Below are 225,228 nucleotides of genomic sequence, written 5' to 3'. Positions count from 1 at the left end.
GAGCGGCACGCCGAGTTGATCGCCCTCTCCGACGCGCTGCACGAGGCGTCCCGCGCCCGGGGAGGGGAGATCACGCTCGACGAGGCGAGAGCCGGGCTGGTCGAGGCCGATTTCCGGGCTTTCCTCGTACGGGACCAGGGCGACCCCCTGGGCGGCCAGGAGTTCCGCCCGTGCGAGACCTGCATCGGCGTGCTGGTCGACCTCGCGGTGCTGCCGTGGTCGGACCGGGCCTACGCCAGCGAGTGGAGGCACGGCTCGGAGCGTGTGCCGGTGGCCGGCCGCTTCCCGCACGAGGTGGCGCGGACGCTGGCCGGCGGCGGGTGGATCGGCCCGGGAACGGGATCACTCGGTGAGGCGGCGATCGAGCGTGCCGTCGAGGCCTCCGGCGGACGTCTGCGGCCGTTCGAGGCGGCGCGCGTCGCCGTGGCCGATTTCCCGGGGGTGCGGTGCGCCCGTCGCGGGCCGGGACTGCGCCGGGCCATCCGCCTGCTGTTGCTCGACCCGGTGCCGGGCGCCTATGCGGCGGCCACGCTGGCCGAACTGGCCGAGGTCATCGGGGCGCCGCTCTTCCCGATCGGGATCGAGGGCGGCGACGCGGTGGTGGCGATCGACGAGCTGGGGCGGGTCTTCGTGCTCGACCAGGCCGGGGAGTGGTTTGTCGGCAGCACGCTCGACGAGGCGCTGACCGGGCTGCTCACCGGGGACGGTCCGGCGCGGCGGGTGCGCGACGACGGGACGTGGTGAGGGCGTGCTGACGTGCCGCCGGCCCTGCGGCATGTCGGAGGGCCGGCGGGCGAACGTCAGCGGGCCTCAGTCGAAGAGGCCGTGCAGGAAGCTCTTCTTCTGGCGGTAGTGGCCGTGGTGACCCTGGCGCCGGTAGTGGCCGTGGTGGCCGTAGGCCGGAGCCGGGGCGTAGTGACCGGGAGCCGGAGCCGGCGGGTAGCCGGGGGCGGGCTGGCCGCCGTAACCCGGCGGGGGCGGCGGCGGGGCGTAGCCACCGGGCTGCGGCTGACCGTAACCCGGCGCGGGCGGGGCGCCGGCCGGACGGGGCGGCGCGGACTGGGGCGGAGCCTGGCGAGTGTTGAAATTCGACTCGGCCTCGAACAGTTTCTCGAGCTCACCACGGTCGAGGAAGATCCCTCGGCACTCGGTGCACTGGTCGACCGTGACGCCGCTGCGCTCGTACACTCGCATCTCGCCGTGACACTTCGGACAGGTCATCTGCATCCCACAGACGGTACAAGGCTGTGTCATCCAGCGGGCGACTTGGAGCTGTGTGATTGCTGAGTGCCGAGCGGTTCCGAGGCACTGTCCGAGCCGATCTTGCCGAGCGGTGGACGCAGGGCGCCGGCCCAGACCAGGAACGCGATCGGGTAGAGCAGATAGCCGAACCGCGTCGTCGGCATCAGCAGGATCGCCGCCAGCAGACCCCAGCCGCAGATCAGCGAAGCGGTGTCGGCACTACGCGGGCGCCACCAGAGAATCCGTACGGTGATGACGAGCGCCACCGCGAGCAGCAACCCCAGAGCGACGTACCGGCCGTTGGGCACATTCTGACTGAGCAGGTAGCCCGGGAACGGCGACTGGGCCGGACTGGTCACCAGGCCGTGCCCCAGGGGAAAGCGGATGACGTTCTCGAGGAACCCGTCCTGGTCGACCTGGAACGGCGCGACCAGCACGAGGATCGGCAGGCCGATCGCGCCCGGCAGGAAGCGCCCGCCGCGCCCGACGGCCAGGGCCAGTACGGCCAGGACAGCCACCACCGGGAGCGCGATCAGCTTGCAGGCGGCGGCCGCGCCGATCGCGACACCGGCCCAGCCGTAACGATCCGTAGCGGCGAGCGTCAGGGCGAGCAGACAGAAAGCGAGCACGGGGATGTCGTCGCCGCCAGTCGCGAGCGTGAGAGCGCAGATCGGGAGGACAGTCACAGCCTGCAGCGCCCGCACGGTGGCGAACGACCGCGCGACCGAGGGCCGCCGGGAGAATCGAGGGTGCAGCAGCACCACGGCAGCGATCAGGATCGCGGCGGTGAACAGGGCGAACCACACCCGTGAGTCGGTCCACCAGCCGTCGCCGAAGAGGGCGCGCGGCAGGCCGAAGATGGACATTCCCGGCTGGTACGGGCTGTAGCCGGTCAGCCGTTCGTCGGCCGGCAGCGCGGCGATCGCGTCCCGCGAGAGGTACGGCGTGCCCTCGTTGAGGAGCCGCTCACCCATGTGCTCGACGACCAGCACTTCCTCCTGGGCCCGATCGGTGCGGCCGCCGGCGCGCTGGACGGCCTGAACCACGAGCGGGAGCAAAGCCGCCGCGCCCCAGACGGTCCAGGTGACAGCCGCCCGGCCGCCGTTGCCGAACAGCGCGGCGACGGACCGCGATCGGCCGGCTCCGGTCGCGCGTCGCCGGGTGATCAGGTAGCCGGCGAACTGCAGACCGGCGACGAGGAACGCGGCGGAGTACGACCAGACGGCGATCGTGCCCCAGGCGCGGTGCGGCAGCAGTGTCGAGTTCAGCGCGGTGATGAGGGCGAACGCCGCCGACAGGGCGTAGAGGGTCAGATCGACCGCATAACCGCCGGCCGCTTGATCGACGCGGGTGAAGAAACGGCCGATCCCGGTACGGGGTCCGCCTTCTTCCGGGTCGGCCTGCGCGGGTGTGGTCGGGACGGTCGCGTTCTCGGCGAGGGGAGCTGCCGACTCGGCCGGGGGCTCGTCACGATCCCCTCCCGGTGGAGCGGTTGGAACGTCCGGTGCCGAGCCCTTGGCGGATTTCGGGGTGATCCGGGCTGTTGTGATCGGATCTGCGTCTTCCGCCGTGATCGGCTTCTCGCTGACGACGACGACCATGCCGGTCGGAGCGCCGGCATGGTCGGATGCCGCGGGCTCCGGGTTCTCGATCGTGTCTTCGGACTCCTCGACCGAGCCGGCGGTGTCGTCTTCAACCAAGACAGAGCTGTGGTCCTTGGCTGGAACGGGACTCTCGTCCTTCGCCTCAACCGAATCGTCGGCTTTTGCCGCCTCGGTGCTTTCCGCCTCCGCTGCTACGGATCCGGCCGCTGCGCTGGAGCCTTCTGTCCCCGCCTCGGCGAGACCGTCACTGTCTGTCCGAGAATCTTCATTGCCGTCTGTAGCGCCGGATTCGTCCCCCGGAGCCCGGTCGTCCTGGGCCTCGTCGTCCTGGGCCTCGTCGCTCGCGCCGTCGGACAGGCCGCGCTTCACGTCGTCGCCGGCCGCATTCGCGGGGGCGCCGGTAGACCGCAGGTCCTCAGTTGCCGGAGGCGGATCGTCCTCTGTGGCCGGCTCCGGGGACGCGCTCTCCACCGGCGTATCGGTGGCGGAAACCGGCGGAGCGACGTCGCTCTTCGCGGGCGATACCCCGGGATCCGAGCCGGGTCCTCCCTCGGCGACGGGCTCCTCAGCTGCGGGTTTGCCCGTCGTCTGCCCTGCATCTGTCACGCCGGCAAGTGTGGCAGAGTCGATCTTCCCGTACCCGTGGACCGCCGCCGCGACATGCGGACCACCGCTCCACCCTCGTGCAACGACGCGGCCAGCGCGCCGGGCCGGCCCGCCGTCCCGCGCTGCAACGTCGCCAGCAGGCGGGCCGCCGACATCGGCCGCGCGAAGAGGTGTCCCTGGCCGGCCACGCACCCCAGCGCCCACAGCGCGTGCCTCTGCGGCTCGCTCTCCACCCCTTCGGCGATCACCGTCAGGTGCAGGCTGCGGGCCAGGTCGACCGTCGAGCGGATCACCGCCGCGGCCTCGGACGACGTCTGGACGGCCCCGACGAACTCGCGGTCGATCTTGAGCTGGTGGACCGGGATGTGCGACAGCACCGACAGCGGGGTGACGCCGGTGCCGAAGTCGTCGAGGGCCAGCCGTACGCCCGCCTCGCTCAACTCCGTCAGCGCGCGCCCGACCACGTCCAGCTGGCTGAGCGTGAGCGTCTCGGCGAGCTCGAAGATCAGCCGGTCGGCCGGGACCGCGTGCCGGCGCAGACGGGCCAGCACCGCCTCGGGGAAGCTGGGGTCGAGCAGGCTGCGGGGCGACACGTTCACCGCGACGGGCAGGTCGAAACCGGCCTCCCGCCACACGTCGGAGGCCTCGAGCGCCTGGTCGAGCACCGCGTCGGCGAACGCCGGCAGCCGACCCGAGCGCTCGACCGTCTGCAGGAACTCCATCGGCGTGAGGTAGCCGTGTTCGGGGTGGTGCCACCGGGTCAGCGCCTCGGCCGCGATCACCTCGCCGCTGCCCAGGTCGACGATGGGCTGGAAGTCGACCACGAACTCGTGCTCGGCCACCGCGCGCTGCAGCTCGCCACCTAGCACCAGGCGGCTGACGTCGGCCGTGTCCTGGGCGTGTGCGTACGTGGCCGTCTGCACCCCGGCCCGTTTGGCCTGGTACATCGCGATGTCGGCCCGTCGCATCAGCTCGTTGACGCCACCGCTGCCGGGCGCGAGCGCGATGCCGCCGGCCGCCTCGACGGTGATCCGCATGCCTTCCACGGTCACGCTTCCCGCGAGGGTGGCGAGCATCGCCTTGGCGCGGTGGGTGGCCAGGGCGGGGGTGGTCAGGTCGGTCATCAGCACGGCGAATTCGTCGCCGCCGAGCCGGGCCACCAGGTCGCCGGGCGTCGCCGCGTCGGCCAGCCGCCGGGCCACCTCGCGGAGCACGGCGTCACCCGCGGCGTGCCCGAGCGTGTCGTTGACCTCCTTGAAGTGGTTGAGGTCGATCAGCAGCAGCGCGGTCACACCGTCCCCGGAATGGCCGGGGAAGTGTTGACCGGCGTGTTCGTAGAGCTCGCGGCGGTTGACCAGACCGGTCAGCGGGTCGTGGGCCGCGTCGTAGGCGTTCTGTTCGTTGAGCCGCTGCAGTTCGGCGTACGCCGTGGCGTTCCGGATGGCCGTGCAGAGCGCCGCGGCAAAGGTCTTGAGCTTGTACTGCTCGAACTCGTTGAGCTTGACCCGGCCGTGAAAGCCGAGCGTGAGCAGGCCGGCGCGGTACGTATGGTCGCCGGTCTCCAGGTCAGCCGTGATCTCGGTGACGTAGGCGTCGCGGCTGGGCAGAGGACCGTCGTGCACCACGTCGCTGCCTCGCGCGCGGACCACGCGGTCGACGCCGCTGGCCGTCAGGTCGATCTCGACCCCGTCGGAGGAGAAGACGCGTGCGCCCTGGGTCGCGGCCACGTGGAGCACCTGAGTGAGCTCGACCGAGTTGAGCTCGTCGGTCGTCTTGGCCAGCTCCCGCCAGGAGCGCCGCTCCTCCTTGGTGCGCAACTGCCGCGAGTGCCAGAGGTGCAGGCAGGCGATGAGCAGCGGTACGAAGCCCAGCAGCAGCGGGCTGGCCCCGGTGGCGAGGATGGTGATGATGTAGACGACCGTGGCGAGCCGGAAGACGTGCGCGATCAGCCGGTCGCCCAGGTAGCGGCCCATCACCCGCCGGATCGTCGTGCGCGACGCGACGGCGATGACCGGGAGGAAGACGAGTTCGTCGACCAGCGACATCGTCACGTACGCCAGCACGACGGCGACGCCGGTGACGAGGAGCGAGTGCGGCACCGGTGGTGCGCCGGCGAGAGACAGGACCAGGCCGGCGGCGCTGACGACCAGAACTTCCTTCGCGAGCGAGAAGATCGCTCGTTGAGGCGCGGACCGCCCCATGATCTTGACGATGGCGATGCCGGCCACGGAGCAGATCACGACCCACAGGTGGGGCAGGAAAGCCAGACCGACCAGGATCGGGATCTCGCCCCAGGTGGTGCCGTTGCGGCTGGATCGCACGCGGACGTAGACCTTGACGCGGTTTGCCACGGCGGCGCCGATCACCACCAGCGCGAGGAGACCGACGTGGGGGACGGGCTGCGGATGGGTGATCGCGTACCAGAGGTCGGCGGCGGCGACGCCTGACGCCAGAACGACGACGAGACCGATGAGCAGCGAGAGCTGCCGACCGGTCGCGTCGTCGTTGGAGCTTTGGGTATTACTCAAGGAAGTCTTCCAGTCGCTGAGCGCATCGGAGACAGGTCCGGGCTCCAGCGTAGGCAAGGGCGCGCGTTCGCGCACCAACCTCAATCCCAGTCGTTGATGTTCATCGTTCTTCTCCTCGCGGTATGGGCCGTCGGGTAACCCGGAGAGTTCCGGTTTCTCAAAAGCAAGTCCGTCGCGACAGGCCAAACAATATTCACCGAGAAGCGATGTCGATACCGATTCGTGTCGCATTGCGCAGAAAATGATAAGACGAGATGATTTGACTACACGCCGTCCCGGGCATACGACTCTTAGCTACCTGAGTCGTCGATTTGGGCGCAGTGTCCAAGTCGCGGAGCGTGCCGTTTGTCTAACGCTCCGGATTGCCAATGGTCGTGTGTCGGTTCCCCGTTTTCCCAGCCCGTCACATGGTCTCTGACCTGCGCATAGATCGCCAACATTTGACGTGACCGAATCGTGGACGAGGACTCGCTATTACGCGAACGAGATTCTTGGAAGTTGCTTCTATAAACTCCCGGTATGCCCGACGAATCCCTGCTCACTCACGTCGATGAGACCGGTGCCGCACGTATGGTCGACGTCTCGGCCAAGACGGTGAGCGCGCGCCGTGCCATCGCTGCCGGCCGAGTGGTGACCACCCCCGAGGTGATCGCCCTGTTGCGTGGTGACGAACTTCCCAAAGGTGACGCGATCGCCGTGGCCCGGCTCGCCGGGATCATGGGCGCCAAGCGCACTCCCGACCTCATCCCGCTCTGTCATCCGATCGGGTTGCACGGCGTCACCGTCGATCTCGAGCTGACCGGCACGACGGTCGAGATCACCGCCACCACCAAGACGGCCGACCGCACGGGTGTCGAGATGGAGGCGCTCACCGCGGTCGCCACCGCCGGCCTCACGATGATCGACATGATCAAGGCCGTCGACCCGGCGGCGAGCATCGAGTCGGTGCGGGTCCTGCGCAAAGAGGGCGGCAAGACCGGCGAGTGGGTACGCCCGGAGGACCGTCCATGACCATCACGGCCCGGGTCATCGTGGCCAGCAACCGCGCCGCCGCCGGCGTCTACGCCGACACGAGCGGCCCGCGCCTCGTCACCGGCCTCCGCGAACTCGGTTGTGAGGTCGGCGACCCGGTCGTAGTGCCGGACGGTGAGCCGGTGGCCGACGCGCTCCGGCTGGCCGTCGCCGACGGTGTCGACGTCGTGCTGACCAGCGGCGGCACCGGGGTCACCCCGACCGACCGCACCCCCGAGGCGACTTGCGGGCTGCTCGACTTCGAGATTCCCGGCATAGCCGAGGCGATCCGGGCCCACAGCCGTGACAAAGTGCCCACCGCGGTTCTTTCCCGCGGCTTGGCCGGGGTGGCCGGACACACGCTGATCGTCAATCTGCCCGGCTCGACCGGCGGCGCCAAGGACGGTCTGGCCGTTCTCGGACCTCTCCTGAGGCACACCGTCGATCAAATCCACGGCGGTGACCATCCCTCGTCCGGTGCGGCTGGATAGGCTCGAGCGGTGAGCAGCGACGACACCACCCCGGTCGACTGGGCGACGGCCCGCGAGCTGGCCTATGCGGCCGGTCGCGCGGCGGCCGGCCCGGCCGAGCCGGTGGCCCTGCCCGAGGCCGACGGTCGCACGCTGGCCGAGCCGTTGCGCGCCCTGACCGACCTGCCGGCCTTTCCCACCTCGAGCATCGACGGCTGGGCCGTGCGCGGTCCCCGGCCGTGGCGGCCGGTGGGCCGGGTGCTGGCCGGTGGCGTCGCCCCGCCGCTGACCGAGGACGGCACCTGCGTCGAGATCGCCACCGGTGCGATGGTGCCGGCCGGCGCCGAGGCGCTGGTCCGCGTCGAGGCGTCCACTCGCGACGGTGACGGGCGGGTGAGCGGCGAGCCGCGCGACGGCTATGTCCCCGAGTGGCGCATGCCCGGCGAGGAGGCCGGCAAGGACGAGGAGCTGCTGCCGGTCGGCACGGCGGTCGACCCGGCGGTGATCGGCATCGCCGCCACCTGCGGTTATGAGTCGCTCAACGTCTATCGGCGGCCGCGTGCCGGGCTGCTCGTGTTCGGCGACGAGCTGCTCACCGGCGGCACCCCGGGAGCCGGCCGGGTGCGCGATTCGCTCGGCCCGCAGGTGCCCGCCTGGCTGCGCCGCTACGGCGCGGCGGTGCCCCCGGAGGCCGTCGACGGTCCGGTCAAGGACACGCTCGAGGCGCACCTCGGCGCCGTGCGCGGCGCCCTGGCCGGCGCGGAGCTCGTGTGCACGACCGGTGGCACGATGCACGGACCGGTCGACCACCTGCACCCGGCGCTGGCCGAACTGGGCGCCGAGTACATCGTCAACACGGTGGCCGTCCGGCCGGGTTTTCCGATGTTGCTGGCCCGCGTGCCCGGCCCGGACGGGCGCCCGCGCTTCCTGGCCGGCCTGCCCGGCAACCCCCAGTCCGCCGTGATCGCGCTGATCACGCTGGTCGCCCCGCTGCTGGCCGGCCTGCACGGTCGCCCGGCCCCCACGCTGCCCCTGGTCGAGGCGGCGACGAAGGTTCGCGGCCGCGGCGCCGACACGCATCTGGCCCTGGCCCGGCTCGACCATGATGGACGGTCGGCCACTCCGGTGGGCCACGTCGGCTCGGCCATGCTGCGTGGCCTGTCCAACGCTCACGGCTTCGTCGTGGTCCGGCCGGGCACCGAGGCGGCGCCCGGCGACCTAGTCCCCTTCCTTCCACTTCCACTCGTGACCGGGGAGCGCCCATGATCGTCATCGCCGAGGTGCTGGACAGCCCGCTCGACCTGGCTGCCCACGAAAAGGCGGTGGCCGACCCGCGGGCCGGCGCCGTCGTGTCGTTCCAGGGTGTCGTGCGCGACCACGACGACGGGCGCGGCGTGACGCTGCTCGAGTACGAGGGCCACCCCAGCGCCGCCGCGGTGCTGCGCGAGGTCGCCGCCGAGATCGAGATCGACCCCGACGTCTACGCGGTCGCGGTCTCGCACCGCGTGGGAACGCTGGCCATCGGCGACGTCGCGCTGGTCGCGTCGGTGAGCACGGCCCACCGGGCGGCGGCGTTCGCGGCCTGCTCCCGGCTGGTCGACGAGGCCAAGGCGCGGTTGCCGATCTGGAAGAGGCAGGTCTTCGCGGACGGCACCGAGGAATGGGTCAACTGCCCCTAGGGCCGGGGATCGCCGGCACCCGGGCGGGCTCGACCGGCCGGCGTACGGGCCGGATCGCCGGCACCACGCCGGGCCGCCATGGCAACGCGTTCATCAGCAGGATCACCGTGAAGGCGTAGGCGTTCCAGCTCACCGTCCACTCCGGAGGCGCGGCCATGATCAGGTAGATGGCGAGCGCGGCTCCGGCGTAGCCCAGCCCGGTCGGGCGCCGAGGCCGTCGCCTACGCCGGGAGGCCCGCAGCCGGGCCGCCGCGTCGACCAGGATCAGCACCGCCGGCAGCATCCAGATCAACTCGTGCCCGGACGTCACCGGGGCGATGGCTGCTCCGGTCAGCCCGACCAGCGTGAACGCCGCGATCTCGTCGCCGTCGGCGTGCGCGGCCCGCGCGCGGATCAGCCCGACCGCGAGCAGCAGCGCGGCGAACGACAACCAGACCAGCACGGGCGTGCTCGACGAGTCGTAGAGGCGGGCCAGCAGTCCGGCGAGCGACTGGTTGGCCGGGTCGCCGATCGGCGACTCGCCGTCGATCGGGACAGGACCGGGCGACCCGGCCGGCAGCGCGGTGAGCCGGAGCGCCGCCGCCGTGCCGGCCGCGATCAGTGCGGGCCGCCATCGCCGGGTGACGACCAGATACAGGATGAACAGCATCGGGGTGAAGGCCAGCGCGGACGCGACACCGATGCCCGCGCCCGCCCACGTCCCGGTCGACCAGCATCGGCGCAGCGTGCCGAGGCGTCCGCGCGGCGGGCGGGAAGCCGCCGGCCCGGGCCACCAGGCAGCTCGCCGCCGGGCCCAGGCCGAACGGCGCAACGCCACCACGTCGGCGGTGACCAGGCCGAACAGCAGCAGGTCGAGATGACCGAGGCCGATCGCCGCGCGGACCGGCTCGGCCATCAGCGCCAGCGCGGCCGCCACCAGGGCGACCGGTCGGCGCGACCGCCCGTAGCGACGCGCGACCGGGCCGGCCAGCGCGAACGCGGCCAGGACGAGCGCGGCGACGCCGGCGAGGGCGATCAGCCAGGCGGTGACCGGGTCGGGCCCGGCCTCCGACCGGAGCGCCTGTCCTCCGTACGACCGAAGGAAGTAACCGACCGCCCAGAGCGCCCCGAGGCACCCCAGCCCGATCGCCACGGACCTCGAAGTCCGTACGTGCTGCCCCAACGCCGGCATGGCGCGACCCCCGTCGCTCTCGTCCTCCGGGCACGGCGGAGCCATGCCGGCCACGAAGCCGGAGACCGGCGTCATGGCGGGGCCGAGCCCCTCGTCGGCTCTAACGCGGGAGATCGCCGGGAGGTTGTTAGCCGGGCAGCCGGCGGGCCGTCGCGGCGCTCATCGCAGCGATCTTGGCCTCCCGCTTGGCGGTGCGCAGGGCTCGCTTGACCGACCGCTGGGAACGCTTGATCGAATGCTGGGAACGGTCGACCGCGTGGCTGGCGCGGTAGCCCAGCCCGGGGCGCCCCTCGGTGTCGACCGCGGCCAGCAGCAGGCCGCCGAGCAGGCCCAGGTTCTTGAGGAACTGGGTCTGGTGGACCTTCGCGTCGGGCCGCGAGCGGTCCCAGAACGGGTGACCGGCGATGGTGGTCGGCACCAGGTTGGCCGCGAGGACGAACGCGGCCGGCCGGGTGAAGTGGCCGGTGGCCAGGGCCAGGCCGGCGATCGTGTCGCTCGCGCCCTTGATGCGGACCAGCGTGCGGGCATCGGTCGGGATGCGAGGATCGGCCTTCTCCAGGAGCGGCTTCATCCGGTCGGTCACGCGGCTCGCGGTCTCCGTGGTCGCGTCGGGTTTGACGAGCGACCGGACGCCCTGGATGACGAAGATCGACGCGAGCATCGCGCGGGCAGCAGTGCGTACGGGCTTCATGAACTGGTTATACCCGCCGGAGGCCGATCACACCGGCTGCGTGCGCAGGTAACGGCCGAAATGCGGCACCGTGAAGGCGACGGTGCCGCGCTCGCCCGAGTAGATGAGGCCCTTCTTGATCAGCGCGTCGCGGGCCGGCGACAGGCCGGCCGGCTTGCGGCCCAGGGCGGTGGCGATGTCGGCGGTCGAAACGGCCGCGTCCATGTCGTTGCTGCCGTGGTCGCCGGAGAGCGTGGCCATCGCCCGCATGTAGTCGCGCTCGGCCGGGGTGGCCCGTTCGAACCGGGAGCCGAAGAAGCCCACGGCCAGCTCGGCCTCGGCCTCGGGAGCGGCCACCCGGACGTCGGCGTCGGTCACCGGGGACTGCGGCGCGTGATCCCACGTCGCCTTTCCGTACGCCTGGACGAAGTACGGATATCCGCCGGACTTCTCGTAGAGCAGGTCGAGCGCCTTGGCCTCGTACTCGACCTGCTCGCGGGCGGCCGGCGCACAGAGCGCGAGATCGGCCGCGACCCGGTCGAGCCGGTCGATGCGCTGGTAGCGGAAGAGACGTTCCGAGTACGACTTGGCCGCGGACAGCACGGCCGGGAGATGAGGCAGACCGGCGCCCACCACGATCAACGGCGCGCCCAGCTGGGACAGCTCATGGCAGGCGGCGCACAGCGCGGAGACGTCGGCCGGTCCCAGATCCTGCATCTCGTCGATGAACAGCCCGATGCCGGTGCCGACGTCGGTGGCGAGCGAGGCCACGTCGGTGAACAGCTCGACCAGGTCGATCTCGATGTCGCCCGAGTCGGCGCGGCCCCGGGCCGGGGGCACGTCGATGCCGGGTGCCCACCGATCGCGCAGCTTGGCCGAGCTGTCGTTGGCCCGCAACGCGAACGCCTTGAGCACCGCCAGCACCTCGTCGACCCGGTCGGGATCACGGTGGTGGGGCGCGAGCTCGCGGATCGCCATGTGGAGCGCGGCCGACACCGGGCGGCGCAGCGACTGATCGGGCCGGGCCTCGATCTTGCCGGTGCCCCACAGCCGGCCGATCGCCGCCGACCGCAGGGTGTTGAGCAGGACGGTCTTGCCGACCCCGCGCAGGCCGGTCAGGACGAGGCTGCGCTCGGGGCGGCCCCGGGCGATGCGCTCGAGCACCACGTCGAAGGCGTCGAGCTCACGGTCACGACCGGCCAGCTCGGGTGGGCGCTGGCCGGCGCCGGGGGCGTACGGGTTCCTCACCGGATCCACGCATTGCACCGTATCGGGTTGTCTAGCGAAATAGCTAGAGTGCGCTAGCAAGACCTCGCGAATGTCTTCGAGGAGGGTCTAGCGGTATCTAACCTCTGAGCTATAAAAGGCTAGAGCGCCTTATGTTCCTTCAGGCACAGCACGAAGTCGAGCTCGTCGAGCGGGCTGTCGAAGAAGAACCACTTCGTGTAGCCCGTGACCTTGGAGCACTTGCGCTCCGCGTCCTTCTCCCCCGTGGTCTTGCCCTTGATCCGATCCAGCACCTGGTACGTGCCGGTCGTGCAGACCGTCGAGCGCATGTTGGGCTCCTCGTCGGTGCCCTCGTTGACCACGCAGTCGCCCTTCTTCACGTAGAAGCGGGCGTCCTCGCTGCCTTGCGGCGCCGGACCGACGACCGGCGCGGTTGCCGACTGGGTCGGAGCGGCCTGATCGCCGCGGTCGTTGCGCTGGTTGAGCAGCCAGGCCGTCGTGCCGAGGCCGATCACGATCAGCAGACCGAGAACCACCACCAGCGCGATGATCGGCGTATTGCGTTTCGGCGGGGGCGGCGGCCGGTCCCACGAGGACTCGTTGACGACCGCACCCATCGGCGCTGATTGATAGCCCATCGGCTGCTGCGGGATCGACGGAGGATGGCCACCCCAGGAAGGCTGCTCCGGGACGGGGGAGCTGTGCTCACCCCAGGGATCAGCCGGCTCCGCATACGGCTCGTCGGAGCCCCCGTGCGACCACGGCGGGCCGGAGTACGGGCCGTTCTGCGACATCAGGATCCTCCGGAAGCGGAATACGCTGCTGCCACCGTAGCGTGCGAGGCCGCCACAGGGCCGGACGGAATCGCCGCCGGTGTCGGCAACACGACCCGCACACCGCCGGTCCGAACACTACGGTGCCGATTCGTGTCCCTACTTCTGGTGATCTCCGCCGCCGCCTTCGGCGGATCCGCAGCCGCATACCTCCCGCACGTCGCGCACCGGCTGGCCGTTCCCTTCGGCGAGCCGCCCCGATCGGCCTGCGCGTCCTGCGGCCGGCGCTTCGTCCCCGGGCCGGGTGGGTGGGTCCGGGTGGGTGCTTGCTGCGCCAGCCGGGCGTACGGGCTGACGGTGGTGGCCGGCGCGGCGGTGAGCACCCTGCTGGCCGTGGCGCTCGGACCGTGCGCGCTGCTGCCGGTGCACCTGCTGGCGGTCGTACCCGGCCTGCTGCTCGCGCTGATCGACCTGCGCTGCCTGCGGCTGCCCGACCGGGTGGTCGCCGTGCTGGCGGTCGTCACCGTGCCGCCGTCGGCACTGCTGGCGCCGGACCGGATCGGAACGGCGCTGGTGGCCGGCGGGCTCGTGCTCACGGCCTACCTGGTGATCGCTCTGCTGCCCGGAGCCGGGCTGGGCCTCGGCGACGTGAAGCTCGCGACGGTGCTGGCGGTGATCCTGGGCTTCGCCGGGTGGCCGGCGGTGATCACCGGGCTGGTCGTTCCGCATCTGATCAACGGGCCGATCGCGCTGGCGCTGCTGCTCGCCCGGCGCGGCCGGCCGCTCCCGTTCGGACCGGCGCTGCTGGCCGGCGCGCTGGTCGCCGTCACAACAGCCTGAGCTGGCGATCCTTCGGCCGGTTGGGCACGGTGTCGCCGAGCCGCTCGAACAGCCCCGCGTCGATCACGTCGAGGAACGGGCTCGGGCTCTGCTCACGCTCGCTGCCGTGCCGGAACCGGCGGGCTGCGCTGCTGACATAGAGCCTGTCCTGCGCCCGGGTCAGGCCGACGAAGAACAACCGCCGCTCCTCGGCGATGTCCTCGTCGGACGCCGGAGCCCCGGGCCAGCGCAGCGGCAGCAGGCCGTCCTCACAGCCGACCAGGAACACCACCGGGAACTCGAGGCCCTTCGCGGCGTGCAGGGTCAGCAGGTTGACCGCCTCGGCCCGCGGGTCGAGCGCGTCCACCTCGGCCCCGGTCGCGATCTCCTGCAGGAACCGCGGCAGGTCCTCACCGACGCGCCGGGCGAGCGGGCGCAGCAGGTCGGCCGCGGTCCAGATGTCGTCGGGCGCCAGGTGCTCGCCGTCCAGGGTCGGCGCGGCGAACCGCTGAGCCAGCGCCTGCGCGGTCAGCTTGAGCCGGGCGGCCAGGGAGCCGCCCACCCCGTCGGCGTGCCGCAGCTCGCGGGCGATGTGCTGAACGCCGGGCCGGTCACGCAGCCGGTTGTGCGAGCGCTTCTGCACCGGCACCCCGGCCCGGGACAGAGCCTCGACGATCGCGCCGGATTGCGAGTCGGTGCGGTAGAGCACGGCGATATCCGAGAAGGACAGATTGCCGGCCGCGACCGACCGGGAATCGACCCGGCCCGAGTCCAGCGACCGGTGGGAGAGACCACCGACCAGGTCGTCGATCGTGCGCACCACGAAATCGGCCTCGTCGGCGACGCTCGCGGCGGGATAACGGCCGACCAGCGGCGCCTCGGGGTCGAGCCGGGCCGGATCGAGCCGCCGGCCGTTGACCAGCGACGACGGGGCGATGGCCTGCACCGCCGCGGCCAGGATCGGGGCGGACGAGCGGTAGTTGCGGGTCAGCCGGACCAGCCGCGCGTCCACGAAGTCCTCGTTGAAGCGCAAGAAGTACTTCACGTCGGCGCCGCGGAACGAGTAGATCGCCTGGTCGGGATCGCCGATCGCGCACAGGTTGCCGTCGGCCGGGCTGAGCAGGCGCAGCAGCTCGTACTGGGTGTCGTCGACGTCCTGGTACTCGTCCACGAAGATCCACTGCCAGCGCCGCCGGTACTTCTCGACCAGGGCCGGCTCGTCGCGCAGCAGCGCCACCGGCATGGTGATCAGCTCGTCGAGATCGACCAGGTCCTGCTGGCGCAGCAGTTTCGCGTACGCGAGATCGTCGTCGCCGGCCTGCTCGCGAGCCTCGTCCCGTTCGGTCTCGTCGGCGATCCGCCAGTGGGCGCCCAGGCCGGCGGCCCGCGCGTTCTCCTTGAGAATCGCCAGCCCGACCGAGTGGAACGTGCCCACCGTGATGTCCTCGCCGGCGTCGCCGAGCAGGGCGTCCAGACGCTCGCGGAGCTCGCCGGCGGCCCGCCGGGTGAACGTGATGGCCAGGCAGCGCTCCGGGAAGACTCCCAGCTCGGCGCAGAGATAGGCGATGCGGTGGGTCAGCGTCCGGGTCTTGCCCGTCCCCGGACCGGCCACGATCAGCAGCGGGCCGCCGGGCGCCGACGCCGCCACCCGCTGCATGGCGTCGAGGCGGTCGAGCAGCCCGGTGCCCACCTCCTCCATGCCCGCGAGCATCGGCTCGAACGGCTCGTGCGGGCTCGGTGGCGGTGGCAGCGGCGGGGCCTTCCGGGCCTCCTTGACCACCTTGACCGGCTTGGACCGGACGGCCGGCTCGGGCTTGCGCTGCTGCGGGACGTCGAACAACGTCTCGACCTGGGGCGCGCTCGCCCGGTTACGCAGCTCTCCCGGCTCGAAGAGGGTGATCACGCCGTACTCGCCGTCGTAGCCCGCCACCCGGCGCACGTCGCCGCGGCGCAGCCGGTCGATCCCCTCGCGGAGCTCGTCGCCGCCGGCCTGGCCGATCGCCTCCAGCGGCACCTTGCGCAGGATGTCCAGCTCGGCGCCGAGCGTGGCGACCAGGTGGTTGAGCTGGGTCTCGACCGTCTTGGACTTCGGCCCGACCCCGTTGATCTCGCCGAGGATCTCGTGGAGCTGGATCAGATGCTCGACGTGGCCGCCGCGGTGGGCGCCGGTGGGCCGGTCGGCGAGGTCCTCGACCCGGCTCAGCACGCCCACGGTGAGCGGCTTGCCGCACTCGGGGCACCGGCCGTCGTGCTCGCGGGTGCGCTGCGGTTCCCAGTTGACGCCGCAGGCCCGGTGGCCGTCGGCGTGGTACTTGCCCTCTTCCGGGAAGAACTCGAGCGTCCCGGCCAGGCCGGCGCCGTCGCGTACGGCGGCGTAGTCGGGCTCACCGGTGAACAAGGTCGCCTCGCGGGCCAGCGCGGCCGGTGAGTGCGCATCCGAATTCGACACCAGGCGGTAGCGGTCGAGGCTGGAGACCCGCCAGTTCATCTCGGGGTCGGAGGAGAGGCCGGTCTCGACCGCGGTGACGTGCTCGGCCAGATCGGCGTAGCAGTCGGCGATCGCGTCGAAACCCGACTTGGATCCGAGCGCCGAGAACCACGGGGTCCAGATGTGCGCCGGGACGAGGTAGCCGCCCGATTCCAGCGTGATCTCGAGCAGATCGCGCGAGTCGAGGCCGAGGATGGGACGACCGTCGGCGGTCAGGTTGCCGATGCGGCCCAGCGCGGTGTTGAACCGGGCCGCCGCCGCGAAGTCCGGCATGTAGATCAGGTGGTGCACCTTGCGGGTGCGGTCGTCCCGCTTGTAGATCGTCGAGATCTCGACGCTGAGCATGAACCGCGCCGCCGGGCTCTTCTGGAGAGAGCCCGGCAGGCGCTTGGTCACGTCCGCCTCACCGGCGTAGCGGAAGAGCCCGGGGCCGTCGTCGACGAGGCTCTCGCGCAGGTGGTCGAACCACGCGGGATGGGTGAAGTCACCGGTGCCCAACAGCGCGATGCCCTTGCGCCGGGCCCACCAGGCCAGGTTGGGCAGGGTCAGATCACGGCTGCAGGCGCGGGAGAAACGCGAGTGGATGTGAAGGTCCGCGACGTACGTGTCCGCGGCACTACCTGCGTTGTCCGAGGGCACGCGCTGCATCCTGTCACGCCCTCCGGTGCTCACACGAATCGCCACGCCTTGACGAACTTATGGATCTTGATGCTTCGGCCCCGGTCGCGTCGGGTGCTTTGCCATGTCTTTTCTATCGCGTCGAACGCAGCTCGATCACGCTCACCTGGGGCGGCGCGCCGACCCGGACCGGCGGGCCCCAGAAACCGGCGCCGTTGGTGACATAGACCGGCACACCATCGACCCGGCCGAGCCCCGAAACCACGGGCTGTTCCAGCTTGACCAGCAGGTTGAAGGGTGCCATCTGGCCGCCGTGCGTGTGACCGGAAACTTGAAGATCGACCCCGAACGGGGCCGCGTCCCGGGCAGCCAACGGCTGGTGGGCCATCAGCACGACGGGCCGCGACGGGTCGCGGTCGCCGAGCGCCTTGGCGAAGTCGGCCGGGTCGCCCTCGGCCCCGCCGTTCAGGTCGTTGACGCCGGCCAGGTCGAGACCGCCGAGCTCGAGGCGTTCGTTGCGCAGCGGCCGCACGTCGAGGCGCGCGACCTCGTCGACCCACTCCTGGAAGCCCGAGTAGTACTCATGGTTCCCGGTCACGAAATACGCCCCCTGCCGCGACTGGATATCGGCCAGCGGCGCCGCGAGCCGCCCCAGCTCCGCCACGCTGCCGTCGACAAGGTCACCGACGACGCACACGATGTCCGCCTGCACCGAATTGATCACATCAACGATGCGCCGGGTGTGATTGATGCCGGTCAGCGGCCCGAGGTGGATGTCGGAGACGACGGCCAGCCGGGTGCCGTCCATGACCCGGGGCAGCTTGGCCAGCGGGATCTGGATGCGGTCGATGCGCGGGCCACCGAGCGCCGTCCGCACGCCGTAGCCGGTGACGCCGGCCGCGGTGAGACCGGCGAAGATCGCCGCGCCGCGGGCGAGGACGAGCCTCCGGTCGAGGCCGGGCTTGTCGCCGGCGCCGGCCGAAACGCCGTCGCCGACCCGGTTGCCGTCGTCGTCGCCGGGCGTCGGTGGCTTGTCGGCGGTCAGCACCGGTGACGGCTCGGCTCGGACCTCGCCTGCGGCGGGCTCCCCCGGCTTGCCTGCGGCCGTCGGCGTCGAGGTGCCGTTCCCCGTACGCCCGCGGGAGCGCCACGCCAGCAGCAGGGCGAGCCGGGGGATCTCGAGAACGGCCAGCGTGACCAGCAGATAGAACATGAGCGCGATCCACAGATAGCCCGGCCAGGCCAGCCAGGGAACGGCCCCCGACCGCACCCCGATGAGCGTCGCCGGAGCCAGCACCGTCAGCACGACGACGATCCCCGCCCCGATCCGTCGCGCGCGCTTGCCGGGCAGCGGGTCTTTGACGAGCCGCTTGTACAGATAAAAATGGATCAGGCCGATGACGACCACGATCAGCCCGACGAAGACGATCAAGACTTCCTCCCCCAGAAACTTTCCCCGCACAGTCTCCTGGTCGTTCCTGAGAGCCCACTGACGAACCCCTGAAGTCGGCTGACCTCGCCCGATGGCCGTCCAGCCGAAGGCCGGCGACTCGGGCAGCTGCCCTCGCCGACAACGGACGATTCCGGTCGATTCCGTCGTGGGAACGGGTGCTCCGGCCGCTGCCCCGGTCGGTCCCGGTCCGCGCCTGGTCAGAGCCGGTAGCTCCGGAGTGCGGCCAGGAAGGACGGCATCTCGACGATCTGTTCGGCGGCCCGGCGCTCGATCGCCTGCCGGTCGCGGGGGCCGAGCGCCTCCTCCCCGAGCGACATCCGCAGCCGCTCGGCGAGCCGCCCGAGCCGCAGCCCAGCCCGCCGCGCCAGCACATCCGGCCCGCCGAACGGCGACCCACCCGCGCCGACGTAGGCCTCGACTGTCCGGCGGACGGCCGCCAGATCAGCCGTCGCCCGCCCGCGCCGCGCGAACTCCAGCGTGGCGTGCGCCGCCTCGAGGCTCGCGCTGTCCGGCCCGGCCACATCCCAGTCGATCAGCACGGGCCCGCCGTCGGTCATGAGCACATTCCAGGGCTCGACGTCCCGATGGGTCATCACGTAGTCGCCGGCCGCTTCAAAACTCCGCGCGACCCACTCGGCCGCCTCCAGGACGCTCGCCAGATGCAGCCGCAGCAGCGCGGCCCAGCTCCGGCCCTCCCGCTGCCCGGCCTCCAGCCATCCCTGCCAGAGCCCCGGAACGTCCAGCCGATACCAGTCGGGCGCTCCGGCCGCCGCCGCCACCCCGCGAGGCTCTGCCGCCGCGAGGGACTCTGCCGCACCGCGAGGCTTTGCGGCACTGCTGACCTCTGCGGCACCGCGAGACTCTGCGGAACCGTGGGCCGCCGCCGCACCTGACGGCCTGGCTGCACCGGCGCGCTCCGCCGCGTCGCCGGTGGTCAGGGCTTTGCCGGGGATGGCCGGCGACAGTCGGTGAAGCCTCGCCAACGTCGTGCCCAGCCACTCGGCGACGTCGTCCGTATCGGCCAGTGGTCGCCCATCGACCCACTCGTACGCCCGGACCCAACCCAGGCCATCGATCCGCACGGCGAAGCCGAGCCTCCGCGCGGTCGGCGTGCCCGCAGGCGTCGGCCACTGTGTTGCGTGAGCCCCAGTGCTGGAGGAGCCGGCCGTCGGCTGAGTTGTCCCGCGCACGGGCTCGATCGGCCGGGGCATCGCGACGCCGGCGTCGATCGCCCGCTGTTCGAAGGCCATCGCCCGCGAGAAGTCTTCGAGCCACTCCTCAGCCGGGACATGCTTGACCAGCACCGGCCCGTCCCGGGTAGCCAGGCGCCAGGTCTGCGAACTGCGGAAGCTCACCGGCACCAGCCCACCGTCGACCGTTCCCAGCCCGAACGATTCGGCAACCAGTGCGGCCTGTCCGCTCACAACGTCTCGTCCCGATGCCGCCACGGTCACCCACCGCCCCCCCCCGGAACTAAAGAGAATTCAGTCGCTCAATCCCGGACGGCCCATCGACGGTCGTCCCGGATTCGGAAGGCCGGTCCGGCAGTCGCCGACAGGCTTCAGCCCCGCTCCGAAACAGCCACAGCGTCGACGAAATCCCAGGGTTTTCGCGCCAGTTTCTACCGATTCAAGGTGCGCATTCTCGGGCCGGACACAGGCAATCTGCGGCTCAAAATTATCGGTGTTCTGTCCGCCCCCGGGCAAGCGGCCGCGAATGTAGCGAAAGCTGCGCTGACGTCACGGCCACGGCCAGCCGATTCGCCCGTTGCGACCGACCTCGACGCGCTGCCAGATACGGCCAGCCAGCCTCGATGCGCACCCCGTGCGGCCGAGCAGCCTCGGCGCGCCGCAGGTTGGGGTCAGCCGCCGGCGAAGGGCGGCAGGATGTCGATCGTGGCGTCGGCCGGCAAAGGCGCCGCCTGATCGTGGCAGGCCAGGCCGTCGACCAGGAAGCTGGCCGCCTTGAGGACGACGCCGAGGCGTTCGCCGTGGCGGTCGGTCAGCCGTTGCTTCAGCTCTTCCAGCGAGGCCGCCTCGGCCACCTCGCTGCGTGTGCCCTGGACGGCGGCTCGCGCGCCGGCGAAATAGCGAACGGTCAGGGTCGCCACGTCATCCTCCGATGGCGGACATGGGGCGGGTCGGCTGCAGGAACGAGGGGTCGTCGATGCCGTGACCAGCGCGTTTGCCACTCATCGCGACCCGCCAGGCCTCGGCCACGGCGTCGTCGCCGACGTCGGAGCGGAGCAGTTTGCGCAGGTCGCTCTCGTCGGTGGCGAACAGGCAGTTGCGCACCTGGCCATCGGCGGTGAGCCGCGTGCGGTCGCAATCGCCGCAGAAAGGCCTGGTCACGCTGCCGATCACCCCGACCCGGGCCGGTTCCCCGGCGGCGTCGACGTGACCGGGGATGAGCCAGGTCTCGGCCGGCGCTGTTCCACGTGAAACCGGATCGGGGAGCAGACCGTAGGGCTCGAGGTCGGCCAGGATCTCGTCGGCCGTGACCATCTGGTGCCTGTCCCACTGATGCTGGGCGTCGAGCGGCATCTGCTCGATGAAGCGCAGCTGATAGCCGTGGTCGAGCGCGAACCGCAGCAGCGCCGGCGCCTCGTCGTCGTTGATGCCCCGCATGAGCACCGTATTGATCTTGACTGGAGTGAGCCCGGCCGCGGCCGCCGCCTCGAGCCCGCGGAGCACGTCGGCGAGCCGATCGCGCCTGGTCAGAGCCTTGAAGCGCTCCGGATCGAGGGTGTCCAGGGAGACGTTGACCCGGTCGAGCCCGGCGTCGCGCAGCGGACCGGCGAGCCGTTCGAGACCGATGCCGTTCGTCGTCAGCATCAGCCGGGGCCGGGGCTCCAGTTGCGCCGCCGCCCGTACGATGCCGACCAGACCCCGCCGCAGCAGGGGCTCCCCGCCGGTGAACCGGACGTGCTTGATCCCGAGCGTCTCGACCGAGATCCGGATCAGCCGATTGACCTCGTCGTCGGTCAGTTGCTGATCGCGGGGAAGCCAGGCCAGGCCCTCCTCGGGCATGCAGTAGGTGCAGCGCAGATTGCAGCGGTCGGTCAGGGAGACACGCAGATCGGTCGCCACTCGGCCGAACCTGTCGGCGAGCGGGATCACCCCGCCCCCAGCGGTTGCCGATCTCTCATGCATGCTCACGGATCGAATCTATCCGCTTTCCCGGCCGACGTCGCCAGCCGAACTCCGCCTGTGGACAGCGACTCGATCACAGCGCTCGGAGGGTGGATTCCGCGGCCGAACGCACCGACCCGCGATAGCCCGCCCCGAACGCGGCGGCGTGCACGAGCAGGAGGTGCAGTTGGTGCATCGGCACCCGTTCCCGCCAGCCGTCGCCGAGGGGGTAGGACTCGTCGTAGGCGCCGATGATCGACGACAGGTGAGGTGCGCCACCGAAGAGGGTCAGCTCGGCCAGATCGGTCTCCCGGTGGCCTCCGTGGGCGGCCGGATCGATGAGCCAGGCTCGGCCGTCGGCGCCCCACAGGATGTTTCCCGGCCACAGATCGCCGTGCGTGCGGCTGGGTGGCTCGCCCTCGGCGTACGTCTCAAGGCCCTGGAGAACACGCTCGACCAGCGCCGCCTCCGTCGCTGAGAGCGCACCGCGATCGACCGAGACCTTCAGGTACGGCAGGAGCCGGCGCTCGGCGAACCACCGCCCCCACGGTTCCGGAGAGGGCGTGTTGTCGAGGCCGAGCGGACCGATGTAGCCGGCCCAGGCCGCCCCGAACGCGTCGGCGCCGGCCCGGTGGAGGCGGGCCAGGTCACGCCCCAGCTGCTCGGCCGCCGCCGGAGTGGGCTCGCCCGGCTCGATCCACTCGGTCGCGATCATCGTGGGCAGCGCGACGATCACCTCGGGCGCCGGCACTCCAGCCTCGCGCAACCACGCCAGGCCGGACGCCTCGGCGGCGAAGAAGCCCTCCGGCGCTGCCCCGGACGGCCAGGTCTTGGTGAAGACCGACGCGCCGTCGTCGAGCGTGAGACGGCTGGCCGTGGACACGTTGCCACCGCTCACCGGCGTCTCCCGGATGCGCTGATGGGTGAGAAATGTCGGGAGGTGCTCCGGGTGCGCGCGCAGGTACGCCAGATCCACCGCCTTATCTTCCGCTTCGGCTTACGCCTGTCCGGAATCGGAGTCAAAATGTCGGCATGAGCCCTGTCACAGTGCGTTCGTACCGGCCGAGTGACCACTCCGCGGGCCGTCGCCTGTGGTCCGAGCTGACCAATCAGCACAACCGGATGTACGGCGTGCCCGACGAGGACGCCGGTGAGGGTTTCGAGGAGTACCTCACCCGGCTCGACCTGGGCGGGCTGTGGGTGGCCGACCATGCCGACGACGGGGTGATCGGGCTGGTCGGACTGGTGCTCCGTGGGCTGGCCGGTGAGGTCGAGCCGGTCGTGGTCACGGCCTCGCACCGGCACAAGGGCGTGGGCCGCAAGCTGCTGCGGCACGTCGCCGACGAGGCACGCCGCCGCAACCTGACCGCGCTGACCATCTCGCCCGAGTCCCGCAACGTGGATGCGATCCGCAGTCTGCACGCGGCCGGCTACGACGTGGTCTCGTCGTTCCAGCTGACGCTCGACCTGAACCGCGCGCAGCACGGGTGGCAGCAGGAAGGTCTTCAGTTGCACGAGCTCCCGTTCCGCTCCTGAAGCGTTGACAGCGGGCCTGTGGACAACCCGCGTGTCATCCACAGGCCGGACGCTTGGCACTCGCGGAGGAAGCCCGTCGGGCCACGCTGCCCGGCATGAACCCCGAGTGCTCGATCGTCGTCCGCACCCCCGCCGACCTCATCGCCGTGACGCCCTACCTGCTGGGCTTCCACCCGGCCGACAGCATCGTCGTGATCGGCATGGCCGGCCGCCGGGTGAGCTTCGCCGGACGGCACGACCTGCCGCCGCCCGGCTCCGACGGCGTCGACTGGCTGGCTCCGCTGGTCAGCCGTCAGCCCGTGGAGACCATCGCGCTCCTCGGCTTCGGTCCGCCCGACCCGGTCGACCGGACCATCGACACCCTCGGCGCCGCGCTGGCCCGGGGTGGGCTCGCGGTCCGGGACAGACTGCGAATCACCGACGGACGTTGGTGGTGCCTCGACCGCCCCGAACCGGACTGTTGCCCACCGGACGGTCACCCGGTGCCCTCCCCGCACAACCCGGTCGCCGCGGCGGCGATCTACCAGGGTCAGGTCGCGTTGCCCGACCGGGCTGCGCTGGCCGCGCGGGTGGCGAGTGTCGAGGGTGACGATCGCCGGCGGATGGCCGCCGCGACCGCCGAGGTGAGCATCCGGCTGGGCCGGTTCTTCGCGCCCGGTCGCAGCCCCGAGGCCCTGCTGGAACGGGCCGGGCACTCCGCGGTGCGACTCGGCGAGAGAACGTACGCGGCCGGCCGTTCGCTCACCTTCGACCAGACAGCCGTGCTCGGCGCGCTGGTCGCCGATGAGTCGGTGTTCGACTACGCGCTCAACCGGATCTCCGACGAGCCGTGGCGAGTCACCCAGTGGACCGAGGTGACGCGCCGGGTCGAAGCCCCGTTCGTGCCCGGGCCGGCCGCCCTCCTGGGCTACTCGGCCTGGCGGGCCGGTCTGGGCTCCCTCGCCCGGGTCGCGGTCGACCGGGCGCTGCGCCACGATCCCCGGCACCGCTTCGCCTGGATCCTCGATCGCCTGCTCGCGGCCGGCATCAGCCACGAAGCCGTCGAGGACTTCACCCCGCCGCCGGTCACCCTCCGAGGCCGGTCCCGGTGAAAACTTCCCTTTCGTACGGGCTAAGCGCGGGAGCCGTCGCCGGTGCCGGCCGGTGTCCGTGCCTCAGCCGGCTCGACGGTGACGCGCTGAGCCGAGGCGTAGACGTTCATGCTCCGGCCCCGCAGGAAGCCGACCAGCGTCATGCCGGCCTCGTCGGCGAGCTCGGCGGCCAGGGTGCTCGGCGCCGACACCGCCGCCAGCAGCGGAATCCCGGCCATCCAGGCCTTCTGCGTGAGCTCGAAACTGGCCCGGCCCGACACGAGCAGGACGTGCCCGGTCAGCGGCAGCCGTCCCTCGCGCAGCGCCCAGCCGATCACCTTGTCCACGGCGTTGTGGCGGCCCACGTCCTCGCGGAGCACCAGCAACTCGCCGGCCGCGGTGAAGAGGCCGGCCGCGTGCAGCCCGCCCGTGCGGTCGAAGGTGCGCTGGGCCGAACGCAGCCGGTCGGGCAGGTCGGCCAGCGTGGTCGCGGGGATGCGGAGCGGGTCGGCGGAGACGTCGAAGCGCGACCGGGTGCGGACCGCGTCGATGCTGGCCTTGCCGCACACACCACACGAGCTGGTGGTGTAGAAGTTGCGGCTCGGGTCGGTGACCGGCGGCGGCACGTCCGCGCCGAGCACGACGTCGACCACGTTGTACGTGTTCGGGGTGTCGGTGCCGGCGCAGAGCTGCGCCGTCACCACGTCGTCGGCGGCGCTGATGACACCCTCGGTGAGCAGGAAGCCCATCGCCAGGTCGATGTCGTGGCCGGGAGTGCGCATGGTGACCGCGAGCGGCTCCTTGCGCACTCTGATCTCGAGCGGCTCCTCGGCGGCGAGATCGTCCGGGCGGCGCCGGGGATCACCGGTCGCGTCCAGGTTGATCTTCACGACCGGCCGCCGGGTCATCGTCCTCGCCATGGGTCGAGCGTAGGCCGGTCGGCGGCATCCGGCTCGGCACGGGAGGGGCGGCGCGATACCACCGGGACACGAAGTGATCCACGACTGGTAACTGAGCGCGCGGTCACGCCCGACACGCGGCCGGGATACGGTACGTACGTGGGGGGATATGCGGCGGTGGTGCTGGCCGGCGGAGCTGCGCGGCGAATGGGCGGTGCGGACAAGCCGACCCTGACCGTGGCCGGGCAATCCATGCTGACCCGGGTGCTGGCCGCGGTGCACGACGCCGACCCGCGCATCGTCGTCGGCCGGGTGCCCCCCGACCTGCCCGTCCAGGTGCACTCCACCCGCGAGGACCCGCCCGGCAGCGGCCCGGTGGCGGCCACCGCGGCGGGGCTGGCCCTGGTGCCCACGGACGTGACCTACACGGCTCTGCTGGCCGCCGACCTGCCCCTGCTCACCGGCGAGGCGATCGACGTGCTGCGCCTGACCGCCGAGTCGGCGCCGATGCAGGGCGCGGTCTACCGCGACGCCGAGGGCCGGCGGCAGATGCTCTGCGGCGTCTGGCGGACGGCCGCGCTGCGGGCCGCGATCGAGCAATTGGCCGAGGCCCGGGGCAACCTCGACGGCGCCTCGGTGCGGGAGCTGATGAACCATCTGCGGGTGGCCGAGGTGTCCTGGCGGCGCGCCGGACCGCCGCCCTGGTTCGACTGCGACACCGACGACGACCTGCGCACCGCCGAGGAGTGGGCCCGGTGAGCCGGCGCCACCTCACCGGGTTGCCGGCTGGTCGCCGCCGGTTGTGGACGTGGTGAACGAGCTCGACGCCTGGGTCGCCGCGGCCGGCCGGGAGGCCGGAGTCGATCCGGGTGACATCCCGACCCGGCTGGTGCTCGACCTGGCCCGCGACGTGGCCCACGGGGTGGTGCGGCCGGGAGCTCCCGTGACGGCCTACCTTCTCGGGCTGGCCGTGGGCCGCGGCGCCGACCCTTCCGAGCTGGCCGACCGGCTCAGCGACCTGGCCCGGGCCTGGTCACCTCCCGCCGCCGCGCCCCCGCCGGCCGCGTCCGGTGGGGGCCTCGAGGGCGACGGAGAACAGCCCATCCCCTGAGAGGGGCGCGAGGGGGCGGACGCCGCTCGATAGGGTGGCGGAAGCGGAGGTGACGATCATGACGGCACAGAGCGCCGAGGGCGGCGAATCCACCGACGGTGTGCTCCTCGACGAGCCCACCACGGCCGACTTGAGGGCGAAGGTCGGCGAGGCCTGGCGGGAGTTCGCGCGGGCGCTGTCCGGCCTGCTTCCGACGCTCGCCGCGGGGGCGCACGTCGATCTGACACTCGATCCGACGGCGTCCGGCACCGGCACCGCCGTCTACTCGGTGAGCATGCGGGTGCGGGAGGGCGGTGTGGTCGAGGCCCTGGCGATCGGCAACGCGGGCCTGCCCGAGGGCTATCGGATGGATCGGGCCTCGATCGCCGATCTGGTGGCGCTCGGCTGGTCACCGCCGGGCGTGCTGGCGGGCTCGGGCGATTCGTTCGGCCTCAGCTCCACTCAGGACAACTCCAACCGGCTCGCCACCGTGGTGGCCCGCACGCTGCGCGACGTCTACGGCGCGCCGCATCCGGCGTTCCTCGTCTACCTGGTGCACGACGAGAACGACGAGCCCATCGACACCGTGCCGCTGGCCACCGCCCGGCACGAGCCCAGCATCGACGACGAGCTGAGCCTCGACGACCTGGCCGAGGACGGTGTGCTGGCGGCCGCGCTGGCCGACGCGGCCGACGAGGTGGTCCCGCTGGACGAGCGGGTCCGCACGGTGGTCGCCACGATGTCCAAGACCACGGTCGACCAGCTGCAGGTGGACGCCGACGGCGACATCGGCATCCGGGCCGGGTCGGCCATGGTCTTCGTGCGGGTGCGCGACAACCCGCCGCTGGTGGATGTGTTCTCGCCGATCCTGACCGAGGTCGAGCCGACCGAGCTGCTCTACGTGAAGCTCTCCGAGCTGACCAATCGCATGCCGATCGGCCGGCTCTACTGCGCGCAGGACACGGTGTGGGCGTCCATCCCGGTGTTCGGTCGCAACTTCCAGGCGACCCACCTGATGCTGGCCGTGCAGGTCATGACCGGCCTGGCCGACGAGCTCGACGACCGGCTGCACGGCGAGTTCGGCGGCAAGCGCTTCTTCGGTGAGGGCGACAAGCCGGCCCCGGCCAAGGAGCCGACCGACGACCACCGCACGGGGATGTATCTGTAGGCGAGCCCGGCAGGGCTTGCCCTGCCGGCCACGCGGGGCTGAGTGCGGGCCGGGCAGGACAAGCCCTGGTATCGGGGGGTCGCTCAGGTCAGGGCGACCCAGGCGAGCCGGTCCAGGGTGGACGCGTTCGAGGCGAGCAGACCGCGCTCGTTGATCGACCACAGCACGTCGCCGACCAGCACGGCCCGGCGCATCGGCCCGGCGTCCCTGGTCGGCGGGGCCAGCCGGGTGGCCCGCTCGAGCCGGTCGCCGGTCACCCGCAGGGCCAGCACGCCGTCGGTCTTGGCGTCCGCGATCGGCAGCACCAGCAGACCGGTCGCCGGCCACCAGAGGAGGGCGTGCGGGTCGGACTCGGCCTCCGACGCGCCGCCCGCCACGACATGCTGGTCGAGGCGCTTCGGCGCGGCCGGGTCGCCGACGTCGAAGAGGGAGATCTGCGTGCCGGTCGGAACCCCGGCATCGGTCGCTTCCTGGCCGATGCCGATCAGTCTGTCGTCGCCGACCGGTTGCAGGTGGGACGAGTAACCGTTGATCTTCAGCTCGCCGGTCACCCGCGGCTTCTCCGGCACGGCGAGGTCGAGGCTGTAGAGCGGGTCGGTCTGGCGGAAGGTCACCACATAGGCGCGAGGCCCGAGGAACCGTACGGAGTAGATGCGCTCACCCCGGCCGAGTCCTTCGGCCGCGCCGACCTCGACCAGCGCCCCGTCCTTCTCCCGCAGCACCCGCACCGCCGAGGCGTCGTCCTGCCAGCTGGTCGTGGCCACGCGCAGGTGACCGTCCCACTCGGACATCGAGTACTGGTTGAGCAGCCGGCCCGGCACCTTGCCCGACGCCACGTGGACCGGCCGGCCGGTCGGCGGCAGACGGAACCGGTAGATGTCGGTGCCGTCCGGGCGTGCGACCTGGCCGGTGTCGGTGGCGGTGATCGTCATCCGCCAGCTCTGGTTGTTCGCGACGAAGAGACTGTCCGCGCTGCCGTAGACGGCGTCCCCGTCGGCGACCACCGCGACCGGATCGCCGTCGCCGAGCACGGCCGCGCCGACGTCGAAGGACAGCACCCGCAGCATCGACAGGCCCGAGAAGGACTCCGGCCGGCTCACCGCCGCGCAGTCGAGCCGACCCTTGGCCGTCGTGGCGCCGGTGGTGATCTCCCAGTCCGGCAGCCACGCTTCGATCGGCGCGGTGGCGATGGCGTCCCGGTCGTCTTGTTTGGCTTTCTCGGGTTCGGGCTCGCCGCGGTACGGCAGTTCGAGATCGGGGCTGCTGCTGATCACGATGCGTGCCACGGTGCCGTGCTGCCGGGCGTCGACCAGCCGGCCGTCACCGCGATAGCGGCTGAGCAGCCGGGGCGTCCCGCTCGAGAGGTCGACGAGCAACACCTCGGAGCGGCCGTTCCCGGGCCGGATCATCCGGGTGTCGTCGCGCAACGGAGAGCGGTGACCGCCGTCGGCCAGCACCAGCGCGTGGTCGCCGGCCATCAGCAGCTTCGCCTCGTCGACCGCTTCCAGGCCGAGATCGAGCCGACCGGTCTGGCGGCGGGTGGCGGTGTCGATCACGCGCAGCACGCCGCCCGAGATGGCGAGGATGCGCCGCCCGTCGGTCTTCACGATGTCGGGCTCGTCGATCCCGGCCTCGTGCACGTTGGTCGAGGACGAGGCCGACGGCGCGCCGCCGGCGGCCGCCGCGCGCTCCGGCGTCGATTCGGCGGTCAGCCGGCGCCCGGCGCCCGGGAGCGAGAGAGCCGCGACGTGGCTTCGCTCGGCCGCGGCCCGCAGTTCCTTCCCCAGCTGATCACAGGAGTCGAAGGCGACGAGCTTGAGCGCCGGGGCGGCGACCGGCGAGGACCCGGTGGATGAGGACCCGGTGGACGGTGATCCGGTGGACGGCGCGGACGCGGTGCAACCGGCCAGCGGCAGGACGGCCAGCACGGTCAGGAGCCAGGATCGACGCGACATGACGGGTTGGACGCGCCCATCGACGAAGGGGTTCCCGGCGTCACCCCGGAGCCGCGAACTCCCGAGCCGGGGAACAGCTGGAAATTACTGGGCCGGTAGTTACCGAGCTGGGAACTCCGGGGCCGGAACGGGGGTGGGCGTCTCGACCAGCCGGGAAAGAACAATCATGCTGCGGGTCGAGGTGACGAACGGCTCGGCGCGCAGCCGTTCCAGCACCTGCTCCAGGTGACCGATGTCGGCTGCTCGCAGGTGCACCAGGGCGTCGGCCTCACCCGACACCGTGTACGCCCCCACGACCTCGGGATGCCGCCGGGTGGCCACGGTGATCTGGGCCGGGGTGGTCCGGCCCGTACAGAACAGCTCGACGAACGCCTCGGTCGTCCAGCCCACGGCCGACGGCTCGACGACCGTGGTGAAACCTTTGATCACGCCGCGGGATCGAAGCCGGTCGACCCGTCGCTTGACCGCGGGCGCCGAGAGGGACACCCGCGCGCCGATCTCGGCGTACGACGATCGCGCGTCGGCCATGAGCAACGCAATGATTCGCTGATCTACGGCGTCCAGTTGCAACGATTCGCCCCCAACGGACAAGATTTCTGGCTGTTTCGTGCATCGCAGCCTACCTACGCTCTAGCTCATGAACCACACGCAGCGCCAGCCGCGGAACCGGACATATCTCATGTGCCCTCCGCAGCATTTCACGGTCGAGTACGCCATCAACCCGTGGATGGACACGACCGTCCCGGTCGACGCCGCGCTGGCCCTCAAGCAATGGGAGATGCTCCGCGACACGCTCGGCGACCTCGGCCACCGGGTGCACCTGCTCGACCCGGTCGCCGGCCTGCCCGACATGGTCTACGCGGCCAACGGCGCGTTCTCGGTGGACGGCGTGGTCTACGGCGCCCGCTTCCGGTTCCCGCAGCGGGGGGCCGAGGCCGACGCGCATCGTGAGTTCTACGCCGGCCAGGGTTGGACGTTCGCCGGGCCGGTGCACGTCAACGAGGGCGAAGGCGACTTCGCGTACCTGCCCGGGGCGTACGGGGGCCTGGTCCTGGCCGGCTACGGCTTCCGCACCGACCCGGCCGCGCACGCCGAGGCCCAGGAGGTGATCGGCCGCCCGGTGGTCTCGCTGAGGCTGGTCGATCCGGCCTTCTACCACCTGGACACCGCGCTCGCCGTCCTCGACGACCGGCACGTCACCTACTACCCCGGCGCCTTCTCGCCGGCGTCCCAGCGGGTGCTCGCCCAGTTGTTCCCGGACGCCGTGCTGGCCGACCGGGCCGACGCCGAGGCGTTCGGGCTCAACCTGGTCAGCGACGGCCGCCACGTGGTCCTCAACACCGAGGCGACGGCGATGGGCGACAAGGTCCGAGCGGCCGGCTACCAGCCCGTGCACGTGGACCTCTCCGAGCTCAAGCGGGGCGGCGGCAGTGTGAAGTGCGTGGTGGCCGAGCTCCGGCAGTGATCGTGGACACCGTGAAACAAACCATGGGTGCTGGCGGATGACCGGAGGCCGTGCGGGAAGATGGAGCACATGACCGACGAACAACACCCCGTGGAGAAGCCCGACGACGGTTCCGTGATCGTGGTCGGCCCGGACGGGCGTCCGCTCGGAACCATGGAAGCCGACGGGACGGTCAACCCCGAGGAACCCGGCAATCTGATCGAGCAACCGGCCAAGGTCATGCGCATCGGCAGCATGATCAAGCAGCTGCTCGAGGAGGTCCGGGCCGCACCGCTCGACGAGGCCAGCCGGGGCCGGCTGCGGGAGATCCACCAGCGGTCGATCACCGAGCTCGAGGACGGCCTGGCGCCCGAGCTGCGCGACGAGCTGGAGCGCCTGTCCCTGCCGTTCGAGGGTGAGACCCCGCCCAGCGAGGCCGAGCTGCGCATCGCCCAGGCCCAGCTGGTCGGCTGGCTCGAGGGTCTCTTCCACGGCATCCAGGCCGCGCTGGTGGCTCAGCAGATGGCGGCCCGGCTGCAGCTCGAGCAGATGCGCGGCGGCCAGGGGCGGCCCGCCCTGCCGATGGGTGCGCTGCCCGGCATGCCCGGTCAGCCCGGCCCGCGCGACGCCGGCGACGGCCGCACCGGGCAGTACCTGTAAAGCTCGAAGACCTCTAAAGCTCGAAGAGGTCGGTCAGGTAACGCGCCACCCCGTCCTCGTCGTTGGTGGGGCCGATCTCGTCGGCCACCTCCTTGACGGCGGGGTGCGCGTTGCCCATGGCTATCCCCCGGCCGGCCCAGGTCAGCATGGGGATGTCGTTGGGCATGTCGCCGAACGCGATCACCTCGGACTTGTCGACGCCGTGCCGCTCGCAATGCCAGGCCAGCCCGGCCGCCTTGGTCACGCCGGCCGCGCTGATCTCGACCAGCGCGCTCGACGACGAGTGGGTCGTCGTCGCGATGTCGCCCAGCGTGCGGCTCACCAGCTCGAAGAAGTCGTCGGGACCGTGGTTGGCCGAGCGGGCCAGCAGCTTCACGGCCGGCGCCGAGGTCAGCTCCTCGGGGGTCGCGAGGACACGGACGGACTTTCCCTCGTTCTCCCAGCGGACGGGCCAGGCTTCCTCGTACCAGAAAGCGCGCCCGTCCTCGACCTCGACGGCCAGCGCGATGTCGGGAATCGCCTCGCGCAGCCGCTTGCTCACGTCGAGCAGCAGGTCGGCCGAGAGCGGGTCGGCCCGCAGGACCTCGTCGCGCTCGGGGTCGTAGATCACCGCGCCGTTCGCGCAGATCGCCGGCACCGGCGCGGCCATCTGGTCGAAAAGCTGCCGGAGCCAGCGGACCGGCCGGCCGGTCACGATGACGAACGGCACCGGGAGCGCGTCGAGCACCTCGATGGTGCGCGCGCTCAGGGTGCCGTCGGTGCGGATGAGCGTGCCGTCGATATCACTGGCGACGAGCTGAAAAGGCGAGGACATCACCTCGACAGTAGCCGGTCGAGATAGACCGCCACCCCGTCCTCGTCGTTGGTGAGCGTCACCTCGTCGGCGACCGCCCGCAGCTCCGGGTGGGCATTGGCCACGGCCACCCGTCCCCACCCGGCCCACGCGAACATCGGCAGGTCGTTGGGCATGTCACCGAAGACCAGCACGTCGGCCGGGTCGACGCCGACGGCCTGGGCGACCACGGCCAGACCGGTGCCTTTGTCCACGTTCGCCGGGCAGATCTCGACGTAGTTCAGGCCGGCCTGGGTGACGGAAGCCACCTCGGGCGGGACGACCCGCCGGGCCACGGCGAGCAACTCGTCGACGTCGTACGCGAGGGACCGGGCGAAGGCCTTGATCACGTCACCGGTGCAGCAGTCGGCGCGGCTGCGCTTCTCGACGACCACCGGGTAACGCCAGGTCGGGTCGTAGTCGCCCCAGAGCGGCGAGTCGTCGTGCTCCAACGCCTCGACCATGACGGAGAGCTGACCGACCTCGGCCTCGAGCTCGGTCAGCACGCGGCTCAGCATCGCGCCGGGCAGCCGCGAGCGCAGCAGATAGGCGGACTCGGCCTGGTCGAGCACCCACCCGCCCTGGGCCATCACCAGGAAGTCGGCGTCCCGGATGTCGTTGCGGGTGAGGTTGGTCAGCCGCGGACCGCGACCGGTGGCGCCGACGACGCGGATGCCGGCGGCCCGGACCCGGCCGAGGACCTCGTGGGTATACGCGGACACGGTGTCGTCGCTGCGGACGAGGGTGCCGTCGAGATCGGTCGCGATGAGCTTAGGGAGTCCAGGCTTGGTCATCGGAAACCTCCGAGGGTTGTGCAACCCCCGCGGAGGGCGGAAGGAGAACGGTACACCCGTGCGACTACCAGCGGCTATGACAATTGGTAGCCGCACGGTGTATTCACCGTTATCGGGAAGGTTCCAGGATGTCGCGGCCGCCGAGGTAGGGCTGGAGAGCCTTGGGGACCCGCACCGAACCGTCCGGCTGCTGGTGGTTCTCGAGGATCGGAATCAGCCACCGGGTGGTCGCGAGGGTGCCGTTCAAGGTCGCCGCGGTCTGCGGCTTGCCGTCGGCGTCGCGGTAGCGGATGTTGAGCCGCCGGGCCTGGAACGTGGTGCAGTTGGACGTCGAGGTGACCTCGCGGTAGCGACCCTGCGACGGCACCCACGCCTCGCAGTCGAACTTGCGGGACGCGCTCGAGCCGAGGTCGCCACCGGCCACGTCGATCACCCGGTACGGGATCTCGACCTTGGCCAGCATCTCCTCCTCCATCGCGAGCAGGCGCAGGTGCTCGGCGGCCGCGTCCTCCGGCTTGCAGAACGAGAACATCTCGACCTTGTCGAACTGGTGCACCCGCAGGATGCCGCGCACGTCCTTGCCGTACGACCCGGCCTCGCGGCGATAGCAGGACGACCACCCGGCGAAGCGTTCCGGTCCGGCTTCGAGATCGAGGATCTCGTTCGAGTGGTACGCCGCCAGGGGCACCTCGGACGTGCCGACCAGGTAGAGGTCGTCGGCCTCGAGCCGGTAGATCTCACTGGCGTGGGCGCCGAGGAAGCCGGTGCCCTCCATCGACTCGGGCTTCACCAGCGACGGCGTGATCGACGGGGTGAAGCCGTGCTCGACCGCCTGGGCGATCGCCATCTGCAACAGTCCGAGCTGGAGCAGCGCCCCCACGCCGGTGAGGAAGTAGAACCGCGAGCCCGACACCTTGGCGCCGCGCTCGGTGTCGATCGCCCGCAGCGCCTCGCCGATCTCGAGGTGGTCGCGCGGGTTCTCGATGGTCGGAAGATCGCCGACCTCGCGCAGCACGACGAAGTCGTCCTCGCCGCCGGGCGGCACGCCGTCCTGCACCACGTTGGGCACGGCGAGGTGGGCCTTGCGCAGCGCCTCGTCGGCCACCGTCGTCTCGGCCTCGGCCGCCTTGACCTCGGCCGCCAGCTCCTTGGTGCGGGCGAGCAGGGCGACCCGTTCGTCGCCCGAGGCCTTGGGCACCTGCTTGCTCAGCGATTTCTGCTCGGCCCGGAGCGCCTCGAACCGCTGGGTGGCGGAGCGGCGGGCCTCGTCGGCGCGCAGGAGATCATCCACCACCTCGGTGGACTCACCACGCAGTCGCTGGCCGGCGCGGATCCGGTCGGGGTCTTCGCGAAGCAGACGCAGGTCAATCACGAGTGTCGAGCCTACCGGCGGCCAGGCCCGGTCAGCACACGGATATCCCGGTGCCCTCAGTTCGGGCGATCACGGTCGTCGTGCAGCGACGTGAACGGCTGCGACGGGGCGACCGTGAGGTCGAGCGGCTCGTCGTCGGGGCGGGCATCCTCGTCGGCCACGGGGCGTCGCCACGTCCAGACCGGATCGGCGCCGGCCTCGATCGGGGCCGGGCCGTCGTCGGGGACGTCCCGGTGGCCGGTCGCGAGGTGCCGACCGGCCAGCTGGAGCGCGGCCAGGGTGAGGAGCACCGCGGCGAAGGCGCACCACAGCCCTCGCCCGTACGAGAGGGTGGTCTCGCCGTCGTCGAGGGCGAACCGGTAGACCGGATCCATGACGTAGCTGTCGGAGCCCAGCTTGGTGGCCACGGCGACCAGCAGGGCGAGCTGGGTGCCGGCGACGCTGAGACCGGTCAGGCGGGCGTACCGGCGGCTCGGCGCGGGGCCGAACAGGGTCAGCACCACGGCCGGCACCACGAGGAACAGGCTCAGCACGAAGCCGATGCCGAGCGCGCCGAGGTCGTCGACGCCGACCGGCATCACCCGCTGGCCCACGCCGGCGCCCAGAGCGCCGGCGTCGAGCGTGGTGACCTGCCACTCGGAGATCAGCGCGACCAGCCCGGCCAGCGCCGCGAGCGCCGCCGCCAGGGGCACCGCCCGCCGGTCGGCCAGCAGGTCGCGGCCGAGGCCGGAGGTGTTCCAGCGCGATCGGCGGGCGGGGGGCTCGGAGCCGAACTCGACCACCGCCTCGGGCGGGGTCACGTCGATCTCGACGGGCGACGGCGGCTGCTGCGGCGCGGGCATGGGAACCATGGTGCCCCGTGCCAGGTCGACCGGCCAGCGGCGGCCGCATGGACTAGCGTTCTGGTCATGCCTATTCGCACCGCGACCGCTCGCTGGCAGGGGAACCTCACCGAAGGTTCCGGCACCATCAAGACCGGCAAGGGCGGCATCCAGGGGAACTACTCGTTCAAGTCCCGCTTCGAGGAGGGCGAGGGGACGAACCCCGAGGAGCTGATCGGCGCCGCGCACGCCGGCTGCTTCTCGATGGCGTTCTCGAAGGCGCTCTCCGACGCCGGGTTCACGCCGACCTCGGTCGACACCGTCGCCAAGGTTCACATGGACAAGACCGATGCCGGGTTCAGCGTGACCCGCATCGACCTCGAGACCCAGGGCGACGTCCCGGGCGTCGACGACGGCACGTTCCAGAAGATCGCCGAGGACGCCAAGGCCAACTGCCCGATCTCGCGGCTGCTCTCTCCGGGCGCCGAGATCACCCTGAGCGCCAAGCTCGCCTGATTCCTCGTCACGTGCGCCGGTCGTTCGCGAGGGCGGCCGGTGCACAATGGCATCTGTGCCGGTCGAGATGAGTCGGGAACACTTCGAGGAACTGGTCGGCGAGGCCCTCGACGAGGTGCCCGCGGAACTGCTCAAGGTCATGGACAACGTGGTCATCGTCGTCGAGGACGCGCCCGCCGACGGCAGCGACGACCTGCTCGGGCTGTACGAGGGCACGGCGCTGACCGACCGCGGCTGGGACTACGCCGGCGTGCTGCCCGACCGCATCACCATCTACCGCCTCCCCACGCTGCGTATCTGCGACACCGAGACCGACGTCGTCGACGAGGTGGCGATCACCGTCGTCCACGAGATCGCGCACCACTTCGGCATCGACGATCACCGGCTGCACGAGCTGGGATGGGGCTGAATCCCTGATACGCCGGTTGTCGAGCTCTCCTACGCTGGATGCACATAACGACGCAGGAGGCGTTCATGCGCAGCGAGCTTTTCTCCGCCGACAACCTCGAGAAGGAGTCGGCCCAACCCGGCCTCCGGCTTCAGAACTCCAAGCTGTTGAAAGCCGAGCTGAACGGCGACTTCATGGCCCGCGTCGGCACGATGGTCGCCTACCAGGGTCAGGTGCAGTTCGAGGCGCTCGGCTCCGGCGGCATCGGCAAGTTCCTCAAGCAGAAGCTCACCGGTGAGGGCGTCCCGCTGATGCGGGTCCGCGGCCAGGGCGACGTGTTCCTCGCCGAGAACGCCGCGGACATCCACCTCATCGACCTCGAGCCGGGCGACGCGCTGTCCATCAACGGCGCGAACGTGCTGGCCTTCGACTCGTCGCTCACCTACGACATCAAGATGGTGCAGGGCGCCGGCATGATGTCCAACGCCGGCCTGTTCAACTGCGTCTTCTCCGGCCACGGCCGCATCGCCGTCACCACGAAGGGCACCCCCGTGGTGCTCAACGTCGACCAGCCCACCTATGTCGACCCGCAGGCCGCGATCTGCTGGTCGGCCAACCTGCAGACCGGCTACCACCGGGCCGAGCAGATGGGCCTGGGCACGCTGCTGGGCCGCAGCACCGGTGAGCGGTTCACGATGAGCTTCGCCGGTCAGGGCTTCGTGGTCGTGCAGCCCTCCGAGGAGCCTCCGGGCGGCCTGGCCGGCGCCGCCGGCGGCCAGCAGCAGGAGGGCGGCATCCTCGGCAACATCTTCGGGAATTAGGCGAACTCGCCGGCCCGGACACGGGCCAGCCAGGCTGCCGAGTCGGCGAAATCGGCGTTGGAGAGGCCCCGGGGGGACGGGACCGGGGTCTCCGGCGTGAGCCGGTGGCGGGGGTAGCTGCCGAGGAAGCGGACGTCGGCGCAGATGCGCCGCAGGCCCTGCAGGGCCTCGCCGAAGCGCGCCTCGGCGACGTGGCCCGTGCAGTCCAGGAAGAACACGTACGTCCCCAGCTGCTCGCCGGTCGGCCGCGACTCGATGCGGGACAGGTTGATGCCGCGCACCGCCAGCTCGGTGAGCACCGACAGCAGCGCGCCGACCTGGTCGCGGCGGATCGAGACGGCCAGCGAGGTCACGTCGTCACCGGTCGGTTCGGCCGGCGGCCCGGGCCGGGTGAGCAGCGCGAAACGGGTCACCGCATCGGCGTGGTCGGCCACCTTGCCGGCCAGCACGGTGAGCCCGTTGCGCGGCACCCCGATCGGCGCACACAGTGCCGCATCGTGCTCCCCCTTGGCCGCGCTGATCGCCGCCGCCGCGTTGGAGAGCACGTCGGCGATCACGGCGTCGGGCACGTTGGCGAGCAGCCAGCCGCGGCACTGGGCCGAGGCCTGCGGGTGCGCGGCGATCGACCGGATCTCGGCGAGCGGGGTGAGCGCGCGGGCGGCCAGCACGAACTCGACCGGCAGCACGACCTCGCGCGTGATGATCAGCGGGCTTCCGGTGACCAACTCGTCGAGGGTGACCGGAACAGCGCCGCCGACCGAGTTCTCGAGCGGCACCAGAGCGGCGTCGGCGTCGCCCGCCCGGACGGCCTCGAGCGCCTCGGGCACGCTGCGGGCCGGCGTCCGCAGGCCGTGCTCGGCCGCGGGGATGGTCCGCAGCGCAGCCTCGGTGAAGGTGCCCTCCGGACCGAGGTAGACGAAGCGCGTGGGCGGCGTTCCCGGCATGGGAGGCAGTCTACGGAAGCCTCAGAAGCCACAGGCCAGGACTCTGATGCCGGGCGGGGCCGACGTCTGCACCCGGTCGATGCAGACGTCCGTGCCGGCCGCGACCAGGGCGAGGGCGTCGCCCGGGCCGGTGGCCACCACCATCAGCGGCTCCAGATCGTCCGCCCCGCTCCCGGTGACCTCGACCGTGGCGAACGACCAGGCGCCCGAGCAGAACGGGCCCTGGTAGACCCGCAGCGGCTTGTCCGGGACACCGGGCCGGTCCTTGATGAGCGCGAGGATGTCGGCCTGGGCCGGTCGTGAGGCGCACCGGGGGGCGTGCGACGGCGTGGGCGTCGCCGGCACTGTCTCGGGCGCCGTCGTGGTCGTGGTGGGAGTCGGGCGACGGGTCGCGGTCGGACCGCCGGTGGGGTACGCCGGAAGGGTCGGGTACGTGGTGGTGCTGGTCGGGCCGGTCGGCAGCGGCTGGGTCGTCGTGGTCGGCAGGGGCAGGCCGATCGAGGGACCCAGCGAGATCGGAGCCGCGCTGGGCGACCCGTACGTCGGGGAGGTGGGCAACGGCTGCGGCGGCCCGCCACAGGCGCCCACCAGGGCTACGGCAGCGAACGCCAGGGAAACACGTGTGCGGGGGGACACGCGGCCATGGTATGTCCCCCTGCTCCCGGCCCGACCGGCGTCAGGACGCTATCCGGTGGCCCGCCGCCCGCAGGGTGTCGATCGCCGCGTTCAGCCGGACGGTCGGCACCAGCAGATAGTCGGTCGAAAACGTCGAGAACGTGACGATGTTCACGCGCGCGTCGGCGAGAGGCCCGATCAGCGAGGCCAGCACGCCGGTGAGGGCGAGATCGAGCGGCCCGACCACGCGCAGGCAGCGCCAGGCGGTGTCGGCCTCGGCGCCCTCGGGCACCCGCTCGGCCGGGCAGATGATCGAGAACTCGTCGGCGTCCCAGCTGAGTGAGATCACGCTCTTCTCGTCCGGACCACCGCTCAGCGAAGCCGGGATCGGGGAGCCGGCCGGCAGCCGGCACACCGCGTACTCCGCGGGCAGAAGATCGAGATCGAGCATGAGGGCAGACTACGGTGGCGGATCAGGGTTGCCCAATGGCTCGGGGGTGCGGCAAACGCCACAGCTCGGACATGCGCCCGTAACGGTCGGCCGAGGTCAGTAGCGGACTGCCGAGAAGAACGTCATCGATCCGGCCACGCGTTCGTTGTCGAGCAACGGCGTGGCGATCGCGTCGATGGTCAGCGGCGTCTCGCCGGGGGCGGGGACGACCCGCAGCAACCCTCGGGCCAGGCGCTCGCTGCGCAGGGCGAGCAGCGGCGGGATCTTGTCGGCGTCGGACTCCTCGAGCTCACTGGCGCCCGCCGTGAAGTCGATCAGGTGGAGCACCGAGCCGAGCGGCTTGCCGATCACCTCGGGCGGCTTGCCCAGGCCGAGCAGCTCGCCGCAGGTGACCGAGACAGCGACGATCGCGGTGGTCGAGTCGATGATCAGGCAGGGCTCCGGGGCCGCCGCGACCGTGGCCGTCCACCGGTCGAGGCTGGGCACGAACTCGGCCTCGGACGGAGTGCGCGCCTGCGGCACGAAAGCTCCGGAGAGTGAGAGTTCGACGTGAGCCACCCGATCCTCCTCGCTCCTGCGGATCGACGGCCCGCCGCGACCGCGTCCGGTCTCCCGGACACCTGCCGCGGCGGTGACGCCGTCGACTACAACCGGAAGGAACGTTACCGGCGTGCTGTCCGCTTGTCAGCGGCCGTTTGTCCGTCAGCGTGCCAACGGTAGTCGGCGGTCGGCCGGTAAGGTGCGTTTGCCCAGGTGGCGGGGTGGTTGGCCACGGCCGAGAGCTTGCCCGCGGTGGCCGGCGAGATGCGTGCGCCCCCGGCGATCAGCAGCCTGTCAAGCTCTTTGTCGGTGGCGACCAGCACCTCTTTGGGCAGGCCATGGACGCTGATGACCCCGGAGCCGACGAAGGTCAGCACGGGTGTCACCGGCACGCTCAGGCCGACGGCGGCGGACAGCGCCTTGCTCGCCCGGCGGGCCTCACGGCGGGCCTCGGCGATGTATTGCGGGCGCTTCCCGTTGATCTGCACCACGTCACCGGCGATGAGCACCCGGGCGCGGCCGTGGTCGGCGACGGTCACGGCGTAGACGCCACCGGGACCGATCGCCAGGAACCCGGCTCGGTCGTCGGCGGGGTCGGGCTCGTAGTAGCCCAGCGCGTCGGTGCGCGGCCAGTCCACGATGTGCCAGTTGGGCCCGAGACGGTCGAGGCGGGTGAGCGCGCGAGCGCCGGCGGCTTCGAGACGGCGAGCGTCCCGATCGGCGCGGCGTCGGCGGGCCCACTCGGCGGGCGTCACACTGCGGGGCGGGGCCTCGAGAGCGGCGGGGCTGCCCAGGCGACGGTCGATCCTCTGAGTGTTCGGGGCGGGCGCGGTCGACGGTAGAGCGGGACGTGCTGGGAAGACAGTCACTGCGACCTCCGGCAAAAGGTCCTTCGGGCTCTCTTTTCACTACCGTAAGTGCTCGACCCCATACGGAAGCAAGACACCGGGGTGGAAAGAAAGTGGAATGAGAGGGGATGAATGCCGCATTCACGCATCGGTACTTCTTGCGGATGGTGCATCTCGGCGCCTGTTCCCCTGTTCGACAGTTTCCACGGACAAAGCTAGTCGGCCCGTCGCGGTCGTGCACGGGTGTCTCATGATCTAGGCAGAACGTCATCGGCCGATCGCACGGAGTGCCCGCCGGATGCCGGAGATCGGCTGGTGGGCTACGGTCGGCAGGTGGTGCACTACGTCGACAGTGAAGTGGGTCGGTTGCGCACTGTGCTGCTGCACCGCCCAGGCGCGGAGCTGGCCAGGCTGACCCCGAGAAACAACGACAGTCTGCTCTTCGACGCCATCCCGTGGGTGGGGCGCGCCCAGGAGGAGCACGACGCCTTCGCGGCTGCCCTGCGCGAGCGTGACGTCGAGGTGCTCTATCTGGGTGACCTGCTGGCCGAGACGCTGGCGGTCACCGACGCCCGGACCGAGCTGACCGAGACCGTGCTGGCCGACCGCCGGCTCGGCGACACCCTGCGCGACAGCGTCGGCCGCTACCTGGCCGACCAGGATCCGCAGCGGCTGGCCGAGGTGCTGATGGCCGGGCTGGCCCACGAGGAGCTCAAGCCGGGGCCGGGCGGCCTGGTCTACGAGATGATGGACCGGCTCGACTTCGTCATCGACCCCCTGCCCAACCTGCTGTTCACCCGCGACTCGTCGGTGTGGGTGCGTGACCAGGTCGCGGTGACCAGCCTGGCCATGCCCGCCCGCAGCCGCGAGACGACGCTGACCCGGGCCATCTACCGCCATCACCCGCGCTTCGCCGGGTCGGAGCTGCTCTACGACCCCGCTCTGGAACGGCTCGAGGGCGGTGACGTGCTGGTGCTGGCGCCCGACGTGCTGGCGATCGGGGTCGGCGAGCGCACCACCCCGGCCGGCGCCGAGCGGCTGGCCCGGCGGGTCTTCGCGGCCGGGCTGGCCCGCACGATCCTGGCCGTGCCGATCGCGCAGGAACGCGCCACCATGCACCTCGACACCGTCTGCACGATGGTCGACGTCGACGCCGTGGTGATGTATCCGAACATCGCCCACACGCTGCAGGCGTACACGGTGGTGGCCGACGTCGACGGCGAGCCCCGGGCCACCGCGCCCCGGCCGTTCCTCGAGGCCGCGGCCGAGGCGATGCGGATCGACCGGTTGCGGATCATCGACACCGGCCTCGACCCGGTCACGGCCGAGCGTGAGCAGTGGGACGACGGCAACAACACCCTGGCCATCGGGCCGCGGCTCTGCGTGGCCTACGAGCGCAACGTGGAGACCAACGCGCAGCTCGAGCGGGCCGGCATCGAGGTCGTCCGGATCAGCGGCTCCGAGCTCGGCAGCGGCCGGGGCGGCCCGCGCTGTATGAGCTGCCCCATCGAACGCGAGCCCCTGGGCACGTGAGGACGCGCGGGAAATCGTGAATCACGTGGCCGGCCGGCCGGTCACGTGCGACACGACCAGCTCGGGCACGGGCACGGCGCCCTTCACCACTGCCCGGTCGGGGAAGTCGAAGACGGCGATCTGGAGCTGCACGGGATAGTCGGGGGCCTGCCCGACGCGCTGGACGACCTCGCCGTCGACCGTGAACACGAGGGAATCGGGGCGCCAGCTCACCCCGTACGTGTGAAAGGCCGAGACGTCGATCGGCCGGGTGACCGTCGCCCACTCCTCGGTGAGGCGGGGGTCGCGGAACCGGTGCAGTCCCATCCCGATCGCCTGCGGGTCGGTGCCGAAGACCTCCATGACACAGATCTCGGCCGACCGGGACGGCTCGTCCTCGAGGCCGGCGAGCCAGAACGCGATCATCGACCGCGGCGTGATCGTGCCGCGCAGGCGGATCTCGAGGTCGCCGTAGTGCGGTGTGTAACCCCGGAACTCACCCTGGTCCTCGCGGACCCGGAGGCCGGGCTGGAACGGCTGGCCGCCGACCGTGCTGCCGACCGGCCCGGAGATGTTCGCGCTCTGGATGCCCGACACCCGCAGCGGCGTCGGGTGCACACCCTCGGCCCACAGCGGCTGGTCGGCGGGAATGCTCAGGCGCAGCTCCCCGCCACCGACCTCGTACGTGGCCGCGGACGCCGCCCGGGAGCTCCAGTGCGGCAGATACCACGGCGCCCACACCGACCGGTCCAGCTCGTCACCGGCGAACCGTTCGTCCAGCACGGCACTTTCATCCAGCACGGCGATTACCGCAGCGTGAGCTGACGACCGATCAGGCCCTGCTTCGCGCGGCGGGCGTCGGCATCGAGCGGGCCGGTCTCGGCCAGCGTGTCGGCGTAGCGCTTGGCGAAGTCGGCCAGCGGCGCCTCCCAGTCGGCCCCCTCCGGCTCGCCCGGGATGTCCCAGACGGGCACCAGCAGGCCGTGCGCCCGGAACATGCCGGCGAACTTGGTCTGCTCGCCCAGCCGCAGATCCTGCCCGGCCGAGAGGCGCGCCAGCGTGTCGAGCGCGCGGTCCTCCGGGTCGGGCAGCACCCAGCGCACGTGACCCTTGTCGGGCGCGATCCGGCACCAGTAGGCCGCCCGGCCCGCCGCCAGCCGCACGGTGGGATAGATCGAGGCGTTCGCCCGTTCGAGTGACGCCTTCACGGTCGGGTCCTCGGCCTGATCGGCGTCGAGCCAGTACTCGAAGCCGTCGTGCATCGTGATGTCGAGCGGGCCGTCGACCAGCACGTCCTGCAGGCGCGGGCCCTGGCCGGGCAGCGCGGGAACCGAGACGGTGTCACCCGGATCGGTGCGCAACGCGCTCAGGATCGCCACCGCGAGGTCCCGCGAGACGTCCCCGGACTGCACGTGCCGCTGGAGGCCGATGAAGACCCGGCCGTCCTGGCGGGTCATGGCCGGCCAGGCCATCGGCAGCACGGTCGAGAGCGTGACGGGCCGGTCGCCGTACTCCTCGATGATCTCGGGCCGGAGGGTGAGCGGCGCGCTGGCCGCGGGCACCAGCTCGCGCAGCGCGATCCACTCCGGTTCGTCGGCCAGGCCCTCGAAGGGGCGGGCCACGAAGATGTCCCGCACCTTTTCGCGCTTGGGTGCGGACGGGCGTTGGTTGCGACGCTTGCTCACGGCGAGACAGCCTAGGCGCTGTCCGCTTGAAAGGGACACTCCCTGTCGCTGTGTCGTGTGACCCCGGACGGTCGTCAGGCGCGCGGCAGCCGGACCTCCGCCGTCGTGCCGCCACCCTCACGGGGACGCAGCGACACCCAGCCGTGCTGCCGCTCGACCAGTCTGCGGACGAGGTAGAGCCCCAGCCCGGCGCCCGGGTGATGGCGCCGGTCCCCGCCGTCGGCTTGCCAGTAGCGCTCGAACGCCTGCTCGACGTGTTCGGGCCGGATGCCTGTCCCGCGGTCGGAGAGGCGGAAGCGCAGCGTCTCGGCGTCGGCCCCGGCGCACAGCTCGACCATCGAGCCGGGCGGGGAGTGTTTCTCGGCGTTGGTGGCCAGCTCGGTCAGGATGGTGGCGATCGAGTCGCGCTCGCCGAACGCCTTGGGCAGCTCGCCGGGCAGATTGTCGAGCACGATGCGGCGGCGCAGGTCGGCCGGCAACTCGTCGACCGCGGTGCGCAGCGCCTCGGCCAGGTCGAACGGGCCGGCCGGGGTCGCGCCGATCTCGCCGTCCTCGGTGGCCGCCGACAGGAGTCGGTCGACCAGCCGGGCCAGCTCGCCGGCCCGCGTGCCGATGATGTGCACGGCCTCGTGCCGGCCGGTGTCGCCGAGCGAGTCCCAGTGGTTGGTCAGCGTGTCCGCGTACCCCTTGATCACCGTCACCGGCGTGCGCAGCTCGTGGCTGGTGACGGCCACCCAGAGGTCGCGGCCGTCCTGGCGGCGGGCCTGCTCGGCGCTGTGCGCGGGGAGGCCGTCGCGGGCGGCGTAGAGGCGACCGACGTGACCCGCGAGCAGCTCGAGGACGGCGTGGTGCTCGGGGCCGGGCTCGCCGTCGTCGTCGCCGAAGTAGACGTGCAGCGAGCCGACGATCGTGTCGCCGACCTCGCACCGGGCGCCGAGCATGCGCCGCACGTCGCCCCCCTCGACCTGCTTGGCGAACTCGTCGTTGAGCGAGTCGAGCGGGATGAGCAGGGTGCGGCCGTCGCGCAGGCGGGTGTCGGCGCGATCGACCCGGCGGCCGATCGCCACGGTGCAGACCCCGGTGGCCGCGACGATGCGGCCGTGGTCGGAGGTGTATTCCGCGAAACCGGCGCCGCGGCCGCCCAGCGTCTCCTGGGCGAGGCGGACGACATGCTGCAGCACGGAGAGCCCCGCCTCGCCGGCATTGATCCGGTCGAGGATCGCGATCTGACCCCGGGTCAGCGCGCTGTAGTCGGGACGGTCCGCCATGCTTGCGAGTCTGCCTCGCTTCCCGTCGACTGGAGCGTGAGGCATGTCACAAAGCAGCCACGGCACCGACCAGTCAGGTCACAGGGCAGCGAGGTGGTCGAGCACGAAGCGGGGCCGGTCGGTGATGACCCCGTCGACCCGGTGCTCCAGGACCATGTCGAGATCGGCCTTGTCGTTGACGGTCCACACGTACGCCTGATGACCGGCGGCCCGGATGGCCGGGATCAGCCAGGGCCGCGACCGCACCAGCCCGATCCCCGGTCCGGCGATGCGCGCGCCGAACGGCAACCGCCCGCGGCTGACCCCGGGCGGCAGCAGCTCGACCAGGTAGACCGTGGGGATGGCGGGCGCCTGGACGCGCACCCGGCGCAGGGCGAGCGCGGCGAACGACATCACCGTGACCTGGACGCGGCTCTCCGGTCCGGGTTCGGTCAGGCCGAAGCGCCGCAGCGTCCGGACCAGTTGCCGTTCGACCTCGGCCCCGTGCCGGGTGGGGTGCTTGGTCTCGATCAGCAGCCGTACGTTCCGGCCGCTGTCGCACACCGCCTCGAGCAGCCGGTCGAGGGTGAGCAGGCGGGACAGCGCCGGCAGCGGCTCCTCGTCGTCCGGGTAGCCCGGATGCCAGGAACCGAAGTCGAGCGACTCGAGCTCGGCCAGGGTCTTGGTGCTGACCCGGCCGCGGCCGTTGCTCGTGCGGTCGAGCCGGCGGTCGTGCACGCAGACCAGGTGGCCGTCACGGGTGAGCCGGACGTCGCACTCGAGCCCGTCCGCGCCCTCCTCGAGAGCGCGCAGATAGGCGCCGAGCGTGTGCTCGGGGAGGGCGTCGGCGCCACCACGGTGCGCGAACACCAGAGGACGATGACTACTCACGGCAGTGTCCCTACAACACCCGTGCCGGTTGCCCGTCCTCGCTGACCACCTCGCGACCGGAGGCGGCCCAGGACTGCATGCCGCCGTCCAGGTTGCGCACGTTGTCCCGGCCGTTGCCCATCAGGTAGGAAACCACCTGACCGGAGCGGCCGCCGGACCGGCAGACGACGACGACCTCGACGTCCACCGGCACCTCGGCCAGGCGGGCCGGGATCTCCATCATCGGCACATGGTGAGCGCCGGGGGCATGCCCCGCCGTCCACTCGTCGGGCTCGCGCACGTCGAGCAGGTAGGCCTCGTCACTGACCTCGGCGGGGCTCACGCTGGGTACTTGGGGTCCGAACACGGATCCCAGCGTAATGGGGTCAGCTGCCGGCCGTGGCGGCCGACCCCGACTTCAGGTTGGCCGACATCCACGTGTCCATGTCGTCGGCGGCCATCGCCTTGAAGAGAGCCAGCGCCTTCTCCTTGTCGGAGACCACGACGGACTGGCCGTTGATGGTCTCGCTGCCCTTGTTGGGGCTGGTGATGAACGTCAGGTTGCTGCCGCGGACCCCGCGCATCTCGGTCGCCATGTCGGTCAGCGAGAAGTCGTTGTCGACGGTGACGGCCGCGGTGACGGCCTTGAGGAACGAGTTGAGCTTGGCCGGGTTGCTGATCGTGCCGCCGCTCGCCGCCTTGTCCATGAGCGCCTTGAGGAACTCCTGCTGGTGCTGCATGCGGGCGAAGTCGCCGCGGGCGAACTGCTTGCGCTGCCGCACCCAGTCGAGCGCCTCGGCGCCGTTCATGTGCATCGCGCCCTTGGTGAACGTCCGGTACGGCTTGTGGATCGACTTGACGGTCTTCTCCACCTTGAGGTCGACGCCGCCGAGCGCGTCGGTCACCTCTTTGAAGCCGCCGAAGTCGATTGCCATGACGTGGTCGACCTTGACGTCGGTCAGGCACTCGACCGTGTGGACGGCGCGCGGCAGACCACCGAAGGCGAACGATGCGTTGATCTTGCCCCGGCTGCCGTCACCGCACTCGGCGTCGTTGCTGCGGGGGATGACGACCCACAGGTCACGCGGGATCGACACCAGCTGAGCGCTTTTGTGGTCCTCGGGGATGTGCATGAGGATCAGCGTGTCGGCGCGCCACTTGCCGGCCCCGTCGTCCTGGGCGTCCGGGTCGCGGGAGTCGCTGCCCACCAGCAGGATGTTCTGCGCGCCCTCGATGGCCTTGGCGGGCCGGTCGGTGCTGAGGCCGGAGAAGGCGTCGGTGCGCTTGAGGTCCTTGTCGAGGCCCGAGGCGTAACCGTAGAGCGAGATGCCGGCGATGATCGCGATGATCAGGACGGCCAGGCCGGCCAGCAGGGCGATGCGGCCCCAGCGGGGCTTGGGCCGGCGGCCGCGGTAGGACGTGCCCCGGCCGGGGTCACCTCCGGTGCCGCCACCGCCACCGCCACCGCCGGCCGCGCGCGGCGGCCAATCGTCACGCTGTGTGGACGGGCCGCCCCGGTACGCACCGGTCGGCCGGGCCGAGGCCCGGCCGGCGGACGGGACAGAGGCTCTACCGGAACCCCCATGGGGGGACGTGGGCGCTGACATGCCACCAAGGTTACGTACCCCGCGCCCGTACGCTCAGCCATCGAACCGACTCGGCACGAAGTCGGGAGGCCGCTACCAGGGCGGATGCGGCTCGCACCCGCCCTGATAGCGATCTTGCATCAGTGTGCGCCGTGTCCGGTCAACGACCGGACCTCGAGCTCGGCGTACTTCGCGGTGTCATCCTCCTTCGAGATCACCGTGCCGATCCAGCCGCACAGGAAGCCGATCGGGATCGAGATGATGCCCGGGTTGGAGAGCGGGAAGAAGTGCCAGTCGTTGTCGGGGAACATGGCAGTCGCCGAGCCGGAGACGACCGGCGAGAAGAACACCAGGACCACCGCGGCGATCAGACCGCCGTAGATCGACCACAGCGCGCCGGAAGTGTTGAACCGCTTCCAGAACAGGCTGTAGAGGATCGCGGGCAGGTTGGCCGAGGCCGCCACCGCGAAGGCCAGCGCGACCAGGAAGGCCACGTTGAGGCTCTGCGCGAAGATCGACAGGGCGATCGCCACCGCGCCGATGACCAGGGCCGAGATGCGGGCGACCCGCACCTCGTCACGCTCCGACGCGTTGCCGCGCCGCATCACGCTGGCGTAGAAGTCGTGCGCGAGGCTCGACGACGACGCCAGGGTCAGACCGGCCACCACGGCGAGGATCGTGGCGAACGCGACGGCGGCGATGATGGCCAGCAGAACCGCGCCACCGGTCTCGCCACCGAAGTAGTCGACGCCCAGCGCCTGGGCGAGCTGGGGCGCCGCGGTGTTGCCGGCCTTGTCCTGCGCGGTGATGTTCGCGCCACCCACCAGGGCCGCCGCGCCGAAGCCAAGGGCCAGGGTGAACAGGTAGAACGTGCCGATGATGCCGATCGCCCAGAGCACGCTCTTGCGGGCGATCTTGCTGGTCGGCACGGTGTAGAACCGGGTCAGGATGTGCGGCAGGCCGGCCGTGCCGAGCACCAGCGCGATGCCCAGCGAGAGCAGGTCCATCTTGCTGTAGAAGGTGGCCGACGCGCTGGCCGTCTCGACGCCGTACCGGAGGCCCGGCTGGAGGAAGGCGTCCCCCTTGCCGGACTGGGCGGCGGCGTCACCGAGCAGCTGGGACAGGTTGAACTTGTAGTGCGCGAGCACCAGGATCGTCATGAGCAGGGCGCCGGTCATGAGCATGAAGGCCTTGACGATCTGGACGTACGTCGTGCCCTTCATGCCGCCGACGATCACGTAGACGATCATCAGGGCGCCGACCAGGATGATCGTGGCCACCTTGGCGGTGTCCGCGTCCATGCCGAGGAACGTGGTGCCCGGCTTGATGCCCAGCAGCAGGGACACGAGCGCGCCGGCGCCGACCATCTGGGCGATCAGATAGAAGATCGAGACCACGATGGTGGAGACGCTGGCCGCCGTACGCACCGGACGCTGACGCATCCGGAAGGCCAGCACGTCGGCCATCGTGTAGCGGCCCGAGTTGCGCAGGTATTCGGCGACCAGCAGGAGCGCGACCAGCCAGGCGACGAGGAACCCGATGGAGTACAGGAAGCCGTCGTAGCCGTAGAGCGCGATCAGGCCGGCGATGCCCAGGAAGGACGCCGCCGACATGTAGTCGCCGCCGATCGCCATGCCGTTCTGGAAGCCGGAGAACTGCCGGCCGCCGGCATAGAAGTCGGTGGCCGTCTTGGTCTGCCGGCTCGCCCAGATCGTGATGCCCAGGGTGATCGCGACGAAGACCAGGAACAGCGTGATCGTGATGCCGCGGGACGTCGAGGTGGAGACCTCGGCGGCAAGGAAATGAGGTTCCATCAGTCCTCGCTCTTCTTGGCGCTGTCGCCCTCGTTCAGCTCGGCGAGGATCTTGTCGGCCAGAGGGTCGATCTTCTGGGCCGCGTAGCGCGAGTAGTACCAGGCGATCAGGAACGTGGTGACGAACTGGAGCAGGCCGAAGATCAGCGCGACGTTGATATTGCCGATGATCTTGGCGCCCATGAAGCCGCGTGCGTACGCGGAGAGCAGGACATAGAGGGCGTACCAGAGGAAGAACGCGACCGTCATGGGGAAGACGAAGCTGCGCGCGGTCTTGCGCAGCCGGCCGAATTCCTCGGATTGCTGAACGGCCAGGTACCTCTCGGTGGAGGACGAGGGCACTTCGGTAGTCACCGGGGTTCACCACCTTCGGGGTGGAGCGGACTTTCCGGCAACGTACGAAGATCTGGACCCGGCTGAGGCCGACCGGTCGGCCCGTGCGCCGAGTGGCGGTCTGACTGCGCTGAGCGGGGCCGGGCGTACCGGCCTTCCAGCCGGATCAGGGTGACGGAGCGCCACGATCGGGTGGCAGGACGTGATATCGACCGCGATAGTGGATCAGCGGACCGGGAGACGGTCCGATCTCGACCTTCTCGATCACCGCCTCGACCAGAAGCGCCCAGCCCAGCGCCCGGGAGGACTCGAGCCGGCAGCCGGCCCAGCTGTCCGCGCCGGCCGGCACCGGGCCGTACCCGGTCTCGGTCCAGCCGCCGCCGGCGAACAGGCCGCCGGGCGCGGGCATCAGGCCGGCGAAACGGTCGGCGAGCTGCCGGTCGGCCGGGGAGAGCGGGACCACGGCGAAACGGCCGCTGTCCTCGAGCGCGTCCCAGAACTCGCTCTCGTCGTCGATCAATCCGAGCACCCGTCCCGGATCGCCGTCGGCGATCAGCGTGGACGACACGGTGAGCCCGGCCGGCCCGGGAGTGGTCCAGAGCGTGACCGGGGCGGCCAGCCGTCCGCGCAGCCGCCGGACAGCCGACTTCTCCTCGTCCGGCGTGGCGAACGGGTCGGTGGAGTGGATGGTCACGAGCCCATTCTCGCTTTCCGCACAGATAGTGCACGACTCTGGCCGTCCGCATTGATCGAGAACTATCTTGAATCCGGGGGAGGTACCGTGCATCAGCACATGCAGCTGCACCCGGGTGAGGTGCTGCACATCGGCGGTGAGGCCAGCGTGCAGTTCGCGGGCGCCCGGGCGCTGATCTTCCGGCTGATCCGGGTCGACCCGCGCAGCACGTACGACGGCTGGTTGTGGCTCGACGGCTACGTGCTCAGCGCCACCGGTGCCGCGGTGCAGCGCCGCCGGGTCTTCGTCCGCCAGGAGGGCCTCCGCCCGGCCGCCGTCAACGGCCCTGGGTGACCGCGGCCAGCACTTCGGGCATGCGCCGGTCGAGCCAGTCGCCCGCCACTCCCGACCCGATCAGGTAGCCCGCGCAGCCGAACGCCACCCCCACGGGCAGCCCGATCCACAGCCACACGTCGCCCAGCACATACGCCAGGATCTGCAGCGGCACGGTCACGACCAGCGTGCCCAGCATGACCCCGAGCGTGAGCAGGCCCTTGGCCAGTCCGCCACTCGACGACACGGCGAACGGGCTGGTCGACTCGGGCAGCGCGAAGGCCGCGCGCACCGAGACCGGGAGCACCAGCCCCAGACCCACGCCGTAGGTGGCGATCAGCAGACCGAGGTCGCCGGCGATGTGCTCCGGCCGGCTCGCGACCACACCCGTGACGAGCGCGATCAGCACCAGAAGCGGCACCACCAGGACGGCGTGCGCCGCGGCCCGGGAGTGGATCTCGACGCGGCCGGGCACACCGGCGGCGATGTTGGCCGCGTACGCGTTGCCCTCGTACCCGAACTGGTTGGCCAGCGAGATCACCGCGATCACCCCGACGAACGCGGCCACCGGCCCGGCCGAACCGCCACTCAGCGAGATCGAGACCGGGAGGAACAACCCGGCCACCGTGAGCGTGATCAGCGCGGCCCGGCGCCGGGTCTCCCGCCACCAGTACCGGATCTCGCGGGCGACGAGCGCGCCGAACCGGGTGCGGGGCAGCCGCCGGCCGAGCAGCAGCCCGGTCGGCGAGCCGACGTCCCCGGTGGCGCGGGACGAACCCGACGAGACCGACCCGAGCATCGCGCGTTCCAGCGTCGCGCTCCACCACCAGAGCAGCCCCACGACGGTGGCCACCATGATCAGAAGCTTCAGCGGTACGGCCCACAGGCGCCCGTCGGCCACCTCGAGGCCCAGTGAGTAGGGGGCGGCCAGCGGCGTCCAGCCCAGCACCTCGGCGAGCGCCGTGAAGGCGTCCGCGTCGGCGCGCTCGGCCCCCGCGAGCAGCGCCAGCTGCAGCGGGCCGAGCAGGGCGGCGGCCACGGCGAACAGCACCACGGCCAGGTCGCGGGACCGGCGTGACCGCAGACCGGTGGCGAACGCGCTGGTCACCGCCCGGCTCACGGCCACGCAGATGAGCAGGCCACCGAGGATGCCGACCAGCTGGGCCACTGCCGCGCCGCCACCACCCAGCGCGGCCGCCGTGCTCACCATGCCGGCCGTGGCGGCCAGTGTGGACAGAGCCGGCAATCCGGCCAGCGCGGCGGTGAACAGGCCGAGCATCAGCGTGCGGCGGGGCAACGGCAGCAGCGCGAAACGGGCCGGATCGAGCGACTCGTCCACCCCGAAGAACAGCAGCGGCAGCAACAGCCAGCCCACGACCAGCGCGGATCCGCCCAGCTGGAACAGCACACCGGCGGCCCGCGCGTCGTCGACCACGCCGGGGATCGCGAAGAACGCGTAGCCGGTGATCGCGAACAGGCCGGCCAGGACGGCGCCGAGGACGAACAGCGCTGTGCGGGCCGGGCGGCCGCGCAGCCCACCGGCGATCAGGCGCAGCTTGAGCTTGACGAACGGCCAGGGTGAGCTCGGCGGGCGCTGAACGACGGTCAGAGCCACGCGAGCTCCGAGCCCGTGCTGACCCGGCCACCGACCACCTGCACGAACACATCCTCGAGCGAGCGCTCGCCCCGGACCGCGGCGAGCGTGCCGTGCACCCGGAGCACGCCGTCGGAGATGATCGCGACGTGGGAGCAGAGGCGCTCCACGACCTCCATCACGTGACTGGAGAAGATGACCGTGCCCCCGCCGGCCACGTAGCGCTGCAGAATCTCGCGGATGCGGGCGGCCGAGACCGGGTCGACCGCCTCGAACGGCTCGTCGAGCACCAGCAGCCGGGGCGCGTGCAACAGCGCGCAGGCCAGGCCGATCTTCTTGCGCATGCCGGCCGAGTAGTCGACGACCAGGGTGCGGTTGCCGGTGCCGAGCTCGAGCACGTCGAGCAGCTCCCGGGCCCGCTGGTCGACCGTGGCGGCGTCCATGCCCCGCAGCAGGCCGTGATAGGCGAGCAGCTCCGGACCGGTGAGGCGGTCGAAGAGGCGTACGCCGTCGGGGAGCACGCCCAGGCGGGACTTGGCCGCGACCGGATCGGCCCACACGTCGTGCCCCAGAAGGAAGGCCTGACCCGCGTCGGGCCGCAACAGGCCGACGGCCATCGAGAGCGTCGTCGTCTTGCCCGCCCCGTTGGGGCCCAGCAGACCGAAGAACGAGCCGGCCGGCACCTCGAGACCGACCTGGGAGACCGCCAGCTTTGTGTCGAACCGCTTGACCAAGCCCCGCAGCGACATCGCCGCGACCTGTTCACCCTCGCGTGGCGCCGGCACTGTCATGGGTCCGAACCTAACCGCTGGTGGCCACACTGACCAGGGCATTCAGAGGCGCAACGCTTCCGGGGCGTGCAGCCGGAGCATGGTCGCGCCCACGTCGGCCGGGACGCGCCGGCTGGTCAGCAGCGACCCGACGACCATGACCAGGAACGCCAGCGGAACCGTCCAGGCGGCCGGCTGACCCACGGCATCGGCGAGCCACCCGTCGAGCGGCGGCCCGAGCACGGTGATCAGCACGGCCGCCATCGACGCGCCACCGCCGGCCACGACGCCGGCGATCGCCCCCACGTCGGTCAGCCGGCGCCACCAGATGCCCAGCACGAGCAGCGGGCAGAAGCTGGACGCGGCCACCGCGAACGCCAGCCCCACCACCCGCGAGACGTCCATGTTGGAGACATAGAGCGAGAGCAGCACGGGTACGGCCGCGGCCAGCACGGTGGCCAGCCGGAAGTCGCGGATCGAGCCGCTGCGGCCGGCGCGCAGCACGTCGGTGAAGACCACCCCGGCCACGCTGGTCAGCAGGCCGGACGAGGTGGAGAGGAAAGCCGCGAGCGCCCCGGCGGTGACCAGGGCGCCGAGCAGCCGGCCCAGATGGCCGCCGCCCAGCGCGGCCTCGGGCAGCAGCAGGACGACGGCGTCGGTGCGGCCGGTCATCAGCAGTTGCGGGGTGTAGATGCGGCCCAGCACGCCGTAGAGCGTGGGTAACAGATAGAAGGTGCCGACCAGCCCGAGAACGACCAGGGTCGTGCGGCGGGCCGAGGCGCCGTCGGGATTGGTGTAGAAGCGCACCAGCACATGGGGCAGCCCCATCGTGCCCAGGAACGTCGCCAGGATCAGCGAGTACGTCGCGAACAGGGAGCCGTCGCCGCCGGGGAGCAGCCAGTCGGCGTCGAACCGGGCATCCACCGTGCTGACCCGCGGCACCGGGTCGCCGGCGTCAAAGCTGAGCTGCTCACCCTTTTCGACCGGCACGCCGTCGACGGTCGCGTCCTGCTCCATCACCACGGTGGTGGCGACCGAGAAGCTCGTACCGGCCTCGGGGGTGACCGGTGGGCGGCCGTCGGACTGCCACTGGAGGGCCAGGAAGATCACCGGTACGGCCAGCGCGGTCAGCTTCAGCCAGTACTGGAAGGCCTGCACGAAGGTGATCGCGCGCATGCCGCCGAGGGCGACGTTCGCCGTCACCACCGTGCCGACCAGCAGGGCGCCCCAGGCGTACGAGCCGCCGGTGACCGTGGTGAAGGTCAGGCCGGCGCCCTGCAGTTGCGGCACCAGGTAGAGGCAGCCGATGAAGACGACGAAGACGCTGGCCAGGCTGCACAGCAGGGGCGATCCGAGGCGTACCTGGCAGAAGTCGGGCAGCGTGAAGGCGCCCGAGCGGCGCAGCGGGGCGGCCACGAACAGCAGCAGGGCGAGATAGCCGGCGGCGAAACCGACCGGGTACCAGAGCACGTCGACGCCGTACCGCAGGACCAGCCCGGCCACGCCCAGGAACGACGCCGCCGACAGGTATTCGCCGCTGATCGCCGCGGCGTTCCAGGCCGGGCTCACCGAGCGCGACGCGACCAGGAAATCCGAGGTGGTGCGGGCGAATCGCAGGCCGTACAGGCCGATGCCGACGGTCACCAGGATGACGACGACCAGGCCCGGGACGAGATAGGGGTTCACTGCTCGGGCCTGCGGATCAGAGCGGTGAAGTCCTGCTCGTTGCGTTCCGCCCAGCGCACATAGGCCCAGCCCACCCCGATCAGGAACGGGAACGACAGCAGGCCCAGCAGCAGCCAGGGCAGGTAGACGCCGAAGACCTTCACGCCGCCGACGCCCGGAGCCACCGCGAAGAGCAACGGCAGGGCGCCCAGGCCGGTCACGACGACCAGCGCGAGCCGCAGCGCGAGCGCGAGCTGGGCGCGCACCAGACCCCGGACCAGCGCCTCACCGACCGGCGTCTGCTCCGCCAGGTCGGCCCGGGCCCGGTCGGCCGGGCGCCTGCGGGCCGCCGCCTCGCCCAGCACCACCCGGGTACGCCCGGCCGTCCCGCCGGCGGCGGGGCTCGGCTGGATCGGGTCGTCGTCGGCGGCCATTCCGGGAGTCTGACCGCCGACGACCAGATGTCAACCCTGACCATTCCCTAGTCACATCGCCACGCCCTAGTCACATCGCCACGCCCTAGTCACATCGCCACGTCTTAGTCACATCGCCACGCCTGACCGTTCGATTGCCCGTTGAGGACGGCGCGTGCCCGCTCGCGGCCGAGGTTCCAGGCTCGCCAGTCGGCCGGCGTCCGCTCGAGCTCGAGGTTGATCCGGCCCAGCACGCACGAGCGCTGGGCCGGGGGCAGGCCGGTCAGGGCGGGCACGGCATCGGGCGAGAGGTTGCCCAGATAGGTCAGGTCGATGGGCTGGTTGCGCGGTTGCAGGTTGCGCTCGGCGATCAGGCCGTCGGGGTTGGCCACGGCCAGGCCGATCAGCGCCAGGACCCCGGCGGCGATCGCCACCCGGGGCAGCCACGGCGCCCGCAGGTTGCGCCCGGCCGCCAGGATCAGCAACAACACCAGGACGAACCACAACTCGCAGCAGAAGACCAGCAGGCGCAGCCGGGTCAGGCCGTACTCGTCGGTGTAGAGGTCGATGCGGTGCAGGGCGGTCGCGGCGATCACCAGGGTGAGCACGGTCAGGGTGCCCAGGATGACCCGGATCAGCAGCCGGTCGGCCGGCTCCTCGCGAGGCGCCCAGCGGGCCGCCCCGGCCAGCACCACCAGGGTCAGGCCGACGACGAAGCTGAGTTGCCAGAAACCCTGCCGGGCCTCGTCGGCGAACGCGCGGACGGGCTCGTCACCGCGGAGCAGACCGGCCGCCTGCACGCTGACGAAGGCGGCGAACAGCAGCACCAGCAGGCCGAGCGGGACAGCCCACTCCCAGCGGTGGACCTTGCGGCCCTTGGTCCCGTCCAGTGTGGAGAGGTTGGGTGGCGCCGACCGGAGGTAGGCCGCGGAACCGACCACCAGCACGCCCATCCCGCCCACGAAGACCCAGCGGAAGACGGTGTCGACACCCAGATCCGGTACGAGATGTTCGAGCGCGGCAGCGAAGCGGAGATCGGCCGAGGCGAGCAGCGCCCCGAACGCGGTGAGCAGGACGACCGAGACGGCCGCGGTGGCCGCGACCCGGACACCGGCGCCGCCCGCCGGCCGGCCGGCCCGCTTCAGCCCACGGGTCAGCCACGGCACCGAACGGAAGGCGGCGGTGAACGGCATCGTGTACCCGGCCAGGATGCTGCGGATCGAACGGCCGCCGGCCAGGGCGAGCGCGCCGGTCAGCGTGGCCACCAGCAGGCAGAGCACGAACAGCCAGCCGGCCGAGCGGAACGTGCCGACGGCGATCAGCACGACCGTCGCCCCGCCCCAGGCGACCCGCTCCGGTCCCGGCCGGTATCGGGGCCGGACCACCAGCGGCGGCGGGCCGCCGGTCGTGGGCACCGGTCCCGCCGCGATCACCGCGAGCAGGCCGGCCAGCGCGGTGATCAGCCAGCCCACGCCGGGCCGGTCGAGCGGCAGGCTGAGCGCGGCCGTCGCGGCGGCCCCCGCGACCGCCGCGACGGTCAGGGCGGTCGCCGGCCGCACCGGGCCGGGCCAGTGCCGCGCCCAGGGGGCGGTCGACGGCCACGGACCGTGCAGGGTGGGCAGGGGGCGCGGCTCGGTGACGTTCTTCGGTGGCGGTGCGATGGACACGGGACCTCCGGAGGGCAGGGTCGAGCGGGCACAGTGGGGTGGGCAGGGTTGAGCGGGCACGGTCGAGCGGGCCGCGTCGGTCGCGGCCTGTTGGACGTACGGGTGTCAGGCTCGGGTCAGCGGCAAGGTGACGTGGATCAGGCAGCCCCGGTGCTCGGGGTCGACCGCGGCGATCGTGCCCTTGTGGAGTTGCACGACCCACCGGGCGATGGCGAGACCCAGACCGGTGCCGCCGCCACCGGGCCGCTCGCCGCGGGTGAACCGCTCGAACACGCGGTGACGCTCGGCCGGCGGGATGCCCTCGCCCTCGTCGGAGACGGCGATGAGCAGGTGGCCGTCGCGACGTTCGGCGCGCACCTCCACCGTGCCGCCGGGCGGGCTGTGCCGGGCGGCGTTGTCGAGCAGGTTGGCGAAGACCTGGTGCAGCCGCTCCCGATCGCCGGTGATGACGACGTGCGGGCAGGCGACCTTGTACCGGACGTCGCGCCCCGACCCGGCCGAGTTCACCTCGGCCTCGCGGACGACGTCGTCCAGGAAGGACAGCACCTCGATCGGGCGCCGGATCAGCGGCGCGACGCCGGCGTCGATGCGCGAGAGGTCGAGCAGCTCGGTGACCAGGCGACCGAGGCGTTCGGTCTGGGCCAGCGCGGTCTGCATCATCGCCGGTTCGGCGGCGGCCACACCGTCGACGATGTTTTCCAGCAGGCCCTGCAGCGCGGTGATCGGCGTCCGCAACTCGTGCGAGACGTTGGCGATCAGCTCACGCCGCTGCCGGTCCGCCGCGGCCAGGTCGCCGGCCATCTGGTTGAACGCGACCGCCAGCTCGCCCACCTCGTCGGCCGAGGTGGCGCGGACCCGGCGGGTGTAGTCGCCCTGAGCCATGTCCCGGGCCGCCGCGGTCATCTCCCGCAGCGGCGAGGTCATGCCCCGGGCCAGGAACTGGACGATCGTCACCCCGATGACCGTGGCGGTGACCCCGGTCCAGAACGGGAACCAGCCCAGCCACAGATAGAACCAGACCAGCCCGCTGCCCCCACCGGCCAGCAGCACCATGATGATCTTCATCTTGATCGAGCGCACCGGATCGAGCGGCCGGGGCAGCCAGGCGAGCGCCCGGGCGACGCGCTCCCTCATCGCTCGACCTCCAGGGCATAGCCGACGCCGTGCACCGTACGGATCAGGTCGGCCCCCAGCTTGCGGCGAAGTCCCTTGATGTGGCTGTCGACCGTCCGGGTGCCGGAGGCGTCGGCCCAGCCCCAGACGTCGGCCAGCAGACGTTCGCGCGGCAGGACCGTCCGCGGGTGGGCGGCCAGGTGGACGAGAAGGTCGAACTCGGTCGGCGTGAGCTGCGCCTCGACCCCCGCCCGCAGCACCCGGCGCTCGGCCTGGTTGATCTCGAGGTCGCCGAACCGCAGCGTCGGCGGCCCGCTCGGCACCACCGCGACCTTGGCCGCGCGGCGCAGCAGGGCGTGGACGCGGGCGGCCAGCTCCCGCATCGAGAACGGCTTGACCATGTAGTCGTCGGCCCCGACGGCGAGCCCGATGAGCAGGTCGGTCTCGTCGTCGCGGGCGGTGAGCATGAGGATCGGAACCGGCCGCTCGGCCTGCAGACGCCGGCACACCTCGAGCCCGTCGAACCCGGGCAACATCACGTCGAGCACGATCGCGTCCGGCGGCGTCCGCCGGGCCGCGTCGACCGCCGCCGGCCCGTCCCCCGCGACCTCGACCGTGAACCCCTCGGCCCGCAGCCGGGCCGCCACCGCCTCAGCGATGGTCCGCTCATCCTCGACGACAAGAACGCGCCGCTCCGTCTCCACGCCCCACCTCCCCGCCCACCGATCCAACCCCGCGCCGTCAACCGAGGCCGGTGACCCCCCGTGGCTCACCGACCTCGTGAACGGCAGCCTATTGATCGTCCGTGCAGCCCCGGCGCTGACTTTGTGAACGACCTGTGGAGATCGCAAAGGCGCAGCACCTAGGTCGGGTCCTCGCCGGCGAGCCAGAGCGACTCCACCCGTCCATCACGGTGGACCACCCAGATACCACCGCATTCGATCGGGTCGCAGATCCGGTGGATGGCGGGCGTCGGCTCGCCGAAGACGTCAGCCAGGGTATGGACGTGTTCCCCCACACCGCGAAGTGCCGTCACGACACGTCGGCCGATACTTCGATCGGCTAGGAACTCACGCCGCACGCCGGGCCATGACTCGAAGTACCGTCTCGACCTCGAAGATGGTGAGCCCGTACTCGTCGGCGATGTCGCCCACCGACTCGCCTCCGCCGTAGAACAGATCAGCCACCGCCTCGACCGGGACCTTGCTTCCAGCGAAGACCGGCTGACCGAATCCGAATCGTGGGTCGATGATGACGTCGGCACTCTCGTAGGGCCGTAGCGTGATCCGTTCGGCGTATCCGTCGTCGGCGTACGAGACAAACTTGATGACCGCCTCGACGACCTGGCGGAATGCTTGTTGTCCGTCGCGCGCACGGACCCACTCGGGAGCGACGTCGGACGCGGCGTTGTAGAGCAGTTCGCCGCCGTCCGTGGCGATGGTCTTGGTTGCGAGCACGTACTCCTCGCCGGTCATCGCGCGGAGACGCTGGACGCCCGCTCGGATCTGGGGCATCGACAGCCCGGTGTTGCGCAACTCGCGCAAGATCTGTGCCTCTGCCATCGCGATGAACGGCAGGCGGGGTCCGTGCGGCGTCGGAGCCGCCACGGAATGCATGACCGGGCGGTTATCGCTGCCCGAGATCCACTCCTTGATCGTGGTCGCCGGGATGCCCAGATGCACTGCGGCGGCCTGAGCGGTGAAAACGGGCGCGAGGAAGCGGTGATCTCGCTTTACGCCCTTCGCCATCAACGCACGGTAGCGGTTGAGGCTCGTGATGTGCGTCGGCATTTCACCGCCTCCCACTTCCGTCGGTCCTGTCTTCGAGGTTGCGGGCAGAGCTTATTGCGGTAGGAGCAGAGGAGAGCTGCCTGTGGATAACTCTGTGGAAAAGGCTGTGAGCCTGTGGACAACTGTGTGGACGAGGGGTGCGGTCACCTGGTCCAGTCGTGTTTGGCTGCTCTGATCAGGCGGTCTTTGAGCTCTCGGGTGTGACGGCGGCTCACCGGGAGCTCGATGCCGTCCACCGAGACCACGTAGCCCGAGCCGGTCAGGCGCAGCTCGGCGATCAGGCGGATCTGCACGAGGTAGGAGCGGTGGATGCGGACGAAGCCGGCGTCGGCCCAGCGTTCGGCCAGCGTGGCCAGCGAGACGCGGACCAGGTGGGACGCGTCCGAGGTGTGCAGGCGGGCGTAGTCGCCCTGGGCCTCCACCCAGCGCACCGACGAGCGGGGCAGCATGCGGGTCGTGCCGGCCAGCTCGACCGGGATGGTGGGTTCGTCGGACGGCGCGGCGGGAGCGACCGCGGGGACGGGGCGGCTGCCGGCGACCCGGCGCAGCGACTCGCCCAGGCGCTCGGCCCGCACCGGCTTGCGGACGTAGTCGGTGACGCCCAGGTCGAACGCGTCCACGGCCCCGTCGTCGTACGCGGTCACGAAGACGATGGCCGGCGGGCGGGCGAAGCGCCGCAGGATGCGGGCCAGCTCCATGCCGTCGAGGCCGGGCATGCGGATGTCGAGGAAGACCGCGTCGACCTCGGTGTCGCGCAGCACCCGCAGCGCCTCGGTGGCGTCGCCCGCCCGGTGCACGTGGGCCACCCGGCCGTCCGCGTTGAGCAGGTAGGCCAGCTCGTCCAGGGCGGGTGGCTCGTCGTCCACGGCCAGCACGACCAGGCTCACGCTCTCACTCCCGGGTGGAATTTCGGCACGCGCATGCTCACTTTCGTCCCGGCTCCGGGCGCCGTCTCGACGACCAGGCCGAAGTGGTCGCCGAAGACCGAGCGCAGGCGCTCGTCCACATTCGCCAGGCCCACGTGCTGCCCGTCGTCCGTCTCGGCCATCCCGGCGGCGAACACGGCCGGATCCATGCCGACCCCGTCGTCCTCGACCGTGATGTGGCACTCGGCGCCGGCGTCCCGCGCTTCGATGCTCACCATACCGACGCCCGGCTTGCGGGAGAGCCCGTGCCGGACGGCGTTCTCGACCAGCGGCTGCAGGCAGAGGAAGGGCAGGCCGACCGGCAGCACCTCGGGGGCGATCTGCAGGCGTACCTGGAGACGGTCGCCGAACCGGGCCCGCTCGATGGTGAGATAGCGGTCGATCGAGCGCAGCTCCTCGGCGAGCGTGGTGAAGTCGCCGTGGGCGCGGAACGAGTACCGGGTGAACTCGGCGAACTCGAGGATCAGCTCGCGGGCCCGTTCGGGGTCGGTCCGGACGAACGACGCGATCGCCGTGAGCGCGTTGTAGATGAAGTGCGGGCTGATCTGTGCCCGCAACGCGCGTACCTCGGCCCGGGCCAGCCGTTCGCGCGACGAGTCGAGCTCGGCCAGGGCCAGCTGGGAGCCGGCCCAGCGGGCGGTCTCGAGGGTGGCCTGGACGAGGCCGGGGGCGGGGTGGTCGTCGGCCACCGCGACCAGAGCGGCGGTGGCCCGCCCGGCCGGACCGGTCAGCGGGGCCACCACGGCGCCGCGGACGACACAGTCGACCTGGTCGCAGGGCAGATCGGACGAGGTCAGGACGATCGAGCGGTGGGTCTGGAGCGCCCGGGTGGCCGCGGCGGCGAACTGCTCGCTGTGGTGGCTGCCCCGGCCGTCGAAGGCCAGGCAGCGGTCCGCGTCGGCGATCGTCAGCCCGGCCGCGCCGACCAGGGTGCGCAGGTGCCGCGCGGCCTTGCCGGCGGTGCTCGGGCTGAGCCCGGCCCGCAGCGGATCGGCGGCCAGCGCGGCGGTGTGCAGCACGTCGTAGGTGGCTCGTTGCATGGCGGTCGCGATGCCGCGGCGGGCCCGCAGGCGCACGACGGCCACGACCGCGGCGGCCAGCGCGGCCAGGACCGCGACGACCGCCAGAACGCTGCCCACCTGTCCCGCCACGCAGCGATAGTGGCCGTTGCCGGGGCCGCCGTCCAGCCGTCATACCGTATTGACAGGGTGCCAACTGGGATTACCGGCCGGTAACGAGCCGATCAAAGATTGACGCAAATCGATACCTGGCTCGCCCACACCCCAGGGAGCGCCCCCATGTCCGTCTCCGTCACCGTCCTCCGAATCCGGTCCGGTCTCGCCGCCGTCGCCGCGGCCGTCACGCTCGTGGCGGCCTCCCCGGCCGCCCCGGCCCTCGCCGCCAACCCGTACGAGCGAGGCCCCGCCCCCACCACGAGCAGCATCGAAGCGTCCCGCGGCTCATTCGCGATCACGCAGGCCACCGTCGCCCGCTCGGCCGTCAGCGGTTTCGGCGGCGGCACGATCTACTACCCCACCAGCACGACGGCGGGGACGTTCGGCGCGATCGCCGTCTCCCCCGGCTTCACCGCCTCGCAGTCCAGCGTCGCCTGGCTGGGCCCGCGCATCGCGTCGCAGGGCTTCGTGGTGATCACCATCGACACGCTGAGCACCCTGGACCAGCCGGCCTCCCGGGGGACCCAGTTGCTCGCCGCGCTCGACTACCTGACCCGGACGAGCAGCGTCCGCACCCGCATCGACGCCACCCGGCTGGGCGTCATGGGCCACTCGATGGGCGGCGGCGGCAGCCTGTCGGCTTCGGTCAGCCGGCCGTCCCTGCAGGCCGCCATCCCGCTGACCCCGTGGCACGGCACCAAGAGCTGGTCGTCCGACCGTGTGCCGACCCTGGTCATCGGGGCCGAGAGCGACACGGTGGCGCCGGTGTCGTCGCACTCCGAGCCGTTCTACACCAGTCTGCCGAGCACCCTCGACAAGGCGTACCTCGAGCTCAACAACGCCTCGCACTCGGCGCCCACCTCGACCAACGTGACGGTGGCGAAATACAGCATCAGCTGGCTCAAGCGCTTCATCGACAACGACACCCGGTACGAGCAGTTCCTGTGCCCGAGGCCGTCCGGCTCGGCGATCCAGGAATACCGCGACACCTGCCCGCACTCCTGACCCCGGCCGGGCGGCACCCGCGCCGGCGGCTCACTCGCCGGCGCGGGGCTGCTCAAGGTCTGGCTAGTAGGCGCCCTTGCGCTTGAGGACGACCCAGATGGTGCGCCACAGGATGCTCAGGTCGTAGGTCAACGACCAGTTGTCCACGTAGTAGAGGTCGAGCCGCACAGCCTCGTCCCAGGACAGATCCGAGCGACCCGACACCTGCCACAACCCGGTGATGCCGGGGCGGACCAGCAGCCGGCGCCGGACGTCGCCCAGGTAGTCGCCGTCGTCGGCCGGCAGCGGACGCGGCCCGACCAGCGACATCTCGCCCTTCAGCACGTTGAGCAGCTGGGGGAGCTCGTCGAGCGAGGTGGCCCGCAGCTTGGCGCCGAACGAGAAGATCCGCGGGTCGTTCTTCATCTTGAAGAGCATGCCGTCGGACTCGTTGAGCTCCTCCAGCGTGCGCTTGCGCTCCTCGGCGTCCTGGTACATCGTGCGGAACTTCCACACGCGGAACGTGCGGCCCTCGTGCCCGACGCGGGGCTGGCGGAAGAAGACCGGGCCGGGGTCGGACAGGCGGATGCCGATCGCGATGGCCACCAGGATCGGGCTGATCAGCAACAGGCCGAGGGCGGCGGCGACCCGGTCGATCAGGTTCTTCACCAGCCAGCCGGGACCGGAGAGCGTGGGCTCCTCGACGTGCAGCAGCGGCAGGCCCTCGATCGGGCGGATGTGCACGCGGGGGCCGGCGATGTCGGTGAGCTGGGGGGCGACGACCAGGTCGACGCCGGTGCCCTCGAGCTGCCAGGCCAGGCGGCGCAGCTCGCCGGGCTCGGCGCTGGCCGAACCGCAGACCGCGATCGTGTCGGCGCCGACCTCCCGCACGAGGGACAGCACGTCACGGGCCGCGTAGACCGGAACGGGCGTCTCGATGCCCCGGGCCGCCGCGTAGCCGTCGGTCAGGTGGATGGCCACCGGAATCAGGCCGGCGGCGGGGCTGCGGGTGACCGCGGTGTAGACCTCGAGCGCCTCGGGCAGGGTGCCGACCAGCACCATGCGGTGGGCGCCGTGGCCGGTCTTGCGCCGGGTGAAGTGCAGCACCTGGCGGGCCAGGACGCGGCCGGTGAGCAGGAAGAGCAGCGCGCTCAGCGAGACCAGGGCGACCGTGCCACGGGAGAGGCCGGTCTTGGTGGCGAACGCGAGCAGGGACACGCAGGCCACCACGGTGACCGAGGTCCGCACTATGCGTTTGAACTCTTCGCTGCCCAGGCCCAGATAGCGCCGGTCGTAGGTGCCGTTGGCCCAGAGCAGGATGAGCCAGCCGACCGGCAGCACGAAGTAGGCGAAGAAGACGAACAGCGCCTCGTTGTGCAGGAAGCCGAGGCTCTTGCCGGCGAAGCCCGACCGGGATTTCTCCAGCAGGGCCGCGACGAGCTGGCTCGCCGCGACGACCGAGATGAGATCCAGGACCAGCAGGGCCATGGTGTACGGGCGGTGCCAGCGCGAGACCCGCTTGTGCTGCCTGTTCCAGGCCGATCGCGGTACGCCGTTGCTCGGTGGCGGCTGCTGCTGCCACTCGAAGCTGTCGTACGGCAAAGGTTTGCTCCGGCTGCTTTCGGTAACCGGGCGATGCAGGCTAGAGGTCACCTCGCCTACGTCCTCCCGCATCCGGAAAAGATTACGCACCGCCACGGGACCGAGGGACGACCGCGTCGCGGAAACGTGGGACCGGGCCACTATACCGATGGATCGGGTGGAAAGAAGCGGACGTTGTGCGCGCTTTACCAACCGTGACCCACGGTGACCGGAACGCCGCTATCGGATCAACTTGGACAGGCGTCGATCGGCCAGCGGCTTGCCCCCGGTCTGGCACGTCGCGCAGTACTGAAGGCTCTTGTCGGCGAACGAGACCTCGCGCACCGTGTCGCCGCAGACCGGGCAGGGCAGGCCGGTGCGCGCGTGGACCCGCAGGCCGGCCCGCTTCTCGCCCTTGAGCTCGGCCGCCTTCTGACCCACCGACCGGGCGACGGCGTCGGTCTCGACCTGGCGCATCGCGGCGTAAAGGGTGTCGATCTGCTCCTCGGTCAGCTTCCCGGTGATCGCGAACGGCGAGAGCTTGGCCACGTGCAGGATCTCGTCGGAGTACGCGTTGCCGATGCCGGCCAGCACCTCCTGGTCGACCAGCACGCCCTTGACCTGCCCGTTGCGGCTCTTGATCCGGTCGGCGAACTCGTCGCGGGACAGGGCCAGCGCGTCCGGGCCGAGCCGCGACACGCCGGGCACCGTGGCCGGGTCACGGACCAGATAGGCAGCCAGCGACTTCTGGGTGCCGGCCTCGGTGAGGTCGAACCCGGAGCCGTCGTCGAGCCGGACCCGGATCGCGATCGGCCCGCTGCCCGGCTTGAGCGGGGCGGGCGACTTGAACGCGTCGCGGTAGTGCAGCCAGCCGGCCCGGGCCAGGTGGACCACCAGGTGGAGGTCGTCGCCGATGCCGACGTCGAGGAACTTGCCGTGGCGCCCGGCCGAGGTGATCGGCAGGCCGGCGACGGCGGTGGGCGGCGGGTCGAAGGTCTTCAGCGCGCTGAACGAGGACACCTCGAAGCGCTCGACGGTGTGGCCGACCGCACGCTCGCGCAGGTAGGCGGCGAGCGCCTCGACCTCGGGAAGTTCGGGCACGCTGTCAACGGTAGCGTTTCCCGGTGTGAAGAGCGTGAAGGTTGTCGTTGCGCACAACCGGTACCGGGAAGCGATCCCGTCCGGCGAGAACGTCATCGTGGACACCGAGATCGCTCAGCTGCGCGCGGCCGGGGTCGGGGTGCTGCCGTTCCAGCGCAGCTCCGACTCGATCGGCGACCTGCCGGCGGCCGAGAAGGCGCTGCTGCCGCTCTCCCCGATCTACGGCCGGGCGGCCCAGCGCGACCTGTCCCAGCTGCTCGAGGCCGAGCGCCCGGACGTGCTGCATCTGCACAACCCGTACCCGTTGCTCTCGCCCTGGGTGGTGCGGACAGCGCACGCGCACGGTGTGCCGGTGGTCCAGACCGTGCACAACTACCGCCAGGTGTGCTCGTCCGGCCTCTATTTCCGCGACGGGCACAACTGCCAGGACTGCCGGGGCAAGCTGATCGGCTGGCCGGCCGTGCGGCACCGCTGCTACCGCGGCTCGGCGGCGCAGAGCGCGCTGATGGCCACCACGCTGGCCGTGCACCGGCCCACCTGGCGGTCGGTCGACCGGTTCATCGCGCTCACCGACGGCATCGCCGCGCATCTGCGCGACTACGGCATCCCGGACGAGCGGATCGTGGTGAAGCCGAACGGCCTGCCCGACCCGGGTGAGTCGGCGCCCCTGGGCGAGGGCTTCCTGTACGGCGCCCGGCTCTCGCCCGAGAAGGGTCTCGGTCTGCTGCTCGACGCCTGGCGGCAGCACCCGGACGGGTCGCTGGGCCCGCTGCGGATCGCCGGCGACGGCGAGTTGCGCCCGCTGGCCGAGGCCGCCGCCGCCGAGCGCTCCGACGTGCACTACCTGGGCGTGCTCGACCGGGAGGGGATGCGCGAGGCCCGCGACGCGGCGGCCGTGGTGATCGCCGTGCCGACCTGGAACGACGTGCTGCCCACGGTGATCCTGGAGGCGATGGCCTCGGGCCGACCGGTGCTCGGCACGGCGGTCGGCGGCATCCCCTATCTGGTCGGCGGCGAGGCCGGCTGGGTCGTCGAGCCGGACCCGTCCGCGCTGGCCGCCGCCCTGCCGATCGCCCGGGCCGAGGCGGCCGTCCTGGCCCCGGCCGCCCGAGCCCGCTACCTGCGGCACTTCCACCCCGACGTGCTGACCCCGCGGCTCATCGAGATCTACACGACTCTCACAGCCAATTCTGATCACTCGATCAGGTAGATCTTGTGATCTCCGGGGAACGCTCGGCTGGTGAGCATTCCCCGCAGAAATCTCCTGATCGGCGTGGGCGGCGCTGTCGTGACCGGCCTGGCCGGCGGCGGCATCGGCTACGCGGTCGGTCGTGACGACGGCCCGGCCGGGCCAGCGACCGACAACGCCGCCGCCCCGGCCGGCGACCCGAAATACCGTTCCCGGCCCGACCTGCGCACGCTGCCCGACGTCACGATCACCACGGCGGCCAACGGAACCGTGGCCGGCTCGGTCTTTCTGACCCCGGCCTCGGGCACGGGGTTGTGGGGCCCGCTGATCGTCGACGAGAAGGGCTCGCCGGTCTGGTTCCGCAAGGTGCCCGACCCGGCGACCGTGGCGATCGACCTCAAGGCGCAGACCTACCGCGGCAAGCCGGTCCTGACCTGGTGGGAGGGGACCATCGGGGGCACCGGCGGGCAGGGCGTCGGCCAGGGCGAGTTCGTGATCGCCGACCAGTCGTACCGGGAGATCACCCGGGTCCGCGCGGCCGGCACCGAGCAGGCCGACCAGCACGATCTGGTGATCACGCCGCGGAACACCGCGCTCTTCTGGGTGTACGACCCGATCCCGTACGACCTGAGCCCGGTCGGCGGTCCGGCCGACGGCGTGCTGCACGACGGCGTCATCCAGGAGATCGACATCGCGACCGGGCGCAAGGTCTTCGAGTGGCGGGCGAGCGACCACGTGGGGCTCGACGAGTCGTACGCGCCGCTGCCCGAGGGCGAGTCGGCCCACCTTCCGTACGACTACTTCCACGCGAACTCGGTCGGGCTGGCTGCCGACGGCGCCATCATCGCGTCCGCCCGGCACACCTGGACCGCATACAAGATCGACCGCGGGAGCGGCGACATCGTCTGGCGGATCGGCGGCAAGAAGTCGGACCTCCAGGTCGACGAGCGGACGAAGTTCTCCTGGCAGCACGACTTCCGGCAGCGGCGGGACGGCTCGTACGGCCTCTTCGACAACGGCGCCGGGGTGACCAAGGAACGAGACCACTCCCGCGGCCTGGTGTTCAGGGTGGACGAGGCGGCGAGAAGGACGACCTTCGTCGCGGAGTATCTGCACCCCGAGCGGCTGTCGGCGCCCACCCAGGGCAGCTTCCGCGAGCTGGCCGACGGCGGTTCGTTCGTCGGCTGGGGGCAGATGCCGCACTTCACCGAGCACAACGCCGACGGATCGGTGCGGCTGGCCGGGCATCTGCCGCTCGACAACCAGTCCTACCGCGCCTACAAGGCCGAGTGGGCGGGCGCGCCGGCCGACCAGCCCGCGCTCGGGTTGCGGATCGACGGCGGCAACGTGATCGTCTCGGCCAGCTGGAACGGCGCGACGAGGGTGACCAAGTGGCGGGCGCGCTGGGGCACGCAGCCGGGGGCGCTGCAGGCCGGCACGGTCGAGGAGCCGCGATCCGGGTTCGAGACGACGCTGACGATCTCCGGGACTCCCGAGTACGTGGTGGCTGAGGCGCTCGACGCGAGCGGAAAGGTCCTGGGCGCGACGTCGGCGGTCCCGGTGCGTGTCTGAGGTCACCGTTGACAGATGTGGCTAATTCTATTAGCTTTTAGCTAACGTAATTAGCTAAGCCTGGAGGCAGACATGACCGAGTTCCTCTCCGTCGACGGTGGCACCCTCGCGTACGAGGTGACGGGCACCGGACCGCTCGTCGTGCTGGCCCACGGCATGGGCGACAGCCGCGAGTCCTACCGCTTCGTCGTGCCGCAGCTGGTCGCGGCCGGATATCGGGTGGCCGCGACCGACCTGCGCGGCGCCGGCGAGTCGAGCGCCGTGTGGCCGTCGTACAGCCGCACCGACATAGCCGGTGACCTGATCGCCCTGGTGCGGCACCTCGGAGGCCCGGCCGTGCTGGTGGGGCAGTCGATCTCGGGCGGCGCGGCCACCATCGCCGCCGCGCAGGCGCCCGAGCTGATCGCGGCCATCGTCGAGCTGGCCCCGTTCACCCGCAACCAGGCCATCAAGCTGGGTGACCTGCGGAAGAAGACCTATCGCACCGGCACGATCCGGCTGCTGATGATGGTCGTCCTGGGCAGCGTGAAATGGTGGCACCGATACCTCGACGCCGCGTTCCCCGGTCGCAAGCCGGCCGACTGGAACGACCAGCTGCGCCGCAACGCCGCCATGCTGGGCGAACCGGGACGGATGAAGGCCCTGCAGCGCATGGGTCAGGCGGCGCCCGGCGACGCGGGGGCGCAGCTGGGCAACGTGCGCCGCCCGGCCCTGATCGTCGAGGGCTCGCTCGACCCGGACTGGGCCGACCCGCGGGCCGAGGGGGAGGCGATCGTGGCCGCGATGCCGGCCGGGATGGCTCAGCTCGAGGTGATCGAGGGGGCGGGCCACTACCCGCACACCCAGTACCCCGACGAGACCGTCGCGGTGCTGCTGCCCTTCCTCAAGGCGAACGCTCGTGCCTAGGGCCGGGCTCGACCCGGCGGTGATCACCGCAGCCGCCGCCGGGCTCGCGGACGAGGTCGGGCCGGCCAACGTGACCATGGGTCTGGTGGCCGAGCGGCTCGGGGTGCGCGCGCCCTCGCTCTACAAGCACATCGCCGGGCAGGCCGACCTCAACCGCCGGATCGCCGTGCTGGTCGTGACCGAGATGGGCGACGCGCTGCGGGACGCGTTGCAGGGACGAGCCGGGCGTGACGCGCTCGAGGCGGCCGCCCGTACCCTGCGCGCCTACGTCGTCGAGCATCCCGGACGGTATGCCTCCACCCTGCCGCTCAACCCCGAGGGGCCGGACGATCCGGTCGCCGTCGCGGGCGGCCGGGTGCTCGACTCGCTCGCGGCCGTGCTGAGCGGGTACGACATCGACCCGGCCGACACCGTGCACGCGATGCGGCTGCTGCGCAGCCTGTTCCACGGCTTCGCCGCGATCGAGGCGGCCGGCGGCTTCGAGATGGACACCGACGTCGACCGCAGTTTCGACTGGATGATCGACTTCATCGACCGCGGCCTGAGGAAGTAGGCCGCGACCAGAAGCGGGCCGCCGTCAGTCGCGCAGCGCCTCGCGGGCCGAGAACATCACGCTGGCTGCGAGGAAGGCCGCGTTGACCAGCGTGAAGACGCCGATGAACCAGATCGTCCACTGTGGCGCCACCGTGATCACCAGCCCGGCCAGCGCGATCACCGCGCCGTAGTCGCGGACCAGCTTGACCAGCCGTACCGGCAGGGACCGGCTGGTCACCATGCTCGCGGCCTTGTCGCCGCTCTGCATCACCGAGGTCACCAGGTTGACCATCCAGGTGCCGGCGAAGGCGGCGAGCAGCCACGCCGGGGTGTCCGGCACCTGCGCCTCGGCCGTCGCGGCCAGAGCCGCCACCAGCGAGATCTGGACGGCCACGTCGCAGAGCACGTCCAGGCGGGCGCCGGCCGCGCTGGTCTGCCCGGTGACCCGGGCCAGCTGCCCGTCGGCGCAGTCGAACGCGTACGCCAGCTGCCAGCCGATCAGCGCGAGCAGACCGATCGGCCAGGCCCAGAGGTCGCCGTCGGCGATCGGCTCGGCCGCGGCGATGACGATGATCGAGACCAGCCCGCCGATGCCCAGGTTGAAGACGGTCAGCACAGTCGGCGCGAGGTGATGCTTGTGGGCACTGACTGCTATCCGGGCCCCGATGCGCTGGCTGATCGCCTCGCTGAAGAGGCCACCGCCGCGGTTGACCGCGTAGTAGTCGGCCGCGGTCGGCGCGGTGCTCGCGGCCGGTTCGGCCGAGTAGACCGAGCCCGTGCCGCCGTCAGTGGCTTTGGACGGCTTCGACATAGTCGGCCAGCCTTCCGCTGATCTCGTCCGGGGTCATGGCCAGGTGCTCCAGGATCGTGTAGCGGTCGGGGCGCGTGCGGGGCGCGAAGGTGACGGCCTCGACGAACTGGTCGGCGGTCAGGTCGACGTCCGACGGGACCCGCGGCAGCAGATGCCGGGCCAGGCAGTCGGCCATCTGGGCGAAGCGCCGGTCGTCGCCGCGCAGGAACGTGCAGAACAGCGCGCCCATCCCGGCCAGCTCGCCGTGGGAGGCGGTGCCCGGAAAGAGCGAGTCGATGGCGTGCATGATCTCGTGGCACCCGCCGCTGGCCGGCCGGCTGCTGCCGCTGACCGCCATGGCCAGGCCGCTCGAGATCAGCGCCTCGGCGAGCACCGTCACGAAGGCGTCGTCGGTCAGGTCGCCCGGCATGGCGAGCACCGCCTCGGCGCCCATCCGGGCCAGCGAGGCGGCCAGTCCGTCGACCGGCTCGCCGCGCATCTGGCGAGCCAGTTCCCAGTCCGCCAGCGCGCTGATGTTGCTGATCACGTCGCCGATGCCGCCCCGGTTGACCCGGTCCGGCCCGGTCTCGACGAAGTCCAGGTCGACGATCACGCCGAACGGGATGTGCACGCCGTACGAGCCCTTGACGCCGTCGTTGATCAGGCTGGCCACCGGGGAGGCGATGCCGTCGTTGGCCAGGCTGGTGGCCACCGAGATCATCGGCAGCCCCCAGCGGTTGGCCGCGTACTTGGCCGTGTCGACCGTGGTGCCGCCGCCGATGCCGACGACCGCGTCGTACTGTCGCGTGCGCAGCTTGGCCGCCAGTTCGAGGGCCGCGTCGAGGGTGCCGCCGGTGGTGGTGAAGACGTCGGCGGTCTTCAGCGAGGGGCGGATGAGATCGGCTATCCGCTCGCCCTGCCCGGGGCCGACCACGACCGCCACGTCACCGCCGGCCGAGACCCGCCCGTCGGCCAGGATGCGGCCCAGGTCGGCCACCGCGCCCCGGCGGACGTGGATGTGCAGCGGCGCCTGAACGCTGCGCGCTAGTAGCGGCATGCGATGCCCCGGGCCTTGGCCAGGTCGTCGTGGTTGTCGACCTCGACCCAGTCGACGTCGCCGATGACCGCGGCCCGCACCTGGCCGCCCCGGTTCGCGTACTCCTGGAAGCCGTCCTCGTAGTAGAGGTTCGGGTCGCGCTCCCAGGTCGTCCGGAGCGCGTCGGCCAGGTCGGCGGCGGCCGAGGCCTCGATGATGTTGGCCCCGATGTACTCGCCGTACGCCTCGGCCGGCTCCATCAGTTTCGTGATCCGGGTGAGCTGGCCGTCGCCGCCGAAGGTCGTCTTCATCTCTTCTTCGGCCAGCTTCTTCACGTTGTCGATGGCCAGCAGGATGCTCGGGCCGCGCTGGGCCAGCAGGGTCTGCTCGACGCTCACCGGATGCACCGTGTCGCCGTTGACCATCAGCACGCCGCGCGCGAAGTGGTCACGGGCCAGCCAGAGCGAGTACGCGTTGTTCCACTCCTCGGCCTTGTCGTTGTGGACGAGGGAGATCTTGACGCCGTACCGGCTCTCGAACCCGGCCTGGCGCTCCTCGACGGCCTCCGCCCGGTAGCCCACGACGATCGTCACGTCGGTCAGACCGGCGGCGGCCAGGTTGCGCAGGGAGATGTCCATGATCGTGGTCTCCCCGTCCACCGGGACGAGCGCCTTGGGCAGGGTGTCCGTGTACGGACGAAGCCTGCGTCCGGCTCCGGCGGCGAGAATCAGACCGATCATCGGGGTCTCCATCTAATAGGTGAACTCCGCGAGAATAACGGGTGCTGTCCCACAGCCCGGACCGGACGAGGCAGACGAAAATACTACCGAGCCTGCTCGTAAGCTGGTGGCCATGACCGCTGAGCAGCTGATCTCTTTCGCCCGGGGCGCTCCGTCGCTGGACATCATCGACGTCGAGGGCCTCAAGGCCGCCGCCACCCGAGCTTTCGAAGCCGATCCCGCTGGTGTGACCGCTTACGGCACGTCCGTCGGCTACATCCCGCTGCGCAAGTGGATCGCCGAGAAGCACGGCGTGTCGGCCGACCAGGTCATTGTGACGAACGGCTCGCTGCAGGCCGACGCGTTCCTCTTCAACCACCTCGTGCAGCCGGGCGACGACGTCGTGGTCGAGAAGCCGACGTACGACCGCACCCTGCTCAGCCTGCAGAACCTGGGCGCCAAGGTGCACCAGGTCACGCTCCGCCCCGACGGCATCGACGTCGACGAGCTGCGCGCCCTGCTCGAGTCGGGCGTGCGTCCCAAGCTCGCTCACATCATCCCGAATTACCAGAACCCGGCCGGAATCACGCTCTCGGTCGAGAAGCGCCGGGCCCTGCTCGCGCTGGCCGCCCAGTACGAGTTCACGATCTTCGAGGACGACCCGTACGTGGACATCCGGTTCCGCGGCGACGCCCTGCCCTCGATGCTCTCGATGGACTCGGACAACCTGGTCGTGCACGCCTCCAGCTTCACCAAGACGGTGTGCCCGGGCGTCCGCGTCGGTTATCTGGTCGGCCCGGCCGCGCTGATCGACGCGATCGCCAAGAAGGCCACCAACCTGTACATCTCGCCCGGCATGGTCTCCGAGGCGATCGTTCACCAGTTCTGCGTCTCGGGCGACATCGAGCGCTCGGTGCGGACCGTGAGCGCCGCCCTCGGCGAGCGCGCGCAGGTGCTGGCCGAGTCGCTGCGCAAGCACATTCCCGGTGCGACGTTCACCGAGCCCGACGGTGGCTACTTCCTCTGGGTCGACCTCCCCTCGGACGTCGACGTCGACAAGCTCTTCCCGGCCGCGATGAAGAAGGGCGTGGCCATCGTCAAGGGCAGCGACTTCCTGCTCGAGGGCGGTCGCAGCTCGGTGCGGCTCGCCTTCTCGGCGGTCACGGTCGATCAGATCGAGGAGGGCGTGCGCCGCCTGGCCGAGGCGATCGAAGAGGTACGCGGCTGACCCGGCCGTCTGAAACCGGCGCCGGACGGGTAGGAGACACCGGTCCGGCGCCGGTCTGCCGCGGGGTGCAGTAGCCTCGGGCGGTTTGTTCAAGGCGGCGAGGAGGCCACGGTGAGCGATCGGAACAGGCATCGGCCGTTGTCACGAGCCTTCGCCGCGCCGGTGCGAGCGATGAACCGCATCCTCGGCACCGTCGACGGCGGACCCGACCTCGGCACCAGGCATGTCGGCAGCGGCGTGGTCGACTGCGCGGTCTACGCGGCCGGCCACCGGTTGCCCGGCGACTTCACCCCGGACGAGGCGCTGACCGCGGCCTGCTCGCGCGACGACGCTTTCGTCTGGCTCGGCCTGCACGAGCCGAGCGAGGACGAGATGGCCGCCATCGCCCACACCTACGGCCTGCACGAGCTCGCCGTCGAGGACGCGGTGAAGGCGGAGCAGCGGCCCAAGCTGGAGCAGTTCGGGTCGGTGCACTTCCTGGTCATGCGGACGGCCCGGTACGTGCCGCACGGCGAGATCACCGAGAACTCCCAGGTGGTCGAGACCGGTCAGATGATGATTTTCGTCGGTGACCAGTTCGTCATCACCGTGCGCCACGGGGACGCCTCCGAGCTGGGATCGGTACGCGCCGACCTGGAATCGCAGCGGGCCGATCTCATCGAGCAGGGCCCGTGGGCGGTGGCCTACGCGGTGACCGACCGGGTGGTCGACCACTACGTGGCGGTCGCCGATCAGGTCGAGTCCGATCTCGACCTGATCGAGGAGGGCGTCTTCTCGCGCGACCACGCGAGCCCGATCCCGGCGATCTATCAGATGAAGCGGGAGCTCGTGGAGTTCCGGCGCGCGGTGGTGCCGCTGCAGCGTCCGCTGGCCATGATCATGTCTCTCGTGCCCAAGCGGATCGGCAAGTACTTCCGCGACGTGCAGGACCACCTCACGCGGACGGTCGAACAGGTCTCGTCCTTCGACGACCTGCTCAACTCGATCCTGCAGGCCCGGCTCGCGCAGGTCACCGTCGACCAGAACAACGACATGCGCAAGATCGCCGCGTGGGCGGCCATCGCCACGGTGTGGACGGCGGGCGCCGGCATCTACGGCATGAACTTCGAGTTCATGCCCGAGCTGACCTGGAAGTACGGCTACGCCTCGTGGTGGTTGATCATCCTGATCGTCTCGGTGCTGCTCTACCGGGTGTTCCGGCGCAGCGGCTGGCTGTGAGGGCTCACTCCCAGACATCGACGGCGGCCCCTAGAGTGACATAGGTGCCGTCGCGTCAGGATCAGCTCCACTCGTACCAGTACTCGTTGCAGCGGGTAGTGGCCGCGCTGGTCACGCACGACCCCGATCCGCAGCGCTCCCCGCTGCGCCGCGCCGGCATGACCGCCCTGGTCAGCCTGCTGGTGGCGAGCCTGCTGGTGGCCGCGGCGGCGATCTACGGCCTGCTCACCGGCAACAGCCGCGTCGACCCGCGCGATCCCGCGGTGGTCTTTCAGGAGAAGGGCACCGGCGCCCGCTTCGTCTACCTGGAATCCGACGGCAAGCTGCACCCGGTTCTCAACTTCGCGTCCGGGCTGCTGCTCGCCTCGGCCCGGGCGCCGTCGCTCAAGACCGTGTCGTCCGAGAAACTCGCCGCGGTGCCGCTGGGTGACCCGCTCGGCATCCCCGACGCGCCCGACTCCCTGCCCGCCAAGAACGCGCTGATCACCGGCCGCTGGTCGATCTGCACCGACAACCAGGGGGCGGGCCGCGCGACGCGGAGCACGCTGCTCGTGGGTGACCGGCTCACCGACGGCACGGTCCTGGCGCGGGCGGGCCGGGCCCTGCTGGTGCGCGACCCCGACGGGCGCAACGCGCTGGTGGTCGGCAACCGGCGCTTCGCCGTCCCGGTGTCGCGCGACGACGCGACGCTGACCGCGCTCAACTACAGCAGCAACCGGCCCTGGCCCGTCTCGGTGGCCTGGCTCAACGCCGTGCCGGCCGGGCCCGACCTGGTGCCCCCGGCGATCCCGGGCCTGGGCCGGGCCTCGGTGGCCGGCCTGCGGGTGGGTCAGTTGGTCACCGACGGGCAGCAGGTCGCGGTGATGCTGACCGACGGCAAGGCGGCACTGACCGACATGCAGGCCCGGCTCATGCTGACCGTCCAGGGTGTCCAACGGCCGGCGAACATCGGCAACGACTTCATCGGGCTGCCGACGTCGCGGACCCGGATCAGCGACGCGGGCGACCCGCGAGGGCTGCCGCCGGTGGTGCCGCAGCTGATCGACGGCGCCCCGACCCGCGCCTGCATCACGCTTCCGGTCGACAAGGCCGGGGACGGCATCCGGGTCGATCCGACGATCCCGGCCGGCGAGGTGGTCACCGGCGTGGCCGGCGAGCCGGCCACCACCGTCAAGGCCGACCTGGTGCACATCGCGCGAGGCCGCGGCGCCGTGACCGCCTCGGCCGCGTCGCCCGGTGCGCCACCGGGCACCGGCACGGTCAGCGTGGTCACCGACACCGGCCTGCGATACCCGCTGGCCGACCGTGACCTGGTGGCCAAGCTGGGCTACGGCAACGTCAAGGTGCAGCAGATCCCGTCCGAGCTGATCTCGCTCATGCCCGAGGGGCCGTCGCTCGACCCGGCCCGGGCCCGGCAGACCTCACCCCAATAGGGCGGGTCACCGAAGCGACCCACCCTGATCGGGCGTAACTCAATGCTTTACCGAGGGGTGTTCGGCGCGGTGTCGGGCACCGTGCCGTTCTGCGAACCGAAGGCCTGACGGGTCTCGGGCTCGACCTTCTCCGGCTCGAACGCCGCGTCGTCCACGCCACCCACCGGGGTGGTCGAGGTGATCGGGGCGGCCGGGTCGTACTCGTCCCACTGGGCAGCGCTGCGGCGCTTGGCCGCATACGCGGCGCCGATGCCGATCGCGGCGCCCAGCAGCGCGAAGCCGAGGAGCTTGGAGCCCTTGCCCTTCTCCTTGCGGCCGACGGCCTTGCCAGCCCGCTTCTGCAGCTGCTTGGCGGCCTTCTTGTTCGCCTTGGCCGCCTTCTCGCTGTCCTTCGCGGCCTTCTTGGCCGAGCGCTTGGTCACCTTGCCGGCGAGTCGCGCGTTCTCGTTCGCGGCCGCGACCAGCGGAGTGATGGTCGCCACAGCGCTTTCCCAGCCGCTCGACGCCACGTCCTTGGCCTTGACCGCGGCCGGCTGCACCCGGTCGACCGCCGCGTTCAGCGTCGGGCCGACGGTCGCGCTGGTCTCCGCGGCCGCGAGTGACGCCGCGCGCTTGAAGTGGTCAACGCTCTGGCCGAGCTCGTTCTTCATCCGCTCGCTACGGCTCTTGCGGCGCAAAGTTGCGATCACCAGTGCCCACCTCCTGAGTGTCTGTCACGTCATGGTGCCCTGTACCGGTACCCCCGCGCTGCCGCTTCAGACACATGGGGGAGGATCCGAACTGTAAGGAACTGTCCTATCGCCCCCACGAGTGGTACCGGTGGGGCGACCGCGACACAGACAGGAGTACCCGTGGCCGAGAAGCTTTACGCCACCCTGCACACCAACCATGGCCCGATCCGGCTCCAGCTGTTCCCGGATCACGCCCCGGCGACCGTGCGCAACTTCGTGGAGCTCGCTGAGGGCACGAAGGACTACACCGACCCGCGCACGGGCCAGAAGGGCAGCGGTCCCTACTACGACGGCACGATCTCGCACCGTGTCATCGCCGGCTTCATGGTTCAGCTGGGCGACCCGACCGGCACCGGCCGCGGCGGCCCGGGATTCCAGTTCGCCGACGAGTTCCACCCCGAGCTGTCCTTCGACCGCCCGTACCTGCTGGCCATGGCCAACGCTGGCCCGGGCACCAACGGCTCGCAGTTCTTCATCACGGTCGCGCCGACCCCGCACCTCAACCGTCGGCACACGATCTTCGGCCAGGTCGCGGACGAGCAGTCGGCCAAGGTCGTCGACTCGATCGCCACCACGCCGACCGGTCCGGGCGACCGCCCGCGTGAGGACGTCGTCGTCGAGCGCGTGGAAATCGAGCACGTGAACGACTGAAGTACCGTTGAGGTATGAGTGAGGCTCCGTCGACGGTTCCGGTCTGCTACCGCCACCCGTCCAAGGAGACTTACATCCGGTGCACACGGTGTGACCGGCCGATCTGCCCTGATTGCATGAACGAGGCCTCGGTCGGTCACCAGTGCCCGGAGTGCGTCGCCGAGGGGCGGCGCACCCAGCGCCAGGCGCGCACCGCCTTCGGCGGCAGCACAGCCGGCCGGGCCGGTTACGTGACCCGGGCGCTGATCGGCATCAACGCACTGTTCTTCATCGCCTCGGCGGTCGTCGGCGGTGGCCGGGCGATCGCCGGCGCCGGCGGGTGGTTCGGCCTGATGGGCGAGGGCACCTCGGTCACCCGCTGGGGCTCGGTGCTCGGCTACGCGCCGTACGTCCTCGGCGGTGAACCGCACGGTATCGCCGCCGGCGAGTGGTACCGCCTCGTCACGGCCATGTTCCTGCACTACGGCGCGCTGCACCTGCTGCTGAACATGTGGCTGCTCTGGCAGCTGGGCCGCTATCTCGAGGAGAAGCTGGGCCCGCTGCGCTTCGCCGGGCTCTATCTGCTGGCCGGCATCGGCGGCAACGTCGCGGCCTATCTGTTCACCGCTCCGAACGCCCAGGCGGCCGGCGCCTCGACGTCGATCTTCGGCCTGGTGCTGGCGATGATCGTCGTCAACCGGCGGCTGCGGCTCGACATCACCCAGCTGATCCCGCTGCTGGTGATCAACCTACTCTTCACCTTCACCGTGCCGAACGTGTCGGTCGCCGGGCACATCGGCGGCCTGATCGTCGGTGGCATCGTCGCCGTCGTCCTGGCCTACGCCCCGAGCAACCGGCGCAACCTGATCCAGGGTCTGGGGTGTGCGGCCGTCTTCGTCGTCCTGCTGATCGCCGCGCTGCTGCGAACTCAGACGTTACTGGGCTGACACCCGCAGGTCGGCCAGCGCGGCGGCGACGTCGTCGGGCAGCGCCCCCAGGTCGTTCGCGCTGAACAGATAGATGGCCTCGCCGGCGTCGAGCTCGAGCATCTCGCTGCGCAGGCCTCGGTGGGTGCGGCGATCGACCCGTACGCGCTCGATCTGAGCCCACGAGAGCCGGCGCCGGCCGGCGAAGCCCGTCACGACGGTGACGCCGTCGGCATCCGCGGCCAGCCGGACCGGCCGCAGCAGGTCCCGCAGCGTCCAGCCGAGCAGCGCCACCACGACCACGGCGGCGAGCACCCAGCGCACCGGGTCGCGCCCGGCGAACGCGAACGCCAGCACGACGACGGCGACGACACCGATGAGCTTGCTGACCGGCAGGACCGGCTTGATACGCCACTGCATGCCCACCACTATGGCAGCGCGAGTTACCGTCGATCCATGCGTGATGCGGTGATTGTCGGAGCGGTCCGGACCCCGATCGGCCGGCGTGGCGGCGGCCTGGCCGGTGTGCACCCGGTGGAGTTGTCGGCCCAGGTGCTGCGGGCGCTGGCCGAGCGCACCGGATTCGAGCCGGCCGATGTCGACGACGTGCACTGGGGCTGCGTCTCCCAGGTGGCCGAGCAGTCCTGGAACATCGGCCGCAACGCCGTGCTGGCCGCGGGCTGGCCCGAGTCGGTCCCCGGCACGACCATCGACCGGCAGTGCGGTTCCAGCCAGCAGGCGCTGCACTTCGCGGCCGCAACGGTGATCTCCGGCCAGGCCGACCTGATCGTGGCCGGTGGCGTCGAGTCGATGACCAGGGTGCCGATGGGCTCGAGCGGTCAGGGCGCCGACCCGTACGGCCAGAGCGTGCGCGAGCGGTACGGCGTGGAGTCGTTCGATCAGGGCGTCGGCGCCGAGCTGGTGGCCGAGCGCTGGGATCTGTCCCGGGCCCGGCTGGAGGAGTACGCGCTGTCCAGCCACGCCGCGGCGACCCGGGCGCAGGACGCCGGCGAGTTCGACGCCGAGATCGAGCCGATCGCCGGGGTGAAGCGGGACGAGGGCATCCGCCGGGACACGACGCTGGACAAGCTGGCCGGGCTCCGGACACCCTTCCGCGAGAACGGCCGGATCACCGCGGGCACGGCGTCACAGATCTCGGACGGCGCCGCGGCGCTGGCGGTCACCACCTCGGAGTGGGCCGCCGCGCACGGGCTCCGGCCGCTGGCCCGCGTGCACACCGCCGTCATCGCCGCCGCCGACCCGGTGATGGTGCTGACCGCTCCCATGCCGGCCACCGCCAAGGCGCTGGCCAAGTCGGGCCTGACGATCGGCGACCTCGGCGTCTACGAGGTGAACGAGGCGTTCGCGCCGGTGCCGCTGGCCTGGCTGGCCGAGACCGGCGCCGACCCCGCCCGGCTCAACCCGCGCGGCGGGGCGATCGCTCTGGGTCACCCGCTCGGGGCCTCCGGCGCGCGGATCATGACGACGATGCTGCACCACATGCGACAGTCCGGCCTGCGTTACGGCCTGCAGACCATGTGTGAGGGCGCCGGTATGGCCAACGCAACGATCGTCGAGACTTTGTAATTCGACATTCATCGGCCGGTGGCAGCGTCTTCCCCCGCAAGCTGCCGTTAAACGCCACATGGACGTGTTCTCCCGTACGTTCCTTCCCGCTGCGGCCGAGGCCGGTATCACCATCCCGACCGTCAGCCGGCACCTACCCGTCGTCCGCCGCTGCGTCGAGCCGGACGAGACCACCGTCCTGGTCGGCCGATGTCTGCGCCCCGAGGCGCCCCTGGCCGGCGAGTTCATGCTGGTGCTGACGCACCGCCGGCTCGTGGTGACCCAGGAGACCAAGGTGCTGCACCGGTTGCGGCTGCACCTGAACGCCAACCTGCGGCACCTGAGCAACGTCACGTGGAGCCCGGCGGCTTCCCGGTCGGCGATCGACATCGCGGCGACCGCGGTCGACGGGGTGCGTGAGCGGTTCCGGATGCGCCTGAGCAGCCCGGACACGGTCTGGCACATGGACGAGTTGCTCAGGCAGGTCTTCCACGCCAAGGCCGCGGTCGCAGCCTGACCGGGCCCAGCCTCACCGGCTCGGCCTGATCGGCTCAGCCGAGGAAGTCGACGATCGAGGCGCGCAGACCCGGTGCGTCGAGGCCGTGCGCCCGCGCGTGGTCCGGCCAGGTGCCGTAGCGGCGGATCTCGGAACGCCCGACCCCCAGGTGCAGCACCCGGTGCGACACTCCCCCGAGGGCCGAGCCGACCGCGGCGGCCGAGGTCCCGGCCAGGTACGGCTCGACGACCACGACGTCGCCCTCGGTCAGCGCCCGCAGCCCGCCGGCGTCGAGCGGGCGCGGCCGGTTGGTGTACGCCACCGTCACGTCCAGGCCGGTCGTCGCCTCGAGCACGGGGTCGAGCATCGGCCCGACCGCCACCACCAGCGGCCCACCGCGGCGCAGCACGAGCAGCGGCCCGCCGTCCGGGTAGGCGCGGGTGTTCTGCTGCTCGGTCAGGCGCACGTACACCCGGTCGTCGTGCCGGGCCGCCTCCCGCAGCATCGCCGGCACCTCGTCCTGATGCCCGGGCACGTGGACGGTCCAGCCCTCGAGCGTGTCGAGCAGGGCGACGTCGCCGGGTGACTGGTGCGTGTAGCCCTCGGCCGCGGCGTCGTACGAGCCGCCGATGGTGACCACCACCGCGCCCACGTCCTGGTGGCCCAGGTCGAGTTTGAGCTGTTCGTAGGCCCGGTCGACGGCGAACGGCGCGTACGAGTGCAGGTAGGGCCGCAGGCCGGTGAGCGCGAGCCCGCCCGCGACGCTCGCCATCAGCTGCTCGCGGATGCCGACGTTGAGCACCCGCTCGGGGTGCCGCCGGCGGGCCGGGGCGAACGACTCGGCCGAGATGTCGGCGAGCACCAGCGCGGTTCGCGGATCGTCGTCCAGCAACGCGGTCGTGGTGGCGATGAACGTATCCCGCATCATCTCGCTCAGCTCCCCTTGCGCTCGACGGTGGCGACGATCAGGTTGGGTCGGTCGTGCCGGGGCTTCAGCGCGCGTTCCAGGCGGTTCCAATCGCGTCCGTTCACAACGGATACGTCCCAGCCGGGGAAGCGCGCGGCGATCCCACCGGGCCAGCCGTGCGTCGACGACTGGTTGTCGATGACGATCGCCGTGATCGGCAGGCGGGTCGCGGCGGCGTACGCGATCCCCTCGTGGTTGGAGCCCTCGTCGAGCTCGGCGTCGCCCAGCAGCACGAACGTCCGCGATCTCGTGAAGCCCTGGGCCCGCAGGCCGAGGGCGACGCCGATGCCCAGCCCGAGACCGTGCCCGAGCGAGCCGGTGCCGACTTCGACGCCGGGGATGCGCACCCGGTCGGGATGGTGGCCGAGCGGGCTGTCCCAGCCGCCCAGGTCGTCGAGCCAGTCCTCGGGGAAGAATCCCTTCGCGGCCAGGACGGCGTAGTAGGCGGCCGGGCCGTGCCCCTTGGAGAGCAGGAAGCGGTCGCGGTCGGGCGCGGCGACGGTCTCCGGCGTGACCCGCAGGACCCGGTCGTAGAGCACCCAGAGGACGTCCAGCGTCGAGTGGGCGCTCGGCGCGTGTTTCTCGTCCCCGGTCAGTCGGCTCAGCAGGGTGCCGAGCCGGTCGGATTGCACTGCTGTCGCTGTCATGGGGATAGGCTGCAAGTTGAAGTGCACTTCAACTCAAGGGACGCGATGGAGACGCTCACCATAGGTGACTTCGCCGCCCGCAGCGGGGTGGCCCCGTCGGCCCTGCGCTACTACGAGCGCGAGGGCCTGATCCACTCCGCCCGCACCTCCGGCAACCAGCGCCGGTACGAGCGGACCGAACTGCGGCGGGTCGCCTTCATCCGGATCGCCCAGCAGGTCGGCGTCTCGCTCGACGAGATCCGCTCGGCCCTGGCGGAACTGCCCGAGAACCGCACTCCGACCCGGGCCGACTGGGCCCGGCTGTCGGACCGGTGGCGGCACCGGCTCGAGGAGAAGATCGCCCTCATGCAGCGGCTGCGGGACGACCTGTCCGGGTGCATCGGCTGCGGCTGCCTGTCGCTGAACCGGTGCAAACTGATCAATCCGGACGACCGCCTGGCCGGTGACGGACCCGGCGCCCGCATCCTGCTCGACCCTCCCGGCTGAGCGCCTGGGCCGCCTACGAGGCGGTCGTGACCTCGGCCGGAATGGCGTAGTCACCGTACGGATCGCTGTCGGGCTCGTCGCCGAGGGTGGCCCCGGTCGAGGCCGCCCGCAGCAGCATCCTGGTGCCGTCCGAGCAGACCAGGCTCACGCCCACGGGCGCCGATCCCTGACCGTCGGTCGGACCGAGGCCCGGCAGGGACACCAGATGCCAGGACGTGAAGACGGGCGGACGGGCGACGTCGAGGAGCTGAACGACGAGGACCGACAGGCGCGCGACCCGATCGCTGATCCGCGGCGGTTGATCCGGCAACGGAAGCGGCTTCTCGCCGGCCGCGACCGCGCCCCAGAGCGCTGCTGTCGCCGTCGAGCTGTAGGTGACCCGCACCCCGGCGATGCTGCTGCTCCGCGACTTGGCCGCGGACGGCCCCCAGGGCTCGGTCGCCGTGCCGTAGCGCTCGACCTTGACGATGTCCGGGTGCTGAGCGGCCACGAGCAACCGCTCGATCACGTCGAGGACCTGGGCCAGCTGCATCTGTCGCTCCGATCATTCCGCCTCGTCGAGGCGCCGCGAGTTTAGCCGGAACGCGCTGGTCACCCTGCCCGCCGGGTCACCGCGTCCAGCGCACGAAGCGTTCGAACAGCACACCCGGCGGGCCGTCGGGAAGGTCGCGAACGGCCTCTTCGAGATACTGCCAAGCCAGCATGGCCAACGCGGTGCCACGGCCGTACTGCCGGATCAGCCGCTCCCTCGCGGGCGCGCACGGCCATGGTTGCCCGCAGACCCCGCAATCCCAAGCCGGCCGCTCAGCCAGGTGCTCCGGCGTGTGCATCACGGGTTGCACCGCTTCGGTTTGAGCAAGGGGTTCCACCGCCGCCTGCTGTGTTCCCTTGATTTGCCGTGTCCCATGGTCAGTCGCCTCCGCGTCGTCACCGGTGCAGGGAAGACAGCGGCGCGTGTGGTGGGAAAGCGCCGCCGCTTTCATTCCCGATCGTGGACGACCGATCACGTTCCGTGCAGATGACGGCTGTCCGCTGTTCGCACCTGTTCGTCCGCAGACAGCGGACAGAGGCCGGGGATCAGGCGTTGGTCGCGGGCCGATGCGCCTCGGCAACCTCTCGAAGGTCACGTGCCTCGGCGATACCCGCCGCCTGCACACCGGCGATTACCTCGGCCGCACGCCACCAATTGGAGGCGACGATCCGGCCGGAGGTGATCGCGAGGCTCGCCGACGCCGCCGCCTCGTCCGGTTTGCCGGCGGCCAACAGCGCCAGGCCGAGGTCCAAGTGAGCCGATGCCACCCGGCGGGGCCGAGCGCCGTCGGCTTCGAGCTCGGCGATCACCGTGCGGGCAATTGCTTCAGCGGCCGGATCGCCGGCCCAGGCCAACGTTGTAGCCGCGTAGGCGTGCGCCTTGCCGGGGTCGTAGCGGTAATGGTGCTCGGGATGGTCCGGCGGCGGGCGTTGCCCGGCGAGCCGTTCGACTCGGTCCAGGGTCCGCCGGGTCTGCCGTCGGTCGCCCAGCCGCGCCCAGGCGCGACCCTCCTGAGCGGTGGCTTGGACGATCGCGGAGCCTCCGGCTGGGGCGACGGCCTGAGCCTGCTGGGAAAGTGACCGGGCTTGTTCGAAGTCGCCGCTGGTCAGCACCTCCCACGCACGGGTCTCCAGGCACCAGGCGGCGATTTCCGCGTGTCCGGTCTGATCGGCCAGCTGTGCGGCGGTGCTCAAATAGGCCTCCGCCGCCCGGGCTTGGCGGAGATCGATGTGCAGGGTGGCTCGCAGCAGCGCGAACCAGCCGCCGATGACGAGCAGCCGCCGATGGTGGGCGAGTGTCTTACGAGCGTCGACGAGCAGGCCGACGTAGTCGAGGTGCCGCCGTACGCGCGGCAGCAACTGGTCGGGAGGAGTGGTCGCGTACGCCATCGCCATCGCGTCGGCCGCCTGCTCCAGCCTGTCGAGGGTCTCCGTGCTCACGTCCGACGCCGTGACGCGGCGGGCCAGCTCGACTGCCTCCAGTTCCGAGTCCACATCCGCGTCGGTGACCGGACGCAGCGTCGCGGCGAGTCGACCCTGAGCACGCAGGGCTTCATCGAGCCGATCCGCGACCACGGGGCTGGGCGATCTCCGACCCTTCTCGAGGTCTTCGATGTAGCTCTTGCCGTGGTGCGCCAGGTCGGCGAGCGCACGGTAGGAAAGGGCACGTTCCAGGCGAAGGCGCCGCAACTCGATGGCGAATCGTGACGACGGATCGGTCATCGGCATTTCCCTGGTAGCGGTCAGGGCGCGGTGGCGGAGGACGTGGGATTCGAACCCGGACAACGGTACAGGCGAGGGTCCCCTTGGAGCTCATGACCAGGATCGATCGGGGCGCATATGTCGGCGTTCGGCGGGAACGGTAGAGATATCCGAACCGCGACAGGCCTGGTCGGCTCCACCGCTGACTACAATGCCCGCTTTGGCGGATCTCGTGGTCTGGTGGCGACATCTCCGTTGCCGGGTCCGCATCTCGAGAAAGGTCCATCATGGCCAGCTGGATCCTGGTGCCCTGCCTCGCACGGCTGCGCTCCGACTTCAACGCGATCGCGCCCAGCCGGGACAGGGCTAGCGACGGCAGCGTGGGCGACCTCGCGCACCAGGGGACGCAGTCCGACCACAACCCGGACGAGACCGGCAACGTCCCGATCCGTGACGCCGACCGCGTCAACGAGGTGCACGCCATCGACATCGACGCCGACCTGCGTGTGCCCGGCTTGTCGATGGAGGCGGTCGTTCAGTTCCTGCTCGGCCGCTGCCGGTCCGGGGCGGAGAAGCGGCTGCGGTACATCATCTACAACCGGCGCATCTGGGAAGCCTCGAACGGCTGGCGGCAGACCCGGTACACCGGTGGGAACCCGCACGACAAACACGCGCACTTCTCCGGCTCCTACAACTCGTCCCTCGAAGCCTCGACCGCCTCATGGCACCTGGAGGACATCCCCGTGGCACTGACCGCCGCTGACAAGAACTGGATCCGCGCCGAGATCAACAAGGTCGACGAGAACGTGCGGACCACCGCCCGCACCAACAAGGAGTTCCTCTCCGACACCGAGAAGGACGAGATCATCGACCGCACCGCGGCGGCGCTGCGACCCGAGATCCAGGAACTTTCCCGCCGGATCGAAGACCTTGCAGCCCTGCTCCGCCCGTCCGCGACCGCCTAGCAGTCCGGGTCGCGGAGTGGGCGGTCACAGCGTCAATGTGCTGCTCAAGGCCTACGCGAGGGGCATCGAAGGCCAGGACGGGGCAGCGCGCCCCGCTGCCGCATGTTTATGATCTCCGTAAATATCCTAAAAGGACAACGGGGGAACAGCATGCGAAAGTTTGTCCATAGATTGGTCACCGGGGCGCTGGCGGCGGCGGCCGCGACCGGGATGGCGCTCGCGCTGGGCGCCGCGCCGGCGCACGCGGAGACGAACCTGACCATGGTGACCAGGGCGGGGAACGGGTACGCGGCCAACGGCGGGGGCGTCTTCTTCAACGCCACCGGCGAGATCTTCACCCTCTACGACCAGAGGTCGGACGGCGCCGGGGTGAACGTCAGCTACTACTACCGGACCCCGGACAACATCTGGATCTACCCGGCCGATCTCTACTACGGCGGCGGCGCGGGAAGCTCGAAGAGCTTCAACAAGAGCATCGTCGACGGCTCCTCGGTCTACATCGAGCTCTGCCTCATCGACAGCGGCGACATCAAGGAAGCCACCTGCACGTCGGGCGTCGCCGTCGCCTGACACCGACGATCTTGCCGGCGAGCAGCAAGGTCGCCCCCTGAAGGTGGTTTCGCGACCAGCCCGGTCGAACAGCCGCCGTTCGCGCCCCGTTGGGGCGGGCAGGAGCTGCCGGGCGGAACGCCTACGCGGGCGCCGCAGGCTGAGCACTGACTTCCTGGAGGCATGTCTTGACTCCTTCGGGGATCACGTATCCGGGGAATGGCTCCTCCTCAGGCTCTTTGCCGACCATGGCGCCGGTGGCCTGGCACAGGAGGAGCATTTTGGTCCCGTCCGCGCACGAGATGCTGATTCCGTAGGGCAGCGTTCCGGGTCGGTCCGCCGGGCCCATGGCCGGCGGACTGACGAGCTGCCATGACGTGAACTGCTTTGGGCGTGCGACGTTCAGGAGCTGCGCGACGAACGTCGCGAAGCGGGGGGCCCGGAGCGTGGGCAGCGGCAGCTCGGCAGGCATCGGCACGTCGACCACGCCGGGAAGAATCCGCCCGTTGAGCAGCGCTGTGGAGGTGGACGTGAAGGTCGCCTTCAGCCCGGAAATCGTGGTTGTCCGTGACCGCGCGGCGTCCGGTCCCCACGGCTCTGTCGCCGTCCCGTACCGCTCGACCTTGACGATCTCGGGATGTTCGGCGGCTACGAGCAGCCGCTCGACGACGTCGAGGACCTGGGCGAGCTGCATGCTGTGCTCCGATCGTTTCGCCTGTTCAGAGTCGGTCAGGGAGTCTAGCTGCCGGGCGGTGACCTCCCCGGCGTCGCGTGCCGCCATTGCATGATGCCCCCATCCGGTCGGTCTGCTCTTGAGGTGCTTTGCGCTGCGGCAGGGCCAGTGCACCGGTGATCACACGACCCTGCCGCAGTCCCGCCCGTAGGTGGGCAGGGCGGCCACTCCGCAGCGCCAGCCAGGAAGCCGCCCCAGGCTCGGGCCTACGACAGGTGCTTCTGCCGTCGGCGCCGGTAAAGGTCGTCGCGCTCGGGATACCACCGGATGATCCGGCTGAGGTCACGCTCCTCGCCGACGAAGTCGACGGTCTGAGCGTGAAGCCGATCTGCCTTGCCTGCGTGCTCCGGGCACAGGAGGTGCTCGGTCTCAAAAATCAGCACGATCGCTGTCGGCGCTTGCGGGCAGATCTCGCACCGGCGACCGGCGGCTACCGCCTCGGCCACCAGACCGGCGTAGTGCTTGGCCTGCTGGTCCGCGTTCATCGCGTTTGCCCCGTACGGGTCACGGGACTCGTCGACGGTCACCACAGGTCCGGCTCCGCTTCGGACTGTTCCATCGCCAGGCCGAGCCCGCGGCCGTCGTAAGCCAACCGGCCGTGATGGCTGCCATCCGCCCGCGGCCTCGTCGCCCGGAACGGAAACCCGTCGTCCGCGTCGGCCCGGTGCTCGACCTCCCACAGCGGGAACGCGACCCGCAGCGCTGCGACCTCACCCTCCACCGTTCGCGGCCAAGGCTCGCGCATCCAGTGGCCGCGGGTCCGGCGCGGCGCGATCACGCTCACCACCGGCCGCCCTGGCTACTGCGGTGCGCCTGCCCGGGCGTCATCAGCGGGCGTTGAATCGTGGTCGGTGCGTCCCAGGTCGGCCGGGCGGATCGGTCGAAGAACGGCAGCCGGGCGAGCATGGTGCCGATGTAGCAGGGCAGCTCGTCGCCGCAGGTGCACCGCTTCGGCTTGAGCAGGGGGATCCACCGTCGCCGCGGCGTGTGCTCGATGGGCCCGTGCCTGCGCATGCTGGTCGCCTCCCGCACCGTCACCGTCTGGGCGAAGGCAGCGGGCATCGGAACTGGGGAGAACGCACGCCCGCCACCTTCACTACGGACGGTATGGCGATCACTACCGAGCTAACAGGGACATGGTGACCTCGTTAGTTGCCCAGCAAGCAGCGAAGGGGGACGCAGTGTCCTACTGGTCAGTGCGCGTCGAGCGACCGGACGAGATCCCGCATTGGTCCCGTGAGCCGCGTGCGCCGCTCGACCACCTCTGCGACCAGGCTCCTCGCCGCGACCTGGTGGCGGAACCACACCGGCGCCAGGGTCTTGGCCCGTACGAGTGTGTCGACCGCGTCAGCGTCGCTTCGCATGGCTGCTTGAGCCTGCGCTACGTCGAGCAAATGCCGACCGTAGGAGATCGGCTTGAGGCGCTCGTACTGAACCCGCTCCGATGCGATCAGTGCCCGGTCTGGCCGGTCCATCGTCACCTGGGCGTAGGTGTCCTGCATGGCGACCTGAGTGGGTCCGAAGTTCAGGGCGTAGTCCAGGCGGTCGCTGTCCATGCGTGCGGCGCCGGCGCGCGCCAACGCCAGATAGTCGTTGGTCGCATCAGCGCGCCCGGCCGCCGACGCCGCGGCCATTGCCCACAGCACCATGCCACCCCACACCGTCAATTGCTGCGGAGTGGCCGTGCTCATCCGCGGCTCGATCCGCTCGGCCACGCGCTGCGCGACCCGCTCAGCGTCCTCGTTGCGGGCCTGGTTCATCAGCACCCACGAATAGGTGCCGTGCGCCGCGCCCCACTGGAGCTCGTCGACGCCGGCCGTGGCCGCGTTCACCGCACGCTCGGCGCCGATCAAGGCCAGGTCGTCGCGGCCAAGGTGTACGAGCAGGCAGGCCGACAACTGGTAGGCCTGGGAGAGGACGACGTCGCCGCCGTCCATGCCAGCTCGCTGTGTCTGCCGCGCCTCGGTCACTAAGCCGGGCGTACGCCGCGCCAGCTCCACGAACCGGCCGGACCAGTAGTCACGCCACCCGTCGCTCAGCATCGTGCGTAGCCGCGGCGCCGGAGTCGGGTCCTGGTCGGGTTCGGCGTCCATGCCAGGCAACAGGTCGGGCGTGAGTAGGGCGTCGCGGAGGCCGAGCACGAGGCGGTCGCCGCCGCCGTCCAGCCGTGGCCGTTTGTCGGTGAGCTCCGACAGTGGAACGTCGAGGGAATCGGCCAGGGCAGCGAGCGAGGTGAGCCGCGCGGATTCGCGTCGGCCTTGCTCCAGCTTCTTCACCAGGTCAACGCTCACCGAGGCGAGGCGCGCCAATTCCTCCTGAGTCAGTCCGCGTTCGCTTCGCAGCTGACGGAGTCGTTCGCCGATCGAGGCGGCCATGTCGTGCTCCCCGGTAGAGGACAGGGGGTGGGTGGCCGACCTCTACTCCGGCCACCCCCGCGTTTGCAAGGCTAGCTCGACCTGCTGTTCGCCCATTGCTCGAAATCGGCGCGCTCGCACAGCAGTGCCCTGCCGTCCTTTCCGCTCGGCTTCAGCCGCCTCGTCCTTACGGTGCGGCCGCATCTGCGCCGCGTCGTAGCTCCACGGGATCACGCCGGCGTCCGAGGCCTGCCGCAAGGTCATCTTGGCTTATCACCGGGCCCGGCCCGATGGAGAACTCCCCGTCCTCCAGCCGGTCGATGTGCCCGGGGACCTGGTCGCAGTGAGTACCAAGATCGGCCGCGCGAGGCGATCCACGGCGTCTTCCGGGCCCGGTGACCGGCTCCCATGCCCAGGTCGGCAGTGCCGCTGACCTGGGCCGGATGAGGCGGAGGGCGTGGGATTCGAACCCACGAAGAGTTTCCCCTTACCGGTTTTCAAGACCGGCGCCATCGGCCACTAGGCGAGCCCTCCCGCTGGTGCTCTCCCAGTCTGCCAGACCACCGGACGCCGCTCGGCGGGGAGTCGCCCGAAAACTTGTATCAACACTTTTAACATGCCGCTGAGCTGCTGGAACGCGCTCTCTGGAACATTTACAGCCGTTGACACACCATCGACGTTCATGTTTATGGTTCAGAGCCTTTACCTTTCCCGGCCAAGGCCCCCACCTCAGGCAAGGGAGTCCCGAATGTCCATCCCCAGGAAGATCGGGTGGGTCGCATCCGCGGCCGCGGTCGTGTCCGCGACCGTGCTGATCGCACCCGAGGCGTTCGCCGCCAACGAGTCGGTGAACGTCTATCTCACGACGACCAGCGACAGCGGCGGCCGCACCGTCACCCGCGGTCTCCAGCAGCAGTCACCGATCGCGTTCGCCGCCGGCGGCGGATCGGCCGGCCAGACCATCACGGTCAACGAGAACACGTCCTACCAGCAGTTCGAGGGCGCCGGCGCGTCGATCACGGACACGGCCGCCTTCAACCTCCGCGGCAGCGGCGCGCTCTCGGCGGCCACCCAGAACGACGTGATGACCAAGCTGTTCAGCCCGACCGGCGGCATCGGGGTGAGCGCGATCCGCAACGTCATCGGGTCGTCCGACCTGGCGCAGAACAACTTCTCGTACGACACCACGTGCTGCGACCTGAACGACTTCTCGCTGGCCCGCGACGCCGACGTCATGGCGCTCACCAAGCAGGCGGTCGGCCTCAACCCGGCGGGCTTCGTGATGGCCTCGCCGTGGTCGGCGCCGCCGTGGATGAAGGACAACAACGCCTACAGCCAGGGCTATCTGCAGGCGCAGTACTACAAGACGTACGCCCAGTATTTCGTCCGTTACATCCAGGGCTACCAGTCGCAGGGCGTGCCGATCCGCTACGTCACGTCGCAGAACGAGCCGGGCTGCTGCCCCGGGTATCCCTCGATGCAGTGGCCCGTCTCCGGTCTGCAGTCGTTCGCCAAGAACGACCTGATGCCGGCTCTGCAGCAGGCCGGCCTGAACACCAAGCTCCTCATCGGAGACTGGAACTTCGACACGTACGACCAGTGGGTCGCGCCGCTCGTCGGGGACGCCGCGATCCGCAACCACCCCAACTTCGGCGGCATCGCCTGGCACGACTACGGCGGCAACCCGTCGACCGCGAGCACGGTGCGTAACCAGTACCCGTCCGTGAACATGTACATGACCGAGCACTCGGGCGGCACCTGGGTGACCGACCAGCACGCCGAGGACATGGGCGACCTCATCGAGTACTTCCGTAACTGGGGCCGCGCCTGGACGAAGTGGTCGCTCGCCGTCGACCAGAACATGGGCCCGCACAACGGCGGCTGCGGCACCTGTACGGGTCTGGTCACCGTGCACCGGGGCGACTCGCGCAGCGGCCAGGTCGACTACACCGTCGAGTACTACACGATGGGCCACCTGACCAAGTTCGTCCGCCCGGGAGCCGTACGCATCGACTCCAGCGCGAACGGCGCGGTGCCCAACGTGGCCTTCCGCAACAGCGACGGCTCGAAGGCGCTCATCGCCCACAACCCCGGCGGCAGCGCCCAGAGCGTCAAGGTGAACTGGGGCGGGCAGTCGTTCGTCTACAACCTGCCGGCGCGCACCTCGGCCACCTTCACCTGGAGCGGTTCGCAGTCGGGCGGCGGCGGTGGCAGCGGCCGCACCGGCACGATCACCGGGCTCGGCGGCAAGTGCCTGGACGTGAGCGACGGATCGACCGCGAACAGCAACCAGCCGCAGCTGTGGGACTGCACCGCGGGCAACACCAACCAGCAGTGGACGGTGGGCGCCGACGGGACGATCCGCGGGCTGGGCAAGTGCCTCGACGTGGCGAACAATGCGACGGCCGACGGCGCGGCGATCCACCAGTGGGACTGCCTCGACTCGGTGGCGAGTCAGAAGTGGACGGTCACGGCGGCCCGGGACATCGTGAACACCGCCTCGGGCAAGTGTCTCGATGTCAAGGACAACAGCACCGCCAACGGCGCGAAGCTGCAGCTCTGGTCGTGCACCGGCGCCGCGAACCAGAAGTGGACCGCGCCCTGACCGCCGTTCGGGCAAGCTGGACCCATGCAAGCGATCGTGATCGAGGACAAGCAGCTGGTCCGGCGCGAGGTTGAGGACCCGGAGGCCGGCGACGGTGAGGTCGTCATCGACGTCATCGCCGCCGGCGTCAACCGGGCCGACGTCGCTCAGCGTCAGGGGCACTACCCGCAGCCACCCGGCGCTTCGCCCTACCCGGGTCTCGAGTGCGCCGGGGTGATCAGCGCCGTCGGCCCGGGCGTCACCGACCGGCACGTCGGCGAGCGGGTCAGCGCGCTGCTGGCCGGCGGCGGTTACGCGGAGAAGGTCGCGGTGCCGGCCGGGCAGTTGCTGCCGGTGCCCGCCGGTCTCTCGCTGACCGAGGCGGCCGCCTTGCCCGAGTGTGCCTGCACCGTCTGGTCGAACGTGGTCGACCGCGACCGCCTCCGCAAGGGCCAGACGCTGCTGGTGCACGGCGGCGGCAGCGGGATCGGCACGTTTGCGATCCAGCTCGGCAAGGCGCTCGGCGCGTCGGTGGTGACCACCGCCCGGGCGGGCAAGCACGACACGCTGCGGGGGCTCGGCGCCGACCTGGTGATCGACTACACGAGCGACGACTTCGTGGCCGTCGTCCACGACTTCAACGGCCGCGGCGCCGACGTGATCCTCGACATCGTGGGCGCGAAGTATCTGAGCCGCAACATCGAGGCCCTCGCGCCGAACGGCCGGCTGAGCGTTATCGGCATGCAGGGTGGCCGCAAGGCGGAACTCGACTTCGGCGCTTTGATGGCCAAGCGCGCGTCGGTGTCGTCGACGAGCCTGCGGGCCCGCCCGGTCGCCGACAAGGCCCGCATCGTCGCCGGCGTGACCCGGGAGGTGTGGCCGCTGGTCGAGGCCGGGGCCATCCGGCCGATCATCGACACCACGATGCCGCTGGCCGAGGCGGCCGAGGCGCACCGGCTGATGGAGTCGAGCGATCACGTGGGGAAAATTCTGCTGACTCCTTGAGGAGAACTCATGCTTTCGAGTGATCAAAAAGGAGCTTGCTGCATCTTTGTCCGCTTTTTTGCGGCGCGGCGACACGGTTTAGGTCGGGAAACTACCCAGCATGGTGTGACTTCGGTCGAGTGATCGGCCGAGCGACACCGGGAGGTCTCGTGACCAATACGCCGCTGCGCCCCGCGCGGTCCACGCCTGTGGCGTCGGATCCGCGCGATCCCCGGCGCGGAAAAGCGCCGTGGATCGCGGGTGGAGTGTTTGTGCTCGTGCTGGCCGGGGTAGGGACATATCTCGCGTACCGGACAGGCGAAGATTCAGCCGTTCCGGTGACCCCGACCGCCACCGCCCGCGACATCGCCGTGGCGACGTCGGATGCTGTCCCGGTGCGGGACGCTGTGCCCGCGCCGGCCATCGTGACAGCTTCCGAAGGCACTCTCGAGATCTCTCTCAGCACGACGAAGTGCGGCGTCGCGGCGGTCGGTCCAGCCGACCTCCCGCTCGCCGCCGAAGGTGAGTTCTGCCTGGTCGACATGGCTGCGCGGAACACCGGGAAGGAGCCTCGCCTGCTCGATCCGGGCGCCCAGCGCGCGGTCGACGAGCACGGCCGTTCCCATAGGGTGGCCGAACAGGCCGCAGTGCTGATCAATGACCGGGATCCGTCGCTCCTGGACGAGATTCCGCCGGGCGCGACCCGGCACGGCGTGGTCCCGTTCGACGTGCCGAAGGGGATCCGGCTGGCAGCCTTCATGCTGCACAAGTCGCCATACAGTACGGGCGTCCGAGTGCCGTTGCCCTGATCACAGGGATATCTCAAGGATCCATGGTCACCGATCGAGTGCGTAAATCGTATTCTTTTCGCCGATGGGCGAGGGTGATTGTGCGATTTCGGCCCCGAAACATTCCCGTTCTGTGTTGGCATGGTCGTCGGAATTAACGAGTAGTCCGGGTTCCCATTGCCGTCCGTCATAGGGCGGCGCCGGCGCGGTGCACGCTAATGCCACGTCGCAGGGATTCGCGCGAGTGCCCCGGACCGATGTCGGAGGCAACACTGCACTGTCCGTCCCCGAGCCGGGCACTCACGGCCGGCGCTATCGCGCTGGCTGTCATCTCACCGGCTCTAGACCCTGTCGAGCACGTTGCCGAGGCCGTGCCGCCCGCCCACCCGGTCGGTCCCGGCACCGCCGAGAACCTCAGGATCGAGGAACGCACCACGACAACTGAGCGTGCTTCGCGCGCCGCCCCCCGGCGCCCCTCGCTCGCCCACCGCGCCGCTCCGGCGATCCCGGCCCGGACCAATCCGTTCGCCGTCCCGGACGGCGGTCAGGCGTTGCGCGCGGCTGTCGAGCTGGCCGTCGTCGACGAGAGGGAGGCCCTGCGCACCGTCGAGACCCTGGCCGCGGTGGAGTTCCGCGAGCACCTGCGGGGAAACCCGGCCGAGGTGGACGAGGTCCTCCCCGGTGAGACCGTGGCCGGACGGGAAGCCCTGCTCGACCAGGCTGAGGCGGCCGCTCGCGAGATCGCTGCCCGCCGGGCCCTCCAGGTGCGCAAGGTCAAGCTGCGGGCGCTCCGGGAGACTCAGCGGGCCGCCGCGCTCGCCGCCGAGAGCCCGCGGGCGTACGACGGAACCGGCGAAGGAACCGGCGACGGGACCTACGACCGGACCGATGACCGGACGTACGACCGCACGGGCGACCGGTCCTCCAGCCGGAGGTACGACCGGGTCGCGCCGCGTCATCTGCGCTCGGTCGTCACCAAGCACGCGACGGCCAAGCGGAGCCAGCGGGTCATGCGCCTGGGCAGCGGGATGACGGCGGTCATCGCCTTCGCCCGGTCGCAGGTCGGGAAGCGCTACGTCAGCGGCGGCCTGGGCCCGAACGGTTTCGACTGTTCCGGGTTCACCAAGCGGGCCTACGCGCTGGCCGGCATCAGGCTGCCGCACTCGTCCGGAGCCCAGGCGGCCCGGTCCCGCTCGGTCTCGCGGGCCCAGGCCCGCCCCGGCGACCTGGTCGTCGGGCCTGGCCACGTGGGCATCTACATGGGTCGCGGCATGATGATCGACGCGGGCAACCACCGTACCGGGGTGGTCTACCGCAAGGTGTACAACGGCCTGCGGGTCGCCCGCATCGGCGGATAGGCGGAACGGCCCTGCCGCGCTCCTCAGCGCGGCAGGGTCAGCCGCACGCTCGTACCCTCGCCGGGCTCGCTCTCCAGGTGCACGCTGCCGTGATGCGCCTCGATGATCGACTTGACGATGGCCAGGCCGAGGCCGGGACCCTGCACCGCCATCAGCTCCGCCGCGGCGCAGCGATAGAACCGGTCGAAGACGTGCGGCAGGTCTTCGGCCGAGATGCCCACCCCGGTGTCCGTGATCGTGAGATCCGGCTCACCCTCGGCCGTCGAGTAGACGGTGATCTCGCCGTCCGGGTGGGTGAACTTGATCGCGTTGACCAGCAGGTGGTTCAGCACCTGGGCGAGTCGCTTGGCGTCGCCCCGGGCCGGCACCGGGCGCTCGGTGCGGTCACGCAGCTTGACCCCACGGTGCTCGGCCAGCGGCCGGCAGGCGGCGATCGACTGGTGGGCGAGATCGGCCAGGTCGACCTCGGCCAGGTCCAGCTGCATCCGGTCTTCGGTCATCTTCGCCACCATCAGCAGCTCGTCGATGAGCCGCAGCAGCCGGTCGGAGTTGCGGGACATCACCGACAGGAACCGGCGCGACGTCTCGGCGTCGAAGTCGTCCTCCAGCAACATCTCCAGGTAGCCGCGGATCGTCGACAGCGGCGTGCGCAGCTCGTGGCTGACCGTCGCGAGGAACGAGTCCTTCATCCGGTCGACCTGACGGACCCGGTCGGCGATCTCGGCCGCGTGCCGGGCATAGCGGCGCAGCTCGAGCTGCACCGACGCGTGCCGGGCCAGGCTGCGCAGCGCGCGCCGCTGCAGGGCGGTGAGCACCCGCGGCTCCTGGTCGACGACACAGACCGTGCCGACCGCGTACGCCCCGTCGAGCACCACCGGCGCCCCGGCGTAGAAGCGGATGCCCTGGGCGTTGACGGCCGGGTTGTCGGCGAACCGCAGGTCGTCCTTCGAGTCCGGCACCTCGAGCACGTCATGCGACGTGATCGTGTGCGCGCAGAAGAACAGATCGCGCGGTACCGCTTCGAGCTCGGTGCCGACCTTGGCCTTGAACCACTGCCGGTCCTGATCGACCAGGGTGACCAGACCCATCGGCGTGCCGCAGATCTGCGACGCGAGCAGGGCGATGTCGTCGAAGTCCTCCTCCGGCGCGGTGTCGAGCACCTGGGTGTCGTACAGGGCCGCGAGCCGGGCGGGTTCGTTCGGAGGCAGGGAGGCCCTCATGATCCGATCGTCTCACCCATGACGGCCGATATGGTGGGATTCGTCGCACAGCTACGGTGACACCGGCCGAAACGGCAGTCGGCACCCGCCTCGAGTGCGGGTGCCGACTTGCTGGCCGCCGTCCGGTGTTCTCAGCGACCGATCGCGACCAGGCGCGGGGATCTCTGCCGCACGCACCCGGTCGGATGTCAGACAGAAGCATCACCCGGCCCGGGAAATCACGTACGCACCTGCTGTGCGTCCGCCCGATCGGGTGACGGCGCGGCGTCACCGGAGCGAAAGGCGAGGGATACGTCAACGGGCTACTGTTCGTCCGGAGAGAAGGTCCGTCTCCCCGCCGGAGGACATCACGATGAGTCTCGAACGCGCCGTAGCCCCGGATCCGTACGATCTCCTGCCCGCGGTCCCGTCTTTCACGGTGACCAGCGCGGACGTGACCGACGGCCGGCCGCTCGACGAGTTGTTCGCCCACACCAGCGTGGGTGGCAAGAACCTGTCGCCCCAGCTCGCGTGGTCGGGTTTCCCCGCCGAGACGCGCGGTTTCGTGGTGACGTGCTTCGACCCGGACGCCCCCACGGGCAGCGGTTTCTGGCACTGGGTGCTGGTCAACCTGCCGGTCACCACGACGGAACTGCCGCGCGGCGTCGACCCGCTGCCGGGCGACGCGTTCTGCGTGCGCAACGACTACGGCGAGAGCAACTACGGCGGTTCGGCCCCGCCGCCCGGCGACCGCCCCCACCGCTACGTCTTCGCGGTGCACGCGATCGACGTCGACAAGCTCGAGGTCCCGCCGGAGGCGTCGCCCGCCTACGTCGGCTTCAACCTGGCCTTCCACACCCTGGCCCGGGCCACCATCCGGCCGACGTTCCAGGTCAAGGGCTGAGTTCTGGTACGAGTTCAAGGCCGCCGGGTCGACCCGGCGGCCTTTCGCTTGTCCGGCCGATCAGGCGGGCGTGCGGGCCACGACGAAGACGGACTGGCCGAACGGCGGCTTCATGACGCTCTCGGCCGCCTTGGTCACCGGCAGCACGATCGAGTCGTACACCTTGACCATCGGGCCTTCCTTGGGCGCCAGCTTGAAGATGCTGGTCGCGCCGTAGTAGCCGATCAGGCCGAGCGCGTTCGCGTAGTGCATCTTCTCGATCCGCAGGCCGGCCTCGTCCATGGCGGCGCGCATCGACTTCTTGGTGTAGCGGCGGATGTGCCCGGTGGCGATGTCGACGTTGCTCATCGCGAACATGAACGCCGGGACGATGATGATGACCCGTCCGCCCGGGCGTACCAGGTCGGCCATGCTCCGCAGCGCGCCGACGTGGTCCTCGATGTGCTCGAGCACGTTGTACGAGACTGCCGCGCTGTACTCGCCGTTCGCCTCGGGCGACGGGAGCAGCATCTGGCGCACCTCGATGTTCGGGTGGCCGGCCATGCGCTCCTTGAGTTGCACGAGCCGGTCCGGGTCGGCTTCGGTCGCCGTGAACCGCGGAAGGTGCTCGGCCCACTCGATCGCGTAGTCTCCGAGGCCGCTGCCGATCTCGATCGGGTTGTCCCCGAGGTACGGGAGAGCGAGCTCCACGAACCACCGCCGATGGTTCACAGCCGTGGCGAGGCCCTCGAGCACTTCGGACTGGATCCGCTGGTCTCCAGTGATGTCTGCCATATGTAAGGTTCCCTCGTCTTGCTGATCCGAGCTGACAGCGGGACCGGAAGAGTTAACCATCTCCTCTGCTCAACCGAAAGTTGAGGCGCTGGCCGCACCCCATTATTTGCCTGATTGAGACGTGGCGGGGTGGGTACTCGGCCCGGCCGCTTCTCATGACGAGCCGAATACACCTTGTTCATATCGGCTCGATCACGCATGGGACGCTCGACACTGCACTGTTACCAACCTCGGTTAGGCTCGCCCACGCTATGACGATTACGGGTATTGACTCGACAGGCCAGTCGGCCGGCGGGAACGTGCTGCCGCCCCGTCAAGTGACCGGAGCCGACGACCTCGACGCGGAGCTGATCGCGCTCGGTACGGACGTCGCTCCGACGGTTCCGACCTCGGTCATACCCGACGTCGAAGCCGCTCCTGAGCAGGCCGGGACGCCTGCTCGGCGGTGGTGGAGGCGGCGGCCGGACTGGCGTGACGTGCTGGCGGCAGCGACGTTCGTCGTTGTCGCGTTCTACCTCACCGCGCCGTTGTGGCTCAATCTCGATCACCAGTTGCGTGACGATCCGCAGGACCAGGCTTTCTTTGAGTGGATGCTGGCGCATGGTGCTCGCGTGCTCACCGATGGCGCATATCCGTTCTTCTCGGATCGCATGAATTACCCCGATGGGGTGAACATGATGGCCAACACCTCGGTGCTGGCCATTTCGCTGCCGATGACGCCGGTAACTCTGCTGTTCGGTCCGCATGTGGCGTTCAACGTATTTCTCACCATGGCGTTGGCACTCACCGGTATCTCGTGGTATTTCGTGCTCTCGCGCCAGTTCGTCTCATCGCGGCTCGCGGCCTGGGTCGGGGCTCTCTTCTGCACGTTCGCGCCGAGCATGGTGTCGCACGCCGGCGGCCACCCGAACATCGTCTCGCAATTCCTGGTCCCGCTGATCATCTGGCGCACGCTGCGCCTGCGGCAGCCCGGCCGCGCCGTCCGCAACGGGCTGATCATGGCCGCGCTGCTCATCTGGCAGGCGTTCATCAATCTCGAGGTCCTCTTCATGACCGCGGTCGGCCTGGGCGTGTTCTGCCTGATCATGGCCGTCGCGCGGCGCAAGACGCACCGGGGCGAGACCCGCCGCTTCCTCCAGGGGCTGGCCGTCGCCGGCATCGTCACGCTGGCCGTGCTGGCGTACCCGTTGTCGGTCCAGTTCTTCGGTCCGCAGAGCTACCACGGCCTGCCGCAGTTCGTCCGCAACTTCGGCGCCGACCTCGGCTCGTTCACGGCCTATTCGAGCCACTCGGTCGCCGGCAATGCGGTGATCGCCGAGCGGCTCGCGCAGAACCCGGCCGAGGAAAACGCATTCTTCGGCTGGGGCCTGGTCATTCTTTTCGTCGGCCTGCTGGTCTGGATGCGCCGTTCCGTCGCCGTTCTCGCGCTCGGCTCGCTGGCCGTCCTCTTCGCCGCGATGTCGCTCGGACCGCGAATTTTCCTGAACGGCATCAACACCGGCATGCCCGGCATCTGGGCTGTTCTGCACAGCGTTCCGGTGCTCAACTCGGCCGTGCCGACCCGCTGGGCCATGGCCATCGCGCCGGTCGTGGGCATCCTGCTGGCCCTCGGCGTGCAGCGGGCCGTCGACCTGGTGCGCTCGCAGCCGGCCGCCCGCGGCCCCGTCCGCGTCGCCATGATCACGGCGGTCGCCATGGCGCTGGTCCCGCTCGTACCGGTCCAGCTCAAGACCGTCCCGATGGCGCCGGTCCCCGACTTCGTCACCTCGGGCGCCTGGAAGCAGTTCGTCGACGACAACCACACCGTCGTCACGTTGCCGCTGCCCGACTCCGGCTACCCCGACCCGCTGCGCTGGACCGCGATGACCGGCCAGGACATGCGCATCGCCGGCGCGTACGCCCTGCTGCCCAACCAGAACCCGCTCAACCCGAGCGACCGCACCGCGCTGTTCTCGCCCCCGTGGCGCCCGACCAGCGGCCTGATGGCCTCGATCCGCCAGGGCAACCCGATCCCCGAGATCAACGACACCCGGCGCGAGATGACCCTGGCCGACCTGCGCTACTGGAAGGCCGGCGCGGTCGTGCTGACCCCGCAGATCCGCGACATCGAAATGCTGCGCGCGATGACCGGCCTGCTCGGCTACCAGCCCACCTGGACAGGCGGCGCCTGGGTGTGGGACGTCCGCCACCTGGTCGACGACCCCAACGCGGTGCTCACCGGCCCCGACATCGGCTGACGGTCCCGGCGTACGGAAAGGGCGGTCCCCTGACCGCCCTTTCTCCGTCTCGCCCGGCGGCCGCGCAGAGCCCTCGGCCCCCAGGGCGCCCGCCGACTAGGCTGCCTCGAATGGCGAGCCGGATCGGCGACATGGTGATCGACTGCGCGGACCCGGAGCGGATGGCCGCCTTCTGGAGCGAGGCGCTGAACTACCGCATCTTCGCCCGCGACGACACAGGCGTGGCCATCCGCGGCGCCACCACCAGCCCCGACATCCTCTTCATCCGCGTGCCCGAAGCGAAGCAGGCCAAGAACCGCCTGCACTTCGACATCTGCCCCACCGACCGCACCCCGGCCGAGGAGCTTGACCGCCTCCTGGCCCTGGGAGCGCGCCGGTCGACCATCACCGCCGGCGGCTCCTGGACAGTCCTCGAGGACCCCGAAGGCAACGAGTTCTGCCTGATGGCCAAGCGCATCCCGGCCGAGCCCCACCCGTTCCACGACGCCTGACCTGGACGGTGGGGCATGACTTACGGCATCTACTTCGACACCGGGACGCCGGCCGAGGCCCTGCGGGAGACGCTGCACACCGTCTACGACGTCGCTCCCGACTTGATCTACGTGGGGCGCTACGAGGATCTGCCGGCCCATCCGGGCCCTGACCCGGTCGTCCTGATCACTCCGGCCGGCGGTTCGTTCGGTCACGAGCTCAGCGCCGGCCGCCGGCTGCGGGAGCTGACCGAAGCGACTCCGCTGGAGCTGGCCCGGGCAGTGTGCCGCCTGGCCCGCAGCCGCGCCCTGCTGGACGACGGCAGCCCCGCTCCGGACTACTGGTTCCTGGTCGCCGCCGATGGCTCTTACGGCCGCGTGATGACCGACCCCGACAGCGACGACCTCCAGGTCCTGTACGCCCTCGAAGCCACCCCCGGCGACCCCGACCTGCCGGTGGTCCCTCCCCCCGACTGGGCCCGCACCTGGTGAGCCGCGACGCCGGCGGACCGGCGCGCTCACCGAACACGTTGACGCCTGGCGTGCCCGCAAAGGTGTGACAGCGATCGATACTGTGGCGTTCCCCGTACCCGGACACCAGGACGGCCTCGAGAATGCCGACCTCACGCCCACGCGGCGGCCCCAGCGACGGCTCGGGCGGCGGTGACCCGCCTGGCCGGCCGCCTCGTCCCTCTGCGTCCGGCGGTGATCCGCCCAGCATCGCGGCCGCCCAGGCACAGGTGGGCGACAAGGCGGAGGACGGAAGCCTGCGGCCCGACGCCAGACGGAGCGCGCTACCCGGCAAGCCCGATGGCAGTCCGGGACCGCCTTGGCCCACGGTGGGCTCGGTCACCGGAAGCGCCCACGGGAAGGACCTCAATCCTCCGCACCGACGCCACACCATCACCGGTGCGCGCAACGGCATCGTCGGTGAGGAGAACAGCGTCTATCTTCGCGGCTATGAAGGCGTGGCGACCGACGATGTCCAAGGAATTGCGGCCGGCGACGCGTTGTGGAACCCCCTGACCCAGCGATACGAGATCAACGGTCGTTCGTACGGTGTCGAGGCCAACGGACGGGTTTTCCCGGACAGCGGCGCCGGTATGGTCAAGCTCGATCGCAACGAGTACGCGGCACTCAAGGAGATCGTGCGGGCTGGTGGCGATCTGTCCGCGGCGCCGCAACTCGCCAGGAACCCGCGTTTCACCGCGAACCCTGAAGCGGTGGCGAAAGCCAAGGCCATCTACGACGGGACGTACGAGCCGTGAATTACGGGCTGTGGATTTACGGTGAGCTGGATCGCGACCGGTTGAGCGCCGCGCTCGCCGGGCTGCTCGACCTGCCGGCCGATGCGGTGGACGTCGCGGACGACGGAGACGTCGACCGGAACTGGGACGCACCGGTCAGCTGCACGGTCACTGCTCTGACCGGTGAGCTGCACTGGCATCTGGACGTCCATGTGGACGCGGCGGCCGTCCCGGAAGCGCCGGCCGAGCCGATCGCAGCAGCCTGGATCGCCCGCGCGCTGGGGACCTTCGTGGCCTGTCAGGCGTTGCCCGCACCGCCCAGCGCGTTCTATCTGGTCGGTCCCGATGGCTCACGGACCCGGGCACGTATCTATGAGGACGACGACGGCGTCTACCGCATCGATGCCGTCGAGCACCCACTCGCGGGGCTTCCGGGGGTCCGCGTGGCGGCGATACCCGAGGTCATCCGTGAATATCGCCGGCCGACGCCGGCCCGGGACCGCCTGGTCGAGCTGGTGGGACCGTGGTCGGCCGACGACGCGGTGCAGCAGGTCATCCGGCTGATCGGCGCTTGGGAGAGCATGGTCGACCGATTCGGGGCAGGCTGGCCGCCCGACGGTTGGTACCCGGAGGCGTACTACCGCGAGGATCTGGAAACCCGCGACAAGCTGACGACGGCCATCGGCGCGGTGCCTGAGCCTGTCCGCGACGACGTCCTGCGAGCTGTGGCCGAGGTGGACGAGCGTTTCGCCGGGCTGACCGGGGGCGACGGCGGACACGCGTCGGCTGCCGACTTGCCGGCTGGATGGTGGTGGCGCCGCGTACCTCAGCCGTTGCCTTGGCAGAGTGCGCCGGACACCGGTTCTTGACGCCCGGGGGAGCCGCGCCGGACCTCAGCTCTTGATGCAGCAGCCCTTGCAGACCTTGGGCTGGGGCAGGGTGAAGGCCAGGCAGCAGGTCTTGCGCTGGACGTCGAGCTTGCCGTTGGGGGCGGTGACCAGCTCGACCAGGTCCTCGACGCCGAGGGCGCCGTGCAGCTGGTCGATCGTCTCGGCGGACGGGCCGGGCAGGACGTCGGCCGAGCGGAGGACGCCGTACGCCACTCCGGAGGAGAGGGAACCCAGCAGGGTCCTTTTGCCCAGGCGGACGCGGTCGTGGATGGCGTCGAGCAGCGGGGTGAGGTGGGCGTCGAGCAGGGAGCGGCGCAGTTCGGCCAGCAGGGCGGTCTCGTCGGCGACGACGCGGACCTGGGGGAGGCCGGCCACGGCGATCGGGTCGCCCGGCAGGACGGCGACCGGAATGTCGGCGCGCAGGCCCAGGGTGACCAGCGGGCGCGGGTCGGAGAAGTGCACGAGCACGTCGTCGGCGGTGAGCAGCGGGACGCGGCGGGCCGAGGCCCAGCCGAGCACCGCGGGCAGCGCCAGCCAGTACGTGTACGCCTTCCAGGCCAGGGCGGCCGCGGCGTGGGGCTGGGCGTTCCAGCGGCGGCCGGCCGAGTCGAGCAGCGTGCCCAGGTGCTCGTCGGTCAGGACGCGGGCGGGGGACCAGCCGGTGGTGTCGTGGACGAGGAGGTCGGGGGCGAGGCCGGGCAGTTCGGTGCTGGTGCCGAACATCGCTCGCAGGGTCGCCGTGACCGGGCCCAAGGGCTGTGGTGGGGTGACGGTGCGTGTCGTGCGCTCGAGGGCAGTGGTCACGGGACGTGTCCGCCCTGCGGCGCCGGGACGCGCTGAGCCACCGCATTCACCTCGCCGAATAGAACGGAACCACGGTGGCCGAGACGCCGCCGTGCCGACGACCCACCGTACACCTCTAAGGATAGGCTAACCAAGCCGAGCTTTCGGACGAATACCCTCCGCGAGGGTTACCTAACCCGTGGCGGACACGTTGCCTGATTCGTCAAGGTATCTGTCGTGTACTCGCTACTAGCACCAACCGGACACCAGCGGCGGCGACACTGAAATTCTCGTCGCGAAGGGGACATCGATGATGACCACCTCGCCCGTCGAGCGGGCCGCTGATCAGTTCGTGACGGCGCTGGCGCACTGGCGGGTCGAGCGCGGCATGAGCAAGAAGCAGCTCGCCGCGCGCATGGGTTTCGACCCCTCCTACGTCAGCCACGTCGAGGGGCGGCGGCACAAGCCCACCGAGGACTTCGCCCGGCGGGCCGAGGCCGTCCTCGACGCGGGCGGGGCGATCTGGCAGCGCTTCCAGGAGTACGACGAACTGCGGCATGCGCGCAGCGCGGCGCTGCACCGCGATCCCCCCGTACCGGTGCAGTGGCTGCCGCCCGGCACCGGACTGATCGTGGAGCGTGAGGTCGCCGAGCTGCGGTACGCCGACGGCTCGTACCGCTGCCGGGTGCGCCGCGCCCTCTACAACGCCGGCTCGGAACCGGTGACGCGCTACCTCGTGAAGATCGCGGTCGACCGCTACCCGAACGACCCGACCGGCTCCAACCGGCATCACCGCGAGCACCCGCTGAGCTTCGACGAGATGGGCTTCGCCGCCTGCGCCGGGGAGGGCGACGCGGTCGAGCCGATGGATTGGCGGATCAAGCTCGACCGGGACGCGTCCAAGGAGGTGTGGTTGCTGTTCGCGAACGACGGCGGCCAGTTCGCGCTCTACCCGGGTGAGCGGACCACCATCCAGTACGAATACACGGTCGGGGTGGAGAAGTGGGGCCAGTGGTTCCAGCGGGCGGTCCGGCTGCCCACCCGGCGGCTCACCGTGCGGCTGGACTTCCCGGCCTCGTTCGACCCGCAGGTGTGGGGGGTCGAGACGTCGCTCGCGGCCGAGGTTCCGGTGCGTACGCCGATGGAGCGGCACGACGACGCCGGCCGGGCGGTCTTCGAATGGTCGACCGACACGCCTCAGCTGAACGCGCGATACCGGCTGGAATGGCGTTTCCGCGGGGCCGGTGCGCCTCCTTTCCCGGCGCTGGCGCCGGGCAGCAACGGCAACGGCCAGCCGCGGGCGTCCGGTCAGATGCGGGGCATCGGCATCGTCCAGCGCGGCTCCGAGTTGCTGCGGCAGCGCGCCCGCCACTTCCAGCTGCCCCGTGAGGAGGCCGAGGCCCGCGAGGTCGTGGCCGCGCTGCACGCGGCGCTGACCCGGCTCGAGCAGGTGCACGACTTCACCAAGGGCGTGGGGTTGTCGGCGCCGCAGATCGGCCGGTCCGTGGCGGTCGCCGTGGTGCGCCCGGCCGACCCGGGCGCCGAACCGCTGGTGCTGATCAACCCACGGGTCGTCGGCGAGTCGGGCGAACGGGACGAGCAGTACGAGGGCTGTCTGTCGTTCTTCGACTACCGCGGGCTGGTGAAGCGCCCGCTGCGCCTCGACGTCGAGCATGCCCGGTACGACGGCACGCGGGTGATCACGACGTTCGAGCGCGCGCCGGCCCGGCTGGTCGCCCACGAGATCGACCACCTGGAGGGCCGGCTCTACGTCGACCGGATGAACGCCGAGTCCAGCCTCGTGCCCGACTACCGCCAGAGCGGCCGGCCCTGGGTCTACTAGCGGGTCAGAAGTCGGTGAAGCTGTCGTACTTGACCCGGATCGACGGCACCTGCAGCTCGGCCAGGGTCTTGAGGGTGGCCTTGACCATCGGGCCCGACCCCGAGACGAAGAAGTCGTGCTCGCTCCACGGGCCGTACCGGGCCACCACGTCGGAGATGTTGCCCTGCTCGCCCGGGTAGGTGGGGTCGTCGCTGCACGCGGTCACCACCGAGAGCCACGGGTAGCGCGCGGCCAGCCGGTTGAGCTCGGCCAGGTCGTAGAGGTCCTCACGGGTACGGGCGCCGACGAAGACGTGCACCCAGCGCGTCCGGTTGTAGCGGGTCAGCTCCTCGAGCAGGGACTTGATCGGCGCGAGCCCGGTGCCGCCGGCGACGAAGACGGTGTCCCGGGTCGAGCGGCGGTCGAGGTTCATCGTGCCCATCGGTGAGGCCACCCGGACCATGTCGCCGACCTCGAGCCGGCGGACCAGCGCGCTCGACACCCAGCCGGCGCCGACCGCCCGCACGTGGAACTCGAGCGTGTTGTCCCGGCGGGGCGCGTTCGCGATCGAGTACGTGCGCCAGAGCCTCGGCTGCAGACGGGGGCATTCGATGCTGACGTACTGACCGGCCCGGTAGTCGAGGGGCTGCATGGGCTGGACGGTGACGATCGCGATGTCGCTGGACCGCCGTTCGTGCGCGACGACCTCGGCGTACCAGTAGGGCGGGTTGGTATCGGCCTCGGCGCCCCGCAGCATGATCGAGGCGATCTTCGCGTACGCGTCGGCCCAGGCCTGGTCGTACTCGACGCTCCACTGCTCGCCGGCGTAGGTCCGCATCGCCTCGATCAGAGCCCCTCCCACAACCTCGTAGTGCTCCGGTTCCACGTGGAACTTGCGATGATCGCGGCCCAGCGCCCGCAGCCACTCCTCGAACGTCTCCGGGTCCTCGAGCGTCTGCACGGCGGTCACGATCGCGTTGAGCAGCCGCGACCGCTGCACGTCCATGTGCACCGGGAAGAGGTCCCGCAGGTCTGGGTAGGACAGGAACATGCGGGCGTAGAAGTAGCCGGCCACCTTGTCCTGATGCTCCTCGACGAGGCTCCAGCTCTCCTTGAGCAAGCGTCCGAGGTCTCCCATGTCTTCAGGGTGGGCAGATCAGTCGGATAGGCGACGCACGGCCCGTGCGACTCATCTCAATTCATCCCGCGACGCTTGCCCGGATAAGTCCGTTTAGGTTGAGGGCAGTGCCCGTTTTCGGCCCGCCTTAGAGTTGTCGCGTGACTCTAGAGCGCCAGCAGGCCACCCGGCCGATCCTCACCGCCGAGATCATCATCGTGCTGCTGTTGTCGCTCGGACAGAGCGCGATCTACTCCGTGGTGTCGATCATCGCCAAGCTCACGGCCGATCAGCCGCTCTCGCAGCAGGCGGCCGTCCTCAACGCGTCCCGGTCGGCGCGGCCCTACCTCGACCTCACCTACCAGCTGCTCGGCATCGCCTTCGACCTGATGCCGGTCGTGCTGGTGCTCTATCTGCTGCTGCGCGACCACATCTCCCCGCGCCGCGAGCTGGGCCTGTCGGCCGACCGCCCGGCCTTCGACTGGGGCTGGGGTGCGTTGCTGGCCGCCGGCATCGGGATTCCCGGGCTGCTTCTGGTGTACGTGGCCAAGCTGCTCGGCATCAACGCCGACATCGTGCCGGCGGCCCTGCAGCAGGTGTGGTGGGCGGTGCCGGTGCTCATCCTCGCCGCCGTCAAGAACGCGGTGCTCGAAGAGGTGATCGTCGTCGGCTACCTGATGACCCGGCTGCGGCAGTGGGGCATGTCGACCGTCGCGATCATCGCCTGCTCAGCCGTGCTGCGCGGGTCGTACCACCTGTACCAGGGCTTCGGGGCCTTCATCGGCAACGCGGTGATGGGTGTGGTGTTCGCGCTCTTCTTCCTGCGTTTCAAGCGCGTGATGCCGCTGATCGTGGCCCACACCCTGCTCGACGTGGTGGCCTTCGTCGGCTACACCGCCCTGCCCGACTCCTGGCTCAACTGGGTCTGACGCCGCGGATCATCCATTGGGTCTGACGCCCGGCGGATCAGCGGCCCCGGTAGTACGTCGTGGCGCGGGCGGCGGTCGTCTGGACCGCGGTGGCGCTGTCGAGCACAGCAGCCAGCAGGCTCGTACCCGGGTAGGCGCGATTGACCGAGCGGAGCGCCGCCCACGCGGCCACCTGCGGCGCGATCAGCCGACCCAGCCGCGCCAGCGCGTCGCCCCCGCCACCGCCCGGCTGATCGTCGCGGGCCGCGGCCAGGGCCGCCTCCGCCTCACCGGCCGACTCATGCACCCGAGTGACCACCAGCAGGTCGACCGCCCGTCGCGGGTCCGTCGGATCGATCCCATGAGCGGCCGCAAGGTGCAGGATCAGCTCGGCGTCGGTGAGCGCCCGGGTCGCGACCAGGGCCAGCGCCGCATACGACCCGGCGACCGCACCGAACACGCTGGCCACCGCGCCGAAGCGACCGAACTGCCGGGTCGCCAGACGGGCAAGGGCGTGCGGGGTGGCCGCCGGATAGGCCGAACTGGTCGTGGCCGCCCACTCACGAGCACGCGGCCCGATGGTCTCGACAGCCGCCAGCGCTAGCAGCTCGGGCGTGTACACCGGGTTGGAGAGAACCCGGGCCCAACGCTCGACGGATCGCCCCTCAGCCCGGGTGTCGTCGTTTCCGCCGCTCCCGGCCTCGACCTTCCCTGTCGACGGCTGTGACGCCGAAGCCGAGGAGCGACCGGTGTTCGGCACGGCCGGAGTAGCCGCAGAAGAAGCGGCCAGGTCCTGCCTCGTGTCGGCGACTTCCTCCGAAGGACCGCCAGGTGTTGCCTTTCCTTGAACCGCCGGACTGGTCGCGCTGGTCTGATCAGCGGGTGTGCCGGTGACCGCGGAGGGTTCCGTCCTCGACTGGGCAGCCTTCTTGGCCGGCGACACCGACTTTGCCGAATAGGCCGACTTCGCCGGCGAGACTGACTTCGCTGCTGGGGCCGCCTTCGCTGGAGGGGCTGCCTTCGCTGGAGAGGCCGCCTTCGCTGGAGAGGCCGCCTTCGCTGGAGGGGCCGACTTCGGCGGTGGGGTCGACTTTCCGGGCGAGGCTGAGTTCCCGGGCGAGGCTGAGTTCGGTGCGGCTGACTTGGCCGGTGGGGTGCTCGACACGCCGGATTCTGGCGGCGTGGGCTTGGGGGCGCGTTGCTTGCGCGGCGAGCTCTTGCGCGGAGGCTGGGCGGCACCCGGCTCGGCGGGGCGCGGGTTGTCCGGTGACTCTGTGGGGCGTGTCACCCCCGTACGGCGGGAAGCGCGATTCTCGCTCGAAGCCGGATCACCCTCAGGGTGACTTTCCGCACTGGGCGGCTGGAAGGTGACCGGCGGCGCGGCCTTTCCGGGCCGGCGCGGCGACCGTCCCGCAGGCGTCCCGCCCGGCGGCGTCTCACCCGGCGCGTCGAACGGAGCGCGCGAGGCACGGGGGCGCGATTCCTTGCGGGGCTCGGTGGGCGGGATCTCCTCCATGCCGCAGCAGCCTAGCCGCACTCGCGACATTTCACCTGTTGGAGAGGCCTGCGACCCACCCGTCGCGCTCAGGATGGCAACCGCTTTGTGCGGCGCCGAGCCGGTCCGGTATCCTCAACCGTCGGTGGCCTTCACAGGCCGCCGGGGAGACTTCGCCTAGTCTGGTCTATGGCGCCGCACTGCTAATGCGGTTGGGGTTTTATAGCCCCTCCCGGGTTCGAATCCCGGAGTCTCCGCGTGCAGAGCGAGTGTGTATGCTGGCAAAGCACTGAGCGCCCGTAGCTCAATGGATAGAGCATCTGACTACGGATCAGAAGGTTAGGGGTTCGAGTCCCTTCGGGCGCACTTTCGGAAAGGGCCTCTCACCTGCGGTGGGAGGCCCTTTCGCTTCCCGTGACAAAGCCGGCAGAGATCGCCAGACCTGCCGATTGCTCACGGATTGCTCACGGGGCCTTTTGCTTGGGCCGATGGCGGGTCAGAAGCTTGGTCGCCTTCTCGACCTGTCGCGCGGTCTCCTTGCGCATCAGGTGCTTGTAGACGCGCCGGGTGATGTCCGGGCTGGCGTGGCCAAGGATCAACTGCACCACCTCGATCGGGACACCGCCAGCGAGCATGAGCGAGCACGCGCCGTGCCGGGTGTCGTGCAGCCGGATGATCGGCAGGCCGCACGCGCGGACGTGCTTCTCGAACTCAACCGTCACGCGATCGGCCCGTAGCGGCGTACCGTCCGGGCGGCAGAACACGAGATCGTGATCGTCGTAGTCCACCCCGAACAGGTCTCGCTCGATCTGTTGATCGGCTCGGTGCCGGTCGAGCGCGGCCAGCGCCGGGACGGCCAGCGGCACCCACCGGCGGCCGGCCCGCGACTTCGGCGGCTTGAGCAGTACGCCGACGTGCTCCGCACCGCAGATCGGGCACCGGGCCTGCTCGGCGGTGACCTCCTTGCGGGTCACCGAAACGTTGGTCAACCGCACGGTCAGGCCGGGCGTGCCGTCCGAGTCGATGTCCGACCACCGCAGGCCACACAGCTCGGCCCGCCGCAGCCCGGCGTACGCGGCCAGCTCGTAGAGCGCCGAGAGCCGGTCGCCGAGCACGTGTTCGAGGTACCGCGCGGTGTCCTCCGGTTCCCACATGACCGGCTCGTCGTCGCCGTCCGCGTCCGGTCGCGGGATCGAGTCCATGCGGCCGAGCGCGGGATTCGCACCGATCAGCTCCCGTCGCTGCGCCGCTGCGAGCGCGGCTCGGATCGTCTTGCGGTAGCTCTCGACGGTGGCGGGCGCCCGTTGCGCGATGCGCCGACCGATGTTGCCGGTCGGCCGGTCGCCGTCGAGCGGGGCCGCCAGGTTGGCCAGCACGCGCTCGATGTGCCCTCGCCGTACGTCCCGCAGGAGCATATGTCCGAGCTGGGGGTTCCAGCAGTCGCGGACGTGCGTGCGGTAGTTGGTGACCGTCTTGACCGCCCGCTTGGCGGCTACCAGCTCGGCGAGCCACTGTTCGAGCCATGCGGCTACGGTGATGCCTTTGTCGTCGGTCCACGTCCCGGCGTTGAGCTTCGCCAGCTCGGCTGTGAGTGCCTCTTCGGCCTCGGCCTTGGTCTTGAACCCGGACCGGGGTATCTGCTTGCGCTTGCCGGTCGCGGGATCGGTGCCCGCGTCGACTACGAAGCACCATGAGCCGTGAGGCTTGCGACAGTTTTTGATCCTCTTCCCGTTGCCGTCGCGGCATTGGCAGCGCTTGAAAACGGAGCCTCGCAAGCGAGCATCCTCTCTCGATCAATAGGGTGCGGGCCACCGAAATGTGTCGGTGGCCCGCAGGTGACGGCGATCAGGCGACGAGGCGCCCCGGCGTCGCTTCGTTTTCCTCGGCGTCGAGCCATGCGTGGAAGCGGCGTACCGGCACCACCCAGCGACCACCGATCCGCTTGGCGGGGATCTCTCCGGCCCGGAGCGCTTGGTAGGTCCCACCGAGGCTGAGGCCGAGCAGCTCGGCGACCTGCTTGACGGTGTAGGTAGCCGCGCCGCGCGCGGGCGGGCGCAGGTCGGTGGTCGTTGTCGTTTCGGCGCGGCTGAGCGTGATGACGTCGGCCATCAGGGGGTTGCCTCCCGGTGCGAGCGGTGCGGTTGGGCTGCGCAGAACGGCCCTAGGCACCCGTTCCGCGCGTGGGGTTGGTTCGAGCGGCGCGCGTACCCGCCGCGGTAGAGGCCTGGTAGAGCGGGCCGCTGAGAGCGTCGTGGAGCCAAGATCTGCGTAAGGCCGGTATGACTGGATGAACCTATGTCTTTACGGACTCGTGAGCCGGTGCGATTTCGCCGCTGAGCCCGTTGATCGTGTTGCAGCTCGGCGTGTGGATCACGGGGTTGCGAGGGGGTAAGCCGTCCCAGCCGTCCCAGTCGTCCCACAGGCGTATTTGTGCTGGTCAGGGCCGGGACGGCTTTTCAGGGGTGGGACGGCTTAAGCCGTCCCGGTCTGGTCGTGGGACGACTCAAGTCGTACCGGGCGTAAAAGCCGTACCGGGGGTTGGCCTGCGGAAACACCGTCTTGGGACGGCTGGTACGGCTGGGACGGCTCGACGGACTCCCCCGGGTCGGCAGGCGGGCAATAGCGCTCCCACGCGTCGATGAACGCCTCTCGGTGGAAGCCCTTGACCTGCCCAGTCGGCGGCCCGAACCGAATGTTCTGGGAGGTGATCTCGTACTCACGCAGCAGGCCGCTGAGCTTCATCGAGGTCAGCCCGGTCCCGCCGTTGTACTCGGCCCACGGTGACTCGGGAAGCGCCTTGAGCCGATCGAGCAGCACGGTGGACGGCAGAGCTTCCATGTTGCCGAACACGGTGCGGCAGTCGATCAGCACGCGAAGCCGGTCGGAGAACTCGGTGTCGCCCTCGCGGGCCGCGTTCATCGCCTGCGCTGCCCGGCGAGCGCGTTCGGGCCAGTTCCCTCCCGCGAGGTCAGCGACCGCGATCAAGGGTTCCCAGGTGTCGGCGGCACGGTCTTCCAGCGGCATGGCCGGCTCAGCGTTTTCCAGCTCGGTCAGGTTGGGCCGGAGCCAGGCGGTCAGGTCGGCGGCGAGCTGCTTGAGGGCCGGGCCATCACGGCGGGACCGGAACGGGGCAACCTTCTCCGATGCGGTCCGGCGACGCATCTTGACCACGACGGCGCGGTCCTCGATGGTGTCGGGCATCGACCCGATACCCGCCAGGGCCGCCATCGCAAAGGTCGGAATCCGCTCGAGTTCCTTCTTCGTGTGATCCCAGCGGGTCATCGGCCGGCCCCGCTGGTGACCGGCGTTGAGCAGCCCGCGCAGCTCTTCGTTGGACTCGGCCGCCTTGCCACCGAAGATCGTGTCGGCCTCGTCGAGCAAGATGGTGGGCGGGTCGGCGTCGGTGATCGAGCGGCAGATCGCCGCGGTGGACGAGTTGACAGTCATGAACGGCCGGTAGCAGGTGCCGTCCACGACGTCGAGGAACCGGGACTTGCCGCACCGCTTCTCCGGTGCCTTGATCACCAGCCGCGGGGCGTGGGTCCACGCGTCCTGAGCGTGAGTCGCGGCGATCCACAGCACGGCGGCGTCGATCGCCTCGGCCGAGGGAAGGATCACGTACTTGATCAGCACAGCGTGCAGGCGGTCAAGGACCGCGGCGCCCTCGGGTGGCGGGCTGGGGTCGGTCATGCGGCAATCCCTTCGGTAGCAACGGATTCGGCGCGGAATCCGCCGGTGATTGCGGTGGTGATGTTGTAGTGGGACTGCTCGGCGCGTTGCCCGGCGGCGTAGAGCGCGGCGTACGCGTCGGCCGCGGTGATGGCGCCGGCGGCGACCATCCGGGCCACGCCGCGGGCGGCGCCGTAGAGGGTCACCCGGCGCCGGCCTGTCGGTGCCCGCTCGACAGCGCGAATGTGTGAGGCGAGCAGGGCGGCGGGGTTTGAGATGAGCCCGCCGTGTGTCGTCGGGGTCGGGGCCGTGGGGCGGGTCGCGGCCGGCGGCGCCTCGGCAGGCCGGCACGCGGCGATCAGCGGCGGGCTCATCTCAATCACCGGCCGGTCCTGCGCCCACCGGTACGGGCGCCGGGTGCCCGGATGGATCGAGGGCGGCGCGACCACGTACCCGCCGTCAGCCTTGACGTCAATCCCCGGGAACCCGCGATGCTTGAGATCCTTGGCCAGCAGCCCGCCCGGGTGCCGGTAATACAGGTGCCAGCCGTCCGAGCCGGTCAGCACACACCGGGTCGGCGGCATCAACTCAGGTATGAGCCGACCGCCGTTGCGCGGATCGATGTCGATCACCGCAAGATCGCAAATCGTGCCGGTACGGATCGCGAGCAGGCCGTCCGGGACCGCGTCGTGCATTCCGCGGATGCGCTCGGGGTCGGTCGTGGCGGCGTAGAAGCCGTGGCAGGTCAGGTGTCCACACCCGGCCCGGTCGTGGCTGTCGTCGTTGGCAGGGCATGCGGAGCAGTTGGCCACGGGCCTTTTGGTTCGCCCGAGCAAGAAAACGGGGATGTCCTGCTCGGCCAAGGCCAGAGCGGCGTGCAGTGTCGCGGTCGACACTATGCGGTGTCCCCCTTCCTCAGGTACAGGTAGCCCCGCCCGCGGGGCAGCTCGCCGAGCGTCAGCTGGTACTGAGGCACACCGTCGGCGCCGATCTCCCCCGCCGCGCGGAACACAGCTGTCTGGCGCACGTGTAGTTGGCGGACGTGGAGTTGCGCCGATGGTAGAAGCACATGGCCTCTGACCTGGCATTTCACTTCGCAGTGATCGTTCTGTCCGTTCTCCAGCTTGGCGCGGAGGAGCTGGCTCCTCTGCTGTCGGCGGCGCACTCCGCCATCGACCAGCTCGGTGCTCTTCTGGCGCAGATCCCGACCTTCGTGTGGGGCTGGGCGACCGGTGTTTTGATCAACCTTCACAGCAGCTCTATCGAGAAGCGATGGCCCGTAGTGCTGCATCCGATCCAGGCCCTCCGCGCGGCTCGGCGTCGAGATGCGCTGCGGCGTACACCTACGCCGCCTGCGATAAGGCGCAACACACCGCCGGACCACCGATTCCACGGCTGATGACGCCGGTGGCCGGGCCACCCCAGCGCGGGCCGATGATCTCCGAGTCGGCTTCGATTGGCACGCCACGAAACGAGGTGGTCATCGCCGCGTGCAGAGCGCGACGGGCTTCCTCGGTGGCCTCGGCGGGGACCTGCAGGACGATTTCGTCGTGGATGATCGCCCACAGGTGCGGGTGCCAGCCGTCGAGCGCGCACAGCCGGTACAGCGACTCGACGAGCAGGTCCCGAGCCGTGGACTGGATGGCGTAGTTGCTGTTGGCGTACGTGCGTGCGGGGTCGGCCGGGATGCGCCGACGGGCGGCGTTGCGCACCGGGTCCCGCTCGGCCATCGCCTGCCCGAACGCGGTGATCTTCGGGTAGGCGCGGCGGAACCGTTGCACGACGTCGCGGGCTGTCTCGACCGATACCCCGGTCTGTTTGGCCAGGCCCGGGGCGCCCCCACCGTAGATCGTGCCGAACGTGGCCCGCTTACCGAGTGTGCGCTGGGCTTTGGTCCACCCGTCGCCGAACATCAGCCGGGCGGTGTTGTCGTGAATGTCCGTCCCGGCCCGGATGACCTCGATCAGCCGGGGCTCGGCGGCCAGCGCGGCAGCCACGCGAACCTCAACGGCCTTGAAGTCGCAACCGACCAGCACGTGACCGGGTTCGGCGACGAAACAGCCGCGTAGGCGGGGGTCGTCCTTCTTGAACGTCTGCATCGCCGGCCACTTCACGCTCATCCGGCCGGTGTGCGCGGCGAGGGTGCCATAGCTGGGGTGCACTCGGCCGTTGGCATCGGCGAAGCCGGGGAACCGGGCCAGGTTGGTGGCGAAGTTGCCCGTCTCGGCCATCCGCGTGGTCAGCTCGAGCATCCGGCCGACGTCACCGCCCGGGTAGCAGGCGAGCAGGTCGGGCAGGGCGTCCTTGCTCGACAGCGACGGACGTCCGGCGTCGGTGAAGTGCCGGAACTCCACGCCACGGGCGGCGAGCCAGTCGACGCGTTTCGGGCTGGTCGCCTTGCACCCCATCAACGCTTCAAGCTCGGCGCGGGCCGCAGTGTTGGCCTGCTCGAACTCGGCTCGTAGCACGTGGGTGTAGTCGAGGTCGAGGCGGATCCCGCGGATCTGCAACGCGGTGGTCTGCGCGGCTAGCCACAATTCGACCGCGGGCAGATACCCAAGGTCACCGAGCTGCCCGAGCAGCACATCGAGCAGCCGACGGACGTAGATCGCATCGAGGCCGGCATAAACCACGTACGGTTCGGCATCGATCGGCACGTGCGACCAGCCGTAGAGCGTGGGCCGGCCGCCCGCCCGCTGCCCGGCCGGGGCCAGCGCACGGAACAGGGCGTACAAGTCGTCCTCAGCGCGCTTGAGGCCGTCGTCGAGGTGCCGCTCGGTCAGGGACTTGAGCCCGTGATCAGCGGTCACACCGGGCTCGAGCAGGCTCGCCAGCACGTGCGTGTCGATCGCGCGCAGGCCGAGCGGGATCCCGAGCGCGGCCCACACGGCGAGGACGTCGTAGTTGGTATGCGAGACGAACCGGCACCGCGAGTCACCGAGCAGGCCCTCGATCATCCGGCGCTGTGCCGGGTCGGCGGCGCGCAGGACCATCGCCTGATCGGCGGTGGCGACCTGCACGAGCCGTACCCCGAAGTCCGGGCCGAAGAACCGGGGTCCAGCCTCGTCGATCGGTGTGGTCTCCACATCGAGGCCAAACAGGGTCTCCGAGGCGGCGAACTGGGCGAACTCGGCCGGATCCGGGTCGGCTACGACCCGTACCGGTTGCCCGCACACCTGTCGCAGGTAGGTGGTGCTCACGCGACCACCTCGCTGGGAAAGCAGGCCGGGCAGGCCAGCACGAACCCGGCCGGTGCCCGGTACACGTGCCCGGCGCCGCACCGCACACACGCCGGCGGTGCCGCCGGGGCGAGCAGGTCGAGCAGCCAGCCCATCTCGCCGGCGATCGTGGCGTCGACCTGCCTGGGATCGCGCAGCACGGCGACGACCGCGTCCTCCGGCGGGCGTTCCGGCTCGGGCTCGGGCAGCTCGAACAGCGCCAGCACTTCGAGCCCGGTAGTCATGCCGCCCGCCGCCGGGTCTCCGGGTCCGCTTCGATCTCGGCCAGCACCCGGATCGCGTCGCGCAGGTGGGTGCGTACGAGGGTCAGCTCCGGGCGGATCGAGTCGAGATCCTTGAGCACAAAGCCCGCCGTGATGTCGCCGTTGCCCCAACTGTTGACGTGAACCAGGCAGCGCCGGTTGAACACCGTCGCGAAGGCGTCGTGCCAGGGGGCCAGGATCGTGCGGGCGCGGCTGGTGATGGTGCTCAGCCCGCGGGTGATGGTGATGGCGTGGGTGACGTCGAGGATCTCGGGCAGCTTGCGGGGTTCTGTGTCGAGCAGGTACCCGGCCGAGTGCGCCTCGTGGCCGGGCTGCCGGCCGGAACCCTGATCGGGTTGCATGCTCGACGCGTTGACGCAGTGCAGCTCGACACCGCCCGGCCCGTGCGTCAGCTCGAAGCCCTCACAATCGGGGTCGCACGTGCAGTAGCCGGCCAGCAGATACCGGCCGTGGTGCGCGGTCAGGCTACCGGCGTAGCGGACCCGCTCGCGCTCGGCGACCAGGTCACCCAGCGGCCGGATCCCCGTATGCAGCCGTTCACCGAGCCGGGCGGCCGTGCCGGCGGCGTCGTCGAGGTGCACCGACGCGACTGACCAGCGGCGGTTACGCCACCGGCCCGAGATCGACGACGGTGGGAAGACCTTTTCGCTGACGGTGGCGATGGCCGAGGCCAGGCCCTTGACGATCGCCGCGCAGCTTTGCATCACGACCTGCCGGTCTTCGGCCGTCTGCAGCCGTTCCGGGTCGGCGGTGAAGGCGTTGAGCGGTCCGGTCACGAGACGAACATTGATCACTGCCATAGCAGGGGGTGCTCCCATCCGGGACAGGTGAGAGGGGTTGTCGGCGCGAAGCGCCTGGAAGTGAGGGCGGCGTAGCCGCGCATTCTCGGGTTGTCACGCCGCCCATAGCGCTGTGCTGGGCCGGCTGCGTGCCGCCGCGGCGGCTTGCTGGCCAATGTGCTCGGTGTAGGCCGGCGGGATGCATTCGCGGAGCCCGTCACGGCTCATCCACGGCACGCCGAGGTCAGCGCGCACGTAGGGCACGTTCGAGAAGTTCCCGACGGCGTGATACCAGTCGCCGGGCCGGATCGGCCGACCCATCTTGACCGTGGGTGCCGTGTGCGGCGGATGGCCGGGCGCCGTGATCGGGAAGCTAGCCTCGAATAGGCGATGCCGGTAGGTGTGCAGCCCGAACATGGCCCCGCACAACCGGATCGGGTCGATGAGGGGGTCGTCGTCGGGGCCATCTGGAACGACGTTCTCGATCACCCACGGCAGGCCGGTCTGTTGCAGTAGCTCTCGGGCAGGGCCGATCAGGGCGGGGTGTTCGCGGCCCTGGATCTTCTGGCATCGGGTTTTGCGCTGGCACGGCGGCGACGCATGGACCGCGGCGAACGCGCCGATCGCGCCCGTGGTGAGCAGGTCGCCGAGGTACGTCAGGGCGTCAGCCTGCACGAACCGGTACGGGTAGCGCGGTTGCGGTGCGAGGTCAACACCGATGACCTCGAACCCGGCTGCGGCGTAGCCCGCGGCAGCGCCGCCCTGACAGCAGAACAGGTCGAGCAGCAGCGGCCGGGTTGTCAGCGGCCTTTGCAACCAGTCGGGGGTCATGCCGGTGCCGGTGGGGGTCACGGGAGAGTTCCCGTGACGCTGTGGAAGATGCCTTCGAGGTCGTCGTAGCGCAGGCCGTAGCGGCTGCGGGCGCGGCGTTCGCGGTAGGCGGTGATGTAAGCGTCGGCGAGCTCGAGATCGAGGCGCCAGCCCGGGCACACGGTCACGATTCCTGATCGGCGGTACGACCAGGTCACGGTGGCGTGTTCCAGCGGCTCGGGCTGGTGCGGGCCGATTTGGACCTCGATAGCGTCGGTGGGCTGGTCGTATCGCCGAAACCACAGGATCTTGGCGCGCCACTGGTGACGGTCGGCGAGGCCGGTCAGCTCCTTGACGACCGCGTGCTGCCGGACGGTCAGGCGCGGGGCGTCCTGGTACGCGGCGGTCACCGCAGCCACCAAATCGCTGCTCCGAGCGCGCCGGCCACGGCGATCAGGACGGTGGCGACGGCGGTGCGAGGAAGGCTGGCCCGCAGTTCCCACCGGTAGCGGTAGGCCAGCCGAATGCAAACGGTGAGGCCGCCGGCGATGGCGGTCAGGGCGAGGATGCGCGGCATCCACCACGCGGCAGTGCGGACCGCGAACCACATGGCAACACCAAGAGCGACGATGATCAGCAGAACCGGCAGGACCCGGCGGACGAACCAGCCGATGATCTCGAAGGCGAGGAACCAGTGCCAGAGGCGCCGGCCGAATTCGTAGGCCGCGCCGCGGCGGGCGAGGCCGAACCAGGATGACGACATGTGATGTCACCTTCTGTATAAGAGGAGGGGAATTTCACGGATTCCACTTCACGGACTTCACAGAGGCTTGCGCGCGCACGCGCACGCATAGATGCACCTTGCGGGCCTGCGCGTGAAGTCCGTGAAGTCCGTGAAGTGCGTGAAACGCGTGAAGTGCACACCCGGACGTGTGACGTTGCGTGACGGTCGCGGGGGGTGTCAGCCGGTGCCGACGCACCCGCGGCAGCCGCGACCGCCCCGGCGGAACTCGCGCGCGGGCCGCATCTGCCCGCAGTACGGGCAGCGGACGGCCACGACGCGGGTACCGCCCCGGAGGCCGGGCCGCCACTCAGCGGCCCGGCGCAACCGGCCGACGATCCCGGCGACGGCGGTCATGCGGCGTCCGCCAGCACGCCGTCGCCGTCGTCGGGCGGGACGATCTGGTAGACGCCGCGGTCGTTGCTGCGGTGCAGCAGCGGGTTCGGTCCCTGGCAGAATTCGCCGAGGATCTTCGTCAGCGTGGGGGGCTTGAGGCCTTCCTCGCCGACGATGTCGAGCAGCGGCGCGAAGTTCGACGGTCGCACCGAGCGGACACCGTTGCCCCAGGCGGTGAGGATCCCGTCACGGACCATGCCCCGAATCTCAGCGGGGGTGAACTTGCGACCGTCGACCGGTTCGAGGTCGAGGGGGATCCGCCGCCGGTTGGGGACGGTGATCGGCTCGCGCGGGTCCTCGTCGGGCGGGCAGTCCGGGTCGACCGGCGGCGGTGCGCACTCGGCGTCCTTGTCCGCCTCCGGGTCGTCGCCCTCGTCGTCGTCACGTACCGGGGCGACCGCGGCCGGCCGTTGGGGGGCGGTCGCGGTGGCGCCGCCCGGGGCCTCGCCGACGCCGGCGAGGTGGGCGACCAGTTCGGCGATGACCCCGTCGCGGTCCGGCTTGAAGGTGCGGCCGGGCAGTGACCAGTCGTCGGGGTCGGTACCGGGAAGCTCGGCATAGAGGGCGCCGGGCTTGCGGTTCTTCCACGACGGGTCAGCGCCGGCCTCGATCGTCTCCTCCGACAGGACGCGGGCGCCCTCAGCGACGTCCTTGACGCCCATGCAGATCACCCCGCCGACCGAGGTCCGAACACTGGTCGGCATGCGGTCACCGGTGCCCCGCTGGATACCGAGCAGCAGACCGAGGCCGACGGACCGGACCGACTCGGCCAGTTCGACCAAGGTGTCCTCGGCCTCGACGAACTTCGACGCCTCGTCGACGATGACGAACTTGAACTTGGGGCACTTCGCGCAGTCGGCGGTCCACTGGTCGTGGCCGTGACCGCCGATCTGTGCGGCCCGCCGCGCGACCTCCGGAATCAGGCCGTCGAGGTAGCGCTCGCCGTCGTCCGCGTTGGTGATCATCACATGCATCGCGTCGCGGAACTCCTTCGGCAGCTGCAGGCCCTTGCGGCCGTCGATGTAGACCACCTCCGCGTCATGCCGCGAGCGAGCTTCGGCGGCGAGGGTGAGCTGCAGCTCGGTCTTGCCGGAGCCGGATTGGCCGAGCAGGATCATCACGCCCATCGCGTTGCGCCCCTGGCTGGGGTCACCGGGCAGGTAGACCGGGATCGGCGCGCCGGTCTGGTAGACCGCGACGATTAGCGGCTCGGCGATTGAGCCGCCCGGGGCGGACAGGCCGGGCCAGGCCGGCGGGTGTTCGAGCATGTCGACCGGGGAGATCTCGATCCGGCCGGTGCGCGGGGTGTTGCGGTCACGGATCATCCGCACGCCACCGACCGGCACGTCCAGCGCTGAGGCGATGCCGGTGCGCACGTCGGGCTTGGCCAGGGTGTTGAAGTCGGCGCCGGGCACCATCTCGGCCCGAGTGACCAGGCGGCCCTCGATTTCTTTGGGCTTGCTGGTCTTGCCGATGTCCTGCAACTCCTTGACCCGCTCGCCGAGGTCACCGAACAGGTTGGCGCGGGCGTCGTCGCCGCGGCCGTGCAGCAGCTTGGTGACGGCGAGCATGATCGAGGCGGTGAACATGATCAGCAGGTAGGTCATGATCAGGTCGAAGGACCAGCGGGTGAAGGTCAGTACGAACAGCCCGCCGCACGCCGCGATCGACATGAGCAGCGACGCCGCGCGCAGCGGGAGCTGCCGCGGCCGTCCGACGGCGTAGGTGCACCACACGATTGCCGTCGAGCAGGCCAGCACGAGGGCGGCCCGCCAGGCGACCTGCCACACGCTCGGGTCGGCGTAGGCGCCCCACAGCCGCGACAGGATGCCGGCGAGGATGAGGTTGCCGACTGCGGCGACCGGAGGGATCACGTACGGGGCCGGGTTGCCCTTGACCTCGTGGGTGGCTCCGCGCCGCAGGTCCCCGGCCCGCAGCGTGCCGGCGCTCTGGCGGGCCATCAGGCCGCCCGACGGTTGCCGTTGGTGCGCCCCCGGACGGTGAAGTCTGAAGCGCTGGGCTGTTCGTCGTCGAGGGCGACGAGGAACGCCTCGAACCGGTTGCGGGTGACCCGGGCGTAGGCGGCCACGTTGAGGAACTGATCGGCGGCGCGAACCAGGGGGCGGGCGACCTGGCGGCCCCACCACTTGGCGCGCATGCGGGACAGGCCGTTGCGGCGGCCGTAGCGCTCGATCTTCATCCGGATCATCCCGGCCAGCTCGTCGACCTCGTCGTGGGCGGCGATGCCGACGGTGCGGATGCCTTCGAGCAGTTGGAGCAGGTCTTGGTCGTCCTTGATGTCGACGTCGGGCATGAGGCGGCGAGCCATCACGGTCCTTTCACGAGGGAGAACACGGCACGCCGGACAGGCCGCCCGGCGCACCGCGGCCCCGCCCGCGGCACGTCGCCGGGGCGAGGCGGAGCAGAGGCGCGAGACGCGCCGGGGAGATCGAGGGTCAGGGACGTGGTGCCACGGCCTACACCCGGGTGGGGTCAGCCGTGGCGCCAGGGCGGGTCAGTAGCGCTCGACGTAGAGCTGCCCGGCCCTGGTGGTCCGGATGACGATCTGGTTGGTCCACACCTCGGCGCCGCCGGGCAGGATCACTTTGGAGCTGCCGGTCCAGGGCTGGCGGGCTTCGGCGAGGTCGATCGTGTCGTCCTCGGTCAGGGCGTAGATCAGGCCCTCGCGGGCCAGCTCGGCCAGATCCTCGAACCCGATCATGCCGAGCATGAAGGTCAGGCTCAGGCCACCGTGGGAGCGGCCGGGCGCGCGCAGCACCCGATGCGGGTCCTGCCAGATGTAGCTCTCACCGGTATGCGACCGGGTCAGGTACAACTTGCGCCGGTAGGTCTTGATCAGCCCCGGCGTGAGGTCGTTCACCTCATCGCCGCTGAGCTTGACGACGATCAGGCCGCGCTCGGCCAGGTCGCACACGGCCTCGGGGCTGACGTCCTGCTGCTTGAGCACGGTGTCGAGCCGTGCTCGCTGGCCGCACAGGGAGATCAGGGTTCCCATGACCCGCCACTGCTCGGCTGTGATGATCTTCATCAGGGGTGTGCTCTCCGATCCGTCTCGGACGCGATGACCAGGGATGGGGTTGGCTGTGGTGCGGTCACGGTTTGGCGGCGTAGGCGCGGCCGGCGGCGGTCTGCCGGGCGTAGGCAAACGACGGCATGTCCCGCATCTGCCGGATCGGGATCTCCGTGTCGGTGCCGAGCAGGTAGGTGTCGAACAGGTGCCGGTCGGCCAGCTCGCACAACTCCCCGAACCCGACCGGATGAGCCAGGCCGCGCAGCAGCGTGAACAGGGTCAGCTCGGCGTTGTCGCGCAGCGCGCACATCACCAGGTGGGTCGGGTCGTGGCTGGCGTGGTAAACGCCGGCCTGGGTGATCCGCAGCCGGATCGCCTTCTCCGGCAGGCGTCGCACCCCGTCGAGCGGCAGCTCGTTGCCGTCCAGGCGGGCGTGCACGAAACCGCGGTCGACGACGTTGACGACCGATTCGCGAATGGCGTCTTGCTTTTTGCAGACCGTGGCCATGCTCGGGTCGCGGCGCCGCGAGTAGGGGCTGGTCAGCGACGGGTTGTAGAGATGGCCGATCACGCGCCAGCTATCGGCGGCGAGTTGATGGGTCTTGCTCACGAGCGGTTTCTCCGATCAGAAAACGGTTCGGATGGGCTCGGAATTGCGGCCGGTCGCCGCGCCGTCGCAGCGACCGGCCGGCACGGCTAGAACGGCGGCTCGTCGTCGGCCGCGCCGCGGCCCACACCGGCCAGCGCGGCCTCCTTGGGCGTGTTGGCGGGGGCGGACCAGGGGTCCTCGAACGAGCTGGCTTGCGAGGCCGCCGGGGTGCTCGGCGTGCTGCCGGGCTCGGTGGTGCGGGTGAGCTTCATGACCTTGGTGTTGGCGTACCGCAGGCTCGGGCCGATCTCGTCGACCTCCAGCTCGTAGACGGTGCGCTTCTCGCCTTCCTTGGTCTCGTACGAGCGCTGCCGCAGCCGGCCGGTCACGATGACCCGGGTGCCGCGCTTGAGGGACTGGGCGACGTGCTCGGCCGGATCGCGCCAGATGTTGCAGGCCAGGAACAGCGGGTCGCCGTCGCGCCACTCGCCGGATTGCCGGTCGAGGATGCGCGGGGTCGAGGCGATCCGGAAGTTCGCGACCGCGACACCGGAGGGGGTGAATCGCAGTTCGGGGTCGTCGGTTAGGTTCCCGACGACGGTGATGGTGGTTTCGCCGGCCACGACAGTGGCCTCCTTCGCAGTAAGGGGCTTGTCTGCCTCTTGGCAGCCACCGCACGAAACCGTTGCGACACAACGGTTCCGGCGGAGCGCTGTCAGGCTGCGGCCTGCTCGCGGCGGGCGGCGCCCTCGGCAATCGAGCGGCGGTAGCCCTCAGCGCGCGGGTAGCCCGCCCGGGCGTCGGTGTAGGGCCGGGACTCCGAATCGACCGCGGCGAGCAGCCGCGCGGTGGCCGAGTCGACCGGGCGGCGGCGGGTCATGACCGGGTCCGGGGCAGAGGCGCCGGACGCTGCATGTCGGGCCGCAGCGGGTCGCAGCCGCGCGGGCAGGTGGCCGGGCGGGTGGTTTGCGGCAGGCGTGCGGTGTGGCCGCACGCGGTGAACGTGGTGTCCACGAGCGGGCGGGCGGGGGTGGTGTCGGCTGCCATACTGGGCGCCTCCTAACGGTCTCGAACGGGGCTGGTGGGAGACCGGCGGCACGGCATCTGCTTGGCGGTAGGGCCGTGCCGCCGGGCGTATTCAGGCGGCCTTTGAGCCGCTGGCGGGCAAGAAGTCCGGTGCTGCCGCGCGGACGGCGCGGATGGTCCGGTCGGTGGTGCCGGCCAGGGTCGCGATGTGTTTCTGGCTGGCTGTCGGGTTGTCCCGGTACGCGGTCAGGATCTTCAGCACGGTGTCCGGGCTGGTCCGCTCGACGGCCGGGACCGGCCGTCCCTCGAAGCGCAGCTCAACCGGCTTGGCCGCGGCACGCTCGGCGCGCTGGCGCCGGGCCGTGAGGGTCGCCTCGGCCGCGGCGAGTTGCTCGCGCAACTCGGTGGTCTGCTCGGCGGCTGTGTCGAGCTGCCGGGTGAGCCGTTCGACGTCGCGGCCGAGGGTCTCGGCGGAGCGTTCGGCGGCCAGGGCGCGGGCTTCGGCCTGCGTGCGAGCCTGCTGTTCGCGGGTGAGGTGCTGGCCGAGCTGCTCGGCGTCGCGGCCGACCGTCTCGGCGTGACCGCGCAACCGGGCGGCCTTCTCGATCTCGGCCTCGGCGCGCTGCCGCATCGCGGTCAACGCGGCTTCCGCTTCCGCTCGCCGGGATCTCTCGACACGGGCTGTGGTGGCTTCCGCTTCCGCCCGGCGGTCGGCCTCGTTGCGTGTGGCTGCTTCCGCTTGCGCCCGGCGGTCCGCCGTGGCGCGTGCCGTGGCTTCCGCTTCCGCTTGCGCGGTCGCCTCGGCGGCGCGTGCTTCCGCTTCCGCCAGCCCTGCGCGGGCGGCCTCTGCTTCCGCTCGCGCCGTCTGCGTCTCGATGTGCGCTCGCGACGGCAGCGCGAGTTGCGGGGCCGGGGTGCCGGTGTGCGACAGCCGGATCAGCGCGGACAGCGCCGCCCCGGCGTCGCCCTTGCGGGCCGCTTTCCGGGCCGCTCGGCGGGCCTGCTTGGCGACCTCGCCGGCCAGCGCCCGGCGCCGTTCGGCGGCAGCCTCGATTTCGGCACGGCGGCGCCGCTCGGCGGCGGCCCGCTCGACGCGGGTGATCAACGCCGCGGCCCCCGGCGAGAGGCGGCCGCGGACGTCGAGCTTCCACGCGGCGAACGTCTCGCCCGGGAAGGCTAGCCAGCGGCGCAACCCGAACTGCTCGCCCGGCTCGGCGATCATTCCCGCAGCCCGCAAAGCCTTGCGGTGCTTGGCGCCCGAGCGGATCTCGAAAACGATGATCCCGATCGCCGACAGCGCCGACAGCCCGAGAGCCTTGACCATGTCGGGTTGGTGCCCGACGTAGTTGATCGTGACCGCGGCGGCGGTCATCACCGCGACGAGCATCCGGGCCGCAAGGGCGCGTTCGCCGGCGAGGCGCTGTTGCTGGGCGGTCAGGGCCATGGCCAGGCCGGTGCCCTCGATCGCGATCGAGGCGACGACCGCGGCGGGCATCCACACGTCGTGCAGCCGGGCGGCGTCGATCTGCCCGTAGACGGCGCCGGCGACCGCGAGGCCGTAGATGGCCGCCGAGTACACGCCGGCGGCGTTGCTGCGCACGTAGCCGGTCGCACTCGCCCACCGGGCAGCGTACTGAGCATGAGTGGCCAGCCGCCGTTCGCGCTTGCGTGCACGCTCGGCCTCGCGCTGCTCCGCACGTAGCTCGGCACGACCGGCCTTGAGGCGGTCACGTTCGGCTGTCAGGCGGATCCGCCCTTCGGCCTCCCGCAACCGCCGCTCAGCGGCAGCGTCCCGATCGGCGCGACGCTGGGCTGCCTGCACTTGGGCGAGCTGACCGTCAGCCAGGGTGCGAGCCACGCGCCGGTTGGACCCGGCCAATCCCATCAAGTCGTTCGGGTCGGTCGTCAGGCTCATCAGAGCACCGCCGCCGCGATGATCGGCCTGACCTGCCGGTTGAACTCGGCGATCAGGGCCGTGACGCACGCCATCGCGTGCCGGTACCTGCGGTCACCGGCCGGCGGCACCGCGGAAATCTTCGGCACCGCGTCGTCGGGGAACTGCCAGAGCACCTGGACCTCGGTGGTCAGATACGCGGCCTGCTCCAAATCCCGGCCGCCGACACCTTCGTACCGGTCGTTCCACGAGTCGAGACGCACGTCGCGGTACCAGCCACCGGCCGGGGTTCGCAGCTCGGCGAGCTGACGGGGACAGGGTGCGACCAGCCGGACCGAGCCGAGCATCCGGCTGTTCCAGTCGCTGCGCAGCGCCGACGCCTCCACAATTTGCGGGTGATGGCGGACCAGCCCTGGTGCCATGATCGGGCCGTTGGCAATCCGCCACGCAGCCGCGGCGAACTCGACGGACGGGTCATTCGCCCAGATCTCGTCGAACGCACCGGCCGCATCGCGCAGGTAATGTTCGTACCGCGAGCGGCCATCGCTGGCGTAGTCGCGGTCATAGTCGTGATCAATCCAGAACGGGTCAGTGGTCATGCGGCGACCTCCGAGGGTGCGCAAGTGAGGCACTCGCCGAGCGAGCGCGGGATGACGTAGGGCCGCACACGGCGGCAAGTCGGGCAGGTCCGCCGGGCGCGCATCGCCTTGGCGAGCGCCGCCAGAACGGCGGGAGTCGCGGTCCGCTTCGGCCGCGCCAGGTCAGTTCGGTAGAGGTACGCGGCACGCTCGCCACCCACACCGCGCCACAGAACTTGCGCGGCGATCGGCTGACCGCCGGGACACAAGCCGCGAGCGCGTAACTGGCGGCGGGTGGCGTAGCCCTCGGGCGCGCCGCGCCACCAGAACGTGGGCAGGCCGTACTGCTCGCCCTCAGGGTCCCAGTACGCGGCGCGGATCCGAGACATCAGGCCGCCGGCCGCAGCCTGTGAATCGGTCGCACCGGGCGGGCCGCGGTGCGGGTGAGCGTGGACTCGCTGCGGCGCTTGCGGCGCCAGTCCAGCTCGGTCGGGCCGCCGTGGTCGGCCAGGTAGAGGGTTCGGATCTCGGCATCCAGCTCGGCGAGGTCGGCCTCGATTTGGGGCCACTCGGCCTCGATCGCAGCCAGATCACTCAGTGAGGGCTCACCAAGGTCGAAGTCGTCGAACGACATCGGTCTGGTCCTTCCTGTCATGCCGCGCGGCGCGCCGATCGGCAAGACGCGCGCTGCGTCTTCGGCCGACACGCCTTGCAGTGCGTCTGGTTGGGTGACAGCGGAGCTGGGACGTCACAGCGACCGCACGGCCGCCAGACGGCGCTCTGAGCAGCAGAAACCGTGATGAGCGATGAGAGGGAGGCCATTGGTACCCCATTCGATCGATCGGTTGAGTGGGGAATTGGATGTAGAAATCCCCCGTCACCGGGCCAGCCCGTGAGGACCGGCCCGGCGGAAGGGATCGGTACGCGGCCGTCGTACGGCACGACAGCACGAGGCCACGTACAGGAAAGATCGGCGCGATATTCGTCCTTCACCGGCGCCCGCTCGCCCTGGGATCACCAGGGGTCGACCACGCGAGGTGGCTCAATGCAGCGACGCGGGTTCCACCCCGCGCCAGCCCCTTCACGACAAGGTCTACACACTCGCCGCCAAGAGACGCTCAACCGGAGGACAACGCCTCAACGCCTATTGCTGGCACCGCCTGGTCTGTTCCCCGCTTCCCAGCGGGAGGTAAGGCACCTGACCGGTTCGAACCTTCGCGGTTCGGTCTACACCGCCTCTGTGGAGTTATACGGCTGACAGTACTAACTAAGTTAGTACTCCGCAACCCTCTCCGCTACTCCCTTTCGGGTTCTGAGCTTCAAGTGGTGGGCCGTTGCACCTAGCTTGTCGGGCCGATAGCCGCCCTGATCAGAGGACGACAGAGGACTTGGGGGGACTCGTCCCCCGTGCGGCGGGGTGCCATCATTGCGGCGAGACGCATCGTGACTCGACGATGACCGGGAGCCGTCGATGATGGACGCAACCGACCTGCCGCGCCTCTGTGAGCAGCGCGGATGGAAGCATCGCGCTCGCCTCATGCTCGAACTGCGCGCCGCGGCTCGTCGAACCAACCACGGCACCTTGCCCGAAGACGACAGCCTGAAGCGCATGATCCGGGAGTGGATCCACGGCCGGCGTGGTCTGTCGATCGAGTACGCAGATCTCTTCGCAGAGGTATTCGGCATGCCGTTCGCGGTTGGCAAGCCGAACGCCGCTTTGCCCGTAGCAGTGATCGACGGTGCGGATCTCTCGGCAAGATTGAGCGCTGCGGAAGCCCTGGACGGCTCGCTTGTTGCTCTGCTTGAGACCCAGACAGACTCCTTCCGCGCCCTCGATCGGCAGCTCGGAGCATCGCGCATCTTGCAGCAGACCGAGGCGCATGTTCATCAAATGACAGACCTCTGGCGCTACGCGCTACCCGGCCCGCATCGCTCAGCGCTGGCCGCGGCGGTGGCGGAGGCTTCCGCGTTGGCAGGGTGGCAGGCGCTCGACTTGGGCGATCCGCATAAGGCGTGGTCGCTGCACGAGACTGCGAAGTCAGCGGCTCGGGAGAGTCAAGATTCCGCCATCATCGCTCACGTCACTGCCCAACAGGCATACGCGCTACTTGACCTTGATCGACCGCAGAACGCTGTGGCCTTGATTCAGCACGCGCGCACCGAGGCTGACGGGCGGATTCCGGCGATGCTTCGATCCTGGCTGTGGGCCGCCGAGGCAGAAGCGTTGGCCGCCAGCGGAGCGGCCGGCCCGGCACAGGAGGCGCTTGACCAAGCGAGCAGGGCGTTGCCAGATCAACACACCGGCGAGAGCCTGCCGTTTCTGTTCTTGAACGACGTGCACCTTGCTCGCTGGCGAGGACATTGCCTTGCCAGACTAGGGAAGGCCGAGGCGGTGCAGGAGCTGACCGACGCCGTGAATCGGCTCGATCCGACGTTCACACGCGCCGCGGCCGGGCACCGCTGCGATCTCGCTCTGGCCTACTCGGTACGCGGCCAGCACGAGGAAGCACGGGCCGAGGCGCGTACGGCTGAGGCACTGGCCACGCGCGCCGCGTCCGTCCGTCAACGCCAGCGCATCGCCAAACTGCTCACTAGCGGCGCCCGGCAGCTGGACCACTGATCGCGAGAACATGCAGCAACGCAACCAGCGTGCCTGAGTTGCTGACCAGACCCTGCTCGATGAGGCTCGGTACCTGCGCGAGCGGCACCCACTCCATCCGCTGCATCTCGGTCTTCTCGGTCGGCTCACCTACTCGCTCGGCGCCCCGGGCGATGAAGACGTGGTGAGGCGTGTTCACCATGCCGATCATCGGCTCGAAAGTCAGTAGATGCTCGACGCTGCGAGGGCGGTAGCCCGTCTCTTCCTCGATCTCTCGCGCAGCCGTTACGGCTGGCTCTTCGCCCTCGTCCACGAGCCCGCCGGGCAGTTCCCAATTCCACAGATCCGGTACGAATCGGTGCCGCCACATCAGCAGCACATGGGTGAGATCGTCGTTCAACATGGCAGTCATCGCGGCCGAGGGCATCCAGACGGTGTGATGCTCGAATCGCTGCCCGTCGGGCAGCTCGACGTCGGTCATATAGAGCTTGATCCACTCGCTTTCGTAGATCGGCCTGCTTCCGTGCACCAGCCAGCGACTTTCATCGTCCGGCACCGGTGTCTCGATCTCGGCGAGATCGCTAGGCGAAGGCTTGCCGCTACCGCGCGGCCGACCGCCCACGCCCGCCCGTGTCCGAGAGTCTTGCCAGGTCGTGATCCGGGCGGGCCGCCATAGGTGCGTGCGGCTGCCAAGTGTCTGGTCAGGTGCGGGCATCTGGCCACGCTTCCGGTAGGTGCTGACGGCGGCCGGCTCGATGCCGAGGTACGCCGCGACGTCCTTCGTGGTCCACCACTCGGCTTGCGGGTCTGGCTGCGCAGTCGTCGTCACCAAGTCATTCTCTCCGATCGAGCGCGGCGCTCAACCGCACCCGCGGGCCGCTCGTACCCCGCGCCGCGTCTTAGTGGGTCAACCACCAGCTTCCGCGACGTCCCAACTCCGTCCGTGCTGGTGGGCGCATGTGATCCAGCGCTAACCCGGCAGGCGGTGCGCGACGGCAAACTACGCACTCCTATCAGGGAAAAATCCGTAACGCCCGGCGTCTGACCGCTTCGTGAAGTGGAGCAGGTGGGCATCGTCCGACAGGTTGGACGGGGGATCCGTATTTTCCACAATAATCGACTGACCGTCGAATTGGATATCCAGATATCGATAGAAGGCATCTGCCACGCTAGCGAACTCGGCTTCGGAAGGAGCTTCGCCGACTTCTGGGTCTGGCTGTCGGTAAGTCGTAAGTGGCGAATCCAGGACGACAAAGCCGGGGTGTGCGAGCGCCCGGTCGAAGCAATACTGAGCAAGTCCTACGGTAAAGCTTGCATGAAGAATAGCGCGCATCCCCTTCCCCCGGGAGCTTCGCGGCTGATCATCGACCAACAGATCGTTGTAGGTCTTGCTATACCGAACCGCGCCGGAGACGGGAACCGACCATCGATCAAGTATTGTTTTAATAGACGAGCTGAACTCTGCCAATACCCTGTCACTTACTCCGGGCGGACGCGGTGGATCGTCCTGCTCGACTGGCATTACGGTTGCTTGCAAGGCTTCGAGCCGCTCGATCTGGGCGTACGTTGCAAGCTTGGCCTCCACGTCCGTACGTACGCCCAAGAACTCCTGTATGGCCACACGCTGAGGCTGAAGCTCGTCGTCCAATTCCGCCGTCTGGCGACGAAGGCGATTGATTTCGACCACGAAGCTGTCAATATCGGTACGGAGCCGCTGCTCCTGGATTTGCAGGTCCGAGATCGTACTGACAAGGTCTTCTCGCAGGAGCGTGGTCTTCTGGATCTCGGCTAGGACAGATTCCCCGAAAGCTGTAACTTCCTCAGCGCTGTGATTTTCGGCTGCTTGATGCTCTACTGGCGCGCCACAAAAGACACATACGCCGGGGCGAAAGAAGCCCAGGAGGCTTCCGGCCTCCCGTACCATCTCAAGCCGCTGCAAGTCAGAATCATACTTCGCTCTTAAAACCGAGAATCGGGCCAGCAACTCCCCTACTTCCTCCAGGCGTGCCTGGTAGCTGCTTGACCTTCCTACAACTGCAGAATATTGAGAAGCAACGGCCGTGCGACGCTCCAAGATTGAATCGATCGCGGTGGTGTTTTCCTCGATGGAGGCGTTTAAGCGCATTAACTGCTCAGTGAGTTCTACAGGGCCAGCCGCTAGACGCAGCGTTTCCTTAAGGTCGTTTATAACGACCTCCAAAACCTCAGCCTTACCTCGTGCGATCTTTCTTCTTTCGTATGTGCCGGACTCCTGCGCTATGTCGCTATCATCCTCGCCTTGCAGAAGCAGCTTGAGAATTGACAACTCCGCGGTGCTCGTCGTGTACTGACCCGAGAGCGCCGGCGGAGTCGTCGACTGCATCTTCGTCTCGTCAACTATGGACAAGAAACACAAGTTGCGGAAACTCAACGGCACGGTTTCGTTCCGCTGATTCTTCCGGACCTGTCGGCCATCGAGGCCAATGTGGCGTAACAGAAAACCCGACAAGCTCTCTTTCTTAGCCGTTCCAGCCCCGTGCGCTGCCGCAAGATTAAAATCGGGCCTGGAGTCCGGCACTGCAGCAAAGTCGCCGTAGCGGGCATAGAACTGACCACCCGTTATTGACCGCTCCAGCGTTAGAGCCGTTTGATCCGGCAACACGAGGCTAAGCAAAATGGTTTGATAATCCTCCGCCTGAGGAATCGCCTTAAGCGATTTTCTGCCGAGCATAAAGTCGATCGCTTCGACGATGTAAGACTTACCTGTATCTGAGGCGCCGTAGATCACGTTGAGGTTGGGCCCGAAATTGATGCTCGCCGCGGGCACGTCCTTACCTACGAAGGTGAGCCGAGTCAACTTGATGTTACTCATCACCTGCCTCCTCAAAGGAGCCTCGTTCGATATCCACGAACTCAGTCCAACGGCCGAGGGCAGTCATTCTCGATCTCAATTCCACGGGATCGATACCCCCAAAGGTCTGGACGACCCAGTCGGCACGGCCCTTCAGTTCATCAACGTAGCTTGACTCAAGCAAATCGACGAAACCTGAGGCGTTTTCTGTAGCTGCATAACGTATGCCGTTGCTCTCCACTTCCAGTGCCACAAGCCTGGCGCGCATCATTACCTGCAGCCCTAGTTCCAGGAGGTCCCGCTTGACGGTTATCTCGGTTTGGTGGTTAGGGACATCTGGATGCAGGCTCTCTGGGCCTCCGAAGTCATTAGAATGAAGCAGACTATAGTCGAGGAAGGCTAGAGTGGCTATGTCGTAGGATCTCGGGAAGGCACTAATAAGTAGCGCTAAGGCGCGAAGGCCTATCTCCAGCGGGCCATTGAGCGGCTGACCATTCACTGCGGGTCACACCAGACAAGTCGATCGATATTCGCAAGCTGGTGACAAATTCCGCGCTTATCCCTTGGGTTGTAAGCGTGAATTAGAGCGTTCGAAGTAAGCGCGAGTAACGCCGCAGCTTCTAAGACCTTCATGAGACGCTCCATGCCATTTGAGTGCGCTTGCTCAGCAGTTTCGATTACCCCGTCATAAACTTCCTCTTGGAGTTCTTCGAATGTTCCTGGCATGACGCTGTCGCGAGCGAAGATTCTTAGGGCTTCAGCGCTGTAGAACGCTTCCCTCTGACGGCTAAAGTGCTTAGCGGCTTGGGGGTGAGCCTTTACGTCTGCGATGCCCTTGGCGTCAAGCACATAATGCTCCACGTACACGTCAAGTAGGTGCTCAATATAGCGAGTCTCATCGTCTCGAATGGCGTCAGGAGGGATCGGCACTGCCGGCCGAGGCGGAAGCGGGCCACCGAAACGGTGAGCATAGTAGGGGGTGCGTCGATGCACTTCCAATACTTCGTGCATTTCCATTGACTGGAAAGTGCTATAGTCGATCACCTCGGCCTCTGCGCGAATCTTTTCTACCAAGTCGGGCGCTAGACCTACTCCAAGCGGCTTTTCTCCGTCGAACTTCTCCAGAAACTTCGTACGAAGCTCAGTCGGCTTGCTCAGCATACGCTTGAGCGATTGTCCGCATCCTTGTGGAGCGAGGAAATAGTATCGGCGAGGGAATGTGTAGTGACCTTCAACGACTGACCGAATCAGCTTGAACATTTCCGGATAGGCGTCGCTAGGTCGCAGTGATTCTTCGTAGTGCTTACACTGCATACAGTCCCAGGCGCCTTCGAAGCCATCGTCGCTTAGGAAGGCGGCCACATCAGCACCTCGGTCATTAGAGCCGCCGATTCGCTTAATCTGGGTGTAGTTTTCTTGGAGTCCAGTCGCCCACTCTAGAATGAACTCTTCCCATTCGTCGGGAGAGTAGAAGTGGATACGCTGCTTCGGCGTAGGAGCGGGACCACCGGCCAAGTTTGAAACCGTAGTTACATTGTGTTCCGGCGGAGATGGGAGCTCTGACAAGCGGCTCGCAGCGGAGCCGAGGCCGTTCTCAGGCACACAAATCCCCTATCCACCGTGACGCTGCGCACACTGGGTGCCAACAGTATGCCACCTACGGTAGGGACAGCGGCAGATGAACTAGAGGCGATGCCGCGAGCTTCTCGCATTTTGTGTAGGTCCCTGCGTAACCTCCGACAAGTAGAACGGCAGTTCAGGCAGGGCATACATCCAGCCCAGTGCCCTGATCGCTACTTCGAGGCGAAGCGCAGGCACAGGTCTGAGTCAGCGCCCGCTGCGTTTGAGATCTTAGGTCGGCGCTTTCGAGAGTTCAGATTTCAGGTCTGGTCGGGTAGGCGCGGCCTCCGCCTCCGTATGTACGTCATCGTACGAACGTACGACAGACCGCCAGCTGGATCTGGCGGCCTTGATCGCATGAACCGATCTAGTCGACGCGCCAAGCAGCATGATTGCGGCAAATGCACGGCCAAGTTGAAGTCTCAGCCGCTCCGAGGTTGAGACACCTGCTGGTCAGGGGCACTGTGTACGCGTGCGCCGCGTCGCCCTCCGGAGGCGCAGCCCGACGACTCATAGAACGGCGGAGGACCAGCTCGGTTCATCGTCCGCTGCGAGAAGATTCACGCCCGCGGCGCGGCAGATCTCGAACCAGATGGGATCCGTAACCCTACTCGTTAGCAGGATGGCACCTGCCGCACCGCGAGCCGGTAGCAGCCGATGCCGGTACTCAAGGATCTGGCCGAGCCCGAGTCTCAGCTGAGTGGAGTCATTGCCCTCGACGCAGCTCTTGACCTCCGCGATCATCTGCAAGCCGGCAGCATTGCGCCAGGCCACATCGACCGGCGGATCGACCAGCTCGCCCGCGCGAATGCCGTGACGGCCCAGGTACGCGATGAGCTGACGACAGACGCGATCGTGCTCGCGGACAGCCGCTTCTCTCGCGTGTGGGCTCGTTGCCTGCGTCTCTGGATAGATTCCCTCGGCGGGTTTGCCGCGATAGCGGCGGTCGAAGCCGGCATCCGGCGGCTGGGCGTTCGTTACCGCGCCTGAAGCGATACCGGCGCGGAGCCGTTCCTTGATGATCGCCGCTTCGGCCAGCATCTCGGCCGGCCTGGCCCGGTAGTCGTCAAAAACTTCGCGATCGAGGTGGTTGCCGTTGCTGCTCGGGTTCACGATGTTCCACGTCTTCCGGGCGACGCCGGCCGGATTTCTGAAGTCTGGGTGTCGCCGGCCGACGTGGATGACGGGGCTTTGGAGCATCTGCGAAAGCGCCTGAACGTCCGGACTGCTGGCTTCGAGCTGGCGCCACCCGTTTCTGGACACAAGCTCCCCGGCGAGGATGATCTCGTCTCTCGTCCAGTCGGGGTTCGGTAACGAGAGCACGTGGAAACCGAGTGCCTCGAGCCGTCGCGCCACGGGCTGTTCTCCGCCCTTAAAGTCAGCCGAGACTAGGCGCGTACCGACTCCAAGTCCATGGGCGTAACCCATGATCGCCTTGGAGTCGTACAGCCGCCCGCCGTGATCGATGAACCAGGTACGGGCAGCCCCAAAGCCGTAAGTCTTCAGGAAAGGGCGGCGGCCGAGCCGGTCGACCTCGGCGAGGGCATCGAGGATGTTGCGGCGAGAAACGGCGGCGAGATCCACGCTAAGACCGTACGACGTCGGTACGACAGGAAACTTCCGCTGACCTGTGCGCGCTGTGGTTTGCCGTCGTCAGATTGCGTTACTAAACGCATCGGTCACAGCAGGTTAGCCGAGAGGATGACGTCCCACTGACCTTTGAGCTGGGGAAACCCAAGGGCCCTTGATCTTCTGCTCGCGCTAGTGCAACACTGTGTGTGACGACGCGAGATGCGTCGCGACGAGCTGAAGCGCAGGCGCCGATCTGCGCGGAGGCCGGGAGTGCCCAGAACGTGTTCCGGCGGAGCCGGTTCCAGAGGCCAGACCATCGTCGCGATAGGCATTCTCGGGCCGCTCACGCTGAGGATGGGCAAGAGATCCATCGGAGGCGAGAGCGAGAGCTGGTCGGCGTCCCAGCTCCCGCGTGTTGTGCCCGCGGGAGATGGACTCCCGCGTTCTCGGCGGGACCCGTGGAGGACCCTCGTGACCAGCACGATCAACACTTCGTTCCCCTCGCCTGTCCAGGTACACGGCGAGCGCACCGAAATGCCGCGTCCGCTTCGCCGCCTTCCCGAGCTGCCGGCTCCCGCAGTCATCCGGGAGTTGCGGGCGGCGGCCAAGAAGGCCCTCGGCATGAGCGACCGCGCGGCCGGCGCTATGTCGACGATATGGGTTCACCCGGAAGCGATCCTGCCTCAGATCGAGCAGCCGCGCCGCATGCGGATCCCCGGCGGCCACCTGCTCTACCTCGATGGCCTGGTCTGGACGCCCCGGCTCATGGCGGACCCTCTCAACCCCCGCAACGCCGACCGGTACTTCTACCCCCTGGCCGGCGGAGAAGCGATCAGCCACGACGAAAGCCTCGTCGCCAACGTTGAGTCGCTGTCAGGCGAGCTCGTGATGACGGCCCCCTCCCCGCGGGAGCTGCTCCACGCTCTCGAGGTCGCCATGGACAAGACTCGCAAGAGCAACGACCCGAACCCACCGATTCGGGACCAAGGCATCATGGACGCGCCGTTCGGCGTTATGACCGTGCTCAACTTCAGCGACGGTTCAACGGACATCGCGGTCCCGCTGGTCCGGGAAGGCTCATCCCGCACCAGCCATGCGCACGACGCGCTGGGCCTAGAGCCGGAGGACACTGTCCTGCGTATGCCGGCCAGCTCCAAGGCGATGACGGAGTTCATCGCAGACATCAACAGCATCGTCAGCCGGCCGGCTGACGAGGTTGATGAGGACGACCGGGCGCGGGTCCGATGCGCAACGACGAACTTCCTGCTGATCGTCGGTTTCGAGCCGGACACTCCCGGAACCCTCGACCTAGCGGCGGCCATCAAGATCAAGGTGGCGCAGGAGCACCTCAACACCAAGCAGGACTGGACCGATGCGGCTCAGAACTCGACCATGGCCGACGATTGCCTGCAGGCGGCCTACCGCGGCGGCCTGCTCAAGAGCAGCGCCGACTACAACTGGTTGCTGGGACGGCTGACGCATGAGGAAGCGGTTGAGGTCGGTCTCGCCGAGCATTTCGATGATCGTTTCGCCCGGTTGATGTGGATGTTCACCACGGCCGACCCGCAGGTGCATGACGTCATCCGCCGCCCTATCGCGTTCGTGCTGCGCCAGGAGAAGAAGAGTGACAACGCCCGAGTGCGGGTCACCAGCAAGACCAAGGTGCCGTTGGCGGCAGAACTGGTGGCCCGTGAGTTCCGCGGCCACCCCGACTACCCCGATACCGACGTCGACCGCATCGTCAAGGTCATCCAGAACGGCGCCGCGATCACTAAGCATGCATGGTCAGTGCAGCACACGAGCCTGACTGCCCTGGAGAAGGACGCACAGGCGGAGCTTGCGTCGGCCGGTGTGCCCGGCGCGAGCTGTGCCGAGCTCGCGGTGCGTGCGTTGTACTACGGCGCGGTGTGGGACGACGTCTTCCGCATCGCCCGTAATGACCAGGGCGCCGGTTCGGACCGCAGGTCAGTCGCGGACCTGATCGAAGCGATGATGGGGACGTCGGCCGGCATTACTCAGCTTGCCTCGATCGTCCGCGACGGCCGCGCCGACCAGCAACCGATCGAGGTTGACGCTGACGGCGAGCCGGTCATCGCCGGGGACGGCGGCCCTGTGCCGCTGACCAACCAGAGGCTGCGGTACGTCCTGTTCCCGAAGGGAGGCTCTGCGAAGAAGCCCGGCAAGGGCCCAGAGGGCGGTCCCAACCCGGAGCCTCAGCCTGAACCTGACCCGTACGTCGAGGCGCAGGAGACGATCGACAAGGCTCTGCGGGAACTGACCGACTTCTTCGAGTACCTCGAAGACCAGGTCGACGACAGCGGAGCTCCGCTCGTGGAGAGTCAGGGCTTGACGGCGGCGCAGGCGAAGAGGTGGCGGAAGACCCTCGGCAGCCTCCTGCAGAAGGTCAACGAATGGTAGGCACGGCCTAACCACCCGGCTGCTGGGGAGGCTGTACGGCCATAGTCGTCAGCTTCCCCCAGCGCCGGCTTGGAGGGGTGTTCTGCCCACGGACTGCTCACAAGCGCGTTGACAGCGGACATCGCGCAACAACAGTCGATGACAACGCGAATCGCGACTGACCTGCCGCAAAGCCGGTGGTGGTGCATCGATCGGCACCGGCCGACAGAACCACTCGCACCCTACGGATCAGAAGGTTAGGGGTTCGAGTCCCTTCGGGCGCACCAGTTGAGCAGGGAACATAGTCATTTGGGCTATGTTCCCTGTTTCCGTTTGGGGCATATGCGGGACACGGTACGTCCAGGTGGCAGATGCCATCGAGGCAGGTATCCAAGCGGGCGATTTTCTGCCGGATCGGCCGATCCTCTCGGAGAACCAACTCGTCTGGAAGTACGGCATCGCTCGAGGCGCCGCCCGCAAATCGATCCAGCTATTGCGCGAACGCCGGCTGGTGGTGACCGTTGTCGGTGGGGAGTGAGTTCCTCCCGGCTTGGTGGAGCCCACGGGCTCCCCGGGCCGGTTCGGCTGCGATCAGCCGCCCGCTGAGGACCCTCGGCCTGAATTCGAAGGTAGCGACGTGTGTGTGTCGATGCTGGCTGATGATGCGGTCGTGCCCGTCCCATCGGTGCGGACTTGGCAGAGTGCGGGGCATCACCCGCGGTGCGGTCAAGACCCATGCGGCTCGGGCCGCCGGAAATTTTCGCTCGCTGCTGGGGGCGGAGCAATGAAGCAGGTCGACGGCGGGCTGAGCGCAGCCGAGGAGCAGCAGGTGCGGACGCGGATCCACCACCAGGCAGACTCGACACAGCTCAGCGGTGACGGATGGCAACGAATCGCGGAGCGAACCACGGGCGGCAGGCGACCATGCGGAAGCGTTTCCAGATAACGGCCACGGCGGCCCTGGGAGTGATCCTTCTGGCGGTCGCCGCAGTGACGGTGAACCGCCGCGCGGACAGCGACATACCTACGGCCGCGTCGCAGCAGACCGCGACCGCCGACTATCCGATCATCTGGCCGCGGGCCCTGGTGGGCGGGAAGACCGGTCGGGGGCCGGCGATCGACGATCCGGGACCGACCGCCGAGCAGTTCCTCAGCGAGCTCGGCATCCCCACGTCCGACCTGACCTTCTCGGTCGAGCGGGACAGCGGGGATGAAGCGCGGCTGGTCAAGGTCACGACCTGGACCGGGAGCGTGCTCGGCACGGTCAGCCTGCGCTGGGGGTCGGCGCAGCGGCGCTGCGCGAGTTCGGGCATCGATCGTCATGCCGACACGGGGTTGCACAGTCGTACAGGATTAGGACACTCTGTGCGCCTTGAGTGACCGGGGGTAGGCGTGCAGAGTCCAGCATCCGCGAGAGCGACCGGCGGGTTCGCCTTGGCCCTGCTGCTCACGACGGTGATGATCGAGCTCTTCGTGGTGGGATTCGCCAGCGTCGGGTTCGAGGAAGTGGCCGATGCCTCGCCCTTCGGCCGGCCCGGTACGGCGATCGCTTCCGCAGTGATCGCCGGGGTGGCGTTGCTGGGGACCGCTGTCGCTTGGCGCGGCAGCCATGGTGTTGTTCGCACGCTCGCGGCGCTCGCAGTGTTCGTCGCGGTTGGGGTAGTCGCGATGATGGCTGTCTTCTTCATCGCGGCCGGCGGAACGCCGATCATTCTGGCGGTGCTCTTGGTCCTCGTTGCGGTATCGATGGGGATGATCGGCCGCGCAGTCCTGCAATCGCCATCCGTACGAGCGAGGCGATAAGACCCGATGCAGCCGGAAGCAGTTCTACGCCTTCAACGCCAGGCAGCTGAGCTGGGGCAGCTCGCGCGCGATCTCGGCTCCACGATTCCTCGTTCTGTCGAGGGCAGCGACCCGACGGGTTGGGTCGTCGTCGTTCTCGGCCGTGATGGCATGCCCACGGAGGTGCGAGTCCGTGAGGGCTGGCAGCAACGCCTCGGGCCTGGACAGTTGGCCGACGCGGTCCTCGGCGCCAACAACGATGCGTTGAGGCGCGCCATGGAGACCTGGACCCGAGCGGTCGACGACGACGGATGGTGGCGGCGCCGAGCCGACGTTGAGGCGACCGCCGGCGAAAGCAGCGAAGCGCACGTCAGGGACTCCGAACAGGCAACGCCTTTCGGCCAGACCCGCGATGAGAACGACCTTGCTGAAGAGGTGTTGAGCAAGCTCCGTGCCGCGCAGAGCCGGCAGCCTGGCACGCCGGCGAAAGCAGTGGGGCAGGACGATGGCAAGCACGTCACGGTGGAGCTCGCCCTGGGCGGGCTTACGGCTTGCGCTATCGAGCCAGACTGGGCGAAGAACCGTGCTGGAACCTCCATCAGTTCGGCGTTGGCTGTGGCGCTGCGACGCGCTGCGGCAAGGTATTTGTCGCCATCTGCGGAGGCTCAGCCGGACAGCCTGGTCGGTGACGCGCTCGCGACGCTTCGATCGCTTACAGCAGGTCCTCCAACTCAAGGTGGCACCGAATGACGCAACCCCCCAGTGGTGAACAGGTCACGGTCGCGACCACCGCGCTCCGCAACGAGGCCGGCGAGTGGGAATCGCAGAGCGGAGGACTTGGCAACCTCAGCAGCAAGGTCGCTGAGATGGAATTCGGCCGGCTGGAAGCGGGGCTTTTTCAGCTCATGGTGGGTCCGTACAACGACGTCATCCAGGCCGTGTCGGCTCGCAGCCGGGAAGGCGCCGCCGCGATGGCCGAGATCGCCAAGACCCTGCGGAGCGTGGCGGACACCTACGACGCTGAGGACAAGGCCTCGGAGCACCGCATCAGGAACGTCTACTGACAGGGGGCACCGTGTTTTCTCGGGCGCAGTACGAGGCTGTGATCACGGAGATCGAGGCTGGACTGAAGACGTTCGAGGGCCAGCTTGCTCAGGTCGTCCCAGCCGCAAACAGCGCTACCAACCATTGGTACGTTCCCCCGCCGGTGGCCCAGGGTTTCAAGTGGATCGCCGAGAAGACCGTCGAGGTCGGCACAGCCATTCTCAACTGGTTTCTTGACCTGCTGAAGGGCGCCGTAGCCCCCATCTTCATGTTCGTCGACTCCTGGCGCTGGATGGACATCAAGGGCAAAGCCAACGGCGTCTCCACCGACCTCACCGCGCAGAACCTCGTGGTCGACGACACCGACTGGTCCGGCACGGCACGAGACGCCTACCTGGCGGCAGCCGGCGCTCAGTCCGCCGCCGCCGCACGGGTCGGATCCATCGCCGGCGCCACCTCGCTCAACTTGCTGGCATGTGCCGGCGCCGGCTTGGCGTTCTACATCGTCCTGGCCGGCGTCCTCGCCAAGCTGATCGCCGCTCTGGCAGTGTCGATCGCCGGCATGAGCTCAGGCATCTTCACCGCCCCCGGCATCGCCCTCTTCCTCGAAGAGGCAGGGGTGAACACCGCCATCGTCGTCACCGCCGTGTCCACGCTCGCTGCTTTCCTGGGCGCGCAGGTCACGGCCATGATCACGTTGCATGGGGATGCCGTTGATCCGACCAGCTTCCCCAATGGTGTGTGGCCCAAAGCGAACGCCGGCCAGTACAGCGATGCGACCGTCAAGGATGGCGACGCCGACTGGTCTCTGCGGAGTAAGTAGGACCAGGGGGCCTGACAGTAGTTCCCTAGGTTACTAGTGAACCGGTGTTAGTGTGTCGTCGTGACATACGAACAGCGGCCGATGCTGGCTGAGGCCTTAGGAAAGAAGTACTCGCGGGGCTGGGCCCTGCGAGAGTGCTCGCTGGAGATTCCGGCGGGCCGGGTCGTCGCGCTCGTCGGGCCGAACGGCGCCGGCAAGACCACGCTGATGGGCATGATCGCCGGGTTGGTCCGCCCGACCACGGGCCGGATCGAGGTGTTCGGCGATACGCCCAACGGGCGTGGCATGCCTTCGTCGGTGTCGTACCTGACGCAGCAGAAGCCGCTGTACCCGCAGTTCACGGTGACCGAGACGCTCAGGTTCGGGAAGAACACGAATGCGGGCTGGGACCAGGCGTACGCCGAGGAGCTCGTCGCTCAGGCGAGAGTGCCGCTGAGCGCCAAGGTCGGCACGCTCTCCGGCGGGCAGCGCACCAGGGTCGCCCTCGCGGTGGCGCTGGGCAAGCGACCCCGGCTGCTGATGCTCGACGAGCCCCTCGCGGACCTGGACCCGCTCGCTCGGGAAGTCGTGCTGCAGACGCTCGTGACGGAGTGTCGCAATCAGGGCATCACGGTGCTGCTCTCCTCGCACGTGCTCGCCGAACTGGAAGGCGTGTGCGACCACCTCGTGCTGTTGTCCGCGGGGCGGGTGCAGCTCGCCGGGTACGTTCCGGAGTTGCTCAAGGGGCACATCGTCCTCACGGGCCCGCTGGAGACGCCGTGCCCGGCGAGGCCTGAGTCGATCATCGATGCCCAGACCGTGAACGGTGCACGGATCGTGCACGCGGTCGCTCATCCGGTTCCGCCGCAGCACGGCTGGCAGGTGCACCAGCCTCGACTGGGTCAGCTCACCCTCGCGTACATGCGCAGTGGTGGTTCTACGGAGGTCGCAGCATGATCTGGATCGTCTGGCGCCAGCAGCGCACCCTGTTCATCACGCTCGCCGTCGGGCTCGTCCTCGGCGTCGCGGGTGTTCTGGCGCTGCGGGCCATGATGACCGCCGACTTCACCGGGGCCGGCCTCGGCGGTTGCCTCCGCGACGTTGCGCAGTCGGGTGGTGTCTGCGGTGCCGACCCCAACGGGGCGGTCCAGGTCACCTGGACCGCCCGGATGCGCAATGGGCAGCTGCTGATGCTCGCGCTACCGGCATTGGTCGGTGTGTTCATCGGCGCACCGTTGTATGCGCGGGAGTTCGAGCAGGGCACGCATGCGCTGGCGTTCACTCAGTCGGTGAGCCGCACCCGATGGATGGCCACCAAGTTCCTCGTCACCGCTGTGCCGGCGTTTGCCGCGGTGCTTGTCATGCAGCTCGCGGTGGGGTCCTGGATCGAGGCGGCGGGGTCGATCGGGCCGCTGCAGAACGGCCGGTTCGTGCAGGCGGTCTTCGACAACGACGGGGTCTCGCCGGCCGCTTACACGCTGTTCGCCTTCACCCTCGGCACGTTCGCCGGCGCGTTGTTCCGGCGGACGCTCCTGGGGATGACACTGACGCTGGGCGTGTTCGTCGTGGTGCGGTCCCTGGTGTTCAGCTTCCGGGAGTCCCTGGGGGCGACGAAGCGCGTCGTCTCCGACGACCCGTTCGCGAAGTCGGCACCCGACGGCGCATGGGAGCTGAACGGCGGCTACCTCAACGCGAAGGGTGAGGTGATCACCAACAGGTTGGAGATATCGGGCAAGTGCATCGGCAATGACCCCACGCAGGCAGACCCGCAGGCCATCGAGAAGTGCTTCCGCGAGAACGGTGTGGTGAAGTCGTTCCGCGACGTCATCCCCGCCGACGCCCTCGGGTCGCTGCACCTGGCGGAGGCGTCGATCTTCCTCGCGTTGTCGGTGCTGTTCGTCGCCGGCACGGTGTGGGCCGTGCGCAGGCAGACCTAGGAAGCTGACGCGTTGGAGGCGGGTCGAAAAGCCCTATGCTGAACGCTATGATCGAGTTTCGCATCGATCGGCACTCCGGGATGCCCCCCTATCTCCAGATCGTGGCACAGGTCAAGCAGGCGATGCGGATGGGCCTCCTGGGGCCGGGCGATCAGCTGCCGACGGCACGGGAAGTGGTTGAGGCCACCACGGTGAACCCCAACACCGTGCAGAAGGCGTACCGCGAACTCGAACATGAAGGGCTCGTGGAGGGCCGCCGGGGGACGGGCACCTTCGTCACGGCGTCGCTGGCCACCGACGAAGCCAAGTCCGGTGCCCCGCTCCGAGACGACCTGGAGCGGTGGATGGGCCGCGCGGCGGCCGAAGGGGTCATGGTCGACGTTGTCGACGCGATCTACACGGACGTGCGGACGACCTACTACCGGACCTAGAGCGTCTCTGGCCGGCTGGCCGGACAAGCCCTGGTGTGGCTCCTGCCCCACGGACGTGTGGGCATCTCAAAGTCGGAGGAGGACCCCGTCATGGACGCGACGCGCCTGAACGCCGACCTGGTGCGGGTGCAAGGTGTGGCCAAGCGGTTCGGGCGCACGACCGCTTTGAGCGACTGCACCTTCACCTTGCCGCGGGGCAGCGTCACGGCGCTGGTCGGCCCGAACGGCGCGGGTAAGAGCACGCTGCTGTCGTTGATCGCCGGACTTGCCAAGCCCACCCGCGGTGAGATCACGGTGAACGGCACACCCGTGCGCGGCCGGATGCACCCCGACGTCTCCCTGCTGACCCAGCGTCGTCCGCTCTATGACCACTTCACCGTTCGCGAGATGATGCGGGCGGGCGGTGCGATCAACGAGCGCTGGTCGGCCGAGCGCGCGGACGAGGTTCTCGGCCTGCTGGGAGGCGTGGACCGGGACGCGAAGGTCGGCACGCTGTCCACCGGCGCGCGTACCCAGGTCTCCATCGCGCTGGCGCTCGGCCGGTTGCCCGAGGTGCTGCTGCTGGACGAGCCCCTGTCCGATCTGGACCCGCTGGCGCGCGACGAGACCTTGCGAATCGTCATGACCGAGGTGGCGGAACGCGGCACCACGGTGCTGCTCTCGTCGCACCTGCTCACTGATCTCGGGGACGTCTGCGACAACCTGCTGCTCCTCGACGAGGGCCGTGTGCAGGTCGCTGGAGAGATCGAGGACATCCTCACCGATCACCAGGTGCTCGTCGGACCAGCGGGCGCCGCCCCGCCCGCTGACGGCACGGTGGTCGACACCTCGCACACGGTGCGCCAGACCACCGTGCTGCTACGCGGCGGTACGGCACCCGAGGGTTGGCAGACGGAGCATCCCGACCTCGAGTCGCTGGTGATGAGCTATCTGAGAGCCTCCCGGACCCGCCGAGCGGCCACGAAGAACGGGCGGCGCGCAGTTTCCGGATAGCGGCCGGAACGGGACGTCTTCGCGGGACTCCGTGAACTAGGTTGATCTATATGCATCGTTCCCGATTCATAGCCTTCGTCGTTGCTCTCCTGGCCACCCTGGCCGTCCTCCCGGCCCCCGCGCACGCGGCCGCTGCTGCCGGCGGCGTGATCGAGGGGACTTTGACCACCGCCGACGGCAGCGCCCCGGTCGCCGGCGCGCGCCTGCAAATCAAGGCCTATTCGGGTACGCCCAGTTATCTGCTCCCGGAGGCCGTCACCGACGAGTCCGGCCACTACCGGCTCGAGCCGATGCCGGCCGGTCGCTACCGGATCGGCTTCTACTTCGCCGAGTCCGGCGACCAGTTGTGGGCCCCGCACAAGACTCGAGAGACCGCCGCCACGTGGTACACGGTGACCGACGGCGGCACCACGGTCGTCAACGACTCGCTCTTCCCGACCGGCGACCTCGACGTGACCTTCAAGAACGCGGACGGCCCGATCACCGCGTTCTGCGCCGACGCGTCCGGTGACTATTTCGTCCGCGCCGGTTGTACCACCACCGGCATCCTGAACCTGACCGGCCTACGCAGCGGCCGCTATGTCGTCATGGTCCAGGCCGAAGGCGAGACCGCCGTTTCCCCGGCCTGGGCCACCATCACCACCGGCGCCCTCACCACCATCACCGTCACCAAGCGCTGATGCATCAACGTTTGCTGACAGACGACCCCCGTAAGTAGCGGCGCATCGTCGCCGTTCACGGAGGTCGTCTGTCGGCCGTTGTCACCGCGTCGGGAAGCGGATACGCACGTAGGCGTCCGTCCCTGGCGGTTCGGTTACGGACGTACGGCCTGGCTGGCCGGGGTCCAGGTGCTGTCCTTCTCGAGGTCGGCCAGCTTGACCGACTCGGCGATCTTCGTCAGCTCGGCGTCCGGCAGGTCGGTGGGGGCAGGGGTCCGGTTCCTCGACGGCGTGCCGGCACCGCCGGCGCTGACCTCGATCGCCAGCTTGCCGTCGGCGCTCCAGATGGTGCACGCGTGCCACTTGAAGCACTGGGTCTTCCCGGCCTCGGCCGGCGAGTTGGTCTTCTCGCTGGGCAGGACCGTGATCGTGAAGGTGCCGCTGCGCCGTGCCGCTGCGCCCTGCTCCCACGGCTTGGTCAGGCCGGTGGTCCGCGGCGCCTTGCGGCCGTACTCGACGGCACCGTAGATGCCGTCCCGGGCCAGGTAGATGCCGCCCAAGCCGATCGCGGCGTGCGAGGCGACCTGGATCGCCTGGTAACCGTCGGGCACGTGGCCCACCGTGAACGGCAGCGTGGCCGGCCGCGGCTGGTCCGGCTTCAGACCCGGGATCAGCGTGCCCAGGTCGGCGAAGGACGGCTCAGCGGCGATGTTCGACTGCGACGTGACGGTCGCCCACGCGTTGTCGGCGTACTCCCAGGCCAGCAGCTTGTTGCCGGGTGCCGGAGCCTTCGCCGGGTCGAGCTCGCCGGGCAGCGTCGCCTGGACCGCGCGGCGCCCGGCCACGGTCAGCTCGGTGCCCTTCTCGATCCCCTTGGGGTCGAACGCACCCGGCCGGTAAACGGTGAGGAAGGCGTTCAGCCTCGGCCGGGACCGGTTGGCGGCCAGCTCGTCCCCGCTGATGTCGCCCACCGACTCGTCGTTGGTGAACCGGCCGTCCATGTAGATCGACGACATCTGGTACGCGGCAGACACCACGATCGGGTCTTTGACGTGGAACTTGCCCACGTCGTACCCCCGGTAAGTGAAGTCGAAGGCGACCGGCTTCGGGGCGGCCGCCACGGAGGCCGCCGGACCCGTGTTCGGCCGGGTCGCGTCCGGGCCGGTCAGCGCCGGCAGGGCGAACGCACCGGCCACCGCGACCACGACCAGCCCGGCGGCACCGGCCGAGGCCAGCCCGGCCCGTCGCCGCCGCTCGGCCCGCCGGCCGGCCGTGATGATGTCGTCCGCGCTGTGGGTGAGCGGCGGCTCGCCGGCGGTCACGGTGTCCACGAGCTCACGCAACTGCATTGGTCCACTCCTCGATCGTCTCCCCGGTAAGGTGAATGCCGTCGGCCGACAGCACCTCGCGTAGCTTGGCCAGCCCCCGCGAGGTCTGGCTCTTGGCCGTGCCGACGGTGCAGCCCAGGACCCCGGCCGTGTCCTCCAGGCTGAGTCCCAGGTAGTGCCGCAGGACCACGGCGGCCCGCTGGCGGGCAGGCACCGTCGCGAGCGCGGACCGCAGGCGCATCCGCTCGGCGGTCAGGTTGCTCGCGTCGCTCTGCGCGACCTCCGGCAGGGCGTCGCCCGCCGAGCGTTCCCGCCGCCACGGACGGCGTCTCTCGTCGATCGCGGCCCGGTAGACCATGGTCTTGGCGTACAGGTCGGGCCGGTCCAGCTTGCGCCAGCGCGGATAGAGCTTGACCAGCGTGTTGGCCACGGCGTCCTCCGCCGCGTGCCAGTCCCCGCAGGTCAGGTACGCCAGCTTGCGCAGCGACGCCATCTGGGACGTGACGAACTCCCGGAACGCCTGCTCGTCGTCGGCTCTCAATCGGCTGCCTCCTCATGACGGAGGTGGAACGGTGCCGTCCCACCAAAAGGTTGCACGACCGGGAAAGAAAAGATGATGGGCCTCGTTCGCGACCCGCCGGCACCGCGGATCTCGATGGCGGCGGCTGAACCCGGGCCCGCAGGCACTGCCCGCCTTGGCTTACCTGCGCAACGCCGGCGCCTACACGCGCTTGGCCGCCGGCATCGAGTTCGGCATCGCTACCGCCCTGCGTTACGCCAGGAAGCGCTCGCCTTGCTCAGCGGGGCCGCCGACGACCCCAAGTCCGCGCACACCGTTCAAGCGCCGCCGTTCAGGCCGACGCTGTCACGCTGGCAGAAGGCGATGGAAGTCAGCCAAGGTACGGCGGAAACCGGCAATAGTCGTAGATGCGACCCTAATGGCCCTGCGCAATTCCTTCGGGGTTATGCGACGAGGGTACGGATTTTCTGGCAGACCTTGGTCCTACGGGGCAGTTGACCGAAAACTGCCCGAATTCCGGCCTTGCGGTGTGTCCTTCCCCAATACGGACGGGTAGCCGCCAGTGCGCCCACGGCGGCAAGAAGCCCGAACAATGTCCAATTCGTTGACCTGTGTCGACCCACCGCATCGCTCCGCAGCAAGGAACCGAAGGACGAGAAAGCCGCAAGCGTCCGTTCGGGTGTACCGAGCGGCTATTGAAAAAGGCAGGCTTACGGATCCAAGCGCGGCGTGCGGCGCTGAACCCAAATTCCAAGCTCGCGTAAAGATCGTCTCGGTCGATGTGCACCGCCTCAAGGAGAAGCAAGAATGAGTTCGCCCTACCAGCCGCCGGATGATCCTCGGCCGCAGTCCGGCCAACAGCCGCCGCAGTACGGCCAACAGCCTCCGCCGCAGCAGTACGGGCCGCCCCAGCAGTACGGCCAGCAGCCCCAGCAGTACGGCCAGCAGCCCCAGCAGTACGGCCAGCAGCCTCCGCAGTACGGCCAGCAGCTGCCCCCGCAGCAGTACGGGCCGCCGCCGTTCGCCCCCGAGCCCACCAAGAAGAAGATGGGCCGAGGCGCGAAGATCGGCCTTATCGGCGGCGGTGCCGGAGCCCTGCTCCTGCTGGTCTGCATAGGGGCGGCCCTGGCCGGTGGCAGTGACGACAAGCCCGAGGCGGCGGCACCCGCCAAGGTGGTCGCCACCGCGACGAAGAAGGCGTCCCCCGCGCCCGCGACCAAGCAGGTCGCCAAGCCCACCACGGCAGCACCAGCCGAACCCGTGGACGAGGCCGAGCCCGTGGACGAGGCCGAGCCCGCCAAGAAGCTGACCGTCTCGCAGCAGAACGCCGTCGACAAGGCTGCCGACTACCTGTCCTTTACGTCGTTCTCCCGCTCCGGGCTGATCAAGCAGCTGAAGTTCGAAGGCTTCTCCACCAAGGACGCCACCATCGGCGTGGACGCCCAAAAAGCCAACTGGAATGAGCAGGCCGCCAAGAAGGCCGAGGAGTACCTGGAGACCAGCTCTTTCTCTCGTTCCGGGCTGGTCCGCCAGCTCAAGTTCGAAGGATTCAGCTCCGCGCAGGCCGCCTACGGTGTGAAGAAAGTCGGCCTGTAAGACCCTGCTCAAACAACAGAAGAGTGGGCGCCGCGTGTATCGACCGGCCGCGACGCCCGCTCAAGCGGTCGCCTTGCTGTCGCCAGGCGAAGCAGGTGAGCAAATGTTGAGCGGTCCTGAGTGAGTTGACCAAGGCGGCGTCGGACGTCCGCTACGACGAGTGGCAACTCCTGGATTTTATCCTCAATAGCCGCGCGATCTCACGGTAGGAAACAGGCGCGGCGGGTCAGCCCTGTGCTGCGCTCAATCGTGACGTCGGCGGAGGCCGGACGGGCGTTGGTCGGCGTGACCCGTCTGATCCACGTCGGGGTCGGCGGCGAGGAATTCGGTGATCGAGCCGGCGAGAGCACGTGGGTTCTCGATCATGGGCAAATGCCCGGTGTCGAGCTGGTTGGTCCATTCCGGGCCGAGTCGCTGAGCAGATCGTCGCTGCATGGCCATCGGCAGTTCGCGGTCCGCTTCGGTGAACACGTATCCGCGCCGGACGTTCCAGGGTCGGCGGGCGACCTTGTCGCTGTACAGGGCGGCTGATTCGGGTGCGAAGTCCGCGATGATGCGGTCGGTGGTCCGGTTTTCAAGGCCGTACGCGAGACCGCGCCGGATCGCCGCGTCCGGCGGCCGGGTTCCGGCGAACCGCATCGCCGCACGCAGCACCCACCGGTTCGGTGCCGGCACCGTCGAGAGGAACGACCCTCCCGGCTCAGGGATCACCGCGGTCACGGCCAGGAACGCGCTGACGCGGTCGGGCGCGAGCCGGGCGATCTCAGCGCCGACCACACCGCCTGCCGAATGCGCGACGACCGCGAACCGGCCGGCCGGCGCTGAACCGAGGGCAGCCTCGGCGTAGTCCCGCAAGCCGGCCCCGGCGATACGCGTCGGTCGAGCGGCGACCGCGACGTGGTCGGACCCGCCCAGCAGCTGCTGGACGTCATCCCAGATCCACGCCGGCAGGCCGGCGCCGCTGAGGCACAAGATCGTGTGGTGGGTGCTCATGACTGCATCCTGCCCAACGGCAGTGTCACTGGTATGTCACCATTTTTTGATGAACCGTACGGACCGGCTCTACGCGCTCAGGGAAGAACTACGGCGGGCCGGCAGCGGCGGGCGCACCGCCGAACGCCTCGCCGAGTCCTTCGGCGTCAGCGCACGGACGATCAAACGTGACATCTCGACCCTGCAGCACGGGGGCTTCCCGGTCTGGGCTCGTCCTGGGCCCGGTGGAGGCTACGTTGTCGACAAGGCCGCCACCCTGCCGCCGATCAACTTCACGAGCGCCGAGGTCGCGGGGCTCGCCGCGGCCGTGGCAGCCCACCGGGGACAGCCCTTCGACGGTTACGCCCGCGCGGCCCTGGTCAAGGTTCTCAGCGTCATGGACACACCAGCTCGAGAGCGCGCCACCGTGATCAACGACCGCGTCTGGATCGACCACACCGAGCCGCCGGGCGACGTTCGGACCCGCCACGCCATCGACCGTGGGCTCCACGAACAGCGCGTCCTCGTCGTGGACTACCTCGACCGAGACGACAAGCAGACGAAGCGGCGGATCGACCCCATAGCCCTCGCCCGTACCGCCGGGCAGTGGTATCTCGTAGGACATTGCCGAACCCGCGAAGCGATCCGCTGGTTCCGCCTCGACCGCATGACGTCTGCCCGGCTGACCACCGAACCGTCCGCCGCGATCCCCGTCGAGGACATCGGTACCCCGCCCGCAACCGCGAAAGCGATCACCGACTTCTGACGTCCCCCCGACAAGGAGCGCGACGATCGGTGAATCGCCCGCTCAGCGGGTATGGCTGAGGTACGGCACTTCTGACGAGCACGAGGAGAACTATGAGTTCCGCAATCCCCACCATCTCGCTCAACGACGGCCGTACCATTCCGCAGCTGGGTTTCGGCGTCTTCCAGGTGCCGCCGGAGGAGACCCGCGCGGCGGTCGGGACGGCCATCGAGATCGGTTACCGGCACATCGACACCGCCCAGATGTACGGCAACGAGGCCGGCGTGGGTGAGGCCGTGAACAACTCCGGCCTGGACCGCAGCGAGTTCTTCATCACCAGCAAGCTCAACAACGGCTTCCACGAGCCCGACGACGCCCGCAGCGCGTTCGACGACACCCTCAAGGCGCTCGGCACCGACTACGTCGACCTGTTCCTGATCCACTGGCCGATGCCGGGCAGCTACGGCGGTGACTTCGTGCAGACCTGGAACACCCTCGAGGAGTTCTACCGCGAGGGCCGGGCCCGCTCGATCGGCGTCTCGAACTTCACCCAGCACCATCTGGGCCGGCTGCGCGCCGAGACCCAGGTCCGCCCGGCGGTCAACCAGATCGAAGTGCACCCGTACCTGACCAACGACGATCTGCGGGCGTACAACGCCGACAACGAGATCGCGACGGAGGCGTACTCCCCGATCGCTCAGGGCGAGGTCCTCACCGACCCGGTCATCACCGAGATCGCCCGCCAGGTGGGCAAGAGCCCGGCGCAGGTCGTCCTGCGCTGGCACATTCAGCGCGGCGACATCATCTTCCCCAAGTCGAAGACGGCCGAGCGGGTCCGGGAGAACTTCGAGATCTTCGACTTCGAGCTCGACGGCGGCGCGATGGGCAGCATCACCGCCCTCGACCGCGGCGAAAAGGGTCGCACAGGTGCGAACCCGGACACGATGAACTACGGCGCCAAGAGCTGACCGACACCGGTCCTTTCCGGCGCAGCGTGAACGAAAGGTCGTGATCTGCCGACAGGCAGGTCACGACCTTGCCGTCGCTATCTCCAGGCGAAGCGCTGACGAGCGGATCCGTCCGGTGCCGCCGTCGACCCGGCGATCACCTCGTCCTGACCGTTGGCCGTGATTCGGGGGGCGGGGAACGTCTGGCGGAAGGTGAACGCCTCGGCGCTGGGTCCTACCGACCGCAGCCGTTCGAGCCGTTCGATGCCTTCGTCCAGCGTGGGAATCGTGCCGGCCGGGATCCACCACAGCGCCAGGGCGGCGTCCTGGCCGTTCGGGTGGAACCACTCACGGCGGCGGCGCAGGTAGTCGAGGTGCTCGGACTGGTAGGCGAACGCCCGCAGGTGTTCGGGCGACTCCCAGACCGAGAGCGTGTAGATCCGGCTCGGGTCGACCGGTCGGGAGAACGTGCCGTCCGCGTTCTCGCCCTCCAGTCGCCAGACGAAGCCGGGTGAGCGATCGGCGAGCGCGTTCATCAGGGCGAGGCCCTCGGCGAACCCGGCGATCATGGGATCTTCCATCGGGGCGCGGAGTCGGGCGGTGTTGACCTGAGCCAGGTGAAAGGCGTCCATGACACCAGACCATCAGCTCCAGCTTCTAAAGTCAACGAGATTACGTTTTACAGATCGTCACGCAACAGCGGCCGGGCGCCGCGTCCATCCGGGCCGTCCACTCACCGTCGTGCCCCGCGCCTTCCAGCAGGCCGGTGATCATCGCCAGGTTCATCCCGCAGATCAGGGGTGGAAACTGCTCGGCCAGCCGGTGGAACGGGCAGTTGCCCAGCACGATCCGCTCCGGCTCCGGTACGGGCGCGTAGCCCCGCGCCGTCAGCGTCTCGGTCACGTCGGCGCTCGGGGGCCCGCCGGAGCCGTGGCGCCGGGCCACCTCGTACAGGGTCTCCTCGGCCCCGGCCAGCTCCAACGCCTCCGCGAGCAGCTCGGCGGCGGTGCGGTAGGCCCGCGGGGGCACGCTCACCGCCCGCTCGGCCGCGACCGCCCGGTACAGCTTGGCGGGGCGCCCGGCGCCGGGCCCGGTCCGTCCCGACCGCCGGGCGTACGACACCTCGAGAAGCCCGGCCGCCACCAGCTTGTCCAGGTGGAACGCGGCCAGCGTCCGGCCCGCCCCGAGCGCCTCGGCGACATCGTCCCGCCCGATCGGCCCGGCGCCGGCGGCGACCACCTCGTACGCTCGCCGCCGCACCGGGTCGGCGAGGCTGTTCACGGCGTCGAGGTCGCGCAGGCCTTCGGGAGTCGTCACACCTCCAGCGTATTGCCAACGCGGATTGTCGCTAGAGCCGTTCAAAGCGCTCTCAAATTCTTGACCGGGGAGTGTCGGATCCGCCGGTGGCCGTTCGTAGCGTAGGTGAAGCCCGACACCGGGCCGGCCGAGCAGAGGGAGCGACCATGCCCAGATACCTCATCTACTTCAACCAGCAGTGGGTGGGCGACCACACCGAGGAGTGGTTCGGCGGCCGCGGGCCGTTGGCCCGGGCCGTCGTCGACGAGATCAAGGATGCCGGAGCCTTCGTTTTCGCCGGCGGCCTCGAGGAAGAGGACGGCCCGGTCTTCAGCGCCGACGCCACCAGCGGCACGGTGCTGTTCTCCGACGGCCCGTACGTCGAGACCAAGGAATTCCTCGGCGGTTTGACCATTGTGGACGTGCCCGACGAGGAGACGGCCAGAATGTGGGCCGGCAAGATCGCCGAAGCGTGCGGCTGGCCGCAGGAGGTGCGCCGCTTCAAGCCCTCATGAGTCCCGGAGCTGCCGACGGCTCCTGGTTCAACCCCTCGCGCAATGCGGGCACGTCACCGGGCATGGTGTGAGTGCGGGGGCATCGGTGAGGCCGCTATTCCCCAGGATCCTTGCGACGGTGTCCTCCAAGCCGGACGCTTCCTCGATGACCCGTTCCCCCTCGACGCCGAGCAGGTCGAGTGGGCTGTACCAGGAGCGCATCATCTCCGCCGTGACGTGGGCGAGCTCCGGCCGACCGGCGTGCCGGCGCAGGGTTTCCTCCAGCGAGACGTCCATCCAGAAGGTGAACGCCGGCCCGGGATGCTCGGCGATGAGCTCCCGCAACGGCGTTCCGTACTGGCCGGTGTGCAGGATCCCTTCCAGCACGACGTGATAGCCCGCGGTCAGCGCCGCGCGGGTCGTCGCCACGACGAAGCCCGGCGCGACCGCGGGCGTCGTGCTGTCACCACCGTGCTCGCGGAGGACCATCCGGCGCAGGTAGTCCTGCTCGATGAGGGCGCAACCCCGGCCGTACCGGCGCCGGACCTCCCGCGCGGTGGTCGACTTTCCGCTGCCGCTGTTCCCGCGGAGGATCACCAACGTCGGTGCGGGCGCGGTCATCGACGGCCGCCCGGCCACGTGATCGCGGTCAGCGTGTGGCGGCGCGGAACGAGCAGCCGCAGGCGTTCGGTGTCGGGCAGGCGCGTGCCGGCCGGATGCACGGTGATGCACGGACTTCCGTTGTCCCGATGGTGCTGATCCCAGACGGTCAGCAGCTCGAGCAGGTCCCGCACCAGTGTGGTGGCGTCCGGGCCGAAACCGTGCGCGCCGAACTGCCAGGCCTCGTCGTCGTGCCGCCGCAGGGTGAGGTAGGCGAGGCTGTCGGCGGTGAGCAGGGTCGGGCAGCAGAACCGGTCCTGTGGATCCAGCAGCCCGGCCGTGCGGTCCCGGTCGACGGTCAGAATGCCGTACGGCCGGGGCTGACTGGCCAGGAACAGGTGCAGGGCCTCGAACGCCGCTCCCATGCTCATCGCCAGCGTGACCGGTGACCACATCTCGACCCGTGGCCCGTCGAGTGCCGCCCGTAGCGCGTCGGCACTGACCTGCGTGGTCGGATCGTCCAGGCTCAGGATGGCGTCGTCACCGCGCACCGGCACGCGGCGCACCGGATCGCGGCCGTCGCCCTGCATCGGCACGAAGCCGCACTGCACCGAGGCCGTCGCGATCAGGTGGTCGTCGCGGCGGACGAGCGTGAGGCAGCGGGTGTGGCCGCGCAGCCGCAGCGGAACGACGAGCACCCCTCCGGCTGTGAGTTGGCCGTTCCAGGCCGGTGGGATGTCGCCGGCCTCGACCGTGACGATCACCGCGTCGTACGGGCCGTCGGGCGGAAATCCGTGCTCGCCGTCGGCGTGGACCGCGCGGACCCGGTCGTACCCCGTCCGGGACAGCGCGTCCTGCGCGTTGGCGACGACCTGCGGATCGATGTCGACGCTGACCACCGTGCCGGCCGGGCCGACGATCTCGGCGATCAGCGCGGCGTTGTAGCCGCCGGACCCGATCTCCAGGACGCGGGCGCCGGGGCGGAGCCGGGCGGCCTCGAGCATGTGCGCCTGCAGCCACGGTGCGGAGATCGAGCTGGTGGCCTTGCCGTCGGGGCCTCGCCGGGTGATTACCACCGTGTCGGCGTACGCCGTCTCCAGGCTCGTGCCGGCCGGTGTGAACAGGTGCCGCGGAACCGCCGCGAAGGCCGCTGCCACCTGGGGCTGAGTGATCCAGCCGCGGCTGGTCAGGCCGTCGACCAACTGTCGCCGGGCGTCTTCCGGATTCGCTCGCGTCACGTCGCTGTCGAGCATGATGACCCCTTTCCCGCCGAACGGACCGGCTGACCCGGCCATCGCAGGATGGCACCAATGTCGGAGCGGCCGGCCGTGACGCTGCCGTCGGAGGGCCGGGACGCCACCCGGCCGGATGAACCGGGGCAAACAGCCCGAACACGCCCCGAACGCGCTCGTTACGGTGCGGGGGTGACTACCGAGAGAGATCGTAAAGACACTCGCAGTGGCTCTGCGTTCGGCGGCCTCCGGCGTCGCGCCGGCCGGGCCGTTGCCGTGGCCATGATCGGGCTGCTGGCCCCCACGGTCGCCGCCACCGTCGCGCACGCCGGCCCGCCTCCCGCCCCTCAGGGCGCGGCCGCGCCCGCCGCCGCCCGCAGCGTCGTGCCCGGCTCGGCCGGGATCATCGCCGTTCGCCCCGACGGGAAGGTCTTCGCCACCGTCAGCCGCGGGACGGTGCGGCAGTGGAGCACGGCGACCGGGCGCCGGGCCGGAGCGCCCATCGCCGCCGGGGTCGGGACCATCCACTCCGTCGCGTTCAGCGCCGACGGCGACGTGCTGGGTGTGGCCGGCCAGCGCGGCGTGTCGCTCTGGGACACCGCCACCGGGCAGCGGTCGGATCTGTCGCTGACCGGCCACGTCGGGCCCGTGCGGTCGGTGGCCTTCAGTCCGGCCGGGCCGCTGATCGCCACCGCCGGCGACGACGGCACGGTCCGGCTGTGGAACTCCGGCACCGGGTCGTCGGTGCACACCCTGACCGGTCACCGTGGCACGGTGCGTCTGGTCGTGTTCAGCCCGAACGGCCGGCGCCTCGCGAGCGTCGGCGCCGAGGACGACACCGTACGGCTGTGGCAGACCGGCACCGGCGAGCCGATCGGCAAGGCGCTGACCGTGACCCCCGGCCCGGTGTACGCGATGAGCTTCAGCCCCAACGGGCGGTTGCTGGCCACCTCGGGCGGCGGCGACGTCGTACGACTGTGGAACGCGGCCACCGGCAAGCCCGCGGGCAAGGCGCTGACCAGCAGTTCCGGCCCCGTGTACGCCCTCACGTTCAACCGCGGCGGCAAGCTGCTGGCCACCTCCTCCGGCGGCGACAACACCGTACAGCTGTGGAACGTGGCGACCCGGCAGCCGGCCGCCGAGCCCCTCGCCGGGCACACCGGGCCGGTGCGGGCCATGCGGTTCAGCCCGAACGGCAAGCTGCTGGCCACCGGCAGCGACGACGGGACCGTACGGCTGTGGGACGCGGCGACCGGCAACCTCCAGGGCTCGCCGCTGACCGGGCACGACGGACCGGTGTGGGCGCTGCGGATCAGCCCGGACGGCAAGCGGCTGATCACCGCCGGCGCCGACAACCAGGCCCGGCTGTGGCGTCTCACCACCAAGAACGCGGCCTGATCCCGGCCGGTGAGGCGCGATTCAGTCGCGCCTCACCGGCGGGTTGACCCGCGAGTACTCCTGGAGGTCCCAGCGCAGGGGGCTCACGTGGTCGATCTGCACCACGGCGTCGACGGTGAACTCCACGACGCGCAGTGCGCCCGGGTAGGCCGCGGCCTTCCCGGGATCCCAGTCGATCGAAGCCCGGCCGGTCAGTTGCAGGGTGTGGCCGTTCTCCCAGTCCACGAACAGCAGACCGCAGGCCGGGTCGTCGTGCAGGTTGCCGAGCGTCATGTAGAACTGGTTTCCGGCGTAGTCGGGCCAGCGGAGCGTGCGAGGCCCGGTGACGCTGACGAAGCCCGGCCGGCCGCCGCGATGGGACGAGTCGGCGCCGTGCTCCGGTGACCGGCTGGCGATGAAGAACGTGTCGGCGTCGGCGATCCAGCGCCGCTGACCGGCGTCGAGTTCGCTGCTGATCAGCGGTGCTCCGGGCAGCCGGGAGTCGTCCGTCGACGTGATGACGCGGGTCTGCAGGTATTTCGGGCAGTTGCCGAGCACCTGCTCGGTGCGCATCAGCAGGTGATTGTCCTGCCGCCGGGCCCGCCCGTTGGCCCGGATCCGCCGGCGGGTCTGCGGTTGCAGCGCGAGGACGCCGATGTCGCGCTCCTCCTCGAAGGCGTCACGCAACGGGTCGCCGGGTGCGGGCCGGGCGTCGACGACGATGGTCCGATCATCGGCCGGCCGGGTGAAGCCGGGTGGCCCGGTGAGGATCGTCGACCACATCGCGCCGTTGTCGTCGGGCGCCCCGATGATCACCATGCGCTGGGCGCGCAGGAACGGGAAGAAGCCGAGCGGGATCTCCGGGCCGAACATCGGCGACCCCCAGCCGGGACCACCCTCCCCGGCCCGTTCCTGGACCGCCTGTTCGCCGGCATGGGTCGCAGTCGTGCGGGACTGCCTTTGCTGTCCTACGGGTGGCGCCATCTGATGCTCCCCTGGTGGGTTCCGTCATCGGCAAGGCTGGTGATGCGGCTGCTCAGGCCGCGAGCAGCCCGGGTAGTTCGGCGAGCATCTGGTCGAAGACCGACGGGTCGTTCAGGGCCCGGGCGACCACGAGAGCACCCTCGATGCGGACCAGGGCGGCCCGGGCGCGGCGTGCGGCCTCGGCTTCGGTGGCCCCGGCTCGGACCGCCGCGGCGGCCATGGCCTCGATCCAGTACTGGGCGAGACGGCCGGCCTGGGCTCTGATGTCGTCCGGCGCCCCGGTCAGGGTCATCGTGTCCAGGACGCAGGACAGGCGACCGTCGCGGTAGTCGCCGGCCAGGCGCGTGCACATCTCGGCGACGGCGTCGGCCACGTCGAGATCAGAGGTCAGCGGTTCGAGGGCCTGCCGGAGCCGGGCCTCGACGCTGGTGAGCACGGCGGTCGCCATGGCGTGCTTGCCGGTGGGAAACCGGTGGTACAGGCTCGCCCGCTGCAGCCCGACCGCTTCCGAGAGGGCCGAGAGGGAGGCGCCCGCGTAGCCGTTGGCCCGGAACACCTCGCCGAGCCGCGCATGGATCTGTTCGTCGTCGACGCTGACCGCTCTACCCATCCTTTATTTTTACCGAACGTTTGGTAAAACGGCAACCGCGTCAGCGCCGGGCCGTCCGTCGCCGCGGTCTACGACGCTTCGGGCTGACAGCAGGCGGCTTCCGGGGAAACATCGACCGTTCCGGATGACAGCGGCCGGCCGTCCTGCCACCCTTCCTCCGTACGTTCGAACGATGCGCCGGAGGATCGATGAGAACAGCCACCCGCTGGAGAACAGGCCGCACTGCCGTCACCGCCGTGGGGGTGATCCTGGCGATGCTGGTCACGGCCCTGACAGCGGGTACACCGAGCGCCTCGGCGGCGAGCGGTGAGGCGATCGTCGGCGTCGCCTCCGGACGCTGCCTCGACGTGACCGGCAATGTCGAGACCGCGAAGACGGGAGTCAACCTCTTCGACTGTCAGGGACAGGCGAACCAGGGGTGGACCTTCACCCCGGCCGGCGAGTTGCGGGTCTTCGACGGCCGGATGTGCCTCGACGTGGAGGGGCAGAAGACCACCGCTCCGGCGCGGGCCCAGATCTTCGGCTGCACCGGCCAGGCGAACCAGAAGTGGCGGATCACCGCCGCCGGCACGATCGTCGGGATCCAGTCCGGTCTCTGCCTGGACGTGGACCAGGCCGGAACGGCCAACAGCGTCCCGGTGAACCTGTGGACCTGCAACGGGCAGGACAACCAGAAGTGGCGGACCACCCTCGGCGGGGCCGACACCCAGCCGCCCACCGTGCCGGGACGACCGCGGGTGAGCGACCTGACCTGTGACGCGGTCACCCTCGCCTGGGACGCGTCGACCGACAACGTGGGCGTGGCGTTCTACGACATCTATCACGACGGTCAGCAGATGACCTCGGTGAGCGGCACCACGCTGTCCACCCGGCTGACGGTTGTGCCCGGCGCCCAGTGGGGCCTGTACGTCAACGCCCGGGACTCGGCCGGCAACGTCTCCCAGGCCAGCACGACCGTGCCGATCACCGCGCCGCAGTGTCAGCCCGACACGCAGGCGCCGACCGCGCCGCGGGACCTCGCGGCGGCGGTCAGCGGCACCGCCGTGACGCTGCGGTGGACCGCAGCCACGGACAACGTCGGTGTCCGCGCGTACGAGATCTCCCGCGACGGCACCCGGGTCGCGACGGTCAGCGGCTCCCCGCCGGCGACGACCTTCATCGACAGCGGGCTGCGCGGCGCCACCGCGTACCGGTATCAGGTGCTGGCCCGTGACGCTCAGAACAACGCCTCGGGACTCAGCAACGCCGTCAGCGTGACGACCGGCGCCGCCTGTTCGACCGCGATCTGCCAGGTGACCGAGGTGTATCGGGACACGGACATCCCGTGGGGCCTGGTCGCCCTGGCGGACGGCACGGTCCTCTACAACCGCCGGGACGCCCACGACATCGTCCGCCTCGACCCGGCCACCGGCACCCGTACGACTCTCGGCTCCGTACCCGGTGTGGAGAGCACCGACGGCGAGGGTGGGCTGATGGGCCTGGCCGTCGCGCCGACCTTCGAGACCGACCACTGGCTCTACATCATGCACACGTCGCCGACGGACAACCGGATCGTCCGGATCAAGCTCGAGGGCGGCCGTCTCGACCTGACCACCCGGCAGACCTTGCTGACCGGCATCCTGCGCAACAAGTTCCACGACGGTGGCCGGCTCCGCTTCGGCCCGGACGGCAAGCTCTACGCCGCCACCGGTGACGCGCAGAACGGCGACTACGCCCAGAACCGCGACAGCCTCAACGGCAAGATCCTGCGGCTGAACCCGGACGGCAGCGTGCCCTCCGACAACCCGTTCGGCAACTACGTCTGGAGCTACGGTCACCGCAACCCGCAGGGGATCGCCTTCGACGCCAACGGGCGGCTGTGGGAGCAGGAGTTCGGCAATTCCGTCATGGACGAGACGAACCTGATCACCAGGGGCGGCAACTACGGCTGGCCGGCCTGCGAGGGCACCTCCGGCACGTGCGGCGTCTCCGGCTACATCGCTCCGAAACAGACCTACAGCACCGCGAACGGCTCCTGCTCCGGCCTCACCGTGGTCGGGAACGCCGTCTACATCGCCTGCGCCCGGGGCGAGCGTCTGAACCGGCTGACGATCACCGCGAACGGTGACCTGACCGGGCTCCAGTCGTACCTCACCGGTCAGTACGGCCGCTTTCGTACGGTGGAGCCGGCGCGCGACGGCGGCCTGTGGCTGACCACCACGAACGGCGGCGACAAGGACAGCGTCCCCAACAACACCGACGGCCGGGTCCTGCACGTCACGCTGGGCTGAGCCGCCACCATCGTGGTCCTCGGCCCGGCCGCGTCGGGCAGTCTGAACATGCGGGGACGGTGGCTGGGCTACCGTCTCCGTATCGCGGACGTCGCGAACAGCTCAAGGAGACATCATGACTGATTCCCCCGCCGACGCCGGATCCGAGCCGGAAGCCGAGGAGACCCCCGAGCCCTTCGCCAACCGGGCCGCGCGCCGGGCCAAGGGCAAGGCGTCGGGCAAGCCCGCCCAGGGCTCCGGCGGGCAACGTCAGCTCCGTTCCGGCAACGTCCAGAGCCCTCGTCAGTACGGCAACCGGCGCAGCGGCTGAGCACCGGACGCGACGTCGCCACAGCCGCCGCGCCGCAGCTCAGGCTGAGGCGCGGCGGTTCGGCTCAGAAGGCCCGGCCGGAGATTTCGTCGAGCGCGGCGGTCTCGTCGGCGGTCAACTCGAGCGTCGCCGAGGCGAGCAGCGCCGGCAGCTGCTCGACGGTGCGGGCGCTCGCGATCGGGGCGGCAACCCCCGGCCGCGTACGCAACCAGGCGAGCGCCACCGACGCGGGCTCGACGCCGTGGGCGTCGGCGACGTCGCTCAGCACCTTGATCACGGCCAGGCCGTCCTCGGTCAGGTAGGCCCGGGCACCCCCGCCGCGGGATCCGTGGCTGAGGTCCTCGGTCGTCCGGTACTTACCGGTGAGGAAGCCGCTCGCCAGCGCGTAGTAGGGCAGCACGGCCAGGTTCTCGTCGGTCGCGACCGGGGCGATGTTCTGCTCGTAGGCCCGACGGGCGACCAGGTTGTAGTGCGGCTGTACAGCGACAGGCAGCACAAAGCCGTTGCGCCGCGCGACCTCGAACCACTCCCGGATCCGGTCGGCGGTGTAGTTCGAGACGCCGACGGCCCGTACCTTGCCCGCCTTGACCAGGGCGTCGAAGGCGCCGGCGGTCTCCTCGAGCGGGGTGTTCTCATCGTCGTAGTGCGCGTAGTACAGGTCGATGTAATCCGTCCGGAGACGGGTGAGCGACGCGTCGGCGGCGGCCGCGACGGTGGCCGCGGACAGTCCCCGGAACTGCGGGTGCTGGCTGACCTTGGTGGCCAGAACGACGCGGTCACGGTGCCCGCGGGCCGCCAGCCAGGTGCCGATGATCGTCTCGGACTCGCCCCCGGAGTTGCCCGGCACCCAGGCCGAATAGCCGTCCGCGGTGTCGAGGAAGTTGCCCCCGCCCTCGGTGTAGGCGTCCAGAACCCGGTGCGAGGTCGCTTCGTCGCTGGTCCAGCCGAAGACGTTGCCGCCGAGGTTGAGCGGGAACACCTCGATGCCGCTGCTGCCCAGAGTGCTCATGGTGACCTCTCGCCGGTGTCTGACGAGTCGGATACCCGCTCTCCGGAGGTTGTCACGCGGCTTACCGGCCGGCGCGGCCGAGGGCCGAGGGAAGGCGGGCGGTCAGTCGAGCAGGCCGACCACGTAGCGCGCGCAACCCCACGAGATGCTCACGCCCGAGCCGCCGTGCCCGTAGTTGTGCAGCACCACGGTGCCGTCGCCGTTGAGGCTCGCGCGTTCGGCCCGGACCCGGTCGCGGGCCGGACGGATGCCTACGCGGTGGGCCAGGACCTTGGCGTCCCGCACGCTCGGCTCGATCTCGGCGCACCGGGCGATGATGCCCTCCGCCACCGCCTCGTCGGGCGCGAGATCCCAGCGTTCCTCGTCGGCGGTGCCGCCCAGCACGACCACATCACGGTGCGGAAGGAGGTAGGTCAGTTCGCGATCCGTTTTGGAATGCTCGGCCACGAAGCGCGTGATGCCCGGATTGCTGACGACGACGAGCTCGCCGCGAATGGGGTGCAGCGCCGGATCCGGCACTAACTCCCGTGCTCCCATGCCGGTGCAATTGGCGACCACGGAAGCGGCCGAGGCCGGTTCCTCCAGTGTGGAGATGCGCCGTTGCTCGACGGTTCCGCCGTACTTCTCGACCAGAACGTTCTGCAGATAGCGCAAATAGAGCGGCATGTCGACGAGAGGGACCGTGTAGCTCCAGCCGCTCACGAAACCGGCCGGCAGTTCCGGTCGCTCGCACTGCCGGAAGCTGGGCACCTTGGTCGCCCCGTCGGGCGGCTGAGCTGGGCCCCGGCAGACTTGGAGCCCGGGGACCATCGTCACGCCGGTTTCCTGGTCGCGGTCGTGGGCCAGGGTTTCCAGCTCGACGAACGTCTGCTCGGCCCACGTCGAGGTGCGATCGTCGTCGACCAGGAACGGCGAATAGATGGCGCCGGCGGCGTAGGACGTCGTATCGGTCGCCTGGTCGGCTGCCCAGACCCGTACCGAGTAGCCCGTCTCGGCCAGACACAAGGCTGTGGTCAGGCCGGATACGCCACCGCCGACCACAATGGCGTCCCGGGAGCGGCGATTCATGAGCTGAGCGTAACGGCATACCCCGGCATCCGTGAATATCCGGAACCCGTCGCACGCTCATGATGATCAATGCGTCAGTGGCGCCTGCCCCCTACTTGGCGTGTCCCAGCGCTAAAATCATGCCGTCGTATCCGGCTCGCAGCGTCCACGTGTTGGCTTTGTCGGGAACGTTGTCGCCGTTGATGAACTGCCCCCGCTGGTCGACCGCCACGCATCGGTGATCGCGAGCGGCGCCGCTGAGATAGTCGCTGATGTCGCTCTCGTCGATCTGGAACGCCGGGAATTTCTGGTCGCCCACGACGTAGCCATCCGAGTTGCGCATGAAGGCGGCCGCGAAGGGAGCGCCGGGCGCCAGGCTGGCGAGGAACGCGTCGAGGGCTCCGTAGAACTGCTCGGCGTTGTCGGTGATCGACTCGGCCACGAAGAACATCGTTCCGACGTGGTAGCGCTCTTCCTGCTCGGGCAGGGTGAAAAGGCTGCCCTGCCGCACTTTCGCGGTGCGCGCGAGCCGACGTCGGACATTGGCGCCGAACTTCGCATACTCCGGCTTTTCGCGTAGCAGGCGCCAGAACTGATTCCAGTGCGACGAATAGCCCTGCACCTCGTTATGCAGCCACTCGCAATTCTTGGCGCCGTACTCCATAAGCGTGATCTCGTCGCACAGCGGAAGCATAGCCAGTGTCGGATAGAGATTGGCGCCGGCGCCGACATCGATGCCCAGACGCTTCATGTCGGTACGAGGCGACTCGGCGCCGAAGAATTCCCGGAGCAGTTCGAGGAAGCGCCGGTCGTCGGCCCGGAAGAAGGCGTAGTTTTGCCTCCAGTACAGCTCGGGTTGGAAGGCGTCCCAGTTCAGAGCCATGGTGACCGCAGGCGGGTCGGCGATCTGCGCCACCGTGCCGTGCTGCGTCGCCTGATCATACCTTCGAAACCTAGGCCAACCTTCGAACAACTCCATTCAACAACTTTACGGGAAACGATGTGATCGTCGGCTGCCTTTACGAGGGTGGCCGAACGGATCAGCCGGACCGCCGCAGGGTCGGCATGCGGTCGGGCTCCGCGTCCGGGAGCCGGCTGAGGGTCTGCCCGGCAAGCAGGCTGAGCCGGACGTCCGCGGTGTCCGCGGCCAACGCAGCGAGCTGCCGCCAGGTGCGGCTGTCGGCGCGGAAGTGCTCCGCCAGGAGCCGTACCGCCGCCTCGCGGACCGACCAGTCCGGGTCGTGCAGACCGGCGGTCAGGGCCTCACGTACACCCCTCCGATGGGTGAACTTCCGCACCAGGAGACTCAGGGCTTCCCGCCGGACGAGAGTCTCCTCATCGCGGCGGGCCGCGCGCAGAAGCGTGGTGAACGACTCCCGCTCATGCGCGTAGCACTCTCCTAGTACCCGCATCGCGGCCAGCTGAACGCTGGGATCGGCACCTTCGGCCCGCTCGATCAGAGCGGTCACCTGCTCGGCCGACGCGTCCGGGTCCTCCTCGGCCGACGCGGCCAGCGCGGTACCGGCGGTCTCGACCACGTCGGCGTCCAGGTCGTCGCGGACCAGCCTGATCAGCACCTCACGGACCTCGGCGTCGTCGGCGTACAGCCGGCCCAGGAACCGGGCGGCCGCGGAACGGACGTGGGCGGTGCTGTCCTCGCCGGCTCGCCGGATCAGGGCGGCCCGTCCGGCGCCGCCGGCCCCGAGCCAGTCGCTGACCGCCTCGGCCGCGCAGGCGAAGACCCGGCCGCTCTTGTCGTTGTGCACCCGGTCGATCAGGGTTGCCGACGCGGTGTCGACGACGTCGTCGAGCTGGGCCAGCACCTGGGCGGCGGCCAGGCGTACGTCGCGGTTGTGGTCGTTGCGGCACCGGTCGGCGATCAGCTGCTGGGCCGCGCTGTTACCGCCGTGCCGTTCGGCCAGCACCCGGACGGCCTGTTCCCGCAGCGGCGCTTCGATGTCCTCCACGGCGACGCGGCTCAGCAGTGCGTGGGCGCCCGCGCCCTCCCACCGGGCCGCGACAAGCCCGTTCAGGGCGGCGCCACGCACCGTCCTGTCCCGGTCCTCGATCGCTCGGCTTTCGAGCGCGGTGAGGATCGCGTCGTCGTCGCCCGGCGCCCACCGGACCAGAGCGGTGACCGCGGCCAGCCGGACGTCGGCGTCGCTGTCCGACGCGGCCCGCTCCAAGGTGGCGGCCCGCGTCTCCGGGTCGTCGGGGAACTGCTCGGTAAGTGCCTGCACAGCGGCGAGGCGGATGTCCTCGTTCGGGTCCTGGGACAGTCGTGAGATGAGCTTGGTGCGGGCGGTCCGCCGTTCCGACTCGAGCGCGCGGGACAGGAAGCAGCGGGCCGTCTCGCGCAGAGCCGCCGCGTCCTTCTCGTCGGTCAGGGCGGCCAGCAGCAGATCGACCACCGCTCGATCACCGGACCACCGCTCGCCGAGCAGCCCCACGGCCGCCCGCCGCACCGCCCCCTCGGCGTCGTCCCCGGCCCGCACCATGAGCAACAACCACACGTCGTCGCGGGTGTCGAACTGGTCGACCAGGGCCTGCGCGGCCGCGGTCACCACATCGGCGTCCGGATCCTCCTCGAGCACCTCGAGCAGGACGTCCTTGAGCTCCGCGTCACTCGGGAACCGCCGGGCCAGGAGCTGTACGGCCTCGCGGCGCACGGCGGCGGCCGGATCGTCGATCGCGCGACCGCTCAGCAGGGCACGGACCCGGGGCGATGGTTCGTGCCGCTCGCCCAGCGCTCGCACCGCCGCCTGCCGGACCCCGCCGGACGGGTCCTGCACCGCCCGCTCGATCAGAACCTGAGCGAGCCCGTCGTCGACGCCGAAACGTTCACCGAGCGCCTGCACGGCGGCGAGGCGTACGGCCTTGTGCCGGTCGGCCGAGACGCGGCGGATGAGCAGCTCGCGGGCCGGGGACTCGGCCGGTCGGGGCCCGGCCAGGTCGGCCAGGCCGACGACGGCCGCGTAGGCCGCCCGGTGGTCGCCGATCTGGGCCAGCTCGCCGTCGAAGAGCTCCTCGAGGTGATCGGCGGGCACGGCCAGGATGGCCGCGAGCTGGGCGGCCAGGCTCATCGTCGGACTCCAGACCAGCCGTACGCCGCGACGTCTGTACCACTTGAGGTATTTCTGCCGGCCCGGCCACCGAGCCCCGATCGACCGGGCGGCGGGCAGGATCTCGTCGGCCAGCAGAGCGGCCAGATCGGGGTCGTGGCGGCCGGCGCTGTGCTCCAGCAGGAGGATGACCTTCTTGAGCACCGCCTCGGCCGGGCCGGCCAGCGCGCCGTGCAGGGTCTTGGCCTCACCCAGGCACTGCACGGCGAGGGCCAGGTTCCACGGCAGCGGGCTGAACCGGCCCGGCGGCCACTCGGTGTTGATCTCATCGACCAGGAGCCTGACCACCTCGGCGGTGTGCGCCTCGTGCAGCGAGCTGACCACCAGCCGCAGCACCTCGCGCCACGAGGGGTCGGCCCAGTGGTCGAGGAACTGGCGGCTGATCTCCGGCATCCGCCACTGCTGATCGTGCTGGAACTTGGCGACAATCGCCTCGGCGCAGAAGTACTCCAGGAACGTGCGGTGCACGAAGCCGTAGATGTCCAGGCCGTAGCGGCTCAGGATGAAGTTGCGGGAGCGGAACTGCTCGATCATCTTCCGGGCCGCGGGCCGAGCGTCCCGGACGCGCATGTCGTAACGACTGCGCAGGTAGCTCTCGAAGACCTTCTGCAGATCGACCTGCTCGATGTAGTTGGCGCTGAGCGTGCGGTCCGACGATTGCATGTGGAAGGCGAGCTGCCGGAGCAAAGCCTTCTTGTCCTCGAGGTCGATGTAGTCGGGCTGGTTGGGCAGGCCGACCTGCCGGTGCACGTCCCAGCTCTCGACCAGCACAGTGGTCGCGTGGTCGTAGAGGGCGCGGCGGTCGCGGGGCAGCACCCGATGCCGCCCGATGATGGCCAGGATGGTCAGCAACAACGGGTTGCCGGCGAGCTCGCGCAGGGCCGGTGACTGTCGCATCGCCTCGACCAGCCGGTTGCGGACCCGGTCGACGTCGGCCGGGTCGGCGCTTTCCGGCGACCGGCCAGGATACCACCGCCGCAGGAACTCGTCGATCTGATCCTGGTCGAGATCCTGCAAGGTGTAGTGGTCGAATTTCGCCTCGGTGAAGACGCGCCGGGAGTAGCCGACAATGCGCGAGGTGACGACGACCCGGATGCCCGGGTTGCGCGCCCGGAACTCGACGATCCGTTCCGCGATCTCGGTGCGGTCACCCTGGTCGAACACCTCGTCGAGGCCGTCGAAGATGAACAGGGCCCGGCCGCCGGACTGCAGATAGTTCTCCAGGGCGCCGCGCTCGAGGCCGAGCCCGTCGGTGCGGCTGCGGTGATCGAGGTAGCCGAGAAAGTCGGAGCATCGCTTCTCGGCGGCCAGGGTGACGTACGCCCGCAGTTCGATCAGGACCGGCACGTGCTCGGCGAGATCGGCCGGGAGCCGGCGGCTGCGGCCGTCGGTGAGGCTCAGGGCCAGATAGCGCGACACCGTCGACTTGCCCGAACCCGGATCGCCGAGCACGACGGTCGCCCGCTCGCCGGGTGCGGCGATCACGTCGAACAGCCGTTGGAGCGGCCGGGCCCGGTACGACTGGTGCAGGTTGGCCAGCTCGATCGGGTCGACGGGGCCGGGCACGTCGCCCGGGTCGAGCTCACCGCGATCGCGCAGCCGCTCGAGCCACTCCCGCGGCAGCTCGGCCGGTGGCGGATCGGCCCGCACGTGCGGCTCGACGAAGACCGAGGTCAGCTTGACGTGCAGGTATTCCTCGGTGGGCGGGGTCAGCGACTCGAGGTCGAGGCCCCCGTAGGCCAGCGCGAGACGGTCGTAGTACCGGCGCAGGCGCTCGACGCTGAGGGTCTCTTTCGGGGGCTGCACCGACCGCTCGTCGCGCAGGTTGCCGATCGCCGCGGCGGCCACGCTCTGCAGGTCGGCCGGGCCGGTGAAGAAGCTGACCATGTGCTCGTGCTTGAGCTCGGCGCGCAGAGCCTCGATCCGCTTCCCGGGCCGGCCGACGTCGATCACGGGTTTGGGCCAGGGCGCGTCGTCGTCCAGCAGGAAGATCAGGCACGGGATGCCCCGCTGCCGGGCCTCGCGGTATTCGAGTTCGGTGATCGACTTGTCGTGCCCCTGGGGGACGAAGCCGTAACGCCACGCGAAGATGCCGATATAGAGATCGCATTTGGCCACGTCGGCCAGACATTTGTCGAGCGGGCGGGCGTTGTCGGCGGTGTAGTCCTCCATCGCGATGAGCTCGACCGACTGGCGGGCCAGGGCCATGCGGACCGCGGCGCGGCAATCTCGCAGGTCAGAGTAGGTGGAGGACAGGTAAGCCCGAGTCATCACCCGCCCCCATGCCGAACGCGCTCGTCTGGTAACTCAACGTACCAGGCGAAGGCAATTGATCAGCGTCGAAGAACGACATGACCCGGCGGGTGGTTGTGAAAAGACCGGGCAATGCGATGGAATCGCCATAACAGATGATCGGAGAGGGGATTGGTGAGTGCCGCACCGGCGCGCGCCGGCGTGCTGACCTTCGGCGAGATCCACACCGGACTCCTGCAGAACTCGGCCGCGTTGTCGAGCGACCGTGTCTCCGCCCTCCTGGACCTTGTCGTCGGCGAACGCGTACGCCGCTTCGAGCGTCCGATAGCCCATGCCGTGTCGCCGGACCAGCTGACCGGTGTGGACTGTCTGCTGCCCTCGTCCTCGCGTCGCAGCACCCGCAGCATCGGCACGGTCACCAGCCACTTCTCCGTGACCGGCGGCCATCTGGTGCAGGGTTCGGCCTACACGACGGTCGGCCCGGCCCATCAGCACGGACTGCGCCTGCCCTGGTCGCACTACCTGGCCCGGCCGGGCACCGTGGAGCCGATCGGGCGGGTGAAGCCGCTCGACGTCGCCGAGGGCTTTCTGGAGGGCGTCCGGACAGCCGCCACGATCGACGTCGGGGCGATCAGCAGCCGCGGCATCGACACGATCCAGGCGTCGCGGGTGCTCGACCGCCGGCGGCCGTTCACCAGCAGCCGGACGGTCATGCGGTGGGCTGTGCTGCCGGCCCCCGCCGGCTCCAACAGCGCGTCGTTCAGCATCGAGTCGAAGACGGTCCGTACGCTCCTGATCCACCTCGGCCACGGGACCGGCGGCCCGGCTCCCGTCCAGGCCATCCTGACGCTGTGCGAGGAGCTCGCCCTGCACGACTGGCTCCTGACGACCGTGCTGACCCTGCTCGACCGCAGTCTCGACGCGCCGGCCGGCCGATCCGACTCCACCTGGCTGCGGCTCGCCGTGGAGTTCCTGCTGCATCTGTGGATGCCCGGCGCCCGTCTCGACCCGGCGCTGCTGCCTCTGTCGGAAAGCCTGGACGGCCGGGCCAAACTCTCCGAGCAGTGGCGGACCTCGGTCGGCCGGATCCGCGACCACCTCAACCTGCGCACCATGGCGCTGCTGGAGGCGGCGAGGGCGCCGGAGGGGACGGCCATCCCCAGGGAACAGGCGACGTTCACGTCGGCCCGACCGGGCCCGCCCCCAGCGGCGGCCTGAGCGGTCAGTCGCGGTCGGCCACGAAGAGGTATTCGATGCGCTGCCACAACTCGGCGGGCAGGGGCATGCCCTCGCGTTCACTGCGGGAGCGGACCTGGTCGGTGATCACCTGCTCGACGTTGACCTGTTGCAGGATGGTGCGGACCGCATGTTCGACGTTGAGGAACCGGTTGCCCAGCACCGAGAAGGTGGAGTAGGCGCTGAACGCCTCGGCCCGGGGATTGACCTGCACGATCGCCGGGAGACGGTCCCACTCCTCGGGGAACCGCTCCATCGTGACCGGCGCGGCGACCACGCCGCCGTGGTGCCGGATCAGGCCGAGCCGGAGCAACTGCCAGATCGCCGCGAGGTAGGGGCACGACCACGTCCGGGCGCCGGCCTCCTCGTCCCAGAGCTGGACGTCGACGAAGATCGAGTGGCTGTTCAGGGCGCCGTTCTCGGCCGGCGGGTGCCATTGCCGGCTGGGAGCGGCCATCGCTTGACCACTGGAGACCTCCGGCCCGCGCCGGCCGTTGCACAGCCACCCGCTCACCGTCACCGGCGGCCGGACGCCGGTGCTGTCCGGTGACGGGTCGGGGACGATCCGGCTGAGGACGAGGTCGGCCAGGGGAACGCCGTCGGCCACGGCGCAGCCGGACTCGCGGGCGATGTAGTCGATGGTGATGTTCTGGGTCTCGGCTGCCTTGATCAGCTGAGGCAGCACCTCGGCCGGCGAGCTGAACCGCGCGAAGTAGTCGTCGACCAGGAAGCAGGTGCTGATGCGGGGCCGCCCGCGCGGCACCCGCTGACGCAGGATGCTCGAAGCCGCCTCGATCCACGGAATGATCCGCTCGAAGTAGCGGGCCAGGCTCTCCGGGCCGTTCCGGAACTCCTCGGAGTAGAGATGGCCCAGCTCGATCGAGAGGTGGGACAGGGGAGTCGATTGCGCGCGGCGCTGTGCCACCGACTCGGTGGCGTCCACTGACCAGGGACTCGTCATTGCGGCTCCCAGGCTGAGTCGTCCACGATCTTCTTGGCCAGGGTCTCGAACGCGTCCCTGGTCGCCTCGTTGGCGATGCCCCGCATCAGCACATCGCCGTCGGAGATGAGCTGCTCGCGCCACTGCAGGACCGGGTCGAGGGGCACCGAGCCCAGCTGGAGCGAGCGCCCGACCCGCAGCTGGCCGGCCAGCTCCTTGAGGTTGGCGTCACAGGCCCGCAGCCAGGCGACCTGCTGCGGTTGCAGCCCGGACAGCTCGGTCGAATCCGGATCGACGACCGCCGTGTGAACGAACCGGAGCGACTCCTTGAGATCGCGGGCGACGTGACCGAGGTGCGTGCCGGTGTTGAGGATGCCGCTGTCGCCGTAGACCAGGCCGGACGCCGCGATCACGTGCTGCCGGGTCCAGCGGTGGTAGATCAGCCAGCGGCACTTGACGGCCTGCAGCGAAGGGTGGGCTGTGGCCGCCAGCACCATCTCGAGCGCGTGCGACCGGCCGGCGCTCAGGTCGACCAGGCAGAGGTCGAACTCCTCGTCCAGCCGGAGGAAGAGCGCCCGGCACCGCTCGATCATCTCGTTGGTGGCCGCGAACTCCCCGCCGTCGACGTCGCCCGGCATCAACACCATCCGGCCGGCGCCGCCCGGACGGCCGCGCAGCTCCCGGCGGTCGGACTCCTCCCAGATCTCCAACCGCTGCGGCTCGGCCGCGAGCCCCTGGAAATAGGAATGCAGTCCGGACGCGCCCTTGATGCCGCGTTCGGCGGAGACCAGGTCGAAGACGGCGCCGGAGGTCGGCGAGCCGAAGTCGAAGTCGAGGTAGCAGACGTCGTTGCCCTGCAGCGCGCTGCGATAGACCACGTTGCTGCTGGTCACCGAGCGGCCGGTGCCGCCCTTGTCGGACGCGGCGAAGATGAGCACGGGTCAGACCTCCGTGGCGAGGTCGTCCCGGGCGGCTTCGAGCCGATCGAGCTCCCGCAGGATGTCGATGGCCAGTGCGGCCGCGGTGCCCGGACGCTCGGCCAAGATCTCCCGGGCCCGGCGCAGCGTGCTCTCGACCTTCTGCAAGGTGTTGCGGAGCTGGGGGCCGCCCTCGGCGCTGCCGCTGAGTAGCTCGCGGTCGTAGATCTGTTCCGCCTCGCGCAGCAGGTCGACCGCGTACTGCGTCAGGCCATCGTCGCGGGTGGGCGGCTGATCGAGCACTTTGGCCACCGCCACCAGCGCCTCGACGACACGCTCGGTGTAATACCAGGACGCGCCCCGCTCGGCGTGGGCCGCCTCGGGGAAGACCTCGGCCAGGTCGGAGAAGACCCGGAACGGGTCGTCCCACAGCCCGGCGCCGTCGCCCCGGCCCAGCCGCCGCCGGGCGAGGTGGTCCCACACCTCGTCACCCAGGTCGAGCAGGCGCGACCGTTCGTCCGGGTCGTTGATGAGGTTGGCGACGTTGGCCGACCGGAGCAGGAGCAAGGCCGCGAATTCCGGCACCGACCAGGCCAGCAGCGGTCGTTTCTCGTCGGTGTCGAGCGCCGGCTCGTCGCTGCCGACCAGAGCCAGCCGTACGCCCGGGTAGTGCATGACCAGGTTGGGGTCGTTTGCGACGGCGCGGCTGGTGATGCGGGCGCGCTCGGCCAGGGTGGCGAGGACGCGGCCGACCCGGGCGAGCTCGGCGTCGCTGCCCCGGAGCTGCTCCAGCCCCTTCACCGCGAGGGCCGTCACCTGAAGCGTGAAGTAGTCCGACTGTTCCCCGTTGGTGGTGCGCCACGGGATGTTCTCCAGCGGCCACTTGCCGCCCTCGCCGAAGGTCGCGACCGTCGCCCAGTAGGTGCGGGTCAGGTCGGACCGGAGCTGGAGCGCACGGGCCAGGCGCTGCTGTTCCTCGTTGAGCAGGCCCAGGATGCGGGTGCGCTCGGAGAACAGGTCCTCGACCGCGTTCAGCGCGATGACCGTGAAGTAGAGATAGGGCTGGTCCTGGCCGACGCCGAGCTCCTGCTCGCCGATCTTCTCCGACGTCTCGACCTGGGGAGCGTCCCGGACCACGGTCCACGACCAGCCGCACTCGAAGAGCCGGTCCGGCAGTTCCAGGTCGGAGGTCTGACCGGAGCCGATGAGCACCTCGCGGAAGCTGGCGATCGTCTGCCGGAGCTTGTTGTGCAACTGGGCGACCACCGACCGCCGGGGCAGACCGTTCTGGTTGACGGTCGTGCAGAGCCGGTTGCCCTCGTCGGAGTCGACGGCGAAGACGTTCACCGAGAAGCTGCGCAGCAGGCCGACCATGGCCGCGCTGAGCCGGACGCTGGCCGCCGCCTCGAGCTGACCGATGGCCGCGCGCACGTCCTCGCGCGTCACCGAGCGGCGATAGACCCGGACGAAACCCAGAGTGGCCAGCGAGAGCGTGATCGAGAGCGCGTAGGAGTCGACTATCGGCAACGTCGTCAGCTCTGCGGGGGCCGTCTTGTCGGCGTCCTCGGTGTCGAGCAGCTCGTAGTAGCCGCCGCCCGAGAAAATCGGGGCGCCTTCCTCGGTGTACCGCTCGAAATAGTCGTTCAGGATCTTGGTGACGATGCGCGGGATATCGGTCGCGGTTCCCATCCGGCGCAGCGCATGAACCATTCGGTCGGCTGTCTGATCGGGACGGTCCAGGTTGAACGTCTCGATCTGGGTGGCCGGGAGAAGCAGGCACAGCAACTGCTCGGCATCGCTGATCGAGTTGCCGCCGAGTCGTCCGCCGGAGACCCACTCGCCATTTCTCCAGGAGGATCGTGCGATGGCCTCCCAGATGTCCAGCAACTGCTGGCGTGGCTGAACCCGCATAGCCTCGAACCCCGTCCACGACTCGACTGCCGCGGCCGGGCGGGCCCGACGAGCGGCCTCTGGCGGCCAGTGAACCTAGCGTAGTCGACTGATGCCGGTCTGCTGCCGGGTGATTTTTCGCTGTGCTCCGCTTCGGCACCGTCCTGCCGAGCGGCTCGGGCAGCGAGCTGGTCAGGAGCCGGCGTGATTCATTCGACGTGAGTTGACTTCTACAAGCGAATAAAAGAAAGTGAGCCTCAGTGTAGTAAGGGTTGGCTTACCTGAGGAGTTCGATGACGGCCATCTACCTGATCGGGCTGCGTGAGGGGCTCGAGATCACGCTCGTGGTCTCGATCCTCGTGGCGTTCCTCGTCAAGTCGGATCGCAAGCCGCTCCTCCGATGGGTCTGGGCCGGTGTCGCCGTGGCCGCGGTCCTGTCGATCGGGTTCGCGGCGCTGCTGCAGTTCGGGGTCGCCCGGCTCTCGTTCACGCACCAGGAGCTGTTCGAGGCGGTCGCCTCGATCGTCGCCGTCACCTTCGTGACCTGGATGATCTTCTGGATGCGGCGGATGGCCCGGCACATGGGCCGCGAGCTGCGCGGCCGGATGGAGGACGCGATCGGGGTGGGGCCGCTCGCCATCGTCGGCGTCGCGTTCCTCGCCGTGGTCCGTGAGGGGCTCGAGACCTCGATCCTGTTCTACGCCGCCGCGCAGGGCACCACCGACAGCGTGCGCCCGCTGATCGGCGTCTCACTGGGCCTGCTCACCGCGGTCGCGCTCGGCTGGCTCCTCTATCTCAGCGCCCTGCGGATCAACCTGAGCCGCTTCTTCACCTGGACCGGGGCCCTGCTCGTGCTCGTGGCGGCCGGGATCCTCAAGTACGGCGTCCACGACCTGCAGGAGGCCGGCATCCTGCCCGGCCTCAACACCACGGCCTTCGACGTCAGCGCGTCCTGGCCGCCCGGGGCCTGGTACGCCGAACTGCTGCGCGGCATGGTCAATTTCACGCCCGCGCCCACCGTCATCGAGACGATCGCCTGGCTCGCGTACGGCATCCCGGTCCTGGTGATCTTCCTGTGGCCGAGCCGGCCGAAGCGGTCGGAAACGCCCGATCGTGCCCCGGAGCCCGCGCCGGCTCCCGCCACTTCCTGACCCGCCCCCGGGCGCACCGCCGCGCACGTCACCGGAACACCTGATCGCTGAAATGACATAGGAGACCCGTTGCGTACCCCTCGCCTGCTCGCCCTCGTCGCCGCCACCGCGGCGGCCGTCCCGCTCGCCGCCTGCGGTGGCAACGAAGGGTCGGACGCCGCGTCGAGCGACAAGATCACCGTCGACGCCTCGGACACCGAGTGCAAGGTCGCGTCGTCCGAGTCGGACGCCGGCACGGTCAAGTTCGCCGTGGCCAACAAGGGCAACAAGGTGACCGAGTTCTACGTCTACGCCCCCGGTGACCGGGTGATGGGCGAGGTCGAGAACATCGCGCCCGGCCTGTCGCGCGAGCTGATCGTGGAGCTCTCCGCCGGCACGTACGAGACCGCCTGCAAGCCCGGCATGATCGGCAAGGGCATCCGCAACGGCTTCAAGGTCAGTGGTTCGGCCGCGCCGCTCACCGAGGACGCCAAGCTGGCCCAGGCCACGGCCGACTACCAGCGGTACGTGAAGAGCCAGACCGGCGCGCTGATCGACAAGACCACCGAGTTCGTGAACGCGGTCAAGGGCGGCGACGCCGAGAAGGCCAAGGCGCTGTTCCCGGTCGCGCGCACCTACTGGGAGCGCATCGAGCCGGTCGCGGAGATCTTCGGCGACCTCGACCCCAAGATCGACGGACGCGAGGGCGACCAGGAGCCGGGCCAGGAGTTCACCGGGTTCCACCGCATCGAGAAGGACCTGTGGGTCACCAAGGACATCAGCAAGTCCGGCCCGATGGCCGACGAGCTGCTGGTGAACGTGCAGAAGATCGTCGACGAGGCCAACAAGGCCACGCTCTCGCCGGTGCAGCTGGCCAACGGGGCCAAGGAACTGCTCGACGAGGTGGCCACCGGCAAGATCACCGGCGAGGAGGACCGCTACTCGCACACCGACCTGTGGGACTTCGCGGCCAACGTGGAGGGTTCCCAGGCGGCGATCGCGGCGCTGCGCCCGGCGCTCGAGGAGAAGGACGCCGCACTGGTCAAGACGCTGGACCAGCGGTTCGCGTCGACCGAGGCGGCGCTCGAGAAGCACCGTGACGGGGACGGCTGGAAGCTGCACAACGAGCTCGGCCAGGCCGACCTCAAGGTGCTCAGCGACGAGATCAACGCGCTGGCCGAGCCGATCAGCAAGGTCGCCGGGCTGGTCGCCGGCAAGTAGGTGGGGACGCCGGGCCCGTCGTGGGCCCGGCTCCATCGGCGTACGTCGGAAAGGGTCTGAGGAGAATGCAGCGGCGCAAGGTGATCGGACTGGCCGGCGCGGGCGTGATCGGCGCGGCCACGGCCGGCGCGGTGGCGATGCGCGGAGGCGGCGGCGAACCGGCCGCGGCGAGCCCGGCGACGGCCTTCTACGGCGAGCGGCAGGCCGGCATCGTCACGCCCGCCCAGGACAGACTGCACTTCGTCGCGTTCGACGTGATCACCAAGGACCGCGCGGCGCTGGTCGGCATGCTCGAGTCGTGGACGGCCGCGGCGGCCCGGATGACCGCGGGGCTCGAGGCCGGGACGATGGGCGCGATCGGCGGCATCCCCGAGGCGCCGCCCGACGACACGGGCGAGGCGCTCGGCCTGCCGGCGGCGGATCTCACGCTGACCATCGGCTTCGGGCCGAGCCTGTTCCAGAACGCCCGCTTCGGGCTGGCCGGCAAGAAGCCCGACGCGCTGGCCGAGCTGCCCAAGTTCCCCGGCGACACGATCGACCCGAAGATCTCGGGTGGCGACATCTGCATCCAGGCCTGCGCCAACGACCCTCAAGTGGCGGTGCACGCCATCCGCAACCTGGCGCGGATCGGCATGGGCGTGGTGAGCGTCCGGTGGTCGCAGCTCGGCTTCGGGCGTACGTCGTCGACCTCGACCGCGCAGGCCACCCCGCGCAACCTCTTCGGCTTCAAGGACGGCACCGCGAACCTCAAGGCCGAGGAGCCCGCGCTGCTCGACGAGCACCTGTGGGTCCGTGAGGGCGACGGACCGGGCTGGATGACCGGCGGGTCCTACCTGGTCACTCGCAAGATCCGCATGATCGTCGAGACCTGGGACCGGACGTCGCTGGTCGAGCAGGAGACGATCGTCGGGCGCAACAAGGGCGAGGGCGCCCCGCTGAGCGGCTCGGCCGAGTTCGACGAGCCCGACTTCGCGGCGGTGGACGGCGAGGGCCAGCCGTTGATCGCCAAGGTCGCGCACGTACGGCTGGCCCACCCGAGCGAGAACGGCGGCGCGCGCATGCTGCGGCGCGGGTACAACTTCGTCGACGGCTCCGACGGGCTGGGCCGGCTCGACGCCGGGCTGTTCTTCATCTCGTACCAGAGGGATCCTCGCCGTCAGTTCGTGCCCGTCCAGGAGAAGCTCGCGCGCCACGACGTCCTGAACGAATACATCCGGCACGTGTCGAGCGGCGTCTTCGCGTGCCCGCCGGGGCTGCGGGCGGCCGACGACTTCTGGGGCCGCTCGCTGTTCGCGTAGAGCTCGTCGCATGGCGCCGCGGTGCACCGGGCTCAGGTGCACAGGACCTCACAGGAATCGATAGGGTCGCTTGGTGATCACGCCGACGGGGGGTGGCCGGCGCCGGCCCGGCCAGCTGGAGATCGAGATCATGACGGTCCTCGACTCCGCGGTCCGGCCGCTGACGCCGGGCGAGGTCCGCGACCGCCTCGAGCCGGCCGGTTCGATCTCCTACAGCACCGTTGTGACGACTCTCACGCGCCTTTTCGACAAGGGCGCGGTGGCCCGTCATCGGGACGGAAGAGCTTTCCGGTACGGGGCCTTGAGCGCCCCCGCCGGTCTCGTCGCCGACCGGATGAGCCGCCTGATGGAGGTAGAACCCGACAGGGCAACCGTTTTGCGCCGATTCGTGAGCAACCTCAGCCCCGACGACGAGCGTCTGCTGCGGGAACTTCTGGAGCAGGATCCCCCGGGCGACTGAAACCCCCGGGTGACGTCCTTTCCTGAGGGCATGCCGAAAACGGGATGCTGCCGGAAACCAAGCAATGGCAGCATGGACGCTTCTGTGCGCGTGGGGGTTCGAGAAAGCGCGCGGCCTGAACAAGGCAGAAATTGGGGGAGTTCTCTCGTGACCGACCAAACCGCCGCGCCTCCGGCCAAGCTCGACGCCGCGGTGCTCAAGATCGCCGGGGTGGTGGTGCTCGGGGCGATCATGTCGATCCTCGACATCACCGTCGTGAGCGTCGCCCTACCGACCTTCCAGACCGAGTTCAACGCGACGTACGCCCAGGTCGCCTGGACGATGACCGGGTACACCCTGGCGCTGGCCACGGTGATCCCGCTGAGCGGCTGGGCCGCCGACCGGTTCGGCACCAAGCGGCTCTACATGATGGCTCTGCTGCTGTTCACGCTCGGCTCGGTGCTCTGCGCCACCGCCGGCTCGATCGAGCAGCTGGTCACGTACCGCGTCCTGCAGGGACTCGGCGGCGGCATGCTGATGCCGATCGGCATGACGATCATGACCCGCGCGGCCGGCCCGGAGCGGATCGGCCGGCTGATGGCCGTGCTGGGCGTCCCGATGCTGCTCGGCCCGATCGGCGGCCCGATCCTGGGCGGCTGGCTGATCGAGGTGGCCAGCTGGCACTGGGTCTTCCTGATCAACCTGCCGATCGGCGCGGCCGCGCTCGTCTACGCGTACTTCGCGCTGCCCAAGGACGAGGCCCACCCGGCCGAGCGGTTCGACTTCGTCGGCATGCTGATGCTCTCGCCGGGGCTGGCCCTGTTCCTGTACGGCGTCTCGTCGCTGCCCGAGACGGGCACGATCACGGCGACCAAGGTGTGGGTGACCATGCTGGTCGGCGCGCTGCTGGTGATCGGCTTCGTGTTCTACTCGTTCAAGCCGAAGCACCCGCTGCTCGACCTGCGGCTGCTGCGCAACCGCAACCTGTCGGTCGCCACCGTCTCGCTGTTCGTCTTCGTGATCGCGTTCATGGGCGCCGGGCTGCTGTTCCCCAGCTACTTCCTGCAGATCCGGGGTGAGGGAACGCTCGACGCCGGTCTGCTGATGGCGCCGCAGGGCATCGGCGCGGTGCTGACCATGCCGATCGCCGGCATGCTGGCCGACAAGATCCCGGTCGGCCGCACGGTGCCGTTCGCGATGGCGCTGATCGCCGTCGGCTTCTTCGGCTTCACCCAGGTCGACACCGACACGTCGTACCTGTTCCTGTGCGGATCGCTGTTCGTGATGGGTCTCGGCATGGGCGGCACGATGATGCCGATCATGACCTCGGCGCTGCGGACGCTGCAGCCGGTCGAGGTGGCTCGCGGGTCCACGCTGGTCAACATCCTCCAGCAGATCGGCGGCTCGATCGGCACGGCCATCATGTCCGTGATCCTGACCAGCCAGCTGAACGGCTCCACTCCGGTGCCGGGGCTGAACAACCCGCAGACCGGCGAGCCGATCACCGAGGCCGGTGCGGCGATCGCGAGCCAGCAGGGAGCCCAGATCCCGCTTCCTCCGGAGATCCTCGCGCGAGGTCTGCAGTTCGCGGCCGACTCGTTCGCGACCACGTTCTGGGTCGGCTTCGGTCTGGTGCTGGCGACGTTCATCCCGATCGCGTTCCTGCCGCGCAAGCGCCGTCAGGGCGCCGCGCCCGGCGCGCCGGGCGAACCCGCCGTCGACACGCCGATCATGATGCACTGATCTTCCGGCGCTGCGAACGCCCCGTCCCCGCTGATCGAGCGGAGGCGGGGCGTTCGTCCTTTTTGCTGGGACGAGTTCCACCGTTTTTGCCGGACAAAGGTCAACAATCCTGCGAGACTGAGCCGGCTGACCGCGCCGGTGAGAAACGTTCGGCAAGCGTGGCCAAAAACGATCGATCAGGCTTTGTCCACTCGGCATTCACCTGGCCCAATGCTTAACCGTTACCCGATCGAGAATCGATCGTCATGCAGACTCCATAGCCTCCGGCGGGTCACCTTGTTTCGGAGGAAAATTTTCCATGCATCGATATCTGCGCCGGGGTCCGTCCGCGGCCGCGTTACGAGCGATCGGCGCGGCGGCCCTCGCCACCGCCGTCGGCTTGAGCCTGGCCGGACCGGCCGTGGCCGCCGAGCCCGGCGACCCATTCCTCAGTGAGATCCACTACGACAACGCCGGCGCCGACAGCGGCGAGGCCGTCGAGGTGCAGGCCCCGTCCGGCTTCGACCTGACCGGCTGGCAGATCGTCCTCTACAACGGCAGCGGCGGCGCGGTCTACAACACGGCAACGCTCAGCGGCGCTGTGCCGGCGGCCGGTGTGGTCGTGCAGACGTACCCGGCCAACGGCCTCCAGAACGGCTCGCCCGACGGGGTCGCCCTGGTGAAGCCGGACGGCTCGGTCGCCGAGTTCGTCAGCTACGAGGGCGTGCTGACCGCCTCCGGCGGGCCGGCCTCCGGGCGGGCCAGCGTGGACCTCGGAGTTGCCGAGCTCGACTCGACGGCGGTGGGGTCCTCCCTGCAGAAGATCGACGGCACCTGGCGTGCCCCGGCCGCGGCCAGCTTCGGGACGATCAACTCGGCGACGCCCGAGGAGCCCGAGGAACCGCCGGCCGACTGCGCCGCGACCGTCACCCACACGATCGCCCAGGTGCAGGGCACCGGTGCCGGCACTCCGGTGGCCGGGGCCAAGGTCACCGTCGAGGGCGTCGTGACCGCGGACCACCGCACCGGCGGCTACAACGGCGTCTACGTGCAGACGGCAGGCACCGGTGGCGACCGCCCGGTCGCGTCCGGCACCGCCTCGGACGCGGTCTTCGTCTTCTTCGGCCCCAACCAGCCTTCGGTGGCGATCGGCGACCAGGTGCGCGTGACCGGCACGGTCAGCGAGTCCAACGGGCTCACCGAGATCACCACCGCGGCCAAGACCGACACCCAGGTCTGCGCGACGGGTGTCGCGCTGCCCGCCCCGGTGCCGCTGGGCCTGCCGCTCGACGACGCCGGCCGTGAGTCGGTCGAGTCGATGCTGGTGGCGCCGGTCGGCGCGTACACGGTCTCGGACGTCTACAACGCCAACCGGTTCGGCGAGATCATCCTGGCCGCCGGCAACGAGGTCGCGCGGATCCCGACCGACCTGGCCCGTCCCGGCTCGGCCGAGGCCGGCCAGATCAAGGCCGGCAACAAGGCCCGCCGCGTCCTGGTCGACGACGGCCGGACCACCAACCTCGCCACCGCCGGTCTGCCGCCGACCTACCTGACCAAGGACAACCCGGTCCGGGTGGGCGACACCGTGGAGAAGTTCGGCCCGAGCGTGCTGAGCTTCGGCTTCAGCGAGTGGCGCCTCCAGCCGACCGACCCGGCTTCGCTCCAGACGACGTTCAAGGACACCAACCCGCGTACGGCGGGTCCGGCCGACGTCGGTGGCGACCTGCGGGTGGCCAGCTTCAACGTGCTCAACTACTTCGTCCACTTCGGTGGCGAGGCGCGGGGCGCCACCGACGCCGCGGCGCTGGCCAAGCAGCAGGCCAAGATCGTTTCGGCGATCACCGCGCTGGACGCCGACGTGGTCGCGCTCATGGAGATCGAGAACTCGGTCCGCTTCGAGCCGAATGATCCTCAGGTCGCGCTGAAGACGCTGGTCGCGGCGCTGAACGCCGAGGACGGCGCGGGCACCTGGGATTACGTACGCTCGCCGGCCGACCTGCCGGCGGCGGCGCAGCAGGACTTCATCACGACGGCGATCATCTTCAAGCCGGCCGCGGTCACGCCGAAGGGCGCCGCCCGGTCGGTGAACGACGAGTCGGTGTGGGCGAACGCGCGCGAGCCGATCGCGCAGACCTTCACCGCCGGCTCGGCCACCTTCACCGTGGTCGCCAACCACCTCAAGTCCAAGAGCGCCTCGGTCGAGCCCACCGGTGACAACGTGGACACCGGTGACGGGCAGGGCGCGTACAACGGGGACCGCAAGCGGCAGGCCGCCGCGCTGGCCACCTTCGTTCAGCAGCTCAAGACCTCCAGCGGCAGCGACGAGGTCCTCCTGCTGGGCGACTTCAACGCGTACAGCCGGGAGGACCCGATCCAGGTCCTGGCCGACGCCGGTTACACCAACGTCGCCGACGCCGGCGACGCGTCGTACGTCTTCGGGGGCGAGTCCGGCTCGCTGGACCACGCCCTGGCCTCGGCCCCGCTCGCCTCGCGGGTGACCGGCGTGGACGTCTGGAACATCAACTCGGTCGAGTCGTTCGCCTACGAGTACGACGGCTACGCCCCGTTCTACGACGACGGCCCGTACCGGGCGAGCGACCACGACCCGGTGGTGGTCGGACTGTCGACCAAGGCCACCGGACCGGTCGACCTGCAGCTGCTGAGCATCAACGACTTCCACGGCCGGCTCGAGCAGCCGTCGGCCGGCAACGGCGGCGCGGCGCAGCTCGTCGGGATGGTGAACCAGCTGCGCGCGGCCAACCCGAACACGGCGTGGATCTCGGCCGGCGACAACATCGGCGCGTCCACCTTCATCTCGGCGATCGACGGCGACAACCCCACGATCGACGCGCTCAACGCCGGCGGCCTGGCCGTCTCGGCAGTCGGCAACCACGAGTTCGACAAGGGACTGGCCGACCTGCAGGGCCGGGTGTCGTCACGGGCCGAGTTCCCCTTCCTGGCCGCCAACGTCTACAAGAACGGCGAGCGGGTGCTGCCCGGCTACAGCGTGCAGGCGCTGGGCGGAGTCCAGGTCGGCTACATCGGCGTGGTCACCGAGCAGACCGCGTCGCTGGTCAGCCCGGACGGCATCGCCGGGGTCGAGTTCCGTGACCCGGTGGCCGAGGCGAACACCCTGGCCACGCAGCTCTCCGACGGCAACGCGGCCAACGGCGAGGCCGACGTCCTGGTGCTGCTGGCCCACGAGGGCGCGGCCACCGAGAACATCGGCTCCGCGGCCGCGCTGCAGGCCGACCCGGTCTTCGGCGACTTCACCCGGGTGAGCGCCGAGATCGACGCCATCTTCAGCGGGCACACCCACCAGCCGTACGCGTTCGAGGTTCCCGTCCCCGGCACCGACCGGACCCGTCCGGTGATCCAGGCCGAGGACTACGGACTGCGGCTGGGCAAGGCCGTGCTGACCTACGACCCGGCGACCAAGTCGGTCACGAAGTCGACGGCCGAACTGCTCGACGTCAACGGCTACCCGGCCGACGCCGAGGTCGCGGCCATCGTGGCCAAGGCCAAGGAGACCGCCAGCGAGCTCGGCAAGCAGCCGCTCGGCAAGATCACGGCGGACGTCAAGCGGGCCTACAGCGCCGCCGGGGCCGAGGACCGGGGCGCCGAGTCGGTGCTGGGCAACTTCATCGCCGACGTGCAGCTCGACCAGACCAGCGCGCCGGGCCGCGGAGGCGCTCAGATCGCCTTCATGAACCCGGGCGGACTGCGGGCCGACCTGCTCTACCGCACCGACGGCACGGTGACCTACGCCGACGCCTTCGCGGTGCAGCCGTTCGCCAACGACGTGGTCACCCAGACCCTGACCGGCGCGCAGATCAAGCAGGTGCTCGAGGAGCAGTGGCAGCCGGACGGGGCGTCCCGGCCGGTGCTGCACCTGGGCTCGTCCAAGGGGCTCACCTACTCGTACGACGTCAGCCAGCCCCGGGGCTCGCGCATCATCGCGTCGACCCTCAAGCTGAACGGCGCCGTGCTGAGCCCGACGGGCACCTACCGCGTGACGTCGAACTCGTTCCTGGCCGCGGGAGGCGACAACTTCCGGACGCTCGGCGAGGGCAACAACCGCGTCACGACCGGCGACAACGACCTCACGATGCTGGTCAACTACTTCGCCGCCAACTCCCCCATCACGGCCGACGCCACCCCGCGCAGCACTGCCGGGGTCGCCGACAGCACGCCGCCGACCGGGTCGTACAAGCTCGGGACGACGGCATTGTGGCCGGGCCAGGCCGCGACGCTGACGCAGGTCGCGGTGGCCGACGATGTGGCCAAGCGGGTGGTCGACTGGGGTGACGGCTCCGCGCCGGTCACGCTGACCGCCGGCACCGCGACCCACACGTACGCCGCCCCCGGCTCGTACACGGTGTCGGTGCAACTGACCGACCAGGCCGGCAACACCGCAGCGGCCACGTTCGAAGGCGCCGCGGTCGTCACGGTCAAGCCGCAGCCGGGCAAGTACGTGCTCGAGCCCAAGTCGATCTGGGCCTCGCAGTTCGTCGTCCTGGCCGTGAGCAAGGTGGACGGCGCCGGCAAGCTCGTCGTCGACTGGGGTGACGGCGCGACCGCCACCATGTCGGCGAACGGCGCGCTGGTCGCCCACACCTATCCCCGGGCCGGCACGTACGCGGTCAAGGTGACGCCGTACAACGCGGCGGGCGCCGGGCAGGCCGTCACGGCCGGCTCGGTGAAGGTCACGGCCGACACGTACGCGCCGGTCGTGACGCTCGATGCGCCGCGAAACCCGGCGTCGGCGTCGTCGTGGCGCGCGGTGTCGGGCTTCGCCGCCGACAAGGGCGTGGGCGCCGACAAGGTCCAGGTCACGCTGATCCAGGAGCGGTCCGGCAAGTGGCACTTCTACGACGGCGGCAAGTGGGTCAAGGCGTCGTCGCAGGGCGACGCGGCGGCCCGGGCCAAGGTGCTGACCGACACGCCGTCGCTGCTGCTGGGCCGGTGGAGCGTCGCGGTGAAGGGCGTCGAGAAGGGCACCCTGAAGGTCACCTACAAGGCGACGGACCGCGCGGGTAACACCGCGTCGGCCCAGACCTACACGGTCAAGGTCACCAAGTAGTACGTGGTTCGCGTGAAGCCCCCGTCTCCGATCGTGGAGGTGGGGGCTTCACTGTGGACGCGGCCTCAGCGACTCTGGCACCTGCCTCTTGGTTTACGGGGTGCGCGGTCGTCGATCGCAACGTCCTTGGCGAACCTTCGGCTCGAGTTCGTCAGGCTCTCCGTGGATGGTTCGGGCGCTTCACTTATCGGCCTGTAGGTCGGCTCGGCCTGGTAGGTCGGCTCGGCCTGGTAGGTCGGCTCGGCCTGGTAGGTCGGCTCGGCCTGGTAGGTCGGCTCGGCCTGGTAGGTCGGCTCGGCCTGTAGGTCGGCTTGGAGTCGCGTATCTCGGCTTCGGCGCGGCCGAGCGATGGCGTGGGCAGCTTTGTTGTCATGTTTGCCGTGACCGCATGTGCGCGAGGCAACTTAAGCCACTTGTCTTGGCCTCGGCCGCCGCGACGACGCCCGTGTGCCCCCGGCCGAAGCGGGTGCTGCCCTCGGGGGTCGAGGCACATTGATGATCCGCTTCAGATGGTGAATGTCGATCTTTTGGCGGCGGACCGAGCTCCAAAAGTGTCGTACGTATGTTCGATTATGGTTGCTGTGATGGCGGACGTGGAGCAGCTCAGTGAGGACGTGGCGAAACTCGCCGCGTGCTTGTTGTGGCCGCTTGCTGACGATGAGCTGACCGCGTCACTGAAGGCGGCGCATCGTCTGGAGCAGTGCGCCGCGGCGTTGCAGGCGCGGCTGGTACAGCAGGCCGTCACTGGCGGTCTGCCCGCCGCGCAGGGCCACCGCACCACCGCAGGTTGGCTGCGCAGCTTGCTGTTGCTAGATCCGCAACCGGCCCGCGAGCTGGCCGCGCAGGCCGCCGCACTGAGCCGGCACCCCGCGGTGGAACAGGCGGTGCTCGAAGGCCACCTCAACCTCCGCCAGTCCACCGCGATCGCCGAAACCCTCGACGCCCTCCCCAGCGACCTGGCCCCCCACAACTACGGCGACGCCCACCACGACGACGATGCGCACGCCCACCTCGGCGGCGATGCCCGCGCCCACCACGACGGCGATGCCCACCACGACGGCGATGCCCACCACGACGGCGACGCCCACCACGACGGCGACGCCGACGTCAGCAACGACTGCCGCAGAGCTTGCGGCCACGGCCATGGCGGCTGCAGCGGCCAGAGCAATGACCATGATTGCGGCCCCGGCGACCAGAGCGACGACAGCGACCATGGCGGCGACAGCGACCGTAGCGGCGACTGCTCTTACGGCCGAGGCGATGGCCATGATTGCCACCACGGTGGCGATGACCACGGCTGCCACGGCCACGGCTGCGACAGCCCTGAGCATGGTGGAGGCGACGGCCACGAGCAGGGTGGCGGCTGCAGCAACCACGGCGTTGGCCATGGCGGGGAGCTAAGTCCGAGCCATGTGTCGCGACTGGTTGAGCTGGCCCAGACCACGATGATCGGCATGGCCGAGCGGCTACCGGCCTACCAACTACGCCGAGTGGGCGAACGCATCCTGGCCCACGTCGCCCCGGAGCTGGCCGAACGAGCCGACGAAGCAGCCCTGGCCCGTCAGGAAGCCCGCGCCCACCGCCGTCGCAAGTTCACCTTGTCGCTGCCATCCGACGGCCTGGTCCGCGTCTCCGGCCTGCTCGGCACCGAAGACGCCGCCATCATGCACGCCGCCCTGCACCCGCTGTGCACCCCAATGCCGGGCGACGACCGCACCGCAGAGCACCGCCGCGCCGACGCCCTGATCGACATCTGCCGACTGGCCCTGCGCACCGGCGAGCTGCCCGCCGACGGCGGCGAACCACCCCAGCTGGCCGTCACCGTCGCCTACGACTTGCTCACCCGCATGCCGGTCACCGGCATCCCGTTCGTCAGCACCTCACGCACCGGCACTTCGAGCACCGGTACCTCACGCACCGGCACTTCGAGCACCGGTACCTCGCGCATCGGCACTTCGAGCACCGGTACCTCACGCACCGGCACTTCGAGCACCGGTACCTCGCGCATCGGCACTTCGAGCACCGGTACCTCGCGCATCGGCACTTCGAGCACCGGTACCTCGCGCATCGGCACTTCGAGCACCGGTACCTCGCGCATCGGCACTTCGAGCACCGGTACCTCGAATGGCGGCGCGTCGGGCATCGAAACTGTGGGCAGCGGCCTCCCGGGCATCGGCAGTTCGAGCACTGGCACTTCGCATGCTGGCGCCGCGGGCACCAGGAGTTCGGGCAGCGGCCTCCCGCACATCGGCACTTCGAACGCCGGCGCCCCGCACACCGAGTTTCTGGGCAACGGCCTCACGCACACCGAGACTTCGGGCAGCTGCACCCCGCACACCGTCACTATGGGCAACGGCGTCCAGGGCCATGGGACGCCGACCCCCGGAACCCTGGGGATCGGCACCACCGACAGTGGGCTGCGCCTGTCGGCCGCCACGATGCGTCGGCTCGCCTGTGACGCTCGAGTCCTGCCGTTCGTTTTAGGCGGGGCCGGGCAAATCCTCGACACAGGGCGTGCCCGCCGACTAGCCACCGGCCCGCTGCGCCGCGCCCTGCACGTGCGCGACCGGGGCTGCGCTTTCCCCGACTGTGATCGGCCGCCGCGCTGGACCGACGCCCATCACCTCACCGCCTGGAGCAACGGTGGTCCCACCAGCCTGGACAACCTGGTGCTGCTCTGCCGACATCACCATCGCCTCGTCCACCACCCGGGTGGCGGCTGGCAGATCCGCCTCGGTCCCGACCAGTGCCCGGACTTCTACCCGCCCCCGACCGTCGACCCACTGCGACGACCGCGGCGCAACCTCTACCACCGACGCCAATAGCTGCCTACCGCCGAACGAGTAGCCCCCGGATCATCCGGCTTAGGACCAACGCCTGAGCCGAGTCCGTGCCCTCCCTGAGCTCACGTCGAGATCCACAAAGTCAGTTACCCGACCAACGCCCCAGAGCCAAGAGACGTCCGGTTCCGCCGTCCCGTGCGGGCACGCAAACGCTTCCCGAATAACCAGACGTGGCCGAAATGTACCCACCCGGCGATCATGATCCCCGACCCGACCCGGCTGGACCCGACTCAATGGACCGGACTGAACCCGACCCGATTGGACTCAACTGGACCCGACCCAACTGAACCCGACCCGACCCGACCGACCGACCGGACCGGACCGGACCCGACCGGACCGGACCGGACCCGACTGGACCGGACCCGATCCGACTGGACCGGACCCGACGGAACCGACCGAACCGGACTCGACCGACAGACCTGATTCGACCGACGACCGGACCGACGGACCCGGCGGGCCGGATCGGGCTGACGGGCCGGATCGGGCTGACGGACTGGATCGGGCTGACGGGCCGGACCCGACCCTCGGTTGGCGCCGGGTTGCCGGGGGCCGGTTGGTGGATCAGGCGAGGGCGGCCAGGGCTGCGTGGCGGCCGTTGCGCCAGAGGAGGCCGGCCTCGTGGAAGCCAGCGGCTCGGCAAGCGGCTGCGTGCCAGGTGGTGTCGCCGGCGAAGTTCGCGGGTGGGCGGTGGCGGAAGACGTCGGCGCGGGCGGCCATGAGTGGGGGGAAGGCTTGGGCTGCTTCGCCCCACCATTGGGTCCAGGCTAGTTCGGCGGCGGCTTCGCCGGGGGCCGGGTTGAGGGCCTCTGTGATGGTGGGGAGGTTGTCGTCGGGGATCAGGTCGGCCACTACCAGCAGGCCGCCGGGGGACATGGCCTGGCGGCAGTGGCGGTACAGGGCCCGGATGCTCTCCGGTCGTAGGTAGTGGACGGTCATGACGGCGGTGACGAGGTCGTAGCCGGTGCCGGCGGCTTCGGTCCAACCGGGCTCGCCCAGGTCGGCGTCCAGAACTGTCACGGACGGGGGGACGCCGTCGCGGGCCAGGGTCAGGAGCACCGGGTCGATGTCGATCAGGGTCACGCGGGTGCCGGGCCAGCGCTCGGCCATGCGGGCGGCCACCACGCCGGGGCCGCCGCCCAGGTCGAGGACTCGGGTGGGCGGGCGGCCCAGAACGGTCTCGGCTGTGGTGCCGATGGAGGCCTCCAGGCTGTCCAGCCCGGGGACGAAGCCGGCCATCACCTCATCCCAGGCTGTGCGCCAGCGGGCGTGGTCGAGGGCGGTCGACGGCATCTGCCCATCCTTCAGAGGGAGCGGAAACGACAACCATTTCTAACAGGCGAAGTGGTCGGCTGTCGCGGCGACCCCACGAATCCAGCGCGGACCGCGTCTCCGGGGCTGGCCGGTTTGGTCGGGCGAGTCGTAGACGGACACGGTCTATCGGGTGCGGATGGCGTCGCCGGAACTGGCCGGTTTGGTCGGCGAGTTGTTGACGGGCGCGGTCGATCGGGTGCGGGTGGCGTCGCTGGGGGCTGGTTGGTTTGTTGGGCTGGTTGTCCACGTGCGCGGTCAGTCGAGTGCGGACAGTGTGGCCAGGAGTCGGTCGATTTCGTTGGCGGAGTTGTAGGCGTGGACGCTCACCCGTACGGACTCGGTCTTCTCGCCTTCGGGGGCCTGGCAGTGGCCGTCGGCTCGGACGAGCAGGTTGTCGGACGCCAGGATGAAGCCCAGGTCGTTGGAGCTGATGTCTCGGTGGCGGAACGTCACGATGCCCTGGCGGCGCTGCACCGGGGAGTCGGCCGTCAGGCTGGTCCGGCAGCCGAGCACCTCGTAGCTGGGCAGGCCGGCCAGCCCGGTGGTGAGGCGGGTCGCCAGGGACACCGCGTGGGTGGCGATCCGGTCCAGCCCGACGGACGAGAGCCAGTCCATCGCGGCTGCCAGACTCACGATCCCGGCGGTGTTCGGCGACCCGCTCCACCCGGCGGGGGTGAACGCGGGTCCACGTCGGTTGCGGGCCCAGACTGCGCCGATCCCGGGCAGCGCCATCGCTTTGTGGCCTGAGAAGACCACGAAGTCCACGTCGAGATCGCGTACGGAGATCGGCAGGTGGCCGAAGCTCTGCGCCGCGTCCAGGCAGATCGGGATGTCCGGGCCGGCCGCGGCGCGCAGCCGGTGCACGTTCATGTCGTTGCCGTAGACGTGATGCACGTGGGTGGCGGCGATCAGCCGGGTGCGGGGGCCGACGGGCAGGCGCGCCGCGTCGTAGTCGTGCGCCGAGTCGTACGGCAGGGCGCGCACGACGACCCGGGTGCCCTGGCGCTGTAGCAGCTCGACCGCGTCCAGCCAGGGTACGACGTTCGCGTTGTGGTCGGCGAACGGCACGATGATCTCGTCGCCGTCGCGCAGCACCTGAGGCAGCCAGTCGAGCGCTACCGTCCGCAGGCCCTCGGTCGTGCCGCTGACGAAGTGCACGCCGGACGTCGCCGGTGACGGGTCGTCCAGGAACCGGCGGATCTGGTCGCGCGTGTCGGAGATGCGCGTGGTGGTGCGGTTGGCCCACGGATAGGTGCCGCGTGCGGCATTGGCGTTCTCGCTGGTCAGATAGTCGGTCACCGCGTCGAGGACGGCCTGTGGCTTCTGGGCGGTCGCGGCGCTGTCGAGGTAGGCGACGCCGGGGTTGCGCACCAGCTGGGGGAACTGCGAGCGGACGTCCAAGTCGAGGGCCGGGTCGAGGGCCGGGTCGAGGTCGAGGGTCATCAGTCACGTACCAGCCGCGCGCCGGCGTCGCGCCAGGCGATGATGCCGCCGGCCAGCGACCGGACCGACGGGTGGCCCATCCGGGTGAGCAGAGCCGCGTAGCGGGCCGACTTCTCGCCGACCGGGCAGACCAGCAGCACGGGCCGGCGGCGGCTGAACGGCAGTCCACCGTGGAGCGTCTCGGCGAACAGCTCGTCGACGATGTTGATCGAACCGTCGATGTGCAGGGCCTGGAACGCGTACGGGCTGCGCAGGTCGACGACGAGGCCGGGCCACCGCTGGGCCTCCTCGATCTCGACCGTGGGGGCCGCGGCGATGTCGTCCTCGGTCAGGTCGCGCGGGTCGTTGCGCCGGGGCGGACGGCCGAACAGCGCGGGCCGCCGCTCGCGCAGATATGACAGGTAGCTCTCCATCCGGTCGCAGACGATGAAGACGGCGGTGCGGCGTTCGGTCAGGTCGGCGTCGATCGCGCGCAGGTGACGGACCGCGCCCTGGAACGCGCCGCCGCCGGTGGGGCCGGCCGGCGTACCGCATCGGCGCACCAGGGTGAGCAGGCCGTCGATGGCCTCGTCGGCGGTGATCGTCTCGATGGCGTCGTAGACGCCGGGCTCGAACAGCCCGACCTCGTGCACCTCGTCGATGGTGCGGATGCCGGGGATGAAGTCGCTCTTGGCGGCGACCAGGCCGATGACGCGTACGTCGGGGTCGTGCTGGCGCAGCGCCCGGGCCACACCGGTCGACGACCCGGCGGTGCCGACGCAGGCCACGAAGTAGTCGGGCGCCCGGCCGTCCAGGTCCTTGATGATCTCGGGACCGGTGCCGTGCAGATGGGCCTCGACGTTGCGCTCGTTGAAGTACTGGTCGGTGTGCACATAGCCGCTGCCGTTGCTGGTCAGCGTGCGGTGCATGCGCGACAGCGGGTCCTCGGTGTCGCTCGGGTCGAGACACTCGGCCTGACCGGGCAGCTCGTCGATCTCGGCGCCGAGCAGCAGCAGAAGGTCCTTGACCTCGGGCACCTTCATCCGGTTGGTGACGCTCTTGAAGCGCAGCCCGTGCATACCGGCGATCATCGCGAGCGCCTTGGCCGTGTTGCCGCTGGAGAGCTCGACCACCGTGTCGCCGCGCTCGACGGCGCCGGCCAGCAGCGGGCGGATCATCTGCAACGCGGCCCGGTCCTTGAGCGAGCCGAACGGGTTGAGCAGCTCCATCTTGGCGTAGAGGTCGATGTTGCGCAGGCCGTGCACCGCCGGGTCGATGCGGACCAGCGGGGTGTTGCCGACGGCCTCGGTCATGTCGTCGAATCTCATGCTGCCTCCGTGCGCTCGGGGACGGGCCAGTACTGCTCGTCGAGGCACCAGCTCCAGGCGTCCCCCCGCCGGAAGAGGGCGACCTTGCGGCCGATGGGCTGACGCAGCGCATGAGTGGCGCTGAAGTCCATGAAGTAGCCGGCCGTGTTGACGAAGGCCAGCAGGTCGCCGGGCCGGGGCCGGACGGGCAGGACCACCTTGCGCCGGGTGATCAGATCGGATTCCAGGCACAGGTTGCCCAGCAGGAAGACCTCCGCCGGCCCGGCAATGCCGGCGGAGTCCCCCGGGATGATGACCGGATCCATCAACACCCCGTGCTCTTCGAGGCTCACATCCCTCGCGTTGAGGTCGAGCCGTACGAGAGTGTCGGCCCCTTCCCGCACCTCGAGCACGCGGGCGAGCACGAGACCGCACTGGTCGAGCAGCGCCCGGCCCGGTTCGATGTCGAGGTCGCCCATGCTGTCGAGCAGCAGCGTGCCGAGCGGCCGGCGCTGCTCGGGCGCCGTGGTCGAGAGCAGCTGGTCGAGGTAGGCCGGACCCGAGACCGGCCGGTGCGCGGGGTAGAGGCCGAGCGTTCCGCGCAGGGTCCCCGCCTCGTTGCGCAGCCCGTAGCCGTGCCCGTTCCAGGTGAGCGGCGGCCGCCGCCCGAGCACCGACTGGGCCAGCTCGGACGTGTACCGGTCCCACTGCTCACCGTCGGCCAGGTAGTTCACGCCGAACCCGCCGCCGATGTCGATCGACCAGGCCGGCACGTCACGGCGCCGGCACTCGTCCAGCGCGGCCAGGCAGCCCTCCAGCGCGACGGCCTTCTCGGGCAGGCCGATCGTGTCCAGGTGGTAGGCCACGCCGACGAGTTCGAGCTGGTCGGCGTGCTTGTCCACCCGGTCGAGCGCCTCGGACAGCATGTCGAAGGGCACCCCGAAGCGGCTGCGCCGGCTGACCAGCCGGACGCCGCGCGAGGCGAACTCGGCCAGCCGCACCAGGACGCGTACGCGGGGAAGCCGGCGGGCGGCGACCAGGCCGGCCAGCTCACTCAGCTCGTCCAGGGAGTCCGCGTTCACGGTGATCCCGCTGCGCGCGGCCAGCCAGAGGAACTCGCGGCTCTTCGGGCCGGTCGCCATGATCCGCCGGGGTTCGAACCCGGCGCCGAGCGCGTGCTGCAATTCGGCGAGCGAGGCGACATCGACACCGGCGTCCGTGGCGGCGAGGTGGCGCAGCAACGCCGCGGAACGGTTGGCCTTGTGCGCGAAATAGATGTGACCGCGCAGCCGGTGCCGCCGGTAGACCGCCCGGAAAGCCTCCACATTGGCGTCGAGCGCTTCCGGTACCACGATGTTGAGGGGGGACCCGAGGCCGTCGGCGAGCTGTCGCAGCAGTGCGCTCGCGTCGAGAACCGATTGGGTGATCGGCTCTATTCTGGGGGTGAGCAGGAGTGGCGGTGAGGCAGGCACAGGACGACTCCCCGGATGGCCGTTTGAGCAGGTCAGTGCGGCAGGGTCGACAAGCCCGGATCTCATCTTCGAGATGCGTTTCCTCAACGTAACCGATGGCCGGACGACCCGCCAGAGGGAATCGATTCATTCAACGTTCCGGCCGCCGGGAAAAAGCATGTCAATAGTTTGTCGTTGATTCAGCACCCTTCCGGATGGCCGTTCAATTGTGCATATGTGCATTCATTCACGAATACCTGAGCCGGTCGTCGGCATCGGTTCACATGGATGTCGCTTGCTCGCCGCGCGCGCCGCCGAGGCTGGCCGGACAACGAAGGGAGACAGTCCATGAAGGGCACAGCCCTCCTCGCGGCCGGCATCCTGGCGAGCACGCTCGTCGCGCCCGGCCCGGCCGTCGCCGGCGGCAAGCCGTTCGACCTGCAGGCCCACCGCGGTGGCCTCGGGCTGACGGTCGAGAACACGCTCGCCGCGTTCGGCACGGCGCTCGAGCTGGGGGTCAGCACCCTCGAGCTGGACGTGCAGATCACCGAGGACGGCCAGGCGGTGGTCACCCACGACCGCCGGGTGTCGGGCGCGAAATGCGCGGACACTGCACCGGTCACGACCGGTGACCCGGAGTTCCCGTACGTCGGCAAGTACGTCAACACGCTGACCGTGGCGCAGGTCCGCACGCTCGACTGCGGGTCGCGGACGCTGCCCGACAAGCCCGGCCAGGTCGCCGTGCCGGGCGCGCGGATGCCGCTCCTGCGCGACGTGTTCGGTCTGGTCAAGCGCTACCGCGCGCACGGTGTGAAGCTCAACGTGGAAACCAAGGTCGAGGCCGGCGCGCCCACCGAGACGGCGCCGCGCGAGCAGTTCGTGCGGGTGACCGCGGCCGAGATCCGCCGGGCCGGGCTGCTGCGCCAGGTCACGATCCAGAGCTTCGACTGGGGCGCGCTCCGGCGGATGCGCCAGGTCGAGCCGCGGCTGCCGCTGGTCGCCCTGACCAACTACGACTTCCTGCAGGTCGGACTGCCGGGCGCGTCGCCGTGGCTGGGCGGCCTCGACATCGACGACTTCGGCGGAGACCCGATCCGGGCCATCCGTACGGTCGGCGCCTCGACGTTCTCGCCGGTGCACGGCTTCCCGCAGAACGGCACGGTCACCGACCCCGGTTACCAGCCCTACCTCACCCGCGAGATGGTCAGGCACGCGCACGCGTACGGGATCAAGGTCGTGCCCTGGACGGTGGACGACGTGCCGACGATGACCAAACTGCTCGACGACGGTGTGGACGGTCTGATCACCGACTACCCCGACCGCCTGCGCACCCTGCTGGCCGCCCGCGGCTACAAGCTGCCGAAGGCGTACCGGATCCGCTGAGCGCCCGGCCTCCGGCGTGATGATCTTTCACGTACGCTGTGCCGGCCGCGCCGTGATCATGCCGAGCGCGAGGAACCGGGAGTACCCCATGCAAAAGGTCCGTGCCGCTCTCACTGTCCTGGCCGTCGCGGCGTCGGCCGTCGTCGTGGTGGGAGCCGGTCCCGCCGCGGCCGACGACGAGCCGGCTCTCGAGGCGCCGACGATCTCGCTGGTCGCTCCGGCCACCCTCCCGCGGAACACCTCGACCAAGATCCTGGGCACGATCACCGCCACGCGGCCGGTGCCGGCCGGAACACTGCTCGCCGTGACCCGTACCGATCCGGAGTCGCCCGCCGGCGTTGCCCTACGCCCGTCCACGGTCGACGCCAAGGGCGCGTTCTTCATCGCCGACACGATGGTGTCCGGTGGCGACCTGGTGTACCGGGTGTCGTATGCCGGGAGCGACGTCCTCGCCCCGGCCACCGCGACGGCGACGATCAAGGTCCCGCTGACGCCGGTGCGCCTGAGCATCGAGGCGAACCCGACGACGACTCCGTACAACTCGGGGGTGTCCGTCACGGCCCGTCTCAGCAACGTCGCCTACCCGGGCGGGGTCATCGAGATCCATGCCGACCCGTACGGTCCCGAACCGGCCCGACGGATCACCCTGCGGACCGGGCAGTCGAGCGTTCAGGTGCGGGCGGTTCACAGTCTCAGCCTGACCGCCAAGTTCCTCGGTACGACCCGGTTTGCCCCCACCTCGGCCAAGACCGTCGTGCAGACCCGGGTCGCGGTCTCGACGGTCAGCACCAGGCAGTACAAGACCGCCAACCTCGGCACGGTGTCCTACGCGCACTTCCGCAAGACCGTGCACCCGTACTTCACCACCACGATGACGCCGTATCCCCACCGCAAGCAGCGGCTGCAGTTCCAGGTCCACTCCGGCGGCGCGTGGAAGCCCTGGAAGAACGTCGACCTGCCGCTCAACACCGTGGGCAAGTCGTACTACACGCTGACCGGCAGCCACTCGACCGGTGTGTTCTACCGCGTCCGGGCCGCCTACCTGCCCGGCACCTCGGGCGACAGCGTCAACTACACGACGTACGCCCCGTACAAGTACTTCACGTTCACCAAGTGAGGCCTGGGCGGGTCGCTCGGGTGAGCGGCCCGCCCAGGGATGGTCAGCTGCCGATCGGTCCGCCGTCGAGGCGCCAGGTGACCACGACGGCGGGCTTGGCGTAGTCGCCGTCGGGCCAGGTGGAGACCGGCTTGTCGACGGTGGCGCCGGAGATCTCGCCGGGGTGCTGCACGGCGACGAAGACCGAGCGGTCGTCGCCGGTGATGAACGGGCCGCAGGTCTCGGCGCCGCGCGGCACCGTGAGGAACTGCCGCAGGTGGCCGCGTTCGGAACCCTCGATCGGGGTGGCGAACAGGCCGTCGTTGGTGCCCAGGGCGTTGCCGTCGGTGGAGATCCAGAGGTTCCCGGCGCTGTCGAAGGCGACGTTGTCGGGGCAGGAGATCGGCGAGACGGCCGTCTTGTCGTATCCGCCGAAGTAGGTGTCGGCGGCGGCCGGGTCGCCGCACACGATGGGCAGCGACCAGGTGAAGGTCTCGCCGGTGTGGTCGCCCTTGTCCTCGACGAGCTCGAAGATGTGGCCGTGCTTGTTGGCGCTGCGCGGGTTGGCCTCGTCCACGCCCGGGTTGGTGCCGACGGCCCGGTTCGTGTTGTTGGTCATCGCCGCGTAGATCTTGCCGGTACGCAGGCTGGGCTGGACGTCCTCGGGGCGGTCCATCTTGGTCGCCTTGACCGCGTCGCCGGCCAGCCGGGTGAAGGTCAGGATGTCGGCCACCGTCATGCCGGGGACGAACGACTTGTTCCCCGAGACCAGCTTGATCCACTTGCCCGTACCGTCGAAGGCGCCGTCGGACGGGAGCTTGCCGGTGCCGTCGATCTCGGCCGCCGGGCTGTCCCCGGTGACCTGGGCGACGTAGAGAGTGCCCGACTCGAGCAGCGTCAGGTTGTGCTTGCGGTCGCCGGGCCGGTACTTCTTCTCGGAGACGAACTTGTAGAGGTAGTCGAACCGCTCGTCGTCGCCCATGTACGCGACGACGTGCCCGCTCTTGGCCACGATGACGTTGGCGCCCTCGTGCTTGAAGCGGCCCATGGCGGTGTGCTTGCGCGGCGGGGCGTCCGGGTCGAACGGGTCGACCTCGACGATCCAGCCGAAGCGGTTGGCCTCGTTCGGGTGCTTGGCCAGGTCGAAGCGCTCCTGCGCCCGCTCCCACTTGCGCGAGCCGCTCGGGTAGCGCGCCGTGGTCGTGATGCCGTAGCGGTTGAACTTCGGCTTGTCGGCCTCGGCAACGGCGTCGCCACCGACGAAGTACTGGTTGAAGTTCTCCTCGCCGGAGAGCACGGTGCCCCACGGCGTGACGCCGCCGGCACAGTTGTTCAGCGTGCCGATGACCCACTGGCCCTTGGGATCGGCCGCGGTCTTCACCGCCGCCGTCCCGGCCACCGGGCCGGTCAGCTTGAACACGGTCTCGAGCGCGGTGATGCGCTTGTTGTAGGGCAGGCGACGGGACTCGACCGGCTTCCACTGGCCGGTGCGGCCGACCCGCTCGATCTCGACCACCGACAGGCCGTGCGCCGCCATCGCGACCTTGACCTGCTCGACGCTGAGCGCGTCCAGGCTGGTGAAGCCCGGGAACATCAGCTCCTCGTTGGTGTACTCGTGGTTGACCACGAGCAGCGCGCGGTCGCCCGAGTTGCCGAACGGCAGCACGCCGACGAAGTCGTTGTTGTAGCCGAACTGCTGCGACTGCCGCTTGGCGGTCTGCTTGCCCAGGTCGAACTCGGGCGCGCCGGCCACCACGGGGTCGCCCCAGCGCAGCACGACGGCCGAGTCGTAGCCGTTGGGCACGATCAGGTTGTCGAGCGTGTTCGGCGGGATCGCCTTGAAGCCGATCTTGCCGGCCTTGCCGGTGGGCCCGGCCGCGGGCTTGCCGAGGGGCTGCGGAACGGCGGCCGGAGCCGGCGCGGCGGCTGCCGGGGCCGCCGCGGCAGCCGAGGCGCTCACACCGAGGACGAGCGCGCCGGCGGCGCCCGCGCGCATCACACCCCGCCGGCTCATCGCCGTGTTCACCACATCGCCGAGGTACGGGTTGTCCGACTCGTTCGGCGCGGGGTGGTCACAAGCGTTGCCGCAGCGATAGAGGCAGGTCATGGCGTCCCGCGAGCCACCACTGTGGCCCAGCAGGGGTAAAAGTCGACGCATCGGCTCTCCTAGTTCGTCATGGCCGCACCCGTGGGTGGGCTGAGCCGAACGCTAGGAGAGCCGACACCGACGGATCCACCGGTTGCCGGTGAACGGGACGTTAACGCTCTAGCTGCCGATCCGTCCGCCGTCGAGCCGCCAGGTGACCACGACCGCCGGTTTGGCGTAGTCGCCGTCGGGCCAGGTGGACGCCGGGTTGTCGACGGTCGCGCCGGTGACCTCCCCCGGATGCTGCACGGCGACGAAGACCGAGCGGTCGTCGCCGGTGATGAACGGGCCGCAGGTCTCCGCGCCGGGCGGCACCGTGAGGAACTGCTTGAGGTGACCGCGCTCCGGGCCTTCGATCGCCGTGGCGAAGAGCCCGTCGTTGCTGCCCAGCGCGTTGCCGTCGGTGGAGATCCAGAGGTTCCCGGCGCTGTCGAAGGCGACGTTGTCCGGACACGAGATCGGGGACACCTTGCTCTTGTCGTAGCCCGCGAAATACGTGCCGGGGTCGTTCGGGTCGCCGCACACGATCGGCAACGACCAGGTGAAGGTCTCGCCGGTGTGGTCGCCCCCGTCCTCGACGAGCTCGAAGATCTGGCCGTGCCGGTTGGCGGTACGCGGGTTCGCCTCGTCGACGCCGGGATAGGTGCCGACGCCGCGGTTCGTGTTGTTGGTCAGCGCGGCATAGATCTTGCCGCTCCGCAGGCTGGGCTGGACGTCCTCGGGCCGGTCCATCCTGGTCGCGCCGACCTTGTCGCCGGCCTCGCGGGTGAAGGTCAGCACCTCGATCGCGGTCATGCCGGGGACGAACGAGGTGTTCCCGGAGACGAGCTTGATCCACGCACCCGTACCGTCGAAGGCGCCGTCGGCCGGGAGCTTGCCGGTGCCGTCGATCTCGGCCGGCGGGCTGTCCCCGCTGAGCTTCGCGACGTAGAGCGTGCCCGACTCGAGCAGGGTGAGGTTGTGCTTGCGGTCGCCCGGGCGGTAGCGCCGGCTCGATACGAACTTGTAGAGGTACTCGAAGCGCTCGTCGTCACCCAGGTATGCGGCCACTTGACCGTTGCGGGCCACGATGACGTTGGCGCCCTCATGCTTGAAGCGGCCCATCGCGGTGTGCTTGCGGGGCGGCGCGTCCGGCTCGAACGGGTCGACCTCGACGATCCAGCCGAAGCGGTTGGCCTCGTTCGGGTGCTTGGCCAGGTCGAAGCGCTCCTGCGCCCGCTCCCACCGCCGCGACCCGCTCGGGTACCGGGCGGTGGTGAGGATGCCGTACCGGTTGAGCCGGGCCTTGGCCGCCTCGGGGACGGCGTCGCCGCCCACGAAGTACTGGTTGAAGTTCTCCTCGCCGGACAGCGCCGTCCCCCACGGCGTCAGCCCGCCCGCGCAGTTGTTGAGCGTGCCGATGATGGTCGTGCCGGCCGGGTCGGCCGCCGTGCGCAACGGGGGCGACCCGGCGGCCGGGCCGTCCGCCCGGAACGGCGTGGCCAGCATGGTGAGCCGCTTGTTGTAGGGCAGCCGCCGGGATCGGACCGGTTGCCACCGGCCGGTGCGATCGACCCGCTCGATCTCCAGCACCGACATGCCGTGGGCGGCCATCGCGGCCCGCACCTGGTCGACGCTCAGCGCCTCCTGGGTGGTGAAGCCCGGGAACATCAGCTCCTCGTTGGTGTACTCGTGGTTGGACACGAGCAGGGCCCGGCGGTCGCTGCCGGGGAACGGCACCACGCAGAGGAAGTCGTTGTTGTAGCCGAACTGCTTCGACTGGCTCTCGCCGGTCTGGCGCCCGAGGTCGAAGGCGGGCGCGCCCGGCACCACCGGGTCGCCCCAGCGGATCACGACGGCGTGGTCGTAGCCGTTCGGGACGATCACGGAGTCGATCTCGTTCGGCGGGATCGGCTTGAAGGTGAGCGCGCCGCCGCCCGGAGGCGGTGCGGACGCTGCCGGTGGTGCGGACGGTGCCGGTGGTGCGGGCGCTGCCGGTGGTGCGGGCGCTGCGGTCGCCGGGGTCGCGGCGGTCGCCGAGACGCCGCCCGCGCCGAGCACCAGGGCGCCGGCGCCGCTCGCACGGAGCAGCCCGCGACGGCTCAGGGTGGCGCGGACGATGTCCCCGAGATAGGCGTTGTCCGACCGGTTGGGCGCCGGGTGATCGCAGGCGTTGCCACAGCGGTATTGGCAGGTCATCGCGTCGCGACCGCCGCTGTGACGCTGGAGCAGCGGTAACAGTCGGCGTACGGGATCGGGCATCGTTGACCTCCATCGACATTGATGAACATCAGGTAAACACGGAATGATGATCCACTGTCGCGTATCCGGGTCCTGAAAAACGTGCGGTAAGCCGTCAACAACCCGTATCAGGATCTTCCGGCACCTCCCAGCCGAGCCGGATGCGGGTTTTCCGGGCGCTGACATCCGCGGTTCGGCCGCCGTCCACCTGCGCTGGATAGACCGGGCTCATGAGCTTCTCCATCGAGAGGGACACCGACCGCACCGGCAAGACGACCTATCTGCTGCTGGGCGGGACCTTCGACCGCGCCGCGCACCGTGATCTGCGGCGGGCCCTGCGGGATGCCTTCGCCCGGACACGCCGGGGACGGGTCGTGCTCGACGTCGCCGGGGTCGAGGACATCGGCAGCGAGTGCCTCGAGGTGCTGCTGACCGGCTACACCAACGCGTTGCGCGGCGGCTACGGCTTCGAGGTGACGAACGCGCACGGGCCCGTACAGCTTCTGCTCGAGGCGACCAGGCTGTACCTGCGACGCTCCGACGAGAAGCTGTACGCCGACACCCTGTACGCCGGCGAGACCCTGTACGCCCCGGTGTGGCTCTCAGGCAGCCCGGCCGACGTTTCGTAACCGGTGGGTCGCCACCCCGGCCGCGCTCAGCCGGACGGCGATCGACTCGGACGTACGGTCGAGGAACACCGCGACCTGGTGATCGTCGCCGAGGTGGCAGGCGGCGGCCAGGGTGCCCAGCGTGATCGGGTCGACCTCGTGCACGTCGTGCAGGTCGAGGATCAACCGGAGCGGGCGCAGGTGACGAAGCGCGTGGACCAGCGTGCGGCGCAGCTCAGCGGCCTCCTCGGCGCCGAGCGCGCCGTGGGGCTGGATCACCATGGTGCCGTCGGTGGTGTCGACGTCGACCGTTGCGGTCATCGCTTGTACCTTCCGTTACCCGCTGTTTTCCGAGCTGTCAGGTGTTCGAGGTGTCAGGTTAGAACCCGGTCGGCGTCGCACGCCCCCGTGAGCCGCCTGAACTTTGGATGAACTCGGATTCACGTCGGCCTCCGGCGGACTGGTGATCTCCGGCCGAGTCTCGGGATGGGCTCTCGATCCGCGGTCCTCAGGGGACGTCTGTCGTGTCGCTTCACGAGATGGCCTGGCGGGTACGGTCAGGGAAACACCGCCCCCGGCCCCCGGAGTCCGCCGCGATGACGAGCCCCGTTCCCGCCCCGAGACCGCTCGAGCAGCTCGCCACCGAGGGTGAGCGGCTGGGGTGGATCTTCAACGACCGGAACCTGTACCGGCGGAAATTCCTGGAGCCGCCGCCGCAGCCCGCGCCCGTCCCGCCCGACCTGCGGGAGCGGCTCACCCGGGCCCGGAGCGGGATGGTCAAGCGCATCCTGATCTCGCTGGGCGCCGGGCTCGGGGCGGCCGTGCTGATCGGGTGCTGCGGTGGGGTGCTCACCCGGGACTCCGAAGGCGCGCGGGGGTTGGTGCTGTTCCTGGCCGGGTTGTTCGCCGTCGGCGGGGTCGCGGGGGCGATCCTGGCCGGTCTCCTGCCGTCGCTGGCCCGCCGGTCGGTGGACGAGGCGGAGCGCCGGGCCCAGGCTGAGCACGCGATCGCGCACGCGTCCTGGGACAGCCGCCGGCAATGGCACGACCAGCAGCAACAGCACGCCGTCGACGCGCTGCCGGAGTGGTCGGCGGCCAGCCCCTCGCCGGGGGCCCGCCGGGTCGACATCGTGGGTGGTACGTCGTACGGGTGGGAAGCGGTCCTGACCGTCTTCGGCGGGTCGCTGCTGGCGTCCCGGGGGCGGATGGTGCTGGCCGACTTCACTGGGGAAGCGCTGTCCGGGGAGCTGATGCAGCTCGCCCTCGGCACCGGCCGCACGGTCCGGGAGGTCGTGCTGCCCGCCGACCTGGCCTCGTTCGACCTGGTCGCCGGGCTGGAGCCGGGGGAGCTGGTCGACGGGCTGGTCGAGGCCATGTACGGCGACGCGCCCGGTGGCGGCAACCGGGCCGAGCGGTCGCAGGACGCGCTGCTGCTCAACCGGATCGCGGCCGTGCTGGCGCCCGACCTGACCATGGCGCGGTTGCTCGCCGCCCTGCGCACCCTCTCCGGTCAGGGCGGACTGCTGCCGGCCGATCTCGAGAGCCGGCTGCTCGCGATGCGCCCCGAGGAGGCGCGGGTGCGGCGCATCGAAGCGTTCCTGCACCCGCTCGAGGCCATGGGCAGCGACCCCGCGACGACCCCGCCGGCCGACCTCACCTGCCTGGTGACCGAGGGCGGGGCCGGGCGGGCGCAGCACGAACTGCTCAAAGACCTGCTGGTGCAGTGGCTCGGCCACCAGGTGCGCCGGGACGCCGCCCCGATCGGCTCGCTGGTGCTGCTGGGCGCCGACGAGATCGACCACCGGGCCGTGGAACGGCTCAGCACCCTGTGCGAACGGCGGGGCATCCGGCTGGTGCTCTTCTTCTCGCACCTGCGGGCCGAGTCGCTGCAGACGATCGGCGGCGGTGAGGTGGCCCTGATGCGCCTGGGCAACCACCAGGAGGCGGCGCAGGCGGCCGACTTCGTCGGGCGGGGGCACAAGTTCGTGCTCAGCGAGCTGACCCGCACCCTCGGCGGCGACGAGACCCACACGCTGGCCGACACGACCGGCGAATCCGAGACCAAGGGCGGCTCCAAGGGCGAGCGCGCGTCCCGGCACGGCCTGCGCCGCTACACGACCTCGAACTGGAGCAAGACGCGCAACTGGAGCCAGACCGAATCCACCGCCAAGGGCACCAACTGGAGCGAGGCGGCGTCGGCCCAGCGCGTCTACGAATACGTGCTGGAGCCGCGGGTGCTTCAGGACCTTCCCGAGTACGCGATGATCCTGGTCAAGAACGAGGGGCGGGGCTCGGTGGTCCAGGCCGTCGAGGTCGACCCGGCGATCGTGACGCTGCCCCGGGTGTCGATGGCGCCCATCGCGCAGCAGCCGCTGCCCGACCCGGCCGAGGCGGTCATCCCGGCCGAGCACCATCCCAGCCAGGTCACCGTGTCGCGGCCACAGCCGCTGGCCGCCCCGGAATCGGCCACGCCCAGCTGGGGCAACATCACCGATCCGCCCCGCCACCAGCAACGTCCGTAGCCGCGAGCGCATCGCCGTGGCGCACCGGCTGCTCGAGGATTCACGTCCAGGGCAAGCTGGTCCTCAGCGTCCGACCGGGCCGGCCTCGGGAGCCGGGCCGGTCGAGTCGCGGATGATCAGCTCGGTGGCCAGCTCGACGTGGAGCGCGTCCAGGCGGTGCCGGTCCAGGATGCGCATCAGCAGGCCCACGGCTATCCGGCCCATCTCGGCCAGTGGCTGCCGTACGGTCGTGAGCATCGGCCGGGTCGCCTGGGCCAGGTCGATGTCGTCGAAACCGGCGATGGAGACGTCCTCGGGCACGCGCAGGCCCAGCTGCACGGCCGCGGCGAGCGCCCCCGACGCGACCTTGTCGTTGAAGCAGACCAGAGCCGTCGGCCGGTCCCGCAGGTCCAGCAGACGCTGCGCCGCCTGAAATCCGAACCGGACGGTGGGTTCGCCGGGCACGGCCAGCTGACGATCCAGCAGCACACCGGCGTCGGCCAGGGCCGAGACGTGCCCGGCCCGCCGGGCCGCGCCGGCCAGCCAGTTGTCCGGCCCGGCCAGCAGCCCGATCCGGCGGTGACCGAACGCGGTCAGGTGCGCGGTGAGGCTGCGGGCGCCCGCGAAGTGGGCGGCCGAGACGGCGGCGATGTCGCGGGGCACGTCCTCGCGCGGGTCGACGACGACGAAGGGGAAGCCCGCGGCCTGCAGGGCGATCAGGTCGTCGGCCGGCTCGGGGGGCAGCACCACGATGGCGCCGCCGATGCCGGGCCGGGTGGGCAGCGACCCGAGCACCGGTGTGTGCTGGGCGGCCTCCCCGGCGTTGAGGATCAGCTGGCGGCCGTGCAGGTCGAGGGTCTCGGCGATCGACGAGACGATCAGTCCGAAGTAGTCGGTGAGCACGTAGGGGCAGCGGACGAAGACGGCGCCGGCGCGGGTCGGGCGGCGGCGCGGGCCGCGGCCGCCCAGCTCGTCGATGGCCTGTTGCACCAGGTCACGGGTGCCGGGCGAGACGTGTTCCTGGTCGTTCAGCACCCGCGAGACGGTGGCGATCGAGACGCCCGCGTGGGCCGCGATGTCGCGGACGGTGGGCCCCTGTGTCATTCCCGAAGCATAGACATTGACAGTCGTCGACCGGCGCGCTTACCTGTGTGTATCAGAAACGTTTCCGTCTGTTACAGAGGAGATGTCGTGGCCCGCTTGGGAACCGTCCTGGTGGCGATCAGCGCCACCGTCCTGGCCACCGGGCCTCTGCCGGCGGCAGCGCACGAAAAGGCGGCACCGCACGAAAAGGCGGCGGCGCACGGCAAGGCGGCGGCAGCACACGACAAGCCCGGTAACACCGCGACCGCGCGCGTCTGGCTCACCACGCCGGACGGCGCGAACCGCCTGGCCGATCGCGGGACGGTGCCCTTCGGCGCGGCCGGAGCCGACGTGCCGACCGTGGTCGTCGACCCGCACCGCCGCTTCCAGGCGATGGCCGGGTTCGGGGCCTCGATCACCGACTCGTCGGCCTCGGTGTTGTACCGGCTCTCGCCGGCCGCCCGCGACGCCACGATGGAGTCGCTCTTCCGGAACGGCTTGAGCTATCTGCGTCAGCCCATCGGCGCCTCCGACTTCACCGACGGTCCGGCCTACACGTACGACGACGTGCCGCCCGGCCAGACCGACTACGCGCTGCGGCACTTCAGCATCGAGCACGACCGCGCCCAGATCCTCCCCCTGCTGCGTCAGGCCCGTCGCCTCAATCCCGAGTTGCGCGTCATGGCCACACCGTGGAGTCCGCCGGCCTGGATGAAGACCAACGGCGCCCTGGCCGGCGGCCGGCTGATCGACTCGCCGGCGATCTACCGCGCGTACGCGGCCTATCTGGTCGCGTTCGTCCGGGCGTACCGGAAAGAGGGCGTGCCGATCGACACGCTGACCATCCAGAACGAGCCGCAGAACCGTACGCCGGCCGGCTATCCCGGCATGGACCTGCCGTCCTGGCAGGCGGCCGAGGTGATCGAGCGCCTCGGTCCGATGCTGCGCTCGGCCGGCGAGAAGACCAAGATCCTGGGGTACGACCACAACTGGTCGGAGCACCCGAACGACGCCGCCGGCACGCCGCCCGACTCGGTCGACGACATCGATCACTACCCGCAGGAGCTCCTGGCCACGAAGGCCGCCAAGTGGATCGCGGGCACCGCCTACCACTGCTACTACGGCGACCCGAGCGCCATGACCGCGCTGCACAACGAGTTCCCGGCCAAGGACATCTACTTCACCGAGTGCTCGGGCAGCCGGTCGAGCGACCCGGCGAACACGTTCTCCGACACGCTCAAGTGGCACGCCCGCAACCTGATCATCGGCAACACCCGGAACTGGGCCAAGACGGTGATCAACTGGAACCTGGCCCTGGACGAGGACAACGGGCCGCACAACGGCGGCTGCGGCACCTGCACCGGGGTCGTCACGGTGAACGCCGACGGCTCGGTGACCCGCAACGCCGAGTTCTACACGCTGGGTCATCTGGCCCGCTTCGTGAAGCCGGGCGCCGTACGGGTGGCGAGCACCTCCTTCGGCACGACCGGCTGGAACGGCCGCGTCATGGACGTCGCCTTCGTCAACCCGGACGGCAGCACGGTGCTGGTCGCGCACAACGAGAACGACGACCCGCAGGCGTTCGCCGTGCGGTACGGGGGTCGCACGCTGGAATACACGCTGCCCGGCGGCGCCCTGGCCACCTTCGTCTGGCGCGGGCAATCCGCCGACCGGCCGATCGCGCCGACCGGCTGGACGGCGACCGCGAGCACGCCGGGTGATGCCTCCCCAGCCGTCGACGACGACGCGAGCACCCGGTGGACGACCGGCACGGGTCAGCAGCCGGGCCAGTTCCTGCAGGTCGATCTGGGCCGGGTGCAGCCGGTCGGTCGGGTGGTCTTCGACACCGGCGCCGACCTCGGCGACCACCCCCGCGGTGCCACCGTCACCGCGTCGGCCGACGGCCGGCGCTGGTGGACGGCCGCGACGTCGACAACCGGGCAGTTCACCGAGGCTGACCTGCGGCGCCGGCCGGTCCGGCACGTCCGGATCACGCTGACCGGGGCCGCGGAGAGCTGGTGGTCGGTCGCCGACGTCCGTGCCTACCGCTGAGCGAACGAGCTAATCTGGCATCTGACGTTGACGTCAGGGAGAGGTGTCGAGTGGAGACCACGATGCGGATCGGCGAGCTGGCCGAGCGGGCCGGCGTGAGCGTGCGGGCGCTGCGCTACTACGAGGAGCAGGGCCTGCTCGTCGCCGAGCGCAGCCCTCGCGGTACCCGGCACTACACCGAGCCGGCCGTCGACCGGGTCCAGCTCATCCAAAATCTCTACGCCGCCGGGCTCACCAGCCGGACGATCGCCGACCTGCTGCCCAGCGTCGACGCCAAGGTCAACACGCCCGAGTCGCGCGACCTGCTCGCGGCCGAGCGCGACCGCATCAACACGCAGATCGCCCAGCTGATGATTGCCCGCGACCGGCTCGACGCCGTCATCGACCTGGCCGCCGACCCGATCAGCGGCTGCACCTTCCAGCCCGCGTAACACGTCACCGGCCCGCGCACGGCCGAACGAGGAAAGCTTCCCTCAACGGGCCGTATCCGCCACGATCGGCAGTTTGGGGCTTTTCGACGCTTTAGCGTGTGCGCGATGACAGAGACGACAACCGGCGTACGGCACCCGGCAGCGCACCCGGCCGCCGGTCCGCCGATGCGGTTCCGGCCCGACGTCGAAGGTCTGCGCGCGGTCGCGGTGACCCTGGTCGTCCTCTTCCACGCCGGCGTGCCCGGCCTGGCCGGCGGCTATGTCGGCGTGGACGTCTTCTTCGTCGTCTCCGGCTTCCTGATCACCTCGCTGATGCTGCGCGAGGTCCGCCGGACCGGCGACCTGTCCCTGATCGACTTCTACGCCCGGCGGGCCCGGCGGCTCCTGCCCGCGGCGGCGGTGGTGCTGGTCGCCACGCTGCTCGCGAGCTATCACTGGCTCGGGTTCCTGCGCGGCGACGAGATCGCCGGGGACGTCGTCTGGTCCGCGCTGTTCGCCGCGAACTTCCGCTTCACGGCCGAAGGGGTCGACTATCTGGCCTCGCAGGGGGCTCCCTCACCGGTGCAGCACTTCTGGTCGCTCGCCGTCGAGGAACAGTTCTACCTGGTCTGGCCGGCCGTGATCGCGCTGCTGATCTGGCTCGGCCTCCGCTGGGCCATCGGCTACTGGCTGGCCGCCGCGGTGGTCGCGTCCCTGGCGTACTCGATCTGGGAAACCGGCACGTGGTCGTACTTCTCGCCGCTGACGCGCGCCTGGGAGCTCGGGGCCGGTTGCCTGCTGGCGCTGGCCGCGCCGCGACTCGACCGGATCCCGTACCGGTGGGCGACCGCGCTGGCCGGCACCGGACTGGCGCTGATCGTGGTCGCCGCGCTCACGTTCGACGACGCCACACCTTTCCCCGGGTACGCCGCTGTGCTGCCCGTTCTCGCCACCGTGCTGGTGCTGGCCGGGCGGGGCGACTCGGTGCTGGGCCGGTGGCCGCTGGTCTGGCTGGGCCGCCTGTCCTATTCGTTCTACCTGTGGCACTGGCCGGTGCTGATCATCGCCGAGCAGGCGTACGGGGAACCGCTCCCGGCCTCGACCCGGGCGCTGCTGATCCTGGGCGCCCTGGGGCTCGCGGTGATCACGTACTTCGGCGTCGAGGAGCCGGTGCGGCGCAGCCGGACCCTGCGGCGTTCCCCCGTGCTCACGTTGTCGCTGGCCGCCTGGCTGATCGTCGCCCCGCTGGTGGCCGCCCGCTGGCAGACGTCCACGTCGCCCGGGGCCGAGGCCGGAACCGGGGCCGAATACCAACCCCGACTAGGAGCGCCGCATGGCCCGCCCTGAGCTGTCCCGCCCGTGTCGTCTCGCGCTCGTGCTCGCTCTGCTGACGGTCATCGCCGGCTGTACCGCGACCATCCCGCCACCCCCACGGGCGACCGCTCCGCCGGCGCCACGCATCGGCCTCGACGCCGTGGTCTCCGCCGTTCGCGAGGCCCCGGGCCGGAAGGTGCTGCCCGCCGACCTGACACCGTCGCTGGCCACGAGCGGCGAGGACGTCGGCTTCGACAACGAGAAGTGTGAGGCCGGGCCGACGGCCGACCGGGTCGAACCGTGCGTCTTCGGGGACCGGGCCGGTGCGACCGACGTCGTGCTCTACGGCGACTCGCACGCGGGGATGTGGCTTCCGGCGCTGTCCGAGATCGCCGAGCGACGCGACTGGCGGGTGCAGTTCTTCGGCAAGCCGGCCTGCCCCAGCCTGTCCCTCACCGTCTGGAACCAGCAGGAGCAGCGGCCCTTCACCGAGTGCGACCGGTTCCGCGCCTTCGTGGCCGACCGGGTGGCGGCGATCCGGCCCGAGCTGGTGATCGTGACCAACGAGAGCTTCTCGCAGAAGCGCGACCGGGGACAGCTGATCTCACCGGGCGAGTGGCAGGCCGGGCTGACCTCGACCCTGCGGACGCTGCGCCGGTTCGCCGGCCGGGTCGTGGTGCTGGGCGATACCCCGGTGCTCGACCAGAGTGCGCCGGAGTGCCTGGCCGCCCACCCGGACGACATCGAGGCGTGCTCGACCTCGCGGACAGCGGCCACCGCGCGTACCTGGAACGCCGCCGACGCGGGCGCCGCCGAGGCCACCGGCTCCGGCTACATCTCGGTGCTGCCGTGGTTGTGCACGGCCGTGTGCACCCCGGTCATCGGCAACATCACGGTCTACCGCAATCGGTTCCACCTGACCGCCACGTACGCCCGGATGCTGAACGGCGTCCTGGAGGAAGCGCTTCTGAAGCACTTCCCGCAGGACGCCGTTGCGTCTTGACGATCCTTCTTGAGGTTCTTCTTCGAGGGCCGGACAGCGGCTCAGCGGCGGCGTCGCCGCAGGAGCGTGATGACCGCCGCGGCGATGGCCACCGCGCCGGCGGCCATCGCCGCGATCGGGATCGGCCCACGAGCCTTCGCGCTGGTGGGCTCCTCGTGCCGGCCGTGGTCGGCCACGAGCTCATGCTTGCCGTGGTCGGACCCGCCCAGCAGCGAATCCTTGCGGTCGGCGGCCGCTTGCTTGACTTGCGAGACGCTTTCGACCGCCGTCGTCCTGGCCTGAGCCGCCTTCTCGCGTACCTGCTCGGTCTTCTCCGCCGCGACCTGCTTGACCTGCTCGGTCTTCTCGGCCGCGGCCTGCTTGACCTGCTCGGTTTTGTCCGCGGCGGCCTGCTTGACCTGCTCGGCCTTGTCCGCGGCGGCCTGCTTCTTGTCGGCCACCGCGTGCTTGACCTGCGCCTTCACGTCCGCCTTGGCGGCCAGGGCCGACGCGGTCTCGGCCAGTTCGGCGCGAGTCTCGGCGATGTCGGCCCGAACCTCCTCGCGCGACCTCGTGTCGCTCATGAGTGCCGTCCCTCTCGGATCGCGGTCTTCACGGTCTCCACGTCACGCTTGCCGCTCGCCATGGCCTCCTCGGGCTCCGGCGGCACGGCCTTCTTGACCTGGTTCTTGCCGATCAACGCGGCGACCCCGGCCACGGCGAACAGTACGACCGTCACGATCAGGGCGGCTGCCCAGACCGGCATGACCAGCGCCAGGAGGGCGCCGATCGTCACGAACAGGGCGCCGAGCCCGTACAGGGCGATTACCCCGGCCCCGCCGAGCAGTCCGGCTCCGGCGCCGGCGCGCTTGCCCTTCTCGACCATCTCGATCCGGGCGAGCGTCAGTTCGTCGCGGACCAGCGTCGAAACCTGTTCGCTCAGCTGGCTGACCAACTGGCCGACCGGCTGCTGCTCGGTGTGCGTCGTCATCAGTGAGCTCCCTTCGTCTGGAGCTCAATTACCCGCCTATCGGACGGATAATCAGGAACCGACCTCGCTCACCTGCACGAACGGGCGGTCGTTGAACCAGGTGGCATGAATGATGAAGCTGTGCTGGGTCTCGTTGAAGTACACCGCGAGGTTGCCCGGCGAGTCCTGCACCTTCTGCACCGACCAGCCGTCGGCCGGGGTCGCGGTCACCAGTGACACCACCCCGTCCGAGGTCGTCCGGATGACCGCCTGCCCGCCCTCGACCCGGAACGACCGCACATAGGTGCGCTTCCCGTCACCGTCGGTGGTGACCGTCCAGCCGTCCTCGGTCGTGGCCGGTGCGGTGGTGGTGGTCGCGTCCGGCCGGGGCGTCGTGGTCGTCGGCCGCGGCGGTGTCGTGGTCGTGGCCGGCTTCGTGGTGGTGGGTCTCGTCGTGGCCGGCGGCGGCTTTCGCGTGGCCGGGCCGGCCGGCGTGGTCACGCTGGGCAGCGGCGCCGGAAAGGCGCTCGAGTCGGCCGCGGGCAGCTGCGCGAGCGCCCTGTCGTCGGGCGAGGACGTGCGCAGAACGGGCAGCAGAGCCACCGAGGCCAGCACGATGCTCGTCGCGGTGGCGGCGCACCACCCCGCGATCGGCGCCCACCGAGAAGATCGCACGAGGACATCGTCTCATCTGCCCCTATGGTGTACGCCATGGCGATGATCCTGCTCGTCGAGGACGACCGCATCATCACGGCGGCGCTCTCCCGCGCGCTGACCGATGCGGGACACGTGGTGCGACCGGTCGGCCGGGCCGCGGAGGCCCTCAAGATCGTCACCGACGAGCGACCCGACCTGGTCATCCTCGATCTCGGGCTGCCCGACATCGACGGCACCGACGCGCTGCGGATGATGCGCTCGGTGTCCGACGTGCCGGTCATCGTGGCCACCGCCCGCCGCTCCGAGGCCGACATCATCAGCCTGCTCAGCGCCGGCGCCGACGACTACGTGACCAAGCCGTTCTCGGGCGGCCACATCCTGGCCCGCATCGCCGCCGTGCTGCGCCGCTCCCGCGCCACGACCAACGAGACGCCGAGCGCGATCACCGTCGGCGACCTGGTCATCAGCCCCCGCCAGCGCCGCGCCGAGCTGCGGGGCGAGCCGCTGCAGCTCACCCGGCGCGAGTTCGACGTGCTGGCCTACCTGGCCGAGCGGGTGGGTCAGGTGATCAGCCGGCGCGAGCTGATGAACGAGGTCTGGAACCAGGCCCGCATCGGTGAGGAGCAGACGATCGACGTGCACATCTCGTGGCTGCGTCGCAAGCTCGGGGAGACCGCCGCCCAGCCGCGCTTCCTGCACACCGTACGGGGAGTCGGGGTCATGATGGTCGATCCGCGATGAGGTGGGCCCTCAACCGGCTGGCCCTCGCGATCACGTCGATGGTGGCGCTGGCCTTCCTCGTGCCGCTGGCCGTCGCGACCCGCCAGATCGCGCACGACCGGGCCGTGACCGACGCCCGCCAGCAGGCCACGTCGCTGGTCACCGTCCTCGGCGTCGACGCCGACCCGACCCTGCTGACCAACGCGGTGGCCAGCACGACCGCGGGCAGCGAGAGCCGGCTCGCCGTCCACCTGCCCGACGTCGCCGCGATCGGCGTCTCGCACACCTCACCGGCCCAGATCGCGATCGCCGCGGAGGACCGCCGCTCGGCGCTGGCCCCCGTCGCCGACGGCATGGTCTATCTGCAGCCGACCGTGCTCACCGACGGCCGGACGGTCGTCGTCGAGGTCTTCGTGCCCGACACCGAACTGACCCGCGGCGTGTGGGCCGCCTGGTTCGTTCTCGGCGGCCTGGCGATCGTGCTCGTCGTGGGCTCGACCCTGTTCGCCGACCGGCTCGGCAGCCGCCTGGTGCGCGCGACCCGCGAGCTGGCCGGCTCGGCCCGGCGACTGGGCGGCGGCGAGCTGGGCACCCGGGTCACTCCCGACGGCCCGAGCGAGCTGCGCGACGCGGCGAACGCCTTCAACACGATGGCCGACGACCTCAAGAGCCTGCTCGACCGGGAACGGGAGCTGGCCGCCGACCTGTCGCACCGCCTGCGCACCCCGTTGACGGCGCTGCGGCTGGACGCCGAGGCGATGCCGGCCGGCCCGATCGGCGAACGGATGCGCCAGGCCTGCGACCTGCTCGACGAGGAGCTCGAGGCGATCATCAAGGGCGCCCGGCTCGGCGTCGCCGCCCGCGGCCGGGAACAGACCGACCTGGTCGAGGTGCTGGCCGACCGGCTCGCGTTCTGGTCGGTGCTGGCCGAGGACCAGGAACGACCGTGGGAGGTCGTCGGCGGCGACGAACCGGTGATGGTGCCGGTGCCCCGCAGCGAGCTGATCGGGGTGGTCGACGCCATGCTCGGCAACGTCTTCTCGCACACCCCCGAGCGCGTCGGATTCCGGGTCAGCGTGTCGCCGGCCGGGCTGCTCGTCGACGACGCCGGGCCGGGCATCGCCGACCCGGCCACGTCGGTCCGCCGGGGAGTGAGCGGGGCCGGCTCCACCGGATTGGGCCTCGACATCGTGCGCCGCGCGGCCGAAATGGTCGGCGGCGAGATGGTCATCACGCGCAGTCCGCTCGGCGGGGCGCGGGTCGGGATCCATCTGCGGACGCCGGCGCGCCCGCGGCGGGACCGCCGTACGGTTTCATGATTGTTTTCGGGGCCTTTAAGGCTCTGTTATGGAAGCTCTCCGTAGCGTCGCCGCCGTAACTGCCGCGACGAGACAGTACGGAGAACGACATGCGAAGGAAGATCGCCTACCCCCTGGTCGCCCTCGGCATCACAGCGGGCACGACCCTGGCGGTCGCCTCACCCGCCCTGGCCCACGGGTACGTGTCGTCCCCGCCCAGCCGCCAGGCGCTGTGCGCGTCCGGCGCCGTCGCCAACTGCGGCCAGATCCAGTTCGAGCCGCAGAGCGTCGAGGGCCCCAAGGGTCTCAAGTCGTGTGACGGCGGGGTGGGCCAGTTCTCGGCGCTGGCCGACGAGTCGCGCAACTGGCCGGCCAAGTCGGTCGGCAGCTCGACGACGTTCAGCTGGGTGCTCACCGCCCGGCACAAGACCTCTACCTGGGACTACTTCATCGGCAACACCAAGGTCGCCTCGTTCGACGACGGCGGCGCCCAGCCGGCCGCGGTGGTCAACCACACGATCAACCTGAGCAAGTTCCCCGGCCGCCAGAAGGTGCTGGCCGTGTGGAACATCGCGGACACCGGGAACGCCTTTTACAACTGCGTCGACCTGAACGTGGGCGGCGGCGCCTCCTCGGGCGGCGGGGGCGCGACTCCTCCGCCCGTGGCGACCACCCCGCCGACCAAGGCACCCACCACTCCGCCGACCAAGGCCCCGACGGCAGCGGCGCCGACCGCCACCAAGCCCCCGACCGCCACCAAGCCCCCGACCGCCACCAAGCCCCCGACCGCCACCAAGCCCCCGACCGCCACCAAGCCCCCGGCCGCCCCCGCCGGTGGCAGCTGGGCCGCCGGGACGGCGTACAAGACCGGCGACGTGGTCACCTTCAACGGCAAGAAGTTCCAGTGCCGCCAGGGCCACACCGCGATCAACAGCTGGGAGCCGTCGATCTACACCCTCGCCCTCTGGCTGCCGCTGTGAACCGCCGCCTCCTGGCAGTCGTCCTGCTCACGCCGTTCGTGCTCGGAGCCTGCGGTACGGCGAAAGAGGCCCCCGTGGCCGACAAGCCCACCGTGGCGGCCGAGGCGGTGGCCGAGATCAAGGCCGGCGACGAGCACAACGACACCGACGTGATGTTCCTGCAGATGCTGGCCTACCACCAGAAGCAGGGCCTGCGGATGACCACCACAGCCGTCGAGCGGGCGCAGAGCCCCGAACTGAAGACGCTGGCCCAGGCCATCCAGGCCACCGAGAAGGACGAGCTGGCGATGATGCAGTCCTGGCTCGAAGATTGGAACGCGTCCACCGAGGTGGACCAGGCGCCCAGCCTGCACGCCGACCACGGCGGCCTGCCCGGCACCGGCGAGGCCGAGATCAAGGCGCTGACCACGGTGAAGGCCGCCTCCTTCGACACTGCGTTCCTCAACCTCTTCCTGGCCCACCAGCACCAGGCGATGGAGATGTCGAAGGTCGAACTGACCGGCGGCAAGAACGGCGAGGCCAAGAAGTTCGCGGAACGGGTGCAGGAGTCTCGCCAGGGCGAGATCCAGCAGATGCTCAAACTGATGAACGGGTAACTCACGTACTCCGGAAGGGCGGCCTGGCGGGCCGCCCTTTCCGGCATCCCGGGCATCGCCATCCCTGCTCCTGGCCGACGCCGATGTTCCATCGCCTCGTTCCCTGGCCGGATCGTTCTGACTGCAGGCAGTTGAAGGCTTTAGCCGCGTTCCCGGCGACCGGCGCAGACCTCTGGGCAACAGCGCTCCTGGTACGCCGCGATCGCTCACCACACCAAGTTCCTGACACCTAAGCCTGCCAGTGCTATCAGCCGGTACGGGGCTAGTAAATCTGCTCCGCGTTCGGGTCAGTTTCAAGGCGTCACTAGCCGCGGGGGGCTGGCGGGTTAGCAGGCAGGGAGCCTGCATGGCCGACGGAACAAGCCCACTACTTACGTCCAGCGCAGGGTCGCACGCTTTGGCATATCTTGCTGGCATGACCGAGGGACTCTTCGCCAACCTTTCACAGACCGGCCTCGACCCCGATCCGGCTCGGGAAGCTATCGCCGCGAAGTTCCTGCTGGCCGACCCTGACGGCGCCCGTCTCTCTGCTGTGTTCCGCCAGACCTTCGATTTGCTCTACGACGGCCAGCACACTGGGCGTTACCGCTGGGACCAGCTAATGAAGACCGAGAAGACCCACTACGGAAGCCTCTTCGAGATCAACTTGCGTCGCGCTTTTGATGACGTCATCGACGATGTTCCAGACGAAAGCAGCGTGCTGGACTACCGGGTTTCTGGCTACGACATCGACTGCAAGTACTCCCAGAAGATGCACGGCTGGATGCTCCCGCCAGAATGCTTTGGTCATCTCTTGCTGGTCGCGACCGCAAACGACGAAAAAGGGTTATGGAGCCTCGGCGTTGTGCGGGCTAGTGAGGTAAACCGTCGCAAGACGGAAAATCGGGACGGGAAAACGCAGCTCAACCAGCGGGGAACCGCGCAGATCCGGTGGATATTCCGAGATCAACCGCTGCCGCCGAACATTTTACTGACCCTCGACCCCGAGATCATTCGGAGAATCTTTAGCCTCAAGACCGGTCAAGCCAGGATTCTCCAGCTATGCCGGCTCGTCACTGGCCGGAGAATCGGCCGCAACACCATCGCTACTGTTGCTCAGCAGGACGATTACATGGCGCGGGTGAGAGACAACGGTCATGGTGCTCGGACCAGGTTGCGTAAAGAGGGCTACCTCATTCCCGGTGAATATGCGGCCCATCGCAATGTAGCGCGTGCACTGGACCAGCCGCTCCCGCAAGCGGGGGAAATCGTCAGCATCCGGGTCGTACCCGCCCAAGTCGGCGAGTTCCCTGCAGTCGAGATTGGAGGCCGTTGGTGGCGGGTCGCCCAAGACGGTGAGGAAGTGACCGAACCAGCTCCGAAGTTGCCGCGGGTGTGAAGATTCGTTGAGCTGTCCTTGCCGGCTCTGTCACCCAGGCTAGGGGTTCAACAGAATCCCAGCGTGTCGGCTAGCCGCTGCCAGCCAGAGGATGTAGGGTCGTACACATGTTCGGTCAATGGAGCGCGGCCTGCACCGAGGCTATTGCCTCGTCGAGCGCTTCGTGCTCCCAGACGCGGACGACCGACCATCCCTCCTGCCGTAACGCTTCATTGGCGCGCTCATCTCGCTCCATGTTCCGGCGAAGCTTGGGTGTCCAGTACCACTCGTTTGTGGTGGGTTGCCGGCCATGTTGAGGGCAAACGTGCCAGAAGCAGCCGTCGACGAAGACAGCCACCTTCCTCCTCGTGAAGACGATGTCCGGGCGCACCTTGACGTCCTCGAGCCGAAGCAAAAGGTCTTTGCGGTACCGATACCCGAGGCGGTGCAAGGCGCGACGGAGCACGACTTCCGGTTTGGTGTCCCGTCGCCGATTGGCCTGCATGTTCCGGGAACGACCCGGGTTCAGGGGCGCTGGATACAGCCCCTCTGCGTGCGCACGCTTACGGGTCTCTGCAGCGTCGTTCCTAGCCACCAACATCCCACCACCACACGGCTACTCCCCTCGCGCCGCACCTTGGTGCAAGATACTCCCGCAGCAATCGGCGTGCGCGCCTAGTCCGGTAAGGAGGCCTCATGGGCGACCTCGAGGTCGTAGAGATCTGTGCAGGTGCCGGTGGACAGGCTCTGGGCCTGGAAAAGGCCGGATTCGAGCACGCTCTAGCAGTGGAGCTCGACACCAACGCGTGCAACACGTTGCGTGAGAACCGACCTTCCTGGAAGGTGGCTCAGGGCGACGTAGCGGACCCGGAGACGTGGAACCCCGCGGCTTATGAGGGGGTTGCACTTCTGGCTGGCGGTGTCCCATGCCCGCCTTTCACTATCGCGGGAAAGCAGCTTGGGGCGACTGACGAGCGGGACCTGTTTGCATGGGCCGTCGAGCTGGTCAACGTGGTTAAACCGCGTGCGCTCCTCCTAGAGAACGTCCGGGGTCTCAGCCTTCCGCGCTTCGCCGGATACCGCCAGCATGTGCTCGACCGGCTCGCTGCTTTCGGCTATCAAGCATCGTGGCAGCTCCTGCAAGCATCCGACTTTGGAGTACCACAGCTCCGGCCACGTTTCGTCTTGGTTGCCATGCGTGAGGCCGATGAAGCCGCGCATTTCGCGTGGCCGGCCACGGTAGGGCATGTAACGACCGTCGGCGAGTCGCTCGAAGAGCTGATGGCTTCCGATGGGTGGGAGGGCGCCGGGGCATGGGCAAGCAAGGCCGACCGCATCGCGCCCACGATCGTCGGTGGTTCCAAGAAGCACGGCGGCGCGGATCTCGGTCCTACACGCGCGAAGAGAGCGTGGGCGGAACTTGGCGTCGACGCGCTGGGCGTCGCTGATGCGCCGCCGAAGGCCGGCGACACGTACAAAGTTGGCCCCAAGCTCACTACCGAGATGGTGGCTCGGATCCAGGGTTGGTCGGATGACTACCAATGGACCTTTACCGGGCGGAAGACCACCAGGTACCGCCAGATCGGCAACGCCTTTCCGCCCCCCGTGGCGGCTGCAGTGGGCGGTGCCATCATGCGAGCGTTCAATCTCGAGGGTGAGCGAGCCGAACGGCGTGATGTCGAACACGATCCGATCTACAAGGCATTGCGCTCGGCAGACGAGTTCATCACGGCTGAACGGCTGGGGCGCCTCGCAGGCGTAACCGACACACCCGAGCTCGAGCGACGGATCAGCATGCTGAGCCGTGACTTTGAAATCGAGATCGAGGCGAGCGGACCTGTGGTGGCTTATCGGCTCGGCGGTTTCAAAGCCTTTCTAGGGCAGGCGGAGCACACCAGGCACGAGCAGTTCCACAAACACCGCACCCGGATTAGCTGAGCGGCATCCAGGCAAATCGTCTCGAATTAGCCACTGATACATCGAGGTCAAAGAAGGGAATACCGGGTCGGAGGTCAGTGGGCCTTAGACTAAATTTCGCACTTTCCCAGCGCGCCGTGGTGGCGCGATCCGCCGGTGCTTGCACGAGCAGCGCATCTGTTGGAACGGTGGCAATCGCGCCGATGTGGCCGTCCTCGTCGAGACCGACGGTCACCAAGCGCCAGGCAGGATCTAGACGCGCAACTTCGAACTCATGCCGGCTGAGGTAGACGTCAAGTCGTCCACGGCGTTTCGTGCTCTTGACTTCCACATGCCAGACGGCTGGCCCGGCGGATAGCTCGATGTCATAGCCTAGCCCGTCACTATCGAGCGCGACATGGTCGGCAGAACCCGGCACGACCTTATTAATAGATCAACCAGAGCCGACTCGCCAGCTGCCCCAATCCGCGCGCGCTCAGCTAGATCAATCTTCTGATGAACTTGATGAACCGTCAGCACCGCTTCGGCACTCTGCATTCCTAGCACATTAGCGAGCTGTGCGAGATCGCTAGGAAGATCATCTGCGTCGGCAAGGTAGCTGTCAGCCACGAAGAGCCAGGGCGGACGAGCTTGCTCAAGTGCCGCACTGAGTAATGCGCGTGCGACGTTAGTCGATCGACCGTGCGCCGACGGATTCGGTGTAACACTTCCATCCGCCGTCCACACAATCAGGTCGAGCGCTAACAGCCAGTCGATAGCGGAGGCATACTGGGTCCGAGTGAGATCGGCATACTGCGGATCCGCGCTGATGAGTGCCGCTGCCTGATCATATGAGGAACGTGCCAGCAGGTGCAGCCATCGTAAAGCCGCACGCAAGGTTCCCTCAGGCGGAAGCATCGGACAAGTAGGTCAGCAGCGCTGCGATGTCTGCGCTGTTCATGCCGACGGAGGAATCCGGCTCCTCATCCAGCTCACCTAGTTGCAGGACTTCGGGGTCGTCAAGCACGCCGCCCATAAAATTGAGCTTGGCGGAGAGGCGAGTGGCAACCAGCTCGTCGATCGTTTGGTTCGCCACGAGTATACGGATCCGGGTCATTGTCTGGGATGGAAGGCCGAGGCGGTGAATGCGATCCTGGCTCTGCAAAAATCGACCGGCTGCGAAATCACGGTCTACATATACCGCTTCGTGGCAAACCTGATGCAAGCTGACTCCCTCGCCAAGCGTGGCCGGGTTGGAAAGCAATACCATGCAGCTCTCGTCTTCACGAAATCTTCCGAGCTGTTCAGCCCGGTCTGGGGTACCGCCATGGATCAGCGCCGGCGAGAAGGGCTTGAGCAAGTCCTCGAGCGATGTCAGGTTTCGGACGAATGTCGACCAAACAATCGTCTTGCGCTGGCGTTTCGCGTTGTCCGAAACTATTTTAAGGGCGGCCTGGTACTTGGGTGACATCTCGTACGCAGGAAGGTCACGCATCAGTTCGACCAGCGAAGAGTCACCCGGGGGCGCAAGCGGTGGGACTTGGTAAGGCAGCGGATCATACCTGCTTGCTCCGGGTGCGAGGAGTGCTGGTGTCGTCGCGGCCATCAAAAGGTAGAGAGTGACTCTGCCAAGAGATTCAATCTCGTCCGCGCCCGCCCGAACTCGCCTAGACATCTGCCCGAGTAGTGCGTCATAGAGCTCCCTGTGGAGAGGCGGCAATTCGACCGGGACAGTCTTGACGTCGATGGGCGGCAACTGCAATTGCGCCTTCGTGGTTCGTACGAATAGGGGCCGGAGCTTCTGGCTCGCCGCACGAAGGTCATCGCCCGCGACTGCCCGAGAGACTGCTAAACGGCCCTGTCCAGGCCAGACAAAGGACATCAGGTTTTCAAGATCTCGAGAACCGTTTGGCGCCGGTGTCCCTGTGAGGATCAGGCGATGAGCTGCATAGGGCCCGAGTGCAAGGCATGCAGCTCCCCATGCTCCGGCCGCTCCAAGCTTCATCCGGTGCGCTTCATCAAGGATCAGCATGGAGGGCTTCGCGCGGAGCCACGCCAGCAAGGCGGCACGTGCATCCGGCAGTCGTTCATAGTTGATTAAGACAATGTCAGCCGATGGCACCGCTGAGGAGTCCATCGCAGCTACCTTCGGCGCCATCCCCGCCGAGTAGCAGGCGGTTGTCTCGTCATACCAGCTTTCGTATGCCGACTTGGGGCAGACGACGAGCATCCGCTGAATGAGGCCCTGATCGCGTCTCGCTTGGTAGACAGCTAGCCCAACTCGTGTCTTTCCTGCGCCGGGAACACTGAAGTTGGCGCCGTGGGACAGGTTGAGCAGTTTTGCGAGGTGCCCGCGTTGCCGATCGTTGAGGTTTCCAATCCAGCCTCCGCCGAGCAGCGGGGCCACCGTCGACGGATGCGAGACGGTTGCATCGTCACCATCGGACAAACTAGACGCCGCGATGTTGGCATCCGCATTGTTCTGTTCGACCAGCGCTAGCAGCTCCGCTTGCCAGTGAACGTTCTCGTAGTCGTCGTCTGGCCACTGAGCCAGCTCGGCAAGATTGACGAGAAAGTCGTCGATGTCGACATCGACGGTCGTAGGACTGATGCTGGATGCGGTGGGCAGTTTGCTCCGCAGCCTTTGCAGGAATCTGATGTGGTTTTCGTCGCAGCTGAGCTCGATCCGTCCGGCCGCAGTCGAGAAGCGCAGCTCAAGCATCAGGAATCGGTGTCTTTGACGGTCGCCGCCTCGCGGAGCCAGGTTAACCCGGGCCGCTCCGCAGGACTGTCGGCCGAACGCAAGACCAGCTGGGCCAACTTGGTGATGCTGCGCTGAATCTGCCCGAGCGCGTCGTCTAGGTCGTCGGCGTCGAAGTTCGCAGTTGCGCGGGCGTCAGCGACTGCGGAGGTGGCAAGGTCGAGGCTTTCCGCAGCATCGGTTAGGCGTTCCACAGCGGCGAAGCGCCGCTTGGTGACGCGGCTGTTCTTGCCGGCCTTGTCGAGTGCTGAATCGAATGCCGTATCGACATTCTTCAAGGTTGCCGTCGCCTGTGTAAGCTGATCCGACGTTACTAGGGACGGCGAGAGCTCAGCAGCCTTGGCCTTCAAGATCGACGTTGTGAAAGACTTCAAAGATTCGAGGTCTGCGCTTGGTGCAGCAGTCTTGATCGACGTGCCTGGAATCGACTTCGGTGCAGCCAGCGTGCTGACCTTGGGAACCAGATCCTTCAGATATTTTTTGGCGAAGTCGGCTTCGATGAGGCGGAGGTCCGTCTTCGACTTGTCTAAGACCATGGCGACCAGCCGTTGCTCTTTGAGAGCTTCCGCCTGGTCAGGCGACTTGCCTTTTAGCACGTTCCACGCTCGATAAAGCTCCTCCAGCTGACCCTGATCAGCTTCGAAGTCAATCAAGCGCATCGAAAGTTCTGCTCCCGCGACTCCGTCTGCGCGACTGCGCTCGATCGCCTCCCGGACGAAATGCAAGATCCACACGTTACGCTCGAAGGTCGCTGCCTTCATGCGGAATGCGCGCTGAATCTTGGATGGCTGATGTCCTGCCGCCACTCGTTCGTCAATCGCCAGCAGTAGATTCATGAACGAGTAGTCACGTCTGTGGTCCCTGCGCAGCTGTAACGCAAGTTCGATGTTCTGTATGTCGTCGAGGCCAGCGTCTTCCGGCAGCACAGCTACGCGGATGTTCTCGGCGCCCAGCTCCTTCAATGCCGCCCTGCGTGTATTGCCGTTGATCAAGATGCCCGAGCGGGTGATGATGCCCGGCTCGTTCTGGCCGTGGTCGCGGAGATCTTCCCTCAGCGCTTCAAAACTGGGGTCTGTCTTGCCCGGGTCGGTCGGACTCCCCATGAGGAGGTCGTGCAAGTACTTTTGGGCGGTTTGACCGAATGGATCGGAGTCGAGCGCCTTGTTGCGCTCCGGATCAAGTGCCCGTTGCGCGCGGATGCGGTGGGTATTGGGGTTGTAGGTTAGTAAATTGATCGGCATCTGGATAACGGGGAGTGGTGTCGGTCGATCGCGAAAATCGATCGAAAGCGTTTCCAGCAAGCTGGTCTTGTCAAGGGCCTTAAGCCGCAGGTCAACTACCTGCTTGACATCCATGGAGTTCGCTGGGCCAGGCAGGATCACGGACGTATCTCCGTTCGGGGCGGCGCTGGTTTGCTCCGAGATCATCGTTGCTCCCACATCGGCGGTCAAGGTCGTGTCGTTCGACCGGTCGTAATGAAATTATGGTCGTCATGACCCGACCCGATTGGCGTAACGCCAAGCTCTCCGGCATCAAGCGCATTGCGCTGTGGTTACACGCTGAAGTGACCGCTGACGGCGTGTTCACCAAGCAGCAGATGCGTACAGCGTTGAGCACTTCTGAGAAGGAGGAGCAAGATGAGCAGCTAGATCGCCGAATGCGAGACCTGCGTGACGAGGGATGGGTCATAGCCACCAATCGTGAGGACAAGTCCCTGGCGCTCCGGGAGCTCCGGTTGGTGCGCGAGGGCGGTGCGGTTTGGCAAGACGGCTACCAGTCCCGTAAGCCGAAGCTTCCTACGGCGAAGGAACGCCAGCAGACGTTCGCCGCCGATGACTTCGTGTGCCGCTTCTGCGGTATCGGGGCGGGCGAGACGTACCCAGAAGATGCACTGCGGACCGCGAAGTTGACCGTGTCCAGGACAGGACCCAGCTACGTGACTTGCTGCGATCGGTGCCGAGCGGCAGAGCCGCAAGTGGGTACGGCCGACGATGTCCTGGCGGCGACGAAGGATCTATCCGCTGAAGAACTCGCTGTGCTGAGGCGGTGGGTACTGCACGGCCGGCAACGCAGGAAGCCACTGCTGGCGATCTGGGCGCGTTACAGCCGATTGTCTGATTCTCAGCGACGTGTCTTCGCCTCAGGACTCGAGGGGAGATAGGCCCGCTGCTGTTGCCTTGTCCTGCTCGGACCATGCTGATCGCCGCCATCCCGGTCAGATAGCGTGAGGCCGTACGCCCGGCGGAGCTAAGGGGAGCACGTGGAGCTGTTGCACTCGGGGAAGGTTCGTGAGGTCTATGCCGACGGGCGGGACATCCTGCTTGTTGCGTCCGACCGGATCTCGATCTATGACGTGGTTCTGCCCACTGCCATCCCGGACAAGGGCAAGATCCTCACGCAGCTTTCGCTCTGGTGGTTCGAGCAGCTCGCCGACGTGGTGCCGAACCATGTCATCTCCAGCACCGACGTGCCCGCGGAGTGGGCCGGGCGCGCTGTCCGGTGTGAGCGGCTCGAGATGGTCATGGTGGAGTGCATCGCGCGGGGGTATCTCGCCGGGTCGGGGCTCAAGGAGTATGAGCGGGACGGGGCTGTGTCGGGGGTGGCGCTGCCGGCGGGGCTGATCGAGGGGTCGCAGCTGCCTGAGGCGATCTTCACGCCCACGACCAAAGTGCCGCCGGGTGAGGGGCATGACGAGTTCATGACCTACGCCGATGTGGAAAGCGCTACCAGCCCTGAGGTCGCGGCCGAGCTGAAGAGGATCACGCTCGAGGTGTACCGGCGTGGGCAGCAGGTCGCCGCCGCTCAGGGGATCATCATCGCGGACACCAAGATCGAGCTGGGATACGCGCAGGACGGCACGCTCACCCTGGGGGACGAACTGCTCACCCCGGACTCGTCACGGTTCTGGGCGGCCGACGAGTGGAAGCCGGGCGGCACGCAGCGCTACCTGGACAAGCAGTTCCTGCGGGACTGGTCGTCGACCCTGACCGACTGGGACCGCACGGCGCCGGGGCCGGAGATCCCGGAGGAGGTCGTCGAGGCGACCCGCAACCGGTACGTCGAGGTCTACGAGCGCCTCACCGGAGACAAGTGGGTCTGAAGTGATACGCGGGGATCGGCCGGTTCGAGGCGGTCTGATCTGAGCGGGATGGCGGGGCGGCTCGGCTAAGCGGGATGGGCTGGGCGGCCTCGCGTCGCCACCCACCACGCCGGCTCGGGCTTGTGGCCGTTGCGCTTGGCGTACAGGCGGAACGCGTATCCGGTGAGGACGACCGCGAACAATGCGCCGGTCCAACCGCCGAACACGATGCATATCGGCGCGAGAATCCAGAGCGCCAACGCGGCCGTCGTGTAAAGCAACGGGCGGGGCCTGCTCATGCGGTCCACGCGGCGGCAGAACTTCGGGTCGGACGCCCGCAAAAGCGTCACCAAGCCGTCGAATTCTGCCTTCTCCTGAGGATCGAGCACGATGACCACCTCCGAGTGCCTGCCGCTCGACGGCGGATTGATACCCGGCGTTGCGGAGAGGTAACCCGCTGATTGCTGTACGCGATGACGCTCACACCGGTGGCCGGAGTCAGGGCCGGGAACGCTTCGCTGTACGAGATCGGCGGCCCACTGTTGTGGCCCGGGCGGCCCACGTCGGATGGCCGGGACGGCGACGTCTTGTGCTCGAAGCTGCTCACCGCAGGTGGCTCCAGCGGCCACTTCGACGGTCGAAGCTACCCACCTCGGGTGGCCGGAGCTGCCCACGTCGGGTGGTCTCAGCTGCCAACCGTGGACGGCCGGAGCGACCCACGTCGGGTGGCTCGAGCTGGCCAGTTCGGTGCCCGAAGGCCATCTGCCTACGCGGTTGGGATGACTGGGCATCTCGCCGCGGTGCCGTTCGTGCGCCTTCGGAGCCGTACTCCTTCCGTGGGACATCGGCGAGTTCTGTGGGACGTCCGTGAGGGCCCGTTCGCGGTGAGGCGTAGTCCTGGTCTGCGGCGGACGATCATCGAAGTCCCCAAAGGACAGCCGCCGATTTCATGTGCTGCAGAACTTCTCAGTCCGGACATTGGATCGCGTACTGGTGGAAGCCGGTCGATGATGCGCCGGTATGCGGTCACATCGCCGAGATCGGTATCCCCCTTTCGATACCGCTACGAATTTCCAACACCTATACGAAGCGTGGCTGAGAAACGCGGCGGCGCCGATGCGGCCGGACGGCCTCTTCCGGGCGATTCCACCGCGGTTTCCGGCAGGGACCGGATTGGTGCAGTTGCGCCGATCAATGTGGAGCGAGCGCGTTCCTCTCTGCGCCGAAGGTGCTGTTGGAGGCGCCGGCTTGCCCGTAAGGCCGAGGCTTGTTCCGTTCAGCCTGGTGAGAGCGGTAACGCGTATTGGTTATTGCATCTTCGGTACCAAATGTCTGCGGCGCAAAAGTCACGGGTGGAAAATAATGGACGACAGCGGCAGTGGCGTGCGAACCGGCTCTGCACGCGCAGGACGGGACTATGCAGGCAAGAGCTCGAACGCCGATGTGATGGCGGACGCGCGGCCAAGGTGCCGGCCGACAAGAACCCGTTGAGCCGACGCCGAGTCCTTGAACGGGCGCCGAACCCTCGGGCGGGTGCCGAACCCTCTGGCGGGGCCGAGTCATCGGGCGGGTGCCGAGTCATCGGGCGGGTGCCGAATGTTCGGGCGGGTGCCGAGTCCTCGGGCGGGCGCCGAGTCCTTGGACGTAGGCAGACGCGGGCGGTGGGGTACTGACAGTGGATTGCGAAGCGCGGTCGTGGAGCAGGAAGACTGCTCGCACGTGAGGCGGCGATCTCGCGGCGCCGGCCGTCTGCTGTGGCCGCTGCTCGTGCGCGACGGCCAAACAAACGTGGAGTTCGTGGTCTCGACCCGCGCATGGCGGCGGCCGGAAACTGGACTGCTTAACCCGAGGCGGGGGGCGGCCCCGCAGGAATGCCCGAGGCTATGTTCCTGCAGGTGGTCGGCGGCGGGGCCAGCACGGGCTCGGAGCTCACTTGGCTCTGACCGTCGTTCAGCGCCGGCCGAGCTCACCCTGGCCGTTCGTCACTTTCAAGCTGCGCCCGCTGCAGGGTGTGGTTCGGCCATCGATGGGCTGAACGCGATAAAGGTGTGGCGGCGGCCGCTAGGACGTTGATCGTTTCCGGGCCGGGCTACCGAACAGCAAGGTCGTCCGAGAACGTGGCAGACAGGTAGGGCTGGTCGTCGAGTGGCTGTGGACTGCAGGCCACCGGGGCAAGCCAGCCGTACCAAGAAGAGATCATCCCCGGGGCGAACGGCCGTCGCGCTCAGGCGGGACACAGCCTCGCGGCCACAGATAGACAGGTCAGTCGGTCGCCGCAGCAGCGGCACGCCTTGCTTGGTGCTCAGGAGCGGCACGCCTTGCTTGGTACTGAGGAGTGACACGCTTTGCTTGGTGCTCAGGGGCGGTGCCTCTTTGGTGCAGGAGCTGCACCCCTTCTTGGTGTGCAGGAGTTGCACCTCTTGTTGGTGCGGCGGACGTGCCACCCGGGGGCTGCGGCGGCGAGCGGGCTCAGCAGGCCGGTGACGGCTGCGCCGCGACCGCGCGGGTCACGCCGCGGAGTGCCGTACGGGCAGGCCAGAGGGAGTGTAGAAGCCGCGCCCGACGTGGCGCCGGTCGACGGCCGGGTCTTCGCCGGCGCGGGCGGTCACGTACGGCGCCGTGAAGGTGTCGACTCCGGTGCCGAGGTGGGCGCCGGGGCGGTAGGTGACGGTGACGGCGCGGGGGGAGGCTGCCTCGATGACGCCGGCGCGCCAGCCGTCGCGGTAGACCCAGACGCGGTCGGAGGGGTGGTAGCTGTCGGCGGGTGCCACGTCCGCCGGGTCACGCTGGGGCGGGGCGGTGGTCGGGGCGGACGTCGGTGCCGTGGACATCGAGATGACCCTCCAAGATCTCGGGACTCGGGCGTCCGGGTGGCGGGGGAACGCCACCGGGCCGGCCGGGTCGGCCGAGAAGCCGAACTTTCAGCACGCTGTGTCAGCAGACGGTGCGTGTCTGTCAGCTATCATGCTCGCGTACCAAGGCGTTCGCAAGGCCGGATGCACGTGCATCCGCATTGGGCGAACGCTCGGGCGTGGGCTTGTGCTGTTTCGTTGTGGACGATCTCCCCTTTAGGATGCTGAGGGACTGCGTCCGGGCAGCCCCCACACAGCGACGACGAGGAGTCAGGTGAGCGCGGGTACGCAGCAGGAGGAGGCGCCGACCGGCGGCCCTACCGTCCTGCGCATCCTGCTCGGGGCTCAACTCCGCCGCCTGCGCGAGGCCAAGGGCATCACTCGTGAGGACGCCGGGTGGGAGATCCGAGCTTCGGGATCCAAGATCAGTCGCATGGAGCTGGGGCGGGTCAGCTTCAAGGAGCGCGACGTCAGCGACCTGCTGACCCTGTACGGCGTGAACGAGCCCAACGAGCGTGAGGCGCTGCTCGTCCTGGCTCGTCAGGCCAACAACCCGGGCTGGTGGCAACAGTTCAGCGACGTGATGCCCGGCTGGTTCCAGTCGTACCTGGGGCTCGAGGCCGCCGCGACGCTGATCCGTACGTACGAGATCCAGTTCGTCCCGGGTCTGCTGCAGACTCCCGACTACGCCCGCGCGGTCATCATGCTGGGCCACGCCGGTGTCACCCCGGAAGAGATGAACAAGCGGGTCGAGCTGCGCCGTCAGCGGCAGGCGATTCTGGACCGTCCCGAGGGCCCGCAGCTGTGGGCGGTCATCGACGAGGCGGTCCTGCGCCGGCCCATCGGCGGCGTCGAGGTCATGAAGGCGCAGATCGAGTTTCTGATCGAGGCGGCCAAGAAGCCCAACGTACGGCTGCAGATCATCCCTTTTCACGCCGGTGGTCACGCCGCCGCGGGCGGTCCGTTCGCGATTTTGCGTTTCCCCGAGCCCGAGCTCCCCGACGTCGTCTACGTCGAGCAGCTCACCAGCGCCATCTACCTCGACAAGCGTGAGGACGTCGACCAGTACGCG

General features: G+C 69.6%; 217 protein-coding genes, 3 tRNA genes and 1 pseudogene (2 of these 221 cut by a window edge). 94 read left to right on the top strand and 127 right to left on the bottom strand.

All coding sequences use genetic code 11. The features are described from left to right. On the top strand, positions 1-744 hold the 3' portion of the coding sequence (locus HJC40_RS09820) for an SUKH-3 domain-containing protein (protein ID WP_250000529.1). Its footprint begins 471 nt before the window's first position; only the last 744 of its 1,215 coding nucleotides appear in the window; its start codon lies beyond the left edge, outside the window; the stop codon is at positions 742-744. A 66-nt stretch (positions 745-810) separates the two neighbouring features. On the opposite strand, the gene HJC40_RS09815 is transcribed toward HJC40_RS09820, so the two are convergent. From HJC40_RS09815 to HJC40_RS09805, 3 genes are all read right to left on the bottom strand, one after another. Then, positions 811-1,227 carry a zf-TFIIB domain-containing protein gene (locus tag HJC40_RS09815; protein WP_374271443.1) on the bottom strand — a complete coding sequence of 139 codons (417 nt, stop codon included), beginning with the start codon at positions 1,225-1,227 and terminating at the stop codon, positions 811-813. A 23-nt stretch (positions 1,228-1,250) separates the two neighbouring features. After that, on the bottom strand, positions 1,251-2,843 hold the full coding sequence (locus HJC40_RS09810) for a glycosyltransferase 87 family protein (protein ID WP_374271521.1): 1,593 nt from the start codon (positions 2,841-2,843) through the stop codon (positions 1,251-1,253). A 605-nt stretch (positions 2,844-3,448) separates the two neighbouring features. After that, entirely contained in the window at positions 3,449-5,980 is a 2,532-nt protein-coding gene (locus HJC40_RS09805; RefSeq protein ID WP_250000527.1) for a bifunctional diguanylate cyclase/phosphodiesterase, read from the bottom strand. Between the two features lie 519 nt (positions 5,981-6,499). Here HJC40_RS09805 and moaC point away from each other — a divergent pair. From moaC to HJC40_RS09785, 4 genes are read left to right on the top strand one after another with little or no spacing between them, the layout of a single operon-like run. Beyond that, positions 6,500-6,991 carry a cyclic pyranopterin monophosphate synthase MoaC gene (gene moaC / locus HJC40_RS09800; RefSeq protein ID WP_250000524.1) on the top strand — a complete coding sequence of 164 codons (492 nt, stop codon included), beginning with the start codon at positions 6,500-6,502 and terminating at the stop codon, positions 6,989-6,991. Beyond that, positions 6,988-7,482, top strand: coding sequence for a molybdenum cofactor biosynthesis protein B (locus HJC40_RS09795; protein ID WP_250000522.1), 495 nt, complete (start codon positions 6,988-6,990; stop codon positions 7,480-7,482). Before moaC ends, HJC40_RS09795 begins: the two co-directional genes overlap by 4 nt. A gap of 9 nt (positions 7,483-7,491) precedes the next feature. Next, the gene (locus tag HJC40_RS09790; RefSeq protein ID WP_250000520.1) at positions 7,492-8,727 is read left to right on the top strand and encodes a molybdopterin molybdotransferase MoeA; all 1,236 of its coding nucleotides are present in this window, start codon (positions 7,492-7,494) and stop codon (positions 8,725-8,727) included. Further along, a complete protein-coding gene (locus HJC40_RS09785; protein ID WP_250000518.1) occupies positions 8,724-9,140 on the top strand; it encodes a molybdenum cofactor biosynthesis protein MoaE in 417 nt (138 codons plus the stop codon). Before HJC40_RS09790 ends, HJC40_RS09785 begins: the two co-directional genes overlap by 4 nt. Here the strand turns inward: HJC40_RS09785 and HJC40_RS09780 are convergent. From HJC40_RS09780 to HJC40_RS09765, 4 genes are all read right to left on the bottom strand, one after another. Next, positions 9,127-10,272: a glycosyltransferase 87 family protein gene (locus HJC40_RS09780; protein WP_250000516.1), complete on the bottom strand. Its 1,146-nt coding sequence runs from the start codon at positions 10,270-10,272 to the stop codon at positions 9,127-9,129. The genes HJC40_RS09785 and HJC40_RS09780 overlap by 14 nt on opposite strands. A 166-nt stretch (positions 10,273-10,438) precedes the next feature. Beyond that, complete coding sequence (locus tag HJC40_RS09775; RefSeq protein WP_250000514.1) at positions 10,439-11,002, bottom strand: DoxX family protein; 564 nt, start codon at positions 11,000-11,002, stop codon at positions 10,439-10,441. A gap of 27 nt (positions 11,003-11,029) precedes the next feature. Continuing rightward, complete coding sequence (locus HJC40_RS09770) at positions 11,030-12,238, bottom strand: ATP-binding protein (RefSeq protein WP_250000512.1); 1,209 nt, start codon at positions 12,236-12,238, stop codon at positions 11,030-11,032. Positions 12,239-12,348: 110 nt separating this feature from the next. Then, positions 12,349-13,002 carry a hypothetical protein gene (locus tag HJC40_RS09765; RefSeq protein WP_250000510.1) on the bottom strand — a complete coding sequence of 218 codons (654 nt, stop codon included), beginning with the start codon at positions 13,000-13,002 and terminating at the stop codon, positions 12,349-12,351. A gap of 132 nt (positions 13,003-13,134) precedes the next feature. Between HJC40_RS09765 and HJC40_RS09760 the strand changes: the two genes are divergently transcribed. Continuing rightward, a complete protein-coding gene (locus tag HJC40_RS09760) occupies positions 13,135-13,821 on the top strand; it encodes a prepilin peptidase (RefSeq protein ID WP_250000509.1) in 687 nt (228 codons plus the stop codon). Here the strand turns inward: HJC40_RS09760 and HJC40_RS09755 are convergent. From HJC40_RS09755 to HJC40_RS09730, 6 genes are all read right to left on the bottom strand, one after another. Beyond that, positions 13,808-16,936, bottom strand: coding sequence for a UvrD-helicase domain-containing protein (locus HJC40_RS09755; RefSeq protein WP_250000506.1), 3,129 nt, complete (start codon positions 16,934-16,936; stop codon positions 13,808-13,810). The two genes, HJC40_RS09760 and HJC40_RS09755, sit on opposite strands and share 14 nt — an antisense overlap. 103 nt (positions 16,937-17,039) lie before the next feature. Further along, a complete protein-coding gene (locus tag HJC40_RS09750) occupies positions 17,040-18,338 on the bottom strand; it encodes a metallophosphoesterase (protein WP_284042902.1) in 1,299 nt (432 codons plus the stop codon). Between the two features lie 218 nt (positions 18,339-18,556). Further along, positions 18,557-19,783, bottom strand: coding sequence for a phosphotransferase (locus tag HJC40_RS09745; protein WP_250000504.1), 1,227 nt, complete (start codon positions 19,781-19,783; stop codon positions 18,557-18,559). Positions 19,784-20,220: 437 nt separating this feature from the next. Next, positions 20,221-20,469, bottom strand: a complete 249-nt coding sequence (locus HJC40_RS09740; RefSeq protein ID WP_250000502.1) for a MoaD/ThiS family protein — start codon at positions 20,467-20,469, stop codon at positions 20,221-20,223. 1 nt (position 20,470) lies between these two features. Further along, positions 20,471-21,511, bottom strand: a complete 1,041-nt coding sequence (moaA, locus tag HJC40_RS09735) for a GTP 3',8-cyclase MoaA (RefSeq protein ID WP_250000747.1) — start codon at positions 21,509-21,511, stop codon at positions 20,471-20,473. A gap of 73 nt (positions 21,512-21,584) precedes the next feature. Continuing rightward, positions 21,585-22,466: a fructosamine kinase family protein gene (locus HJC40_RS09730; RefSeq protein ID WP_250000499.1), complete on the bottom strand. Its 882-nt coding sequence runs from the start codon at positions 22,464-22,466 to the stop codon at positions 21,585-21,587. Positions 22,467-22,522: 56 nt separating this feature from the next. Between HJC40_RS09730 and HJC40_RS09725 the strand changes: the two genes are divergently transcribed. Further along, the gene (locus HJC40_RS09725) at positions 22,523-23,026 is read left to right on the top strand and encodes a GNAT family N-acetyltransferase (protein WP_250000496.1); all 504 of its coding nucleotides are present in this window, start codon (positions 22,523-22,525) and stop codon (positions 23,024-23,026) included. Between the two features lie 95 nt (positions 23,027-23,121). After that, positions 23,122-24,117, top strand: a complete 996-nt coding sequence (locus HJC40_RS09720; protein ID WP_250000494.1) for a DUF4192 domain-containing protein — start codon at positions 23,122-23,124, stop codon at positions 24,115-24,117. Positions 24,118-24,137: 20 nt separating this feature from the next. Here the strand turns inward: HJC40_RS09720 and fdhD are convergent, their stop codons facing one another. Then, positions 24,138-25,016, bottom strand: a complete 879-nt coding sequence (fdhD, locus tag HJC40_RS09715; protein ID WP_250000492.1) for a formate dehydrogenase accessory sulfurtransferase FdhD — start codon at positions 25,014-25,016, stop codon at positions 24,138-24,140. A 138-nt stretch (positions 25,017-25,154) separates the two neighbouring features. Here fdhD and HJC40_RS09710 point away from each other — a divergent pair, with 138 nt between their 5' ends. Genes HJC40_RS09710 through HJC40_RS09700 form a run of 3 tightly spaced genes read left to right on the top strand, consistent with a single transcriptional unit; the run spans position 25,155 to position 27,253 of the window. Beyond that, the gene (locus HJC40_RS09710) at positions 25,155-25,754 is read left to right on the top strand and encodes an NTP transferase domain-containing protein (protein WP_250000489.1); all 600 of its coding nucleotides are present in this window, start codon (positions 25,155-25,157) and stop codon (positions 25,752-25,754) included. A gap of 52 nt (positions 25,755-25,806) precedes the next feature. Beyond that, positions 25,807-26,106, top strand: coding sequence for a DUF6457 domain-containing protein (locus tag HJC40_RS09705; RefSeq protein WP_374271519.1), 300 nt, complete (start codon positions 25,807-25,809; stop codon positions 26,104-26,106). Positions 26,107-26,164: 58 nt separating this feature from the next. Beyond that, positions 26,165-27,253, top strand: a complete 1,089-nt coding sequence (locus HJC40_RS09700) for a hypothetical protein (RefSeq protein WP_250000485.1) — start codon at positions 26,165-26,167, stop codon at positions 27,251-27,253. An 83-nt stretch (positions 27,254-27,336) separates the two neighbouring features. On the opposite strand, the gene HJC40_RS09695 is transcribed toward HJC40_RS09700, so the two are convergent. Further along, positions 27,337-29,208, bottom strand: a complete 1,872-nt coding sequence (locus HJC40_RS09695; RefSeq protein ID WP_250000483.1) for a beta-propeller domain-containing protein — start codon at positions 29,206-29,208, stop codon at positions 27,337-27,339. Between the two features lie 99 nt (positions 29,209-29,307). Then, positions 29,308-29,778 carry an Lrp/AsnC family transcriptional regulator gene (locus tag HJC40_RS09690; RefSeq protein WP_250000481.1) on the bottom strand — a complete coding sequence of 157 codons (471 nt, stop codon included), beginning with the start codon at positions 29,776-29,778 and terminating at the stop codon, positions 29,308-29,310. Positions 29,779-29,845: 67 nt separating this feature from the next. On the opposite strand from HJC40_RS09690, the gene ddaH reads away from it, so the two are divergent. Both ddaH and HJC40_RS09680 read left to right on the top strand, forming a co-directional pair. Beyond that, positions 29,846-30,673, top strand: a complete 828-nt coding sequence (ddaH, locus tag HJC40_RS09685; RefSeq protein ID WP_250000478.1) for a dimethylargininase — start codon at positions 29,846-29,848, stop codon at positions 30,671-30,673. Between the two features lie 60 nt (positions 30,674-30,733). Continuing rightward, positions 30,734-31,312 (top strand): bacterial proteasome activator family protein, encoded by a 579-nt coding sequence (locus HJC40_RS09680; protein WP_374271434.1) that lies wholly within the window; start codon positions 30,734-30,736, stop codon positions 31,310-31,312. A 13-nt stretch (positions 31,313-31,325) separates the two neighbouring features. On the opposite strand, the gene HJC40_RS09675 is transcribed toward HJC40_RS09680, so the two are convergent. The 4 genes from HJC40_RS09675 to HJC40_RS09660 all read right to left on the bottom strand — a co-directional run bounded on the left by HJC40_RS09675 (position 31,326) and on the right by HJC40_RS09660 (position 35,152). Further along, on the bottom strand, positions 31,326-32,126 hold the full coding sequence (locus HJC40_RS09675; protein WP_250000474.1) for an HAD family hydrolase: 801 nt from the start codon (positions 32,124-32,126) through the stop codon (positions 31,326-31,328). Then, entirely contained in the window at positions 32,126-32,938 is an 813-nt protein-coding gene (locus HJC40_RS09670) for an HAD-IIB family hydrolase (protein WP_250000471.1), read from the bottom strand. Before HJC40_RS09670 ends, HJC40_RS09675 begins: the two co-directional genes overlap by 1 nt. 109 nt (positions 32,939-33,047) lie before the next feature. Further along, positions 33,048-34,310 (bottom strand): serine--tRNA ligase, encoded by a 1,263-nt coding sequence (gene serS, locus HJC40_RS09665; protein WP_250000469.1) that lies wholly within the window; start codon positions 34,308-34,310, stop codon positions 33,048-33,050. Between the two features lie 56 nt (positions 34,311-34,366). Further along, positions 34,367-35,152, bottom strand: coding sequence for a hypothetical protein (locus HJC40_RS09660; RefSeq protein ID WP_250000467.1), 786 nt, complete (start codon positions 35,150-35,152; stop codon positions 34,367-34,369). A 66-nt stretch (positions 35,153-35,218) separates the two neighbouring features. Between HJC40_RS09660 and HJC40_RS09655 the strand changes: the two genes are divergently transcribed. The 3 genes from HJC40_RS09655 to HJC40_RS09645 all read left to right on the top strand — a co-directional run bounded on the left by HJC40_RS09655 (position 35,219) and on the right by HJC40_RS09645 (position 36,856). Next, positions 35,219-35,647 (top strand): OsmC family protein, encoded by a 429-nt coding sequence (locus tag HJC40_RS09655; RefSeq protein ID WP_250000465.1) that lies wholly within the window; start codon positions 35,219-35,221, stop codon positions 35,645-35,647. 46 nt (positions 35,648-35,693) lie between these two features. Continuing rightward, positions 35,694-36,056 carry a metallopeptidase family protein gene (locus HJC40_RS09650; RefSeq protein ID WP_250000462.1) on the top strand — a complete coding sequence of 121 codons (363 nt, stop codon included), beginning with the start codon at positions 35,694-35,696 and terminating at the stop codon, positions 36,054-36,056. Positions 36,057-36,121: 65 nt separating this feature from the next. Continuing rightward, complete coding sequence (locus HJC40_RS09645; RefSeq protein WP_250000460.1) at positions 36,122-36,856, top strand: AIM24 family protein; 735 nt, start codon at positions 36,122-36,124, stop codon at positions 36,854-36,856. Here HJC40_RS09645 and pheA read toward each other — a convergent pair. The 5 genes from pheA to HJC40_RS09620 form a co-directional block, all read right to left on the bottom strand. Next, entirely contained in the window at positions 36,853-37,800 is a 948-nt protein-coding gene (pheA, locus tag HJC40_RS09640) for a prephenate dehydratase (RefSeq protein WP_250000458.1), read from the bottom strand. The genes HJC40_RS09645 and pheA overlap by 4 nt on opposite strands. A gap of 21 nt (positions 37,801-37,821) precedes the next feature. Next, positions 37,822-38,436: a hypothetical protein gene (locus HJC40_RS09635; protein ID WP_250000456.1), complete on the bottom strand. Its 615-nt coding sequence runs from the start codon at positions 38,434-38,436 to the stop codon at positions 37,822-37,824. 40 nt (positions 38,437-38,476) lie between these two features. Continuing rightward, complete coding sequence (locus HJC40_RS09630) at positions 38,477-38,866, bottom strand: ACT domain-containing protein (RefSeq protein ID WP_250000453.1); 390 nt, start codon at positions 38,864-38,866, stop codon at positions 38,477-38,479. A gap of 96 nt (positions 38,867-38,962) precedes the next feature. Further along, positions 38,963-39,424 (bottom strand): PAS domain-containing protein, encoded by a 462-nt coding sequence (locus HJC40_RS09625; RefSeq protein ID WP_250000451.1) that lies wholly within the window; start codon positions 39,422-39,424, stop codon positions 38,963-38,965. A 104-nt stretch (positions 39,425-39,528) separates the two neighbouring features. Further along, entirely contained in the window at positions 39,529-40,275 is a 747-nt protein-coding gene (locus HJC40_RS09620) for a hypothetical protein (protein ID WP_374271428.1), read from the bottom strand. 312 nt (positions 40,276-40,587) lie between these two features. Here HJC40_RS09620 and HJC40_RS09615 point away from each other — a divergent pair, with 312 nt between their 5' ends. Next, positions 40,588-41,787, top strand: a complete 1,200-nt coding sequence (locus HJC40_RS09615) for an arginine deiminase (RefSeq protein WP_250000449.1) — start codon at positions 40,588-40,590, stop codon at positions 41,785-41,787. A gap of 21 nt (positions 41,788-41,808) precedes the next feature. On the opposite strand, the gene HJC40_RS09610 is transcribed toward HJC40_RS09615, so the two are convergent. The 9 genes from HJC40_RS09610 to HJC40_RS09570 form a co-directional block, all read right to left on the bottom strand. Beyond that, positions 41,809-42,567, bottom strand: a complete 759-nt coding sequence (locus tag HJC40_RS09610; protein ID WP_250000446.1) for a glycoside hydrolase family 16 protein — start codon at positions 42,565-42,567, stop codon at positions 41,809-41,811. A gap of 5 nt (positions 42,568-42,572) precedes the next feature. Further along, the gene (locus HJC40_RS09605; RefSeq protein ID WP_250000443.1) at positions 42,573-43,451 is read right to left on the bottom strand and encodes a DUF5926 family protein; all 879 of its coding nucleotides are present in this window, start codon (positions 43,449-43,451) and stop codon (positions 42,573-42,575) included. Between the two features lie 74 nt (positions 43,452-43,525). Then, a complete protein-coding gene (locus HJC40_RS09600) occupies positions 43,526-44,719 on the bottom strand; it encodes a sensor histidine kinase KdpD (protein WP_250000441.1) in 1,194 nt (397 codons plus the stop codon). 78 nt (positions 44,720-44,797) lie between these two features. Beyond that, positions 44,798-45,589 carry a glycerophosphodiester phosphodiesterase family protein gene (locus HJC40_RS09595; RefSeq protein ID WP_250000439.1) on the bottom strand — a complete coding sequence of 264 codons (792 nt, stop codon included), beginning with the start codon at positions 45,587-45,589 and terminating at the stop codon, positions 44,798-44,800. Positions 45,590-45,599: 10 nt separating this feature from the next. Further along, positions 45,600-45,935, bottom strand: coding sequence for a rhodanese-like domain-containing protein (locus HJC40_RS09590; RefSeq protein ID WP_250000437.1), 336 nt, complete (start codon positions 45,933-45,935; stop codon positions 45,600-45,602). A gap of 19 nt (positions 45,936-45,954) precedes the next feature. Further along, the gene (locus HJC40_RS09585) at positions 45,955-47,175 is read right to left on the bottom strand and encodes an LCP family protein (RefSeq protein WP_250000435.1); all 1,221 of its coding nucleotides are present in this window, start codon (positions 47,173-47,175) and stop codon (positions 45,955-45,957) included. Between the two features lie 119 nt (positions 47,176-47,294). After that, positions 47,295-48,968 carry a cation acetate symporter gene (locus tag HJC40_RS09580; RefSeq protein ID WP_250000433.1) on the bottom strand — a complete coding sequence of 558 codons (1,674 nt, stop codon included), beginning with the start codon at positions 48,966-48,968 and terminating at the stop codon, positions 47,295-47,297. After that, positions 48,968-49,321, bottom strand: coding sequence for a DUF485 domain-containing protein (locus HJC40_RS09575; protein ID WP_250000430.1), 354 nt, complete (start codon positions 49,319-49,321; stop codon positions 48,968-48,970). Before HJC40_RS09575 ends, HJC40_RS09580 begins: the two co-directional genes overlap by 1 nt. A 145-nt stretch (positions 49,322-49,466) precedes the next feature. Then, positions 49,467-50,021 carry a flavin reductase family protein gene (locus HJC40_RS09570; protein ID WP_308200881.1) on the bottom strand — a complete coding sequence of 185 codons (555 nt, stop codon included), beginning with the start codon at positions 50,019-50,021 and terminating at the stop codon, positions 49,467-49,469. Positions 50,022-50,081: 60 nt separating this feature from the next. Between HJC40_RS09570 and HJC40_RS09565 the strand changes: the two genes are divergently transcribed. Further along, on the top strand, positions 50,082-50,327 hold the full coding sequence (locus HJC40_RS09565; RefSeq protein ID WP_250000426.1) for a hypothetical protein: 246 nt from the start codon (positions 50,082-50,084) through the stop codon (positions 50,325-50,327). Here HJC40_RS09565 and HJC40_RS09560 read toward each other — a convergent pair. The 10 genes from HJC40_RS09560 to HJC40_RS09515 form a co-directional block, all read right to left on the bottom strand. Further along, a complete protein-coding gene (locus HJC40_RS09560; RefSeq protein ID WP_250000424.1) occupies positions 50,311-51,921 on the bottom strand; it encodes an ABC transporter permease in 1,611 nt (536 codons plus the stop codon). The two genes, HJC40_RS09565 and HJC40_RS09560, sit on opposite strands and share 17 nt — an antisense overlap. After that, complete coding sequence (locus HJC40_RS09555) at positions 51,912-52,691, bottom strand: ABC transporter ATP-binding protein (RefSeq protein WP_250000422.1); 780 nt, start codon at positions 52,689-52,691, stop codon at positions 51,912-51,914. The genes HJC40_RS09560 and HJC40_RS09555 overlap by 10 nt, the downstream gene beginning before the upstream one ends. Before the next feature lie 42 nt (positions 52,692-52,733). Continuing rightward, the gene (locus HJC40_RS09550) at positions 52,734-54,356 is read right to left on the bottom strand and encodes a cation acetate symporter (RefSeq protein ID WP_250000420.1); all 1,623 of its coding nucleotides are present in this window, start codon (positions 54,354-54,356) and stop codon (positions 52,734-52,736) included. Continuing rightward, the gene (locus HJC40_RS09545; RefSeq protein ID WP_250000418.1) at positions 54,353-54,769 is read right to left on the bottom strand and encodes a DUF485 domain-containing protein; all 417 of its coding nucleotides are present in this window, start codon (positions 54,767-54,769) and stop codon (positions 54,353-54,355) included. Before HJC40_RS09545 ends, HJC40_RS09550 begins: the two co-directional genes overlap by 4 nt. 104 nt (positions 54,770-54,873) lie before the next feature. Next, the gene (locus HJC40_RS09540) at positions 54,874-56,415 is read right to left on the bottom strand and encodes a DUF4173 domain-containing protein (RefSeq protein WP_250000416.1); all 1,542 of its coding nucleotides are present in this window, start codon (positions 56,413-56,415) and stop codon (positions 54,874-54,876) included. Between the two features lie 105 nt (positions 56,416-56,520). Then, the gene (locus tag HJC40_RS09535; protein WP_250000414.1) at positions 56,521-57,549 is read right to left on the bottom strand and encodes a HAMP domain-containing sensor histidine kinase; all 1,029 of its coding nucleotides are present in this window, start codon (positions 57,547-57,549) and stop codon (positions 56,521-56,523) included. Continuing rightward, on the bottom strand, positions 57,546-58,232 hold the full coding sequence (locus tag HJC40_RS09530; protein ID WP_250000412.1) for a response regulator transcription factor: 687 nt from the start codon (positions 58,230-58,232) through the stop codon (positions 57,546-57,548). Before HJC40_RS09530 ends, HJC40_RS09535 begins: the two co-directional genes overlap by 4 nt. Positions 58,233-58,598: 366 nt before the next feature. Further along, the gene (locus HJC40_RS09525; protein WP_250000410.1) at positions 58,599-59,318 is read right to left on the bottom strand and encodes a DUF433 domain-containing protein; all 720 of its coding nucleotides are present in this window, start codon (positions 59,316-59,318) and stop codon (positions 58,599-58,601) included. Positions 59,319-59,461: 143 nt separating this feature from the next. After that, on the bottom strand, positions 59,462-60,205 hold the full coding sequence (locus tag HJC40_RS09520; protein WP_250000408.1) for a LytTR family DNA-binding domain-containing protein: 744 nt from the start codon (positions 60,203-60,205) through the stop codon (positions 59,462-59,464). Then, positions 60,202-61,395, bottom strand: a complete 1,194-nt coding sequence (locus HJC40_RS09515) for a sensor histidine kinase (RefSeq protein ID WP_250000406.1) — start codon at positions 61,393-61,395, stop codon at positions 60,202-60,204. Before HJC40_RS09515 ends, HJC40_RS09520 begins: the two co-directional genes overlap by 4 nt. A 147-nt stretch (positions 61,396-61,542) precedes the next feature. On the opposite strand from HJC40_RS09515, the gene HJC40_RS09510 reads away from it, so the two are divergent. Then, a complete protein-coding gene (locus HJC40_RS09510) occupies positions 61,543-62,424 on the top strand; it encodes an alpha/beta hydrolase (RefSeq protein WP_250000404.1) in 882 nt (293 codons plus the stop codon). Positions 62,425-62,487: 63 nt separating this feature from the next. Here HJC40_RS09510 and HJC40_RS09505 read toward each other — a convergent pair whose 3' ends face one another. Beyond that, positions 62,488-64,077 carry a sugar transferase gene (locus HJC40_RS09505; RefSeq protein WP_250000402.1) on the bottom strand — a complete coding sequence of 530 codons (1,590 nt, stop codon included), beginning with the start codon at positions 64,075-64,077 and terminating at the stop codon, positions 62,488-62,490. A gap of 147 nt (positions 64,078-64,224) precedes the next feature. Then, the gene (locus HJC40_RS09500; RefSeq protein ID WP_250000400.1) at positions 64,225-65,085 is read right to left on the bottom strand and encodes a DNA-formamidopyrimidine glycosylase family protein; all 861 of its coding nucleotides are present in this window, start codon (positions 65,083-65,085) and stop codon (positions 64,225-64,227) included. A gap of 34 nt (positions 65,086-65,119) precedes the next feature. Between HJC40_RS09500 and HJC40_RS09495 the strand changes: the two genes are divergently transcribed. The 4 genes from HJC40_RS09495 to HJC40_RS09480 all read left to right on the top strand — a co-directional run bounded on the left by HJC40_RS09495 (position 65,120) and on the right by HJC40_RS09480 (position 69,305). After that, on the top strand, positions 65,120-66,295 hold the full coding sequence (locus tag HJC40_RS09495; RefSeq protein ID WP_250000398.1) for a glycosyltransferase family 4 protein: 1,176 nt from the start codon (positions 65,120-65,122) through the stop codon (positions 66,293-66,295). Between the two features lie 30 nt (positions 66,296-66,325). Further along, on the top strand, positions 66,326-67,846 hold the full coding sequence (locus HJC40_RS09490; protein ID WP_250000396.1) for an arylsulfotransferase family protein: 1,521 nt from the start codon (positions 66,326-66,328) through the stop codon (positions 67,844-67,846). A 72-nt stretch (positions 67,847-67,918) separates the two neighbouring features. Next, positions 67,919-68,752, top strand: coding sequence for an alpha/beta fold hydrolase (locus HJC40_RS09485; protein WP_250000393.1), 834 nt, complete (start codon positions 67,919-67,921; stop codon positions 68,750-68,752). Then, positions 68,745-69,305 (top strand): TetR/AcrR family transcriptional regulator, encoded by a 561-nt coding sequence (locus HJC40_RS09480; protein WP_250000391.1) that lies wholly within the window; start codon positions 68,745-68,747, stop codon positions 69,303-69,305. The genes HJC40_RS09485 and HJC40_RS09480 overlap by 8 nt, the downstream gene beginning before the upstream one ends. A 24-nt stretch (positions 69,306-69,329) precedes the next feature. Here HJC40_RS09480 and HJC40_RS09475 read toward each other — a convergent pair whose 3' ends face one another. Genes HJC40_RS09475 through HJC40_RS09465 form a run of 3 tightly spaced genes read right to left on the bottom strand, consistent with a single transcriptional unit; the run spans position 69,330 to position 71,852 of the window. Beyond that, positions 69,330-70,097, bottom strand: a complete 768-nt coding sequence (locus HJC40_RS09475; protein WP_250000389.1) for a CDP-alcohol phosphatidyltransferase family protein — start codon at positions 70,095-70,097, stop codon at positions 69,330-69,332. Then, complete coding sequence (locus HJC40_RS09470; RefSeq protein ID WP_250000387.1) at positions 70,072-71,133, bottom strand: iron-containing alcohol dehydrogenase family protein; 1,062 nt, start codon at positions 71,131-71,133, stop codon at positions 70,072-70,074. Before HJC40_RS09470 ends, HJC40_RS09475 begins: the two co-directional genes overlap by 26 nt. After that, on the bottom strand, positions 71,121-71,852 hold the full coding sequence (locus tag HJC40_RS09465) for a sugar phosphate nucleotidyltransferase (protein ID WP_250000385.1): 732 nt from the start codon (positions 71,850-71,852) through the stop codon (positions 71,121-71,123). The genes HJC40_RS09470 and HJC40_RS09465 overlap by 13 nt, the downstream gene beginning before the upstream one ends. Positions 71,853-71,964: 112 nt before the next feature. Between HJC40_RS09465 and HJC40_RS09460 the strand changes: the two genes are divergently transcribed. The 3 genes from HJC40_RS09460 (at position 71,965) to eccB (ending at position 75,710) form a co-directional block, all read left to right on the top strand. Next, positions 71,965-73,059: a PLP-dependent aminotransferase family protein gene (locus HJC40_RS09460; protein ID WP_250000383.1), complete on the top strand. Its 1,095-nt coding sequence runs from the start codon at positions 71,965-71,967 to the stop codon at positions 73,057-73,059. Between the two features lie 111 nt (positions 73,060-73,170). After that, positions 73,171-74,277: a magnesium and cobalt transport protein CorA gene (locus HJC40_RS09455; RefSeq protein WP_374271416.1), complete on the top strand. Its 1,107-nt coding sequence runs from the start codon at positions 73,171-73,173 to the stop codon at positions 74,275-74,277. Between the two features lie 44 nt (positions 74,278-74,321). Further along, a complete protein-coding gene (gene eccB, locus HJC40_RS09450) occupies positions 74,322-75,710 on the top strand; it encodes a type VII secretion protein EccB (protein ID WP_250000381.1) in 1,389 nt (462 codons plus the stop codon). A 47-nt stretch (positions 75,711-75,757) separates the two neighbouring features. Here eccB and HJC40_RS09445 read toward each other — a convergent pair whose 3' ends face one another. Continuing rightward, positions 75,758-76,399 carry a hypothetical protein gene (locus HJC40_RS09445; protein WP_250000379.1) on the bottom strand — a complete coding sequence of 214 codons (642 nt, stop codon included), beginning with the start codon at positions 76,397-76,399 and terminating at the stop codon, positions 75,758-75,760. 162 nt (positions 76,400-76,561) lie between these two features. Between HJC40_RS09445 and HJC40_RS09440 the strand changes: the two genes are divergently transcribed. Together HJC40_RS09440 and HJC40_RS09435 are read left to right on the top strand one after the other, a co-directional pair. Next, entirely contained in the window at positions 76,562-77,092 is a 531-nt protein-coding gene (locus HJC40_RS09440) for a peptidylprolyl isomerase (protein ID WP_250000377.1), read from the top strand. A 14-nt stretch (positions 77,093-77,106) separates the two neighbouring features. Continuing rightward, complete coding sequence (locus tag HJC40_RS09435; RefSeq protein ID WP_250000375.1) at positions 77,107-78,018, top strand: rhomboid family intramembrane serine protease; 912 nt, start codon at positions 77,107-77,109, stop codon at positions 78,016-78,018. Here HJC40_RS09435 and HJC40_RS09430 read toward each other — a convergent pair. Next, the gene (locus HJC40_RS09430; protein ID WP_250000372.1) at positions 78,007-78,417 is read right to left on the bottom strand and encodes a PH domain-containing protein; all 411 of its coding nucleotides are present in this window, start codon (positions 78,415-78,417) and stop codon (positions 78,007-78,009) included. The two genes, HJC40_RS09435 and HJC40_RS09430, sit on opposite strands and share 12 nt — an antisense overlap. A gap of 36 nt (positions 78,418-78,453) precedes the next feature. On the opposite strand from HJC40_RS09430, the gene HJC40_RS09425 reads away from it, so the two are divergent. After that, positions 78,454-79,584, top strand: a complete 1,131-nt coding sequence (locus HJC40_RS09425; protein WP_250000370.1) for an acetyl-CoA C-acyltransferase — start codon at positions 78,454-78,456, stop codon at positions 79,582-79,584. A gap of 58 nt (positions 79,585-79,642) precedes the next feature. Next, on the top strand, positions 79,643-80,080 hold the full coding sequence (locus HJC40_RS09420) for a hypothetical protein (RefSeq protein WP_250000367.1): 438 nt from the start codon (positions 79,643-79,645) through the stop codon (positions 80,078-80,080). 34 nt (positions 80,081-80,114) lie between these two features. Here HJC40_RS09420 and HJC40_RS09415 read toward each other — a convergent pair whose 3' ends face one another. Beyond that, on the bottom strand, positions 80,115-80,984 hold the full coding sequence (locus HJC40_RS09415; protein WP_250000744.1) for a transketolase family protein: 870 nt from the start codon (positions 80,982-80,984) through the stop codon (positions 80,115-80,117). 8 nt (positions 80,985-80,992) lie between these two features. Next, complete coding sequence (locus tag HJC40_RS09410; protein ID WP_250000365.1) at positions 80,993-81,673, bottom strand: thiamine pyrophosphate-dependent enzyme; 681 nt, start codon at positions 81,671-81,673, stop codon at positions 80,993-80,995. Between the two features lie 45 nt (positions 81,674-81,718). On the opposite strand from HJC40_RS09410, the gene soxR reads away from it, so the two are divergent. Continuing rightward, on the top strand, positions 81,719-82,159 hold the full coding sequence (gene soxR / locus HJC40_RS09405; RefSeq protein ID WP_250000363.1) for a redox-sensitive transcriptional activator SoxR: 441 nt from the start codon (positions 81,719-81,721) through the stop codon (positions 82,157-82,159). Positions 82,160-82,172: 13 nt separating this feature from the next. Here soxR and HJC40_RS09400 read toward each other — a convergent pair whose 3' ends face one another. The 3 genes from HJC40_RS09400 to HJC40_RS09390 form a co-directional block, all read right to left on the bottom strand. Next, the gene (locus tag HJC40_RS09400) at positions 82,173-82,691 is read right to left on the bottom strand and encodes a hypothetical protein (RefSeq protein WP_250000360.1); all 519 of its coding nucleotides are present in this window, start codon (positions 82,689-82,691) and stop codon (positions 82,173-82,175) included. Between the two features lie 76 nt (positions 82,692-82,767). Further along, positions 82,768-83,142, bottom strand: a complete 375-nt coding sequence (locus HJC40_RS09395) for a hypothetical protein (protein ID WP_250000358.1) — start codon at positions 83,140-83,142, stop codon at positions 82,768-82,770. Between the two features lie 94 nt (positions 83,143-83,236). Next, the gene (locus tag HJC40_RS09390) at positions 83,237-84,412 is read right to left on the bottom strand and encodes a helix-turn-helix transcriptional regulator (RefSeq protein WP_250000356.1); all 1,176 of its coding nucleotides are present in this window, start codon (positions 84,410-84,412) and stop codon (positions 83,237-83,239) included. A 266-nt stretch (positions 84,413-84,678) separates the two neighbouring features. On the opposite strand from HJC40_RS09390, the gene HJC40_RS09385 reads away from it, so the two are divergent. Beyond that, positions 84,679-85,356, top strand: coding sequence for a hypothetical protein (locus tag HJC40_RS09385; RefSeq protein ID WP_250000354.1), 678 nt, complete (start codon positions 84,679-84,681; stop codon positions 85,354-85,356). 150 nt (positions 85,357-85,506) lie between these two features. Next, complete coding sequence (locus tag HJC40_RS09380; RefSeq protein WP_250000352.1) at positions 85,507-85,926, top strand: hypothetical protein; 420 nt, start codon at positions 85,507-85,509, stop codon at positions 85,924-85,926. Between the two features lie 121 nt (positions 85,927-86,047). On the opposite strand, the gene HJC40_RS09375 is transcribed toward HJC40_RS09380, so the two are convergent. The 6 genes from HJC40_RS09375 to HJC40_RS09350 form a co-directional block, all read right to left on the bottom strand. Further along, positions 86,048-86,686 (bottom strand): hypothetical protein, encoded by a 639-nt coding sequence (locus tag HJC40_RS09375; protein WP_250000350.1) that lies wholly within the window; start codon positions 86,684-86,686, stop codon positions 86,048-86,050. A 158-nt stretch (positions 86,687-86,844) separates the two neighbouring features. After that, positions 86,845-87,165: a hypothetical protein gene (locus HJC40_RS09370; protein WP_250000347.1), complete on the bottom strand. Its 321-nt coding sequence runs from the start codon at positions 87,163-87,165 to the stop codon at positions 86,845-86,847. Then, positions 87,162-87,422, bottom strand: a complete 261-nt coding sequence (locus HJC40_RS09365) for a hypothetical protein (protein ID WP_250000345.1) — start codon at positions 87,420-87,422, stop codon at positions 87,162-87,164. The genes HJC40_RS09370 and HJC40_RS09365 overlap by 4 nt, the downstream gene beginning before the upstream one ends. Next, complete coding sequence (locus HJC40_RS09360) at positions 87,419-87,700, bottom strand: hypothetical protein (RefSeq protein ID WP_250000343.1); 282 nt, start codon at positions 87,698-87,700, stop codon at positions 87,419-87,421. The genes HJC40_RS09365 and HJC40_RS09360 overlap by 4 nt, the downstream gene beginning before the upstream one ends. Positions 87,701-87,831: 131 nt before the next feature. Further along, positions 87,832-89,013, bottom strand: coding sequence for a helix-turn-helix domain-containing protein (locus HJC40_RS09355; protein WP_250000341.1), 1,182 nt, complete (start codon positions 89,011-89,013; stop codon positions 87,832-87,834). A 428-nt stretch (positions 89,014-89,441) separates the two neighbouring features. Next, positions 89,442-89,526 (bottom strand) — tRNA-Ser (locus HJC40_RS09350). Between the two features lie 214 nt (positions 89,527-89,740). Between HJC40_RS09350 and HJC40_RS09345 the strand changes: the two genes are divergently transcribed. The 4 genes from HJC40_RS09345 (at position 89,741) to HJC40_RS46100 (ending at position 94,706) form a co-directional block, all read left to right on the top strand. Then, on the top strand, positions 89,741-91,597 hold the full coding sequence (locus HJC40_RS09345) for a ricin-type beta-trefoil lectin domain protein (RefSeq protein WP_250000338.1): 1,857 nt from the start codon (positions 89,741-89,743) through the stop codon (positions 91,595-91,597). A 24-nt stretch (positions 91,598-91,621) separates the two neighbouring features. Further along, a complete protein-coding gene (locus HJC40_RS09340) occupies positions 91,622-92,581 on the top strand; it encodes an NAD(P)H-quinone oxidoreductase (RefSeq protein ID WP_250000336.1) in 960 nt (319 codons plus the stop codon). 149 nt (positions 92,582-92,730) lie between these two features. Beyond that, a complete protein-coding gene (locus HJC40_RS09335) occupies positions 92,731-93,369 on the top strand; it encodes a DUF4352 domain-containing protein (protein ID WP_250000334.1) in 639 nt (212 codons plus the stop codon). Between the two features lie 350 nt (positions 93,370-93,719). Then, a complete protein-coding gene (locus HJC40_RS46100; RefSeq protein ID WP_250000332.1) occupies positions 93,720-94,706 on the top strand; it encodes an NlpC/P60 family protein in 987 nt (328 codons plus the stop codon). A 23-nt stretch (positions 94,707-94,729) separates the two neighbouring features. Here HJC40_RS46100 and HJC40_RS09325 read toward each other — a convergent pair whose 3' ends face one another. After that, positions 94,730-95,926 carry a GAF domain-containing sensor histidine kinase gene (locus HJC40_RS09325; RefSeq protein ID WP_250000330.1) on the bottom strand — a complete coding sequence of 399 codons (1,197 nt, stop codon included), beginning with the start codon at positions 95,924-95,926 and terminating at the stop codon, positions 94,730-94,732. A gap of 352 nt (positions 95,927-96,278) precedes the next feature. On the opposite strand from HJC40_RS09325, the gene HJC40_RS09320 reads away from it, so the two are divergent. After that, entirely contained in the window at positions 96,279-96,809 is a 531-nt protein-coding gene (locus HJC40_RS09320) for a YbhB/YbcL family Raf kinase inhibitor-like protein (RefSeq protein ID WP_250000328.1), read from the top strand. A gap of 60 nt (positions 96,810-96,869) precedes the next feature. On the opposite strand, the gene HJC40_RS09315 is transcribed toward HJC40_RS09320, so the two are convergent. Further along, positions 96,870-97,583, bottom strand: a complete 714-nt coding sequence (locus HJC40_RS09315; protein WP_250000326.1) for a class I SAM-dependent methyltransferase — start codon at positions 97,581-97,583, stop codon at positions 96,870-96,872. Between the two features lie 251 nt (positions 97,584-97,834). Between HJC40_RS09315 and HJC40_RS09310 the strand changes: the two genes are divergently transcribed. The 5 genes from HJC40_RS09310 to HJC40_RS09290 all read left to right on the top strand — a co-directional run bounded on the left by HJC40_RS09310 (position 97,835) and on the right by HJC40_RS09290 (position 102,406). Beyond that, positions 97,835-99,820, top strand: a complete 1,986-nt coding sequence (locus HJC40_RS09310) for a hypothetical protein (RefSeq protein ID WP_374271517.1) — start codon at positions 97,835-97,837, stop codon at positions 99,818-99,820. A gap of 110 nt (positions 99,821-99,930) precedes the next feature. Beyond that, positions 99,931-100,311 carry a VOC family protein gene (locus tag HJC40_RS09305; RefSeq protein ID WP_250000321.1) on the top strand — a complete coding sequence of 127 codons (381 nt, stop codon included), beginning with the start codon at positions 99,931-99,933 and terminating at the stop codon, positions 100,309-100,311. Positions 100,312-100,326: 15 nt separating this feature from the next. After that, positions 100,327-100,782 (top strand): hypothetical protein, encoded by a 456-nt coding sequence (locus HJC40_RS09300; RefSeq protein WP_250000319.1) that lies wholly within the window; start codon positions 100,327-100,329, stop codon positions 100,780-100,782. 248 nt (positions 100,783-101,030) lie between these two features. After that, on the top strand, positions 101,031-101,558 hold the full coding sequence (locus HJC40_RS09295) for a hypothetical protein (RefSeq protein ID WP_250000317.1): 528 nt from the start codon (positions 101,031-101,033) through the stop codon (positions 101,556-101,558). Further along, the gene (locus tag HJC40_RS09290; RefSeq protein WP_250000315.1) at positions 101,555-102,406 is read left to right on the top strand and encodes a hypothetical protein; all 852 of its coding nucleotides are present in this window, start codon (positions 101,555-101,557) and stop codon (positions 102,404-102,406) included. Before HJC40_RS09295 ends, HJC40_RS09290 begins: the two co-directional genes overlap by 4 nt. A gap of 24 nt (positions 102,407-102,430) precedes the next feature. Here the strand turns inward: HJC40_RS09290 and HJC40_RS09285 are convergent, their stop codons facing one another. Further along, on the bottom strand, positions 102,431-103,150 hold the full coding sequence (locus tag HJC40_RS09285) for an IucA/IucC family C-terminal-domain containing protein (RefSeq protein WP_250000743.1): 720 nt from the start codon (positions 103,148-103,150) through the stop codon (positions 102,431-102,433). A 373-nt stretch (positions 103,151-103,523) separates the two neighbouring features. Here HJC40_RS09285 and HJC40_RS09280 point away from each other — a divergent pair, with 373 nt between their 5' ends. Continuing rightward, positions 103,524-105,053, top strand: coding sequence for a peptide deformylase (locus HJC40_RS09280; RefSeq protein ID WP_250000742.1), 1,530 nt, complete (start codon positions 103,524-103,526; stop codon positions 105,051-105,053). Positions 105,054-105,057: 4 nt separating this feature from the next. On the opposite strand, the gene HJC40_RS09275 is transcribed toward HJC40_RS09280, so the two are convergent. Beyond that, positions 105,058-106,170: a globin domain-containing protein gene (locus tag HJC40_RS09275; RefSeq protein WP_250000313.1), complete on the bottom strand. Its 1,113-nt coding sequence runs from the start codon at positions 106,168-106,170 to the stop codon at positions 105,058-105,060. 140 nt (positions 106,171-106,310) lie between these two features. On the opposite strand from HJC40_RS09275, the gene HJC40_RS09270 reads away from it, so the two are divergent. After that, complete coding sequence (locus HJC40_RS09270) at positions 106,311-107,078, top strand: CPBP family intramembrane glutamic endopeptidase (protein ID WP_250000311.1); 768 nt, start codon at positions 106,311-106,313, stop codon at positions 107,076-107,078. Between the two features lie 37 nt (positions 107,079-107,115). On the opposite strand, the gene HJC40_RS09265 is transcribed toward HJC40_RS09270, so the two are convergent. Continuing rightward, positions 107,116-107,679 (bottom strand): hypothetical protein, encoded by a 564-nt coding sequence (locus HJC40_RS09265; protein ID WP_250000308.1) that lies wholly within the window; start codon positions 107,677-107,679, stop codon positions 107,116-107,118. Between the two features lie 1,039 nt (positions 107,680-108,718). Here HJC40_RS09265 and HJC40_RS09260 point away from each other — a divergent pair. Continuing rightward, positions 108,719-108,809, top strand: a tRNA-Ser gene (locus HJC40_RS09260). Between the two features lie 36 nt (positions 108,810-108,845). Then, positions 108,846-108,918: transfer RNA gene (locus HJC40_RS09255), tRNA-Arg, on the top strand. 98 nt (positions 108,919-109,016) lie between these two features. Here the strand turns inward: HJC40_RS09255 and HJC40_RS09250 are convergent. The 4 genes from HJC40_RS09250 to HJC40_RS09235 form a co-directional block, all read right to left on the bottom strand. Next, a complete protein-coding gene (locus tag HJC40_RS09250; RefSeq protein WP_250000306.1) occupies positions 109,017-110,327 on the bottom strand; it encodes a tyrosine-type recombinase/integrase in 1,311 nt (436 codons plus the stop codon). 70 nt (positions 110,328-110,397) lie between these two features. Further along, a complete protein-coding gene (locus HJC40_RS09245) occupies positions 110,398-110,661 on the bottom strand; it encodes a helix-turn-helix domain-containing protein (RefSeq protein ID WP_250000304.1) in 264 nt (87 codons plus the stop codon). Between the two features lie 363 nt (positions 110,662-111,024). Beyond that, positions 111,025-112,242, bottom strand: a complete 1,218-nt coding sequence (locus tag HJC40_RS09240) for a DUF3631 domain-containing protein (RefSeq protein ID WP_250000302.1) — start codon at positions 112,240-112,242, stop codon at positions 111,025-111,027. Next, entirely contained in the window at positions 112,239-113,084 is an 846-nt protein-coding gene (locus HJC40_RS09235) for a bifunctional DNA primase/polymerase (RefSeq protein ID WP_250000300.1), read from the bottom strand. Before HJC40_RS09235 ends, HJC40_RS09240 begins: the two co-directional genes overlap by 4 nt. A gap of 206 nt (positions 113,085-113,290) precedes the next feature. Between HJC40_RS09235 and HJC40_RS09230 the strand changes: the two genes are divergently transcribed. Further along, complete coding sequence (locus HJC40_RS09230; RefSeq protein ID WP_250000297.1) at positions 113,291-113,620, top strand: hypothetical protein; 330 nt, start codon at positions 113,291-113,293, stop codon at positions 113,618-113,620. Here HJC40_RS09230 and HJC40_RS46095 read toward each other — a convergent pair. The 18 genes from HJC40_RS46095 to HJC40_RS09140 all read right to left on the bottom strand — a co-directional run bounded on the left by HJC40_RS46095 (position 113,565) and on the right by HJC40_RS09140 (position 126,313). Further along, positions 113,565-115,421, bottom strand: coding sequence for a DNA polymerase (locus HJC40_RS46095; RefSeq protein WP_250000295.1), 1,857 nt, complete (start codon positions 115,419-115,421; stop codon positions 113,565-113,567). The two genes, HJC40_RS09230 and HJC40_RS46095, sit on opposite strands and share 56 nt — an antisense overlap. Continuing rightward, positions 115,418-115,684, bottom strand: coding sequence for a hypothetical protein (locus tag HJC40_RS09220; protein ID WP_250000293.1), 267 nt, complete (start codon positions 115,682-115,684; stop codon positions 115,418-115,420). The genes HJC40_RS46095 and HJC40_RS09220 overlap by 4 nt, the downstream gene beginning before the upstream one ends. Continuing rightward, on the bottom strand, positions 115,681-116,499 hold the full coding sequence (locus tag HJC40_RS09215) for a hypothetical protein (RefSeq protein WP_250000291.1): 819 nt from the start codon (positions 116,497-116,499) through the stop codon (positions 115,681-115,683). Before HJC40_RS09215 ends, HJC40_RS09220 begins: the two co-directional genes overlap by 4 nt. A gap of 117 nt (positions 116,500-116,616) precedes the next feature. Then, positions 116,617-117,354, bottom strand: a complete 738-nt coding sequence (locus tag HJC40_RS09210; protein WP_250000289.1) for a hypothetical protein — start codon at positions 117,352-117,354, stop codon at positions 116,617-116,619. Then, on the bottom strand, positions 117,351-117,731 hold the full coding sequence (locus HJC40_RS09205; RefSeq protein ID WP_250000287.1) for a hypothetical protein: 381 nt from the start codon (positions 117,729-117,731) through the stop codon (positions 117,351-117,353). Before HJC40_RS09205 ends, HJC40_RS09210 begins: the two co-directional genes overlap by 4 nt. Then, complete coding sequence (locus HJC40_RS09200) at positions 117,719-118,075, bottom strand: hypothetical protein (protein WP_250000285.1); 357 nt, start codon at positions 118,073-118,075, stop codon at positions 117,719-117,721. Before HJC40_RS09200 ends, HJC40_RS09205 begins: the two co-directional genes overlap by 13 nt. A 198-nt stretch (positions 118,076-118,273) precedes the next feature. After that, positions 118,274-118,450 (bottom strand): hypothetical protein, encoded by a 177-nt coding sequence (locus HJC40_RS09195; protein ID WP_250000283.1) that lies wholly within the window; start codon positions 118,448-118,450, stop codon positions 118,274-118,276. Further along, positions 118,447-120,450, bottom strand: a complete 2,004-nt coding sequence (locus tag HJC40_RS09190) for a hypothetical protein (RefSeq protein WP_250000281.1) — start codon at positions 120,448-120,450, stop codon at positions 118,447-118,449. Before HJC40_RS09190 ends, HJC40_RS09195 begins: the two co-directional genes overlap by 4 nt. Next, positions 120,450-120,818: a hypothetical protein gene (locus HJC40_RS09185; RefSeq protein ID WP_250000279.1), complete on the bottom strand. Its 369-nt coding sequence runs from the start codon at positions 120,816-120,818 to the stop codon at positions 120,450-120,452. Before HJC40_RS09185 ends, HJC40_RS09190 begins: the two co-directional genes overlap by 1 nt. 186 nt (positions 120,819-121,004) lie before the next feature. Next, positions 121,005-121,538, bottom strand: a complete 534-nt coding sequence (locus tag HJC40_RS09180; protein WP_250000277.1) for a hypothetical protein — start codon at positions 121,536-121,538, stop codon at positions 121,005-121,007. A gap of 64 nt (positions 121,539-121,602) precedes the next feature. Beyond that, positions 121,603-122,130: a hypothetical protein gene (locus HJC40_RS09175; protein WP_250000275.1), complete on the bottom strand. Its 528-nt coding sequence runs from the start codon at positions 122,128-122,130 to the stop codon at positions 121,603-121,605. Between the two features lie 86 nt (positions 122,131-122,216). Next, a complete protein-coding gene (locus HJC40_RS09170; RefSeq protein ID WP_250000273.1) occupies positions 122,217-122,732 on the bottom strand; it encodes a single-stranded DNA-binding protein in 516 nt (171 codons plus the stop codon). A gap of 92 nt (positions 122,733-122,824) precedes the next feature. Continuing rightward, on the bottom strand, positions 122,825-122,989 hold the full coding sequence (locus tag HJC40_RS09165; protein ID WP_250000271.1) for a hypothetical protein: 165 nt from the start codon (positions 122,987-122,989) through the stop codon (positions 122,825-122,827). Further along, positions 122,986-123,156: a hypothetical protein gene (locus HJC40_RS09160; RefSeq protein WP_250000269.1), complete on the bottom strand. Its 171-nt coding sequence runs from the start codon at positions 123,154-123,156 to the stop codon at positions 122,986-122,988. The genes HJC40_RS09165 and HJC40_RS09160 overlap by 4 nt, the downstream gene beginning before the upstream one ends. A gap of 91 nt (positions 123,157-123,247) precedes the next feature. Next, positions 123,248-125,050: a DUF2637 domain-containing protein gene (locus HJC40_RS09155; protein WP_250000266.1), complete on the bottom strand. Its 1,803-nt coding sequence runs from the start codon at positions 125,048-125,050 to the stop codon at positions 123,248-123,250. Beyond that, positions 125,050-125,628 (bottom strand): hypothetical protein, encoded by a 579-nt coding sequence (locus HJC40_RS09150; RefSeq protein ID WP_250000264.1) that lies wholly within the window; start codon positions 125,626-125,628, stop codon positions 125,050-125,052. Before HJC40_RS09150 ends, HJC40_RS09155 begins: the two co-directional genes overlap by 1 nt. After that, a complete protein-coding gene (locus tag HJC40_RS09145) occupies positions 125,625-125,996 on the bottom strand; it encodes an RRQRL motif-containing zinc-binding protein (protein WP_250000262.1) in 372 nt (123 codons plus the stop codon). Before HJC40_RS09145 ends, HJC40_RS09150 begins: the two co-directional genes overlap by 4 nt. Continuing rightward, the gene (locus HJC40_RS09140; protein WP_250000260.1) at positions 125,996-126,313 is read right to left on the bottom strand and encodes a DUF6284 family protein; all 318 of its coding nucleotides are present in this window, start codon (positions 126,311-126,313) and stop codon (positions 125,996-125,998) included. The genes HJC40_RS09145 and HJC40_RS09140 overlap by 1 nt, the downstream gene beginning before the upstream one ends. A gap of 765 nt (positions 126,314-127,078) precedes the next feature. Here HJC40_RS09140 and HJC40_RS09135 point away from each other — a divergent pair. Continuing rightward, positions 127,079-128,227 carry an XRE family transcriptional regulator gene (locus HJC40_RS09135; protein WP_250000258.1) on the top strand — a complete coding sequence of 383 codons (1,149 nt, stop codon included), beginning with the start codon at positions 127,079-127,081 and terminating at the stop codon, positions 128,225-128,227. Here HJC40_RS09135 and HJC40_RS46090 read toward each other — a convergent pair. The 5 genes from HJC40_RS46090 to HJC40_RS09110 form a co-directional block, all read right to left on the bottom strand. Continuing rightward, a complete protein-coding gene (locus tag HJC40_RS46090; RefSeq protein WP_250000255.1) occupies positions 128,199-129,035 on the bottom strand; it encodes an NUDIX domain-containing protein in 837 nt (278 codons plus the stop codon). The genes HJC40_RS09135 and HJC40_RS46090 overlap by 29 nt on opposite strands. Positions 129,036-129,206: 171 nt before the next feature. Further along, positions 129,207-131,057: an AAA family ATPase gene (locus HJC40_RS09125; protein WP_250000253.1), complete on the bottom strand. Its 1,851-nt coding sequence runs from the start codon at positions 131,055-131,057 to the stop codon at positions 129,207-129,209. After that, complete coding sequence (locus HJC40_RS09120; RefSeq protein ID WP_250000251.1) at positions 131,050-131,535, bottom strand: ABC-three component system middle component 2; 486 nt, start codon at positions 131,533-131,535, stop codon at positions 131,050-131,052. The genes HJC40_RS09125 and HJC40_RS09120 overlap by 8 nt, the downstream gene beginning before the upstream one ends. Next, positions 131,532-132,638, bottom strand: a complete 1,107-nt coding sequence (locus HJC40_RS09115; protein ID WP_250000249.1) for an ABC-three component system protein — start codon at positions 132,636-132,638, stop codon at positions 131,532-131,534. Before HJC40_RS09115 ends, HJC40_RS09120 begins: the two co-directional genes overlap by 4 nt. A 528-nt stretch (positions 132,639-133,166) precedes the next feature. Continuing rightward, positions 133,167-134,240: a hypothetical protein gene (locus tag HJC40_RS09110; protein WP_250000247.1), complete on the bottom strand. Its 1,074-nt coding sequence runs from the start codon at positions 134,238-134,240 to the stop codon at positions 133,167-133,169. 459 nt (positions 134,241-134,699) lie between these two features. On the opposite strand from HJC40_RS09110, the gene HJC40_RS09105 reads away from it, so the two are divergent. From HJC40_RS09105 to HJC40_RS09050, 12 genes are all read left to right on the top strand, one after another. Beyond that, complete coding sequence (locus HJC40_RS09105) at positions 134,700-136,646, top strand: hypothetical protein (protein ID WP_250000245.1); 1,947 nt, start codon at positions 134,700-134,702, stop codon at positions 136,644-136,646. 343 nt (positions 136,647-136,989) lie between these two features. After that, positions 136,990-137,163 carry a GntR family transcriptional regulator gene (locus HJC40_RS09100; protein WP_250000242.1) on the top strand — a complete coding sequence of 58 codons (174 nt, stop codon included), beginning with the start codon at positions 136,990-136,992 and terminating at the stop codon, positions 137,161-137,163. Between the two features lie 428 nt (positions 137,164-137,591). Then, the gene (locus HJC40_RS09095) at positions 137,592-138,005 is read left to right on the top strand and encodes a hypothetical protein (RefSeq protein WP_250000240.1); all 414 of its coding nucleotides are present in this window, start codon (positions 137,592-137,594) and stop codon (positions 138,003-138,005) included. A gap of 54 nt (positions 138,006-138,059) precedes the next feature. Then, entirely contained in the window at positions 138,060-138,428 is a 369-nt protein-coding gene (locus HJC40_RS09090) for a hypothetical protein (RefSeq protein ID WP_250000238.1), read from the top strand. A gap of 6 nt (positions 138,429-138,434) precedes the next feature. Beyond that, on the top strand, positions 138,435-139,157 hold the full coding sequence (locus tag HJC40_RS09085) for a hypothetical protein (protein WP_250000236.1): 723 nt from the start codon (positions 138,435-138,437) through the stop codon (positions 139,155-139,157). After that, positions 139,154-139,471 (top strand): hypothetical protein, encoded by a 318-nt coding sequence (locus tag HJC40_RS09080; RefSeq protein WP_250000234.1) that lies wholly within the window; start codon positions 139,154-139,156, stop codon positions 139,469-139,471. Before HJC40_RS09085 ends, HJC40_RS09080 begins: the two co-directional genes overlap by 4 nt. 38 nt (positions 139,472-139,509) lie before the next feature. Further along, on the top strand, positions 139,510-140,274 hold the full coding sequence (locus HJC40_RS09075; RefSeq protein WP_250000232.1) for a hypothetical protein: 765 nt from the start codon (positions 139,510-139,512) through the stop codon (positions 140,272-140,274). Positions 140,275-140,355: 81 nt separating this feature from the next. Beyond that, positions 140,356-141,210: an ABC transporter ATP-binding protein gene (locus HJC40_RS09070; protein WP_250000230.1), complete on the top strand. Its 855-nt coding sequence runs from the start codon at positions 140,356-140,358 to the stop codon at positions 141,208-141,210. Then, a complete protein-coding gene (locus HJC40_RS09065; RefSeq protein WP_250000227.1) occupies positions 141,207-142,190 on the top strand; it encodes an ABC transporter permease in 984 nt (327 codons plus the stop codon). The genes HJC40_RS09070 and HJC40_RS09065 overlap by 4 nt, the downstream gene beginning before the upstream one ends. Before the next feature lie 47 nt (positions 142,191-142,237). Beyond that, a complete protein-coding gene (locus tag HJC40_RS09060) occupies positions 142,238-142,621 on the top strand; it encodes a GntR family transcriptional regulator (protein WP_250000225.1) in 384 nt (127 codons plus the stop codon). A 90-nt stretch (positions 142,622-142,711) separates the two neighbouring features. Further along, positions 142,712-143,614, top strand: a complete 903-nt coding sequence (locus tag HJC40_RS09055; protein ID WP_250000223.1) for an ABC transporter ATP-binding protein — start codon at positions 142,712-142,714, stop codon at positions 143,612-143,614. 50 nt (positions 143,615-143,664) lie between these two features. After that, complete coding sequence (locus HJC40_RS09050; RefSeq protein WP_250000221.1) at positions 143,665-144,294, top strand: collagen binding domain-containing protein; 630 nt, start codon at positions 143,665-143,667, stop codon at positions 144,292-144,294. Between the two features lie 134 nt (positions 144,295-144,428). Here the strand turns inward: HJC40_RS09050 and HJC40_RS09045 are convergent, their stop codons facing one another. Both HJC40_RS09045 and HJC40_RS09040 read right to left on the bottom strand, forming a co-directional pair. Further along, positions 144,429-145,622: a hypothetical protein gene (locus HJC40_RS09045; RefSeq protein ID WP_250000219.1), complete on the bottom strand. Its 1,194-nt coding sequence runs from the start codon at positions 145,620-145,622 to the stop codon at positions 144,429-144,431. Next, a complete protein-coding gene (locus HJC40_RS09040) occupies positions 145,609-146,142 on the bottom strand; it encodes a SigE family RNA polymerase sigma factor (protein WP_250000217.1) in 534 nt (177 codons plus the stop codon). The genes HJC40_RS09045 and HJC40_RS09040 overlap by 14 nt, the downstream gene beginning before the upstream one ends. 94 nt (positions 146,143-146,236) lie before the next feature. Between HJC40_RS09040 and HJC40_RS09035 the strand changes: the two are divergent. Together HJC40_RS09035 and HJC40_RS09030 are read left to right on the top strand one after the other, a co-directional pair. Continuing rightward, positions 146,237-146,430, top strand: a pseudogene (locus tag HJC40_RS09035) (IS5/IS1182 family transposase); the annotation flags it as partial. Between the two features lie 498 nt (positions 146,431-146,928). After that, positions 146,929-147,717: an Ltp family lipoprotein gene (locus tag HJC40_RS09030; protein WP_250000214.1), complete on the top strand. Its 789-nt coding sequence runs from the start codon at positions 146,929-146,931 to the stop codon at positions 147,715-147,717. A gap of 243 nt (positions 147,718-147,960) precedes the next feature. Here the strand turns inward: HJC40_RS09030 and HJC40_RS09025 are convergent, their stop codons facing one another. Then, positions 147,961-148,710 carry an alpha/beta fold hydrolase gene (locus tag HJC40_RS09025; protein ID WP_250000212.1) on the bottom strand — a complete coding sequence of 250 codons (750 nt, stop codon included), beginning with the start codon at positions 148,708-148,710 and terminating at the stop codon, positions 147,961-147,963. Here HJC40_RS09025 and HJC40_RS09020 point away from each other — a divergent pair. Continuing rightward, positions 148,709-149,455 (top strand): YafY family protein, encoded by a 747-nt coding sequence (locus HJC40_RS09020; RefSeq protein ID WP_250000210.1) that lies wholly within the window; start codon positions 148,709-148,711, stop codon positions 149,453-149,455. The two genes, HJC40_RS09025 and HJC40_RS09020, sit on opposite strands and share 2 nt — an antisense overlap. A gap of 92 nt (positions 149,456-149,547) precedes the next feature. Beyond that, positions 149,548-150,402: an aldo/keto reductase gene (locus HJC40_RS09015; protein ID WP_250000208.1), complete on the top strand. Its 855-nt coding sequence runs from the start codon at positions 149,548-149,550 to the stop codon at positions 150,400-150,402. Between the two features lie 77 nt (positions 150,403-150,479). Here HJC40_RS09015 and HJC40_RS09010 read toward each other — a convergent pair whose 3' ends face one another. Continuing rightward, on the bottom strand, positions 150,480-151,013 hold the full coding sequence (locus HJC40_RS09010; RefSeq protein WP_250000205.1) for a DUF3291 domain-containing protein: 534 nt from the start codon (positions 151,011-151,013) through the stop codon (positions 150,480-150,482). A gap of 40 nt (positions 151,014-151,053) precedes the next feature. Further along, positions 151,054-151,698 (bottom strand): transcriptional regulator, encoded by a 645-nt coding sequence (locus tag HJC40_RS09005; protein ID WP_250000203.1) that lies wholly within the window; start codon positions 151,696-151,698, stop codon positions 151,054-151,056. Positions 151,699-151,844: 146 nt separating this feature from the next. Between HJC40_RS09005 and HJC40_RS09000 the strand changes: the two genes are divergently transcribed. After that, positions 151,845-152,192 (top strand): YciI family protein, encoded by a 348-nt coding sequence (locus HJC40_RS09000; RefSeq protein WP_250000201.1) that lies wholly within the window; start codon positions 151,845-151,847, stop codon positions 152,190-152,192. Positions 152,193-152,219: 27 nt separating this feature from the next. Here HJC40_RS09000 and HJC40_RS08995 read toward each other — a convergent pair whose 3' ends face one another. Next, positions 152,220-152,792, bottom strand: a complete 573-nt coding sequence (locus HJC40_RS08995) for an AAA family ATPase (RefSeq protein WP_250000198.1) — start codon at positions 152,790-152,792, stop codon at positions 152,220-152,222. Continuing rightward, the gene (gene fxlM, locus HJC40_RS08990; protein ID WP_250000196.1) at positions 152,789-154,024 is read right to left on the bottom strand and encodes a methyltransferase, FxLD system; all 1,236 of its coding nucleotides are present in this window, start codon (positions 154,022-154,024) and stop codon (positions 152,789-152,791) included. Before fxlM ends, HJC40_RS08995 begins: the two co-directional genes overlap by 4 nt. 261 nt (positions 154,025-154,285) lie before the next feature. Here fxlM and HJC40_RS08985 point away from each other — a divergent pair, with 261 nt between their 5' ends. Next, positions 154,286-155,401, top strand: coding sequence for a WD40 repeat domain-containing protein (locus tag HJC40_RS08985; RefSeq protein ID WP_250000741.1), 1,116 nt, complete (start codon positions 154,286-154,288; stop codon positions 155,399-155,401). A 21-nt stretch (positions 155,402-155,422) separates the two neighbouring features. On the opposite strand, the gene HJC40_RS08980 is transcribed toward HJC40_RS08985, so the two are convergent. Further along, positions 155,423-156,364 (bottom strand): pyridoxamine 5'-phosphate oxidase family protein, encoded by a 942-nt coding sequence (locus HJC40_RS08980; RefSeq protein WP_250000194.1) that lies wholly within the window; start codon positions 156,362-156,364, stop codon positions 155,423-155,425. Between the two features lie 52 nt (positions 156,365-156,416). Beyond that, positions 156,417-156,974: a TetR/AcrR family transcriptional regulator gene (locus HJC40_RS08975; protein WP_250000192.1), complete on the bottom strand. Its 558-nt coding sequence runs from the start codon at positions 156,972-156,974 to the stop codon at positions 156,417-156,419. Positions 156,975-157,162: 188 nt separating this feature from the next. Between HJC40_RS08975 and HJC40_RS08970 the strand changes: the two genes are divergently transcribed. Beyond that, positions 157,163-159,244: a PQQ-dependent sugar dehydrogenase gene (locus tag HJC40_RS08970; RefSeq protein ID WP_250000190.1), complete on the top strand. Its 2,082-nt coding sequence runs from the start codon at positions 157,163-157,165 to the stop codon at positions 159,242-159,244. Positions 159,245-159,359: 115 nt separating this feature from the next. Next, entirely contained in the window at positions 159,360-159,554 is a 195-nt protein-coding gene (locus HJC40_RS08965; RefSeq protein ID WP_250000188.1) for a hypothetical protein, read from the top strand. Positions 159,555-159,618: 64 nt separating this feature from the next. On the opposite strand, the gene HJC40_RS08960 is transcribed toward HJC40_RS08965, so the two are convergent. The 4 genes from HJC40_RS08960 to HJC40_RS08945 form a co-directional block, all read right to left on the bottom strand. Further along, positions 159,619-160,563 (bottom strand): aldo/keto reductase, encoded by a 945-nt coding sequence (locus HJC40_RS08960; protein ID WP_250000185.1) that lies wholly within the window; start codon positions 160,561-160,563, stop codon positions 159,619-159,621. A gap of 102 nt (positions 160,564-160,665) precedes the next feature. Beyond that, entirely contained in the window at positions 160,666-161,631 is a 966-nt protein-coding gene (locus HJC40_RS08955) for an FAD-dependent oxidoreductase (RefSeq protein WP_250000183.1), read from the bottom strand. A 91-nt stretch (positions 161,632-161,722) separates the two neighbouring features. Then, positions 161,723-162,589, bottom strand: a complete 867-nt coding sequence (locus HJC40_RS08950) for an SCO2525 family SAM-dependent methyltransferase (RefSeq protein ID WP_250000181.1) — start codon at positions 162,587-162,589, stop codon at positions 161,723-161,725. Positions 162,590-162,650: 61 nt separating this feature from the next. Continuing rightward, entirely contained in the window at positions 162,651-167,003 is a 4,353-nt protein-coding gene (locus HJC40_RS08945; protein ID WP_250000179.1) for a HEAT repeat domain-containing protein, read from the bottom strand. Positions 167,004-167,159: 156 nt separating this feature from the next. On the opposite strand from HJC40_RS08945, the gene HJC40_RS08940 reads away from it, so the two are divergent. Continuing rightward, a complete protein-coding gene (locus HJC40_RS08940) occupies positions 167,160-168,203 on the top strand; it encodes an SCO2521 family protein (protein ID WP_250000176.1) in 1,044 nt (347 codons plus the stop codon). Between the two features lie 4 nt (positions 168,204-168,207). Here the strand turns inward: HJC40_RS08940 and HJC40_RS08935 are convergent, their stop codons facing one another. Genes HJC40_RS08935 through HJC40_RS08925 form a run of 3 tightly spaced genes read right to left on the bottom strand, consistent with a single transcriptional unit; the run spans position 168,208 to position 171,989 of the window. Then, positions 168,208-169,182: an SCO2522 family protein gene (locus HJC40_RS08935; protein WP_250000174.1), complete on the bottom strand. Its 975-nt coding sequence runs from the start codon at positions 169,180-169,182 to the stop codon at positions 168,208-168,210. Then, complete coding sequence (locus HJC40_RS08930) at positions 169,179-170,099, bottom strand: SCO2523 family variant P-loop protein (protein ID WP_250000172.1); 921 nt, start codon at positions 170,097-170,099, stop codon at positions 169,179-169,181. The genes HJC40_RS08935 and HJC40_RS08930 overlap by 4 nt, the downstream gene beginning before the upstream one ends. 3 nt (positions 170,100-170,102) lie before the next feature. Next, a complete protein-coding gene (locus HJC40_RS08925; RefSeq protein WP_250000170.1) occupies positions 170,103-171,989 on the bottom strand; it encodes an SCO2524 family protein in 1,887 nt (628 codons plus the stop codon). 272 nt (positions 171,990-172,261) lie between these two features. Here HJC40_RS08925 and efeU point away from each other — a divergent pair, with 272 nt between their 5' ends. The 7 genes from efeU (at position 172,262) to HJC40_RS46585 (ending at position 185,686) form a co-directional block, all read left to right on the top strand. After that, positions 172,262-173,119 carry an iron uptake transporter permease EfeU gene (efeU, locus tag HJC40_RS08920; protein WP_250000168.1) on the top strand — a complete coding sequence of 286 codons (858 nt, stop codon included), beginning with the start codon at positions 172,262-172,264 and terminating at the stop codon, positions 173,117-173,119. Positions 173,120-173,188: 69 nt separating this feature from the next. Then, entirely contained in the window at positions 173,189-174,319 is a 1,131-nt protein-coding gene (gene efeO / locus HJC40_RS08915; protein WP_250000166.1) for an iron uptake system protein EfeO, read from the top strand. Positions 174,320-174,384: 65 nt separating this feature from the next. Then, entirely contained in the window at positions 174,385-175,617 is a 1,233-nt protein-coding gene (gene efeB, locus HJC40_RS08910; protein ID WP_250000164.1) for an iron uptake transporter deferrochelatase/peroxidase subunit, read from the top strand. A gap of 73 nt (positions 175,618-175,690) precedes the next feature. Continuing rightward, complete coding sequence (locus tag HJC40_RS08905) at positions 175,691-176,077, top strand: BlaI/MecI/CopY family transcriptional regulator (protein WP_250000162.1); 387 nt, start codon at positions 175,691-175,693, stop codon at positions 176,075-176,077. A gap of 147 nt (positions 176,078-176,224) precedes the next feature. Beyond that, positions 176,225-177,799: a DHA2 family efflux MFS transporter permease subunit gene (locus HJC40_RS08900; RefSeq protein ID WP_250000160.1), complete on the top strand. Its 1,575-nt coding sequence runs from the start codon at positions 176,225-176,227 to the stop codon at positions 177,797-177,799. A 298-nt stretch (positions 177,800-178,097) separates the two neighbouring features. Then, positions 178,098-182,861: an ExeM/NucH family extracellular endonuclease gene (locus tag HJC40_RS08895; protein ID WP_250000158.1), complete on the top strand. Its 4,764-nt coding sequence runs from the start codon at positions 178,098-178,100 to the stop codon at positions 182,859-182,861. Between the two features lie 584 nt (positions 182,862-183,445). After that, positions 183,446-185,686: a DUF222 domain-containing protein gene (locus tag HJC40_RS46585; protein WP_374271381.1), complete on the top strand. Its 2,241-nt coding sequence runs from the start codon at positions 183,446-183,448 to the stop codon at positions 185,684-185,686. Positions 185,687-186,265: 579 nt separating this feature from the next. Here the strand turns inward: HJC40_RS46585 and HJC40_RS08880 are convergent. The 4 genes from HJC40_RS08880 to HJC40_RS08865 form a co-directional block, all read right to left on the bottom strand. Next, the gene (locus HJC40_RS08880; RefSeq protein ID WP_250000156.1) at positions 186,266-186,994 is read right to left on the bottom strand and encodes a trans-aconitate 2-methyltransferase; all 729 of its coding nucleotides are present in this window, start codon (positions 186,992-186,994) and stop codon (positions 186,266-186,268) included. A gap of 276 nt (positions 186,995-187,270) precedes the next feature. Further along, positions 187,271-188,458: an aminotransferase class V-fold PLP-dependent enzyme gene (locus tag HJC40_RS08875; RefSeq protein WP_250000154.1), complete on the bottom strand. Its 1,188-nt coding sequence runs from the start codon at positions 188,456-188,458 to the stop codon at positions 187,271-187,273. Next, complete coding sequence (locus tag HJC40_RS08870) at positions 188,458-189,765, bottom strand: pyridoxal-phosphate dependent enzyme (protein ID WP_250000152.1); 1,308 nt, start codon at positions 189,763-189,765, stop codon at positions 188,458-188,460. The genes HJC40_RS08875 and HJC40_RS08870 overlap by 1 nt, the downstream gene beginning before the upstream one ends. Continuing rightward, positions 189,762-191,216, bottom strand: coding sequence for a Y4yA family PLP-dependent enzyme (locus tag HJC40_RS08865; RefSeq protein ID WP_250000149.1), 1,455 nt, complete (start codon positions 191,214-191,216; stop codon positions 189,762-189,764). The genes HJC40_RS08870 and HJC40_RS08865 overlap by 4 nt, the downstream gene beginning before the upstream one ends. 327 nt (positions 191,217-191,543) lie before the next feature. Between HJC40_RS08865 and HJC40_RS08860 the strand changes: the two genes are divergently transcribed. After that, positions 191,544-192,578, top strand: a complete 1,035-nt coding sequence (locus HJC40_RS08860; protein ID WP_250000147.1) for a glycerophosphodiester phosphodiesterase family protein — start codon at positions 191,544-191,546, stop codon at positions 192,576-192,578. A gap of 88 nt (positions 192,579-192,666) precedes the next feature. Further along, complete coding sequence (locus HJC40_RS08855) at positions 192,667-193,695, top strand: hypothetical protein (RefSeq protein ID WP_250000144.1); 1,029 nt, start codon at positions 192,667-192,669, stop codon at positions 193,693-193,695. Positions 193,696-193,738: 43 nt separating this feature from the next. Here HJC40_RS08855 and HJC40_RS08850 read toward each other — a convergent pair whose 3' ends face one another. Both HJC40_RS08850 and HJC40_RS08845 read right to left on the bottom strand, forming a co-directional pair. Continuing rightward, positions 193,739-195,832 carry a PhoX family phosphatase gene (locus HJC40_RS08850; protein ID WP_250000142.1) on the bottom strand — a complete coding sequence of 698 codons (2,094 nt, stop codon included), beginning with the start codon at positions 195,830-195,832 and terminating at the stop codon, positions 193,739-193,741. A 108-nt stretch (positions 195,833-195,940) separates the two neighbouring features. Continuing rightward, entirely contained in the window at positions 195,941-198,061 is a 2,121-nt protein-coding gene (locus tag HJC40_RS08845) for a PhoX family phosphatase (RefSeq protein WP_250000139.1), read from the bottom strand. Between the two features lie 209 nt (positions 198,062-198,270). On the opposite strand from HJC40_RS08845, the gene HJC40_RS08840 reads away from it, so the two are divergent. Then, positions 198,271-198,669 (top strand): STAS domain-containing protein, encoded by a 399-nt coding sequence (locus tag HJC40_RS08840; protein WP_250000136.1) that lies wholly within the window; start codon positions 198,271-198,273, stop codon positions 198,667-198,669. Here HJC40_RS08840 and HJC40_RS08835 read toward each other — a convergent pair. Beyond that, complete coding sequence (locus HJC40_RS08835; RefSeq protein ID WP_250000133.1) at positions 198,643-198,969, bottom strand: STAS domain-containing protein; 327 nt, start codon at positions 198,967-198,969, stop codon at positions 198,643-198,645. The two genes, HJC40_RS08840 and HJC40_RS08835, sit on opposite strands and share 27 nt — an antisense overlap. 275 nt (positions 198,970-199,244) lie before the next feature. Between HJC40_RS08835 and HJC40_RS08830 the strand changes: the two genes are divergently transcribed. Continuing rightward, a complete protein-coding gene (locus tag HJC40_RS08830; protein ID WP_250000130.1) occupies positions 199,245-201,170 on the top strand; it encodes a hypothetical protein in 1,926 nt (641 codons plus the stop codon). Between the two features lie 63 nt (positions 201,171-201,233). Here HJC40_RS08830 and HJC40_RS08825 read toward each other — a convergent pair whose 3' ends face one another. Then, on the bottom strand, positions 201,234-202,253 hold the full coding sequence (locus tag HJC40_RS08825; protein WP_250000127.1) for a LacI family DNA-binding transcriptional regulator: 1,020 nt from the start codon (positions 202,251-202,253) through the stop codon (positions 201,234-201,236). An 87-nt stretch (positions 202,254-202,340) separates the two neighbouring features. Between HJC40_RS08825 and HJC40_RS08820 the strand changes: the two genes are divergently transcribed. From HJC40_RS08820 to HJC40_RS08805, 4 genes are all read left to right on the top strand, one after another. After that, positions 202,341-204,284: a glycoside hydrolase family 30 beta sandwich domain-containing protein gene (locus HJC40_RS08820; RefSeq protein ID WP_250000124.1), complete on the top strand. Its 1,944-nt coding sequence runs from the start codon at positions 202,341-202,343 to the stop codon at positions 204,282-204,284. Positions 204,285-204,346: 62 nt separating this feature from the next. Further along, positions 204,347-204,715: a MerR family transcriptional regulator gene (locus tag HJC40_RS08815; protein ID WP_250000740.1), complete on the top strand. Its 369-nt coding sequence runs from the start codon at positions 204,347-204,349 to the stop codon at positions 204,713-204,715. A 105-nt stretch (positions 204,716-204,820) separates the two neighbouring features. Beyond that, the gene (locus HJC40_RS08810) at positions 204,821-206,041 is read left to right on the top strand and encodes an acyltransferase (RefSeq protein WP_250000121.1); all 1,221 of its coding nucleotides are present in this window, start codon (positions 204,821-204,823) and stop codon (positions 206,039-206,041) included. Next, positions 206,028-207,011 carry an SGNH hydrolase domain-containing protein gene (locus HJC40_RS08805; protein ID WP_250000118.1) on the top strand — a complete coding sequence of 328 codons (984 nt, stop codon included), beginning with the start codon at positions 206,028-206,030 and terminating at the stop codon, positions 207,009-207,011. The genes HJC40_RS08810 and HJC40_RS08805 overlap by 14 nt, the downstream gene beginning before the upstream one ends. A 41-nt stretch (positions 207,012-207,052) precedes the next feature. Here HJC40_RS08805 and HJC40_RS08800 read toward each other — a convergent pair whose 3' ends face one another. From HJC40_RS08800 to HJC40_RS08790, 3 genes are read right to left on the bottom strand one after another with little or no spacing between them, the layout of a single operon-like run. After that, positions 207,053-207,574, bottom strand: coding sequence for a DUF3618 domain-containing protein (locus HJC40_RS08800; protein WP_250000115.1), 522 nt, complete (start codon positions 207,572-207,574; stop codon positions 207,053-207,055). Then, complete coding sequence (locus HJC40_RS08795; protein ID WP_250000112.1) at positions 207,571-207,981, bottom strand: phage holin family protein; 411 nt, start codon at positions 207,979-207,981, stop codon at positions 207,571-207,573. Before HJC40_RS08795 ends, HJC40_RS08800 begins: the two co-directional genes overlap by 4 nt. A 51-nt stretch (positions 207,982-208,032) precedes the next feature. Further along, the gene (locus HJC40_RS08790; protein ID WP_250000109.1) at positions 208,033-208,635 is read right to left on the bottom strand and encodes a DNA mismatch repair protein MutL; all 603 of its coding nucleotides are present in this window, start codon (positions 208,633-208,635) and stop codon (positions 208,033-208,035) included. Between the two features lie 36 nt (positions 208,636-208,671). On the opposite strand from HJC40_RS08790, the gene HJC40_RS08785 reads away from it, so the two are divergent. From HJC40_RS08785 to HJC40_RS08765, 5 genes are all read left to right on the top strand, one after another. Further along, the gene (locus tag HJC40_RS08785; RefSeq protein WP_250000106.1) at positions 208,672-209,358 is read left to right on the top strand and encodes a response regulator transcription factor; all 687 of its coding nucleotides are present in this window, start codon (positions 208,672-208,674) and stop codon (positions 209,356-209,358) included. Further along, positions 209,355-210,656: a HAMP domain-containing protein gene (locus tag HJC40_RS08780; RefSeq protein WP_250000102.1), complete on the top strand. Its 1,302-nt coding sequence runs from the start codon at positions 209,355-209,357 to the stop codon at positions 210,654-210,656. Before HJC40_RS08785 ends, HJC40_RS08780 begins: the two co-directional genes overlap by 4 nt. Before the next feature lie 89 nt (positions 210,657-210,745). Then, positions 210,746-211,615: a lytic polysaccharide monooxygenase gene (locus tag HJC40_RS08775; protein ID WP_250000099.1), complete on the top strand. Its 870-nt coding sequence runs from the start codon at positions 210,746-210,748 to the stop codon at positions 211,613-211,615. Further along, on the top strand, positions 211,612-212,211 hold the full coding sequence (locus HJC40_RS08770) for a DUF305 domain-containing protein (protein WP_250000096.1): 600 nt from the start codon (positions 211,612-211,614) through the stop codon (positions 212,209-212,211). Before HJC40_RS08775 ends, HJC40_RS08770 begins: the two co-directional genes overlap by 4 nt. A gap of 415 nt (positions 212,212-212,626) precedes the next feature. After that, positions 212,627-213,589, top strand: a complete 963-nt coding sequence (locus tag HJC40_RS08765; RefSeq protein ID WP_250000093.1) for a NaeI family type II restriction endonuclease — start codon at positions 212,627-212,629, stop codon at positions 213,587-213,589. A gap of 115 nt (positions 213,590-213,704) precedes the next feature. Here the strand turns inward: HJC40_RS08765 and HJC40_RS08760 are convergent, their stop codons facing one another. Next, entirely contained in the window at positions 213,705-214,169 is a 465-nt protein-coding gene (locus tag HJC40_RS08760; RefSeq protein WP_284042896.1) for a very short patch repair endonuclease, read from the bottom strand. Positions 214,170-214,264: 95 nt separating this feature from the next. Here HJC40_RS08760 and HJC40_RS08755 point away from each other — a divergent pair, with 95 nt between their 5' ends. Then, a complete protein-coding gene (locus tag HJC40_RS08755) occupies positions 214,265-215,506 on the top strand; it encodes a DNA cytosine methyltransferase (RefSeq protein WP_250000088.1) in 1,242 nt (413 codons plus the stop codon). Here HJC40_RS08755 and HJC40_RS08750 read toward each other — a convergent pair. From HJC40_RS08750 to HJC40_RS08740, 3 genes are all read right to left on the bottom strand, one after another. Next, positions 215,499-215,903: a protein NO VEIN domain-containing protein gene (locus HJC40_RS08750; RefSeq protein ID WP_250000085.1), complete on the bottom strand. Its 405-nt coding sequence runs from the start codon at positions 215,901-215,903 to the stop codon at positions 215,499-215,501. The two genes, HJC40_RS08755 and HJC40_RS08750, sit on opposite strands and share 8 nt — an antisense overlap. Positions 215,904-216,368: 465 nt before the next feature. After that, positions 216,369-218,186: a DEAD/DEAH box helicase gene (locus tag HJC40_RS08745; protein WP_250000082.1), complete on the bottom strand. Its 1,818-nt coding sequence runs from the start codon at positions 218,184-218,186 to the stop codon at positions 216,369-216,371. Beyond that, positions 218,186-219,676: a ParB/RepB/Spo0J family partition protein gene (locus tag HJC40_RS08740; RefSeq protein WP_250000079.1), complete on the bottom strand. Its 1,491-nt coding sequence runs from the start codon at positions 219,674-219,676 to the stop codon at positions 218,186-218,188. Before HJC40_RS08740 ends, HJC40_RS08745 begins: the two co-directional genes overlap by 1 nt. A 41-nt stretch (positions 219,677-219,717) precedes the next feature. On the opposite strand from HJC40_RS08740, the gene HJC40_RS08735 reads away from it, so the two are divergent. Next, positions 219,718-220,386, top strand: coding sequence for a hypothetical protein (locus HJC40_RS08735; protein WP_250000077.1), 669 nt, complete (start codon positions 219,718-219,720; stop codon positions 220,384-220,386). Between the two features lie 99 nt (positions 220,387-220,485). After that, positions 220,486-221,325, top strand: coding sequence for a phosphoribosylaminoimidazolesuccinocarboxamide synthase (locus HJC40_RS08730; RefSeq protein WP_250000073.1), 840 nt, complete (start codon positions 220,486-220,488; stop codon positions 221,323-221,325). 65 nt (positions 221,326-221,390) lie between these two features. On the opposite strand, the gene HJC40_RS46080 is transcribed toward HJC40_RS08730, so the two are convergent. Together HJC40_RS46080 and HJC40_RS08720 are read right to left on the bottom strand one after the other, a co-directional pair. Then, entirely contained in the window at positions 221,391-221,702 is a 312-nt protein-coding gene (locus tag HJC40_RS46080) for a DUF3040 domain-containing protein (RefSeq protein WP_250000070.1), read from the bottom strand. A gap of 2,109 nt (positions 221,703-223,811) precedes the next feature. Then, positions 223,812-224,135 (bottom strand): hypothetical protein, encoded by a 324-nt coding sequence (locus HJC40_RS08720; protein WP_250000067.1) that lies wholly within the window; start codon positions 224,133-224,135, stop codon positions 223,812-223,814. A 295-nt stretch (positions 224,136-224,430) separates the two neighbouring features. On the opposite strand from HJC40_RS08720, the gene HJC40_RS08715 reads away from it, so the two are divergent. Next, on the top strand, positions 224,431-225,228 hold the 5' portion of the coding sequence (locus tag HJC40_RS08715; RefSeq protein WP_250000064.1) for a helix-turn-helix transcriptional regulator. It continues 96 nt past the right edge of the window; the window shows 798 of its 894 coding nt (coding positions 1-798); its start codon is at positions 224,431-224,433; its stop codon lies off the right edge, out of view.

Origin of the sequence: Actinoplanes sp. M2I2, assembly GCF_023544445.1 — a bacterium.
Lineage (GTDB): Bacteria > Actinomycetota > Actinomycetes > Mycobacteriales > Micromonosporaceae > Actinoplanes.
Note: the sequence above shows the minus strand (reverse complement) of the source record. Positions and strands in the feature narration are given on the sequence as shown.

Excerpts from the sequence above, each read along its gene's own strand:
- HJC40_RS09060 (WP_250000225.1), top strand. The coding sequence starts at position 142,238 with ATGATCGAGTTTCGCATCGATCGGCACTCCGGGATGCCCCCCTATCTC.
- HJC40_RS08965 (WP_250000188.1), top strand. The coding sequence starts at position 159,360 with ATGACTGATTCCCCCGCCGACGCCGGATCCGAGCCGGAAGCCGAGGAG.
- HJC40_RS09410 (WP_250000365.1), bottom strand. The coding sequence starts at position 81,673 with ATGACAGCGACAGCAGTGCAATCCGACCGGCTCGGCACCCTGCTGAGC.
- HJC40_RS09030 (WP_250000214.1), top strand. The coding sequence starts at position 146,929 with ATGAGTTCGCCCTACCAGCCGCCGGATGATCCTCGGCCGCAGTCCGGC.
- efeB (WP_250000164.1), top strand. The coding sequence starts at position 174,385 with ATGCAGCGGCGCAAGGTGATCGGACTGGCCGGCGCGGGCGTGATCGGC.
- HJC40_RS08840 (WP_250000136.1), top strand. The coding sequence starts at position 198,271 with ATGAGCTTCTCCATCGAGAGGGACACCGACCGCACCGGCAAGACGACC.
- HJC40_RS09310 (WP_374271517.1), top strand. The coding sequence starts at position 97,835 with ATGACGATTACGGGTATTGACTCGACAGGCCAGTCGGCCGGCGGGAAC.
- HJC40_RS09000 (WP_250000201.1), top strand. The coding sequence starts at position 151,845 with ATGCCCAGATACCTCATCTACTTCAACCAGCAGTGGGTGGGCGACCAC.
- HJC40_RS08970 (WP_250000190.1), top strand. The coding sequence starts at position 157,163 with ATGAGAACAGCCACCCGCTGGAGAACAGGCCGCACTGCCGTCACCGCC.
- HJC40_RS09300 (WP_250000319.1), top strand. The coding sequence starts at position 100,327 with ATGACTTACGGCATCTACTTCGACACCGGGACGCCGGCCGAGGCCCTG.
- HJC40_RS08925 (WP_250000170.1), bottom strand. The coding sequence starts at position 171,989 with ATGCGGGTTCAGCCACGCCAGCAGTTGCTGGACATCTGGGAGGCCATC.
- HJC40_RS09245 (WP_250000304.1), bottom strand. The coding sequence starts at position 110,661 with ATGGCCGACGTCATCACGCTCAGCCGCGCCGAAACGACAACGACCACC.
- HJC40_RS08945 (WP_250000179.1), bottom strand. The coding sequence starts at position 167,003 with ATGACTCGGGCTTACCTGTCCTCCACCTACTCTGACCTGCGAGATTGC.
- HJC40_RS08775 (WP_250000099.1), top strand. The coding sequence starts at position 210,746 with ATGCGAAGGAAGATCGCCTACCCCCTGGTCGCCCTCGGCATCACAGCG.
- ddaH (WP_250000478.1), top strand. The coding sequence starts at position 29,846 with ATGAACCACACGCAGCGCCAGCCGCGGAACCGGACATATCTCATGTGC.
- HJC40_RS09700 (WP_250000485.1), top strand. The coding sequence starts at position 26,165 with ATGACGGCACAGAGCGCCGAGGGCGGCGAATCCACCGACGGTGTGCTC.
- HJC40_RS09535 (WP_250000414.1), bottom strand. The coding sequence starts at position 57,549 with ATGAGGGAGCGCGTCGCCCGGGCGCTCGCCTGGCTGCCCCGGCCGCTC.
- HJC40_RS08760 (WP_284042896.1), bottom strand. The coding sequence starts at position 214,169 with ATGTTGGTGGCTAGGAACGACGCTGCAGAGACCCGTAAGCGTGCGCAC.
- HJC40_RS08810 (WP_250000121.1), top strand. The coding sequence starts at position 204,821 with ATGACAGAGACGACAACCGGCGTACGGCACCCGGCAGCGCACCCGGCC.
- HJC40_RS09630 (WP_250000453.1), bottom strand. The coding sequence starts at position 38,866 with ATGCTCGATCTCGATCTTCTGCCCGCGGAGTACGCGGTGTGCCGGCTG.
- soxR (WP_250000363.1), top strand. The coding sequence starts at position 81,719 with ATGGAGACGCTCACCATAGGTGACTTCGCCGCCCGCAGCGGGGTGGCC.
- HJC40_RS09080 (WP_250000234.1), top strand. The coding sequence starts at position 139,154 with ATGACGCAACCCCCCAGTGGTGAACAGGTCACGGTCGCGACCACCGCG.
- HJC40_RS08950 (WP_250000181.1), bottom strand. The coding sequence starts at position 162,589 with ATGGAGTTGTTCGAAGGTTGGCCTAGGTTTCGAAGGTATGATCAGGCG.
- HJC40_RS08765 (WP_250000093.1), top strand. The coding sequence starts at position 212,627 with ATGACCGAGGGACTCTTCGCCAACCTTTCACAGACCGGCCTCGACCCC.
- HJC40_RS09195 (WP_250000283.1), bottom strand. The coding sequence starts at position 118,450 with ATGACCGCCGTCGCCGGGATCGTCGGCCGGTTGCGCCGGGCCGCTGAG.
- HJC40_RS09415 (WP_250000744.1), bottom strand. The coding sequence starts at position 80,984 with ATGCGGGATACGTTCATCGCCACCACGACCGCGTTGCTGGACGACGAT.
- HJC40_RS46585 (WP_374271381.1), top strand. The coding sequence starts at position 183,446 with ATGGCGGACGTGGAGCAGCTCAGTGAGGACGTGGCGAAACTCGCCGCG.
- HJC40_RS09795 (WP_250000522.1), top strand. The coding sequence starts at position 6,988 with ATGACCATCACGGCCCGGGTCATCGTGGCCAGCAACCGCGCCGCCGCC.
- HJC40_RS08875 (WP_250000154.1), bottom strand. The coding sequence starts at position 188,458 with ATGACCCTCGACCTCGACCCGGCCCTCGACCCGGCCCTCGACTTGGAC.
- HJC40_RS08825 (WP_250000127.1), bottom strand. The coding sequence starts at position 202,253 with ATGACACAGGGGCCCACCGTCCGCGACATCGCGGCCCACGCGGGCGTC.
- HJC40_RS09190 (WP_250000281.1), bottom strand. The coding sequence starts at position 120,450 with ATGGCCCGCCAGAGCGCCGGCACGCTGCGGGCCGGGGACCTGCGGCGC.
- HJC40_RS09525 (WP_250000410.1), bottom strand. The coding sequence starts at position 59,318 with ATGCCGACGCACATCACGAGCCTCAACCGCTACCGTGCGTTGATGGCG.
- HJC40_RS09285 (WP_250000743.1), bottom strand. The coding sequence starts at position 103,150 with ATGTTCGGCACCAGCACCGAACTGCCCGGCCTCGCCCCCGACCTCCTC.
- HJC40_RS09025 (WP_250000212.1), bottom strand. The coding sequence starts at position 148,710 with ATGAGCACCCACCACACGATCTTGTGCCTCAGCGGCGCCGGCCTGCCG.
- HJC40_RS09305 (WP_250000321.1), top strand. The coding sequence starts at position 99,931 with ATGGCGAGCCGGATCGGCGACATGGTGATCGACTGCGCGGACCCGGAG.
- HJC40_RS08845 (WP_250000139.1), bottom strand. The coding sequence starts at position 198,061 with ATGCCCGATCCCGTACGCCGACTGTTACCGCTGCTCCAGCGTCACAGC.
- HJC40_RS09325 (WP_250000330.1), bottom strand. The coding sequence starts at position 95,926 with ATGAGGGCCTCCCTGCCTCCGAACGAACCCGCCCGGCTCGCGGCCCTG.
- fdhD (WP_250000492.1), bottom strand. The coding sequence starts at position 25,016 with ATGGCGAGGACGATGACCCGGCGGCCGGTCGTGAAGATCAACCTGGAC.
- HJC40_RS08880 (WP_250000156.1), bottom strand. The coding sequence starts at position 186,994 with ATGCCGTCGACCGCCCTCGACCACGCCCGCTGGCGCACAGCCTGGGAT.
- HJC40_RS08745 (WP_250000082.1), bottom strand. The coding sequence starts at position 218,186 with ATGCTTGAGCTGCGCTTCTCGACTGCGGCCGGACGGATCGAGCTCAGC.
- HJC40_RS08830 (WP_250000130.1), top strand. The coding sequence starts at position 199,245 with ATGACGAGCCCCGTTCCCGCCCCGAGACCGCTCGAGCAGCTCGCCACC.
- HJC40_RS09125 (WP_250000253.1), bottom strand. The coding sequence starts at position 131,057 with ATGAGTAACATCAAGTTGACTCGGCTCACCTTCGTAGGTAAGGACGTG.
- HJC40_RS09485 (WP_250000393.1), top strand. The coding sequence starts at position 67,919 with ATGACCGAGTTCCTCTCCGTCGACGGTGGCACCCTCGCGTACGAGGTG.
- HJC40_RS09360 (WP_250000343.1), bottom strand. The coding sequence starts at position 87,700 with ATGCCCGCTGCCTTCGCCCAGACGGTGACGGTGCGGGAGGCGACCAGC.
- HJC40_RS09555 (WP_250000422.1), bottom strand. The coding sequence starts at position 52,691 with ATGACAGTGCCGGCGCCACGCGAGGGTGAACAGGTCGCGGCGATGTCG.
- HJC40_RS09070 (WP_250000230.1), top strand. The coding sequence starts at position 140,356 with ATGCTGGCTGAGGCCTTAGGAAAGAAGTACTCGCGGGGCTGGGCCCTG.
- HJC40_RS09785 (WP_250000518.1), top strand. The coding sequence starts at position 8,724 with ATGATCGTCATCGCCGAGGTGCTGGACAGCCCGCTCGACCTGGCTGCC.
- HJC40_RS08850 (WP_250000142.1), bottom strand. The coding sequence starts at position 195,832 with ATGCGTCGACTTTTACCCCTGCTGGGCCACAGTGGTGGCTCGCGGGAC.
- fxlM (WP_250000196.1), bottom strand. The coding sequence starts at position 154,024 with ATGCTCGACAGCGACGTGACGCGAGCGAATCCGGAAGACGCCCGGCGA.
- HJC40_RS09145 (WP_250000262.1), bottom strand. The coding sequence starts at position 125,996 with ATGTCTCGGATCCGCGCCGCGTACTGGGACCCTGAGGGCGAGCAGTAC.
- HJC40_RS08985 (WP_250000741.1), top strand. The coding sequence starts at position 154,286 with ATGATCGGGCTGCTGGCCCCCACGGTCGCCGCCACCGTCGCGCACGCC.
- HJC40_RS09050 (WP_250000221.1), top strand. The coding sequence starts at position 143,665 with ATGCATCGTTCCCGATTCATAGCCTTCGTCGTTGCTCTCCTGGCCACC.
- HJC40_RS09435 (WP_250000375.1), top strand. The coding sequence starts at position 77,107 with ATGAGTGAGGCTCCGTCGACGGTTCCGGTCTGCTACCGCCACCCGTCC.
- pheA (WP_250000458.1), bottom strand. The coding sequence starts at position 37,800 with ATGCCGGGAACGCCGCCCACGCGCTTCGTCTACCTCGGTCCGGAGGGC.
- HJC40_RS09160 (WP_250000269.1), bottom strand. The coding sequence starts at position 123,156 with ATGGCAGCCGACACCACCCCCGCCCGCCCGCTCGTGGACACCACGTTC.
- HJC40_RS08805 (WP_250000118.1), top strand. The coding sequence starts at position 206,028 with ATGGCCCGCCCTGAGCTGTCCCGCCCGTGTCGTCTCGCGCTCGTGCTC.
- HJC40_RS09725 (WP_250000496.1), top strand. The coding sequence starts at position 22,523 with ATGAGCCCTGTCACAGTGCGTTCGTACCGGCCGAGTGACCACTCCGCG.
- HJC40_RS08755 (WP_250000088.1), top strand. The coding sequence starts at position 214,265 with ATGGGCGACCTCGAGGTCGTAGAGATCTGTGCAGGTGCCGGTGGACAG.
- HJC40_RS09510 (WP_250000404.1), top strand. The coding sequence starts at position 61,543 with ATGTCCGTCTCCGTCACCGTCCTCCGAATCCGGTCCGGTCTCGCCGCC.
- HJC40_RS09345 (WP_250000338.1), top strand. The coding sequence starts at position 89,741 with ATGTCCATCCCCAGGAAGATCGGGTGGGTCGCATCCGCGGCCGCGGTC.
- HJC40_RS09180 (WP_250000277.1), bottom strand. The coding sequence starts at position 121,538 with ATGAAGATCATCACAGCCGAGCAGTGGCGGGTCATGGGAACCCTGATC.
- HJC40_RS09660 (WP_250000467.1), bottom strand. The coding sequence starts at position 35,152 with ATGCCCGCGCCGCAGCAGCCGCCGTCGCCCGTCGAGATCGACGTGACC.
- HJC40_RS08735 (WP_250000077.1), top strand. The coding sequence starts at position 219,718 with ATGACCCGACCCGATTGGCGTAACGCCAAGCTCTCCGGCATCAAGCGC.
- HJC40_RS09150 (WP_250000264.1), bottom strand. The coding sequence starts at position 125,628 with ATGACCACTGACCCGTTCTGGATTGATCACGACTATGACCGCGACTAC.
- HJC40_RS09470 (WP_250000387.1), bottom strand. The coding sequence starts at position 71,133 with ATGCCGCTACTAGCGCGCAGCGTTCAGGCGCCGCTGCACATCCACGTC.
- HJC40_RS09505 (WP_250000402.1), bottom strand. The coding sequence starts at position 64,077 with ATGCGGGAGGACGTAGGCGAGGTGACCTCTAGCCTGCATCGCCCGGTT.
- HJC40_RS09315 (WP_250000326.1), bottom strand. The coding sequence starts at position 97,583 with ATGGCAGACATCACTGGAGACCAGCGGATCCAGTCCGAAGTGCTCGAG.
- HJC40_RS09165 (WP_250000271.1), bottom strand. The coding sequence starts at position 122,989 with ATGACCCGCCGCCGCCCGGTCGACTCGGCCACCGCGCGGCTGCTCGCC.
- HJC40_RS08860 (WP_250000147.1), top strand. The coding sequence starts at position 191,544 with ATGAAGGGCACAGCCCTCCTCGCGGCCGGCATCCTGGCGAGCACGCTC.
- moaC (WP_250000524.1), top strand. The coding sequence starts at position 6,500 with ATGCCCGACGAATCCCTGCTCACTCACGTCGATGAGACCGGTGCCGCA.
- HJC40_RS09320 (WP_250000328.1), top strand. The coding sequence starts at position 96,279 with ATGAGTCTCGAACGCGCCGTAGCCCCGGATCCGTACGATCTCCTGCCC.
- HJC40_RS09425 (WP_250000370.1), top strand. The coding sequence starts at position 78,454 with ATGCGTGATGCGGTGATTGTCGGAGCGGTCCGGACCCCGATCGGCCGG.
- HJC40_RS09355 (WP_250000341.1), bottom strand. The coding sequence starts at position 89,013 with ATGGCCGCCTCGATCGGCGAACGACTCCGTCAGCTGCGAAGCGAACGC.
- HJC40_RS08870 (WP_250000152.1), bottom strand. The coding sequence starts at position 189,765 with ATGAGATTCGACGACATGACCGAGGCCGTCGGCAACACCCCGCTGGTC.
- HJC40_RS09155 (WP_250000266.1), bottom strand. The coding sequence starts at position 125,050 with ATGAGCCTGACGACCGACCCGAACGACTTGATGGGATTGGCCGGGTCC.
- HJC40_RS09055 (WP_250000223.1), top strand. The coding sequence starts at position 142,712 with ATGGACGCGACGCGCCTGAACGCCGACCTGGTGCGGGTGCAAGGTGTG.
- efeU (WP_250000168.1), top strand. The coding sequence starts at position 172,262 with ATGACGGCCATCTACCTGATCGGGCTGCGTGAGGGGCTCGAGATCACG.
- HJC40_RS09815 (WP_374271443.1), bottom strand. The coding sequence starts at position 1,227 with ATGCAGATGACCTGTCCGAAGTGTCACGGCGAGATGCGAGTGTACGAG.
- HJC40_RS09765 (WP_250000510.1), bottom strand. The coding sequence starts at position 13,002 with ATGTCGCAGAACGGCCCGTACTCCGGCCCGCCGTGGTCGCACGGGGGC.
- HJC40_RS08785 (WP_250000106.1), top strand. The coding sequence starts at position 208,672 with ATGGCGATGATCCTGCTCGTCGAGGACGACCGCATCATCACGGCGGCG.
- HJC40_RS08815 (WP_250000740.1), top strand. The coding sequence starts at position 204,347 with ATGCGGATCGGCGAGCTGGCCGAGCGGGCCGGCGTGAGCGTGCGGGCG.
- HJC40_RS09420 (WP_250000367.1), top strand. The coding sequence starts at position 79,643 with ATGGACGTGTTCTCCCGTACGTTCCTTCCCGCTGCGGCCGAGGCCGGT.
- HJC40_RS09220 (WP_250000293.1), bottom strand. The coding sequence starts at position 115,684 with ATGACTACCGGGCTCGAAGTGCTGGCGCTGTTCGAGCTGCCCGAGCCC.
- HJC40_RS09395 (WP_250000358.1), bottom strand. The coding sequence starts at position 83,142 with ATGAAAGCGGCGGCGCTTTCCCACCACACGCGCCGCTGTCTTCCCTGC.
- HJC40_RS09200 (WP_250000285.1), bottom strand. The coding sequence starts at position 118,075 with ATGTCGTCATCCTGGTTCGGCCTCGCCCGCCGCGGCGCGGCCTACGAA.
- HJC40_RS08855 (WP_250000144.1), top strand. The coding sequence starts at position 192,667 with ATGCAAAAGGTCCGTGCCGCTCTCACTGTCCTGGCCGTCGCGGCGTCG.
- HJC40_RS08935 (WP_250000174.1), bottom strand. The coding sequence starts at position 169,182 with ATGACGAGTCCCTGGTCAGTGGACGCCACCGAGTCGGTGGCACAGCGC.
- HJC40_RS08800 (WP_250000115.1), bottom strand. The coding sequence starts at position 207,574 with ATGAGCGACACGAGGTCGCGCGAGGAGGTTCGGGCCGACATCGCCGAG.
- HJC40_RS09465 (WP_250000385.1), bottom strand. The coding sequence starts at position 71,852 with ATGATCGGTCTGATTCTCGCCGCCGGAGCCGGACGCAGGCTTCGTCCG.
- HJC40_RS09775 (WP_250000514.1), bottom strand. The coding sequence starts at position 11,002 with ATGAAGCCCGTACGCACTGCTGCCCGCGCGATGCTCGCGTCGATCTTC.
- HJC40_RS09460 (WP_250000383.1), top strand. The coding sequence starts at position 71,965 with ATGACCGCTGAGCAGCTGATCTCTTTCGCCCGGGGCGCTCCGTCGCTG.
- HJC40_RS09020 (WP_250000210.1), top strand. The coding sequence starts at position 148,709 with ATGACTGCATCCTGCCCAACGGCAGTGTCACTGGTATGTCACCATTTT.
- HJC40_RS09010 (WP_250000205.1), bottom strand. The coding sequence starts at position 151,013 with ATGGACGCCTTTCACCTGGCTCAGGTCAACACCGCCCGACTCCGCGCC.
- HJC40_RS08980 (WP_250000194.1), bottom strand. The coding sequence starts at position 156,364 with ATGGCGCCACCCGTAGGACAGCAAAGGCAGTCCCGCACGACTGCGACC.
- HJC40_RS09230 (WP_250000297.1), top strand. The coding sequence starts at position 113,291 with ATGGCCTCTGACCTGGCATTTCACTTCGCAGTGATCGTTCTGTCCGTT.
- HJC40_RS09275 (WP_250000313.1), bottom strand. The coding sequence starts at position 106,170 with ATGGGAGACCTCGGACGCTTGCTCAAGGAGAGCTGGAGCCTCGTCGAG.
- HJC40_RS09135 (WP_250000258.1), top strand. The coding sequence starts at position 127,079 with ATGATGGACGCAACCGACCTGCCGCGCCTCTGTGAGCAGCGCGGATGG.
- HJC40_RS09065 (WP_250000227.1), top strand. The coding sequence starts at position 141,207 with ATGATCTGGATCGTCTGGCGCCAGCAGCGCACCCTGTTCATCACGCTC.
- HJC40_RS09380 (WP_250000352.1), top strand. The coding sequence starts at position 85,507 with ATGCGAAAGTTTGTCCATAGATTGGTCACCGGGGCGCTGGCGGCGGCG.
- HJC40_RS08835 (WP_250000133.1), bottom strand. The coding sequence starts at position 198,969 with ATGACCGCAACGGTCGACGTCGACACCACCGACGGCACCATGGTGATC.
- HJC40_RS09475 (WP_250000389.1), bottom strand. The coding sequence starts at position 70,097 with ATGTCGAAGCCGTCCAAAGCCACTGACGGCGGCACGGGCTCGGTCTAC.
- HJC40_RS08955 (WP_250000183.1), bottom strand. The coding sequence starts at position 161,631 with ATGAATCGCCGCTCCCGGGACGCCATTGTGGTCGGCGGTGGCGTATCC.
- HJC40_RS09390 (WP_250000356.1), bottom strand. The coding sequence starts at position 84,412 with ATGACCGATCCGTCGTCACGATTCGCCATCGAGTTGCGGCGCCTTCGC.
- HJC40_RS09585 (WP_250000435.1), bottom strand. The coding sequence starts at position 47,175 with ATGTCAGCGCCCACGTCCCCCCATGGGGGTTCCGGTAGAGCCTCTGTC.
- HJC40_RS09185 (WP_250000279.1), bottom strand. The coding sequence starts at position 120,818 with ATGGCTCGCCGCCTCATGCCCGACGTCGACATCAAGGACGACCAAGAC.
- HJC40_RS09085 (WP_250000236.1), top strand. The coding sequence starts at position 138,435 with ATGCAGCCGGAAGCAGTTCTACGCCTTCAACGCCAGGCAGCTGAGCTG.
- HJC40_RS09695 (WP_250000483.1), bottom strand. The coding sequence starts at position 29,208 with ATGTCGCGTCGATCCTGGCTCCTGACCGTGCTGGCCGTCCTGCCGCTG.
- HJC40_RS08795 (WP_250000112.1), bottom strand. The coding sequence starts at position 207,981 with ATGACGACGCACACCGAGCAGCAGCCGGTCGGCCAGTTGGTCAGCCAG.
- HJC40_RS09675 (WP_250000474.1), bottom strand. The coding sequence starts at position 32,126 with ATGTCCTCGCCTTTTCAGCTCGTCGCCAGTGATATCGACGGCACGCTC.
- HJC40_RS08720 (WP_250000067.1), bottom strand. The coding sequence starts at position 224,135 with ATGTCCACGGCACCGACGTCCGCCCCGACCACCGCCCCGCCCCAGCGT.
- HJC40_RS09645 (WP_250000460.1), top strand. The coding sequence starts at position 36,122 with ATGCGCAGCGAGCTTTTCTCCGCCGACAACCTCGAGAAGGAGTCGGCC.
- HJC40_RS09430 (WP_250000372.1), bottom strand. The coding sequence starts at position 78,417 with ATGCAGTGGCGTATCAAGCCGGTCCTGCCGGTCAGCAAGCTCATCGGT.
- HJC40_RS09375 (WP_250000350.1), bottom strand. The coding sequence starts at position 86,686 with ATGGCGGCACGCGACGCCGGGGAGGTCACCGCCCGGCAGCTAGACTCC.
- HJC40_RS09045 (WP_250000219.1), bottom strand. The coding sequence starts at position 145,622 with ATGCAGTTGCGTGAGCTCGTGGACACCGTGACCGCCGGCGAGCCGCCG.
- HJC40_RS08960 (WP_250000185.1), bottom strand. The coding sequence starts at position 160,563 with ATGAGCACTCTGGGCAGCAGCGGCATCGAGGTGTTCCCGCTCAACCTC.
- HJC40_RS09385 (WP_250000354.1), top strand. The coding sequence starts at position 84,679 with ATGGCCAGCTGGATCCTGGTGCCCTGCCTCGCACGGCTGCGCTCCGAC.
- HJC40_RS08995 (WP_250000198.1), bottom strand. The coding sequence starts at position 152,792 with ATGACCGCGCCCGCACCGACGTTGGTGATCCTCCGCGGGAACAGCGGC.
- HJC40_RS09400 (WP_250000360.1), bottom strand. The coding sequence starts at position 82,691 with ATGCAGCTGGCCCAGGTCCTCGACGTGATCGAGCGGTTGCTCGTGGCC.
- HJC40_RS09810 (WP_374271521.1), bottom strand. The coding sequence starts at position 2,843 with ATGGTCGTCGTCGTCAGCGAGAAGCCGATCACGGCGGAAGACGCAGAT.
- HJC40_RS08895 (WP_250000158.1), top strand. The coding sequence starts at position 178,098 with ATGCATCGATATCTGCGCCGGGGTCCGTCCGCGGCCGCGTTACGAGCG.
- HJC40_RS09650 (WP_250000462.1), top strand. The coding sequence starts at position 35,694 with ATGGCATCTGTGCCGGTCGAGATGAGTCGGGAACACTTCGAGGAACTG.
- HJC40_RS09240 (WP_250000302.1), bottom strand. The coding sequence starts at position 112,242 with ATGACCGACCCCAGCCCGCCACCCGAGGGCGCCGCGGTCCTTGACCGC.
- HJC40_RS09670 (WP_250000471.1), bottom strand. The coding sequence starts at position 32,938 with ATGACCAAGCCTGGACTCCCTAAGCTCATCGCGACCGATCTCGACGGC.
- HJC40_RS09655 (WP_250000465.1), top strand. The coding sequence starts at position 35,219 with ATGCCTATTCGCACCGCGACCGCTCGCTGGCAGGGGAACCTCACCGAA.
- HJC40_RS09680 (WP_374271434.1), top strand. The coding sequence starts at position 30,734 with ATGGAGCACATGACCGACGAACAACACCCCGTGGAGAAGCCCGACGAC.
- HJC40_RS08975 (WP_250000192.1), bottom strand. The coding sequence starts at position 156,974 with ATGGGTAGAGCGGTCAGCGTCGACGACGAACAGATCCATGCGCGGCTC.
- HJC40_RS08780 (WP_250000102.1), top strand. The coding sequence starts at position 209,355 with ATGAGGTGGGCCCTCAACCGGCTGGCCCTCGCGATCACGTCGATGGTG.
- HJC40_RS09720 (WP_250000494.1), top strand. The coding sequence starts at position 23,122 with ATGAACCCCGAGTGCTCGATCGTCGTCCGCACCCCCGCCGACCTCATC.
- HJC40_RS09280 (WP_250000742.1), top strand. The coding sequence starts at position 103,524 with ATGACCACCTCGCCCGTCGAGCGGGCCGCTGATCAGTTCGTGACGGCG.
- HJC40_RS09340 (WP_250000336.1), top strand. The coding sequence starts at position 91,622 with ATGCAAGCGATCGTGATCGAGGACAAGCAGCTGGTCCGGCGCGAGGTT.
- HJC40_RS09755 (WP_250000506.1), bottom strand. The coding sequence starts at position 16,936 with ATGCAGCGCGTGCCCTCGGACAACGCAGGTAGTGCCGCGGACACGTAC.
- HJC40_RS09600 (WP_250000441.1), bottom strand. The coding sequence starts at position 44,719 with ATGGCGGACCGTCCCGACTACAGCGCGCTGACCCGGGGTCAGATCGCG.
- moaA (WP_250000747.1), bottom strand. The coding sequence starts at position 21,511 with ATGCATGAGAGATCGGCAACCGCTGGGGGCGGGGTGATCCCGCTCGCC.
- HJC40_RS09580 (WP_250000433.1), bottom strand. The coding sequence starts at position 48,968 with ATGGAACCTCATTTCCTTGCCGCCGAGGTCTCCACCTCGACGTCCCGC.
- HJC40_RS09545 (WP_250000418.1), bottom strand. The coding sequence starts at position 54,769 with ATGGCCGCCGACGACGACCCGATCCAGCCGAGCCCCGCCGCCGGCGGG.
- HJC40_RS09015 (WP_250000208.1), top strand. The coding sequence starts at position 149,548 with ATGAGTTCCGCAATCCCCACCATCTCGCTCAACGACGGCCGTACCATT.